This window comes from Arthrobacter sp. efr-133-R2A-63 (assembly GCF_030209795.1).
GTDB lineage: Bacteria > Actinomycetota > Actinomycetes > Actinomycetales > Micrococcaceae > Arthrobacter > Arthrobacter bambusae_A.
The window spans coordinates 1-226,969 of record NZ_JARVRG010000021.1; the positions used below are offsets into that span (position 1 = coordinate 1).

General features: G+C 64.0%; 222 protein-coding genes, 6 tRNA genes, 1 pseudogene and 1 riboswitch (1 of these 230 cut by a window edge). Of the genes and pseudogenes, 105 read left to right on the forward strand and 124 right to left on the reverse strand.

Features of this window, described 5'->3' with window-relative positions; translation table 11 throughout:
* Window positions 1-354: 354 nt before the first annotated feature.
* The 3 genes from QRN45_RS10735 to QRN45_RS10745 are packed head-to-tail and all read right to left on the reverse strand — an operon-like array spanning window position 355 to window position 7,923.
* Window positions 355-4,041, reverse strand: coding sequence for a 1,4-alpha-glucan branching enzyme (locus QRN45_RS10735; protein WP_372489721.1), 3,687 nt, complete (start codon window positions 4,039-4,041; stop codon window positions 355-357).
* Window position 4,042: 1 nt separating this feature from the next.
* Window positions 4,043-5,839 carry a maltose alpha-D-glucosyltransferase gene (gene treS / locus QRN45_RS10740; RefSeq protein WP_078106529.1) on the reverse strand — a complete coding sequence of 599 codons (1,797 nt, stop codon included), beginning with the start codon at window positions 5,837-5,839 and terminating at the stop codon, window positions 4,043-4,045.
* A 5-nt stretch (window positions 5,840-5,844) separates the two neighbouring features.
* Complete coding sequence (locus QRN45_RS10745; protein ID WP_284763318.1) at window positions 5,845-7,923, reverse strand: alpha-1,4-glucan--maltose-1-phosphate maltosyltransferase; 2,079 nt, start codon at window positions 7,921-7,923, stop codon at window positions 5,845-5,847.
* A gap of 131 nt (window positions 7,924-8,054) precedes the next feature.
* On the opposite strand from QRN45_RS10745, the gene glgP reads away from it, so the two are divergent.
* Window positions 8,055-10,673, forward strand: a complete 2,619-nt coding sequence (glgP, locus tag QRN45_RS10750) for an alpha-glucan family phosphorylase (protein ID WP_284763319.1) — start codon at window positions 8,055-8,057, stop codon at window positions 10,671-10,673.
* 44 nt (window positions 10,674-10,717) lie between these two features.
* Here glgP and QRN45_RS10755 read toward each other — a convergent pair whose 3' ends face one another.
* Entirely contained in the window at window positions 10,718-11,077 is a 360-nt protein-coding gene (locus QRN45_RS10755) for a barstar family protein (RefSeq protein WP_284763320.1), read from the reverse strand.
* Between the two features lie 5 nt (window positions 11,078-11,082).
* On the reverse strand, window positions 11,083-13,191 hold the full coding sequence (gene glgX, locus QRN45_RS10760; protein ID WP_284763323.1) for a glycogen debranching protein GlgX: 2,109 nt from the start codon (window positions 13,189-13,191) through the stop codon (window positions 11,083-11,085).
* 282 nt (window positions 13,192-13,473) lie between these two features.
* On the opposite strand from glgX, the gene QRN45_RS10765 reads away from it, so the two are divergent.
* Window positions 13,474-14,286: a carbon-nitrogen hydrolase family protein gene (locus tag QRN45_RS10765; protein WP_284763325.1), complete on the forward strand. Its 813-nt coding sequence runs from the start codon at window positions 13,474-13,476 to the stop codon at window positions 14,284-14,286.
* Between the two features lie 76 nt (window positions 14,287-14,362).
* Here QRN45_RS10765 and rlmB read toward each other — a convergent pair whose 3' ends face one another.
* From rlmB to QRN45_RS10790, 5 genes are all read right to left on the reverse strand, one after another.
* Window positions 14,363-15,358 (reverse strand): 23S rRNA (guanosine(2251)-2'-O)-methyltransferase RlmB, encoded by a 996-nt coding sequence (gene rlmB, locus QRN45_RS10770; RefSeq protein ID WP_284763327.1) that lies wholly within the window; start codon window positions 15,356-15,358, stop codon window positions 14,363-14,365.
* 79 nt (window positions 15,359-15,437) lie between these two features.
* Window positions 15,438-16,901 carry a cysteine--tRNA ligase gene (gene cysS, locus QRN45_RS10775; RefSeq protein WP_284763330.1) on the reverse strand — a complete coding sequence of 488 codons (1,464 nt, stop codon included), beginning with the start codon at window positions 16,899-16,901 and terminating at the stop codon, window positions 15,438-15,440.
* A gap of 57 nt (window positions 16,902-16,958) precedes the next feature.
* Window positions 16,959-17,468 (reverse strand): 2-C-methyl-D-erythritol 2,4-cyclodiphosphate synthase, encoded by a 510-nt coding sequence (gene ispF / locus QRN45_RS10780; protein ID WP_241710613.1) that lies wholly within the window; start codon window positions 17,466-17,468, stop codon window positions 16,959-16,961.
* A 23-nt stretch (window positions 17,469-17,491) separates the two neighbouring features.
* Window positions 17,492-18,274 (reverse strand): 2-C-methyl-D-erythritol 4-phosphate cytidylyltransferase, encoded by a 783-nt coding sequence (gene ispD, locus QRN45_RS10785; RefSeq protein ID WP_241710602.1) that lies wholly within the window; start codon window positions 18,272-18,274, stop codon window positions 17,492-17,494.
* Window positions 18,275-18,431: 157 nt separating this feature from the next.
* Window positions 18,432-18,914 carry a CarD family transcriptional regulator gene (locus QRN45_RS10790; RefSeq protein WP_011690592.1) on the reverse strand — a complete coding sequence of 161 codons (483 nt, stop codon included), beginning with the start codon at window positions 18,912-18,914 and terminating at the stop codon, window positions 18,432-18,434.
* Between the two features lie 295 nt (window positions 18,915-19,209).
* On the opposite strand from QRN45_RS10790, the gene QRN45_RS10795 reads away from it, so the two are divergent.
* Complete coding sequence (locus QRN45_RS10795; RefSeq protein ID WP_284763493.1) at window positions 19,210-19,788, forward strand: hypothetical protein; 579 nt, start codon at window positions 19,210-19,212, stop codon at window positions 19,786-19,788.
* 130 nt (window positions 19,789-19,918) lie between these two features.
* Here the strand turns inward: QRN45_RS10795 and QRN45_RS10800 are convergent, their stop codons facing one another.
* Together QRN45_RS10800 and QRN45_RS10805 are read right to left on the reverse strand one after the other, a co-directional pair.
* Window positions 19,919-20,599, reverse strand: a complete 681-nt coding sequence (locus QRN45_RS10800; RefSeq protein ID WP_059388662.1) for a winged helix-turn-helix domain-containing protein — start codon at window positions 20,597-20,599, stop codon at window positions 19,919-19,921.
* Window positions 20,596-21,798 carry a sensor histidine kinase gene (locus tag QRN45_RS10805; RefSeq protein ID WP_264637925.1) on the reverse strand — a complete coding sequence of 401 codons (1,203 nt, stop codon included), beginning with the start codon at window positions 21,796-21,798 and terminating at the stop codon, window positions 20,596-20,598. The genes QRN45_RS10800 and QRN45_RS10805 overlap by 4 nt, the downstream gene beginning before the upstream one ends.
* Before the next feature lie 206 nt (window positions 21,799-22,004).
* On the opposite strand from QRN45_RS10805, the gene phoU reads away from it, so the two are divergent.
* Entirely contained in the window at window positions 22,005-22,658 is a 654-nt protein-coding gene (gene phoU / locus QRN45_RS10810; RefSeq protein WP_078106623.1) for a phosphate signaling complex protein PhoU, read from the forward strand.
* A 74-nt stretch (window positions 22,659-22,732) separates the two neighbouring features.
* Here the strand turns inward: phoU and QRN45_RS10815 are convergent, their stop codons facing one another.
* Entirely contained in the window at window positions 22,733-23,479 is a 747-nt protein-coding gene (locus QRN45_RS10815; RefSeq protein ID WP_241710601.1) for a phosphoglyceromutase, read from the reverse strand.
* Between the two features lie 127 nt (window positions 23,480-23,606).
* Here QRN45_RS10815 and QRN45_RS10820 point away from each other — a divergent pair, with 127 nt between their 5' ends.
* Window positions 23,607-24,419 (forward strand): class I SAM-dependent methyltransferase, encoded by an 813-nt coding sequence (locus QRN45_RS10820; protein ID WP_502870713.1) that lies wholly within the window; start codon window positions 23,607-23,609, stop codon window positions 24,417-24,419.
* An 8-nt stretch (window positions 24,420-24,427) separates the two neighbouring features.
* Here the strand turns inward: QRN45_RS10820 and QRN45_RS10825 are convergent, their stop codons facing one another.
* Both QRN45_RS10825 and QRN45_RS10830 read right to left on the reverse strand, forming a co-directional pair.
* The gene (locus tag QRN45_RS10825; RefSeq protein ID WP_241710600.1) at window positions 24,428-24,766 is read right to left on the reverse strand and encodes a DUF2516 family protein; all 339 of its coding nucleotides are present in this window, start codon (window positions 24,764-24,766) and stop codon (window positions 24,428-24,430) included.
* Between the two features lie 10 nt (window positions 24,767-24,776).
* A complete protein-coding gene (locus QRN45_RS10830; protein ID WP_284763332.1) occupies window positions 24,777-25,961 on the reverse strand; it encodes a trans-sulfuration enzyme family protein in 1,185 nt (394 codons plus the stop codon).
* A gap of 177 nt (window positions 25,962-26,138) precedes the next feature.
* On the opposite strand from QRN45_RS10830, the gene tmk reads away from it, so the two are divergent.
* Genes tmk through QRN45_RS10845 form a run of 3 tightly spaced genes read left to right on the forward strand, consistent with a single transcriptional unit; the run spans window position 26,139 to window position 29,573 of the window.
* Window positions 26,139-26,783, forward strand: a complete 645-nt coding sequence (gene tmk / locus QRN45_RS10835) for a dTMP kinase (protein ID WP_284763495.1) — start codon at window positions 26,139-26,141, stop codon at window positions 26,781-26,783.
* Window positions 26,780-27,928, forward strand: coding sequence for a DNA polymerase III subunit delta' (locus QRN45_RS10840; RefSeq protein WP_284763333.1), 1,149 nt, complete (start codon window positions 26,780-26,782; stop codon window positions 27,926-27,928). The genes tmk and QRN45_RS10840 overlap by 4 nt, the downstream gene beginning before the upstream one ends.
* Before the next feature lie 49 nt (window positions 27,929-27,977).
* Window positions 27,978-29,573: an alpha/beta hydrolase gene (locus QRN45_RS10845; RefSeq protein ID WP_264637421.1), complete on the forward strand. Its 1,596-nt coding sequence runs from the start codon at window positions 27,978-27,980 to the stop codon at window positions 29,571-29,573.
* A 307-nt stretch (window positions 29,574-29,880) separates the two neighbouring features.
* Here QRN45_RS10845 and QRN45_RS10850 read toward each other — a convergent pair whose 3' ends face one another.
* The gene (locus QRN45_RS10850) at window positions 29,881-30,618 is read right to left on the reverse strand and encodes a phosphonatase-like hydrolase (protein ID WP_502870715.1); all 738 of its coding nucleotides are present in this window, start codon (window positions 30,616-30,618) and stop codon (window positions 29,881-29,883) included.
* Window positions 30,619-30,846: 228 nt separating this feature from the next.
* Here QRN45_RS10850 and QRN45_RS10855 point away from each other — a divergent pair.
* A tRNA-Thr gene (locus tag QRN45_RS10855) sits at window positions 30,847-30,919 on the forward strand.
* Window positions 30,920-31,163: 244 nt separating this feature from the next.
* Here QRN45_RS10855 and QRN45_RS10860 read toward each other — a convergent pair.
* Window positions 31,164-31,370 (reverse strand): hypothetical protein, encoded by a 207-nt coding sequence (locus QRN45_RS10860; protein WP_241710595.1) that lies wholly within the window; start codon window positions 31,368-31,370, stop codon window positions 31,164-31,166.
* Window positions 31,371-31,829: 459 nt separating this feature from the next.
* Between QRN45_RS10860 and QRN45_RS10865 the strand changes: the two genes are divergently transcribed.
* Together QRN45_RS10865 and srmL are read left to right on the forward strand one after the other, a co-directional pair.
* Window positions 31,830-32,498 carry a hypothetical protein gene (locus tag QRN45_RS10865; protein WP_284763335.1) on the forward strand — a complete coding sequence of 223 codons (669 nt, stop codon included), beginning with the start codon at window positions 31,830-31,832 and terminating at the stop codon, window positions 32,496-32,498.
* A 194-nt stretch (window positions 32,499-32,692) separates the two neighbouring features.
* A complete protein-coding gene (srmL, locus tag QRN45_RS10870) occupies window positions 32,693-33,811 on the forward strand; it encodes a PheS-related mystery ligase SrmL (RefSeq protein ID WP_284763336.1) in 1,119 nt (372 codons plus the stop codon).
* A gap of 388 nt (window positions 33,812-34,199) precedes the next feature.
* On the opposite strand, the gene QRN45_RS10875 is transcribed toward srmL, so the two are convergent.
* Window positions 34,200-34,403 carry a tautomerase family protein gene (locus tag QRN45_RS10875; RefSeq protein WP_078106550.1) on the reverse strand — a complete coding sequence of 68 codons (204 nt, stop codon included), beginning with the start codon at window positions 34,401-34,403 and terminating at the stop codon, window positions 34,200-34,202.
* Window positions 34,404-34,601: 198 nt separating this feature from the next.
* Between QRN45_RS10875 and QRN45_RS10880 the strand changes: the two genes are divergently transcribed.
* Together QRN45_RS10880 and QRN45_RS10885 are read left to right on the forward strand one after the other, a co-directional pair.
* Window positions 34,602-34,778: a CsbD family protein gene (locus tag QRN45_RS10880; protein ID WP_078106551.1), complete on the forward strand. Its 177-nt coding sequence runs from the start codon at window positions 34,602-34,604 to the stop codon at window positions 34,776-34,778.
* 224 nt (window positions 34,779-35,002) lie between these two features.
* Window positions 35,003-35,497 carry a DUF7793 family protein gene (locus tag QRN45_RS10885; RefSeq protein WP_241710591.1) on the forward strand — a complete coding sequence of 165 codons (495 nt, stop codon included), beginning with the start codon at window positions 35,003-35,005 and terminating at the stop codon, window positions 35,495-35,497.
* Here the strand turns inward: QRN45_RS10885 and QRN45_RS10890 are convergent.
* From QRN45_RS10890 to QRN45_RS10910, 5 genes are all read right to left on the reverse strand, one after another.
* Entirely contained in the window at window positions 35,494-36,672 is a 1,179-nt protein-coding gene (locus QRN45_RS10890; protein ID WP_284763337.1) for a Gfo/Idh/MocA family protein, read from the reverse strand. The genes QRN45_RS10885 and QRN45_RS10890 overlap by 4 nt on opposite strands.
* The gene (locus QRN45_RS10895; protein ID WP_284763339.1) at window positions 36,669-37,514 is read right to left on the reverse strand and encodes a sugar phosphate isomerase/epimerase family protein; all 846 of its coding nucleotides are present in this window, start codon (window positions 37,512-37,514) and stop codon (window positions 36,669-36,671) included. The genes QRN45_RS10890 and QRN45_RS10895 overlap by 4 nt, the downstream gene beginning before the upstream one ends.
* A 49-nt stretch (window positions 37,515-37,563) precedes the next feature.
* Window positions 37,564-38,352: a carbohydrate ABC transporter permease gene (locus tag QRN45_RS10900; protein WP_284763496.1), complete on the reverse strand. Its 789-nt coding sequence runs from the start codon at window positions 38,350-38,352 to the stop codon at window positions 37,564-37,566.
* A 158-nt stretch (window positions 38,353-38,510) separates the two neighbouring features.
* Window positions 38,511-39,482, reverse strand: coding sequence for a carbohydrate ABC transporter permease (locus QRN45_RS10905; RefSeq protein WP_370873877.1), 972 nt, complete (start codon window positions 39,480-39,482; stop codon window positions 38,511-38,513).
* Window positions 39,479-40,846, reverse strand: coding sequence for an ABC transporter substrate-binding protein (locus QRN45_RS10910; protein ID WP_284763340.1), 1,368 nt, complete (start codon window positions 40,844-40,846; stop codon window positions 39,479-39,481). Before QRN45_RS10910 ends, QRN45_RS10905 begins: the two co-directional genes overlap by 4 nt.
* A gap of 228 nt (window positions 40,847-41,074) precedes the next feature.
* Between QRN45_RS10910 and QRN45_RS10915 the strand changes: the two genes are divergently transcribed.
* The gene (locus QRN45_RS10915) at window positions 41,075-42,112 is read left to right on the forward strand and encodes a LacI family DNA-binding transcriptional regulator (RefSeq protein WP_078106555.1); all 1,038 of its coding nucleotides are present in this window, start codon (window positions 41,075-41,077) and stop codon (window positions 42,110-42,112) included.
* Between the two features lie 310 nt (window positions 42,113-42,422).
* On the opposite strand, the gene QRN45_RS10920 is transcribed toward QRN45_RS10915, so the two are convergent.
* The 6 genes from QRN45_RS10920 to QRN45_RS10945 form a co-directional block, all read right to left on the reverse strand.
* The gene (locus QRN45_RS10920; protein ID WP_241710653.1) at window positions 42,423-43,262 is read right to left on the reverse strand and encodes an aldo/keto reductase; all 840 of its coding nucleotides are present in this window, start codon (window positions 43,260-43,262) and stop codon (window positions 42,423-42,425) included.
* A 117-nt stretch (window positions 43,263-43,379) separates the two neighbouring features.
* Window positions 43,380-43,832 (reverse strand): hypothetical protein, encoded by a 453-nt coding sequence (locus QRN45_RS10925; protein WP_284763341.1) that lies wholly within the window; start codon window positions 43,830-43,832, stop codon window positions 43,380-43,382.
* An 8-nt stretch (window positions 43,833-43,840) separates the two neighbouring features.
* On the reverse strand, window positions 43,841-44,494 hold the full coding sequence (locus QRN45_RS10930) for a bacterial proteasome activator family protein (RefSeq protein ID WP_264637409.1): 654 nt from the start codon (window positions 44,492-44,494) through the stop codon (window positions 43,841-43,843).
* Between the two features lie 26 nt (window positions 44,495-44,520).
* A complete protein-coding gene (locus QRN45_RS10935; RefSeq protein WP_284763342.1) occupies window positions 44,521-44,979 on the reverse strand; it encodes a GNAT family N-acetyltransferase in 459 nt (152 codons plus the stop codon).
* Between the two features lie 34 nt (window positions 44,980-45,013).
* Window positions 45,014-45,595: a PadR family transcriptional regulator gene (locus QRN45_RS10940; protein ID WP_284763343.1), complete on the reverse strand. Its 582-nt coding sequence runs from the start codon at window positions 45,593-45,595 to the stop codon at window positions 45,014-45,016.
* A 35-nt stretch (window positions 45,596-45,630) separates the two neighbouring features.
* A complete protein-coding gene (locus QRN45_RS10945) occupies window positions 45,631-46,614 on the reverse strand; it encodes an NAD(P)H-quinone oxidoreductase (protein ID WP_284763344.1) in 984 nt (327 codons plus the stop codon).
* 114 nt (window positions 46,615-46,728) lie between these two features.
* On the opposite strand from QRN45_RS10945, the gene QRN45_RS10950 reads away from it, so the two are divergent.
* From QRN45_RS10950 to QRN45_RS10965, 4 genes are all read left to right on the forward strand, one after another.
* Window positions 46,729-46,816 (forward strand) — tRNA-Ser (locus QRN45_RS10950).
* A 148-nt stretch (window positions 46,817-46,964) separates the two neighbouring features.
* Window positions 46,965-47,849 (forward strand): undecaprenyl-diphosphate phosphatase, encoded by an 885-nt coding sequence (locus tag QRN45_RS10955; protein WP_241710647.1) that lies wholly within the window; start codon window positions 46,965-46,967, stop codon window positions 47,847-47,849.
* Window positions 47,850-47,972: 123 nt separating this feature from the next.
* Window positions 47,973-48,752 carry a VOC family protein gene (locus QRN45_RS10960; RefSeq protein ID WP_078106563.1) on the forward strand — a complete coding sequence of 260 codons (780 nt, stop codon included), beginning with the start codon at window positions 47,973-47,975 and terminating at the stop codon, window positions 48,750-48,752.
* A gap of 279 nt (window positions 48,753-49,031) precedes the next feature.
* On the forward strand, window positions 49,032-53,531 hold the full coding sequence (locus QRN45_RS10965) for an ExeM/NucH family extracellular endonuclease (RefSeq protein ID WP_284763345.1): 4,500 nt from the start codon (window positions 49,032-49,034) through the stop codon (window positions 53,529-53,531).
* 120 nt (window positions 53,532-53,651) lie between these two features.
* On the opposite strand, the gene QRN45_RS10970 is transcribed toward QRN45_RS10965, so the two are convergent.
* Complete coding sequence (locus QRN45_RS10970) at window positions 53,652-55,655, reverse strand: FAD/NAD(P)-binding protein (protein WP_284763346.1); 2,004 nt, start codon at window positions 55,653-55,655, stop codon at window positions 53,652-53,654.
* Window positions 55,656-55,714: 59 nt separating this feature from the next.
* Here QRN45_RS10970 and QRN45_RS10975 point away from each other — a divergent pair, with 59 nt between their 5' ends.
* The 12 genes from QRN45_RS10975 to QRN45_RS11030 all read left to right on the forward strand — a co-directional run bounded on the left by QRN45_RS10975 (window position 55,715) and on the right by QRN45_RS11030 (window position 65,815).
* Entirely contained in the window at window positions 55,715-57,976 is a 2,262-nt protein-coding gene (locus QRN45_RS10975) for a prolyl oligopeptidase family serine peptidase (protein WP_284763347.1), read from the forward strand.
* A gap of 140 nt (window positions 57,977-58,116) precedes the next feature.
* Window positions 58,117-58,204 (forward strand) — tRNA-Ser (locus tag QRN45_RS10980).
* An 89-nt stretch (window positions 58,205-58,293) separates the two neighbouring features.
* On the forward strand, window positions 58,294-59,436 hold the full coding sequence (locus tag QRN45_RS10985; protein WP_284763348.1) for a tyrosine-type recombinase/integrase: 1,143 nt from the start codon (window positions 58,294-58,296) through the stop codon (window positions 59,434-59,436).
* Between the two features lie 573 nt (window positions 59,437-60,009).
* On the forward strand, window positions 60,010-60,183 hold the full coding sequence (locus QRN45_RS10990) for a hypothetical protein (protein ID WP_284763349.1): 174 nt from the start codon (window positions 60,010-60,012) through the stop codon (window positions 60,181-60,183).
* Between the two features lie 18 nt (window positions 60,184-60,201).
* Window positions 60,202-60,912, forward strand: a complete 711-nt coding sequence (locus QRN45_RS10995; RefSeq protein WP_284763350.1) for an SOS response-associated peptidase — start codon at window positions 60,202-60,204, stop codon at window positions 60,910-60,912.
* A gap of 47 nt (window positions 60,913-60,959) precedes the next feature.
* Entirely contained in the window at window positions 60,960-61,259 is a 300-nt protein-coding gene (locus QRN45_RS11000) for a hypothetical protein (protein ID WP_284763351.1), read from the forward strand.
* Between the two features lie 99 nt (window positions 61,260-61,358).
* Window positions 61,359-61,949, forward strand: coding sequence for a hypothetical protein (locus QRN45_RS11005; protein WP_284763353.1), 591 nt, complete (start codon window positions 61,359-61,361; stop codon window positions 61,947-61,949).
* 221 nt (window positions 61,950-62,170) lie between these two features.
* Entirely contained in the window at window positions 62,171-62,623 is a 453-nt protein-coding gene (locus QRN45_RS11010) for a hypothetical protein (protein ID WP_284763355.1), read from the forward strand.
* Window positions 62,624-62,832: 209 nt separating this feature from the next.
* Window positions 62,833-63,894 carry an acyltransferase family protein gene (locus tag QRN45_RS11015; RefSeq protein WP_284763357.1) on the forward strand — a complete coding sequence of 354 codons (1,062 nt, stop codon included), beginning with the start codon at window positions 62,833-62,835 and terminating at the stop codon, window positions 63,892-63,894.
* Between the two features lie 184 nt (window positions 63,895-64,078).
* The gene (locus QRN45_RS11020) at window positions 64,079-65,425 is read left to right on the forward strand and encodes an O-antigen ligase family protein (protein ID WP_284763359.1); all 1,347 of its coding nucleotides are present in this window, start codon (window positions 64,079-64,081) and stop codon (window positions 65,423-65,425) included.
* A gap of 25 nt (window positions 65,426-65,450) precedes the next feature.
* On the forward strand, window positions 65,451-65,615 hold the full coding sequence (locus tag QRN45_RS11025; RefSeq protein WP_284763361.1) for a hypothetical protein: 165 nt from the start codon (window positions 65,451-65,453) through the stop codon (window positions 65,613-65,615).
* Entirely contained in the window at window positions 65,612-65,815 is a 204-nt protein-coding gene (locus tag QRN45_RS11030; RefSeq protein ID WP_284763363.1) for a hypothetical protein, read from the forward strand. Before QRN45_RS11025 ends, QRN45_RS11030 begins: the two co-directional genes overlap by 4 nt.
* Here the strand turns inward: QRN45_RS11030 and QRN45_RS11035 are convergent.
* The 54 genes from QRN45_RS11035 to QRN45_RS11295 all read right to left on the reverse strand — a co-directional run bounded on the left by QRN45_RS11035 (window position 65,812) and on the right by QRN45_RS11295 (window position 104,676).
* The gene (locus QRN45_RS11035) at window positions 65,812-66,378 is read right to left on the reverse strand and encodes a hypothetical protein (protein ID WP_284763364.1); all 567 of its coding nucleotides are present in this window, start codon (window positions 66,376-66,378) and stop codon (window positions 65,812-65,814) included. The two genes, QRN45_RS11030 and QRN45_RS11035, sit on opposite strands and share 4 nt — an antisense overlap.
* A gap of 176 nt (window positions 66,379-66,554) precedes the next feature.
* Window positions 66,555-68,498 carry a sialate O-acetylesterase gene (locus QRN45_RS11040; protein WP_284763366.1) on the reverse strand — a complete coding sequence of 648 codons (1,944 nt, stop codon included), beginning with the start codon at window positions 68,496-68,498 and terminating at the stop codon, window positions 66,555-66,557.
* Window positions 68,495-68,821 carry a hypothetical protein gene (locus QRN45_RS11045; RefSeq protein ID WP_284763368.1) on the reverse strand — a complete coding sequence of 109 codons (327 nt, stop codon included), beginning with the start codon at window positions 68,819-68,821 and terminating at the stop codon, window positions 68,495-68,497. Before QRN45_RS11045 ends, QRN45_RS11040 begins: the two co-directional genes overlap by 4 nt.
* Entirely contained in the window at window positions 68,821-68,946 is a 126-nt protein-coding gene (locus QRN45_RS11050) for a hypothetical protein (protein WP_284763369.1), read from the reverse strand. Before QRN45_RS11050 ends, QRN45_RS11045 begins: the two co-directional genes overlap by 1 nt.
* A gap of 5 nt (window positions 68,947-68,951) precedes the next feature.
* Window positions 68,952-69,920, reverse strand: a complete 969-nt coding sequence (locus QRN45_RS11055) for a LysM peptidoglycan-binding domain-containing protein (RefSeq protein WP_284763371.1) — start codon at window positions 69,918-69,920, stop codon at window positions 68,952-68,954.
* A gap of 61 nt (window positions 69,921-69,981) precedes the next feature.
* Window positions 69,982-70,311, reverse strand: a complete 330-nt coding sequence (locus QRN45_RS11060) for a hypothetical protein (protein WP_284763373.1) — start codon at window positions 70,309-70,311, stop codon at window positions 69,982-69,984.
* Between the two features lie 11 nt (window positions 70,312-70,322).
* The gene (locus tag QRN45_RS11065) at window positions 70,323-70,745 is read right to left on the reverse strand and encodes a hypothetical protein (RefSeq protein WP_284763374.1); all 423 of its coding nucleotides are present in this window, start codon (window positions 70,743-70,745) and stop codon (window positions 70,323-70,325) included.
* Between the two features lie 14 nt (window positions 70,746-70,759).
* The gene (locus QRN45_RS11070) at window positions 70,760-71,701 is read right to left on the reverse strand and encodes a hypothetical protein (protein WP_284763376.1); all 942 of its coding nucleotides are present in this window, start codon (window positions 71,699-71,701) and stop codon (window positions 70,760-70,762) included.
* A 32-nt stretch (window positions 71,702-71,733) separates the two neighbouring features.
* Window positions 71,734-72,840, reverse strand: coding sequence for a Gp37-like protein (locus tag QRN45_RS11075; RefSeq protein ID WP_284763377.1), 1,107 nt, complete (start codon window positions 72,838-72,840; stop codon window positions 71,734-71,736).
* A complete protein-coding gene (locus QRN45_RS11080; RefSeq protein ID WP_284763379.1) occupies window positions 72,840-73,817 on the reverse strand; it encodes a phage tail family protein in 978 nt (325 codons plus the stop codon). Before QRN45_RS11080 ends, QRN45_RS11075 begins: the two co-directional genes overlap by 1 nt.
* An 11-nt stretch (window positions 73,818-73,828) precedes the next feature.
* Window positions 73,829-77,488, reverse strand: coding sequence for a peptidoglycan DD-metalloendopeptidase family protein (locus QRN45_RS11085; RefSeq protein ID WP_284763380.1), 3,660 nt, complete (start codon window positions 77,486-77,488; stop codon window positions 73,829-73,831).
* Between the two features lie 19 nt (window positions 77,489-77,507).
* Entirely contained in the window at window positions 77,508-77,903 is a 396-nt protein-coding gene (locus QRN45_RS11090; RefSeq protein ID WP_284763382.1) for a hypothetical protein, read from the reverse strand.
* 47 nt (window positions 77,904-77,950) lie between these two features.
* Window positions 77,951-78,298, reverse strand: a complete 348-nt coding sequence (locus QRN45_RS11095) for a hypothetical protein (protein ID WP_284763383.1) — start codon at window positions 78,296-78,298, stop codon at window positions 77,951-77,953.
* 29 nt (window positions 78,299-78,327) lie between these two features.
* The gene (locus QRN45_RS11100; RefSeq protein ID WP_284763384.1) at window positions 78,328-78,468 is read right to left on the reverse strand and encodes a hypothetical protein; all 141 of its coding nucleotides are present in this window, start codon (window positions 78,466-78,468) and stop codon (window positions 78,328-78,330) included.
* An 88-nt stretch (window positions 78,469-78,556) separates the two neighbouring features.
* Window positions 78,557-79,222, reverse strand: a complete 666-nt coding sequence (locus QRN45_RS11105) for a hypothetical protein (protein WP_284763386.1) — start codon at window positions 79,220-79,222, stop codon at window positions 78,557-78,559.
* Window positions 79,223-79,273: 51 nt separating this feature from the next.
* Window positions 79,274-79,678, reverse strand: a complete 405-nt coding sequence (locus tag QRN45_RS11110) for a hypothetical protein (protein WP_284763387.1) — start codon at window positions 79,676-79,678, stop codon at window positions 79,274-79,276.
* Window positions 79,675-79,974 carry a hypothetical protein gene (locus QRN45_RS11115; RefSeq protein WP_284763388.1) on the reverse strand — a complete coding sequence of 100 codons (300 nt, stop codon included), beginning with the start codon at window positions 79,972-79,974 and terminating at the stop codon, window positions 79,675-79,677. Before QRN45_RS11115 ends, QRN45_RS11110 begins: the two co-directional genes overlap by 4 nt.
* Window positions 79,974-80,303 (reverse strand): hypothetical protein, encoded by a 330-nt coding sequence (locus QRN45_RS11120; RefSeq protein ID WP_284763389.1) that lies wholly within the window; start codon window positions 80,301-80,303, stop codon window positions 79,974-79,976. Before QRN45_RS11120 ends, QRN45_RS11115 begins: the two co-directional genes overlap by 1 nt.
* Before the next feature lies 1 nt (window position 80,304).
* A complete protein-coding gene (locus QRN45_RS11125) occupies window positions 80,305-80,700 on the reverse strand; it encodes a hypothetical protein (protein ID WP_284763391.1) in 396 nt (131 codons plus the stop codon).
* 2 nt (window positions 80,701-80,702) lie between these two features.
* The gene (locus tag QRN45_RS11130) at window positions 80,703-81,056 is read right to left on the reverse strand and encodes a hypothetical protein (protein WP_284763393.1); all 354 of its coding nucleotides are present in this window, start codon (window positions 81,054-81,056) and stop codon (window positions 80,703-80,705) included.
* A 67-nt stretch (window positions 81,057-81,123) separates the two neighbouring features.
* Entirely contained in the window at window positions 81,124-82,140 is a 1,017-nt protein-coding gene (locus QRN45_RS11135) for a major capsid protein (protein ID WP_284763394.1), read from the reverse strand.
* A gap of 17 nt (window positions 82,141-82,157) precedes the next feature.
* The gene (locus QRN45_RS11140) at window positions 82,158-82,544 is read right to left on the reverse strand and encodes a hypothetical protein (protein WP_284763396.1); all 387 of its coding nucleotides are present in this window, start codon (window positions 82,542-82,544) and stop codon (window positions 82,158-82,160) included.
* Between the two features lie 12 nt (window positions 82,545-82,556).
* Window positions 82,557-83,195 carry an FtsB/FtsL family cell division protein gene (locus QRN45_RS11145; RefSeq protein ID WP_284763397.1) on the reverse strand — a complete coding sequence of 213 codons (639 nt, stop codon included), beginning with the start codon at window positions 83,193-83,195 and terminating at the stop codon, window positions 82,557-82,559.
* An 89-nt stretch (window positions 83,196-83,284) separates the two neighbouring features.
* Entirely contained in the window at window positions 83,285-84,022 is a 738-nt protein-coding gene (locus QRN45_RS11150) for a VG15 protein (RefSeq protein WP_284763398.1), read from the reverse strand.
* A gap of 2 nt (window positions 84,023-84,024) precedes the next feature.
* Window positions 84,025-85,623, reverse strand: a complete 1,599-nt coding sequence (locus QRN45_RS11155; protein WP_284763399.1) for a hypothetical protein — start codon at window positions 85,621-85,623, stop codon at window positions 84,025-84,027.
* Window positions 85,624-85,634: 11 nt separating this feature from the next.
* A complete protein-coding gene (locus tag QRN45_RS11160; RefSeq protein WP_284763400.1) occupies window positions 85,635-87,140 on the reverse strand; it encodes a terminase large subunit domain-containing protein in 1,506 nt (501 codons plus the stop codon).
* Window positions 87,141-87,150: 10 nt separating this feature from the next.
* Window positions 87,151-87,549, reverse strand: a complete 399-nt coding sequence (locus QRN45_RS11165) for a hypothetical protein (protein ID WP_284763401.1) — start codon at window positions 87,547-87,549, stop codon at window positions 87,151-87,153.
* 253 nt (window positions 87,550-87,802) lie between these two features.
* The gene (locus QRN45_RS20915; protein WP_350309769.1) at window positions 87,803-88,108 is read right to left on the reverse strand and encodes an HNH endonuclease; all 306 of its coding nucleotides are present in this window, start codon (window positions 88,106-88,108) and stop codon (window positions 87,803-87,805) included.
* Window positions 88,109-88,417: 309 nt separating this feature from the next.
* A tRNA-Leu gene (locus QRN45_RS11170) sits at window positions 88,418-88,490 on the reverse strand.
* Between the two features lie 363 nt (window positions 88,491-88,853).
* Entirely contained in the window at window positions 88,854-89,459 is a 606-nt protein-coding gene (locus QRN45_RS11175; RefSeq protein ID WP_284763402.1) for a hypothetical protein, read from the reverse strand.
* Window positions 89,456-89,635, reverse strand: a complete 180-nt coding sequence (locus QRN45_RS11180; protein WP_284763403.1) for a hypothetical protein — start codon at window positions 89,633-89,635, stop codon at window positions 89,456-89,458. Before QRN45_RS11180 ends, QRN45_RS11175 begins: the two co-directional genes overlap by 4 nt.
* A complete protein-coding gene (locus QRN45_RS11185) occupies window positions 89,632-90,042 on the reverse strand; it encodes a RusA family crossover junction endodeoxyribonuclease (protein WP_284763404.1) in 411 nt (136 codons plus the stop codon). Before QRN45_RS11185 ends, QRN45_RS11180 begins: the two co-directional genes overlap by 4 nt.
* Window positions 90,039-90,335, reverse strand: coding sequence for a hypothetical protein (locus tag QRN45_RS11190; RefSeq protein WP_284763405.1), 297 nt, complete (start codon window positions 90,333-90,335; stop codon window positions 90,039-90,041). The genes QRN45_RS11185 and QRN45_RS11190 overlap by 4 nt, the downstream gene beginning before the upstream one ends.
* Window positions 90,332-90,523: a hypothetical protein gene (locus QRN45_RS11195; protein WP_284763406.1), complete on the reverse strand. Its 192-nt coding sequence runs from the start codon at window positions 90,521-90,523 to the stop codon at window positions 90,332-90,334. The genes QRN45_RS11190 and QRN45_RS11195 overlap by 4 nt, the downstream gene beginning before the upstream one ends.
* Before the next feature lie 70 nt (window positions 90,524-90,593).
* Window positions 90,594-91,460: a hypothetical protein gene (locus QRN45_RS11200; protein WP_284763407.1), complete on the reverse strand. Its 867-nt coding sequence runs from the start codon at window positions 91,458-91,460 to the stop codon at window positions 90,594-90,596.
* The gene (locus QRN45_RS11205) at window positions 91,457-91,855 is read right to left on the reverse strand and encodes a hypothetical protein (RefSeq protein WP_284763408.1); all 399 of its coding nucleotides are present in this window, start codon (window positions 91,853-91,855) and stop codon (window positions 91,457-91,459) included. The genes QRN45_RS11200 and QRN45_RS11205 overlap by 4 nt, the downstream gene beginning before the upstream one ends.
* 237 nt (window positions 91,856-92,092) lie before the next feature.
* Complete coding sequence (locus QRN45_RS11210) at window positions 92,093-92,581, reverse strand: hypothetical protein (RefSeq protein ID WP_284763409.1); 489 nt, start codon at window positions 92,579-92,581, stop codon at window positions 92,093-92,095.
* A gap of 31 nt (window positions 92,582-92,612) precedes the next feature.
* Complete coding sequence (locus QRN45_RS11215) at window positions 92,613-94,118, reverse strand: DNA cytosine methyltransferase (RefSeq protein WP_284763410.1); 1,506 nt, start codon at window positions 94,116-94,118, stop codon at window positions 92,613-92,615.
* On the reverse strand, window positions 94,115-94,525 hold the full coding sequence (locus QRN45_RS11220; RefSeq protein WP_284763411.1) for a hypothetical protein: 411 nt from the start codon (window positions 94,523-94,525) through the stop codon (window positions 94,115-94,117). The genes QRN45_RS11215 and QRN45_RS11220 overlap by 4 nt, the downstream gene beginning before the upstream one ends.
* Window positions 94,522-94,776, reverse strand: a complete 255-nt coding sequence (locus QRN45_RS11225; protein ID WP_284763412.1) for a hypothetical protein — start codon at window positions 94,774-94,776, stop codon at window positions 94,522-94,524. The genes QRN45_RS11220 and QRN45_RS11225 overlap by 4 nt, the downstream gene beginning before the upstream one ends.
* Window positions 94,776-95,852: a DNA polymerase III subunit beta gene (gene dnaN, locus QRN45_RS11230; protein WP_284763413.1), complete on the reverse strand. Its 1,077-nt coding sequence runs from the start codon at window positions 95,850-95,852 to the stop codon at window positions 94,776-94,778. The genes QRN45_RS11225 and dnaN overlap by 1 nt, the downstream gene beginning before the upstream one ends.
* Before the next feature lie 229 nt (window positions 95,853-96,081).
* Window positions 96,082-98,616: a DNA methyltransferase gene (locus QRN45_RS11235; RefSeq protein ID WP_284763414.1), complete on the reverse strand. Its 2,535-nt coding sequence runs from the start codon at window positions 98,614-98,616 to the stop codon at window positions 96,082-96,084.
* Between the two features lie 216 nt (window positions 98,617-98,832).
* Window positions 98,833-99,303: a single-stranded DNA-binding protein gene (locus QRN45_RS11240; RefSeq protein ID WP_284763415.1), complete on the reverse strand. Its 471-nt coding sequence runs from the start codon at window positions 99,301-99,303 to the stop codon at window positions 98,833-98,835.
* Window positions 99,304-100,515 (reverse strand): AAA family ATPase, encoded by a 1,212-nt coding sequence (locus QRN45_RS11245; RefSeq protein WP_284763416.1) that lies wholly within the window; start codon window positions 100,513-100,515, stop codon window positions 99,304-99,306.
* On the reverse strand, window positions 100,512-101,108 hold the full coding sequence (locus tag QRN45_RS11250; protein ID WP_284763417.1) for a hypothetical protein: 597 nt from the start codon (window positions 101,106-101,108) through the stop codon (window positions 100,512-100,514). The genes QRN45_RS11245 and QRN45_RS11250 overlap by 4 nt, the downstream gene beginning before the upstream one ends.
* Window positions 101,108-101,929 (reverse strand): YqaJ viral recombinase family protein, encoded by an 822-nt coding sequence (locus QRN45_RS11255; RefSeq protein ID WP_284763418.1) that lies wholly within the window; start codon window positions 101,927-101,929, stop codon window positions 101,108-101,110. Before QRN45_RS11255 ends, QRN45_RS11250 begins: the two co-directional genes overlap by 1 nt.
* 157 nt (window positions 101,930-102,086) lie before the next feature.
* Window positions 102,087-102,374: a hypothetical protein gene (locus tag QRN45_RS11260; RefSeq protein WP_284763419.1), complete on the reverse strand. Its 288-nt coding sequence runs from the start codon at window positions 102,372-102,374 to the stop codon at window positions 102,087-102,089.
* 106 nt (window positions 102,375-102,480) lie between these two features.
* Window positions 102,481-102,669 carry a hypothetical protein gene (locus QRN45_RS11265; RefSeq protein WP_284763420.1) on the reverse strand — a complete coding sequence of 63 codons (189 nt, stop codon included), beginning with the start codon at window positions 102,667-102,669 and terminating at the stop codon, window positions 102,481-102,483.
* Window positions 102,666-102,941 carry a hypothetical protein gene (locus QRN45_RS11270; protein ID WP_284763421.1) on the reverse strand — a complete coding sequence of 92 codons (276 nt, stop codon included), beginning with the start codon at window positions 102,939-102,941 and terminating at the stop codon, window positions 102,666-102,668. Before QRN45_RS11270 ends, QRN45_RS11265 begins: the two co-directional genes overlap by 4 nt.
* Window positions 102,938-103,228, reverse strand: coding sequence for a hypothetical protein (locus QRN45_RS11275; RefSeq protein ID WP_284763422.1), 291 nt, complete (start codon window positions 103,226-103,228; stop codon window positions 102,938-102,940). The genes QRN45_RS11270 and QRN45_RS11275 overlap by 4 nt, the downstream gene beginning before the upstream one ends.
* Window positions 103,229-103,289: 61 nt before the next feature.
* Window positions 103,290-103,619 carry a hypothetical protein gene (locus QRN45_RS11280; RefSeq protein ID WP_284763423.1) on the reverse strand — a complete coding sequence of 110 codons (330 nt, stop codon included), beginning with the start codon at window positions 103,617-103,619 and terminating at the stop codon, window positions 103,290-103,292.
* Entirely contained in the window at window positions 103,616-103,810 is a 195-nt protein-coding gene (locus QRN45_RS11285; RefSeq protein ID WP_284763424.1) for a hypothetical protein, read from the reverse strand. Before QRN45_RS11285 ends, QRN45_RS11280 begins: the two co-directional genes overlap by 4 nt.
* Entirely contained in the window at window positions 103,807-104,058 is a 252-nt protein-coding gene (locus tag QRN45_RS11290) for a hypothetical protein (protein WP_284763425.1), read from the reverse strand. The genes QRN45_RS11285 and QRN45_RS11290 overlap by 4 nt, the downstream gene beginning before the upstream one ends.
* 363 nt (window positions 104,059-104,421) lie before the next feature.
* Window positions 104,422-104,676 carry a hypothetical protein gene (locus tag QRN45_RS11295; protein ID WP_284763426.1) on the reverse strand — a complete coding sequence of 85 codons (255 nt, stop codon included), beginning with the start codon at window positions 104,674-104,676 and terminating at the stop codon, window positions 104,422-104,424.
* A gap of 140 nt (window positions 104,677-104,816) precedes the next feature.
* Here QRN45_RS11295 and QRN45_RS11300 point away from each other — a divergent pair, with 140 nt between their 5' ends.
* Entirely contained in the window at window positions 104,817-105,056 is a 240-nt protein-coding gene (locus QRN45_RS11300; RefSeq protein WP_284763427.1) for a helix-turn-helix domain-containing protein, read from the forward strand.
* A gap of 388 nt (window positions 105,057-105,444) precedes the next feature.
* Window positions 105,445-105,729 (forward strand): helix-turn-helix domain-containing protein, encoded by a 285-nt coding sequence (locus QRN45_RS11305; RefSeq protein ID WP_284763428.1) that lies wholly within the window; start codon window positions 105,445-105,447, stop codon window positions 105,727-105,729.
* A gap of 322 nt (window positions 105,730-106,051) precedes the next feature.
* On the opposite strand, the gene QRN45_RS11310 is transcribed toward QRN45_RS11305, so the two are convergent.
* On the reverse strand, window positions 106,052-107,569 hold the full coding sequence (locus tag QRN45_RS11310) for an MFS transporter (RefSeq protein ID WP_502870714.1): 1,518 nt from the start codon (window positions 107,567-107,569) through the stop codon (window positions 106,052-106,054).
* Window positions 107,485-109,656, reverse strand: a complete 2,172-nt coding sequence (locus QRN45_RS11315; protein ID WP_284763430.1) for a RecQ family ATP-dependent DNA helicase — start codon at window positions 109,654-109,656, stop codon at window positions 107,485-107,487. The genes QRN45_RS11310 and QRN45_RS11315 overlap by 85 nt, the downstream gene beginning before the upstream one ends.
* 124 nt (window positions 109,657-109,780) lie before the next feature.
* Between QRN45_RS11315 and QRN45_RS11320 the strand changes: the two genes are divergently transcribed.
* The 4 genes from QRN45_RS11320 to QRN45_RS11335 all read left to right on the forward strand — a co-directional run bounded on the left by QRN45_RS11320 (window position 109,781) and on the right by QRN45_RS11335 (window position 113,466).
* A complete protein-coding gene (locus QRN45_RS11320) occupies window positions 109,781-111,199 on the forward strand; it encodes a phosphomannomutase/phosphoglucomutase (RefSeq protein ID WP_284763431.1) in 1,419 nt (472 codons plus the stop codon).
* A gap of 27 nt (window positions 111,200-111,226) precedes the next feature.
* The gene (locus QRN45_RS11325) at window positions 111,227-111,679 is read left to right on the forward strand and encodes a hypothetical protein (protein ID WP_284763432.1); all 453 of its coding nucleotides are present in this window, start codon (window positions 111,227-111,229) and stop codon (window positions 111,677-111,679) included.
* Between the two features lie 24 nt (window positions 111,680-111,703).
* On the forward strand, window positions 111,704-112,153 hold the full coding sequence (locus tag QRN45_RS11330; RefSeq protein ID WP_241710640.1) for an RrF2 family transcriptional regulator: 450 nt from the start codon (window positions 111,704-111,706) through the stop codon (window positions 112,151-112,153).
* Window positions 112,154-112,305: 152 nt separating this feature from the next.
* Complete coding sequence (locus QRN45_RS11335; RefSeq protein WP_284763433.1) at window positions 112,306-113,466, forward strand: globin domain-containing protein; 1,161 nt, start codon at window positions 112,306-112,308, stop codon at window positions 113,464-113,466.
* Window positions 113,467-113,514: 48 nt separating this feature from the next.
* Here the strand turns inward: QRN45_RS11335 and QRN45_RS11340 are convergent, their stop codons facing one another.
* The 3 genes from QRN45_RS11340 to QRN45_RS11350 form a co-directional block, all read right to left on the reverse strand.
* Window positions 113,515-114,120 carry a TetR/AcrR family transcriptional regulator gene (locus QRN45_RS11340; protein ID WP_241709702.1) on the reverse strand — a complete coding sequence of 202 codons (606 nt, stop codon included), beginning with the start codon at window positions 114,118-114,120 and terminating at the stop codon, window positions 113,515-113,517.
* A 1-nt stretch (window position 114,121) separates the two neighbouring features.
* Window positions 114,122-116,704 carry a PEP/pyruvate-binding domain-containing protein gene (locus QRN45_RS11345; protein ID WP_264637398.1) on the reverse strand — a complete coding sequence of 861 codons (2,583 nt, stop codon included), beginning with the start codon at window positions 116,702-116,704 and terminating at the stop codon, window positions 114,122-114,124.
* Between the two features lie 168 nt (window positions 116,705-116,872).
* The gene (locus QRN45_RS11350; RefSeq protein ID WP_284763434.1) at window positions 116,873-118,699 is read right to left on the reverse strand and encodes a phosphoenolpyruvate carboxykinase (GTP); all 1,827 of its coding nucleotides are present in this window, start codon (window positions 118,697-118,699) and stop codon (window positions 116,873-116,875) included.
* A 283-nt stretch (window positions 118,700-118,982) separates the two neighbouring features.
* Between QRN45_RS11350 and QRN45_RS11355 the strand changes: the two genes are divergently transcribed.
* Window positions 118,983-119,056: transfer RNA gene (locus tag QRN45_RS11355), tRNA-Arg, on the forward strand.
* A gap of 163 nt (window positions 119,057-119,219) precedes the next feature.
* On the opposite strand, the gene QRN45_RS11360 is transcribed toward QRN45_RS11355, so the two are convergent.
* Window positions 119,220-119,948 carry a FadR/GntR family transcriptional regulator gene (locus QRN45_RS11360; RefSeq protein WP_078106576.1) on the reverse strand — a complete coding sequence of 243 codons (729 nt, stop codon included), beginning with the start codon at window positions 119,946-119,948 and terminating at the stop codon, window positions 119,220-119,222.
* A gap of 361 nt (window positions 119,949-120,309) precedes the next feature.
* Between QRN45_RS11360 and QRN45_RS11365 the strand changes: the two genes are divergently transcribed.
* The 12 genes from QRN45_RS11365 (at window position 120,310) to QRN45_RS11420 (ending at window position 134,915) form a co-directional block, all read left to right on the forward strand.
* Window positions 120,310-121,950, forward strand: coding sequence for an ABC transporter substrate-binding protein (locus QRN45_RS11365; RefSeq protein WP_284763435.1), 1,641 nt, complete (start codon window positions 120,310-120,312; stop codon window positions 121,948-121,950).
* A gap of 110 nt (window positions 121,951-122,060) precedes the next feature.
* Window positions 122,061-123,017, forward strand: coding sequence for an ABC transporter permease (locus QRN45_RS11370; protein ID WP_274619728.1), 957 nt, complete (start codon window positions 122,061-122,063; stop codon window positions 123,015-123,017).
* Window positions 123,018-123,019: 2 nt separating this feature from the next.
* Window positions 123,020-125,158, forward strand: a complete 2,139-nt coding sequence (locus QRN45_RS11375; protein ID WP_284763437.1) for a dipeptide/oligopeptide/nickel ABC transporter permease/ATP-binding protein — start codon at window positions 123,020-123,022, stop codon at window positions 125,156-125,158.
* Entirely contained in the window at window positions 125,155-125,961 is an 807-nt protein-coding gene (locus QRN45_RS11380; protein WP_078106580.1) for an ATP-binding cassette domain-containing protein, read from the forward strand. The genes QRN45_RS11375 and QRN45_RS11380 overlap by 4 nt, the downstream gene beginning before the upstream one ends.
* Window positions 125,962-125,997: 36 nt before the next feature.
* Window positions 125,998-126,915, forward strand: coding sequence for a dihydrodipicolinate synthase family protein (locus tag QRN45_RS11385; RefSeq protein ID WP_284763438.1), 918 nt, complete (start codon window positions 125,998-126,000; stop codon window positions 126,913-126,915).
* Between the two features lie 664 nt (window positions 126,916-127,579).
* On the forward strand, window positions 127,580-128,539 hold the full coding sequence (locus QRN45_RS11390; protein WP_284763439.1) for an ROK family protein: 960 nt from the start codon (window positions 127,580-127,582) through the stop codon (window positions 128,537-128,539).
* Between the two features lie 45 nt (window positions 128,540-128,584).
* Window positions 128,585-129,271, forward strand: coding sequence for an N-acetylmannosamine-6-phosphate 2-epimerase (locus tag QRN45_RS11395; RefSeq protein WP_284763440.1), 687 nt, complete (start codon window positions 128,585-128,587; stop codon window positions 129,269-129,271).
* Window positions 129,272-129,332: 61 nt separating this feature from the next.
* Window positions 129,333-130,793 (forward strand): dihydrolipoyl dehydrogenase family protein, encoded by a 1,461-nt coding sequence (locus QRN45_RS11400; RefSeq protein WP_284763441.1) that lies wholly within the window; start codon window positions 129,333-129,335, stop codon window positions 130,791-130,793.
* A gap of 74 nt (window positions 130,794-130,867) precedes the next feature.
* On the forward strand, window positions 130,868-131,584 hold the full coding sequence (locus QRN45_RS11405; RefSeq protein WP_264637388.1) for an ABC transporter ATP-binding protein: 717 nt from the start codon (window positions 130,868-130,870) through the stop codon (window positions 131,582-131,584).
* Complete coding sequence (locus QRN45_RS11410) at window positions 131,581-133,617, forward strand: YhgE/Pip domain-containing protein (RefSeq protein ID WP_284763442.1); 2,037 nt, start codon at window positions 131,581-131,583, stop codon at window positions 133,615-133,617. The genes QRN45_RS11405 and QRN45_RS11410 overlap by 4 nt, the downstream gene beginning before the upstream one ends.
* Window positions 133,614-134,246, forward strand: a complete 633-nt coding sequence (locus QRN45_RS11415) for a TetR/AcrR family transcriptional regulator (RefSeq protein WP_284763443.1) — start codon at window positions 133,614-133,616, stop codon at window positions 134,244-134,246. Before QRN45_RS11410 ends, QRN45_RS11415 begins: the two co-directional genes overlap by 4 nt.
* A 72-nt stretch (window positions 134,247-134,318) precedes the next feature.
* Window positions 134,319-134,915 (forward strand): hypothetical protein, encoded by a 597-nt coding sequence (locus QRN45_RS11420; RefSeq protein WP_284763444.1) that lies wholly within the window; start codon window positions 134,319-134,321, stop codon window positions 134,913-134,915.
* On the opposite strand, the gene QRN45_RS11425 is transcribed toward QRN45_RS11420, so the two are convergent.
* A complete protein-coding gene (locus QRN45_RS11425) occupies window positions 134,888-135,844 on the reverse strand; it encodes an EamA family transporter (protein WP_241709689.1) in 957 nt (318 codons plus the stop codon). The two genes, QRN45_RS11420 and QRN45_RS11425, sit on opposite strands and share 28 nt — an antisense overlap.
* A gap of 72 nt (window positions 135,845-135,916) precedes the next feature.
* On the opposite strand from QRN45_RS11425, the gene QRN45_RS11430 reads away from it, so the two are divergent.
* A complete protein-coding gene (locus QRN45_RS11430; protein WP_241709688.1) occupies window positions 135,917-136,867 on the forward strand; it encodes a LysR family transcriptional regulator in 951 nt (316 codons plus the stop codon).
* Between the two features lie 7 nt (window positions 136,868-136,874).
* Here the strand turns inward: QRN45_RS11430 and QRN45_RS11435 are convergent, their stop codons facing one another.
* The 5 genes from QRN45_RS11435 to QRN45_RS11455 all read right to left on the reverse strand — a co-directional run bounded on the left by QRN45_RS11435 (window position 136,875) and on the right by QRN45_RS11455 (window position 141,685).
* Entirely contained in the window at window positions 136,875-137,405 is a 531-nt protein-coding gene (locus QRN45_RS11435) for a SixA phosphatase family protein (RefSeq protein ID WP_241709687.1), read from the reverse strand.
* An 87-nt stretch (window positions 137,406-137,492) separates the two neighbouring features.
* Window positions 137,493-138,362 carry a winged helix-turn-helix domain-containing protein gene (locus QRN45_RS11440; RefSeq protein ID WP_078106591.1) on the reverse strand — a complete coding sequence of 290 codons (870 nt, stop codon included), beginning with the start codon at window positions 138,360-138,362 and terminating at the stop codon, window positions 137,493-137,495.
* Window positions 138,363-138,912: 550 nt separating this feature from the next.
* Window positions 138,913-139,902, reverse strand: a complete 990-nt coding sequence (locus tag QRN45_RS11445; protein ID WP_241709686.1) for a diguanylate cyclase domain-containing protein — start codon at window positions 139,900-139,902, stop codon at window positions 138,913-138,915.
* Entirely contained in the window at window positions 139,899-140,717 is an 819-nt protein-coding gene (locus QRN45_RS11450; protein ID WP_241709685.1) for an alpha/beta fold hydrolase, read from the reverse strand. Before QRN45_RS11450 ends, QRN45_RS11445 begins: the two co-directional genes overlap by 4 nt.
* Window positions 140,718-140,872: 155 nt before the next feature.
* Entirely contained in the window at window positions 140,873-141,685 is an 813-nt protein-coding gene (locus QRN45_RS11455) for a hypothetical protein (protein ID WP_284763445.1), read from the reverse strand.
* Window positions 141,686-141,927: 242 nt separating this feature from the next.
* Here QRN45_RS11455 and QRN45_RS11460 point away from each other — a divergent pair, with 242 nt between their 5' ends.
* The 13 genes from QRN45_RS11460 to QRN45_RS11520 all read left to right on the forward strand — a co-directional run bounded on the left by QRN45_RS11460 (window position 141,928) and on the right by QRN45_RS11520 (window position 158,770).
* Window positions 141,928-142,668 carry a response regulator transcription factor gene (locus QRN45_RS11460; protein WP_078106594.1) on the forward strand — a complete coding sequence of 247 codons (741 nt, stop codon included), beginning with the start codon at window positions 141,928-141,930 and terminating at the stop codon, window positions 142,666-142,668.
* 12 nt (window positions 142,669-142,680) lie between these two features.
* Window positions 142,681-144,159 (forward strand): sensor histidine kinase, encoded by a 1,479-nt coding sequence (locus QRN45_RS11465; RefSeq protein ID WP_241709684.1) that lies wholly within the window; start codon window positions 142,681-142,683, stop codon window positions 144,157-144,159.
* 163 nt (window positions 144,160-144,322) lie between these two features.
* Window positions 144,323-144,495, forward strand: a riboswitch (cyclic di-AMP (ydaO/yuaA leader).
* Between the two features lie 2 nt (window positions 144,496-144,497).
* Window positions 144,498-145,229 carry an aggregation-promoting factor C-terminal-like domain-containing protein gene (locus QRN45_RS11470; protein ID WP_284763446.1) on the forward strand — a complete coding sequence of 244 codons (732 nt, stop codon included), beginning with the start codon at window positions 144,498-144,500 and terminating at the stop codon, window positions 145,227-145,229.
* A gap of 161 nt (window positions 145,230-145,390) precedes the next feature.
* On the forward strand, window positions 145,391-146,779 hold the full coding sequence (locus QRN45_RS11475) for a glycosyltransferase (protein ID WP_284763447.1): 1,389 nt from the start codon (window positions 145,391-145,393) through the stop codon (window positions 146,777-146,779).
* Window positions 146,776-148,812 carry an ArnT family glycosyltransferase gene (locus tag QRN45_RS11480; RefSeq protein WP_284763448.1) on the forward strand — a complete coding sequence of 679 codons (2,037 nt, stop codon included), beginning with the start codon at window positions 146,776-146,778 and terminating at the stop codon, window positions 148,810-148,812. Before QRN45_RS11475 ends, QRN45_RS11480 begins: the two co-directional genes overlap by 4 nt.
* 6 nt (window positions 148,813-148,818) lie before the next feature.
* Entirely contained in the window at window positions 148,819-150,846 is a 2,028-nt protein-coding gene (locus QRN45_RS11485; protein WP_284763449.1) for an ArnT family glycosyltransferase, read from the forward strand.
* Window positions 150,847-150,970: 124 nt separating this feature from the next.
* On the forward strand, window positions 150,971-152,503 hold the full coding sequence (locus QRN45_RS11490; RefSeq protein ID WP_284763450.1) for a sodium:solute symporter family protein: 1,533 nt from the start codon (window positions 150,971-150,973) through the stop codon (window positions 152,501-152,503).
* Window positions 152,500-153,765 (forward strand): AGE family epimerase/isomerase, encoded by a 1,266-nt coding sequence (locus QRN45_RS11495; protein ID WP_284763451.1) that lies wholly within the window; start codon window positions 152,500-152,502, stop codon window positions 153,763-153,765. The genes QRN45_RS11490 and QRN45_RS11495 overlap by 4 nt, the downstream gene beginning before the upstream one ends.
* A complete protein-coding gene (locus tag QRN45_RS11500) occupies window positions 153,762-154,511 on the forward strand; it encodes a 6-phosphogluconolactonase (protein ID WP_284763452.1) in 750 nt (249 codons plus the stop codon). The genes QRN45_RS11495 and QRN45_RS11500 overlap by 4 nt, the downstream gene beginning before the upstream one ends.
* Entirely contained in the window at window positions 154,508-155,272 is a 765-nt protein-coding gene (locus tag QRN45_RS11505; protein ID WP_241709676.1) for a sugar isomerase domain-containing protein, read from the forward strand. Before QRN45_RS11500 ends, QRN45_RS11505 begins: the two co-directional genes overlap by 4 nt.
* Complete coding sequence (locus QRN45_RS11510) at window positions 155,269-156,432, forward strand: N-acetylglucosamine-6-phosphate deacetylase (protein ID WP_284763454.1); 1,164 nt, start codon at window positions 155,269-155,271, stop codon at window positions 156,430-156,432. Before QRN45_RS11505 ends, QRN45_RS11510 begins: the two co-directional genes overlap by 4 nt.
* Window positions 156,429-157,706, forward strand: coding sequence for a neutral/alkaline non-lysosomal ceramidase N-terminal domain-containing protein (locus QRN45_RS11515; protein WP_284763456.1), 1,278 nt, complete (start codon window positions 156,429-156,431; stop codon window positions 157,704-157,706). Before QRN45_RS11510 ends, QRN45_RS11515 begins: the two co-directional genes overlap by 4 nt.
* Window positions 157,703-158,770, forward strand: a complete 1,068-nt coding sequence (locus QRN45_RS11520) for a LacI family DNA-binding transcriptional regulator (protein ID WP_241709673.1) — start codon at window positions 157,703-157,705, stop codon at window positions 158,768-158,770. The genes QRN45_RS11515 and QRN45_RS11520 overlap by 4 nt, the downstream gene beginning before the upstream one ends.
* On the opposite strand, the gene QRN45_RS11525 is transcribed toward QRN45_RS11520, so the two are convergent.
* The 3 genes from QRN45_RS11525 to upp form a co-directional block, all read right to left on the reverse strand.
* Complete coding sequence (locus tag QRN45_RS11525) at window positions 158,705-159,382, reverse strand: HAD-IA family hydrolase (RefSeq protein ID WP_241709672.1); 678 nt, start codon at window positions 159,380-159,382, stop codon at window positions 158,705-158,707. The genes QRN45_RS11520 and QRN45_RS11525 overlap by 66 nt on opposite strands.
* A 55-nt stretch (window positions 159,383-159,437) precedes the next feature.
* Window positions 159,438-159,815, reverse strand: coding sequence for a VOC family protein (locus QRN45_RS11530; RefSeq protein ID WP_078106607.1), 378 nt, complete (start codon window positions 159,813-159,815; stop codon window positions 159,438-159,440).
* Window positions 159,816-159,985: 170 nt separating this feature from the next.
* Window positions 159,986-160,621: a uracil phosphoribosyltransferase gene (gene upp, locus QRN45_RS11535; RefSeq protein ID WP_241709671.1), complete on the reverse strand. Its 636-nt coding sequence runs from the start codon at window positions 160,619-160,621 to the stop codon at window positions 159,986-159,988.
* A gap of 23 nt (window positions 160,622-160,644) precedes the next feature.
* Here upp and tadA point away from each other — a divergent pair, with 23 nt between their 5' ends.
* The 3 genes from tadA to QRN45_RS11550 all read left to right on the forward strand — a co-directional run bounded on the left by tadA (window position 160,645) and on the right by QRN45_RS11550 (window position 161,895).
* Entirely contained in the window at window positions 160,645-161,154 is a 510-nt protein-coding gene (gene tadA, locus QRN45_RS11540) for a tRNA adenosine(34) deaminase TadA (RefSeq protein WP_241709670.1), read from the forward strand.
* Between the two features lie 82 nt (window positions 161,155-161,236).
* On the forward strand, window positions 161,237-161,623 hold the full coding sequence (locus tag QRN45_RS11545; RefSeq protein ID WP_078106631.1) for a VOC family protein: 387 nt from the start codon (window positions 161,237-161,239) through the stop codon (window positions 161,621-161,623).
* Window positions 161,620-161,895 (forward strand): acylphosphatase, encoded by a 276-nt coding sequence (locus tag QRN45_RS11550; RefSeq protein ID WP_078106609.1) that lies wholly within the window; start codon window positions 161,620-161,622, stop codon window positions 161,893-161,895. Before QRN45_RS11545 ends, QRN45_RS11550 begins: the two co-directional genes overlap by 4 nt.
* A 23-nt stretch (window positions 161,896-161,918) precedes the next feature.
* On the opposite strand, the gene QRN45_RS11555 is transcribed toward QRN45_RS11550, so the two are convergent.
* From QRN45_RS11555 to QRN45_RS11565, 3 genes are read right to left on the reverse strand one after another with little or no spacing between them, the layout of a single operon-like run.
* Window positions 161,919-163,166 (reverse strand): DNA glycosylase AlkZ-like family protein, encoded by a 1,248-nt coding sequence (locus QRN45_RS11555; protein ID WP_284763458.1) that lies wholly within the window; start codon window positions 163,164-163,166, stop codon window positions 161,919-161,921.
* A gap of 49 nt (window positions 163,167-163,215) precedes the next feature.
* Window positions 163,216-163,611: a 6-pyruvoyl trahydropterin synthase family protein gene (locus tag QRN45_RS11560; RefSeq protein WP_284763459.1), complete on the reverse strand. Its 396-nt coding sequence runs from the start codon at window positions 163,609-163,611 to the stop codon at window positions 163,216-163,218.
* A 2-nt stretch (window positions 163,612-163,613) separates the two neighbouring features.
* Complete coding sequence (locus tag QRN45_RS11565) at window positions 163,614-164,648, reverse strand: zinc-dependent alcohol dehydrogenase (RefSeq protein ID WP_284763460.1); 1,035 nt, start codon at window positions 164,646-164,648, stop codon at window positions 163,614-163,616.
* Between the two features lie 116 nt (window positions 164,649-164,764).
* Between QRN45_RS11565 and QRN45_RS11570 the strand changes: the two genes are divergently transcribed.
* The 3 genes from QRN45_RS11570 to QRN45_RS11580 all read left to right on the forward strand — a co-directional run bounded on the left by QRN45_RS11570 (window position 164,765) and on the right by QRN45_RS11580 (window position 166,546).
* Window positions 164,765-164,854 (forward strand) — tRNA-Ser (locus QRN45_RS11570).
* Window positions 164,855-165,041: 187 nt separating this feature from the next.
* Window positions 165,042-165,599 (forward strand): dihydrofolate reductase family protein, encoded by a 558-nt coding sequence (locus tag QRN45_RS11575; RefSeq protein ID WP_284763461.1) that lies wholly within the window; start codon window positions 165,042-165,044, stop codon window positions 165,597-165,599.
* Window positions 165,600-166,003: 404 nt separating this feature from the next.
* Window positions 166,004-166,546 (forward strand): DUF2087 domain-containing protein, encoded by a 543-nt coding sequence (locus tag QRN45_RS11580; protein ID WP_284763462.1) that lies wholly within the window; start codon window positions 166,004-166,006, stop codon window positions 166,544-166,546.
* On the opposite strand, the gene QRN45_RS11585 is transcribed toward QRN45_RS11580, so the two are convergent.
* The gene (locus tag QRN45_RS11585) at window positions 166,543-167,337 is read right to left on the reverse strand and encodes a carbon-nitrogen hydrolase family protein (protein WP_264637335.1); all 795 of its coding nucleotides are present in this window, start codon (window positions 167,335-167,337) and stop codon (window positions 166,543-166,545) included. The genes QRN45_RS11580 and QRN45_RS11585 overlap by 4 nt on opposite strands.
* 32 nt (window positions 167,338-167,369) lie before the next feature.
* Between QRN45_RS11585 and QRN45_RS11590 the strand changes: the two genes are divergently transcribed.
* Entirely contained in the window at window positions 167,370-168,026 is a 657-nt protein-coding gene (locus QRN45_RS11590) for a GntR family transcriptional regulator (protein WP_264637334.1), read from the forward strand.
* 57 nt (window positions 168,027-168,083) lie between these two features.
* Here the strand turns inward: QRN45_RS11590 and QRN45_RS11595 are convergent, their stop codons facing one another.
* Window positions 168,084-169,475, reverse strand: coding sequence for an MFS transporter (locus QRN45_RS11595; protein ID WP_241709662.1), 1,392 nt, complete (start codon window positions 169,473-169,475; stop codon window positions 168,084-168,086).
* A gap of 147 nt (window positions 169,476-169,622) precedes the next feature.
* On the opposite strand from QRN45_RS11595, the gene QRN45_RS11600 reads away from it, so the two are divergent.
* The 10 genes from QRN45_RS11600 (at window position 169,623) to QRN45_RS11645 (ending at window position 179,819) form a co-directional block, all read left to right on the forward strand.
* Complete coding sequence (locus tag QRN45_RS11600) at window positions 169,623-170,309, forward strand: DUF2848 domain-containing protein (protein ID WP_078106644.1); 687 nt, start codon at window positions 169,623-169,625, stop codon at window positions 170,307-170,309.
* A 112-nt stretch (window positions 170,310-170,421) separates the two neighbouring features.
* Window positions 170,422-171,462: a GTP 3',8-cyclase MoaA gene (gene moaA, locus QRN45_RS11605; protein ID WP_241709660.1), complete on the forward strand. Its 1,041-nt coding sequence runs from the start codon at window positions 170,422-170,424 to the stop codon at window positions 171,460-171,462.
* 42 nt (window positions 171,463-171,504) lie between these two features.
* Complete coding sequence (locus QRN45_RS11610) at window positions 171,505-172,401, forward strand: AAA family ATPase (RefSeq protein ID WP_078106646.1); 897 nt, start codon at window positions 171,505-171,507, stop codon at window positions 172,399-172,401.
* Between the two features lie 4 nt (window positions 172,402-172,405).
* Window positions 172,406-173,563, forward strand: a complete 1,158-nt coding sequence (locus QRN45_RS11615) for a vWA domain-containing protein (RefSeq protein WP_264637333.1) — start codon at window positions 172,406-172,408, stop codon at window positions 173,561-173,563.
* A complete protein-coding gene (locus QRN45_RS11620; protein ID WP_078106648.1) occupies window positions 173,556-174,722 on the forward strand; it encodes an XdhC family protein in 1,167 nt (388 codons plus the stop codon). Before QRN45_RS11615 ends, QRN45_RS11620 begins: the two co-directional genes overlap by 8 nt.
* Window positions 174,723-174,813: 91 nt before the next feature.
* Window positions 174,814-175,344 (forward strand): (2Fe-2S)-binding protein, encoded by a 531-nt coding sequence (locus tag QRN45_RS11625; protein WP_264637331.1) that lies wholly within the window; start codon window positions 174,814-174,816, stop codon window positions 175,342-175,344.
* On the forward strand, window positions 175,341-177,710 hold the full coding sequence (locus QRN45_RS11630; protein WP_284763464.1) for a xanthine dehydrogenase family protein molybdopterin-binding subunit: 2,370 nt from the start codon (window positions 175,341-175,343) through the stop codon (window positions 177,708-177,710). The genes QRN45_RS11625 and QRN45_RS11630 overlap by 4 nt, the downstream gene beginning before the upstream one ends.
* The gene (locus tag QRN45_RS11635) at window positions 177,707-178,561 is read left to right on the forward strand and encodes an FAD binding domain-containing protein (protein WP_241709654.1); all 855 of its coding nucleotides are present in this window, start codon (window positions 177,707-177,709) and stop codon (window positions 178,559-178,561) included. Before QRN45_RS11630 ends, QRN45_RS11635 begins: the two co-directional genes overlap by 4 nt.
* 23 nt (window positions 178,562-178,584) lie before the next feature.
* Complete coding sequence (locus QRN45_RS11640) at window positions 178,585-179,385, forward strand: SRPBCC family protein (protein WP_284763466.1); 801 nt, start codon at window positions 178,585-178,587, stop codon at window positions 179,383-179,385.
* Window positions 179,386-179,582: 197 nt separating this feature from the next.
* The gene (locus QRN45_RS11645) at window positions 179,583-179,819 is read left to right on the forward strand and encodes a hypothetical protein (RefSeq protein WP_078106653.1); all 237 of its coding nucleotides are present in this window, start codon (window positions 179,583-179,585) and stop codon (window positions 179,817-179,819) included.
* On the opposite strand, the gene QRN45_RS11650 is transcribed toward QRN45_RS11645, so the two are convergent.
* Genes QRN45_RS11650 through QRN45_RS11660 form a run of 3 tightly spaced genes read right to left on the reverse strand, consistent with a single transcriptional unit; the run spans window position 179,816 to window position 181,412 of the window.
* Window positions 179,816-180,289, reverse strand: a complete 474-nt coding sequence (locus QRN45_RS11650; RefSeq protein ID WP_241709652.1) for a MarR family winged helix-turn-helix transcriptional regulator — start codon at window positions 180,287-180,289, stop codon at window positions 179,816-179,818. The two genes, QRN45_RS11645 and QRN45_RS11650, sit on opposite strands and share 4 nt — an antisense overlap.
* 59 nt (window positions 180,290-180,348) lie before the next feature.
* A complete protein-coding gene (locus tag QRN45_RS11655) occupies window positions 180,349-181,077 on the reverse strand; it encodes a hypothetical protein (RefSeq protein WP_241709651.1) in 729 nt (242 codons plus the stop codon).
* Window positions 181,077-181,412 carry a metalloregulator ArsR/SmtB family transcription factor gene (locus QRN45_RS11660; protein WP_241709650.1) on the reverse strand — a complete coding sequence of 112 codons (336 nt, stop codon included), beginning with the start codon at window positions 181,410-181,412 and terminating at the stop codon, window positions 181,077-181,079. Before QRN45_RS11660 ends, QRN45_RS11655 begins: the two co-directional genes overlap by 1 nt.
* Window positions 181,413-181,478: 66 nt before the next feature.
* Between QRN45_RS11660 and QRN45_RS11665 the strand changes: the two are divergent.
* Window positions 181,479-181,838, forward strand: a pseudogene (locus QRN45_RS11665) (NAD-dependent epimerase/dehydratase family protein); the annotation flags it as partial.
* A gap of 134 nt (window positions 181,839-181,972) precedes the next feature.
* Window positions 181,973-182,392 (forward strand): hypothetical protein, encoded by a 420-nt coding sequence (locus tag QRN45_RS11670; protein WP_284763500.1) that lies wholly within the window; start codon window positions 181,973-181,975, stop codon window positions 182,390-182,392.
* A gap of 29 nt (window positions 182,393-182,421) precedes the next feature.
* Here the strand turns inward: QRN45_RS11670 and QRN45_RS11675 are convergent, their stop codons facing one another.
* Window positions 182,422-183,066: a DM13 domain-containing protein gene (locus QRN45_RS11675; protein WP_242598842.1), complete on the reverse strand. Its 645-nt coding sequence runs from the start codon at window positions 183,064-183,066 to the stop codon at window positions 182,422-182,424.
* Between QRN45_RS11675 and QRN45_RS11680 the strand changes: the two genes are divergently transcribed.
* The gene (locus tag QRN45_RS11680) at window positions 183,065-183,706 is read left to right on the forward strand and encodes a dihydrofolate reductase family protein (RefSeq protein WP_241709647.1); all 642 of its coding nucleotides are present in this window, start codon (window positions 183,065-183,067) and stop codon (window positions 183,704-183,706) included. The two genes, QRN45_RS11675 and QRN45_RS11680, sit on opposite strands and share 2 nt — an antisense overlap.
* A gap of 96 nt (window positions 183,707-183,802) precedes the next feature.
* Here QRN45_RS11680 and QRN45_RS11685 read toward each other — a convergent pair whose 3' ends face one another.
* The 4 genes from QRN45_RS11685 to QRN45_RS11705 form a co-directional block, all read right to left on the reverse strand.
* Entirely contained in the window at window positions 183,803-184,462 is a 660-nt protein-coding gene (locus QRN45_RS11685) for a DUF1254 domain-containing protein (RefSeq protein WP_241709646.1), read from the reverse strand.
* A gap of 1 nt (window position 184,463) precedes the next feature.
* A complete protein-coding gene (locus QRN45_RS11690; RefSeq protein WP_241709645.1) occupies window positions 184,464-185,066 on the reverse strand; it encodes a DUF1214 domain-containing protein in 603 nt (200 codons plus the stop codon).
* A gap of 1,082 nt (window positions 185,067-186,148) precedes the next feature.
* Window positions 186,149-186,499 carry a hypothetical protein gene (locus tag QRN45_RS11700; protein ID WP_241709644.1) on the reverse strand — a complete coding sequence of 117 codons (351 nt, stop codon included), beginning with the start codon at window positions 186,497-186,499 and terminating at the stop codon, window positions 186,149-186,151.
* 56 nt (window positions 186,500-186,555) lie between these two features.
* Entirely contained in the window at window positions 186,556-188,130 is a 1,575-nt protein-coding gene (locus tag QRN45_RS11705; RefSeq protein WP_241709643.1) for an RHS repeat-associated core domain-containing protein, read from the reverse strand.
* A 621-nt stretch (window positions 188,131-188,751) separates the two neighbouring features.
* Between QRN45_RS11705 and QRN45_RS11710 the strand changes: the two genes are divergently transcribed.
* The 10 genes from QRN45_RS11710 to QRN45_RS11755 all read left to right on the forward strand — a co-directional run bounded on the left by QRN45_RS11710 (window position 188,752) and on the right by QRN45_RS11755 (window position 201,695).
* Window positions 188,752-189,903, forward strand: coding sequence for a sulfite oxidase (locus QRN45_RS11710; RefSeq protein WP_241709642.1), 1,152 nt, complete (start codon window positions 188,752-188,754; stop codon window positions 189,901-189,903).
* Window positions 189,904-189,915: 12 nt separating this feature from the next.
* Complete coding sequence (locus QRN45_RS11715) at window positions 189,916-190,488, forward strand: SRPBCC family protein (RefSeq protein ID WP_078106665.1); 573 nt, start codon at window positions 189,916-189,918, stop codon at window positions 190,486-190,488.
* On the forward strand, window positions 190,481-190,876 hold the full coding sequence (locus QRN45_RS11720; protein ID WP_078106666.1) for a hypothetical protein: 396 nt from the start codon (window positions 190,481-190,483) through the stop codon (window positions 190,874-190,876). The genes QRN45_RS11715 and QRN45_RS11720 overlap by 8 nt, the downstream gene beginning before the upstream one ends.
* Window positions 190,877-190,917: 41 nt before the next feature.
* A complete protein-coding gene (locus QRN45_RS11725) occupies window positions 190,918-192,147 on the forward strand; it encodes a cation:proton antiporter (RefSeq protein WP_241709641.1) in 1,230 nt (409 codons plus the stop codon).
* A 66-nt stretch (window positions 192,148-192,213) separates the two neighbouring features.
* Window positions 192,214-193,431, forward strand: coding sequence for a hypothetical protein (locus QRN45_RS11730; RefSeq protein ID WP_241709640.1), 1,218 nt, complete (start codon window positions 192,214-192,216; stop codon window positions 193,429-193,431).
* Window positions 193,432-193,553: 122 nt separating this feature from the next.
* On the forward strand, window positions 193,554-194,177 hold the full coding sequence (locus QRN45_RS11735; protein ID WP_241709639.1) for a hypothetical protein: 624 nt from the start codon (window positions 193,554-193,556) through the stop codon (window positions 194,175-194,177).
* Window positions 194,178-194,262: 85 nt separating this feature from the next.
* Window positions 194,263-194,991, forward strand: a complete 729-nt coding sequence (locus QRN45_RS11740) for a YcnI family copper-binding membrane protein (protein ID WP_241709638.1) — start codon at window positions 194,263-194,265, stop codon at window positions 194,989-194,991.
* Between the two features lie 105 nt (window positions 194,992-195,096).
* The gene (locus tag QRN45_RS11745) at window positions 195,097-195,732 is read left to right on the forward strand and encodes a DUF4232 domain-containing protein (protein ID WP_078106671.1); all 636 of its coding nucleotides are present in this window, start codon (window positions 195,097-195,099) and stop codon (window positions 195,730-195,732) included.
* Between the two features lie 79 nt (window positions 195,733-195,811).
* Entirely contained in the window at window positions 195,812-200,830 is a 5,019-nt protein-coding gene (locus QRN45_RS11750) for a DNA glycosylase AlkZ-like family protein (protein WP_284763472.1), read from the forward strand.
* Entirely contained in the window at window positions 200,823-201,695 is an 873-nt protein-coding gene (locus tag QRN45_RS11755) for an Fpg/Nei family DNA glycosylase (RefSeq protein WP_241709636.1), read from the forward strand. The genes QRN45_RS11750 and QRN45_RS11755 overlap by 8 nt, the downstream gene beginning before the upstream one ends.
* A gap of 94 nt (window positions 201,696-201,789) precedes the next feature.
* Here QRN45_RS11755 and yczE read toward each other — a convergent pair whose 3' ends face one another.
* Window positions 201,790-202,410 carry a membrane protein YczE gene (gene yczE, locus QRN45_RS11760; protein WP_284763473.1) on the reverse strand — a complete coding sequence of 207 codons (621 nt, stop codon included), beginning with the start codon at window positions 202,408-202,410 and terminating at the stop codon, window positions 201,790-201,792.
* 59 nt (window positions 202,411-202,469) lie between these two features.
* On the opposite strand from yczE, the gene yczR reads away from it, so the two are divergent.
* Window positions 202,470-203,954 (forward strand): MocR-like transcription factor YczR, encoded by a 1,485-nt coding sequence (gene yczR / locus QRN45_RS11765; RefSeq protein ID WP_284763474.1) that lies wholly within the window; start codon window positions 202,470-202,472, stop codon window positions 203,952-203,954.
* Window positions 203,955-204,024: 70 nt separating this feature from the next.
* On the opposite strand, the gene QRN45_RS11770 is transcribed toward yczR, so the two are convergent.
* Window positions 204,025-204,513, reverse strand: coding sequence for a DUF4188 domain-containing protein (locus QRN45_RS11770; protein ID WP_284763476.1), 489 nt, complete (start codon window positions 204,511-204,513; stop codon window positions 204,025-204,027).
* Between the two features lie 92 nt (window positions 204,514-204,605).
* Here QRN45_RS11770 and QRN45_RS11775 point away from each other — a divergent pair, with 92 nt between their 5' ends.
* Window positions 204,606-205,178, forward strand: coding sequence for a TetR-like C-terminal domain-containing protein (locus QRN45_RS11775; RefSeq protein WP_284763478.1), 573 nt, complete (start codon window positions 204,606-204,608; stop codon window positions 205,176-205,178).
* A 99-nt stretch (window positions 205,179-205,277) separates the two neighbouring features.
* Here the strand turns inward: QRN45_RS11775 and QRN45_RS11780 are convergent, their stop codons facing one another.
* Together QRN45_RS11780 and QRN45_RS11785 are read right to left on the reverse strand one after the other, a co-directional pair.
* A complete protein-coding gene (locus tag QRN45_RS11780; RefSeq protein ID WP_284763481.1) occupies window positions 205,278-205,970 on the reverse strand; it encodes an SRPBCC family protein in 693 nt (230 codons plus the stop codon).
* Complete coding sequence (locus tag QRN45_RS11785; RefSeq protein WP_078106679.1) at window positions 205,963-206,595, reverse strand: winged helix-turn-helix domain-containing protein; 633 nt, start codon at window positions 206,593-206,595, stop codon at window positions 205,963-205,965. Before QRN45_RS11785 ends, QRN45_RS11780 begins: the two co-directional genes overlap by 8 nt.
* Before the next feature lie 151 nt (window positions 206,596-206,746).
* Between QRN45_RS11785 and QRN45_RS11790 the strand changes: the two genes are divergently transcribed.
* The 3 genes from QRN45_RS11790 (at window position 206,747) to QRN45_RS11800 (ending at window position 210,259) form a co-directional block, all read left to right on the forward strand.
* On the forward strand, window positions 206,747-208,489 hold the full coding sequence (locus QRN45_RS11790; RefSeq protein WP_284763483.1) for an alkaline phosphatase family protein: 1,743 nt from the start codon (window positions 206,747-206,749) through the stop codon (window positions 208,487-208,489).
* 70 nt (window positions 208,490-208,559) lie between these two features.
* Window positions 208,560-209,507: an RluA family pseudouridine synthase gene (locus tag QRN45_RS11795; RefSeq protein ID WP_284763498.1), complete on the forward strand. Its 948-nt coding sequence runs from the start codon at window positions 208,560-208,562 to the stop codon at window positions 209,505-209,507.
* A 311-nt stretch (window positions 209,508-209,818) separates the two neighbouring features.
* Complete coding sequence (locus tag QRN45_RS11800; protein ID WP_241709628.1) at window positions 209,819-210,259, forward strand: SRPBCC family protein; 441 nt, start codon at window positions 209,819-209,821, stop codon at window positions 210,257-210,259.
* 57 nt (window positions 210,260-210,316) lie between these two features.
* On the opposite strand, the gene QRN45_RS11805 is transcribed toward QRN45_RS11800, so the two are convergent.
* Window positions 210,317-210,844, reverse strand: coding sequence for an O-acetyl-ADP-ribose deacetylase (locus QRN45_RS11805; RefSeq protein WP_284763485.1), 528 nt, complete (start codon window positions 210,842-210,844; stop codon window positions 210,317-210,319).
* 57 nt (window positions 210,845-210,901) lie between these two features.
* Between QRN45_RS11805 and QRN45_RS11810 the strand changes: the two genes are divergently transcribed.
* Window positions 210,902-211,525 (forward strand): DedA family protein, encoded by a 624-nt coding sequence (locus QRN45_RS11810; RefSeq protein ID WP_241709626.1) that lies wholly within the window; start codon window positions 210,902-210,904, stop codon window positions 211,523-211,525.
* Between the two features lie 19 nt (window positions 211,526-211,544).
* Here QRN45_RS11810 and QRN45_RS11815 read toward each other — a convergent pair whose 3' ends face one another.
* Together QRN45_RS11815 and ppc are read right to left on the reverse strand one after the other, a co-directional pair.
* Window positions 211,545-211,850, reverse strand: a complete 306-nt coding sequence (locus QRN45_RS11815) for a hypothetical protein (RefSeq protein WP_241709625.1) — start codon at window positions 211,848-211,850, stop codon at window positions 211,545-211,547.
* 123 nt (window positions 211,851-211,973) lie between these two features.
* Complete coding sequence (gene ppc, locus QRN45_RS11820; RefSeq protein ID WP_284763486.1) at window positions 211,974-214,772, reverse strand: phosphoenolpyruvate carboxylase; 2,799 nt, start codon at window positions 214,770-214,772, stop codon at window positions 211,974-211,976.
* A gap of 289 nt (window positions 214,773-215,061) precedes the next feature.
* Between ppc and QRN45_RS11825 the strand changes: the two genes are divergently transcribed.
* Window positions 215,062-215,898 carry a DUF1684 domain-containing protein gene (locus QRN45_RS11825; protein ID WP_284763487.1) on the forward strand — a complete coding sequence of 279 codons (837 nt, stop codon included), beginning with the start codon at window positions 215,062-215,064 and terminating at the stop codon, window positions 215,896-215,898.
* A 121-nt stretch (window positions 215,899-216,019) separates the two neighbouring features.
* A complete protein-coding gene (locus tag QRN45_RS11830; protein ID WP_284763488.1) occupies window positions 216,020-218,083 on the forward strand; it encodes a DUF6807 family protein in 2,064 nt (687 codons plus the stop codon).
* A gap of 53 nt (window positions 218,084-218,136) precedes the next feature.
* Here QRN45_RS11830 and QRN45_RS11835 read toward each other — a convergent pair whose 3' ends face one another.
* The 3 genes from QRN45_RS11835 to QRN45_RS11845 are packed head-to-tail and all read right to left on the reverse strand — an operon-like array spanning window position 218,137 to window position 221,368.
* Window positions 218,137-218,976, reverse strand: a complete 840-nt coding sequence (locus QRN45_RS11835) for a sugar phosphate isomerase/epimerase family protein (protein WP_284763489.1) — start codon at window positions 218,974-218,976, stop codon at window positions 218,137-218,139.
* Window positions 218,973-220,187: a dihydrodipicolinate synthase family protein gene (locus QRN45_RS11840; protein ID WP_284763490.1), complete on the reverse strand. Its 1,215-nt coding sequence runs from the start codon at window positions 220,185-220,187 to the stop codon at window positions 218,973-218,975. Before QRN45_RS11840 ends, QRN45_RS11835 begins: the two co-directional genes overlap by 4 nt.
* Window positions 220,187-221,368, reverse strand: coding sequence for a Gfo/Idh/MocA family protein (locus QRN45_RS11845; protein ID WP_284763491.1), 1,182 nt, complete (start codon window positions 221,366-221,368; stop codon window positions 220,187-220,189). The genes QRN45_RS11840 and QRN45_RS11845 overlap by 1 nt, the downstream gene beginning before the upstream one ends.
* 170 nt (window positions 221,369-221,538) lie before the next feature.
* On the opposite strand from QRN45_RS11845, the gene QRN45_RS11850 reads away from it, so the two are divergent.
* The 3 genes from QRN45_RS11850 to QRN45_RS11860 all read left to right on the forward strand — a co-directional run bounded on the left by QRN45_RS11850 (window position 221,539) and on the right by QRN45_RS11860 (window position 224,648).
* The gene (locus QRN45_RS11850; RefSeq protein WP_241710688.1) at window positions 221,539-222,594 is read left to right on the forward strand and encodes a LacI family DNA-binding transcriptional regulator; all 1,056 of its coding nucleotides are present in this window, start codon (window positions 221,539-221,541) and stop codon (window positions 222,592-222,594) included.
* A 260-nt stretch (window positions 222,595-222,854) separates the two neighbouring features.
* Window positions 222,855-224,249 (forward strand): MFS transporter, encoded by a 1,395-nt coding sequence (locus QRN45_RS11855; protein WP_284763492.1) that lies wholly within the window; start codon window positions 222,855-222,857, stop codon window positions 224,247-224,249.
* A gap of 66 nt (window positions 224,250-224,315) precedes the next feature.
* Complete coding sequence (locus QRN45_RS11860; RefSeq protein ID WP_284763499.1) at window positions 224,316-224,648, forward strand: L-rhamnose mutarotase; 333 nt, start codon at window positions 224,316-224,318, stop codon at window positions 224,646-224,648.
* An 11-nt stretch (window positions 224,649-224,659) separates the two neighbouring features.
* Here QRN45_RS11860 and QRN45_RS11865 read toward each other — a convergent pair whose 3' ends face one another.
* Together QRN45_RS11865 and QRN45_RS11870 are read right to left on the reverse strand one after the other, a co-directional pair.
* Window positions 224,660-225,922 carry an acyl-CoA dehydrogenase family protein gene (locus QRN45_RS11865; protein ID WP_241710700.1) on the reverse strand — a complete coding sequence of 421 codons (1,263 nt, stop codon included), beginning with the start codon at window positions 225,920-225,922 and terminating at the stop codon, window positions 224,660-224,662.
* Between the two features lie 14 nt (window positions 225,923-225,936).
* A complete protein-coding gene (locus QRN45_RS11870; RefSeq protein ID WP_241710690.1) occupies window positions 225,937-226,728 on the reverse strand; it encodes a 3-hydroxyacyl-CoA dehydrogenase in 792 nt (263 codons plus the stop codon).
* A 110-nt stretch (window positions 226,729-226,838) separates the two neighbouring features.
* Between QRN45_RS11870 and QRN45_RS11875 the strand changes: the two genes are divergently transcribed.
* Window positions 226,839-226,969: the 5' portion of a glycoside hydrolase family 76 protein gene (locus QRN45_RS11875; protein WP_264637311.1), read on the forward strand. It continues 1,054 nt past the right edge of the window; only the first 131 of its 1,185 coding nucleotides appear in the window; it begins with the start codon at window positions 226,839-226,841; its stop codon lies off the right edge, out of view.

The following is a 226,969-nucleotide window of genomic DNA, read 5'->3' on the forward strand; positions in this document are numbered from 1 at the left end:
ACAAATCGGTATCAACAAACTTGGCACACTATTGAGTTCTCAAACAACAGACACACCCGGCACCACCCACACCCACAAGGGTCCAAGATCGCTCCGGAGCAACTTTTAAAACTTACCGGCTGCTTGCCTCCTAGTCAAATCGGCGTTCTTGACTTGATCTTCACGAGGAACTCAGTCAACTTCACCGATCTCCACTGGGGAGCAGCGCGGGTACTAACTATACCACCAGTTCTCCGGGGAGGCAAAAGCCCCGCCAGGCGGCTTCCTGCCCTTCAGCGACAACCCTCAAGATCCACGCGAAGGGCCCGGAAACTCATGGCTTCCGGACCCTTCACTCGCAGAAATCCAGAACAACTACCCTGCAGGAGTGAACCAGGAAGCCCCAAGCGGCGGCAAGGTGACGGTCAGTGCGGCAGGCAGTCCTTCCGCTCCGGGTGCGGTGGCAAGCAGTTCACCGGCGTTGATCACACCCGAACCTCCGAATGCCTCGGCGTCAGTGTTGAGCACTTCCTTCCATGCGCCGGCGGACGGGACTCCAAGAACATAGTTCTGGTGCGGAGCCCCCGAGAAATTCACGGCGCACACCAAGGGATTGCCGTCGTGGTCCCACCGGATGAAGGTCAGTACGTTGCGGTCAGCGTCCGCCCCGTTGATCCACTGGAAACCGCCTGGCTCGTTGTCCCGGACGTACAAGGCCGGCGTCGAGCTGTACAGCGTGTTCAACTCGCGGGTAAGCAACTGCAGTCCGCGGTGCGCCGGGATGTCGGCAAGGAACCAGTCAAGCCCGTGCTGTTCGGACCATTCGGCTTCCTGGCCGAATTCCGTGCCCATGAAGATGAGCTGCTTGCCCGGGTGCGCCCATTGGTAAGCCATAAACACCCGCAGGTTGGCAAGCTGCTGCCAGCGGTCGCCGGGCATCTTGCGCAGCATCGATCCCTTGCCGTGAACTACCTCGTCGTGGCTGATGGGCAACAGGAAGTTCTCCGTGAAGGCATAGACCATGGAGAACGTCACCGTGCCGTGGTGCCAGCGGCGGTTCACCGGGTTTTCGGCGATGTACTTGAGGGAATCGTGCATCCAGCCCATGTTCCATTTGATGCCGAATCCCAGGCCGCCGTGGCTCGTGGGCGCGGTGACGCCGGGGAACGCCGTGGATTCCTCCGCGATGGTGACTGCTCCCGGGTGGGTCTTGTAGATCGTGGCATTGACCTCTTGGAGGAAGGAAATGGCTTCCAGGTTCTCGCGTCCGCCATGGACGTTGGGGAACCACTCCCCCTCCTCGCGCGAATAGTCCCGGTAGAGCATGGAGGCCACTGCGTCCACCCGGAGTCCATCGATATGGAATTCCTCAAGCCAGTACAAGGCGTTCGCGACCAGGAAGTTGCGAACCTCTCTGCGGCCGAAGTCGAAGATGAGCGTTCCCCAGTCAGGGTGCTCGCCAAGCCGGGGATCCGAGTGTTCGTACAGTGGTTCCCCGTCGAAACGGGCGAGGGCCCACGCGTCCTTCGGGAAGTGTGCCGGGACCCAGTCCAGGATGACGCCGATACCCGCCTGATGCAGTGAATCGACCAGGAACCGGAACTCGTCCGGATGCCCGAAGCGGGAGGTCGGAGCAAAGTAGGACGTGACCTGGTAGCCCCATGAGCCGCCAAAGGGGTGCTCGGCAACGGGCATGAACTCGACGTGGGTGAAACCAAGCCACTTCACGTATTCCACGAGGTCCTTGGCCAGTTCTTTATACCCGAGCCCAAGACGCCAGGAACCTAGGTGGACCTCGTAGACACTCATGGGCGAGTTGTGCGGATCCTTGTTGGCGCGCGCCGTCATCCAGGCGTCGTCCTTGAAGCGGTACCCGGACTCCACGACGCGTGACGCGGTCAAGGGCGGAACTTCGGTGCCGAAGGCGAGCGGGTCTGCTTTCTCCACCCAATGGCCTGCCTTGGTGAGCAGCTCGAATTTGTAGCACGCCCCTGCTACAACCCCGGGAATGAAGACTTCCCAGACCCCCGAGGACCCGAGGGAACGCAAGGCGTGTTCACGCCCGTCCCAGGAGTTGAAGTCGCCCTTGACGCGGACTGCCTGCGCGTTGGGCGCCCAGACAGCAAAGGACACACCGTCCACATCGCCGAGCGGGGAGCGGTAGTGCTGGACGTGCGAGCCCAGCGTGTCCCAAAGCCGTTCGTGCCGACCTTCTCCGATGAGGTGCAGGTCCACTTCGCCGACGGTTGGAAGGTAGTGGTAGGGATCGTTGATCGTCACCGGCGCGGAGTCGCCGTAGACAACCTCCAGGCGGTAGTCCGGGACATGGCCCTGCTGCAACGGCTCGAGGACCGCCACCCAGACGCCGTCGGTCTCGTGGGTCATCGGGGTGGAACCGGCTTCGGTGACTACAGCAACTTCCGCCGCGAGGTGCTTGACCGTGCGGATGGTGACGTGACCGTGGTCGTCAAGGTGGGCGCCCAGCACCGAGTGCGGTGCGTGGTGTGCGCCCGCGGCCACCCGGCCCAGGGTAGCGGCGTCCACATACAGCGGGACTCGGGGCCGTTCGGTACGTGCTGAGCCTGTCATTTCCTTACCTTCCGATGTCGCCGCGGCATCCGTGCCGGGGCTCGTGTTTCCGAGGAGCTGCCGCGAAGCATTGACCGGAATGGGCAACCAGTCCGGCCTGTTCCGTAGCTCGTAGATCACCTCGTACAAGGCCTTGTCCAGCCACAATGCCACAAACAGCGGCGAGCGGCGGTCAATGGTTCCAGGGGTGATGTCGCTGTAGCCCGCCAGGAACGCCTCGGCGCAGTCGTCAACCCACGTTGCGGGAACCCGGGCGCCCGGGTTCTCGCGGACGGCCGCACCGGCCGCGTAGTCAAAGGAGCGCAGCATCCCTACGACGTCCCGCAGGGGAACGTCGGGAATATTACGGTGCTCGATCGGCCTCAGGGGCTCGCCCTCAAAGTCCAGGATCGCCCACCGGGCAGGTTCTCCCGCGGCGCCGGGCACCAAGAGGATCTGGCCCAGGTGAAGGTCGCCGTGGATGCGCTGCAGCGTCCCGGCTTCCTTGCCTGACAATTGCGTCAGAAGTGCCTCAAGCTGCTGTTCATGTGGCCCGACGGCGGTACCGGCCTCAGCCCACGACTGGCGGACACGCCGGACTACTTCGGGGGCGATGTCCTGGCCCGGAACGCGTTCCCGGGCGGTTCCGAGGGTTTCCGCGAGCCGCAGGTGCACAGTGGCAGTCGCCTGGCCCAGCTGCCGGGCTTCGGCGGCAAAGTCAGTGCCCGACGCCGCGGCGTCGACGGCGAGACGCCAAGCGTCCTGCCCGCCCGCAAGGAATTCGTGGGCCACGGCGAAATCGGCCGAAGCTGTGCCGTGCCGTCCCAGGGGTGTCCGTACCTCCCATGTTCCCGTGATCCATCCAAGGGTCGAGGGCACTTCCTTGGTTCCCGCCGAGGTCAAGGCCGCGCCGACCTCCACCTCTGGGTTCTTGCCGACTGAAAGCACCCGGAAGATCTTCACGATCGCCGCGGACATGCCGTCGTCGACGATCACTGACGTGTTGGACTGCTCGCCGGAAGAGACACGCACGGAGCCTGAGGCGGTGGGCAGCTGCAGGCTGCCGGGAACCGTATGTCCGCTCGCCGTGCATTCCCCCTCCCCGGGTTCGGCCGAAGCCTGCCCGCGGATGAGATCCAGCATTGCCGTCACAAAGTCAGGATCGTGGGGGGCGTCGTATACCCACACGGGCGGGTTCTGCTCGCTTGTTCCACCGACCTGACCCACCAAGGCAGGTGCAAAAGCGGCCGAGGGCGCGGAACGAAAGCTAAGCGGTACTTGGATGATGTCGGCCTGCCGACCGCCATCAGCCGTGGCATACGCGACGGAGATCAGCTGGACTTCCAACCCGGTCCCGGAGGAGGGCGCAGAAAGGGAGAACGAACCGACGAAATCCAGTTCGAATAACCCCGCCTTGACCGGAAACCAGCGCTGCCGGGGCAGCCATTCCTTGAGCAGGGAGGCCAGGACCGTGGTGGGCGCCATGAGACTCATCTCAGCCTTCGATGGAGAGCACTGGGATGGCCTGGGTGTACGGCGACGAGGCGGTGGAACCCGCCGAACGTATCCGAAGCCAGAAGAAGTCGTGGCTGCCGAGCGTGAGGGTCAGGGAGCCATCGGCGCCGATTCCTGGGAACGGTTGGCCTCCGAACACATCCCTCAAGCCTCTTCCGGCATATTCAGGGATATCCAAAGTGGTAGCAACCGGATGCTGAGACAGGTTGAAGACGCACAGGATTGATTCGGCGTCCTCGCCTTCCGGATTGTCCTCCCGGAGTTCGCGCAGATAGGCAAGGACCACTTCATGGTCTGCCGGAACGTTACGGTAGCCGCCTAGCCCGAAGGCCGCGTGGTTCCTCCGCACACTCAGGATCTGCCGTGTCCAGCGCAGGAGTGATCCGGAATGGGCCGCTTCGGCCTCGACGTTCGCCATGCTGTAGTTGTAGACCAGCGACTGGATGACAGGCAGGTACAGCTTTCCGGGGTCGGCGTTGGAGAACCCTGCGTTGCGGTCCGGATTCCATTGCATCGGCGTGCGGACGGCGTCGCGATCGTCAAGCCAGATATTGTCTCCCATCCCAATTTCATCCCCGTAGTACAAGAACGGGCTGCCCGGAAGGGAAAGCAGCAACGCGTTGATCAGTTCGATCTCGGAGCGGGAGTTGTCCAGCAGCGACGCAAGCCTGCGCCGGATCCCGATGTTGGCGCGCATTCGCGGGTCCGGGGCGTACCAGCCCAGCATGGCGGCACGTTCGTCGGAGGTGACCATCTCGAGCGTGAGTTCGTCGTGGTTGCGCAGGAAGGTGCCCCATTGGGCGCCGGCCGGGATTCCCGGCGTGTCCCGCAGCGTCTCGATGATGGGGGCGGCCTTCTGGTCGCGGAGCGCATAGTACAGGCGCGGCATGATGGGAAAGTGGAAGGCCATGTGGCATTCCGGTTCTTCCTCCGTGCCGAAATATTCGACGACGTCGTGCGGCGGTTGGTTGGCTTCGGCGATGATCACACGGCCCGGGTAGTTCTCGTCCACCATCTTCCGAAGATCGCGCAGGAAACCGTGGGTGGCCGGCAGGTTTTCGCAATTGGTGCCCTCTTCTTCGAAGAGGTACGGGATGGCATCTGCCCGGAATCCGTCAATGCCTTGGTCCAGCCAGAACCTGACGACGTCGTGCAGGGCCTCGACGACCTTGGGGTTTTCGAAGTTCAGGTCGGGCTGGTGGCTGAAGAAGCGGTGCCAGAAGAACTGCCGGCGGATCGGATCGAACGTCCAGTTCGACTCTTCCGTATCCACGAAGATGATGCGCGCGTCCTGGTACTTCTCGTCGGTGTCACTCCACACGTAGAAGTCACCGAACGGACCATCCGGATTCTTACGTGACTCCTGGAACCAGGGGTGTTGGTCCGAGGTGTGGTTCAGCGGGAGGTCGATGATGACCCGCACGCCCCTCGCATGGGCTTCGGCCACGAGCCGCTTGAAGTCGCTGATGGTGCCGAACTCGTCCAACACGGACGTGTAGTCGGAAATGTCGTAACCACCATCGCGCAAAGGCGAATCGAAGAACGGCGGCAGCCACAAGCAGTCCACTCCGAGCCACTGCAGGTAATCCAGCTTTTCGATCAGACCGTGGAAGTCACCGGAACCATCGCCGTTCGCATCCGCGAAGGCCCTCACCAGAACCTCGTAGAAAACTGCCTTTCGATACCAATGGGGGTCATGTTGAAGACCCGGGGCATTCAGCTCGAAAGTGTTCTTCGGCGTGAAGTACTGACTCTGACCCTGCGGATTAAAGCTCACTAAGGCTACCTCCGGATATTGAGAATGTGTGCCGGTTCTTGATGCGCGTCCAGTCGGACGTAGTTGTACTCGCCCCACTCCCAGCTTTCGCCGCTGACCAAATCATCCACCCAGAAGCGTCCATTGGCGGTGAAGTCGGCCGGATCCAGCGAAAGTGCGGAGAGGTCCAGGGTCACGGTGCTTTCCCTGATGCCGTGGGGATCGACGTTGACCACAATGATCAAGGTGTCCTTGCTGCCGTCAGGCAAGGTCTTGTGCTTGGAGAACACCACTGTGGCGTCATCCGTGCTGTGATGCAGAGTCAGGTTCTGCAGGTCACCCAAGGCCGGGTGGGCCTTCCGGATGGCGTTAAGCCTCGTGATGTAAGGGGTCAGGCTGTGCCCCGAGGCCGCCGCGGCATCCCAATCGCGGTGCTTGAACTCATACTTCTCGTTGTCGATGTACTCCTCGGCACCCGGACGCGCCACGTGCTCGTACAGCTCGAATCCGGCGTATACGCCCCACAGCGGGCTGGCCGTGGCTGCCAATGTTGCGCGGATCCGGAACGCGGCCGGCCCCCCGTATTGGAGGTATTCGGTGAGGATATCCGGGGTGTTGACGAAGAAATTGGGCCTGAAGTACGCCGGGGATTCGTGGCTGATCTCCTGGAAATACGATTCCAGCTCGGTCTTGGTGTTCCGCCACGTGAAATACGTGTACGACTGCTGGAATCCTGCCCGGCCGAGGGCGTGCATCATCGCGGGGCGGGTGAACGCTTCGGCGAGGAAAACGACGTCGGGGTGCTTTTTGTTGACCTTGCCGATCAGCCATTCCCAGAACCACACGGGTTTGGTGTGGGGGTTGTCCACGCGGAAAATCTTCACGCCGTGGCTTACCCAGAGGAACACGATCCGCAGGATTTCCTTGGACAAACCGGCGGGATCGTTGTCGAAGTTCAGCGGGTAGATGTCCTGGTACTTCTTAGGCGGGTTTTCGGCATAGGCAATGCTGCCGTCCACGCGGGTCGTGAACCATTCCGGGTTGGTCTTCACCCAGGGGTGGTCCGGGGCTGCCTGAAGCGCCAAGTCCAGCGCCACCTCGAGGCCCAGCTCATTGGCGCGGGCCACGAAAGCGTCGAAATCCTCGAAGGATCCCAATTCCGGATGGATGGCGTCGTGGCCGCCGGCTTCGGAGCCGATGGCCCACGGTGAGCCGGGATCCTGCGGACCCGGGGTCAGGGTGTTGTTGCGTCCCTTGCGGTGCTGGAAGCCAATCGGGTGGATGGGCGGCAGGTAGATCACGTCGAAGCCCATGTCCGCAACGGCGTCGAGCCTCTTGGCAGCTGTCGTGAAGTTGCCCGAAGTCCACGCTCCCGTGGAGGGATCGAAAACGGCACCTTCGGAACGGGGGAAGAATTCGTACCAGGCGCCCCGTCCGGCGAGGTCGCGCTCCACGAGGAGCGGGTATTGTTCCGAGACGGTCACCAATTCACGGATCGGCTGGCGCTCGACGGCGGCCGCGACCTCCGTGCTGAAGCCGGCGGCAAGGCGCTCCTCGGCAGTCTTGGAAGTATCGGCGAGGCCTTCGGAGGCAGCCCGCAGGGTGCGCTTGTCCGCCGCGCTCCGCGAGCTCTCTCCCGCCGCTTCCGCGAGGAGGGCGACGCCTTCAGCGAGCATCAGCTCCACGTCGATGCCGGCTTCGACCTTCACTTCGGCGTTGTGGTGCCATGTGCCATAGCGGTCGTGCCAGGCTTCGATCGCGAAAGTCCAGGCTCCAGGTGCCGTCGGGGTCAGCAGGCCCTCCCAACGGTCTGTTCCCTTACCGCGCTCACCCGGTGCAGGCGCAAGCCGCACACGCTGGCGTTCTTTGCCCTTCGGGTCCAGCAGGACGGCGCTCACCCCCAGCTGGTCGTGGCCCTCACGGAAGACCGTGGCGCCGACCACCAAATCTTCACCAGGCAAGGCCTTGGCCGGAAACCGGCCTTCCTCGATCACGGGTTGGACAGCCGTGATCGGGAATCTGCCGAACCTGAGACCTTCAGTGATAACGGCCTTCTGCTTGGACTTGGATGCTGAGCTGGATCGGGGTGCTGCAGTAGTGGTCACAACCTCGACGTTAGCGAGAAAAATCACATTTTGCGAAGAGGTAGCCCAGACTCTTCCCCGCAATGTGTCATTTACCTAAAAGAAACCGAAAGCTGTTCCTGCCGTCCACCGAGTGGATTAGTGTGGCGCTCGTGAAGGCAATTCGAAGGTTTACCGTCCGTACCCTGCTCCCCGAGCCGATCCAGCCGCTCGCGCGTCTCGCGACGAATCTGCGCTGGTCGTGGCACCGACCTACCCGCGAGCTTTTTGCGAGCCTTGACCAGGAATTGTGGGAGGAAAGTCGTCACGATCCAATCAGCCTCCTCGGGTCAATCAGCCGCGATCAGCTCGACCAACTTGCCTCCAACAATGAACTTGTAGAGCGTGTGCAGCATGCGGCCGCGGATCTGGACCGGTATCTGAGCGAGCCGCGCTGGTACCAGGGCCTGGGTGCGGATGCCCCGGCGTGCATCGCGTATTTCTCGCCCGAATTCGGCATCACCGAGGTGCTTCCGCAGTATTCCGGTGGCCTGGGGATCCTGGCCGGGGACCATTTGAAGGCTGCCTCGGACCTCGGCGTGCCGTTGATCGGCGTCGGGCTGCTGTACCAGGCGGGCTATTTCAAGCAGTCCCTGTCCCGCGACGCGTGGCAGCAGGAAACCTACCCGGTCCTCGACCCGGACGGCCTGCCCCTGACACTGTTGCGCGAACCGTCCGAGGACGGCACCGGCAAGCCGGCGACAATCTCGCTGCCGCTGCCCAACGGACGCAAGCTCAACGCGCACATCTGGCGGGCCGACGTCGGGCGGGTGCCGCTGTTGCTGCTCGATTCGAACGTTCCGGCCAACGACGACGCCGCGCGCGGGATCACGGACCGCCTCTACGGCGGCGGAGGGGACCACCGCCTGCAGCAGGAGCTGCTGCTGGGCATGGGCGGGGTGAAGGCGCTGCGCGTCTACCAGCGCCTTACCGGCACCCCGGCCCCGGAAGTGTTCCACACCAACGAAGGCCACGCCGGGTTCCTGGGCATCGAACGGATCCAGGAGCTCATGTCTTCCGAGGCTCCGCTGAGCTGGTCCGAGGCCCTCGCCGCCGGGCGGGCGTCCACGGTGTTCACCACGCACACCCCGGTGCCGGCGGGCATCGACCGTTTCGAGGCCGTGCAGATCCGCCACTTCTTCGACGCGGGCCTGGCCCCGGACGTGCCGGTGGAGAAGGTCCTGGACCTGGGCCGGGAGAACTACGACGGCGGCAACCCCGCGGTCTTCAACATGGCCGTGATGGGCCTGCGCCTGGCGCAGCGGGCCAACGGCGTGGCCAAACTCCACGGAGTGGTCTCCCGTGAGATGTTCTCCGGGCTCTGGCCGGGCTTCGACCACTCCGAAATCCCCATCACCTCCGTCACCAACGGCGTCCACGTACCCACCTGGGTGGATCCCCGCATCTCTGCCTTGGCCCGCCAGCAGTTTGGGACCGAGGCCGAGGCCTTGGGCCGCTGGGATCTCGCCTACAACGTCAGCGACGAGGACGTGTGGGCGCTGCGGCGGCAACTCCGCGTATCCCTCGTGGAGGATGTCCGGCGTCGACTCCGGGCGGCGTGGAAGAAGCGTGGCGCGGCTGATGCCGAGTTGGGCTGGACGGACACCGTGCTGGACCCGGACGTGCTCACGATCGGTTTCGCCCGGCGCGTGCCCACCTACAAGCGCCTGACCCTCATGCTCCGGGACCCGGCCCGGCTCAAAGCGCTCCTGCTGCACCCGAAGCACCCGATCCAGCTGGTCATCGCCGGCAAGTCCCACCCGGCCGATGACGCCGGCAAGAAGATGATCCAGGACCTGGTGAAGTTCACCGACGACCCCGCCGTGCGGCACCGGATCGTGTTCCTGCCCAACTACGACATCGCCATGGCGCGCACCCTGTTCCCGGGCTGCGATGTGTGGCTGAACAACCCGCTCAGGCCCCTGGAAGCCTGCGGGACCTCCGGGATGAAGGCAGCCATCAACGGCTCCCTGAACCTCTCGGTGCTGGATGGCTGGTGGGATGAGATGTACGACGGCGAGAACGGCTGGGCGATCCCGACCGCGAACAACGACGCGTCCCCGACCGAACGCGATGACATCGAAGCCGCCGCGCTCTACGAGCTCCTGGAAACCCAGGTGGCCCCGCGCTTCTACGGCTCCACCGTCTCCGAACACGCCGGAGCGGCCGGGCCTTCGCAGACCGGCCCGGAAGCCGTGCCGACGCACTGGGTGTCCATGATCAAGCACACCCTGGCCCACCTCGGCCCGGCCGTCTCGGCCGACCGCATGCTCCAGGACTACGTCAACACCCTCTACCGTCCGGCGGCGGAGTCGGGAAGGCGTGCCGTAGCTGGCTCGTTCAAGGAAGCAAAGGAACTCGCGGCCTGGACCAGCAAGGTCCGCGACGCCTGGCCGCAGCTCATCGTGGAACACGTGGACTCCGTGGGCGTCTCCGAAGAACCCCAGGTCGGGGACACCCTCCAGGTCAACGCCTACATTGCCCTCCACACCCTGACACCGGACGACGTGTGCGTCGAGGTCGCCTATGGGCGTGCCGAAGAAAGCGACGAGCTGGAAGACATCACCGTCGCCGAACTCAGCTCGTTCGAGGATCTCGGCAACGGGCGCCACCTGTTCACCGGGTCCATTCTGATCAACCGCTCCGGATCCTTCGGCTACACCGTCCGGGTCTTCCCGAAGCACCCCTCCCTCGCCTCGAAGGCCGAACTGGGGCTGATCGTCAACGCGTAGCGATGTGGCTGGCCGGTCGGGCTTTGCCCACCCGGCCAGCCGCGCTACTGCTGGAAGACCGCTATCACGGCGAGGTCCCGCCCGGAGTAGAACTCGGCGTCCTGGAGGATCTCGCAAACCAAGGCGAAGGACCGATCAGTCCGGTAGGCCGCCGGGACCTGCCAAATCAGGGTGACGGGTGGTTGGTCGTCGTCGGACACACTGTCTGCGAAATCGTGGAGTGAATCGTTGAGCGCATCCATGTCCACACCGTCGTACTCGGGGAAATCGAGCACCTGGCCGAACACTTCGAGGACGGCTGCCTTGTTTGCCGCCGGCGGCACCATCACGGTGCGGCGGCCGGCGTCGGACACTTGTTCCTGCAGTTCTTCGAGCGTCCACGTGTCTGCGGAATAGATCTTCATGGTTCCTAGGTGCGGTAGATGTTGATGGTGTTGCCTTGGACCACTTCCCGCTCGCCGGCGGCGACCAGGGCTCCCTGCCTGCGGTCATTGAGTTCGGACGTCGTCAAGCGTAGTTCGAACATACGGCTTCCCGTGCCGGACTCGGCGACCAGTTTGGGGAGGACGACCTTGTGGTCATCCTTGTTTCCGTTGATAACGATCAAGCCGCGGTAAGCGCCGCCCTCCGAACTCACCAAGAGCTGCACAATCCGCAGGGATGGATCGTGCCAACGGGCCGCCGTCATGGGCTGGCCCTTTTCATCAAACCAATCCAGGCCCGTCCCGCTGTCCGGGAAGCCTGCGTCCTGGGCTTGCAGGAATTCTTTCCGAAGCCTTATCACCCGTTTGGTGCTCCGCAGCATGTCATGCGATTCGGGTGTCTGGGTCCAGTCAATCCATGTCAGGGGGTTGTCCTGGCAATAGGCGTTGTTGTTTCCCTGCTGCGTGCGTCCGAGCTCGTCGCCGGCGGTGATCATGGGTACGCCAATGGAGATCATCAACGTGGTCATGAGGTTCCGCTTGGACAGGGCACGGGCGGCGAGAATTGTCTCATTTTCCGTGCGGCCTTCGAATCCGTGGTTGTAGCTGAGGCTGTTGGTCTGCCCGTCGCGGTTTTGCTCGCCGTTGGCCTCGTTGTGCTTACGGTCGTAGGACACCAGATCAGTCAGGGTGAAGCCATCGTGTGCGGTGATGAAATTGAGCGAAGCGAGCCTGGAACGTCCGGCGGATTCAAAGACCCGGGCCGAGCCGGTCAAAGCGTCGGCCAGATCTCCCATGGTGCTGCCGGACATCCCGCCTTCCACGGCACCCCGCTCTGAGAGCCAGAAACGGCGCACGCCATCACGGAAGTGGTCGTTCCAGTCCACCCACCCCTTGGGGAACCGCCCAGTCTGCCAGCCACCGTAGCCCACATCCCACGGTTCGGAAATGAGCTTGGTCTTGGAGATCACCGGATCTTCCGCGATGCGCTTCAGGAAAGGGTGCTCAGGATCGAACTCGTTGCCCGCATTGCGGCACAGAGTCACGGCGAGGTCGAAACGGAAGCCGTCGATGTGGAATTCTTCGGCCCAATAGCGCAGCGAATCGATGGCAAGATCCACCACCCTCGGTTCGGCAAAATTGAGCGTGTTGCCGCAACCGGTCGTGTCGAGGTAGCGGCCGTGGGCGTCGTGGCGGTAGTACCGCTGCTCGCCCAAGCCCCTGAAACTGAAGGTGTCGCCGTCGGGGCCGCCTTCGGCAGTGTGGTTGTAGACCACGTCGAGGATCACTTCGATCCCCGCGGCGTGAAGGAGCTTCACCATGCCCTTGAATTCGTCTTGGACGGCGTGGGGGCCGGCCAGTTGGGCGGCCTGCGTGGCGTAGTCCGCGTGCGGCGCAAAGAACGCTGCGGTGTTGTAGCCCCAGTAGTTGGTCAGGCCCAAGTACTGCAGGTGCTGCTCGTCCATGTGGAAGTGGATGGGCAGCAATTGGACTGCCGTCACTCCCAGTGAGTGGAAGTGCTCGATCATGGCCGGGTGTGCCATGCCCGCATAGGTCCCGCGGAGGTGCTCCGGGATATCCGGGTGCAGCATGCTCTGGCCGCGGACGTGCGCCTCATAGACAATGGTGTCCCGCCACGGCGTGCGCAGCGCACGGTCGTCGCCCCAATCAAACGCCGATTCCATCCGCACGGAGGTCAGCAGCTCGCCGCGCTGGTGCACCGCCCGACCGTAGGGATCCAGCAGGAGTTGCTCGGCGTCGTCGGCGTCAAAGTCCGGAGCCTGAACGGACAGCGGAAGCGCATCCTCGTGGACCGCGGCGCGGAAGCCGTACCGGGTGCCGGGCGGCAGCCCGTCCACGATCCCGTGATGGACGCCGTCCTCCAGTTTGGGCAGCGTGTGGACCTTCCAGGAGTCCCCGGGGGCCATGTACGCGATTTCGACCCGAGTGAGTCCTGGGGCCCAGACGGCGACGTTGACGCGGTCCCGCGAGGGGGTGTGGCCGTCGGACTTTCCAAGCCGCGGAACACTCAGCCCGAGCGGCGACGGCCGCGAGGCGTCCACTGTAGATGCTGTGTCAAAAATCGGCATAACCATTACTTGAGAGTTTAGTCTCCGACGCCAATTCTCCCTTGCCCGCAGCCCATATGACAGCACGGACGCCCGGCGGTCAGAGCCCGGCCGGCGCCCCCTACGAACGCAAACAAGCCGCTCACCTGCTAAAACGTCGCATCGTTCGGCCAGTTACGCTTTTCGCAAAACCGGTCGCTCGCGCGGATTATGTCGACTGGGCCCAATTCACGCGGCCGCACGCCGAGCGGTTCGTATCCTCGGCGATGTCGTTGCATACTTTGGCTATACACCAATGCGGAGGTAATTGTGCGAATCGCTCTTGCTCAACTCATCAGTGGCCGCGAGCTGGCAGACAACCTGACCCTGTTGGAAGACTATGCCCGCCAGGCCAAGGAGGGCGGTGCCGAGCTCGTGGTGTTTCCCGAAGCGAGCATGCGCGCCTTCGGGAATTCCCTGCTGGACATCGCCGAGCCCTTGGACGGGCCATGGGCCAGCCGGGTGCGGGAGATCGCCCGGGAACTTGGGATCGTGATCGTGGCCGGAATGTTCACCCCTGGCCTCGCCTCGGACGGCAGCAGCAACGGCAAGGTCCGGAACACCCTGATCGCCACCGGGCCCGGGGTGGACACCAGCTACGACAAGATCCACCTCTTCGACGCCTTCGGCTTTGCGGAATCGGACACCGTCGACGCCGGCACCGGTCCAGTGACGTTCGACGCCGGGGGCCTCACCTTTGGCTTGGCCACGTGCTACGACATCCGCTTCCCGGCGCTCTTCACCGCCAACGCCGACCGCGGGGCCGACGTGAACATCGTGTCCGCTTCCTGGGGAGCCGGGCCGGGCAAGGTGGAACAGTGGAAGCTGCTCGCGCGTGCCCGGGCGATCGACACCACAACCTTCGTGCTGGCATGCGGCCAGGGCGACCCCGCGAGCCAGGGCCGCGAACCCAAAGGGGCGGCGCCCACCGGAGTGGGGCACTCCGTCGTCGTGTCCCCCTTGGGCAACGTTCTTGAAGAGCTCGACGCCGAACCCGGCCTGTTGTTCGCGGAGCTGGATGCCGCCGTCGTCGAGGACGCTAGGGCCAAGCTCCCGGTCCTCGCCAACCGCCGCGACTTCTGAAGGGGACAGCAACGCTCGCTCACTAAGAAGTGAGCGAGCGTTGCTGTATTTGGCGCCATAAGTGAGCGGGCGTGCGCTATTTGGCCGCGCGCTGCCTTGAGACTTCGTACAGGGAGATGCCCACGGCCATGGAGGCGTTCAGCGATTCCATGGCGGAGTCGATCGGGATGGAGATGATCTGGTCGCAGTTTTCGCGGACCAGGCGGCTGAGGCCCTTGCCCTCGGAACCCACCACGATGCACACGGGATCGGTGGCCAACGAGAGATCCGGCAGCGAGACGTCGCCGTCGCCGTCCAGCCCCAGCACGAAGATGCCCATCTGCTTGAACTGCTTGAGTGCGTTGTTCAGGTTGGCAGCCCGGGCCACGGGGACGCGGACCGCTGCGCCTGCGCTGGTCTTCCAGGCCGACGCAGTGACGCCGACGGAGCGGCGCTCCGGGACAATCACGCCGTGGCCGCTGAAGGCGGAAACGGAGCGGATGATGGCGCCGAGGTTGCGGGGGTCGGTGATCCCGTCGAGCGCAACGAAGAGGGGCGCGTTGGGGATGTACCCCTTCTTCCACTTAGTGACCGTCTCTTCGGCGAGGTCGTAGGCGTCCTGGTATTCGTACGGCGGGATCTGCAGTACGAGGCCCTGGTGGACAGCGTCTTCGGTCATGCGGTCCAGCTCGGGCTTGCCGGTTTCCAGCAGCGGGATGCCACGTTCGGCAGCGAGTTTGAGGGACTCCTTGACGCGGTCGTCCATCTCGATCCGGATGGCGACGTGCAGTGCCTTCGCGGGGATTCCGGCGCGAAGCGCCTCCACCACGGAGTTGCGCCCGGTGACGACTTCCTCGGTAGCGCGGCCCTTGGGGCCCGAGCGGGCGCCCGGGTTCGAGCGGCTGCTGCCCCCGGCCGCGCGCTTTGCCGCCGAGCGTTCAGCGAGCTGCTTGCTCTTGTACGCCTTGTGGTACTCGCGGTCCTCAGCCTTGGGGGTCGGACCCCGGCCTTCGAGGGCCTTTCGACCGTGGCCACCGGTTCCGGTGGTGGGGCCCTTCTTGCTCTTGACAGCCCGGCGACCGTTGTTGGCCATGAATTCCACCCTTGATTGTGTTGAGTACGTCTGCAATCAAGTCTACTGAATCAACTTAAATCGGGACGACGGCGGAATGTCAGTCCCGTTTGAGGCTCCAGCTGGCGCCGTCGGCGCCATCCTCGACGGCGATACCGGCTGCCGCAAGAGTGTCGCGGATCGCGTCGGAAGCTGCCCAGTCCTTGTTGGCCCGCGCCTCGGCCCGCGCCTGCAACTGGGCTTCCACGAGGACCCCGAGGGCCGTGACGGTCTCGGAGTTCTCCTGGGCCTCGCCGCGGACGTCGTTCAGTCCAAGAACGGTGGTCATGGCCATCACGGTCTGGAGCGCCTGCTGGGCCCCGGCGTCGTCCCCGTTCGCCAGGGCCGTATTTCCGGCACGGACAGTCTCGTGCAGGGCGCCCAGGGCCTGCGGGACGTTGAGGTCGTCATCCATCGCGGCAGCGAACGCATCGGGCACTGGGCTCGACACAGGGTGGGCGGCGAAATCGCCACCGAACTTCTTGGAGGCCTTCGCGACAAAACCATAGATGCGCTCCACGGCAGCAGCAGCTTCCTGGAGCGAGGTGGGCCGGTAGTCAAGGATGGAGCGGTACTGCGCCTGCCCAAGGTAGTACCGGACAACGCGCGGGCTAGCGAGCTCGAGCATTTCCGACGGGCTCACCGTGTTGCCTACCGACTTGGACATCTTTTCGCCCTCGTAGGTGACCATCCCGTTGTGCAGCCAGAAGTTGGCGAATCCGTCACCCGCAGCCTGAGACTGCGCCATCTCGTTCTCGTGGTGCGGGAAGCGGAGATCCAATCCGCCGCCGTGGATGTCGAATTGCTGGCCCAAGTACTTCGTGGCCATGGCGGAGCATTCAAGATGCCAGCCCGGCCGCCCGGTTCCCCACGGCGAAACCCAGCTCGCCGTCGTCGGCTCCCCGTCCTTGTAGCCTTTCCACAGCGCAAAGTCGCGCGGGTCGCGCTTCCTGTTGCTGAATTGAGGCTCGACGTCGGCGGCTCCCTGCATGTCGTCGATGTTCTGTCGGGTCAGCGAGCCGTACTTGCTCCAAGACCGGACGTCGAAGTAGACGTCGCCGGAGTCGTCCAGGGCCGGGTAGGCGTGGCCGCGGTCGATGAGCCTTTGAATGAGGGCGTGCATCTCCGGGATGTGGCCGGTGGCGCGAGGCTCATAGGTGGGGCGGGAAACGCCGAGGACGTCGTAGGCCTGTTCGAATTCCTGCTCGTAGCGGTAGGCCAAGGCCCACCATTCTTCCTCGGCCTTGGCTGTGGGTTCCTCGGCCCAGTCCGGCCCGAAGGACTGTGCCGACTTGGCGAGGATCTTGTCGTCGATGTCCGTGACGTTGCGGACAACAGTGACACGCAGGCCGCGGTATTCAAGCCAACGGGTCAACTGGTCGAAGGCGATCGCCGAACGGACATGTCCAACGTGCGGCATACCCTGCACCGTGGCACCGCAGTAGTAGACGCTGGCCTTGCCGGCTTCAAGGGGAACGAAGTCGCGGACTTCGGCGGATGCAGTGTCGTAAAAGCGCAGGGTCACCGCTCCAGATTAGCGGATGCGCACCGACTGGCTTCGTCGCACACCCTGTATCCCTGTTTAGCTGCCATCACCCTGGGGTGCTGCGGGCACGGGGTAGACGAGTGCCGTGGCCACGGCGGAAATGCCCTCGCCCCGGCCGGTGAAACCCAGGCCGTCACTGGTGGTCGCCGTGACGCTTACGGCGGCTCCTGCGGCGGCGCTGAGGACACGTTGCGACTCTTCACGGCGCGGGCCGAACTTTGGCCTGTTGGCAACGAACTGCACCGCCACGTTCCCGATTTCGAAACCGGCGGCACGGACGATCCTGGCGGCCTCCCCCAGCAGCTTCACCCCGGACGCACCCGCGAATTCGGGACGGTCCGTTCCGAAATGCGTGCCCAGATCACCGATGCCGCAAGCGGAGAAGAGCGCATCAGCGGCTGCATGGGCGACGCAATCGCCGTCGGAATGCCCTGCAAGTCCGCGTTCCCCCGCCCAGAACAGCCCGCCGAGCCACAACGGCTGCGGATCGTTCTCAGGTGCGTAGGCGTGCACGTCAACCCCGATGCCCGTGCGCGGCAGAATCATCGCGGTGTTCTCCGGTGCGGCCATCAGCCTTCCACCCAGCGGACTCCGAGCGGCCCTTCCAGGAGGCCTTCGGCGATGATGAGATCCAGCGGCGTGGTGATCTTCAGCGACTGGCTGGCACCCCGGACTGCGTGGACGGGGACGCCCAGGAGCTCGACAAGCATGGCGTCGTCCGTGACGGCCGCCGACTGCTCGTCGTCGAACGTCGCCGCGGCCGAGTGTGCGCGCAACAAAGTCTCATAGTCGAATCCCTGCGGAGTCTGCACGGCACGAAGTTGTTCGCGCGGGGCGGTGCCGGTGACGATCTCCGGCGCGATTCCGGCGTCGTCCCCGTCCGTTTCCGCGACCATCTTGACGGTATCCACCACCGGCATGGCGGGGATGACCGCTTTGGCGCCCGACGAAAGCGCCACGGCGACACGGTGGAAGACCCGTTCGGGTGTCAGCGCCCGCGCGGCGTCGTGAACCAGCACCGCACGCGTTCCCTCAAGAACTGCCCCCAGTGCGGCGCGGACCGAAGCGGCACGGGTCGATCCGCCGTCGACCACTGTGATCAGCGGACCGTCGGTGCCGAGCTCCCGGCGGAATGCCTCGCACAGCTCGCGCAGCTCCAGATCGCCTGCGGGGACGGCCACGCAAATCTGGCGTGCAACGTCCGCGGTCGCGACGCCGCGAAGGGCATGGGTCAGAATCGTTTCGCCGCCCAGCGGCACTTTTGCTTTGGGCATGCCATAGCCAAGGCGCTCCCCCGAGCCTGCTGCGACGACGACGACGGCGGTGGCCTCGCGCTGGGATGGTGTAGTCATGCGCCCAAGCCTACGTGGTGCCCACCGGCCCAACCCAGCTCGCAGTAGTTGTCGTTTTGGGCGCCCAGAACGACACCTACTGCGAGTTAGTTGGGCCTCGGGCAAAAGGAAACCCCGGCAGCAGGTTGCTACCGGGGTTCAAATCTTTGAATCTCTGTTAGGAAGCCAGAACTTCGTCGAGAACGCTTGCGGCCTTCTCTTCGTCGGTCTTCTCAGCCAATGCCAGTTCTGAAATCAGAATCTGACGGGCTTTGGCCAGCATTCGCTTTTCACCTGCGGAAAGGCCGCGATCGTGATCACGGCGCCAAAGGTCGCGGACGACCTCTGCAACCTTGATGACGTCGCCGGAAGCAAGCTTCTCCAGGTTTGCCTTGTAGCGCCGGGACCAGTTGGTGGGCTCTTCAGTGAACTCGGCACGGAGAACGTCAAATACGTGCTCCAAGCCTTCCTTGCCCACTACGTCGCGAACCCCAACAAGGTCTACGTTTTCTGCTGGAACTTCAATGGTCAGATCACCCTGAGCCACCTTGAGCTTGAGATACATTTTCTCTTCGCCCTTGATGGTGCGCATCTTGATTTCTTCAATTTTTGCTGCACCGTGGTGAGGGTAAACTACTGTCTCGCCGACCTCAAAAACCATGTGGACTTTCCCCTTTCCCGCAGACCAGTTTATCACGCTTAAGGCATACGATTGGCACGGAAAGGGCTCCTGAGCCCTGTAAATACGCGGAAAATGGCCTTTTCAGCCCTCCGGCCCCCTCTTGACGGGAGGGCATAAAAGTGCATAGGACAGAGCGTTCCGGATGACCCTACTCCTTCTGGAGGGCCGCCACAATGGTGATCGGAATCCTTGTTCTTGCCGGTTTGCCGATAGGCTATGGCTGAAAAGTGTTCCAATGACTCTTAGAGGAGTACGTGTCGTGCGCATTACTGCGATGAACCGTGTCCAGCGCGGCAAACTGGCGATGGCGGCGGTCGCCATCAGCATCGGTCTCTTGTCCGTGACCGGCTGTGGCTATATCAACCCCCAGCAGACGAATCAGCAGTATTCACCGTCTGACGGCGTCAGGGCGGACCTCGGTTCACTGCAGCTTCGAAACATGCTCATCGTCTCCACGGACGCCAACAAGCCGGGCCGCGTCATTGGTGCCGTGTTCAACACTTCCTCGAGCGATGCCACCCTCACCATCAGTGGCGCCGGCGGGTCACAGGCGACCATTCCGGTGAAGGCAAACTCCGAGACCTACCTCAACGACACCACGAGCGCCGTTATCCTGAGCACCACCGGCGGAGTCCCGGGTTCGGTGGTTCCCGTGACCATCAAGAGCGGATCGGATTCCAGCACCGTACAGTTCCCGGTCCTGGATGCTTCCTTGAAGGAATACGCGAAGTACATTCCCACTCCTTCCGCTTCACCGAGCCCCTCCGCCAGCAGCTCGGCCACCCCGAGCAGCAGCTCCACTTCGAGCAGCAGCGCCAGCCCCACGCCTAGCGCGAGCAGCACAGGCCACTAGGGGCCACCGCCGCCCGCTCGGCAACGAGCCGGCTTGGCAAGACAAAAGGGCTTCACCAAGACAAAAGGAAGGACTCCCCCACGGGAGCCCTTCCTTTTGCTGTTGCTTTGTTGTTCCTGCCCGCGCCGACCTACGGCTCGAACTTGTAGCCCAAGCCCCGTACTGTCACGAGATAGCGGGGAACGGAGGGATCAGGCTCGATCTTGCTCCGCAAGCGCTTCACATGGACGTCCAAGGTCTTGGTGTCGCCCACGTAGTCGGAGCCCCAGACACGGTCGATCAGCTGCCCGCGGGTGAGCACCCGGCCGGAATTGCGCAGCAGCATCTCGAGAAGCTCGAATTCCTTCAACGGAAGCGATACTTGTTCTCCGTTGACGCTCACTACATGCCGCTCGATGTCCATCCGCACCGGGCCGGCCTGCACGGTGGACGTGATGAGTTCCTCCGGCTCGCCTTGGCGGCGCAGCACGGCACGCACCCGGGCCACGAGTTCCCTCGAGGAGTAGGGCTTGGTGACGTAGTCGTCCGCGCCGAGCTCCAGGCCAACCACCTTGTCGATTTCCGAGTCCTTGGCGGTCAGCATGATGACCGGGACGCTGGAACGCTGGCGCAGTTGCCGGCAAACCTCGGTGCCAGGGGTCCCCGGAAGCTGCAAGTCCAGCAGCACCAGGTCGGCCCCGTTGCGGTCGAACTCCACCAAGGCGTCACTGCCGTTGTCCACAACCTGGACATCGAAGCCTTCCTTGCCCAATAGGTAGGACAGGGGGTCGCTGAAGGACTCTTCGTCCTCCACGATCAGAATCCTGCTCAAGCGCCAGCTCCTTGCTCTAGGGCGCGCACAGCGCCCGTCGTTTGAATCACGTTTCGGGGCTTCGCCCCGGCGTCGTCCTCCTGGCCTTCCATTTCCGGAAGGCGGATGGTGAAAGTAGAACCTTGGCCGGGCTGGGACCAGACCGTGACCTCGCCGCCGTGGTTGGACACCACGTGCTTGACGATACTGAGGCCCAAGCCGGTTCCACCGGTTTGCCGGGACCTCGCCGCATCCACGCGGTAGAAGCGCTCGAAAATGCGCTCCTGGTCCTCGGGGCTGAGACCCTCACCCTGGTCCGTGACGGAAATGGCCACCACGCCTTCTTTGGCGCGGACCCCCACTCCCACACGGGTGTTCTCGGGCGAATAACGGATCGCGTTGTCGATCAGGTTCCGCAAGGCGGTCACCAACAGGTCCTGGTCGCCGAACACCATTGTTTCCGTGCGGCCGCCGACGACGATCTTGATGTTCTTGAGTTCGGCTGGGAGCTGCGAACGATCCACGGCTTCGGCGATCACCGTATTGATATCCACGGCGTGCCCTTGCTGTGCCACATTGGCCCCTTGGAGCCGGGACAGCTCGATGATGTCCTGCACCAGCGCGGCGAGCCGTGTCGACTCCTTGTGCATGCGCTTCGCGAAGCGGCGCACGGCTTCTTCGTCGTCGGGACTCGCCTCGAGCGCTTCGGCCAGCAGCGAGATGGCGCCGACCGGCGTCTTGAGTTCGTGCGAAACGTTCGCGACGAAGTCGTTGCGGATCTCTTCGGTGCGGGTGATTTCGGTGCGGTCATCGGCCAGGAGGACGATATATTCCCATCCGAGCATGGCTGCCCGCACCTGCACCACAATGGTTCCTTTGCCCAACGGACCACGGGGCAACTCGAAAGTCTCTTCCAGGATGACGCCGTCGCGCCTCACCTTTGCGGTCATGTCCAGCAACTGCTTGTGGACCACCGTGTGGCCCCTCACGAGCCCGTAGGCATAGGCTGCGGGACTGGCCCGGACGACGCCGTCGATCGCGTCCACGACGACGAAAGCGCGCCCGACGACGGACAGCACCTCAGCGGCTCCCTCCGGAAGCAGGGGTTCCGTGACGTCCAGGTCCACGATCTTCCGCTGCCGTTCACTCAGCCTGAACGCGAGCACGCCAAAGACGCCGCACGACAGGCCGACTAGACCTGCGATGACACCGATGAGCACTGGATCCACGGATCTAGCTTATGCGCTCGAAACACTGCAAAATATGGAACGGTCACCAAACCGCCCCGATTCAGCTAACGTTCACCTAAAGGTGCGCAATCGTTCATTGACCACTGCCATCCTTACTAGTTGGACCATAGTTAGCTGTGATGATTTTCGCGCCGTCAGAGGGGTGCGGAGGAGAATTCCAAGGAGAGGACGCCACCGTGCGCAAGGTTTTTCAGGAGGAGCTCATCCAGGTCGGTGAGGACCTCATCGAGATCTCAAAACTGGTCACTGAGGCGATCCAGAACGCGACTACTGCGTTCGAAGGTGCGGACGTCGATCTCGCCCAGGACGTCATTGCCGCCGATGCCCGGATCGATTTCCTGCAGAACGGCCTCGACGAGCGCGCCATCGACATCCTGGCACTCCAGGGTCCCGTGGCGAGCGATCTCCGGATGATTGTCGGCTCCCTGCGGATGAGCGCATCCCTGGAGCGCATGGGTGACCTCGCCCGGCACGTGGCCCAGCTGGCACGCTTGCGCTACCCGGCCACCGTCATCCCCGAGCAGCTGACGGCCACGTTCAAGGACATGGCCCGCCTCGACCTCGAAATCGTCCAGAAGGTCACCCTGCTCCTGGAGTCCCGCGACTTGGAAGTTGCCCGCGACATCCTCAAGCTCAACATCCGGGTGGACGATCTGCACTTGAGCGTCTTCAGGGCCATCGCGGATCCTGCCTGGGCAGAGACGGCCGCCACCACAGTCGACGTGGCCCTCGCGAGCCGCTACTTCGAACGCTTCGCCGACCACGGCGTCTCGGTTGCCCGCAAGGTGACCTACCTGGTCACCGGTGAATGGCAGCCTGAAGGCTTCTAGCCGGGCTCCACAGACAACGACGGCGGCCGGCCCACCTTGCGAGGTGGGCCGGCCGCCGTCGTTGTCTCACAAACCTATTTCTTGCCCTGGGCGGCTACAGCCTTGATCGACTCGGCCGCGGCCTCGGGGTCGAGGTAGGTTCCGCCGGGGTTGATCGGCTGGAAGTTCTCGTCCAGGTCGTAGACCAACGGGATGCCCGTGGGGATGTTGAGGCCCGCAATGTCCTCGTCGCTGATGCCATCGAGGTGCTTGACGAGGGCGCGGAGCGAGTTGCCGTGGGCGGTCACGAGTACGGTCTTGCCGGCCTTGAGGTCTTCCTTGATGTCGGATTCCCAGTACGGGAGGAGGCGCACGAGGACGTCCTTGAGGCACTCGGTGCGCGGGAGGGCGTCGCCGAGGTCCGCATATCGGGGATCGTGTGCCTGGGAGAACTCGCTGTCGTCGGAGAGCGGGGGCGGCGGGGTGTCGTAGCTGCGGCGCCACTCCATGAACTGCTCTTCACCGAACTCGGCGAGGGTCTGGGCCTTGTCCTTGCCCTGGAGCGCACCGTAGTGGCGCTCGTTGAGGCGCCAGTCACGCTTGACCGGGATCCAGCCGCGGTTGGCCTTGTCCAGGGAGATGTTCGCGGTGTTGATGGCCCGCTTGAGCAGGGACGTGTACAGGATGTCCGGGAGAACGTTGTTCTCGACCAGGAGCTCTCCACCGCGCGCTGCTTCCTCGCGGCCTTGGTCGTTCAGGTCGACGTCCACCCAGCCGGTGAACAGGTTCTTGGCGTTCCAGTCGCTGTGGCCGTGGCGCAGCAGAATCAGCTTGTAAGTCATGGTTTTCATCCTAAGCGATGAGGACCCGCCGTTGCCGGGCGTTACGGCAACGCAGGGTCACTTCGCGCCGGTGTTTGCTCCTCGGATGGGCCGTAAGTGACCCCGCGTTGGAGGATAAAGTGGGACGGTGGTGCAAAAAGCGGAGCGGGTGCAGGGAAGACGCGGCAAACCCGTCGGCAACATCACCCGAGGCACCACGAATCCCAACCGCATGCGCCGCCTCGACCGCTGGTTGGCTGGCCCGCAGGGATGGCGGCTGCGCTCCGCCGTCGACCCCTTGGTAGTGGACCTCGGCTACGGCGCTTCGCCGGCCACCGCCGTCGAACTCTTCGAAAGGCTCCGGGCCGTCCGCCCGGACGTCCGCGTGTGCGGGATCGAGATCGACCCCGAGCGCGTCCGGATCGCGAAATCCCTGGAAAGGCCCGGGCTCAGCTTCCACGTGGGCGGTTTCGAGGTTCCTGTTCCGGGCAATCCCGTGTTGGTGCGGGCCTTCAACGTGCTCCGCCAATACGAGGAATCGGATGTGCCCGGGATCTGGGCGCTCGTTCAGTCTCGGTTGGCTCCGCAGGGATTGTTCATCGACGGCACGTGTGACGAAATCGGCCGCAGGGTGACGTGGGTTGCCTTGGACCCGAACGGACCGTTGAGCCTGAGCCTGTCCATGCGGTTCGGCGGTTTCGAGCTGCCCTCCGACGTGGCCGAACGCCTCCCGAAGGCACTCATCCACCGCAATATCCCAGGGGAACGGATCCATGCTTTCCTGCTTGCCTTGGACCAGGCCTGGCTGGAGGCCGCACCTCTTGCGTCTTTTGGCAGCAGGCAGCGGTGGACCGCCATGTGCCAGTCAATGCGCGACGCCGGGTGGCCGCTTCAGGACGGAACGTCACGCTGGCGCTTGGGGGAACTTACCGTCGACTGGTCGGCGGTGGCTCCGGCCTGAGCTCACTGCTACCAGGGACCGTACGGCCCCTGGTTGCGGCCGCTGTTTCCGATTTCCTTCACGGCCGGACGCACGTCCGCCAGGTAGACACACGCCGAGGTCACGGCGGCGATTCCAAAGAGGCCCAGTCCACCGCCGCCGCTGAGGACGGAAATGCCACCGATCGCGGCTGCAATACCGGTGAGGGCGAGCCAGAAGGTCTTGGTCCGCTTGGATGCGGCTTCGAATGACGAGGGTTTGTGGCGCAGGCAATCCACCAGCGCCCACAGCTCCAAAGCGAAGGCAACCAGTCCCAGAATGACCCAAATCCCATTCTGGATGTATGAAATCAAAATTTTTCCGTCCACGCCCTCAAGCCTAGCCGTCAAGCGCCTTGAGTGCTTGCTCCAAGTCCGCCCAGAGGTCTTCTACGTTCTCGATCCCGACGCTCATCCTGACCAGGTTGTCCGGCACGCTGAGCGGCTCGGCAGTGTGCCGACGCCGGCGTTCGATCAGGGATTCGACCCCGCCCAGCGACGTCGCGGGGATCCACAACTGCAATGCGCGCACCAGCTGATCCGCTGCGTCGGCACCGCTGCGGGTTCCGTCTCCGGCCAGTTGGATACACAGGATGGAACCAAAGCCCTTCATTTGGGACTTGGCGCGCTCATGGCCGGGATCGTTGGGCAGGCCCGGGAAGCGCACGGACTCGACGCGCGGGTGGGTGCTCAGCCTCTCGGCCAGCGTTGCGGCAGAAGCCTGCGAGCGGTCGATCCGGAGTGCCAGCGTGCGCAGGCCGCGGAGCGCAAGCCAGGCCTCGAAGGGACCCGCGATGCCGCCGTGGATGATGCGGTGGTGCAGGAGTTCCGCGCGCAGCCCGGCATTCGAGGTCACCAAGGCGCCGAGTACGACGTCGGAGTGGCCGGCCAGGTATTTGGTCACCGAGTGCAGCACGACGTCGGAGCCCAGGCTGAGGGGCTGCTGAACCAGGGGCGTGGAGAAAGTGTTGTCCGTGACCACGATCGCGCCGGCCTCATGGGCTGCGGTGGCCAGTGCCCGGACATCGGCGATGCCGAGCATCGGGTTGGTGGGGCTTTCGATCCACAGCATGCTGGCGGGCTTTCCATCCGCGGGGGCGAGCTGAGCCTTGACGGCATCGGTGTCCGCGATGTCAACGGTCCGCAACTCAAGGATGCCCTTGGCCGCGAGTTCGGTGGCCATGACGAGCGACCCCGCGTAGCTGTGCGTGGGCATGACGAGCACGCCACCGGCGGGCACGAGCGACAACGCGGAGCCCACGGCAGCCAGGCCCGAGGCGTAGAGCAGACCGGGCAGATCGGCGCCTTCGAGCTGGGCCAGCGCTTCCTCGAACGGATCCCAGGTGGGGTTGGCGTAGCGTCCGTAGCCGCGGTCGCCGTCGCTCAGTGCTCCCGTGCCGAAATAGGTGGAGGACAGAACGATGGGCGGGTTGACGGGCTGGTCATGGCTTCGTTCGGGACGGCCTGCCGCCACCACCACAGTGTCAGGGGACAGATCTGCGGCATGTTCTCGGGAAAGACTCATTCCACCAGCCTACGGCGAGGGGTGCGGGCGCTGGAAAGGTGTTACGGGCGAACCGCTGCCGAGCGCCGGGGCGAGCGTCCCGCGCAGGTGGGCGTGCGCCGTCGTCGGGCACTGTCAGTGATCATCTGTACGCTTAGATCCGTGACTACGCAGCCCCTCAAGCAGGACCAGAGCCCCATGCCGGACCAGCGCCCGGGACTCTTCATCGCCTTCGAGGGCGGCGACGGGGCCGGCAAGTCCACGCAGGCCGCCCGCCTGGCCGAGTCGCTCGAGTCCCTCGGTTTGTCAGTACTGCGAACCCGCGAGCCCGGGGGCACGCCGATCGGCGAGAAACTGCGGTCCCTCGTCCTGGACCACGGCCACGGCGCGATCGATCCCCGCACCGAAGCCCTCATGTTCGCAGCCTCCCGGGCCGCCCATGCAAGCCAGGTCATCCGCCCGGCCTTGGCGCAGGGTTCAGTGGTCATCACGGACCGCTACATTGATTCCTCCGTGGCCTACCAGGGGGCCGGCAGGGACCTCGGAACCGTGGATGTCAGGCGGCTCAACGAATGGGCCACCGAAGGCCTTGAACCGGACCTGACGGTACTCCTCGACGTCCACCCGGGCGATGGCCGGGACCGCAGGACTGCCGGAGACGTTGCCGAGGACCGGCTCGAGTCGGAACCGGACGATTTCCACGCCCGCATCCGTGCGGCATTCCTCGAACTGGCAGGGGCCCGCCCCGACACGTACCTCGTGTTGCCCGCCAACGACGCCATCGAGGATCTCGCCGCGCAGATCCTCCGGCGCGTGCAGGACTTGCTCGGGAGCCGCACGTGACCGTGTGGGATGAGCTCCAGGGCCAGGCACCCGTCGTCGCGCAATTGCGGGCCGCCGCCCAAGGCGAAGGCCTCACGCACGCCTGGCTGTTCACCGGACCGCCGGGTTCAGGCCGCTCCAACGCGGCCAAGGCATTCGCGGCTGCCTTGAACTGCGAACAGGACGACGTGGCACTCCGAGGCTGCGGCGAATGCGCATCGTGCCGGACCATCCTCGGCGAGACCCACTCCGACGTGACCTTTGTCCGCACGGAGAAGGTCACCATCACCATCGAGGAAGCCCGACAGTTGGTGTCCAAAGCGGGCGACCGGCCGGCGTCGGGCCGTTGGCGCATCATTGTGGTGGAGGACGCGGACCGCATGGCCGAGCGCACCACCAACGTCCTTCTCAAGGCCATCGAGGAGCCCACGCCCCGGACCATCTGGATGCTGTGCGCGCCGTCGCCCGCCGATGTGCTGGTCACCATCCGCTCGCGTTGCCGCCCGGTGAGCCTCCGGATTCCGCCGGCTGCCGACGTCGCCGCCCTGCTGGTGAGCCGCGACGGCGTCGATCCCGCCCTTGCGGACCGGGCCGCCCGGGCTGCCCAAAGCCACATCGGCATTGCGCGTCGGCTGGCCCGCGACCCGGAGGCGAGGGAGCGCCGGATGGAGACGGTCCGCTTCCCGCTGGGCCTGCGGGGCGTCACTGCCGCCGTGATGATGGCCGAAAAGCTGGTCAAGATCGCGAGCGATGAGGCCAACAGCTCCAACGACGAACGCGACGCCGCCGAGAAGGTGGCCCTGCTCGCGAGCCTGGGCGCTCCGGAGTCGGGCACCCTGCCTCCGTCGATGCGCAGCCAGGTGAAGCAGCTTGAAGACGACCAGAAACGGCGCGCCAAGCGATCCATCACGGATTCCCTCGACCGCACGCTGACCGATCTGCTGTCCTTCTACAGGGACGTCCTGGTCATCCAGATGGGAAACGCCGTGGAGTTGGTCAACGTTGAACTCAGGAGCGAGCTGGAAGCCTATGCGGCAAACTCCACGCCCGAAATCACTTTGGCGCGCATGGATGCCATCAACAAGGCGCGTGTGCGGATCACCACCACCAACGTGGCACCCCTGTTGGCCGTCGAGTCCATGGCGAGCAGCCTGATTCAGCAATAGCCGGATAGTTTAGAAGTACAACACGCTTCCCCAGCCTGAGGAGAAACGCATGACCCCCGCACGACGCCGGACCGCCGGGTCCAGTTCCAGGACCCGGTTCCCATCACTGCGGCGGGCGGCAGCGGCAGTCGCTGCCACGGTCTCCGCCAGCCTGCTGCTGAGTGGCTGCGTGTTCTCCGTGCCGGTGCCCAACGACGGCGCGAGCAACGGGTCGGGCAGCACCGCCGACTCGTCCATCGCAGCCGCGGCGCCGGCAGGACTGGAGAGTTTCTACTCCCAGAAAGTGGACTGGACGTCCTGCGAGCAGGGATTCCAGTGCGCCAACATCAAAGTGCCGGTGGACTATGCCAAACCCGACGGTGACAGCATCTCCATCGCGGCGATTCGGCTCCCGGCCCAGGGCACGAAGAAGGGTTCGCTGCTGGTCAATCCCGGCGGCCCCGGCGCGTCTGGCTATGACTTCGTCAGGGACGCGGGGAAGACGCACTTCACCAGCAAGCTCCGGTCCAGCTTCGACCTGGTGGGCTTCGATCCCCGCGGCGTCAAGCGCTCGGCGCCGGTGACGTGCCTCAGCGATGCCGAGCGTGACGCTTCCCGCGAGAAGGTCTACAACTATGACACCGACCAAGGCCTCGCGGCGGCACTTGCCGACACCAAGGCCATCAATGCCAAGTGCGTGGAAAAATCCGGCCCCGCCCTGGCACATATCGACACCGCCAGCTCTGCCAAGGACATGGACATCCTCCGCGCAGTGCTGAACGACGCAAAATTGAACTACCTTGGCTTCTCCTACGGAACTTCGCTTGGCGCCACCTATGCGTCCTTGTTCCCGAACAACGTCGGCAAGCTTGCTTTGGATGGCGCAGTGGATCCTGCCCTCAACAACGAGGACCTCACTGCGGGGCAGGCAGAGTCATTCGAAAAGGAGCTCCACACTTATGTGGCGGATTGCCAAGCAAAGCCCGGCTGCCCCATGACAGGCAGCGTCGACGATGGTGTGCAGCAAATCCGGGACCTCATTGCCGACGTCGAGCAGAATCCCAAGCGAGCCAAGGACGGCCGGCTGGTGACGGGAGCCGCGTTTGTCAGCGGCATTTTCACCCCGCTTTATGACAACGAATCGTGGCCTGTCCTGACCCAGGCGCTCGTGGCCGCGTTCAAGGGCGATGTGTCGCTCATGCTCCGGATTGCCGACTTTGGCGCGGACCGGGACCCGAACGGCACCTACACCTCGAACACCCAGTTCGCGTTCAACGCGATCAACTGCCTTGACTACCCCATGGTCACGGATACGCCCGGGATGCGTTCCGAGGAAGCCCGGCTGAAGCAGCTCTCCCCCACCTTCGGGTACTACTTCGCCTATGGCGGCATCAACTGCAAGGACTGGCCCTATAAGCCCGTGCACACGCCGGCTCCCGTCAAGTACACCGGCTCCGCTCCGGTCGTGGTTATCGGCACCACCGGGGATCCGGCAACACCGGTGGCCTGGGCTGGTTCACTGCGGAAGCAGCTCGGCAACGCTTCCCTGGTGACGTGGAAGGGCGAAGGCCACACCGCCTACGGCCGCTCCAACCAGTGCGTGTCCGACGCCGTGGACAACTACTTCGTGGACGGAAAGGTGCCTTCGGACGGGACCATGTGCTGAGCCCGGCCGTTTTGGCCGGCCGCCAGTTCTGACCATTTTTGGAGCCGGGTTGAGCTGACCCGGGCAGTTGAACGTGTCACGCCGCGTGGGAACTCCACGGTTATGTCGCCACGTGCAACCGCGCATTCAACCATGACCAACGCTTCGACTGCCGGCCGGCATCGCAACGCATGCACGCGGACATCGGCAAGAGCTGCCACGCTCCACCTCCAGCGCAATTGCGCGGGCCTAGCAGCGTGGTGGCGGATTGACGGCATCCACGCCGCTGAGACCGGGCCAAAACCGGTGGATTGTTGAGGGGCAGGCGTTAGAGCCGTGCCCCGCGGGGCTCAAGCAGCGCTGGAAGGTCCTTGACCGACGGCACGACGGCGGTGGCGCCGGCCGCGCGCAAGGCCGCCTCTGAGTGGAAGCCGGTGAGCACGCCCACCACGGCGGACGCACCGGAACGAACACCGGAGAGCATGTCCGAGCTCGTGTCGCCCACGACGACGACCTCGCGGACATCATCGAGGTCAAGGGCAAGCACGGCGGTAAGGATCATGTCCGGGTAAGGGCGACCGCGTCCGGCGTCGGCGGGGCACAGGCTGAGATCTGCCTTCCCCATCCAGCCCAGGGACTCAAGCACCATGTTCTGGGTGTGCCGCCCGAATCCCGTAGCCAGGCACACTTTCACGCCGGAGTCCCGTAACCAGTCGATGGTTTCCTCGGCGCCCGGAATAGCCCGGACACCGCCGTCGGCAATCAGATCGTCGTAGGCGCGTTCGAACGCTTTGTTGGCGCTCTCGGCCCGTTGGGCTTCGTCAAAAAGGTGGCTGAAAACGGTCAACTTCGAAAAGCCCATGGTGTCCCGGGCGTAGCCGAGCATGCTTTCGAAGCGGGTCGAACCGGGCTCGACGCCGGTCTCCTGCAGTGCGCGGGACATCGCACGTTCCGTAAGACCATCGTCCGTGATCGTGGTGCCCACCATGTCCAAGACAGCAAGCCGGAGCCGCTGCGCACGATGTGCCCCGGCGTCGTCCGTGTTGATCCTCTTGCCGCTGTCCATGCTCATGGCGCCCCTTCGCTGGTTGATGGCCGAAATCGTGCGGCCACGTTAGTCCGCCCAGCTTGCCCCCGGTCCGCGACGGCGGCCTGAACCCGGCGCGACGAGCGGGTGAATTCCGCAACAACGGCGCCACGGGAGCCCTGCCCGGTGCTGTTTTGACCCGGACGAGGTGACTCTATTACAGTTGTATCTTGCGTGATTCAGCCGGTACCCGGACGATAACGCGGTGCTTCCTTAGCTCAGTCGGTAGAGCGTTTCACTCGTAATGAAAAGGTCATCAGTTCGATTCTGATAGGAAGCTCGAAAAGCCCCGCCATTCCACTGGATTGGCGGGGCTTCCTTTTTCGTTCCAAAATTCACGGCGCTCCTGCCGGAAGTCCATCCGGCCAGAAAATACCAAGGCGTCCCGCTGACCGGGATGATCCTGATGGCGTCGTGATTGGTGAACCAAGTGCTGACGCGCTCGATCCTGTTGACTTCGGCCCGTTGCAGGGTCCATGGCCCGATGAACCTTGCCAAGCCGTATGCGACGCTGAAGGTGGGAGCTACCGGGTGGGGCTGAGCACCAGCATTCTGTACCCACTGCTGACGGAAAGGCCGCCCCAAATGGTGCCTTTGGAGCGCACGGTCCCTCCGCCGTCGAAATGTTCCTCCTCAAGAAACACCTCGGGCGCGGGCCGTTCCTTCCTGAGGGTACTGACGGCCATGGCAACGCCGACCAGCGCAAGAAGGGCGAAGCCGTCGTTCTGCATAGTCGCTTAGAAGCCCGTCCGGTTTGGCCTCATGTTTCATGTCTCCCATCAAGGCTCCGACACACCGGGACCCTGGAGGCAAGCTTGCGCGCCATATCGTGGGCTCGGCTAACGTCATCCAGGTGAAAGGACAAACCTCTTGAGCAGTGTTCCTCCGCCTCCCGAAAAGCGCTGGCCGTCCGGCGGGCCAGAGACCGCGGGTTGCGTGGACGCGGGCTCGCCATCGCGGGGATGATCATCGGTATCGCCGATTTTGCGTTCTACCTCGTCGCCCGGTACCTCCTTAACCCCTAATGCACAGCGGTCGAGGTGAGACCCGAGGCGAGTAGGCTGCGCGGCGCGTCGGGCGCTGCGAAGTTCAGGCAACAGGATAGAAAAGATGGGCGGGAACTACCATCTTCCGCCCGTCTGTACCCGTTTCCAGGGACAGTCTTCCGAGCCGCCGAACACATGAGGGTCATGAACTTCCGCAAACACTTCGCCCTGCCCGCCGCGTTCCTCTTTGCCGCATTTGCCCTCACCGGATGCCAGCAGGGATCCGGTCCCGCCACAGAAGCGATGTCGCCAGCAACTCCCCAGGCAATCGCGGCCGCTCCCGGGGGAGCATCCTCAGGTGCGTCGGCCGCAGCCGTGAAGTCCATCCACTCCCCCCGCATCGTCGCCACCGACGAACAGCTTAGTGCCGGACAGTGCTCCGCCAAGGTCGTCGATGCCGCCACCGGCGAGTACCTGCCGGACCCGGCCTGCACTCCTGGCGCCGCAGATCCAGCGGTCACTCAGGACAACATCGACTCGACCATCTGCACGAGCGGCTACACGGCCACGGTTCGCCCGCCCGCTTCGAACACGGACAAGGTGAAGGCCGAGAGCCTGAGCGAATACGGCCAGACCGCCGTCAAGACCACGGAATACGACCATCTCATCAGTCTTGAGCTTGGCGGCACCAACTCCGTATCGAATCTGTGGCCTGAGCCGAACAAGGCGAGCGCAACGGGCACCACGAACCCGAAAGACGCGGTGGAGAACGCCCTGCACAAGGCCGTATGCACTCACAAGGTCACCCTGTCGGCTGCCCAGAAGGCGATCGCCCACAACTGGGTCACCGCGGTCAAAGACCTCGGTTTGTAGCAGCGCGAAGCGCTGGCTCCGACGAGTAGGGTCGTCAGCCGGGGTATAGTCGCCCCATGCTCTCCACGCGTCGATTTACTTGCCCCCGACCGGTTTCCGGTCGCGAGGGCTCTCAGGCGCGCGCCTAGGTCCTGGCGCCGGATGTGAGTCGGGGGGTGGAACCCGCCACTCACATCCGAACATAAGGACCAGTAATGCCCGCTTATCTCGGCCCCTCCGAACTCAACGATGCTTTGACTATCCGGGACCTCTCAAATCCGGACGCCGGGCCCCATGCAATGCAGACACTCTTGCAAGGTGTCATCGACGCGCTCGGCAGCAAGTGGGGCGTGCCCGAACAGATCATTCGGCACAGCCCGCTGGTGAGCGTGACCGACAACTATGACCGCCTGGGGTTCAGCGAATCGGATGTCACGCGGGATCAAAGATACTCCCGCTACGTCAGCCCTACGGTGATGCTCCGCAGCCATACCTCCGCTTCCATCCCGTCCCTGCTGCGGGCACTGGATTCAGACCAATCCATCGACGAGCTCTGGGCCATCCCCGGTCTTGTCTACCGGCGCGATTCCATCGACCGCACCCACGTCGGTACCCCGCACCAGGTCGACTTGTGGCGCATCAGCTCCCGGCAAGCCCTCGACGCCGGTGATCTCCAGGAAATGCTTTCTTCCCTCGCGCAGGCGGTCCTTCCGGGAGCACAATGGCGCGCAGTTCCGGCAGTTCACCCCTACACCACGGCGGGCTTGCAGCTCGATGTTCTCATGGAAGGAGAATGGCTCGAACTCGCGGAATGCGGACTCATGGCCCCGCATCTGTTCGCCGAGGCCGGCCTGAATCCCGCAAAGTGGTCGGGACTGGCTCTAGGGATGGGCTTGGACCGTGCACTGATGCTCCGCAAAGGCATCCCCGACATCAGGTTGCTCAGATCCACGGACAAAAGAATCGAACAGCAGATGCTGGACCTGTCCCAATGGAAACCGGTCTCCCAGATGCCTTCCATCCGCAGGGACATTTCCATCGTCGTCCCCGCGGGTTTGGACGCCGAAGTTCTCGGAGACCGGGTACGGACATCCTTGGGCGAGCAAGCCGAAGATCTGGAAAGCGTCGAACTCCTGGCGCTGAGTTCATGGGGAGAGCTCCCGGCGGCAGCGCGGGAACGGCTCCGCATCTGCGACGGACAAGCCAACGCGCTCATACGTTTGGTGCTGCGCCCCCTCGCCCGGACCATGACGGATTCACAGGCCAACCAGATCCGGAACGCGGTTTACCTAGCCCTCCACGAAGGGCCGGTCAAGGTGCTCATCGCGGGATAGGACATGCGCGGCTTTCCCCAGATGATGGAGGGCGCCGCGGGACATGCCGGCAAAGGGCCCGATCGGGACCTCCATCCCGCGACGCTCCACCAAGGGGTTCCCGCTGGATCGATCAGCCCGGCGGGCCACGATGCGGTGTTCTTGGCGGCGGAGCAAATCATGATCGGAGTATCTACGGATTCGACGACTGTGGTCCTGTCCCGTCTTGATAGGCACCGTTCTTGACCACGCATCCGGCGGCAGCCGCAGGACTCATAGAACGGCGCCAACCACTAGGACCCCGACCGGGCCCACGTCGAACACGACCCGAAGGTCCTCCACGGTTCGCCGAGGAAGATGAGTGTGTGCCTGACAACCCGGATCGCCGCCTGCATTTCCCTGGCGGAGCTTAAACCGCTTCGTTCTGACCTGAATCAGCGAGGGTCACTCCGGCCACCGACCAGTTCTCTCGCGGGACTTCGTGGAGGACGACGCGGATGGTGTCCGGCCGGATCCCCATGACGTCGGCGTAGGTCGCAGTCAGCGCTGCCAGCAGCTCTCGCTTCTTCTCGGTAGATGCCGGCGAAGCGTTCAAAACCTGGATCAGGGGCATCAGACGATTCTGCCACGGCCCATGAGGTTGTGCGTTTGGCTTCCACGGTTCCTCCCTTTGTTGACGGGCGACCGCCGGATGAACACGCCACAGTTTCATGCCCGGCAACTCATTCGGACTTGAAATCCAAACCCGAAGCATGCTTAGTATGTAACAACGGCCGTATCGATCGGCTGCCGAACCAGAGGAGGAGACACCATGGGACTAGGCGACAAGATTGAGAACGCTGCCGAGAAGGCTGGCGGCAAGGGCAAGGAAGCTGCCGGCAACGCCACGGGCAATGAAAACCTGAAGGCGGAAGGCCAGGCCGACCAGGCCAAGGGCGATTTGAAGCAGGCCGGCGAAAAGGTCAAGGACGCCTTCAAGAAGGACTGATCCGACCGTCTGGCGAAGGGCGCATTCCATCGGGGTGCGCCCTTCGCCGTGCCGGTACCTGATTCCAGACGTGTTCCCGCGGGAACACACCGCAGACATAGTAATCATGGACGCCGGGCAACCTCACCGGTAGTGTGATCACACCCGAATGGTGCTCATCCGGGATGGTGCTCATCCGGGACTGCGTCAATGGAGTCGCAGCGAAATCACATCTGGGGGATTTGATGACAACGCTGGTTCAGTCGGAGGGCGAATTACGCCCCGACGCAGAGGCCAACACCGTTTCCGATGCGAAGGGCGGGGCCTGGCTCAGCTCGGAACATGAAAATGTCAGGATTGAGGACTCGGGTGAGGGGATCCTCCGGATCATCTTGCGCCCCGGAGGCCGGATCACGGCAGAGGACGGAGCCCTTGTCAAGGAGCGATACCTGGCTCTGACGGGCGGAATGGGCGCCGCTGTACTGCTTCAGGTCATCGGCGTCGAGTACGTCAGCCGCGACGCCGTCAGATTTTTCAGCGAAGCAGCCACCATCACGGCCTTCGCGATTCTGGGCAGCACGCCCGTGGACCGTGTCATCGCCCACGGTAGGCACGGGCTCCCCGCACCGCAGTGCCCCACCCAGTATTTCTCCGATGAACAAGAAGCCTTGGGGTGGTTGCGCGAACTGCGTGCTGGCGCCGCAGAGAGCGGCACCAGCACGGCAGCCAAGCAGACTTAGGCGCGGCCCGTGTGGACGACGAGGTCGTCATACTTGCCGGCCAGGACGTCTTCGAAGTACACCGCCGAGCCGAGAGTTGCCGACACATAAAGGGCCCGCACGGTAGCGAGTGCCGCGGTTGCTTCCTCGACGCCAACCCGCGGATTCTTTCCGGAACGGATGGCTTCCACGACGTCGGCATACTGCTTTTGGTGCGCGGTCTGCAGATCGTCTGATCCGTCCGTATTGGCTGCCGCATCATGCGCCCCGACCTCAAGTTCGGCCTGGTTCCCGGCCCCGGCCATGCCGTAGGAAGATTCTCCTTCCGCGGGAGCATTGTCAGCGGCATGGAAGTACTGCAGCCGATCATTGTCGACGACCGCCGAGCCCCTCTCGCCGTGGACCTGGATCCGGGCGGTGAGACCGGGATAGGCCGCGGTGGTGCAGTGGATCACTGCCAAAGCGCCGGAGGCGAATCGGACCGTCGCAACGGCAGTGTCCTCCACTTCGATGCGCTCATGGGCGAGCAGCGCAGTGTGGGCCTGAATCTGGACGGGGGTTCCCAGGAACCAAAGAAGCAGATCCACGCTGTGGACGCCTTGATTCATGACCGCGCCGCCGCCGTCGAGCTCCCAAGTGCCCCGCCACTGGCCGGAGTCATAGTAGTTCTGGCCCCGCCACCAAGCCAGCGAAGCCACTCCCGAGGTGATCCTGCCGAAGCGTCCGGACCGGACCGCCCGGGCCACCGCGACGCTCGCCGGATCGAAGCGGTGCTGGCTGATCACCGAGACGACCTGCCCTGTCGCGGCGGCCGCCGCATCTGCAACGCGCCGGGCGCTCGGCAAATCCACGTCGATGGGCTTTTCGATGATGACATGCTTGCCGGTATTCAGGGCTTCGACGGCCAGGTCCGCGTGCAGGCCGCTTGGCGTGCAGACAGCGACAAGATCGATGTCCGCGCCCTTCAGTGCGGCCGCCAGCGACGAGTACGTTGCGGGACGAGGGTTGTGCAGCTCACTCTCGACCGTGTCTGCCAGCGCGGTCGCGGCCGGCTCAAGCGGGTCAACGAGGGCGACGAGTTCCAGGTCATCATTCGCGGTGATGAGCTTGGCATGCTGACGGCCGATGACTCCGCAGCCGACGACGGCGGTGCGCAGCCGCCGCTTGGGCGTGGTTGCTGTGTTCGCGAGGGTCATTTGGTGGTAACTCCGGCTTCTTCGAGGAGGCGGTTGAAAGAGCGGCCGGCAACTCCGAACGCTGCCGGTCCCGAGAATCCTCCGAGGTGGTGGGTGTTGGCCAGGTGGGGCTCCAGGGAAGCGAAGCCTTCGAAACCGTCTTCCTTCAAAGCGTTGATGGTTTCGCGAAGTTGGCCGTCGCCATCCCCCGCCGGCATCACCAGGCTGTCATCGGCACGGGCATCCTTGACCTGGAGATATTCCAGGTAGGGGCGGAGCATGTCGTAGGCCTCGCTGAAGGGCTTGACGCCCACCTGGACGAAGTTCGCGGCGTCCCAGGCAATCCGCAGCACCGGGGAATTAACAGTCGTGATGATGTCCAGGACGCGTTCAGGCGTGTCGCCGTAGATGTCCTTTTCATTTTCATGCAGGAGTACCACGTCGTGCGCCTGGGCCTCTGCGGCCAAGGCTCGCATGCGGATCATGACGGCGTCGCGGATGTCTTCGGCGCTGAGGCCTTCGGCCCGATAGAACGAGAAGATCCGGATGTAACGGGTGCCCAGGACCTTCGCGGCCCGAATGGCCGCGTGGAGGCGATCCACTTCGAATGCGACAGGTGTGGTGATGTCCACTTTGCCGATGGGAGAGGCGATGGCCGACACACCCATGTTCTGCTCGCGCAGTATCTGGTCCAGCCGGGCGAGGTCCTTTTCGGACAGCTCCACGATATTGGTGCCCCACGCGCTGCGGACCTCGATGTGGTTGGCGCCCAAGGCCTGCAGAACTGCAATCTGGATCAGCGGGTCAGGACTTATTTCGTCGCCGAATCCAGACAGTGTCCACTGGGTTTGCTTGACGGTCACGTCGTTTTCTCCTTGAAGTAATACATGGTTGGCAGCCGGCGTGGCTGGCCTATTTGACACCGCCGGCAGTCAGGCCGCCGACGAGGAATCGTTGGAAAATGAGATAGAGGATGACCACAGGTGCGGCACAGACCAAGGATGCGGCCATCATCTGGCCGTACAGGGGCAGCGCCCCACCTTCCGAGGAGGACCCGAAGATCTGCAGCACTACCGCTACGGTCTGGGTATTCGGACGGGTCAGGACCGAAGCGAACATGACGTCATTCCAGCCAAGCAGAAAGGAAAAGACGCCGGCGACCACGAGCCCGGGCCAGCTCAGGGGGAAGATGATCCGGAAGAGAACCCCCATCGAGGAAGATCCGTCGATACGGGCTGCCTCCTCCAGTTCCTTGGGCAAGCCCCGCAGATACGTGACCATGACCCAGATGGAAAACGGCAGGGCAAACGTCAAGTACGCCAGGAACAGGCCCCAGTAGGTACCGATGACGGTGATTCCCAGATAGTTGCCCGCCGAGGCGAAGAGAACAAACACCGGAAGCAGCAAAAGACCGCCCGGAACGCTTTGCAGGCCGATGAGCCCCCGGAGAATGCTTAGGCGGCCCCTGAATTCGAACCGGACCAGCACGTAAGCGGTGATGATGCCCAGTAATGAGGAAACCACCGCAACCTCACCGGCGATCATGACGCTGTTGATCAGGCCAGTGCCCAAGGGCAGGGTGCTCCAGATCTTCGTGTAGTTGGCGAGGGTGAATTCGGTGGGGAAGAATGCCCCCCGTGCCACTTCCACATCGGAGTTCATCGAGGAAAACACGATGTAGAGCAACGGAATCGCGACCATGGCGCACAGCACGATGGTGCCTCCGACCAGCAGCGGGGTCGGGAGCAGACGGTATACCGCGGCAGTCTGCCGTCCGGTCTTGCGGGGCGCGCTTCCAGTGCGAAGCGGGCTGGAGGCCTCCAGCGGGACCTCCATGACGACGTCGGGCGTTTTGTTGCTCATTTCTTGCCTCCCGCGTCCGCGCCGGTGTCGAGCCGAACGGCTTTCAAGTAGAAGTAGAGCGGTATGGCGATCAGCAGTAGCGAGATCAGTGCCATCGCTGCTCCCATGCCGAACCGCAGGCTGGTGAAACTCATGCTGTAGACAAGGGTCGGCAGTATTTGCACGTCGAAGGGAGCCGGGACGCCGAACAACAAGAAGGCCAGCGAAAAGTTGTTCATGTGGTGGAGTGTCGCGATAAGGCACGCCAAGGCGACCGGCCCGCGCAAATACGGGAAGATCACGTAGCGCAGCTTCGTCCACCACAAGGCGCCATCGATGGCCGCTGCCTCGTGGACTTCCTGGTCCACGGATTGCAAGCCTGAAAGTGCCATCAGATAGATGAACGGCCACGCCGCCCATACCTCGACCAGGATCAGGACCCAGAAGCTGGCCGGACCGGTGAGCCATTGACCGGCAGGCAGGCCGAACGCGGTCAGCACCTTGTTGACGATGCCGTCGTGTTGGAGCATGGTGCGCCAAAAGCTTCCCACGACGAACGATGGAAGGACGTAGGGAATAAGGAACATCGAGCGCACCAAGGACCTGCCGCGATAGGCATTCTGGGTCGCCAGTGCAGCGTAGATGCCGATCGGTACCGTGATGACGGTGGCGATCAAGGAGAAACCGATGCTGTTGCCGAAGGCATGGACCAAGTCAGTGGACGTGAACGCTTCGACGAAGTTTTTCAATCCTACGAAGGGGGCACTGATCCATTTCCGGATCGTGTACTGATCCAGTTGCAGCATCGCGATGTAGATGCCCAGGATCAGGGGGACGACGATTATCAGGCCGATCAGGAGGGCACCAGGGGTGAGCATCCATAGTGGCCGGTTTCGTTCGCTCACAGTCCGCCGGCGCTTGGCGGGCGGTTGCCCGCCAAGCTCCGGGGCGCGCCGCAAGGCGGCGGCTTTTTTCACCGTGGTGCTCACTGGTTTGCCGACGCCCTGTCGAGGGAGGCCTGGGAGTCCTTCTGGGCCTTGGCCAGCGCAGCCTTGAGGTTGGCCTCATTGAAGCTGCCATTGCCAAGATCGGGGCGGGACTGAACCACGACGTTGGTCATCGCCAGTTGGATGTCGCCCCACGCGCCGGTGAACGGTGTGGTCTTGGACTTGGACGCTGAATCAATGATCGGCGCCAGCGAAGGATCCGCATCCTGGACCTTCTTTGCGGCCGCAGCGTTGGTGGGAAGATCTCCGAACAGTTTGTTGTAGTTGACCTGCTCGTCTTCACTGGTGAGCAGCTTGATGTAAGCAGCCGCGAGGTCCTGGTTCTGCGAGTATTTGGCAATCACCAGGTTGTCGCCGGAAATGATGGAGCTGACCGGCTGGCCACCGGACGGCGCGGAAGTCTGTCCCGGCGGCACGGTCGGCATCACGGCGTAGGCGTATTTACCCTTCACGGCGGAGGCATCGAAAGTGACCTTTGTTGATGCGGTGGTCATCAACATCATGGCGGACTTGCCCGCGGCGAAGTCAGCGGCAGCCTGGGTATCGTTCCAACCGACGGCGGCCGGGTTGACCACCTTGTCCTTGGTGAGCCAACCGAAGTACGTTTCGTAAGCCTGGAGCACGGTGGGGTCATCGATGCGGGCAGTCTTTCCGTCCACCAAGGGGTTGCCCGACTGGTTGGCCATGGCCCAGGCAAACTTCCACGGCGTGTAGTTGTCCGCGTATCCGGTCGCGAACCCGTAGGTGGATCCGGTGGTCAGCTTCTTGGCCTGGTCCAGCAGACCGTCCCAGGTGTTAGCAGGCTTGTCCAGCCCGGCCTTCTTGAACATTTCGGTGTTGTAGGCCAGAACGTAGGGCCTGGAGGTAAACGGGACGCCCACTTCATTCTGGGTGTCCGGCCCTGAAATTCCCAACGTCGCGGGAACGAAGCGGTCGCGGCCGCCTACCTTGTTCCACATATTCGAGTCGAACTTGACGAAGGCGTCTGTTGAGTACGCGGTCGGGGTGAAGGTGGTACCCACTGCGTAGACGTCCGGGCCCTGGCCTGCGACCACAGAGGTCTGGATCTTCGAGAGCTCATCGTTGGCGCTGGCGAACGTCTCGAATTTCAGGTCGGCGCCGGTCTGCTTCTTGAATGCATCGGCTATGTGGGCCTGCCAGGCCTTGAACTGATCGGACTTGTTGGTGTTGGCACCGACCAGGACATCCAGGGTCTTGCCTTGGCCGTTGGGGGCGCCCCCGCTCGCGCTCGACGAGCCGTTGTCGGCACCGCAACCGGTTACCCCTAGTGCTCCCAGCGAAACGAGAACGACCGCGCCAATAAGTCGCGTCCTTGAGTTGTTCATGTCTTTCTTATGCTCCTCGTTGAGTCGCCCCGAAATCCTCGGGGGAACCGGCCACACAGACCGGATGTTAGCTGGAACACTATGACAGTTGCTGCAACAAGTGCAACGGTTGCCAAAAATTGCCGTCGTTGCTTTTGGGGATTGGCCTGTCACAGATGGGAAGGGACATCCCTGATGAGGGAAGATGGACTCTCAGAACGCATTGCGGGGCCGCGAGGGGGCAGCACTATGAGCATTAGCGAGGCCAGCATTGGAACCGGCGCGCTGGGGCGGGGTCCGACTATCAGGGACGTCGCCGCTCTCAGCGGTGTAGCGGCGTCCACAGTCTCGCGGGCTTTATCTCAGCCGCACCGCGTCAACCAAGCCACCAGGGAACGCATCGAAGCGGCTGCCCGCGAACTGGGATACGTGCCGTCCGCATATCCCCGCAGCACCGCCCCGGGAAGGTCCGGAGCCGTCGCCGTCCTGGTTCCGGACATCACAAACCCGTTCTTTTTTGACTTCATCCGCAGCACACAGCATCAGCTCAAGACTGCCGGCTATACCCAGCTGCTTGTCGACACCGAAGAGGATGTCGAACTGGAAGCAAACTACCTGGACGAGTTCCGGAGCTCCGCGGTCGGCTTCCTTCTTCCCGCGACCCGCCTCAGCGACGATCAGCTCATCAGCGCGGCCGCCAAATCCCCTTTGGTGACGTTGAACCGCAGCACACCGGGCGTACCGAGCGTGATCATTGATACCCCTTCAGGGGTCCAGCAGGCCATGGAGCATCTGTTTTCACTCGGCCACAGGGATATTGCCTATCTCGCAGGGCCGCCGAACTCCTGGTCGGACGGCCGGCGGTGGGAGGCCCTGCAGGAGCGATCCGAGTTGTTGGGTATCACCATCCGGCGCCTTGGCCCGTATCACCCGAGTACCCGGTCCGGGGCTGCCGCCGCTGACACCCTGCTCAACAGCGGGGCGACTGCCTGCATCGCGTTCAACGACTTGGTTGCCATCGGCGTCCTCGTCCGGCTGAGGGAACGCGGCATCGACGTACCCGATGAAATGAGCGTGGTCGGGTGCGATGACATCTTCGGAGCTGATTTCTGCCAACCGCCCCTGACAACCCTCACGGCCCCGATCGAACAAGCCGGACGGGTCGCAACGGACATGCTCGTCAGCAGGCTTCGACCGGGCCGGTCCCAGATGCGCGTGAAAGTCGAACTCCCCACCCATCTGACGATCCGGGCATCCACGGGCCCACCCCTCCGCCCCGCGAGGTGAACCAGCAACGCGGAGTCACTTACGGCCCATCTGGTGCCACTGAATGGGCCGCAAGTCCCCGCGTCGCCAGCCGTGCTTATGCTCCGCGATACCCGAGGCCCGCCTGGCGGCATGCTCCCAACGATCGTTTGACCCTGCCATGAGATCGTCAATCCCGCTCATCGCGTGCTTCCCCTGGGTTCAGCACTTTCCTGAGGAATGGCCTTGAAGCTCGCCAATCACCCCGAACACCCTACGATCAACAGCCCACGTAGCAGTTATGACAAGAAAACCCCGCACCTGTCAGGTGCGGGGTTTTCCCGTGGAGAAACTACGCGAAGTCCGAGACTGCGGGATCCGGTCCGATGCGGCCTTCGGCACCGCGGTCCAGGCCGTTGATGGCCTCGATGTCGGCCTCATCCAAAGTCACGCCAAGTGCTGCGAAGTTTTCCTGGATCCGGGACTCGGTCACGGACTTGGGGATCACGACGTTGCCGATCGCCAGGTGCCAAGCGATGACCACCTGTGCCGGGGTGGCCCCGTGCCTGGCAGCGATCTGGGCGATGGTGGCGTTCTCAAGGAGCTCGCCGCCTTGGCCCAAAGGCGACCACGCCTGGGTCAAAATGCCCCGGGCAGCAGCGAACTCGCGGAGTTCCGACTGGTTGAAGAACGGGTGCAGCTCGATCTGGTGGATGGCCGGAACAACGCCGGTTTCCTCGATCAGGCGCTGCAGGCCCTCCTTGCTGAAGTTCGAGACACCGATCGACTTGATGCGTCCGCGCTTCTGGAGCTCGATGAGGGCCTTCCAGGTGTCCACGAACTTGTCCTGCTTGGGCTGCATCCAGTGGATCAGGTACAGGTCAAGGGTTTCCAAGCCGAGGCGGTTCATGGACTCTTCGAAAGCCGCAAGAGTGGACTCGTAGCCCTGGTCCGCGTTCCACAGCTTGGTGGTGATGAAGATTTCCTCGGGCTTGAGGCCGGAGGATGCGATGGCACGTCCCACGCCTGCCTCGTTGCCGTAGATCTTGGCGGTATCGATGTGGCGGTAGCCGGCGTCGAATGCCTGTCGCACCACCTTTTCGGCTACATCGTCCTCAACCTGCCACACCCCGTAGCCGAGCTGGGGAATGGAGTTGCCGTCGTTAAAAGTAAGGTTCGGTGACGAAGTCATGGCTTCCATCCTGCCAGCGCGCACCTGCAGTGGCTACGGATTCCGCGCCTCTAAGCTAGGCGCTTAATAGTTGCCATGTGGGAATAGACGCGCCTGCAGCTACTTTGCCGGCAGGGGTTACGAGCCGGCTTCGGCCCTCAGCAGTCGTTCGGCTTCCTCGACGTGCTCGTAAACGGCTTCGGCGCGTCGTCGCACCGACGCCGCTCCTACCGGGACGGGTCCGACGGCGAGACGCAGCATCGCGGCGGCCTCCGCCGTCGTGGCAAGTGAGTTCCCGGCCTTGGACAAGGCCCGATGGACGCCGGCGAGCGATCCCGGAATATCCAGCCCGTCGCTGGGCGAACGGAGCTGGGCCTCCACGCAGACCGCACGTACCCGGGACGACAAGTCCGCGAGTTCGTTGGCAATGACTACGAGTTCGCCGTAGACCTTTTCGTCTTCGACACCCTCCAGCACTTGGTGATACCGATCCAGGCCTCGATGAAAACGGTCGTGGGCACGCCGCCACAATCCTTTGCCGAGTTCAGCGTCATCCTTCCGCCCCTGCCGGACGGCCCCAAAGAAGCCCAACCCAGCGCTCAGAGGTACTGGCCCGGACCGTGGTCCGGATCTTCCACGCGAGCCGGATTGCCGGGTTCCGCTTCTTTGCCGGGAAGATGGGCACGCTGGGGCTCACCGTTCTCGCCAATAACGACGCCTGGGGCAATCATGGTCCCGGGTGGCAACTGGCGAAGCTGCAACTGGGCAACAGCGTGTTCCCGGGCCGCCTGCTGGGCGGCTATGGCTGTCTGGATTCCATGGAACAATCCCTCGAGCCAACCAACCAGCTGCGCCTGGGCGATCCGGAGTTCAGCGTCGGAGGGCGTGGCGTTTTCAGGGAACGGGAGGCTGATGCGTTCCAGCTCTTCCACAAGTTCCGGAGCGAGGCCCTCTTCCAGCTCTTTGATGGAGCGTTCGTGGATTTCGGCAAGGCGTCCGCGTGCCGCCTCGTCCAAAGGGGCGCTCTTCACTTCTTCGAGGAGCTGGCGGATCATGGTGCCGATCCGCATGACCTTGGCGGGTTCGTCGACGAGGTCCTGCAGGGTGGTGCCCTTCTTGGCGCCAGCCTTCCCGTCGGCCTTGGGACCTGCTTCCGATGTGCTTTGTGTCGCGCCAGCGTCCAAGGTTGTGCCCTCCACCGGGATGTCGTCAAAACTCTCGCCACTGGGTTGAGTGTCGTCCTGATCGCTCATGCGTTCATACTCTCATGGGCCGCAACTCAGCCCAGAGCCTTGACGAGTATTTCGCCTTCGTCCTGAGCGAAACCGCATTTTTCATAGAATCCGGTGGCATACAGGTTGGCGGGGACCCAGACCTCCTCCATCCCGTGTTCCCGCATCCACTCCTCCATGACAGCCAAAAGGGACCGGCCGATACCGCGGCGGCGCCACTCCAGATGGGTCCCCATTTCCATGAGGAGCAGTTCGGCCCAGGGGCCGGCGTTTCGGCGGCGCTGAATGCAGCAGTGGAGGAATCCCACCGTCTCGTCATCGAGCTCGGCCAGCCAAAACAGAACGGCGGGGTCGCCCAAAAAGGAGCGGGCGGCGTCGTACGTCAATGCGCCTGACGGCGCGACGGACGGATCCTCGTCGAACAAGTTATCCGTCTCCGCCAGGCGGATCAGCGCATCGGCGTCGTCGGGGCCGAGCAGCCGGATGCGGACGTCGGCATTCGTCAATGTTTCGATGTCAGCACCTCCCCTGCGGAGCAGTCTATGCGGTGGCTGTCCCGTTTCCGCGGACGGTTCCCATCATGCCGTTGCTGGCGCCATTGGCCTGCTGGACCAGCCTCGCGTCGCACAGATCCAACCAGCGGGCCTCCGCCTCGGCATGGAAGATCAGGGAGTCCAGAACGAGCAGCCGGGCGGTATCCGTGACCCTTTGGTTGGCTGCGACATCCTTGCGGTCCTGGGTATACGCCTGCAGTTGGCGCAGGGAAATCTCACGTTGGGCCTGGATGAGCGCGGGAACATCGGTGCCCGCCGTCGTGACGGCCAGCGCAAGCTTGATGGCCAGTTCGTTCCTTGGTGGAGCTCCACGGTCCACCGCTGTTGTGAACCATCGGCGGATTTCCGCGGTCCCGGCGTCGGTGATGCTGAAAAGCACGTGGCCGCGGCCGTCGTCGCCCTCCTTGCGGACCAAAGCGTCGCGCTCCAGACGGGTCAGGGTGGTGTACACCTGCCCGATGTTCAACGGCCAGACGGCTCCCGTGCGTTCCTCGAACGCTGCCCGCAATTGGTAGCCATAGCGAGGTTGCTCCTGAAGCAACGCCAGGATGCTGTACCGGATGGACATACGCCTCCTTCGTGCTGCCGGTTTGGCGGGCGCGGCTAGAGCAGCAGCAGGACTTTGCCCATGTGCTCGCCGGAATCGAAGTATTCGTGGGCTTCGCGGACCTGCTCCAAGGGGAACGACTTGGCCACGAACGGCTTGATCCGGCCGTCGGCCAGCATCGGCCAGACCGATTCGCGGACGGCGTTCATGATGACACCCTTTTCCGCAACCGGCCGCGGGCGCAGCGCTGTGCCGATGATCGCGGCCCGTTTGCTGAGCAACTGGCCGAGGTTGAGTTCTCCCTTGGCGCCACCCTGCAAGCCGATCACCACCAGCCGGCCGTAGTCCGCGAGTGCTTCCACGTTCTGCTGCAGGTACTTGGCACCGACGACGTCGAGAATCACGTCCGCGCCCTTGCCGCCGTTTTGTGCCTTGAGGCTTTCGGCGAAGTCTTCTTCCGCGTAGTTGATGGCGATGTCGGCGCCAAGGAAGGCTTTCGCGGTGCCGACCTTTTCAGCCGTACCGGCCGTCGTCGCGACCGTAGCGCCGTACGCTCTGGCGAGCTGGATGGCCATGGTGCCGATGCCCCCAGTGGCGCCATGGATCAGCACCGTCTCACCGGCCTGCAGCTGCGCAGTCATGATGAGGTTCGAGTAAACCGTTGCGGCTACCTCAGGCAAGGATGCGGCGGTGACCAGATCCACGCCGTCGGGCAATCGCAAAACCTGCTCCGCCGGGACAGCAACCTGCTGCGCATAGCCGCCACCCGAAAGCAGGGCCACCACCTTGTCCCCCACGGAAAACGGCTTGCTGACCTCGGGCCCGAACGCGGCAATCCTGCCCGAGACCTCAAGGCCCGGAATGTCGGATGCTCCCGGTGGGGGCGGGTAGAAGCCGCGGCGCTGCTGGACGTCCGCCCTGTTCAGGCCGGCGGCGACGACGTCGATAAGAACCTCGCCGGGGCCGGGAACCGGAGCAGGGACGTCGCGGATTTCCAGAACCTCGGGCCCGCCCGGTTCGGAGATGAAGACGGTTTTCATGGAGTGCTCCCGATCCCTCGCTCAGTGCAGTTGGCTTTTCAGACACCTTAACCGCGTTAATCGCGGAGGCAGGTTTTTGGCGCAGCCAACTCCCTATGAAACACTACTAGGCAGGGAAGGTTGTCCGAGCGGCCTAAGGAGCTGGTCTTGAAAACCAGTGTGCGGTAACCCCGCACCAAGGGTTCAAATCCCTTACCTTCCGCGTGGCGCGACACAGCGCAGCCGAGAGGCCGGTTCATGCGAATCTTCGGATTCCATGGCCGGCCTCTTGTGCATTCACCGGCTGACACCCGGCCAGCTCCCAGCAAACGTTCATCTCTCAGTAACCGGTACTGGCTAGGATCGAACCCATGATTAATATGATCCAGGCCATCATTATGGGCCTGCTGCAGGGAATCACCGAGCTCTTCCCGATTTCCAGCCTCGGCCACAGCGTCATTCTGCCCAAGCTCTTCGGTTGGGGCCTGGACCAAAAGGCGCCGGAATTCCTGAACTTCCTCATAGCCACCCACCTGGCAACGGCAATCGTGCTGTTCTTCTTCTTCCTCCGGGACTGGATCGAAATCGCCAAGGGTCTTGGCCGGTCCATCCGGGACAGGAAGATCGCTCCGTCGGACACGTATGCCAAGCTCGGCTGGTTGCTGGTGGTCGGATCCGTGCCTGCCGGAATCATCGGCTTGGTCCTGGAAAAGCCCATCCGGAACCTCTTCGGTTCCCCGCTGATCGCCGCCGTCTTCCTTGTGGTCAACGGCCTGGTCCTGTTTGGTGCCGAGCGACTGCGGACACGCGAAAGGCAGCTCACGTCCGCGCGCCATGTGAACACAACGGCAACGGCTTCCGACGCCGAGATCGCCACGTTGTCGTGGAAACGCGCCCTCGGAATCGGAACCGCGCAGGCCGCGGCCCTCATTCCCGGCATTTCCCGCTCGGGCTCGTCGATGGCCGGCGGCCTGCTGTCCGGGCTGAACAACGAGAACGCCGCGCGGTTCAGCTTCCTTCTCGCCACGCCGATCATCGGCGCTGCCGCAGTGCTCAAACTGCCCGACCTCTTCACGCCGGCCATGGCCGACGAGCGCGGCGTATTTCTGGTCGGCGCACTGTGCGCGGCCGTCGCCGCATGGTTCGCCACCAAGTTCCTGCTTCGTTTCTTTGAGACCAGGACCCTGACGCCTTTTGCCATCTACTCGGTCGTCGGCGGAGTGATCTACTTCGTCTTGATGCTCGTCATGGGCTAGGTTCGCTGCCGGCATTGTGCGAAGCCATTGAAACTGTCAGGGGCCCCGCATAGGGTTTTGTCTGTCTCCACCACCCACTCATGAAACCGTGGAAACAACCGCGGTAACTACACAGGAGCGAACATGCCCACGCCTGACATCACCCCCGGCTCACCTTGCTGGATCGACCTGATGACCTCGGACACGGAGAAGGCAAAGTCCTTCTACAACACCCTCTTCGGCTGGACCTACGAGACCGGGGACCAGGAAAAGTACGGCGGCTACATCACGGCCTCGAAGGACGGCAAGATGGTGGCCGGGATCATGCAGAAGCAGCCGGACATGGGCCAGATGCCCGATGTCTGGTCCACTTACCTGCGCACTGACGACATCAAGGCCACCACCGAAGCGGCCGTCGCCAACGGCGGCCAGGTCTACATGGAACCCATGGAAGTGCCGGACCAGGGAACCATGGCCATGTACGCGGACTCCTCCGGAGCAGCAATCGGCGCCTGGCAGTTCGGCGAGATGAAGGGCTATCAGCTGGCTGCCGAAACAGGCGCACCCGCCTGGCACGAGCTCTTCGCCAAAGAATACGACTCGGCAGTTTCCTTCTACCAGAATGTCTTCGGCTGGGAGACCACCGTCGTGGGCGATACCCCGGAGTTCCGCTACACGACGCTCGGGGAGGGCGACAACTCCAAGGCAGGCATCATGGATGCCTCCGGTTTCCTCCCCGCCGAGGTGCCGTCCTATTGGGGCGTCTACTTCGCGGTGGATACCGTCGATGCGACGATCGAGCAGGCCACCGCCCTGGGCGCCACCGTCATCCAGGCGGCTGAGGACACTCCCTACGGCCGGATGGCCACCCTGACCGATCCGACGGGTGCGATCTTCAAGCTCATCCAAAACCAGGCTGCATAAGCCCAACCGCCAGGCGCAGCCCGCCACCCACCAGAGAGCATGCTCTCCCCACGACGCGGGGAGTGGACATATTGCGATTATGTCCACTCCCCGCCTCAAAGGGAGGGCATGCTCTCTCTTGTTTGTGCCGTCACCATTTGGCAACCCGGTATTCATCCACGCCTGATGTGATGCCGAGCGTGATATCCCCGCCGGAGTAAAGCCCGGTTCACCGCCCGCCGACGCACACGGCGGGTGTCTTCCACTGCGCCCTACAGGGCCAATTGAAAGTTAGAGCTAATGCATTTTAAAAATGGGAAACTTCTCGTCGGTTTGGTGGTGTCGGCGGGATTGCTTGCAGCCCCGCTCGCCACCATTCCGGCCGTGGCAGCCGATACGCCCACCGCTACAGGCCCGTCGGTGGTGATCAATGAGGCCTACCTCAGCGGAGGAAGCGCCGGCGCTGCGTTCCGGAACAAGTTCGTGGAGCTGTACAACAACTCCGACTCCGCCGTCAGCCTGGGTGGTTGGTCGCTCCAATACCGCGCGGCGGGCAACGTCAATCCGCCCACCTTCATCACTCCCCTCAGCGGCACCATCCCGGCCAAGGGATTCTTCCTCGTCAAGGGCGCCAGCAACAGCGCAAGCTCGACGGCGGCAGAATTGCCGGCTGCCGACGTCGACGGTTCCGGAACGCTCAACCCGAGCGGAAGTGCCGGAACCATCGTCCTTGCGAAGCAGGGCACTGCCGTGAACCCCCTCCCCACGGGTTCCGTCGTGAGCAACCCGGCCGTAGCCGATCTCCTCGGTTACGGCAGCACGAATACCTTCGAGACCGCGGCTGCCCTGGCACCGGCAAGCAACACCGATGTCAGGAGCCTGAACCGGACCAACGGAGCGGACACCAACAACAACGCCGCCGACTTAAGCCTCAGCGCCGCCATCACCCCGACGGCGGCCGGGGCCACTGCCCCTCCGCCCACCGTCGCCGGCACCAAGACCATTGCGGAAATCCAAGGCACGGGGGCGGCCAGCCCGTTCACCGGTGCCACGGTGACCACCCGGGGCAAAGTCACGGCCGTCTACGCCACGGGCGGTTTCAACGGCTACTACCTGCAGACCCCGGGAACCGGCGGCGACACCGCTCCGGCGGCCAGGACGGCGTCGGACGCTATTTTCGTCTACTCGCCGTCCACCGTGGAAAGCACCCGGATCGGCGACTACCTCGAACTCACCGGCACGGTAAGCGAGTTCTCCAACCAGACGCAGCTCACCGCGGACGCAAGCGGAGTGAAGAAGCTCAGCGAAGCCGCACCTGAAGTCAAGCCGAGCAACTTCGCGCTTCCGGCCGACGAAACCACCCGAGAGCGCTACGAAGGCATGCTCGTGGCACCCCAGGGCGCCTTCACCGTGGCGGACAACTATTCACTGAACCAGTACGGCGAAATCGGCTTGGCTGCAGGGACCTCTCCCTTGGTCCAGCCCACCGCCGTCGCAAACTACGGCTCAGCCGAATACAACGCGGTGGTTGCGGACAACGCACTTCGCGGCATCAAGCTCGACGACGGCGCGTCCACCAACTTCCTCAAGGACGCCTCCACGAAGGCACAGGCGCTTCCCTACCTGGCAACGAGCGATCCCGTGCGGGTCGGATCGGCTGCGACCTTCCGCACCAACGTGATCCTCGGCTACGGGAACAACTCCTGGAAATTCCAGCCGCTCTCCCAACTGACCCCGGCCACCGCGGATTCGGTGCAGCCTGTGAGCTTCACCGGAAGCCGCCCCCAGGCCCCGGCTAACGTGGGCGGCAACCTGAAGATCGCCTCCTTCAACGTGTTGAACTTCTTCCCCACCACCGGTGACCAGCTCAGCGGCTGCACCTACTACACGGACCGGGACGGTAACCCGATCACGGTCAAGGACGGCTGCAACGCCCGCGGTGCGGCGAATGCCGAGAACCTCCAGCGCCAGCAAGCAAAGATCATCGCTGCGATCACCAAGTCCGGCGCCGACGTCGTCTCCTTGGAGGAGATCGAGAACTCGGCACAATTCGGCAAGAACCGCGACGATGCCCTCGCGAAGCTGGTGGATTCCCTCAACATCGAGACCCCGGGAATCTGGGACTACGTCCGCACGCCTGCCAACGCTCCCCCGCTGAGCGACGAGGACATGATCCGTACGGCGTTCATTTTCAAGAAGGCCAGCGCCGAACCATTGGGTGAGTCGATCATCCACAACGACACCATCGCTTTCGCCAGCGCACGCAAACCCCTCGCCCAGGTATTCAAGCCCGTGGGGGCAAGCGATGACAAGAAGTTCATCGCGATCGTGAACCATTTCAAGTCCAAGGGCTCAGCAGTAACACCGGACGACACCGACAAGGGCCAAGGCGCTTCCAACCTCGCCCGCACCAAGCAGTCACAATCGCTCCTGGCCTTCGCCGATCTGTTGAAGTCCTCCAAGGGCACCGACAAAGTGTTCCTCATCGGCGATTTCAACGCCTATTCCAGAGAAGACCCGATCAACGTCCTGACCGGGGCAGGCTACACAGATCTGGAAACAAGCACCGGGAAGCACTCGTACTTGTTCGGCGGAATGGTCGGCTCCCTCGACCACATCTTTGCCTCCCCCGCTGCCCGTGAGGTGGTCACGGGAACCGACATCTGGAACATCAACTCGGTGGAGTCGGTCGCCTTTGAGTACAGCAGGTACAACAACAATGTCGGCAACTACTACGCCCCGGACCAATTCCGGGCCAGCGACCACGATCCCGTGGTGGTCGGCCTGAACCTGCCGACCACACCGGCCAGCGTGGACCTGCAGTTCCTGGGCATCAATGATTTCCACGGACGCATCGACAGCAACACCGTCCTGTTCGCCAGCACCATCGAACAGCTCCGGGCCGGCGCCGCGGCCGGTTCAACTGCCTTCATCTCCGCCGGAGACAACATCGGCGCGTCGCTCTTCGCCTCTGCGGTGGCCAAGGACCAGCCGGCCATCGACGTGCTCAACGCGCTTGAGCTCAAGGCGTCCGCAGTGGGCAACCACGAGTTCGACGGCGGATGGTCGGACTTGCGGGACCGCGTCATCGCCGGGGGCAACAACGCGAAGTTCCCGATCCTGGGTGCCAACGTCTACCAGAAGGGCACCACCACCCCGGTACTGCCGGAATACACCGTCCTGGACATGAACGGCATCAAGGTGGCCGTCATCGGCACCGTGACGCAGGAAACCCCGTCCCTGGTCAGCCCGGCCGGCATCGCCGACCTTGAATTCGGTGACCCTGTGGACGCCGTCAACCGTGTTGCCGCCAAGATCAAGGCCGGAAAGCTGGCCGATGTGATCGTCGCGGAAGTCCACGACGGCGCCGGAGCCGGTACCCCGGACGGTGCGACCATCGAACAGGAAGTGGCCGCGGGCGGGCCGTTCGCCAAGCTCGTGAACGAAACCACACCTGATGTTGCGGCCATCTTCACCGGCCACACCCACAAGGAATATGCCTGGGACGCACCGATCCTCGACGCCAACGGCCAGCCGACGGGCAAGACCCGCCCGATCGTGCAGACCGGAAACTACGGCGAAAACATCGGCCGTATCACGCTGACAGTGGACACCAAGAGCATGGCCGTGACCGCCTACACCGCGGGCAACGTCAAGCGGTCAACAACGGACATGTCCGGAACCTACCCGCGTGCCGCACAGGTCAAGGCCATCGTCGACAAGGCGCTGGCCGACGCCGCCGTCGTCGGCAATCAGCCGGTGGGCGCTGTCACCGCGGATATCACCACGGCGTTCACGCCGGACCCCGCTGGAGGGACTCCCAAGCGTGATGACCGCGCGAGCGAATCCACCCTCGGCAACCTGGTGGCGGATTCCCTCGTGGACACGCTCAAGGCTCCGGAACTGGGCGGTGCCGAGATCGGCGTCGTGAACCCCGGCGGACTGCGCAACGAGCTCTACTACGCACCCGACGGCACCATCACCTACGCGGAGGCCAACGCTGTACTGCCCTTCGTGAACAACCTCTGGACTACCTCCCTGACGGGCGCCAAGTTCAAGTCACTTCTTGAGCAGCAGTGGCAGACCAACGCCGATGGTTCCGTGCCGAGCCGTCCGTACCTGCAGCTGGGCGTGTCCAAGAACGTGAACTACACGTTCGACGCCGCCCGCCCCGCAGGCGACCGGATCACCTCCATTTGGGTGAACGGAGCGCTCATCGACCCCGCGAAGTCGTACCGCATCGGAACCTTCAGCTTCCTGGCCGCCGGGGGTGACAACTTCCGGGTCTTCAAGGAAGGCAGCAACACCAAGGACTCAGGACTGGTGGATCGCGACGCGTGGATCAAGTACTTGAGCGCGCACCATCCGGTGTCACCGGACTTCGCCCGCCGTTCGGTTGCCGTAGTGAACACCACGGCGGCGGAGGTGAAGAGGGGCGACGCCATGACCCTGACCGTCTCCAAGCTGAACCTGACCTCGCTCGGCAGCCCGCAAAACGCCTCGCTCAAGGCAGTCTTCACGGACGCAAAGGGGCTCGCGACACAACTGGGAACGGTCGGCGTAGCTTCCGGTGCTGCCTCGGTGAACCTCAAGGTACCCGCGGGAGCGGCGGCCGGAACAGGAACCCTGGTGCTGACCGCCGTCGAGTCCGGGACCGTGGTGAAGGCCGCCGTCAAGGTTGCCGCCCCACTGCCTCCGAAGTGCACCGCGCCGGTAGCGCCGAGCAAGTGGTACGACGTGATCGGCTGGATCAAGTACGCCTTCGCGTGGCTCGAGTACCAGAAGTGCCTTAAGGGCTAGCCGCAGCGCCAACCCCGGATGAGCATGCTCTCCCCCGGCCCTGACGAGTGGACATACCACGTTTATGTCCACTCGTCGGAACGGGCGGGGGGCATGCTCATTTTTGTTGGTGGGACATGCTCATTTTTGGAGCGGAAGGCCGAGCATGTCCCTGGCGATTTCGTCCGCGTCGCGGAGGGTCCGTTGGCCGCTTCGGTAGCTGGTGCCCTCCGAAGGCCGGGCCTCTGCGGCAATGGCCGTTCCCCATTGCGTGGAGGAAAGCTGCAGGCCAAGGGCGTACATCCCTGGAGTCACCGAACCATTGGCCCCCACCAAACGGTAGGGATGCGGCTGGACGTCCAAGCCGGAGGTCTGCACGGGCGTTCCTTCGGCTGTCATCATGACCTTCGGCCGCACCAACCCGTCGGCGAGCAACTGGCGGAGGAACGGAGAAACACTCATGCCCACCCGGTTCGCGGGAGACATGGCTTCAATCAGCGTCCTGGCTTCCACGGCGTCGTCGTGCACCCAAGCAGACACCGCGCGGAAGACACGGTTGGAGCGGTCGACGCTGAATCGCGGATCGGGCCCCACGAAACTCACGACGCCGGCGCGCGCCAAAGCGGCCAACTGTTCGGCGCGCAGAGCAGGAGGACCGCTCGCGAGCCCCTCAACGAAGGATTCGAACCAGCCGCGCAGCTCACCGACCCACGATTCGTCCGTGATCCCGCCGTCGGCCACAGCACTCTTCAGGATTGCCCGTCCGGCGTGCAAGGCCCCGATGGCCATCTTCACAGGATCAGACTCGCCGAGCGCGGAACGGCGGGCGTCGTCGTCCAGGTAGTCCACGACGGCCGCGTCGAGTTCCTTCCTGGACGCGAAGGAATGCCCGGCCAAGGGCGCCGCGAGACCCAGCAGGTCAAGGCGGCGCGACGCGGCAACATGGGTGGTGACCAACTCCCCGACCTGGTTCTCCCATCGCCCTGTGGCGTGTGCATGCGGCTGCAACAAATCTTCGAGGGCAGCCAGGAACTCCGTCGCGTCAGTCACGGCCACGGGTTCGGCCTCGACCAGCGTTGAGTAATAGGCCCACAGGGCGTCCCGATGCAGAAGGGGCCATAGGTCGTGGTCGAAGCCAGGTTGGATCCCGGCCGCGTCGAAGCGTTCCACCGCGCTCTCGGTCAGGTACCGCAAGCGCACGGACTTGGGATAGTAACCGTCCAGCCCGGCCTTGGCCCGGTACGGGGTGCCTCGCCTCGAGGCCGCGATGATCTTCGGTTCGCGGCCCGAAGGCAGGTACTTGAGCTCCCCTTGGAGACCATCTTCTGCGGGCACGAATTGTCCCCCGCGGCCTTCGGTCAGCTGGCCCATGACGTCGAAGAAATTCAGGCCCATGCCCCGCACCAGGACCGTCTCCCCGTCCGGAACCAGAGCCCAGTCGACGTCGGCGGGTGCGGCCGGCGGCACGTACAGCAGCCCGAGTTCCGCCGCGACTTCCCTGAACGAACGCTGCTCCGGGTTGAGCCTGGACTCCAGGTGCCCCAGCGCGAGGACGAGGGAATCCACGGTGAGCTTGCCGCCGTCGTCGAGTTCGACGTCGAACCCTCCGCCCGCGGGATTGCCCGGCGAACCGTCACGCGCGCCGTCCGCCGGGGCGCCCGGCAGGGGATGCGCCGCCACGGCGTTGCTCCGGTGGAAGGCGATCTCCACGCCGGCCGGGATACGGTCCAGCAGTTGCTCGAGCGTAGAGCGCAAGTACCGTCCGTAAAGGGCGCGGCTGGGAAAGTCGTGGGAGGCAAGTCCGGCAAGTTCGGCCCGTTCCTCGGGGCTCAGGCCGGGGCCGCCGTCGGACCGCTGTTTCGCCCGCCACTGCTCAAACGAGCCCCCGGCCAGGGGCGGCGCGAGTCGCTCGTCTTCGGGGATCAGCGTGGGATAAAACGACTGCGTGTTCATGAGGTAGAGCCGGGACTGCTGGGGCTGCCAGACGTGCCCCGGACCGGCGGGATACGGGTCCACGACGTCGATGTGAAGGGAGCGCGTTTGCGTTTCCATCGCAGCCCAATTGGCGAGCAAACGCTCCAGCACACTGGTGCCGCGGGGACCTGCCCCGATCAGCCCGACCCGAATGTTCTGCGATTTACCCACGCCCAAGCCTAACTTCTTGTGACTTGCTTCCTCCTCAGATAGTCACTCTAGGATGAGGCATGACCACCACAGCAGCTGATCAAGCGCCCGCGCCCGACAACGCAACTGCCCAGGGAACCGCAATCGCCCCCGAACCTGTCGACGAGAATATCTGGCTCGAAGACATTCACGGCGAGGAACAGCTGGCCTGGGTGCGGGAGCAAAATGCCCGCACCGAAGACTTGCTGGATGACGCCGAATACGCCGCTTTGGAAGCCGGAATCCTGGAGGTCCTGGACTCCACGGACAGGATCGCCATGGTCAACAAGCGCGGCGAGCACTACTACAACTTCTGGAAGGACCAGCAGAACCCCAAGGGCCTCTGGCGCCGGACCACGTGGGAAAGCTACCTCAGCGACGCCCCGGAATGGGACGTGCTGCTCGACATCGACGCGCTGGCGGCCGCTGAAGGCGAAGAATGGGTCTTCCACGGCGCCAACTTCCTGCGCCCGGCCGAAGGCGGACCGCACCGCCTCGCCATCATCGCCCTCTCCCCCGACGGCGGCGACGCCAACCGCCACCGCGAGTTCGACGTCGAGACCCGCACCTTCGTGGACCCTGCAACAGGCGGCTTCGACCTTCCGACCGCGAAGGGCAACGTGAGCTGGCTCGACGGCGATACCCTGCTGGTTGCCACGACCGCCGACGGCCTGCCGAAAACCAGTTCGTCCTACTCGCGCACGGGTGTGAAGCTCCGCCGCGGCCAGTCACTGGCCGAAGCCGAGCGGATTTTCGAGATCCCCGAAGACCACATGATGGCGCTCGTCGCCCACGACTCCACCCCGGGCTTCGAACGCACTTTCGCCGTGGACTGGATCGACTTCTTCAACCGGACCACGTCGGTGCTGCGCGACGACGCGTGGCTTGCGATCGATGTCCCCACCGACGTCAACCTCAGTTCCCACCGTGAATGGCTCATGTTCCGTCCGCGGCAGGACTGGAACGTGGACGGGACCACGTACCCCGCCGGGTCCCTGCTGGCTGCCGACTTCGAGGGCTATCTGTCCGGGGAACGCGACTTCACGGTGCTTTTCACCCCGGATGAGCACACGTCCCTCCAGTCGTGGAGTTGGACGCGGAACTACCTGCTCCTGAACCTGCTGCATGACGTCTCTTCCGAAATCAGGGTGCTGGACCCGGCCAGCAAGGACCCGGCCGGAGGGTGGGCCTCGACGTTGTTGGACGCGTGCCCGCCGCTGCACGACGTGAATGCCTACGCCGTCGACGACGAGGACGAAGCGGAAGGTGACGACGCCGGCAACGACTACTGGCTCGTGGCCACCGGATTCACCACTCCCACCACGCTCATGCGTGGCACCCTTTCCCCGGGCGTTGCAAGTTACAGCCTCGACGCAGGGCACGACGGCGGTGTGTCCAGTACGCATGCAGCGGTGAAGTCCTCGCCGTCGTTCTTCAACGAGGCGGAGTATGAGGTACAGCAGCACTTCGCCACGTCCGCGGACGGCACACGCGTGCCCTATTTCCAGGTCGCTTCCAAAGACCTGGACCTCGACGGCGAGAACCCCACACAGCTCTCGGGCTACGGCGGGTTCGAGGTCTCAAGAACGCCGGCCTACAGCGGAGCCATCGGGCGCGCCTGGCTGGAGCGCCGGACCGAAAGCACCACCTCCGAAGACGGCTCCGCGGTGCATTCACGCGGCGGCGTCTACGTCGTAGCCAACATCCGCGGCGGGGGCGAGTACGGTCCCGCCTGGCACAGCGCAGCTTTGCAGGCGAATCGACACCGCGCCTTCGAGGACTTCGCTGCTGTGGCGCGGCACCTCATTTCGCGGGGCGTCACCAGTCCGCGGCGGCTCGGCTGCGTGGGCGGCTCCAACGGCGGACTGCTCGTGGGCAACATGCTCACCCAGTACCCGGAACTGTTCGGAGCGATCTCCTGCGGCGTCCCGTTGCTGGACATGCGCCGTTACACCAAGCTCTCGGCCGGCTACTCATGGATTGCCGAGTACGGCGATCCAGACGTCCCGGAGCAGTGGGAGTTCATCCGTACCTTCTCGCCGTACCACCTGCTGCGCGACGGCGTGGAGTACCCGGAGACCTTCATCTGGACAGCTACGTCCGATGACCGTGTGGGCCCGGTCCAGGCCCGAAAGATGGCAGCCCGGATGCAGGCAATGGGCATCCCGAACGTGTGGTTCCACGAAGCGCTCGAAGGCGGTCACGCGGGAGCCTCGGACAACCGCCAGGCGGCCTCACTTCAAGCCCGCAGCCAGCACTTCCTGTGGCGGGCCCTTGCCGGCAAGGACGGCTCGGGGCACTAACGCACTCAACGATGGAACGCCCGACGGCGGCCCGCGCCACCTCCGACAGGCGGCAGCGCGGCGCCCGACGGCGGCCCGCACCCCCGTTTTGCACTGGATGCCCAGTTCTGCGTATCCTTGGTTGGCTAGCAATAGCAACTGGAGACGTGCCAGAGCGGCCGAATGGGCTTCACTGCTAATGAAGTGTGGGGCACAACTCCACCGGGGGTTCAAATCCCCCCGTCTCCGCCCTCGGATGCCCGGTAACTCAACGAAGTTACCGGGCATCCCCCCTTGATCGGCGAAAATCCCCCCAAGGGCATAAGGAGCCGAATCAAGTGGCAACGATAGAAACCAGAAAAAACAAGGCTGGGAAGATCACCAGCTACCGCGTCGAGTGGTACGACAAGGGCGAAAGACACAGGCAAACACTGCCAACCGAGTCGGCTGCCGCCCAGTGGAAGAACCTGCTCGAAGCCGTCAAGCACGACACCCAAGCAGCCCAAACGGCGCTACTCCGCCAGATCTCCCGGTCCCCCTCATTTGAAGAGGTAGCCAATGGGCACATCGAACGGCTGATCAACGTCCGCGAATACACGATCAAGCGATACCGCGGGTACATCAACAATCACTTCAGTGGCCTCGGAAACCTTCCGGTGGATCAGATCACCGAAGATGACCTAATTCAATGGATCAAGCGCATGGTCAAAAAGGGGTGCTCCCCCAAGACGGTCGCCAACGTTCACGGGTTCGTCCACGCGGCCATGAACTCGGCCGTTCGCCGTCGCCTCCGGCCAGACAACCCCTGCAACGGGCGGCTACTGCCCAAGGATGATGCCACCGAAGACAAAGCGATGTTCCTGACCATGGACCAAATGAATCTCATCATCGAGCAAGCCGACGAATGGCAGCGCCCCATGTGGACCTTGCTCATCGGGGCTGGGCTGCGCCTGGGCGAAGCAACAGCGCTCACGCGTGCTGACTTCCAGCTAGACGCGGTGACGCCCTCAGTGCGCATCACGAAGGCCTACCAAGAGATGGAAGACGGCTGGGCCGTCGGAGCCCCGAAGACCAAGAAAGCGCGCCGCACAGTTGCGCTGGCGCCTTCCACGGTGGAAGCCATCCGCGCCCGCGTCGAGTCAGCAGTGCCCGGTCGGCCTGTCTTCTCGATCTCGCCTGACACGCTGGTCTATCCGCAGCATAGGCAGTGGCTTGATGGCTGGTATGACGCGGTGAAAGCCGCCGAAGCGAACAAGGATGCGCCACTTGTGGTCAGCAAGCGCCCACGGATCCACGACATCAGGCACTCCCACGCCTCAATGATGATCGCCGGCGGCATGAACCTATACGAGCTGGCGAATAGGCTCGGGCATGAGTCGATCATCACCACTACGAAGACCTACGGTCACCTGGTTCCGGATGCTCACTTCCGGGCCGCCGCAATGGTTGAAACTGCACTGACCGGCGTGCTCACCGCCTAGCAGGACCGCACGACTCATAATCGTGAGGTCGGGAGATCGAGCCTCCCCACCGCTACCAAATAAAACCCCGGAATCCTAGAGATTCCGGGGTTTTCTCGTTTCTAGAGATCGTCGATCGACGCCGAGGTGTAGCTACTCCTGTAGCTACGCGCCACACGTAGCCACCGGACGACAGGCAGGGACGCAGGGCGCCGGGCACCCGGGGAGGCCTGTGTTTCCGGGGAGGACTCGGCGTAAAGATTTCGTTAAGATAATGGCGAAACTGAGAGCGGGCTCTGAACTGTCGATAATTTGGAGGGTCGCCGCCACCTGAGGGCCTACCTAATCGCGTCAGGTGGCGGCGCACCTCCGGCCCGGCCCAGCCATACACTATTGCGGTGGAAGTTACCTGCACTATCGAAGCGCCGGACGGCTCATTCAGCCATGTCACGGAGACAGCCGCGACTTACGAGGAAGCACTAACCGCCGCCAAGACTCAGGTTCCCGAAGGTGGCCGCATGATTGCGATCCGCAAAGTCGATCGATTGGTTCGATACCGCGCAGCAAACCCACTATCGCTGTAGGCTCGACCACATGAGCCTTGGGGAAAAGCTACTGGACCTGACCTTCGAGTATTACGCCGCCGTTGAAGCGGATCGAGAAGCCGGCGGATTGGACTACATGCGCCGTCCAAACATCCGGGAATCAAAGCAAATTGCGGCAGAATATGAGGAAGCGCTCCGCGAGTTGCTCCAACCAAACGCATAGTCACACGATCGAGAAGTCATGTGCGGACGTTACGTTGTTTCGAAATCGACTGCCGACCTGATGGCTGCCTTTGACGTGCATGAGTCCTATGTCGATGAGCTGAAGCCTTCCTACAATGTGGCGCCGACTGACGCGGTTCCGTTGATCCTGGACCGTAGCTCAGGTGAAGGCGAGCCGGTTACGAGGAAGCTGGTCACGGCTCGCTGGGGCTTGGTGCCGTCGTGGGCGAAGGATCCCAAGGGCGGTGCACGACTCATCAACGCCCGGATGGAAACCGTCACCGAGAAGCCGTCCTTCCGGAAAGCAGCCTCGGCCCGGCGCGGGTTGCTCGTTGGCGATGGCTATTACGAGTGGGAGAAGAAGCCCGGCGGCGGGAAGATCCCGACGTATCTGCACGCCCCCGACGATCAGATCTTAGCGTTCGCGGCGTTGTTCGAGAACTGGCCGGATCCGGCGTTACCGGACGGTCACCCTGAGAAGTGGTTGCGAACGGCAACGATCATCACGACGGCGGCCTCGGACGCGTTAGGACACATCCATGACCGCACACCGCTGATCGTGCCGCCTGAGATGTTCTCAGATTGGCTTGACCCCGAAACGACGTCCGAGGCTGACGTCCGGGCTCTGCTGGACTCGATGCCCGAACCTCACCTTTTGCCCCGCGTGGTGAGTGACAAGGTCAACTATGTGCGGAACAACGGGCCCGAACTCATCGAGCCGGCGGCCTAAGCCAGCTACCTCTGCTCATTGTCTGCCCGCGGTGGGAGACTCTGGCTGTGGAGGAAAAGAAGTTCTGGGGACCGCCGCGTTCGCGCAAGGTCACGCCCATGGTGCCGCCTGTGGACCCCGCGGCCTTGGAGGGTGCGACGATGCCCAAGGAACCGCTGCCGGTCTTCGTGAAGCTTGACTACGACAACGGGCAGAGTCACGAGGTGCCTGCCTTCGCCTATGGGTGGACGAAGGTGCATGTGCTGGTGCAGGTGCCCTGGCCCGAGGAATACTACGAGGGCCGCAAAGACGTCTGGGTGGAAGCGTCCAGGGTGCGACGAAGGAAGATCGACCTGAGAGAGCGTTGAACGCGAGCGACTCAATCAAACATCTGATTGACTAGAGCGCACCACCCCTAGCCATCGTCACCAGTAGGGGCCCGGAACCGATGCTGAGTGGAGAGCTATGTGATCACTTCATCCCGAGTGGATATCGAAGCCATGCGAGAGACCGAAAAGCGAATTCTTGAACACATAGGGCGACTGACCGTGTTGTCGGCTCAGATTGACCAGCATCTGTCCTCCCTGCTGGCGTGGATGACCACGAGCGCAGACCACGACGTAACGCGCAGGATCTTCGAGGGCGAGCAAGTCAGCGTAAAACTTAGGCTTCTGGAAAGAGCGCTTCCCGACGAGTGGGCGGACAGGAAGCGGCTCAGAAAAGCTATCGACAAGATTCAGATTTACCGCAACAAACTAGCCCACTCGGTGGTGGGAGCGAAGATTTCCATCGCAAGCGGCGCGGTCGACTTCTATATGGAACGCGAGAAGGAGCCTGGCCTGCAGGAGACGGTCGATTTCGATGAGCTTCAGCTTTGGGAGACCCGTGCCGAGATGCTTGGTGTCGGGCTGCTCGTTCTTACGAGATTCTTCCTTGGCCGCCGGGACATTCTCGAGGCCGATCTACGTGACCTGATTCTTGACTTCTTCACGGAACCAACCGTCGAACAGCAAAACGCGATTGATCACATTCTCCCGCCTTTGGGTTCGGTCCACTAACGACAAAACAGCCCCTCACCGTGGGGGACGGTGAGGGGCTGTTTTGTGTAGTCGTGGGCGGGGGTGCACGGGCCCGCTAGGTGGCCGCTGAGCCCCATCCCTTAGGGCCGGGCGTCGGCGCGGAGACGGCGCGGTCCGGATGGCCCACGATGGCTACTCGCAGACAACGTCGGCAGAATGCCGGACGGTTCGCAATTTCGGTCATCCGATATGGTGTGGCTATGGGGTTTCTCAAGTTCATCGTCGCGGCGTACCGCGAAAGCTACGCCAAGGGCATGGTCCGCTTGGTGCTCTGGGTGGCCAACTTTGCAGGGGTTTTGTCTCTTGTGGGCATTACCGTCGTCATCTTCAAGGTCAGTGATCTACCGACGTGGCTTCCATATTGCGGCCTAGCTGTAGTGATTGTCGCGAGCCTATTACTAACCCTCCAAGGCGCCTACGTTCTGTGGGACAAGGCGTCGCACCTGGAGCCAGTAGCTGACGCCGTGTCGGGTGAAGTTCCGGACCCGCATACGGTCCAAGGTGTGGGGCGGCCGGGCGCCCGCACGACTATGCGGAACATAACCGTTCGCGACAACGGCGGGGATGGGATGCGAATCCAGGGCGATGCCAGCCTTGACATCGACGGCCTTCGCGCTGATGGGAACGCTGGGCACGGCGTCGTCGTGAAATAGCTCCTCGCAGCAGAGATCTGCGCGCACTTAGCCGGCCGTTGGGGACAGTGTTTCGATCATGAGGAGTCTCCGTGGGACGAGTTCCGGCGCGGATCCGGCGTCGCCCGGAATGTGTCGATTGCTACGCCGTCGCCAACCTCAAGGCCCAGCTGGGTTCTTGGCTACATGTAGAATCGGCTCGTCTTGCACGGGAACAATTGGGGGGAACTGTGGATCAGCAGCGCAAGGAATCTAGCCTTGGATACGTTCCGGCCCTTGACGGGCTGCGGGGAATCGCCATTTTGCTGGTTCTCGCGCACCACGCTTATGGGGCTTGGGATGCTGGTTCCGTAGGCGTTGACGTCTTCTTTGTCTTAAGCGGCTACCTGATAACTACGATCCTCCTGAAAGAGTTGGATCGCAGTGGCCGCATATCTTTGTGGCATTTCTATTTGCGTCGACTGTTTAGGCTTTACCCTGCGCTCCTGGTTGTGATCCTTGCGGTCGCTGCGCTTACGCCGATCGTCGGCTCGAACTGGATTGCACTTTTTGCGGCTGGAACCTACACGACAAACATTGGGACTGTTTTCCTTCACCTCGACCTAGGACCGCTGAAGCACACTTGGTCACTGGCCCAAGAGGAACAGTTCTATTTGATCTGGCCACTGTTCCTCATCATCGCGTCCCGTTTCCAGATGCCACGTAAAGCTCAATTTCTCGTGACCGTCCTTGCCTCAAGCGGATGTATCGCCTTGTTCGTTGTTGCTACGGGCAGCGGAACCGCAACCCTGAACCCAATTGCGAGAATGGGAGGGATTGCCGCAGGCTGCGTTGTAGCGCTCGCGTTGAACACCGGGATCATCCGCACGGTCCGCGCATGGCTCATGTGGGCTGGGGCCGGGGTGGGCATCTGTGCAATCATCATGAACAGCACCGGACTTGTTGATGCAGCGATCTTGGCCCCAGTCGTTATCCTCGGATGCTTGCCGCTCCTGGCTGGCCTCATGGCTGGCCCCGGCGGTGCAATTGCCTCGATACTTTCTTGCCCGCCGCTCGTTTATATCGGCGTCATCAGCTACTCGTTGTATCTCTGGCACTACCCGTTGTTCTACTTCGCCCAGAGTCTCCACCTGGGCACGTGGCTGACAGCAGCGATCGCTCTGCCGGTTTCCTTCGGTCTCGCGGCTCTCAGCCGCAGATTCATAGAGGTCCCGGGTATGGCACTCGGAGTATCGCGGGTCAAGCTCCGGACTTCGCCTCGAAACACGGAAAAGGCTGGCGCGCCCGTCTGACCTTCGTGTCTTGAGTCGCATGTAATACGGCGGTCCTCCGTGGAGTACCGAGCGTCGCTTTGCGGCCGGACGAAGTAAGCTTTCCGGTAAGGTTGTTTGTCTAATTATTGGGGAACCCGTGCGATCGCTTGCTAGAAGGTACTCATACGTTCTTTGGATTCTCGGGGCAGGTGCCGTAGCGGGCTTGGCCACCTACGGGATGATCAAAGGCGGGAGCAAAGCCCCCTACATAGTTTTCGGTGGGCTAATTGCGATATTTGCAATCGCTGCGATGATGAAACGACCTTATCTCGCACCATTCCTTGTGATAGTCGCCGCCGTCTATGACCGTCATATTTACTACGGCCTTGACAGCCTCGAACTCACAACACTGCTCATCGTCCTTGCCCTTACGGCCCCCGTGTTCGCGGCGGCCGCAATCCGCCGCGGAGGCCTGTCAGCATATGTTGTGGTCGGCTCACTTCTACTGGCGATCGGCCTAGTCGCCGCAGCATTGGGTGCCCAGGACGGGACCGAAGCAACTCTCGGGACCGTTCGCTGGCTCCTGGTCCTCAATATGATAGTTGGGACAGCCGCCATGTGTGGGGCACGCCCGAACCTGACCCGACAGCTCACCTGGTGGATGGTTACTGGAGGGGCAGTAGCCGCCATATTTGGCATCCTGCAACGCTCCGGAAAGTATTTCCTAGTTGGGCCGCCCTATGCTGACGGTGTCTACAACTCGACATTCGGGTACTACACCAACTTTGCTAACTTCATGGCGCTGGCATCCGTTCTTGGCCTTGGCCTCCTGCTTGAACTGCGCCGCACGCACAGACGTGGCGGCTTCTGGGCTCTGGCCATGACCGTGCTTTGCGCGATCAGTGTGGTGCAGTCCTTGTCGAGGGGCGCGTTGATCTGCATGCTCATCGGTATTGCGGTCATCATGTTCCGCCAGGTCACGAGGCCCGGACGGTTTCTTGGGATCCTCGCAACACTGGGTGGGCTAGGCGGAATCATCTGGCTAGTCATTCCCGAGGCCGATCAGACAGCCCTCATCAACCGATTTATCGTCCAGCCCGGCGGGGACGTCGTTCGGGAGCAGATGCAGGCTGGCGGCATGCAGCTTGCCACTGAGCACCCTCTCGGCATTGGATTCAACAACTTTCAGGCCTACGTTTCCACCGGCATAGTCGATGCCTCCAAGGCTCTTGCCCACTCGCACAACACGTTCCTCCAGATGGCTCTCGACGCCGGATGGATCGGCTTCGCAGGATTCGTTATCCTCACCGTCGGCGCATGCTTCGCGGCAATCCGCGCCAAGCACAATGCCCTCCGCCTCGGGGCTGGCGCCGCACTCATCGGCTTCCTCGGTCAGGTAACGCAGGACTTCTTCTTTTTCGAGGCCGCCTCTCTAACTCTCTTCGGGCTTGTCCTGGCCATGTCGGCGGCAAAAACCCACGTGACAGTTCAGGCCCCAGAGGAACCACCCGCACCAACCGCCAATGGCGCCAATGGCGCCAAGCTTGATGATCGGGCGCTAGTTCAGTAGAGCGTCAGTTGGTATCGTGTACAGCATGACCATTGGGGAACGCCTTCTTGAACTGTCCGCCGAATATGCTCGCGCCAAGGAAGTGCGCTCCGACTGGGGCGACCTCGCGACCTTCCCGGCCGGAGGCCGAGACCTGTCAGTAATCGCTTCGGAATACGAAGCTGCACTCAAAGAACTTCTCTCCAAGTGACGGAACGAATCTTCCTGACCGCCGCCGCGGTAATCGTTGGTGTGACTACCGCGGCGACTCTCCTCTGGATCTACATCACGTTCCCCTTCATGCAGGACATGGCCCCGGCATGGGGGATACCCGGCATGCTGCTCGCCATGCTTGCCATGTCAGCGATCACTCAAAGCTCGGGTGCTGGCCGGAGATCCCGCGTTCGCTAAGCGACGATGCCCGGGTATGCAAGCCTCATCGCGTCCCGAACAGCAAAGTGCTGCGCCTGAGTGAGCGCCGTGTTCCATGTGATCACTTCAAGGACGTCGATGGCCCCGTAGGTTGACCCTGCGTAGGCGCCGACCTCGATCTGGCCGTTGCCCTGGAATGGGGCCGTTCCGGCATCGAGCACCGAGGCGGTCGCGGTGTCGACGTTCATGGCATATTTCCCGCCCACCCTGTCGCCAACAACACTCAGGGTGTGGAAGTTAGCCCCGTCCAGGCTGGCATTCAACTGCAGCCGCTTGTTGGTGCCAGTACCAGTCCAAAAGACGTAGACGTTCTTCGGGATCGCGTCAGCGTTGTACTTCGCGGTCGCGCCGCCGAGACCAATGATGCCCGTTTGGGTTGTCGGGTTTGTGTAGGCTCTGGCGATCATTGCGACGGTGAGTACGTTCGCTTCGACGGGTGCCGTCGCCATTTTCAGGATGTCGTCAACACCATCGAATCGGAGCATCTTCACACCGGACTCGATGTGAAGCTTTGGCTGCTTAGCCGCAGTTGCCTGCGTCATGGCGACCGCCCCGGACTGGGCCGCCCACGAGGCCACAGAGTCGCCCTCAACGCCCGCGATCTGTGAAGCCAGCCAACGGTGCGCGACCCCCGGGACCCCGGCCCCTGGGACAAACAGGGGCAGGAGCCCAACATTGGGGCCGCTCGCTGCTGTGGTTGTGCGTCGAACGATCGTCATTATGCCTGAACCTCTCGTGAGTAATTGGACGTGCCAACGGAGTTGGTGGTGCTGATGCGAAGCCCAATCGTTGATGTGGGCGCGAGGGAGATCGCCAGAGTCGCGCTGCGTGACGTTGCGTCCGTGAGCGCGACAGTGTTCCATGCGCCGCCGTCCACCCGATACTGCAGCGTGAACGACGAGATCCGGCACGGCGGATGCTCCCAGGATGCAAGGACCGTCCCGCCCGTACGACGAGCGTTCAAGCCCTGCGGCGGGACTGGCTCCGTCGTCGCGACATTCCACCTCGCCCGCTCGTAAGCAGCGAGGAAGATTGGGCCGCGGGCAATCTGGCCTTGAGCAGACCAGTGCACATTTCCCGAGTAGTCGGGCAGGTCAGCCGGGCCCCATGCGTAAGCCGAACGCTCGACACGCCGAGGCGTGTCCTCGTGCGCCCTCGCGATGGCCTGGCGAGTCGCTGTCTCGTCAGTCCACGCAGGAACCATGGAGCCAATGAGAACAGGCAGTGTTGGGGCTGCCATGTCTGCCCGGAATTGGGCGATCATGTCATCCAACAGGGTGGCGAACTGCGCCTGCGTCTTGTTGCCGGGGTCGCTATCGGTCTCCCCGAGGGAGATGAGCAAAGCGGCCAAACTCGACCCGGCAGGAGCAAGGCCCTTCGCGGCGTTCGTCCAGTTTACGAGCCGGGCATAGAGGTTGTTCGGGTCCGTGGTTAGCGTCCGGTCCCACGTTCCGCCGCCGGCCACATACCCGGCTGGCGTGGGGACAATGCTCGAGGTGCTGAACCCCGTCGATCCGAGCCCGCCATTTACGATCAGGACATTCCGACCGGGCGCGAGCTTCGTGCGCGCGTACTCTTTTGCGAACGACAAGATGGCACGCGGCGTCAGTATCCGGCGATTGACCGAATCTGAGAACCGGACCAGACCTTCAGTGTCGGACCACAAGAAGATGCGCGGGTCAACTGGCTCAAGGTCGATGGCCGCGATGATCGGATCAGGTGTAGAACCGATGTTGGACTGGCCGGCTCCGACGATGATGTCCATCGGGAAGGACTTGTCCGAAAGCGGTGCGGATCGCATTTTGTGGGCGGCCAGAATCCAGTCAGGAGTCCGGCCGTCCTCGCCTAGCGCGTCCTCCAACACCCGCCCGGCGGCATCAACAGTCGCGGCCATGTACCCGGCGCCGTCCGCCTCGACAGTGCTGAAGTACGGCGGCCTGCTTGCTTCAAATACCGTCGGGCCGAGGGTTAGACGCTCAGTCTGCAGTACCGGGATGTGCTTCGTTCCGTCAGCTTTGATGCCCTCGATCATCCGGTTCGCCGGATCGAGGGTTGCCTCGACGTAGACGACGCCTGATGCTTCAGCAATGTCTTGCACCCCTGGCGCGCCCGGGTCTGTTGCCTGCACGAGCCGACGGTTAGCGATTTCCGTGGTGATCGCGGCAGCCGCTGCATTTGCTGGTGTGTGGTCAGCAGCAATCGCCTGAGCGACAAGCGGTGGGACGGCGTCCTGAGCGTGGACGTCAACCCGAGCTCCAAGGGCTGTCGACGTCTGCGACGGACCCTTCAGAAGGGCCGCCACGGCTACGTCCGCAGGTGCGCCGACCAGATCGGCCGACGCCGCAGCGGATGCCTGAGCACTTTCGGCTGCGACCCGGGCCGCCTTTGCTTCGTCCAACACTGCCTGGGGCGACGACAGGAAGCCTGTCAATCCACCGCCTGACCACTTCACCCGTAAGCTCGGGGCGCGGAAGTTGGGGCCGAACGCATCCGGCGAAGACGTAATCGGGTTGGCCAGAGGCAAGCCGTTCGGGTCCGTCAGGACGAGAGGCGTTGTGCCTGCAGTGTCCGCCTCGTCGTAGATCGTGATCTGCGCGTTCGGGGCCCGGGTGAACGTCACAGCGTCAACGAACAGGGGCGCCTCGAAAGGGTACGTGGTCATGAGGTCTCCTTGTGGTCTGCGCGGTGGGATGGCCCGTCGTTGGGCTTCTGGCCTGCTTGTTCGAGGATGGAAGCCCACCAGCGCAGGATCGTGGTGTATGCGAGCTGCTGGGCGCCGTAGACGGCAAGCATGGTCTTTGCCCAACCTTCCGGGCTGTAGAGCTGGCCACTGGCCCACAGGTAGCCGGTAGCGATCACCAGAGAGACGATGATCGGAACGGCCACCTTGATGACCTTCGACCACGATTCCGACTTGGCCCAGGCAATCCCGAGCGGCGAGACAACGGTGAGGACCGCGGCCATGATGGTTGCGAGAGTCTCCACTACAGAGCCCCTTTCACTAGTTCGAGGACAGCAACGAAGGCGTCCACAACGGTTAGTGCGTAGATGGCCAGGCAGGTGGCGGCCGCCGCGAAAGCGATGGCCGCCACCCAAAGAAATGACCGCATGGGGCCTAGGCCTTGATGGTGAGGACGTTGTCGATGTATATCTCGGCATCCGGCCCGGGAAGGCCGTTGAGCGCCGCGAGGTATCCGGCGTCAAGGCCGTAATAGTCGGCGATCGAACGGATCGTGTCCGGAGCCTCGATGATCCACACCAACGGCCCCGGAATCCACACCTTCTGGCCGGGGGTGATGCTGTTCTTGTCGATGCGGTTGTAAGCCGCGATCTGATCGACGCTCGGGCCGTTGTAGTAGGCCTGAATTTTCGAGAGCGTGTCACCGCGCTCAACCACCCAGTGGATTTCGTTGTCACTACGGATGATCTGCCCGGGGGCAGGAGCCGGGGCCGGCGCGGGCGCGGGCGCCGGGGCGGGTGTGGAAGCCGGCACAAGAGTTGCAGGAGCGCCGCCGCCGAGAACGGCGTTGATCGATGCCCGCAAGCCGTCCATGCCGCCCGGCCAGCCAGCCGGGTCGATCTTGCCCTCGGAGGAGTATTCGAGGTGGCCCAGCTGCAGGCGCAGTTCCTCCGGCTGATTCAGGAGGTATGCCCGCTCCAGTGCCGCGCCCAGGTGCGGCGCAACCCTGATCTGATCCTCTGTCCAGTCGAACGGCGCTACCCCGGAGGACTCCATTTCGATGCCAATGAGGTAGTAGTTCCCGGCGTCCGTTGGAATCCCGGCGGCCGAACCGCGGCCCGCATGGTTCGCCAGCCCCGCGGCGACAAGGTAGACGGTGCCGTTGCGCCCGAAGACGATGTTGCATAGGGGCCCGGCGAGGTCGGGGCGCCCACCGATGCACATGTTCAGGGTCGGAGCGTCGGAGCCGGCGAACGCGCCACGGTTCGTGGCGGTGTGGTGCCAGAGGACGCCGCGAACCTCGGCCAGGTCGTGCCCGGCGTAGCCACGAGAGGCCCAGCCCGAGGTCTCAACAACGGTAAGACCTGCAGCGCGAAGGACATTTGCAAGATTCGAGAGCTTCATGATGGCCCCTTTCCGGGCATGAAAAAGGCCCCGGCGACTGCCAGGGCCTTTCGAGGGTTGGTTAGGTGGTGCTGTCAGGCGGCGGCTTTTTCAGGACGGGCCACGGGCGAAGCTCCTGATCCGTCATGCCATGCTCAGTGCAGTCTCGGCGCAGCTGGGAGGCGTACTCTTCCGTGATGCGCCGGTTATGCGCCTCGCGGTCGGCCCGGTCGCGCTCCCGCTCGGCATCCGCCCAAGCCTCGTTGCGCTGTTCCTTCATCGTGACGTTTCGGGCGCGCTCGCGACCTGCGGCGCCGGTGAAGAACTTGACGAGGCCTTTGATGAGTTCCAAGGCGACCATGCCGCCGCCGATGCTGACCATGGCCAGCACGAATTGTTGTGTTCCGTCCATTCGCTGGACCTCTACTTTTCGGGGTCGTAGGCGAAGTGTTTGATCTTCACTAGGCGGACTGCGAACGTGAGAAGGGCGAACGCGATGAAGCACATTGAGACGATCCGGGCGCTCGGCTGTGTTAGTGGCAGGGCGAGCACCGCAGCGCCGTAGATCGTGATCGCGAACATACATGCGATCGTGGCGGGCCGTTCGAGCCACCAAATCCCCGGCAAGGTCGTCAACGAGCCGAGCACACCGCCGAAGAGCAGTAGCCAGGCCCAGACGTGGACAAGGATCTCACCGAGGCCGTGTTCCATCGTCCGGGGCGGGTCCAACAGGACAGCGGTACCGGCGATCGCCATCACCAGGTACGCGCCGCAATAGCAGATAGAGAAGAAGCGTGGCTCTTGGATCATGAGCCACATGGTCAGAATGGTCGTCTTGATCTTCATTGGCTTCCACCCACTCACAGCGCCGCAGGGACAACCATGGCCCGGAAGGCCCGGTTGAAAGCCGTGAGCCCGAACGACTCAGTGCCATAAAGCCGAACCAGATTCAGATCTACGGAACTCGGCCCGCTGACGGGGTTCGTTGTGAACCCGCTAATGTCATACCAAGGAGCCACAGTGTTGCCCAAGGCGGCGACTGCGAGCCACGGCTGCCCAGCCATGGAAATGTTCGCGTCCCATCGAGTGGCCGACTTGCCACCTTCGAAACGGGCCTGAACCTGAACGTGGTAGGGGAAGCCAGGGTCAGGGATGCTGATCGTTGCAAGCTTGATGTTGTTCCCGTCAGGCGACGTCGAGATCGGGATGGCACCGGCCATCCATGACGACGCGACGTAAACCTTGGCGCCCGGGGTTTTCTTCACCCAGACCGCGAGGTTATTGTCTCCGAGCTGCAAAGACCAGACCGTGCCGTTGATGTTGACCTCCGTACCGATGCCCGTCAGATAGGTGCGCACGAGGTCATCCTTGGCGTACAGGCCGCCATTGCCCGCCCACACCCGAAGGTCGATGATTCGGTTCGGGGCGCTCAACCCGCCATTCCACTCCACCAGAGCGAGCGGCTGGTCATCCTCCACTCCGGGGCCGATCTTCCGGGCCGCGGGGATTTCCGGTGTCGCCCCGCCCGGGATCGCCACGAGCGTTGACGGTCCACCAGCCGCCGGCTGCCAGTTGCGACGATCCACAATCAAGTCGTAGCGAGTCCCAGAGCTGATAGCGTCGCACTGCACAACCTGATCCGTCGCCGCCTCATCCGTGACCCCCCATCCGTGGGCTTTGCCCTTGGTCACGATCACCGCGTACGGGATCGACGGGTGAGGTTTCACCTTGAAATCCTCGGCACCGTACACGCCATAATCGGGAACGCCTGCCCGGTTCTTTGCCCGGTCGGTTTCAGTCACTACACCGTCATAAAAGACGCTGGTCAAAGCCATTAGCGGGCCTTCCTGTCTGCGTTGTCGCGCTGCAAAGCGCGGATTCTCTTGGCCAAGGCGGTATCCGGATCGTCGGCGCGCTCACCCACAATGGGAGTGGCCGTGTCTCCGTCCTTGTCCCAGGACAACCGGGCTTCGCGGAGAACATCGGTGAACGCTTGCCCGCGGATCATGGCCGTCACCCGATCACCCACCCGCAGCCCGTCCCCGCCGTAGCGGAAGTGCTTTGTCTCGGACAGCTCGAGGGACAGCCCGGCCAGTGGTGCACCTTCGGCAAGGACTTCCTTGGCGCGGTCGGCGTAGACGTCGCCGGAGGATGAGTCGCGGGCATCTTGCAAGACCTCGATGATGTCGTTCCATTCGGTCTCGCGCGCCGGCTCGGAGAAGCCTTTGAACTCCCGCTCGACGCCCTCACCTTGGCCGCCGACAACCACGCGGGTCACAGCCGGGGCCGCCAGCGAGTAGGTCCCGCCAACGACAGTGCCGTTCTCCGGGGAAAGATGGTGCGCGTAGTTCCGGGGCTCATAGCAGTCCAGCAGAAGGCCGTTGCCTTGCTGTCTGACGGTCACACCGATCCCTGCTTGGTCCACGGCCGGGAAGAGTCGGTCATAGGCAGGGTGGAAGCGGAACGTGTACTTACCGGACGCCCCACGCCCAAGCGACGGCGCCACGGCCAGCGGGTAACCGAGCCGGGTTGCGGCCTCGGTCATGACCGTCTTGACGACTGTCTCAGCCGGGCCGGTGATCGACCGGTACGCGACGTCTTGGCCAGTCAGGGGTGCCGTTGGCTTCGGCCAGGCTAGCCAGTTGTTCAGGATCCGGAAATCATCCTCGACCGTGAAGGTTAGCGTGGCCGCTGTCGTGAACTGTCCGCCGGCCACCCGGACGGGCCCGGACATTTGAAACTCGCCGTGCCGGTAAATCATCACCCGGGCGGCTGGCTCCATGAGGTCCGCAGCCCGCCGGTGGTTCGCGTCGATCGTGAACGTCGCGGTGGACTTTACGTTGTGGCGGATGGTCGGCTTCAGATCGAGCGGCCGTCCAACCCAGCCCTTGAACTCCCAGCCTTTGTACACAACGATCTCGTAGGGAATCTCGGAAGCCACTACCAAGCCCTCCGATACCGGTTCTGCACCTCGGCAATGACGCTGCCAGTGCCAGTCATTTGGATGGTCAGCGGGCGGTCCTGCCCTCGGGGAATCGCAACGAACGCTGACGTCGGGTCAAGCTCCGAAGTGCGGTCCAGTGGTGACAGGATCGACTTCGTTGCCTCGTCCCATTGCCCGTACCAGAGCACCTGGCCGTTGACCGGGTCGGTGTCCATCTGCACGGCATAGCCCGCGGGGATCTCAAACGGGACGATGATGTCATTGCCGCCGACCCCGAATGAGACGGCCGTGGTGTGACCGACGACCGTCCACACCGGATACGCCGCCACGTCGCCGTCGTTCGTGAACGTCGCCGAGCCGAGCGCGCCACCCGCTGAGAGGTAGTGGATGGCATCAGCCGGGTAACCGTAAGCAATCCGGTCCGCCTCGGTGATGTAGTAGTTGCGCATGTCGCCCTGCGCCCATGACTTCGTGACCTTCTCGCCCAGCCAGTACGGCTTATCAGCCAAGAGGTTGATGCCGTACTTCGCCCAGCCGCGCTGGATCGTGTCATGGGTCAGTTCGTCGTCAGCGCTGATCAGCCGCAGCCCGAGCGTCCGACGATCACCGTTCGGCAGTTTCGCCGTCCAGGTGCCCTCGAAGTCAGGGTCGAGACTGCGCCAGAAAGCACGGTCCCGCTCCATGAACTCGGCAGAACTCGTATCCGAGTACAGGTAGAGCGGCCAGAACGCATCCCGGTCCTTGGTTGACGTGCCAAGATGCCGTGAGCCGGCAACGGCGGGCGACGAGCTGGAATGCCGCTCAAACGACGGCAGTTGCAGCCCGCGCACCCCCGGCCGCAGGAACAAACCTGCGGCCGGGTTGGTGAGCTCCCACTCGCTGCCATCCCAGCCCGTCCATGACAGGCCAATGCCCCGCCACGGATTCGCCGGAGGTGCCGGCGGCCTGTACGGGGCGGCGTAAACGATACCCACTATGTGACCTCCTAGATTCCGAAGGCAGCGAAAGTATCCCGCCGCTTCGTTTCGATACGGTTGGCGACCTCATCCGGATCCCAACCGACGTTGCCCTTGAAGATCACGTCCCCGCGGCCGCCGGAGCTTTCGCTCCGGAGGGTCGCGAGCCGGTGAATATCCGCCCACTGCTGCGGGTTCAGGATCGCCTCAGGCTGGCCTGTCCGGTTGACGACCTGCGAGACGCCCGGAGGCAGGATGCCGCCAAGGTCATACAGCGCGGGATCGCCGATTGCCGAGCCCTTGCCGCCGCCGGTGATGACGTCTGCGACAGTGCTAAACAGCTTCTTGCCGATGCCGATGGCAATGTCAGCCATGATGCCCGCCGCTGGGAACGCCGACTTGAACTGCGAAAGCAGCCCGTCGATGATCCCGCCGAACGGGTTGAATCCGCCGCCCGATGGAATCCCCGCCCCGCCAAGGTAGCCGTGCGGGTCGATGTCGTTGGGCCAGCCGCCGGCGAATGTCCCGAAGTGCAGGTGAGGCCCGGACGTGATGCCCGTGTTGCCCGACAGCGCAATCTGCTGCCCGGCCCGGACCATCTCGCCAACCCTCACGGCCATCGAGGACAGGTGAGCGAACCACGTCTGGATGCCGGAGCCGCCGTCGACGTGGATCTCGTTACCGCCCCACACGCCAGGTGCCGCAACACCAGGGCCGGACCAGCTAACCCGGCCGTTCTCCGTCGCGAACACCGGAGTGCCCACCGAAGCCGCATAGTCGACACCCTTGTGGACCCGGTTATAACCCTGAGTCTCCACCATCTGCTTCAGCGGATTCACGAACCCGCCGTTCATGTAACCGGCCAGCGAATCAGCCAAGGCATACAGGTTCCGCACACCAGCGCGGCGGGTCTGCTCCTTGGTGAACACGAACTCGCCGCCGTGAACAATGCCCGCAGGCTCGTCCTTGGCGCCGTTGCCCGTATAACCGCCGTTCATGAAGCCCTTGGGGAGCGCCACACGCGGCAGCTTATCCACGCCTGGCAGGACTCCGGCGATGGTGTTGAACGCGCCAATCAGGCCATCGTTGATCACCGTGTCCACGACGAACCGAACCGGCGCCTTCGCGATATCGAGGATCGTGTCCCAGACCTTCTTGACCGCATCGACGCCCGTTTGGAAAGCATCCGGAATGGTTTTTGTGATCGCCGTGCTCAGGAAATCGAACACAGGCTTGATGACGTTGTCCCAAGCCCACTTGATGGCGTTGCCGATCCCATCGAACGCCGGCTTGATGATCGTCTCGTAGAGCCACCTCACGGCCGGCGCGAGGATGTTCTGGAAGACGTACACCCACGTGTCGATCGTTGGCTTGATGACGTTCAGCCACACCCAGTTGATGGCTTTGCCGATAGCGTCAAAGACGGGCTTGATCACGTTGTTATAGAGCCAGTTGACGGCCGCCGGGAGGGTTACTTGGAGTATGTACGCCCAGGCGTCAATTGTCGGTTTGATGACGTTCAACCAGACCCAGTTGATCGCCGCGCCGATCCCGTCGAAAACGGGCTTGATCACAGACTCGTAGAACCACGTGAACACGGCGGCAAGGACGTCCCGGACGAAACCAATGGCCCCGTTGAAAATCGCGACCGCTGAGTTCCACCAGTCAGCGATGGTCGAACCGATCCCTTGGAAAACCGGGACCATGACGTTGTTCCACCACCACATGAACAGGGGCGCGAGGATGTTCTGAATGATCGAAACGATCACCTGAAAAATGCCCCGTAACAGCAGATAAAAGCCACCCAGGACAACCGCGGCGCTATCAAAAACCGGCTTCAGGATGGTCGTGTAGAGCCAGTTGAAGACATCGCCCACGAAGCGGACAGCGGCCATGATCCCGTCGAAAACGGGCTTGATGATCGACTCGTAAACCCACGAGATGATCGCGGCGATTCCGTCGAACGCTGGCTTGATCCAGTCCGTCCACAGGTAGGTGAAAAAGTCACCCACGGCTTGGATAGCGGACTGCCATGCCGGTACGGCCGTGCCGGTAAACCAGTCGACCACCGCGGCAATGGCACCTTGCATCCACTGGAAGGCAGTCGAAACGGCATCCGAGATCCACTTCATGGCGGCATCGACGCCGGCACGGAACCAGTCGACGTTGTTGTAGGCCCAGATGAAGCCAGCAACCAATGCCGCGACGACAGCGATGATCAGGCCGATCCAGCCCGTGGCAATGAGCCAGGCTGCAGCGATCTTCAGTGCTTGGATGGTCGCCTGTGTGCCCATCAGGATCCACCCGCCGACCATGGTTGCGACAGCCCAGGAGTGGACGAACGCGGCTTTGATGGCCGATCCGCGGGCGATGCCCCATGCGATCTTCTGCATTGCGGCGCTCTTCAGCGCTTCGACGCCGAGCGCAATCCAGTGCGGAATGAGGGCGGTGATAATCAGGCCTGCGATGATGCCGATCGGCACGCGCATTTCCCACAGGAATTTCGCGACGTCGACAACGGCGGGGCCGACCTTCAGAAAGGCGTCCTTCAGCTGTTCGAATACCCATCGGGCGTTGCTTCCGGCATCAATGATCTGGTTGATAGTGGTCCCGGAAAACCGGTCGAGTGCCGTTGAGCCTTCGCCCGTGAAGGCGCCCAGGAAGCCGAGCACGGCGCCTCGTGCGTCGAGCAGGAAGCTCACGAGTGGGGAGTCTTCCTCGACATGGAAAATCTCGCGAAACTTCGCCGTGAAATTGCCTCCCACGACGAGATCCCAAATCGCCTGCGCCCCGGAAAGGGCTTTATCAAGGAAGGTCCCGATTGCCGCGCCGGCAATCTTCGCGCCTTCCTCAAGAGGCTTGAGCCAGTTGATTGCCCCAGCGAAGAACTGCTGAATTTTCGGGTACACGCCGGACAGCAGTGAGGCGCCGATGCGGCCGACTGAGGCGATCGTGTTCTTGAACGCGCCCCGAAGGGTTTCACCTGACTTAAGCGCAGCCCCACCGAGACCCTTCTCCATGGCGTTCTGGAAGGTCTCAAAATTGATCTTGCCTTCGGAGGCAAGCTTCACAGTCTCCTCGGCGGACTTACCGAGCTCCTTACCGAGCAGCTGAATAATCGGGATACCAGCGTCATTCAGCTGGGCAATCACGTCGCCCTGGATCTTGTTGGACGCGCTCACCTTGTTGAAGATGGCTCCCATTTCGCCCATTCCGACACCAGCGATGGTCGCCGCGTCGCCAGTGAGCTTGAGGGTTCTCTCGAGATCCTTGCCGGGCTTCACGCCAGCCGCGACGGCACCAGCTGCGACCGTAGCGGCATCACCAAGCCCAAAAGCGGTGCCCTTCACGGCAGCCATGGCGTCGTTCATGATGCCCTGCACGGTCTCAGCCGAGTGGCCCAGGCCGCTCAGCTTGGCCTTGGCCTCCTCGATTGCCTGGAGCCGTCCAAAGCCCTTCGCCAGTGCCGTACCGAAGGCCGCGCCGACGGTCAGCCCGCCAGCGATGCCAGCAGCCTTCATGGTCCCGGACATGAACCCGCCGACAGCGCCAGTCAGCTTGCTGCCGAGGCTCTTACCAGCGCTGTCACCGGCACTACTGGCGGCCGCGTCGAGCTCCTTGCCAACCTTCTTCTGGAGGTCCTTGAATACCGGAACAACAAGGATGTCGGCGACACCGATCGTGGGCATGTGGCCTCCTATGAAGTTGTCAGATGTCCTCCGGAGAGAATCCGAACTGCTGGACGAACATCTCGGCCCAGTTGCGTTCCGCAGCCTCGACGGCGCGGTCAATCTCCGTGTACGGGGCGGGGAATGGCGTCTCTTCGCCAGGCTTCCCGCCGGCCGCTGCGATGCTGACCTGGCGCAGGCCTTTGACGGCGTGCAGGATCTCGCGCAGCACAGTGATGTTCAGGTCGTACTCTGAAAGTCGCGGCGCCCATGGATCAGGATCGTCCTGGCGTTCAAGCCGCTTTTCCGCCATGATGGCGGCCATTTCGGGATCGTTGGCGATCGCCTCGTTGAGCCTGCAGGCGGTGGGGAGCATGTCGATCAGCTCGAGCAACGCAACCCACCGTTTAGCCACGAACCATTCCGCGAGATCCACGCCGAACTCCCGCAAGAGGTCGGCGCGGATCTGCGGACGGTAGCGGGTTAGGAGCTCGCGGAGGCGGTATCTTCCCCCGGCTTGCCCACAGTCTGCTGGTAGTAGTTCATGACGCGCTCAATCAGGGCGCCATGGACGCGCAGCGGGATCTTCGCCGCCTTGTATGCCTCGAAGTCGGCCTTGGACAGCCACTTCTCGAGGAACGTGAAGTCGTTCTGTCCGGACCCCTCGAAGTCCTTGAAGAACGCCTCCGCTTCGTCTGCTGGCAGGTCGTACAGGTCGGGAAACGTGATCCGCTTCCCGCCCTTGAGGGCAACGATGAAGGGCTCCGGCTTCGCGACCTCCGCTTCGAGTGCGGCGAGGGAAAGGTTGATGTTCGGCTTGTCGTTAGCCATGGTGTTACCTCCGGGTGTGAGGGGTGGATTTACTTGGTGGGCTTGGCGGCGTCGGCCTTGGGGGCCTCGGCCTTCTCTTCGATGTAGCCGTCGCGGCGAAGCTCAGCAGCCTCAGTGGCGACGTCGGTGTCGACGGCGTGCTTGCCGTCCTTGGAAATGAAGCGGGCCATGTGATCGACTCCTAAGAACTTCGGGTGTGAGGTGGAAACGGTGCGCGTCGCCACACCCGGAGAGCGACGCGCACCGTGCTTGAGGGGGTTAGGTCCCGGCAGTGAATCCGAGGGCCGTCTTGGCCTTCAGAGCTCCGGTGCCGCCGATGTAGTGCTTCACCGGGACGCCGATCTCGGCATCGGTGAACACGTCGAAGGTGTAGGCCTGCTGCACCGGGTCACCAGAGCCCCACTTCTGGGAATCCGTCGAAGCGAGCTTCACGGAACCGTAGCCGCGGCCAAGGATCCAGTTGTCAGCGGCCGGACCGTCGTTGCCCAGGATCAGCAGGCGGTACTCCTGGCCGACCGGCAAGTCCGGCTCGTCAAAGACGATCTCACCGGTTGTCGCCGACTGGGTCACCGCCGAAAGGTCGGTTCCGTAGGTCAGCTCGAGCATGTGCTTCCGGCCGGTTTCCAGTGCGGTCATCTTCACCGAACGGGCGACGGTGTCAATGTCAGAGCGGGCCGGGCCGGCATAGCCAAGCGCGGACACATCAGACTTGCTGATGTCGCGGCCGAACTCGAAACCATCCGGGGTGACCATGCCAACCGGCAGGTAGCCCAGTGCCTTGAGGTCAATCAAGGCCCCGCCGACGCCAAACAGGCTCGCAGGCAGTTCAACGGACTTGGATGCCAGGAACGCTACGGCCTTCTGGATCTTGCGGATCAGATTCCGGTCGTCAGCTTCCTGCTGAATCGTGGCAAAAGTTGGCATGGCAAAAGACCCCTTTCAAGGGCTTGGAATTTGTTGGTTCCCCTGGCGGGGTCAGATGGGCCGGGAAGTGACCAAGAAGGTCGCGATGGCTTTGTTGAGGGTGTCCGACTGGAAAGGAACATCGGCAGGCGTCACGTCGGCCTCGATGCTGTCGATGTATCCCGACGGTGTTTCGATGTCCGTGCCGATGAGCGATGCAGCGATGGATTCGAGCGTGTTGACTGCGGCTTGGCCCGGCGCGTAAACCTCGATCGTCGCCCGGTCCACACGGTCAACGAATCCCCGCGTGCCGCCCGTGACATAGATCAGCGCCATAGGGAACGGGCCCTTGATCTCGCCGTAGTCGCCTGCAGGGATTTGGTAAACAGCCTTGACCGGCACGCCAAGATGCGTGGCGCCGTCGATCAGATCGAATAATGCATCGCGGGTGTCCGGGAAGACGAGAGCGTCGATCATCTGCCCCTCGCATTCATGGCCTCGGCCACGCGCTGCAGGATCGCGTCCCTTGTGTCGCGCCAGTCCGGTCGGGACTCGCGCACCACGGCCCCGGCGCGCCGATTGTTCGCCCAGCCAGCCGTGACCGTCGCTGGGGCTGCCTCATAAGTGCCCCGGCCCACAGCCTGAGCGTTACCTGCCAGCCGCTGCGCCGCGGACAAGGTTGCCGCCGCGACCGCCGACGACGTCCCAAGATCCTTGAGCCCGGCATCCTCGGCCAAGTACGACTTCGAACCGGGCACCTTGTGAAGACCCATCAGCCCATCACCAACCCAACCTCGGAACCGAACGGCCACTCACCCGGGCGACCCTCAACAGACCATGTGCCGGCCATCCGCGCCCCCTCAGGCACGCGGACGCGGTCGGCGGGCAGGAACGTGAAGCCAGGATCCCGGTAAAGGACAGCTTTCGAGTCAACGACGTCGGACCGGTCCAGCGGCTCGGCCGTCGCCCGCGACCCGACAATGCAGTCCGTCACCGGGATCTCTTGGGCCGGAAGGGGGTTGCCTTTGGCGTCCCGGCCGCCGCCGCGCAACACCACAACGTCAGTGCGCCACGGCTTCGGGAACATGCTCACAATGCCCATGTCAGCCTCCCGGGTGGATAGTCCACGCTTGGCGCTGCGGACGGGACTTGGCGAGCAGCCTCTTGTCAGCAGCTGTCATGTAGACGCTGCCGTCAGGATTCGCCATCTTGCCGCCCATGGTGAACGGCCCGGCACCGAACTGGAATGACTCCATGCCCGACGGTGGCGCGTTCTCGTCCTTTGGCTCAAGCGCGCGCTTGACCATGCGGCACACGACAAGGCGCGGCACGTCAGCATCGATGTTCCCGGCAGCAATGCGGGCGTCGAGATCCGGGTACAGTGCCCGGACTTCGACCGACGCTTCATGAAGCTTCTGTTGAGCCTCGGATTCTTTCGCCGCGGGAAGAGCCGACCAGTGATCCTGGAGGTCTTCCAGCGTCGCGTAGTCGGCCGCCATGGTTAGGCCTTCCGGGGACGGCCGCGGCGCGGTGCCGGTGCGGTGAAGTCGGGGGCGTCTGTCTTCGCAGCGGGGTCGAAGTCGTCGCCTTCGTCAGTTTTGCCTTCGCCCTCTTTGTCGCCGTCGTCGTTGCCCTTGTCAGCGTCGTCAGCCGGATCGCTGTCGGTGCCTTCCGGGTTGCTCTCGCCGTCTTCAGCACCACCGGCCGTGAAATCAGGGGCGTCGGTCTCGACCTCGGGCACAAGGCAGTGCTTGCCGACGAGACTTTCCGCCCACTCGGGCAGCTCGTCACCGGGAGCAAAGTGCACGGGCCCGGACTCACCATGAACAAAAACATGTGCGGCAAAAGTTGCCATATTGACTCCTAAAGATTGGGGCCGAACGGCGCCCGAGCTCGAGGCCCAGGCGCCGCCCAGCGGTCAACTAGAGAACCTTGGCCACGAAGGACAGGTTCGCGTTCGCCAGAACGGGAAGCGCGATGGCATCCGAGACGACCTCGGCGATCATCGGGGGCTTCTCGTTCTTGTAGACGCCAACGACGACGCCGGGCTGTTCGGACGGCTCGATGGCGTAGTTGGAATCCATCGAGGTCAGCGTCTGGCCCCAGAAGGTTGCGCCCATCTCGGACTGGCCGGACTGCGGATCAACCGGGGCAGGCAGGAACAGGAGCTTGTCATCTGCGATCACGCGGCCACCAGAGGTGGAGCGGTCGTAGATGAACAGTTCCGGCAGGCCCGCGGCGGTAAGGAGGCCGCGCACGTCGGCTTCCAAGCCGGGGCGGGTAGCGCCGTTCGCCAGGAGAGTGGCGAACTCCTTGCCGGCGGCAAGTGCGCGGAACACGCGGCGGGACATCAGCATGCAGCCGGGGACTGTGCCGTTGTTCGTCGCGGAGTACACGTCCGACCATGCGTTCAGGTCGCTCAGGCGCGAAACCGTCGGATCGGACCAGAGCGAAGCTGCCGTGACGTTATGGGTGCCGGAGCGTCCAAAGTCGTCATCGGAGATGAAGTTCGTCTGGTTGATAGTCGCCTTGCCCGTGGCCAACACGGTGCCACGAAGCCGCTCGATGCGGTCGGCGACGGCGCGGGCCGCGTTAGAGATCTCCTTGAAGATCGAGTCGCGGATCACCTCATCCGGCGAGTTGCGCAGCAGGAGCTGGTCGTATTCCGAGACCGGGCGGTTCTGGCCGAGGGCGGGCAGGTCGATGGTGACGCGCTGACCCGAGGTGGAACCGGCCAGTTCCGGCTCGGCGTCAAAGGCGCGGAACGCGGCTTCCTGTACGAAGCCGGCCTGTCCCTTGCGGAACCGGACCGAGAGGTCAGAGACCTCGGTATTCGGAATCCAGCGGGCCAGGGAGGCCTTGTTGACTTCGAGGTCGGACAGGGCGGCGCGAGCGTACCCGGTGGCCTCGGCGGGGGTGACGAGATCAGTCCAAAGCATAATCAGTCACTCCTTTCTTAGACGTAGACGATGGTCGTGGCGGACAGCTTGGCGGCCGCGGCGGGCTTGACGAAGACACCCGGGACCTTGGAGGCCACAACGCGGCCGTGGTCCAGCAGCGGGGCGGCAACGTTGGTCTGGCCTTCGACCTGCAGGTCGAACAGGATGTGGCCGGCGAGGATGCCCGCGCCCGTCACGGTAGCCTCCGTGGCGTCGTAGGGGACGAGAACGCCGCCTACCTTGGCCACGGGCTGGCCGGAGCGGAGGTAGCCGTCCGGGAAGTGGGTTGCTTTGGTGAAGGCGGCGACGTTGACCGTCTCGGTGCGGGCATTGCCGAGGGCATGTCCGGAACCGAGCCAGGCAAGGTTTCCGCTGCCGTAAGTTTCAGTGCGAAGACGAGGCATGGTGGATCCTTTCTAGGACTTCTTGTTGTGTTTGGCCGCGTACGCGTCGCGGCCGGCGGCAAGAGAGCCGCCAGTAGGGTTTTGATCGCCGGAGCGGTTGCCGGAGTCGTGCACCGGGCCGCCCTTGGGGGCCTTGCCCTCGGCGCGGGCATAGAGTTCGGAGAGCTTCTTTGCAGAAGCGAGGTAGCTGGCCTCGTCGGTCCCGGTCACAAGGTCTTGGTATTCCTTGGGAACGGGATGTTCTGCCAGTGCGGCGAGACGTGCGTTGGTTGCCTTGAGCTTCGCGTTCTCGGCTGCCTGGTCGTCTCGTTCCTTCTTTGCGCGGTCGATCTCGGACAGTTTTGCGTCCTCCGCGGCCTGAATTTTCGCCTCAGCATCGGTGGCCCGCTTTTCGGCAGCAGCTCGAGCGTCGCGTTCAGCCTGCAGTGCCTTGATTCCGCCCTCGCCGAGCTTCTCGCCGGCGGCTTTAGCGGCTGCTGCGTCAGCGGCGTCAGCGGCAGCCTTTGCAGCAGCATCAGCAGTTGCCTGCGCGGCAGCTTCCGGGGTGATCTCCATGACGGCATTGCCGAAACGGGCCCGGTTGAACGCGAACAGCTTCTCAATGCCGCCAGGTGCAGTGATGTCGATACCGTGGGGAAAATTCTTGCTCAATTCGAACTCCTTCAGTGGATGCCGCATCGCACGGCGAATAACCCCGCCCGCATCGCGCGGAAGGGAAAAACACCTGTCAGGTGGCTGGATTAGTGGACGTGTACGCCGTCGTTGACATGGTCCGGGAACTCCCGGCGCAACGCCGCCGTGATGTCCTTCATCTGCCCGGAACCAGCTGCATCACGGGCTATTTGGTACATGTCATAGAAGTTGTCCGGAAGATACCCCGGCGGGTAGTCATCCCCGGGCCTCAGCGGCACCGGCTGACAGTCGCATAGGCCGTGATACTTGGAACCATCGGCTTTCGTTGACGCCGATTTCTTCGAAAAATAGACGGCGTCACGGGAAGCAAGGATGAGGCACCAGCTGCACGTCTTCAGCCCGGAAGGGACACGCGCCCATAGGGCACCTTCGGCCTTCGCGTTGTAGGCGATCGCGTCACGGCCAGGTTGCTTCACGTATTTGTCCGCCGCCGTCAGTAGCCCACCCAGCATCGAGGCAGGATCCGGGGTCCAAAGCTGCCCCGCAAGGTAGCGGATTTTCGCCTCTACCGCGGACGCGGGAATGCCAGCGGCACCAGGCACCGCACGGAACACGCCCACAGCGCCAGAAGCTGCCCGCAACTCGTCGTAGTAGTCCAGGGCCAGAGTCTCGGCAACCGAACCATATTCAGCCACCAAAAGCGGCACGAACTCCAATAGGGCGTTCCGTACCGCTTCCGGCTTAGCCAAATTGAGGGTGGCGAAGAACCCTGCCAACTCATTACGGACAAGCTTCGAAAGCCCCGCGTTAGCCGCCCGGAACTGCTCAATGATCGGATCAGTCACGGCTACGGATTCTCACGAATGGTGATCGGCGAGCCCGGCATGAACTTGACTCCTGTAAGGCCCGAACGTGCGGCAGCGTCGCCAGCATCAACACCAGCACGGCGGAGTACGCCCAGCGCGTCAGCCTGCGCCTTGAGAACCTGCGCTTGCTTGAGCTGATCATCAACCGCCCCAGCAGGCGCCGTAGTGCCATCACTGAACACTGGAGTCGCGGACGACTTGGACGCCGCCACCAAAGCATCGAGACGCTGCCCGGACTCTGCGCGTTTCGCGTATGCAAGGTTTCGCTCGATCTGCGTCTTGGACAGTCCGTATTCCTCCATGGCAACCTCAGGGTCGCCATTCGGGAACGCCGTGGTGTACTTCAGAGCAGCATCAGACCGGGCCGCACGAGTAGGTGTGCCAGCATCCGCAAAGTTGGCCTGCAATCCGCGCAAATCGGCCGCCATGCCGTCGGTGATGCCGCCATACTTTACGGCAAGGATCGTCCGGGCCAGCGACTCGTGAGCAATCTTGTAGCTGATATCGCGCTCGTTCTCAACCATGGCAACCATGTCCGACTCGGAAGCGAGAATCGCATCAGCAGAGGACGGATTATCGTGGATAATGCCCAGATAGCCGACCGGGATCGAAAGCTCACTCGAAACCATCAATCCGATGGTGCGCATCATCTCCGAATGCGGCTGCATTGAAGCTTGCTGAAGCTGCTTGATGTCCGGGCGAACAAGCTTCTGCTCGTCCTCATCGAACACATCAGGCAACGCCCACATGCCGCCAATCAGCGCTTCGAGAGGCGAGATCCGCTTACCGTCCGGGCCAGTAAAGTGCGCCTCGTCAGCGCCCAGCAGGGCCCTCTGCGGTGCAGAGAAAAACTCGGCAGTAACTTCCTGCCGGAGCATCGTCCGCACGCCCTTGTCGATGTAACCCATCAACGGGCGCGTCACCCTAGACCGGCCAAACTGGCGGGACAGCGACCAACCCCAGATATACGGGATGCAAGGCACAAGGCCCGGCACGCCATCAATCTCCTTGGTGACAATCCAACCGTTCACCGTCGACTCAACACGCAACGTCTTACCCGGGGTGTACAACAGCGCCACGGTCGCGGACACCATCTCGAGTGCCAGCAGCACCCGGTTAGTCCGGGCGTCGACCTCAGCCGTAGCCTCAAGCGCAGTGCGGGCAGCAACAATCACATCGGGCTCACCGAGTGTGGAGTCGCCCGGGGTAACGAAAAGGAACGCCACCGAATGCTGAAGCGACGACTCAATCGCCATCCGTTCCACAGCGCCCAAGTAGTTATCCTCGAAAGTCGCGTTGACCTCGTCCAACAGCGTGGACGGGCGCGGCAGTGTGAAACCATCGGGCCGAATCCGCGACGCCGGAACCTTGATCCCCTTAGACGCCCAACCAATCGGCGTCTGGAAATCAATCATGTGAGGCGGAACCGAAAAGCCGATCTTGTCCAGGCGCTTCTTATCCTCGACATACGACTCCCGCAGCTTGTTGCGCGAGGCCTTACGCCGGATCGTAGACAGCATCCGGTAAAACGCCGTCGACTCCTCAAAAGAGAGCTTCCGAACCACTTCAAGAACAGCCACCAGCGTCACCCCTAACCAACAATTGCGTGCCTTTTCCTCACGGTCCCGGAACGGGGCCGCCTGGCAAACTTCACGGCGCCGAAATGGGCGCAAGTCACGGCCACGATCGGGGCCAAATCAACGTCGAGACTCGTACGATTCCACTTGAACGAGCCCGGCCGATTTTTTATCGGATCCTTCGTGGTGTGCTTCGCCGACTCATTCAAGTGCGCCTGCCCGAAATGAGTTACCGCAGGGTGCTTCTCAACAGCCTCATGCAGCATCGCGCACGCCTGGGTGTACTCACTCGCCTGCAAAATAAACACCTTCATCTGCTTTTTCTTCAGATGCGCCTCAAGCAGGTCGCGCGCCGGCGAGAAAGCATCAATTACCACAGGAATCCGGCGTTTACACCGTTCCCAAAGCCACTCCACGAGCGCCGACGTGCCAGCCTCATCAAACGGAGCATCAGCGGCCAACTCGAGGTGAATCTCCCCGCCATCCGCAAACGTCGAAACCCCGATCGAAACCTTCGTGCGCTCCGGATTCATGTCCACGCCAAATGCGGCAACAGGCCACTCAGGATCCGGATGATCAATCTTCCGGTCATCCCACTTCGTGAAAGCGACCTGGCCGGCTTCGGAAGGCGTCGGCCACATGTTCAGCCGCTCGCGCGCGAACGACCTCGCCGACTGCCGGAAGTGCTCGCCCTCCACGGTGCGCAGCTTGATGCGACCACCGAGAGCAGGATTCGACTGAGCCCAATTGGCCCGGTCCGCGACAAAGACGCGCAATTCTGCCTCGTCCATTTTGTCGACGTCGCCAACAGCAGAGTGCTCAACCCAAGCTGATCGCTTATCAGCACCCGTCACGGCGGCGTTACGCACGCGGACGAAAGGCTCGCCGCGCTCGCTCAAATCCCGCGGCGGGGTGCCCATGTAGATGATGATCGGATCGCCAGACGGAGAAGCGGAAACGGTCGGCTCAAGAGCCTCCTGCTCGTCCTCTTCGTACTCCTGAGCCTCGTCAACAACAAGGACGTCGAAGGAGCTACCTCGGCCGGCGCCGCCCGTGCGGGCGCCCAGCTCGATCAATCCGCCGTTGTGAAGCTCAATGGCCTCCTGGCCGTTCGTCTTGCGGATCTCCTTGACCAGAGCATTCAGCTCCGGGAATCTCGCACCCGGGTCATTGACCTTCGTGCCAAAGAAAAACATGAGGCGCTTGAACGCCTTACGGGCCGAGCCGAGTAGGTGCGAGGTGTGAAGGATCTTCAGGCCGAGAGCCACCATCAGGTAGAGCTCGACGATCTCCAGAGCGCCGTTCTTGCCGTTCTGGCGAGGAACACTCAGGCCCCACGTTGAGGCAAGCCAGCCAGCATCATCAGTGCGCAGCCACGCCCTGACAACCTCAGACTGCCAAGGATCGGCAACGAACTGATATCCCTCGGCGAACTCCAGCGCTCTCTCAGCATGCTCAACGCTGTAACCACGAGGCGACGGCGCCGTGTTGAAGCGCGCGACCTGCGAACCGATCAGCACGCCGCACCACCTACGCCTTTTGCTTTTGCATCAACCTCTGCAACGGAGAGACATTGGCCGGAAGAGTCGCCGGCGCGGGAGCCGGAGAGGCTGCAGCCTTCGAATCGGCGGGGGAAAGCTTGGCTAGGATATTCGCGAGAGCAATTGCTTGCTGCCGGGCTTCAGCCAACGGCGCCGCGAACTTCACCTCAACGTTGACGTTGCGTTCCTCGCCGTCGTCCTCCCAGAGATGAACCCGGAACTGCATGAGGTTCAGGACGCCCTTGCCCTGGATGATGTTGTCCAACTCGTCCAAGCGGTCGGCCAGTCGGGCAGCCTCAAGCACAAGCGCATTCCGCGGGACATCTTCAGTCGCCATCGCCTCCCAGATCGACAAGCCGCGCTCACCAAGGCCAGGAGGAACATCCACGTCGACCTCCTAGAAGTTTGGGGCCGCGCCATCCACGAGAGCATTTTGAATGGGGTCAAAATGCCCTGCGAGCAAATGGCGCGGCGGCTACAAGAGCGGCCGAGGGAGGCTCGCCGGCCCCACGAGCCAGCTCGGGGGGATATTTTCGCTAATGCCTGGGGTGCGAACGGGAGGCCCCTGGGGAGGGGTCCTCCCCCATATCGGGGTATGGGGTTCTGGGATACGAGTTTTCGTATCTGGGGTTATCCACAGGTCACCATTTCCGGCTGGTTTTGAGTGGTTTGGCTGCCATGACGGTTGTTGCTTTGGGTGCAGCGCGGTTGCCTTTGGATTGGTTGCATCTGCGGCATATGACGATGACGTTTGATAGTTCGTCTCGTCCGCCTTTGGCGTGCGGGATGATGTGGTCTGCTTCGGCACTGCATGGCGTGAGCCCGACGTCGTAGTCGAGCGTGACACCGCAGTGAGGGCATCGCGTCTGGCCATTGGCTTTGGCCAGCTTCTTGGCTTGGCGTGAGACGCGCTTCCATGTGGCTGTGCCCGTGCGTGAGGTAGCGATGACTACCTCCTAATGCTTGTCTCTGGTTGTGCTTCCGGTTTGCCTGAGACGGTGGCCGGTATGAGGTGCCTTGGCTTGCGGGTCGCGGGACGAATGATGGTTTGCTTGCCGACGTTCCAAGGTCTTAGCCCCGTACCAATTCCGCGTTGCCATCTCCTGGGCTCGGCATCACATGTTCTTGGGGATGGTGTTTCCGGTGCAGCGGCAGGTGGGGCCTTGGCGGGTGGAGAGAGCAGGCACCCGGCTCCTACCTTGGTTCGCTTGCCGTTCGTGAGGCGGGGCGTGACTTTGACCGCCGCTACCGGAAAGTGGGTCTCCCCGGATTCGAACCGGGACTGTGCAGGTTTTGAAGCTGCTGTCTCTGCCGTTGGACTAGAGACCCTTGTGGCCCGCGCTCATGGGGGTTTGCGCGGGCTGGACGCTGCCTCTCGGCTGTGCCTCGATTCGGGGAACCATTGTGGTTCCCGTGGGCTGGGGCGGCTTTGCACCGCCGACGATTTCAGGTCGCCCTCATTTGTCCAGCCCTCCCGCAGCTCATGTTCTGCGGGCTATTCAGTTGTTGGTTCTTGTGCCAGGCCCGGGCTTGGCGCGCCTCGCCCGGGTCCAGCGTTGCAACGGTCACCAGCCGTTGCTCTTGCTTCCCGGTTCCCCGGGGAAGTGATTTGGGCAGTAAAAAAGCCGCTCCATCTGGAACGGCTTGCTTTTGTGAGACTACTAGCCCCAACGGCACTTAGCTTACTGGGAATTAACTCACACGTGCAACATCAGCCACCGGCGTGTTGGAGGCGGCGCGGAGCCATTTCAGATCGTCACCATTCCATTCGGCTCCGCATCCGTCGCAGTTCGCAGTCCAGTTGGCTGGAGGCGCGATCGCTTCGGTGTCGTCGTCCCAGTAATGGACTGCGAGACACGGTTCGCGCTCAGGACCGTAGAATCGCTGCCCGCAGGATGGGCAAGGGATCGATGGGCGCCACGGTGGTCGTTTGGATACGAGCAGGGCGCGGATTCCTTCGATCCATCCGAAGGTGATGGGCTCCAGGTATGCCTGCCATTCGCTTGATGCGGCTACGGCCCACGCTTGGAGAAGCGTTGTTGGGTTGCCTTGGTACTCGTTCCCGGTCATTTCGAAGTGCTCAGCGAGTGCTTGCTCTTTGATCTCGCGCTCTAGTTTGTCGGCCGCGGAGTTGATCATCATCCCGGCGCCGCCTGATCCGCCGCGGCCGACAGCGAAGTCAGAGGTGACGGCGGCCCGCAGTTCGGCGAGCAGTGGTGGGGCTTTGATGAAGGAGCCGTCGTCGGCCATTGTCATGTGCTCGTTGATGAGTTGGTGGATGTTATCCCTGAGAGTCATCGGCTGCCTCCGGCTTCGAGTTTCTGGATTTGCGTGCGGAATCCGGTGGTGACTTTGACGGGTGTGCGCGGGTCGATGTTGTGGTTGAGGGCGTTTTGGGCGAATGCGAAGACGTCGCCGACGGTCATGCCGGTTTTCTTGTCGTCAGCGGCGTGTTCGATCTTGATGTTGCTCATGGCTGCTCCTGGGTGATGGTGATGTCGAGTCCGCTTAGGTTTTCGGCCCAGACTTTGCGGATGTTCCAGTGGACGATTCGGGCGTCGTCTTTGATGACTTTGGATTTGGTGAGGGCGTCACCGACGGCGCGTTGGAGCTTGTCGAGATCCGGGGTACCGGCGGGCGCGTCGGCGTACTTGGTTGTCTTGGGTTTGGGTAGCCGGATCTCGCCCGCAATGGATACTGGCCCATCGATGGTCGTCCAGTTGAGTCCGGCAGCGGCTCGGGCTGCTCCTTCGACTGCAGCGCGCCAAGCGGGCAGCTTCTCGTCCATCTCGACCAAGACGATCTTCCGTCCACGCTTGAACGCTTTCTTGCTGCCTTGGCTGGCGGGGAGACCGTAGGCGACGACGCGCAGCGAGGTCATCGCCCGCCCCACTTTCGCCGGTCCCGCAGGAGGGTTGGATCGTGCGGGCGGTTCGGTGGTGGCGCTAATGCGGATGCGATTGATTCAACGACGTCGAGCACAGGTTTCACAGCCTCGGAGAACGCATCGATGATCGCTTGGTAGGCGATGCTCATGATGCGTTGGGCGTGCCCGAATCCGCGCTCGTGCCGATGGCAGGCTTCGATAGCCCGGAACTGGTCGGGCTTCGTGACGCGCACACTGCATGGTTCGCAGGTGTACGTCCAGCGAGCCTTGCCCTCTTTGCGGATCATGCGGCCACCGCCATCTGGAAGAGCCATATCGCCAGCACAATGGCGGTCGGTGCGATGACGAGATGACCGATGTGCGCGAGGTTGCTAGCCCATACGATCCGCCCGATAGCAACCCTGACGATGTTGGCCGAATACAGCAGTGCGACGAAGGCGCTGGCGATCGCAAGTGCGAGCAGCAGGTAGTTCATGAGTTCTCCTGAATGAGTGAAGCCGCCCCGGTTGGGACGGCTTCTTGGATGCTGGTTGAGTTGGCGACGCTCACAATGCTTGCCGTTCGTCGATGCTTTCGGCCTTTGCTTTGACGGCTTCGAGGTTCTTGGTGACGTACTTGAACGGGTCGAGTGCCCGCTGCGCCTCACTGATCGTTTCGTCGATGTTCCGGCGCACCTCGGCGGCGATTGAGCGACTGCGAGCCAGGTCGAGTATTCCGTCGGCGATGTCCTGATCGGTGACGTCTTTGCTGGCCAGGTAGGGCAGGCCTGTCCTGTATTCGTGCTTGCCCTTCTCGACGAGGTTCACGATCGCGTTGATTCGTTGCGTGTGCGGGCTTGCGAAGCCTCCGGCGCCGGTGAGCCTTAGTTCTTGCTCTCGTTGCTCGGCGCGTTCGGCGCGTTGCTTGTACGCGTCGCGGTCATATTCGGCGCGTTTCACGACGCCTTCAAGCCTGCCGACCATGTAAGCGGCGAGACGGGACAGTGCCGGTGCCATGTCGCCATCAGGGGTGAGCTTCGGAGCTTCCCTCAGGATCGTCATTGAGCGGGTGCGCCTGCCTGACGGAGGTGCCATGACGCCCCACAGGTCGGGGATGGTCAGGCCCTCGATCAAGGCCGGGTCGGCGACGACGAGATACCAGCGGGTACAGTACCGAAGCCATGGGTCTGCCTTCGTGGGATCGGCGAGCTCGGCCATGACGTCCGATCGGGTCACCTTGATCTCATGCCCGATCAGGGTGTTTGCCTTTGCCCCTGCGATGGATATGGGGGCAACAAGCAGGTCGGCCCGCCGGCGCCCGCCAGGGGCTCCGATCTCGGGCATGAAGAGATGCCCCATTGCGCGGCCGTCTGGGTTGTAGTGCTGGCGTAGGAGCTCGGTCATGCTGTGGGCGGTGTGCGTCACTTCCGTCACGGTTCTTCCTCGCTTTCAATGACTGAAGCCGCCTCTTCCGAGACGGCTTCGTGGTGTTTTCCGATGTGGGTTTGTGGGCGGATCCCGGCTTTGACGTCCGCCCAGCATGATCTGCAGGTGTGGGCGTCTTGCCCTATGTGGTCGGCACATGGTGGTGGCTTCGGTAGCTGGCGACGGGCGGCTTCCGGCCAGTGGGGCCCCGGATGGAAGATCGGCGCCGGCGTCTGGCATGTGGTTTCCATTGCCTTGGTGGTTGCGGCGATGGTCAGGGCGCCCAGGCTTGGGACGTCGCGGTGCTTGTCGATGAGTGACACCAGCGAGGCGACGGGCCAGTCTGGTCGGATCTCGTGGAGCAGGTAGGCGACGGCCCGCTTTTGCTGGTCTGTGATGATCAAATTGGGATTCCTTTCAAGCCAAAACGTCGCCTGACTTTCGCCGCTGGTTGTTGCCGATTTTCTGGGCTCTGGTGAGTTAAGAAACAGACTTGGTTGGCACTTTTAGGTGTAGGTGTGAAGGTGTAGGTGTTAGGTGCAGGTGTTACCGATGTCTTTCATGAAGGCATCCACAAACCCTTTCCCGATCCCGTTAGGAACCCTTTCCGGAAGGGTTTCCCGAACCCTTTACCGACTGGTTTATGCAGCCTCGTCGGATACCATTTCGCGGGGGTTTATTGACCGTCCCGCCATGGCATCCTTCAAGGCTCCCCAGCTGGTCCATTCCGGGTTCTCGGCCTTCAACCGGTGGAGCTCGTGGACGACGACGCCGCGGATCGTCCTGGACGCCACTGAGGCGTAAGCCTTGGCCACTGCGGCGCCCATGTTCCGTTGCTTGAGTAGTCCGTCGCTGCGCATGAATGAGCGGACCAGCACTTCTTCGGTGTCGTCGTCGGTCACGATGTAGACCTGTTCAATGAGCTCCTGTGCGGCGGATTCCAGTACGTCCAAGGTGAGGCCTTTCGCCTTCGGGACGATGCGCTTCAGCCGCCAATCCAAGACTCCGCAATGGGTCAGGTCGGCGTGTGTACTCAAATGGATGAACAACCATTGAGCCATTGGGGACAGGTCAAGGAAGTCATCATCAACCCAGATGCTCACTTTGATCTGCCCGTATTGCCTGGCCATTGAATATTCCTTTCTCAGTCGCTCGTGATTGTCATGCGGCTACTCCGAGCGATTCGGCGGCGATCATGCCGAGGTCGCGGGCGTTGGGCGGGCAGACGGCGTTGCCAGCTTGCTTGACCATTTCCCGCTTGGTTCCAGTCATCGTGTAGTCCTTGGGGAATGCCATGCCCCAGGTGACTTCGTGTGGTTCGAGCATGCGGAAGGTGCAGTCTTCGACGGCGGGCGGGTTGACTCCCATGAGTCCGTGGTGGTTTCCGTTGGCCGCGAACGTGTCCAGTGGGTCGTAGACGTCCTTGGGTGCGTTCTGACCACGCAACGTGATCATGGCGTAGCGGTCCACCGTCGTCAGCGTCCCGATCGGATCAGTGACTGTCTGCGGCTTGCTGGAACCGTAATACGGCATGAGCATCGCGTTGCCATGGTGTTCGCTCTTGCCTCCGGGGGCCAGCAGCAGCCCAGTCTCATTGCGGGTGGTCTGGGTCCGCATGGCTTCCCTGATGTCGCGGGCTTCCTTGCCTTCCCGGCCCTCGACCGGAACCAGAAGACCGCGGGTGTAGCTCGTGGTCTGGGTCTGGAACGGCTCGCTGTTCACCGCGGAAAGGATCTGTTCACCCCGGACGGCGTCGATCGCTACCGGCTGCGCGCCGTACTTGTCGAGCCCAGCATGGATTCGGGCCATAGTCTTAGGCGCCAAGGGCCCCGAGCCGATGAAGTCGCCAGACTTGTTGAAGTAATCCTTGACTGGGCGATCGCCAATTCGCTGGCCTTGAATGCCCCAGTCGATGGCATCTGCAGCTGGCCGCCAGGCGGGCTCCACAATTCGGTTGCGGCAGGACACCTTGGGGCAGCGGTAAAGGTACTGGGCGCGGTACCGGCCCCAGCGTTCGTTGGGCTTCTTGAACACTTGCAGCGCGCGCACGGTCTCGTCGCAGGACGGGCAGTATGCGAGCGGCCGGAGCTTGTCGAAGTCGGGCTTGGCGTTGCCTTCCTTCCAGAACATCACGTACATGCGGTCCCGGGACTGCGGCGCCGGGAGGCCGCCGAGCTGCGCGTGCATTGAGTTCATGTAGACGATGTGGTGCTCGTAACCGAGTGACTTCATGGCGAGCAACCAGGCGTCGAACATCAGCCACTTGGCGGCGTCCACGACGTTCTCGGTGATGATGATCTTGTAGTCGTGGATCTCGGCGAACCGGGGCACGTCCCACATGGTGGCCCGGGACTTGATGGCGGCCTCGTCGGGCAGCTTCTCGCCGAAGAGTGCTGTTTGCCGGGTGACCCGTTTCTTGCCTTTGGCCACACTGTGGTTGGTGCACTCCGGCGATGCCCACAGCATGTCCGTGGTCGAGATGAACTCCGGGTCAACTTGCTGGATGTCCGCGCAGACGTGATCAACCTCGGGATGGTTGGTGTTGTGCGTCTCGATCGCACGGGCCCAGTGGTTCATGGCCGTCTTGACCGTGATGCCCGGGACAGCAGAAAGGCCGGTGGATGATCCGCCGGCCCCGCAAAACATGTCTGTTACTGTGATCGTCATTTCGTGTCCCTCTCAGCGAAATCAGCCTTCGCCTTCTCAATGATTTGGTCCGGGTCTAGCCCGCGCTCGTTGGCCCATTGCCAGAGCATTTCGGGGTAGTGCTCGCCCCATTCGAGCCTGCTGTCGATCGCGGCTGCCATGGTGTCCGCCCAAAGCCGGTTGTAGCCCTGCACTTCGATGAGGACGTCGACAATGACGGCGTCCAGGAGGAAGGAGAAGCAGTGCATGTTGGCTTGGACAAGCCTGAGCTTGCGGGCTTCGTCGGTTTCGTCTGGCTTTCGATCGGAAAGACTCTGGTGGAAGTAGGTCTCCTGAATCAGGGCTTCCTTGATGTTCCGCTCGATGATCATGTCAGCGGTGACAACTGGCTCCGGCCATTCGCCTGGCAGCATGGGTTCTTCGCTCATGGCGTGCTCCTGAATTCGTCGCTGAGTAGTCCACACGGCTCGTAGGGGCAGTTGGCCCACAGCGTCAACCCGTGGGATTGGTCATGCCAGTCCGAGAACGTCTGCAGGTCGCCTGCGAAGTCTCGTTCCTCGTCGGCTGGGCAGTCGTCTTCGTGGTGGTAGCCGTTGTCCTCAAGAACAGAAGCATCAATGTCGATGTCCACGTTCACTGAGGTGTAGAAGGGCTTACGCTTTTTTGCCGCGCCGCTCATCAGAGCTTCACCGGCATGATGAGGTGGGCGAGTCCGTCGTGGCCGGTGATGAGTGCGGGTTTTGCCCGGTTCTTCTGGAATCCGATAGTCACTTGTTCGGATGGGGTGACGGCGAGTGACCAGGCGAAGTATCCGGGGTTGAAGGCAACCTCGACGTCGGTTCCGTCGAGCTCGCACGGTATGGTTTCCGTGCCAGTTGCGCCGACCCCGGTTCCAGCTTCGATGACCAATTCGGCGCCGCTGGCGGTAATGCGGACGGGCGTGTTTTGTTCTGCGACGAGCGATACTCGGCCCAGGACATCGGCTAGCTCGGAGCGGTCCACGGTGATTGTCGTTTCCGTGGACTCAGGGAAGAGAGTCTGGATCTTCGGGTATTCAAGGTCGAGGATCGTTGCCGTTGCGGCGCGGTTGCCGCTGCGGATCCCGAAGAGGTTTTCGCTAGCGAGAATCTGCGCTTCGCCAGCGAGGTTCTTGGCAGCTTCGGCGAGCCATGAGCCGCGTACGAGGACGCTGATGTCATCCCCGGCGGGCGCCCACGGAATGGTGGCTTGCGCGAGGCGGTAACGGTCGGTAGTCAGGAACGATAGCTGCGGCCCCTCGCTGACGATTTTTACGCCGGTGAGGACGGGCAGGGTGTTGTCTGTGGCTGCGGCGCCGATGACTTGGGCGACGGCGGCTGCGAAGACGTCACCGTCAACTTTCCCGGCTGCCGCGGGAAGTCCGGGCATGGGCGGGAAGTCTGCAACGGGCATGGTGCCGATCTTGAAGACCGCAGACCCGGATGTGAGGGTGGCGGCACTGCCGTTCACCTCGACGGTGACGGTCTTCTTGCCGAATTTGCGGATGATCTCGGTGAACATCTTCCCGGGAAGCAGCACGTTTCCGTCTGCGTGGACGTCGGCGGCCACACTGGTGCGGGCTGACTTGTCATAGTCGAAGCCGCTGATGCGCAGGGTGCCGGCCACGGCTTCGATGAGAAGGCCGGACAGGATCGGCATTGGCGGGCGCGGGTTGATACCTTTCGAGGCGTAAGCGGCTGCGTCGGCGAGGGCGTTGGCGGGGATGGTGAATTTCACGGTTGGTCTGCTTTCTTTGGGTGTACAGGGTGGAGCCGCTCCCAGTCGTCTACCTCGGCGGCGGCTAGTTGAAGGCCGAGCTTCCCGCCCCAGACTGGCGCGGGTAATGGGAGCGGATTCTTCTTTGGCGGGATGGGCTTGGCTGGCCGCGGTGGCGGTGGTTCTGGTGCCGGTTCAATCTCTGGTTCGTGCACCGGGTGCCATCTCTCGGGGTCCCGGTACACGTATGTCATGACGCTTCGGGCAACTCTTCGAGGTCGAACAGGGTTGGCATTCCGCGCTCGCGTTCTTCGGCTTCGAGGTACTTCACGGAGTCGAGGAAATATCCGGGGTTGAGCTCGCTGGAGCGGCCGCGGCGGCCAAGCTTCAAGGCCCGGAGCGGGACTGTGCCTAGACCGCCGAAGGGATCGAATACGAGGTCGCCCGGGTTGGTGTACCTGTTGATTAGCCGGTCAACAATGTCGAATTGGAGCGGGCAAACATGCATTTGGACGTTGCGCCGTTTCTGTTCGCCGTTGAGGGTGAGCATCCGGTTGACGTCGTGCCAAACATCCGGCGCCCAGGATCCGGGCATCAGGGACATGAACGTTGCTGGCAGCGCGCCCTTTCCTTGCAGCGCCTCGCCGATCTCGACATGCGATTCGTAGTCGTAGACCTCACGGAGCGTCTGATCCGTGAACAGGCGTGACCGCTGCTCGACGGGCAGCGCAGCGAGCTCGTCCGGGGTGAGGTGACGGTCGCCGCTTGAGCGCCAGTTGGCGTGAGCGTCGACCTGCCATCGGGCGAGTGAGTAGTCGTCCTTTTCCTTGGTCACCCGATCGTCGGCGTAACCCTTGGACCGGTCAGTCTGCGGCTTGTGGAAGAGCAGGATGTACTCGGGTGAGCCGACGCCCATCTTCGTTCCGTCCTTGCGCATCTCCGTGTACCCGAGCCGATAGGTCTGGTTGTTCTCGCGGACAACGTCGGTGACGACGGTGACCATCCCCATGTAGTCAAAGCCGTGCTTGATGCCGTGGAACAAGGCCTCCGCATGGAACGGGCTCACGGTTGGGATGCCGGCGCCGGTGACGTTGCCGAAGTTGATGCGGTCCTTCACATGGCAGGCGTAGATCCGGCCTGGCTTCATCACGCGCAGTAGCTGCGGGGTGAGGAAGTCCATTTGCGCCCAGAAGTGGTCGTTGTCGTCGGTGTGCCCGAAGTCGTTGTACGACGGCGTGTACTCGTAGTGGTTGCTGAAGGGGATGGACGTGACAACCATGTCGACACTGTTCTCGGCCATGTAGTTGGTGGCTTCGTCAACGCAATCGTTATTGGCCAGGGTCCAACCCTCGCCGGATGCTTCGATGCGCTCGACGCCCATTGAGCGGGTTAGGGCTTCGGTGATGGAGTTCCGGGCGAGCCCGTACTTTTTGATGATGTCGGTCATGGTGGATGTCAGCTCTCGGTGTTGCGCCCACTTGTCTTTGAGGGCGGTAACGACTTCCGTTTCGGACTCGGCATAGATCAGGTGCACGAAGCACGGCCGCGTCTGGCCGAAGCGGTGCGTCCTGTGGACGGCCTGAATGGTGTCGTTGAACTTGTAGGTGACGCCGGCGAAGATCGCTTTGTTCGCTTGCTGCAGGTTGAGGCCTTGGCCGAGCATGACGGGCTTGCCGATGAGCGCATACGTTTCGCGGTCCCGCCACTCATCGAGGCGTCGTTCTGCCCCGTCAGTGTCGAGCGAGCCGTGCACGCTGGAATAGCTCATCCCAGCGGCCTTGAGCGCCGCTTCGATGGCAGCCTGTTCGTCGTTCAGGTCGCACCACAGGATGATTTGGCCGTCGTCCTTGGCGTGGTGCTCTTCGACCATGGCCATGAGCTTCCCGATGCGGGCCGGGAGACTGTCGCGCTTCTCTTTGGCGACGCCCTGGAGATCCTTGGCGCCGCCACGGAACATTCGTGCCTGGCCGTCGCGGTCAACTCCGGCGGTGGAGTGGTCGACGGGAACCTCGCACCAGTCGATGCTCAGCGGCGGCAGGTCGTAGCCTTCATCTGAATACCCGAGGTCGGATGGCTTCTGGAGGAAGATCGACCACGAGTTCAGCCACATGAAGAACTCTTCGCGCTTGTGCTCGTAGAGCGTAAGGTTGTTCGCTTTGGTCGAGTCACGCTGGAACCAGCGGGTGAGCGCCTGGCCGGTGTCCATGACGCCCAAGAATCCGGCGTAGTGGATGAGCTCCTTGTATCGGTTGGGCGATGGCGTCGCGGTGGCAACGAACCGGTATTTCACCTTGTCGAACAGGCTGAGGAACGTCTGGTAGGTCTTGGAGCCGAAGCTTCGGAGCACTCCGGCTTCGTCCAGACTGACGGCCGTGAACTCGTTGACGTCGAGCTTTCCGTCACGCACGGTCTCGTAGTTGGTGATGTAGATGCCACCGCCGTGAAAGGCCATGTCCTTCACGCTGCGAATGAAGGTCACATCGATGTCGAGCTTGCGGCCGTCGCGAATGAACTCGCCGCGGACTCCGAGCGGCGCGACGATCAGGGCCCGGCCGCCAGCGTGCGCCAGTGTGAGGCGCAGCGTTTCGAGTTGCATGATGCTCTTGCCGAGTCCGAAGGCTGCGAAGATCGCCCGCCGTCCGCCTTCGACTGCCCAGCGCACAATGTCGCGCTGGTGCTCTTTGAGGATTGGGTTAACGGCCGTCGCCGGAACGGGATGCCCGTAGTTCCGCTCGAAGTCAGCTTTGGCGCGGAGGAAGTCTTTGTATTCCAAGGTGGTGCTCATCGGTCCTCCTTTGGGTATGAAAAGGGCCGCTTTGCAGCGGCCCTGAATTGGTTTCGGTTCTGGCGCATCACGTTGGCGATGGCCTGGACTTCTTGTGCGTGGTTTGGCATGTGCTTCTTTCGTTTGGTGCGCGGCGCCCGGCAGGGGGTCCGGGCGCCGCGGGCATGAAAAAAGGCCCGCAGTGGGGCCTTGCGTTTTGGTAGTACAGGTGTGCGGTTATCCCCAGCCGGGTTGGCTGGTCTGCGGCTGGTTTCCCCAACTGCCGGAGGTGTCTGGGGCAGCGCCCCATCCTTGGTCGGCCGGGGCTGCGGCCGGGACGTCATTGGCGGGTGCTTGGTGCCATCGGAGGTCTTTGCCGATGGTTTCGATACGCAGCTGGTCGGCGCGGCGTTTCTGGCCGCCTTCAATCTCCCATTCACGGGTTTCGAGCTCGCCGTAGAGGATGACGTTGTCACCCTTCTTCAAGGTGTTCGAGACGTTGTCGGCGAGCAGCATCTTGCCTTGGTTCCATGCTCGGCAGTCCCAGAACTTGCCTGGCTTGTTTTCCCATTCGTTCTTCTGCCGGTTGAACTTCCGGGGATTACCGATGACGGTGACTTTGGTAACCGCAGATCCGTCATCCATGTACTTCGGGTCGGTTACCTCATGGACTTTCCCGATGACCGTAATAAAGGTCTCGCCAGCCATCTAGGCAACCATCCCGTCTTCGATCACAATCCCGCGGCCGTCGCCGTCGCCAACCATTTCGATCCAGACTTGGAAGTCGTGCTCGCGGGCGATGGATTCGACCAGCGCCAGGTTGTCGGAGTCGAGCAGTGAACCGTCGGCGATGCGGATGACGCGCAGCTTCGGATTCAGGGCGATCGCCATGGCCAGCGAGACGCGCAATTGCTCGGCGCCGGAGGCTTGCTTGAACGGCACACCCCGGTAGGTCACGCCCGTGTCATCGAAGCCAAGATCATCGATCGGGAAAACTGCGGAAGCCAGGCCATCAGCCTTCTGCTTGTCGATAGCTTCGAGTTTCGCGCTCAGCTCTATGGCTTCAGCCTCGAGCTCATTGAGTTCATCGCTGGCGCGGATCCAAGACTCGAACAGCCGGACGTCGGCGTTGGTCTGCTCTGCGTTATCCAGCTGCGTCTGGATTGCTTCCAGATCAACCTTCGCCGGCGCCGTGGCCAGACGTTCTTCAGCGAGCTTGAGTTGGCACTCTGCATCAGCCAGTTCGCGCTTGACTCGCTCGACTTTGTCGGCCCATCCGTCACGGGCGGTAAGAGCAACGTCGATCTGATGGTTGAGGGTCTGGCCGTCTCGGAATTCCTTCAGCAGGTCAGTCACGCTGACGGGCTCAAGGTCGGCCATTTCCTTCGTGACCGTGATAGCGGCCGCTGCAGCCTTCGCGTTCTTCAGCTCGCGGTTGACCTCAGTGCGTTCATCGAAGAGCTCTTTGCGCTCGGCAGCCAGCTTGTCCGGGTCGAACGGCAGCTTCACGAGATCCAGCAGAGTGGCCAGTTGGTCCCGATCAGATAGCTGCGTGAATGCCAGCGGGTCGAGGGACAGCCTGCCGAGCATGTCATCAAGCTTCGCCTGGCCCTTCGGGTACACCGCGCCATCGTGCGACTTGACGAGGAGGGTCGGTCCGGAAGCGGTGAATTTGCGAGTGACGATGAGGTCTTCCGTTTCGAGGACGATCTCGGCGCGGTCCTCGCCGTCACGGATCGGCTTAGGCGTGGTCTTCCCGCTCACCCCACCCAGTGCCGCGGTGATGCTGTCGAGGATGGACGTCTTGCCCTGCCCATTCTTCCCGGCGACGATGACGAGGTTGCCGTCCGGATCCGGGACGATCTCAACTGCCTTCAGCCTTTTATAGTTGGTCGACTCGAGGCGGATAATCTTGCTCATGCGGTCTGCTCCTGGTGGTTGTCTTCTCGTACTGCTGCAAGGATTTTCTGCGCATCCTCGGCGCTGATCTTGTTCGGGTGATCCCATGCCGCGCCTATGACCTGCCCTGCGGTGGCGAGCATCTTGGGGCCGTCGCCTTCATACCCGGCTGCGGTCAGCGCGTTGGTGATCGCCTGCCATTGCGCCCGCCACGGCTCGGTAGAGGGTTCAGACAGGACGGCCACGGTGTGTTGCTTTACCTTCTTCTGGCTGATGCGCACAGGGATGGTGAACGGCTCATCAATGTGCGACATTGCGACCACTTCAACCCCGCCGACTTTTTCGCCCGCGTAGATCACTTCGGGGTTGTTGGCGAGCTTTACCAGCCGCCCAATCCACATATCGGATTCAGTGCCCCATGCGTGCGCGATTACCCGCAGCATCCCCTTAGATGGCTTCCAAGGGCGGCCGTCCATGCCCTCAAGGTCAACAATTACCGGCTTGGCTGTGTCACCTTTACGGACGTCCTTGATCGTTGCAACGATCGGCGATCCGGTGAGGTCTGAGGCGTTGAGTTGGTCCGATTTGGCTACTAGCGCCTTTGATATGTCCATTAGAAGGTGATCCCCAATTCTGCGAAGTGGTCGATGCGTTCGGTCATCGGCAGGCCTTCGACGGCGGCCAGGTAGCGGGAAATGATGTCTTCCGCGTTGTCTTCAAGGGTCTTAACCGTTTCGACAACGGCTTGCTGCCAGCGGTCGTCTGGTTCGACGCGCTTGGTATAGAGGGGCATCCCACCGCAGTAGGACACGTAGTCGATCCATTCCCGGCCGGATACAAGCAGGCCAGTCTGAAGCTGGGCCATGTTCTCTGCTGGCACCTCGTCTTCGATGATGGTTTTGAGCTGGATTTTCTGTTTCCGGGACTTGATCTCAATCAGGCCGTTCTCGCCAACGAGACCGTCTGGTGAGTAGCCGATGCGGAATCCCCAGTCGTCGCGGACCATGAAGCCAATCTCCGTGACGGGTGCGTGGTATTCGCTGTAAATGTTGCGGGCGTAGGGCTCGTCCAGGGCGCCGCGTTCCATGTCTCTTGAAACCTGCATTGGCTCGACATGCCCTGTGATGCGTTCGGCTACGAGCGTGGCAGTGAGGCCACGTGACGTGTCGCTGTTACTGTCTGCGGCGATCACCCGTTCCATCCCGCGTGCCGCTGCTGCGCGCGCTGGGTGGAGAGTTTTCAGTGGGCCGGGTGAGCGCTTCCCGGTGCAAGGGTCAGCGACAAATGCGCCACATTCCGGGCAGTCAGTTTCTATCGCTGACGGCTGGCGTGAAGTCACAAGCTGGCCGACGACGGACGCTGTCACAATCCCGCACCGTGCGGCTAACCACTCGTCAGACCCTTGCTCAAGGTTTCTGAACACTCGTAGGCTCATGTGTTTGCTCTTCTCTGTTTTGGGTATGAAAAAGGCCCCTCGTGGGGGCCGTGGTTATCGGATGCAGCCGCAGCGGCTGGCTGCGTCGGTTTCTTCGTCGTGGTTGACGGCGTTGCACCGGTCAGTGTGGTGGTGGCCGCATTTGGGGCAGTAAGGGTTACCCACCGGTCGCCGTTTCGGAGTTGAAGATGTCTTCGAGCTGGGCCCGGGGCATGGCGCGGAACTTCGCGATCAGCCGGTAGTTGCGTTCCGGATCGAGACCGTAGTTCGGCAAGTCGATCGGCCGGGTTGCGGTCGGGATCGTGACGACGGCCTCTACCTTGTTGGCCGCGATGATGACGCGGCGGGCCTCCATAACCGTGATGTTGTGCTCGCGTGCCTTCTTGAACACTTCGGCCGGCGTCGGGTTCGTCACCGGGTTCCGGGCCATGAGTTCGGCACTCATCGCGCTTCCCAAATGATGTGGTGGCGGCCCGGGAGAACGTGCGGGATGAGGTCAGCGAGTCGGCGGCCAAGCGTCCAACGGTTGGCGCGGCGGGGTGTGGTTGTCATTAGAATCCGTATTCCTTTCGGGCAGCGTCCGCATCATCAGCGGCGCGGGTGTCACGCTCGGCGTCGAGCAGGTCGTAGTCGATGTCCTCGGGTTCCTCAAGCAGCCGGTCATGGCGCATGGCGGCAGGGATCATGGTTGCGGCGCCAACGATGGTGGCGGCGAACACAAGAAACTGAAGACCGTTCATTGGGTTCCTTCTCTCTTGGTTTTGCGGGCCCAGGTTCGGGTCACGCCGTGCTTGCGGGACTTGCTGGTCGAGGTCTGGTAGCCGACGGCTTGGATAAGACCTTCTCTGCGGGCGGTCGCGAGAGCCTTGCCCGGCCAGTTCTTGTGCGCCGGTGGCCGCATTTCACGGCGCAGGTCGTCGGCTGAGAACACTTCATGCGCGAGGGAGATCGCGTCGATCGTCGCCACGGCGTCCTCAATCCAGTTGTTGTCCTCAAGGACCGCGGCCTTCACGAGTCGACCTCGTCGTAATGCGGGAGCGTCGCGAATCGCGTCCAGATCTCGGCTTCACGCTCGAAGATCAACTCAATGAAGGACTGCCCGCGAATGGCGCGCTCCCATAGCGCGTGAGCCGACCAGTACTCGGCTGCGAGCTCGGCGTCCGTGAGCCGCTTCTTGGCGCCAAGCTCGCGCTCAATGGATCGGTTGTCAGCCCAGTCCTCGTACGCGTATCCAAAATCGGAACGTGGCGGGCATTCTGGAATCGGCGGAAATATTGTCAGTTCGAGTGGCTTGCTCATGCACAGCTCACCGCCGTCTCGCGCAAAATGGTGTGGACATCGGTGTACTCGTCGTCGGCCTTCATGACCCCGCCTCAACGATCTCGGCAACGCGGTAGTCGAAGTCGATGCCCATGTCCGCGCAATCGCGCGTGGACTCATCCGCGAAAGCTAGGGCCGCGTCCCGCTCGTCGGCGCCAAAGGACCGAACGAACTGCCCGGACTTGCCGCCGACGACGGCGTAACCGATGACGATGGGCTTGCGGTGGCCGTCAGCCATGAGAGCGTCCGCGGCGTAACCAGCCCAAGCCAACTGACTGCCCTTGAGCCGGCGGTTGCCCTTGAGGTCAATCTGAGTGTTGGCCCGGTTCGATTGGTAGATGACCTTCCGGATCTTGTCGCGGGCGTTCACGCTGCCAACCTCCGAGCCTTGTAGGCTTCGATGTCTTCTTTGATGCGTTTCTGCCGGGCAATCTCCAGAGCGAGGGTGATCTCTTCCGGCCGCAACTTCGGTTCGTACTGCTTCTGCTTCGGTTTCCCGGACTCAACCGGGACCGTCTGGACGCCATGACGTGCGGCGCGGGTAACAGTCCGGTCGTTCATGCTGCCAACCGCCTGGCTGCGTTGGCTTCGTTCTGGGCGGCGCGTTCGGCGAGGACATTCTCGACGGCGGTTTCGCCGGTGGGATCTTGATGATCAAGGAAGAAAGCGTCGAGGTCGACCGGGCCGCGCTCGTCATGCAGCTTTTGCATCCGGCGAGCGGTCTTCTTCATCTCGGAAAATGTGGCGGTGATGCCGTGCTTGGCGTTGTAGGTGGAGAGTTTGGACAGGTAATCAGGTTTCGATGGCATGACAAATAGACCCTTCTTCTCGCAAAGAACACGAGAGTGATGGTTAGTTCATGGTGTTTGCCCAGACGTGGGCGAAGGGTGCCAGAGAGTGGCGAGGCCGGCTAAGCGGCGGGGTGGTGCTTAGGCGGAGAGTTTGCGGAGTGCGGCGGCGATGCGGTCTTTGTCGTATCCGCCGCGTCGCGTTCCGGCGATGATCTGTGCTATTTCGTCTTGCTGGTCTGGAGAGAATCGGTAGAGGCGGCCTATGCGATCACATGGCCACTCCCCTGTCTGCGCCTTTGTCCGAACCGTGTCGTCACTTATCCGGTACTTGGCCGCCATGTCCTGCGTCGTTGCATAGGACTCTGAATGCCTGGTCATTGCCTAGGCCGCGTTTCCAGTGAGGGTGGCCGGCAGGAGTGTTGATGGGGGGACGTCTATGGCCCCGGCGATCTTTCCGAACTCTAGGAAGGTGAGGCTGCGGCCGCCGGTGAGGCTGCGGCGTAGTGTCGGGTATGAGATCCCGGTTGCGTCGGATAGGGCTCGGACGTTGGTTCCCTTGACGATCAAGGCGTTGGTGATACGGTGTGCGATTTCGCAGTCTGTGGCGTGGTTTGATCCACCTTGGGGAGTAGTCATAAAACTACTGTAAGTACTCGTTCGAGTAATCGCAAGTATCCGAACGAGTAATCTCAAGGATGTAATTCAAGTAGTCATCTCACTACATGAGTAGTCGGATGTGTTGCAAATCGACCCGAACGGATACTAAAGTTTCTCATATGGCTACTTATGGAGAGCGTTTAGAAGCGGCGCTCGCAAAACAGATCACTGTTGAGCTGGCAGAACGCGGCATGACACAGAAGGACCTGGCCGAGGCGGTAGGCATCGGGCGGCCCGCGATGAACCACTACATCAAGGGCCACAAGTCGATGCCGATGCCTACCTTCTTCAAGGTTGCCGAAGCCCTGGGGCTTACTGCTCAGGTTCTGATGGAGCGTGCTGAGACTCGACTCTCCTAACGAGCGCTGACGCGAGTATGCCAGCCATGGCCGCGTAGTCGCCTAGATCCTTTACCGTCCGGATCGCCACCGTTACGCCATGAAGTGATACGCCCGCCATCATTGATGCTCCCCATTTTTTCGAAGATATGTTCTAGTCAAGACCATAGTCGATGCATCCGACAAAGCGCATACACGACGATTCTGAAAGTACCCTGAGGCCTCTTTCGCTGGGCCAAATCTACCCCATATGGGGTAGGACTTTTTAATCTCGCCTTTGCCGTCCGAGTTTGCCCGAAGGGAGCTATATCGTTACGCGCATCTACCCCATATGGACTTATCTAAGCCATATGGGGTAGAATCGCGCCCCTCAAGGATTCAGGCCCGAGGGGGCTTTACGATCATGTCTATGCCCACAGGTAAACAGCCGGAAGCCGGCCCGTTCGCGCGCGCCATTTCGGCTGAGATCCGCGAATCTATGGCACGCCAGCGCGTAAGCGGTCCTATGCTGGCCGGGCGGACGGGCATCTCGCAGAGCTACTTGTCGCGACGCCTACTGGACAAGGTCGCTTTCACGGCCAACGACATCGAGGCGATCTGCAAGGCCCTCGGCGAAGACATCCTGGCCCTCATCGCGGCGGCCGTCGATGCCGCTGGGCTCTCCACTGAGACTCCCCCGGAACGTCCTTCCTAGCGTCGCCCAGCATGCGGCAGGCGAGCCCAATTCCGGCCCCCCATTGGGGGGAAGCCGCTCCGAAGTCCCCCCAATTCGCCGGTTTTTCCGGTTTCAATATTCCGGGCCAAATGAGCCTACTCCCCTTTGTTTGTAAGGTAGGATCGGTGTTCAAGCCGGTCTTGGAAATGGGGTTCAAATCCCCCCGTCTCCGCGTTTTGGCCCCGGTCTTCGGACCGGGGCCTTTTTGCGTCCCGGGCCTTTTGCCGGACCGCGAGCCCATGGGACCGAGGGACCGCGAGCGCGAGAGGCCGCTGACAAGGTCCTTGAATTTTTCGCAGCCCTAGCGCCGCTTCTGGGCCTTGCTCGCAACACCACGACTGACTTCGGCTCCGGCGTGTCGGTGCAGGGTGAGGCTGTCCACCGTGCTCAGGAGCATCACGGCAGCCATCGCGAGGAAAGCGCTACGGTACGCGGAGGATGGGCCGCCGCCGAAAAGCGACACATGGTCGAAGAGACGCAGGAAGAGCGCACCCACTGCGATACCGGCACCCGCGGCCAGTTGAACCAATGTTGCCGACACCGCGTTGGCAGAGGGAAGCTCCCCCGGAACAATGTCCGCGTACTGCACGGAGGCGTACGCCGAGAATCCGATCGAACGGAATGCCCCGCTGGCCAGGAGCAAAGCGATAATCAGCGGCTCCGGAGTCCCCGCATTGAGCGCTGCACAAGCGGCAAAGGTGACGGCCGAGGCAAATGAGGCGAAGACCAACACGGGTTTGAATCCGAACCGCCGAATGATGGGCGTCGTTGCGGGCTTGATGCCGATGTTGCCGACGAATACCGCGGCCACCATGGCTCCGGACCTCAGCGGATCCCAGCCAAAGCCGTCCTGGAACAACAATGGCAGCAGGAAAGGCACCGAGCTGATGGTCAGGCGATAGATGAACCCTCCGGTGGAGGTGGCCCGGAACGTGCGCGTGGCGAAAACCCGGAGATCGAAGAGCGGAGCCTTGGCCTTGAGCATCCACCAGGCCGCTCCGGCCAATGCCAATGCACCGGCCAACAGCACGACTGCCGGCACCACACCGCCACCATGACCGCCAATCCCTTCAAGACCCACAACAAGCGATCCGACACCGAAGGTGGTGAGCGTGAGCCCGCGCCAATCGAGCCGTCGGCCAGCATCGCCTCCCGTACGCGGAACCAGCCTCAGGGCTGCGATGAAGGCTGCGAGGCCCAGCGGCACGTTGATCAGGAAGATCCAGTGCCAGGACAGATAGGTAGTGAAAGCTCCGCCCACAAGGGGCGCTAAAACGGGCGCCAGCAACCCAGGCCAGACAAGGAATGCCGTGGCTCGGAGGAGCTCCGATTTGGGCGTGCCACGCAACACTACGAGAGTCCCTACCGGAACCATCATGGCCCCGCCAGCGCCCTGTGCCACGCGGCTCAAGGTCAGCAGGGTGAGGTTCTGGCTCGCAGCGCAAAGCAGCGAAGCCAAGGTGAACACGGCGATCGCCAGGCAGAAAATCCGACGCGCACCAAAGCGTTCCGCGAGCCAACTGCTGAGCGGAATCCCCATCGCCACGGTTACCAAGTAGGCAGTCATGGTGATGTTGACGTCGGCCGAGACCACTTTGAAGTCGGCCGCGATGCTCGGCATGGCAGTAGTCAGGACTGTTCCGTCCAGGAACTCCATGAAAAAGGTGGCGGCCACGAGCAAAGCGAGCCGCGGCTGCCACTTGGATTCGGACTGGACGTCCGGGACGGAGCCGGTCACGCTGCTTGACCGAGGACGAGAGGCAGCACTGATCCGGCTCCCGCCTGCCTGAGGGCCCGGCCGGCAACGGTCATCGTCCATCGGCTGTCCGCCAGGTCATCGACCAAGAGGATGCCTTGACCGCCGAGCGAGGCAAGGCTCTCTCCAAGTTCGGGACCCACCACAAGGCGCTCCCAGACGCCGGCCAGCCGATAGGCGCTGTTGCCGCCCCGCCCGCCCGTTGGTCCCCCGTGTTGGAGTTGGAGGGAACCCAAATACGGCATCTGGCCGATTCCGGCTATGCCGCGGGCCAGGGATTCGACCAGCACCGGTTTGTTCCTGGACGGAACGCTCACGACGGCAGCCGGGCGCCCTTGACCGCTCCACCCGGTGGATCGGCCGTCTCCGGCAGACCATTCGCGCAAGACCTGTACGCAGGCCTGCAACATGGCAGGTTCAACCTCGCGGTCAGCCGCCCCGGCGGCAAAGAGTTCACGGAGGGCACCACCCCAGCCGAGGTCGGTCAGGCGTGCCAGGATGCGCCCTTCGGACAGCAACTCCTCCGGCTTGATCTTGCCTTTCACGCTCACGCCCAGCCGGTCCATGCCGCTGGGCCATTGAAGCCTGGGTTCGAGCGCAAGACCCGCTCGCCGCAGGGTTTGACCGGCGGCGTCGGCGGCTGCTGCTGCCACGTCCGCCGGAAACCACTTGCCGGCACAATTGTCGCAGCGGCCGCATTCACGCGCGGACTCGTCGTCCAGGACCGCGGTGATGTATTCCATGCGGCACCCGGCGGTGTCCTGGTAGATCACCATGGAATCCTGCTCGTCCACCCGTGCCTCGGCGATACGGGCGTAGCGCTCGGCGTCGTAAATCCAGGGACGTCCCGTGGATTTCCAGCCACCGCCTACGCGCTCCACCGCTCCATCCACGGCCAGGACCTTCAGCAGGAGTTCCAAGGGAGTCCGGCGCAGGTCCACCCGCGCTTCGAGTGCCACGGTGGACAAGGCAGAGCCGGATTCGGCCAAGACGTTGAGCACGGCGGCGGCCTTTTCCTCCGACGGCATTGACGCAGTCGCAAAGTATTGCCAGATCTCGCGGTCCTCGGATCCGGGCAGAAGAAGCACGTCGGCATTTGCTGCGCCACGGCCGGCACGGCCGACTTGCTGGTAGTAGGCCACCGGGGATGACGGCGCGCCAAGGTGGATGACGAACCCGAGATCCGGTTTGTCGAAGCCCATGCCGAGCGCCGACGTGGCAACCAGCGCCTTCACCTCGTTGTCCTTAAGGAGTTGCTCGGCCCGCTCGCGATCCGCGGGGTCCGTCCGTCCGGTGTAGGACAAGACGTTGTGGCCTGCCTCGGAGAGGAGCCTGGCGGTGTCTTCAGCGGCCGAAACGGTCAGCGCATAGATGATTCCGCTGCCTGGCATGTCTGCAAGGTGGGTCAGCAACCACCCAAGGCGATCCCGCGAATCGGCGAGCTTCAAGACCCCCAGCCGCAAGGACTCACGGCCGAGCTCCCCGCGGATGGTCAATACTCCGGCACCGAGCTGCTCTTCGATGTCGTGGACCACCCGGGAGTTGGCCGTGGCTGTGGTGGCGAGCACTGGAGCACTGTCCGGCAGTTGCTCGATGAGGTCGGAGATGCGCCGGTAGTCGGGGCGGAAATCGTGTCCCCAGTCCGAAATACAGTGTGCCTCGTCAATCACCAGGAGACCGGTGCGCCGAATGAGCTCGGGAAGCTGGTTCTCCCGAAACGAAGGATTGGTAAGCCGCTCCGGCGAAACCAGGAGTACATCAACCTCGTCCGCGGCCAGCTGCTCCCGGACGTTGTCCCACTCAAGTTGATTGGCGGAGTTGATCGCAACGGCCCTCACGCCAGCACGTGCGGCTGCCGCCACTTGGTCCCGCATGAGTGCGAGCAGCGGCGAAACGATGAGGGTGGGACCTGCGCCCCGGCGCCTCAACAACAACGACGAGACGAAGTACACAGCCGACTTGCCCCAGCCCGTCCGCTGCACCACCAAGGCGCGCCTTCCGGCGTCGACGAGGGCCTCAATCGCCTCGTACTGGCCGTCGTGGAATCGGGCGTCCGCGTTTCCGACCAGCTCTTTCAGTACTTCAAGGGCCTGCAGCCGGGTGGTGGACTGTTCTGCTGCGAGTAGGGCAGCATCCGGGTTGTTGGGCATGGCTTCAGTATTCCAGCCCCCACAGACAGCCAGAACCCGTGACTTCATCTATGTGGACAAACGTTTTCAACATAGATGAAGTCCCGGCGTAGCGACGACCTCGCTCCACAGTAAGATTGAGCGCGTGACTAGCGAGCAGAACAAGACATTTGACCTCTCGGCTTCCTTCAAGGCCTATGACGTCCGGGGAATCGTCGGCGAATCCATCACATCCCACATCGTGGAATCCGTCGGCGCGGCCTTCGTCGACACCCTCGGCCTCGCTGGCGAGACTGTGCTGGTTGGCGGCGATATGCGCCCGTCATCCCCTGAATTCATCAAGGCATTCGCCGACGGCGCCGCCCGTCGCGGCGCCAATGTCCAGCTCCTGGACCTCATCTCCACCGACGAGCTCTACTACGCGTGCGGCGCCCTCAATGCAGCCGGCGCCACGTTCACCGCAAGCCACAACCCCGCCGAGTACAACGGCATCAAGATGTCCAAGGCCGGCGCCCAGCCGATTTCGTCCGAAACAGGCCTCAAGGAAATCCAGGCAATGGCTGAGGAGTACCTCAACACGGGAAGCATTCCGGCCGCAGAGGTGCAGGGCAAGATCAGCACCCGCGATGTCCTGAAGGACTACTCGGAGTACTTGCGCAGCCTGGTTGACCTGAACGGCTCGCGTCCGCTGAAGATCGTCGTCGACGCCGGAAACGGCATGGCCGGGCTGACCACCCCAGCAGTGCTTGGCGACCAGCTGCTTCCCGCCCTGCCGTTCGAGATCGTCCCCCTGTACTTTGAGTTGGATGGCTCCTTCCCGAATCATCCGGCCAATCCCCTTGAGCCCGAAAACCTGCGCGATCTGCAGGCCGCAGTCATCGAGCACGGCGCGGATATCGGCCTGGCGTTCGACGGTGACGCCGACCGCTGCTTCGTGATCGACGAGAAGGGCGAACCGGTATCTCCGTCTGCCATCACCGGGATGGTTGCGCGCCGGGAAATCGCCCGCGCACAGGCCGCCGGTGAAGAGACCCCCGTGATCATCCACAACCTGCTGACCTCGCGGGCAGTCCCGGAACTCGTGGCGATGGATGGTGGCAGGGCTGTGCGCACGCGCGTGGGGCACTCGTTCATCAAGGCCGTCATGGCAGAAGAAGGAGCCGTCTTCGGCGGCGAACACTCGGCACACTTCTATTTCCGCGATTTCTGGAACGCCGACACCGGCATGCTCGCAGCCATGCACGTCTTGGCGGCATTGGGCGAGCAGGACGGTCCGCTGTCCGAGCTTGGCCGCCAGTACGAGCCTTACGTCTCTTCCGGTGAAATCAATTCCGAAATCGAAGACAAGGCAGGGGCCATTGAGCGGGTCCGCGTCGATTTCGACGGCGAAGACGTCGACGTGGACACCATGGATGGCAGCACCTTCACCGCGAAAGACGGCAGCTGGTGGTTCAATCTTCGTCCGTCCAACACGGAGCCCTTCTTGCGCCTGAACGCCGAGGCGAAGGACGTTGCCACCATGGAAAAGGTCCGGGACCGCGTCCTCGCGCTGGTCCGGTCCTAGCAGGCAGCCCCGGAAGGGAGCAGCAGCATGAGCACCACAACCAAAGGCCTCGAAAGCACTGAGGAACACGAACTCCGTGAAGTGCGTGAAACCCTGGGTGCCGCCTTGGCAACGGCACAGGAACACTTGGAACAAAACGGAGGATTCCTGCCCTTCGCTGTCACTCTCGATGAGGATGACGAACTTCGGATCGTCTTCGTAACCCCTGGAGAGCCGGACGATGAGGGAAGCGTCGACACAGACTTGATGCTGGCGGACATCCTCGAATTGCTGCGCCAAGGCCGTGACGAATACCGTGCGGTGGCGATTGCGAGCGACGTGGTCCTTCCGGAACACGGCTCTGACGGGATCCACGCCGCAGCTGAGCATCGCGGCGGCCGGCTGATGGCAGCCGTTGTCCCCTATGTCCGGACTGCCGAAGGCTTCACTTTCGACAACGCCGAAGCCGACACCAATGAACCCCTCGTATGGGTGGACTAGGCCTTACTCCGTAAGCTTGAGGGCATGAAGATCAATGCCTTCGCGGATGTGAGCCTGCGTGCGCTCCTGGTTCTCTCGTCCGTGCCCGCAGGTGAACTCTTGACGACCCAAAACATCGCCGACGCCGTGGGAACTCCGTACCACCATGTCAGCAAGGCCATTGTTCGGCTGCGGGAGCTGGGCCTCATCGACGTCGAGCGCGGCCGCAACGGTGGATCCAGGCTCAGTGCCGCCGGACAGAAAGCCACCATTGGCCAGATTCTGCGGGAACTGAACACCAGATCCGACCCCGCCGAGTGCCAATCCGCCCATGGCGACTGCCCTCTGATCACCGAATGCGGCCTGCGCCACGCCCTGGCCCGCGCGAGGGAGGCCTTTTACCGGGAGCTGGACGACGTCGTCGTCTCCTCCCTGCCGCGTTTGCGACAAATGGCGCCTGTATTCCAGGCGATCGGGTTGCGATCCGGACTGTAAGGCCGTGTTGGAGCGCCCGCCGACAGTCGGTGGGCTGCCGATTAGCCAAATCCTTCTACAGCGTGTAGAAATTTAGCTATAGATACTTGCATTTCAAATACAAGTATTGGCCGGTCCGCATGCAACCGCGGGCCATTAAGACAGGAGTACCTATGCTCTCGGACAAGTCCTTCCCCGTCATCGAGGCCACTTTGCCGCTCGTCGGCTCCCGGATTGGTGACATCACCCCCAAGTTCTACTCCCGCCTCTTCGCAGCGCACCCCGAGCTGCTCGACGGGCTGTTCAGCCGTTCGAACCAGCGCTCCGGCAGCCAGCAGCAGGCATTGGCCGGAAGCATCGCTGCTTTCGCAAGCCATCTGGTGAGCAACCCCGGCACACTGCCGGAGACAGTCCTGTCACGCATTGCACACCGCCACGCATCCTTGGGGATCACCGAGCCGCAGTACCAAGTGGTCTATGAGCACCTCTTCGCCGCGATCGCGGAGGACCTGGCCGATGTCATCACCCCTGAAATCGCCGAAGCCTGGACAGAGGTCTATTGGCTCATGGCGGACGCGTTGATCAAGCTCGAAAAGGGACTGTACGCGGCGCAGGCCAATGGCGAAATGTGGAGCCCATGGAAGGTGGCGTCCAAGGCTCCCGCCGGCACCGGGTCCATGACCTTCATCCTGCAGCCGGCCGACGACACCCCCATCACCGAAGCACTGCCGGGCCAATACATCAGCGTCAAGGTCACGCTCCCGGACGGCTTGCGCCAGGTCCGTCAGTACTCGCTTTCCGGCGACGCCGGCACCAACCGCAGCTTCACGACCAAGATCGACGACGGCGGTGAGGTTTCGCCCGTGCTGCACAACGACGTCGAGGTCGGCGATGTCCTGGAGATCTCCAATCCCTACGGCGAAATCACGCTCAAAGATGGCAACGGTCCCGTGGTCCTCGCCTCGGCCGGCATCGGCTGCACGCCGACGGCTTCCATCCTGCGTTCGCTCGCCGATTCCGGCTCCGGCCGCCGGGTACTGGTGCTCCACGCCGAAAGCAATCTGGACAGTTGGGCGCTTTGCGGCCAGATGACGGACGACGTCGAGCGCTTGGACGCAGCCGAGCTGCAGCTCTGGCTAGAAGAACCGCAGGCCGGGGCCAAAGCGGGCTTCATGTCACTGCGCGAGGTGGACCTTCCGGCCGACGCCTCACTGTACCTGTGCGGGCCGCTGCCGTTCATGAAGCACATCCGCAACGAAGCGATCAACGCCGGAATCCCCGCCACAAAGATTCACTACGAAGTCTTCGGCCCGGACATCTGGCTCGCCAACTAGCAAGCAGTAGGTGTCGTTTAGAGGCCCCAAAACGACACCTACTGCGAGTCAGTTGGGCGGCCCGGCCATTAGCAGCGGCAGCATCACCTCGTCCACCACGTGCACCAGGAATTCGTCGTCGATCGGCGCGCCCGAGAAGATGAACCGCTGCCGCAACAAGGCGGGGCCGGCCTCGATCCTGGTCTCCGTCGCTACGCTCGGATCGCATTCGCCGCGGGACGCGGCCTGCTCAATGATGGCGCGCATGATCTTTGCCACGTTGCCGCGGGCGTACTCCCGGATCTCAGCCGCCACCGCCGGATTCTGCAGCGCCTCACCCAAGAGCCCGCGCATGGCTTGCCCTACTGCTCCTTCCAGTTGCTGGGCCACGAGCCGCAGGATCGCGAGGGCATCTCCGCGCAGGCTACCGGTATCGGGCGCGGACGCCGGACCAGGCATGGCATCGTAGGCTGCTTCGAGGACCAGGGCCGCGCGCCCGGGCCACCGCCGGTAGAGCGACGCCTTGCTCGCCCTGGCGCGCTCGGCAACGCTGTCCATGGTCAACCCTGCGTAGCCGGATTCGGCGATCTCTTCCCGGACCGCCTTGAAGATTGCGCTATTCAGGGCCGCCCCGCGGCGGCGCGGCAGCTTCCGGTGATCCCGCTGCTGCGGCATCTCAAGGCCTCTCCGCCGAAGCGGCCGGCAGGACCACTCCCCGGGTTCCGTCCACGAATACCCGTTGGCCGTCGGCCAGGATACTCGTGCCAGAGCCGGTTCCCATGACGGCCGGAATGCCGTATTCCCTCGCGACAATCGCCGCATGTGAGCCGAGCCCACCGGCGTCCACCACAACCGCGGCGGCCCTCTGGAACAGCGGCGTCCAGGCCGGGTTGGTATACGGGCAGACGAGGACCTCTCCACTGCGCAACCGTCCGAACTCCGCCGGTCCACGGATCACACGGACCGGACCGGTCGCTTGGCCCCGGCTGGCCGGAGTGCCGGAGACCAGGGCCCCTTCGACCTTGCGGTTCCCGGCGAAGAGCAAAGCCGGATCGAGCAACGGGATGCCTTCGAGCCCGCGCCGCTTCGCCGCGCGCGCCAGCACCAGCGGCCGGAATCGGTCACGGAGCGAAGCCGGCAGCGCGCCGTCGTCGTTGTCCTTGATGGACTCAAGTTCCTCAAACCGCAGGTGATAGATTTCGTCGGGCTCATCGAGCACGCCGGCCAACACCAACCGGCGGCCTAGCTCCCGGTAGGCCCGGCGGATCGGCGGGATGGCTTTGGTCGCGTAGAAGTGGCTGTCCTCGCGGAACGCCATGCCGGCTTGTGCGGACTCGACGGCGGCGAGCACCCGCCGACGCAGCGGTTCGAAGCGGAGGGCCGGATGGCGTTTCAGTGCCGCGAGCGCATCCCCGGACTGGTCAACTGTTTGAGGCCGTTCTCCAGACATGGCCTTAACCAACCCCAGAACCACCTCGGGGGCATCGGACCACGTAGGCGAACTACTGAGGACAACGCTCGTGGTTTCGCGGTGGCCGTACTCGAGCTGGAACGCCTCGAAAGCCTCTCGGAATGCGCGATGACCGGGTTCCTTTTCCACCACGTCCAGGAGCTCACGGGGTGCTGAACCAAGTAACGCGCGGGACAACCCCGGATCGTCCCCCGCCATGGAAGCGAGCCGTTCGAGGGCCCTGTTCGCTTGGCTCGTCCGCGTTTCCGCCCCCGCGATCAATGCAGGCGCAAGCTTCGTCTTGCCCAGGAGCAAGAGCATCAACCGCATTTTCAGCACCGGCACCAGGATGCCCGGCAGATACGAAACCCTCAAATCTGTGATGCTCTGCATCGCCGCGAAGCATTCCCCGGCAAATGCAACAACCACGCGCCACCGCAAGGGGCCAAGGTCCGTGCCGTTCAGTCGTTCGATGTTGCCGAGGAACAGGGAGAAACGCGGATCCCGGGTCCAGGCGGCAGCCTTGAATCGCCTCGCCCGGCGCAACAAGGACAGCGGCGCGGCAATCGTACGGACAGTCGGGCGCGGAACCGGCGGGATGAGCTGGACCACCACCCCGTCTTCCTCCGGCAGCAACTCCTCCACCGCCGGGAAGACCACCCCCACGCTCCCGGCCATCCCGTGCAGCATGGCGAGGATCCCCCTACTCATCCAGCCGGATACGTCCAAGGGATAGGGCCGCTCCTGGAACATCTCGATGAAGAACGGCCCGACGCGCCGTTGGACCGCGTTGAGGACGGGCGGTTGGGGCGGGAGGGCGGTCAAGGGCCTCGACTGCAGGATGTACAGCGTTCCGTCGACCGCCGCCCACTCGATGTCCTGTGGCCGGCCGAAATGTTGCTGGGCTTTCCTTCCCAGCCTGGCAAGTTCCGCCAATTCCTCCGCGGCGAGCCCTGGTTTCGTGCTTTGCGTACCGGAGTTTTCCTGCGTACCGCCACCCTCGGCCACGCTGATCACCACCTCGCGGCCACCGGGCGTGAAACTCAGCGTTTTCCCCGAGCGGTCCAACACGTAGTGCTCCGGCGTCACCCTCCCGGAGACCACGGCCTCCCCCAGCCCGGGGTTCGCGTCCACCACCATCTCGCCGCGCTCGCCCGTGACCGGGTTCGCAGTGAACAGCACGCCCGCCATCGCGGCGGGCACCATTTTTTGCACGACGACGGCGATCGCCACCTCGTGCGGATCGATCCCCTGCCGTCGGCGATAGGCCATGGCCCGGTCCGTCCACAACGATGCCCAGCAATTGGCCACCGCCTGTACTACACCGTCTCCGCCGAGCACGTTGAGATAGGTGTCCTGTTGACCGGCGAACGCGGCTCCCGGAAGATCCTCCGCCGTGGCGCTGGAGCGGACCGCAACTGCCCCGCCGCCCAGCCCCGCATAGGCATCGAGGATCTCCTGCCGCAGCCAGCCGGGCATTTCCGCCCCGGCGAAGAGGGCCCGGAGTGCCGCACTACCGGCACCATCGCCGCCGTCGGGAGCTTCATCCGGCCCGACGGACAGGAAACCGCCCAGCGCGGCACCCACGTTCGTTTCCGCCAGGAAGGACGAGTACGCGTCCGTGGTGAGGATAAATCCCGGCGGCACGGGAAACCCCTGACGCACCAACTCCCCCAGGGCGGCACCTTTTCCGCCGGCAACAGCGATGTCCCCCACGCCAAATTGGGCCAAGGACGCGATGGTCTGCTTCGGCGATTCAGGCGGCCCCGACCCCGTGGAGTCTTTGGTGTGCTGCTGGGCATCGTCCATAACGCGGACCCCCGGAATTAGAGAACTGTTGGTTCTCTAAAAGCTACTCTCGGCCCGATCACGGCACAATGCTCCGCGACGACTGCTCCACCGTGCGGAAACGACGACGGCGATCCCGCACCGAGGTGCGGGATCGCCGTCGTCGTAAGCCAGGTTCCGGCAGGTGGGCTAGGCCAGGCGGGCCTTCAGTCCGTCGAGCTCGGAGATGAGCGCGGCTGGCAGGGAACCGCCGAACTTTGCGTACCATTCCTCGATCGATGCCAGTTCGGTCTCCCACTCGGCCGGGTCGACGCGTACGGCGGCTTCCACCTCGGCGGGGGTCATGTCCAGGCCTTCGAGATCGATGGCCTCGCCGGTCGGCACGAAGCCGATGGGGGTCTCGACGGCGTCGGCCTTGCCTTCAAGCCGCTCGATGGCCCACTTGAGGACGCGGGCGTTGTCACCGAAGCCGGGCCAGGCGAATCCACCTTCGGCAGTGCGGCGGAACCAGTTGACCAGGAAGATCTTGGGCAGCCGCTCAGGGTTGGCCTTGGCGGACAGGTTGACCCAGTGGTTCAGGTAGTTGCCTGCGTCGTAGCCAATGAACGGCAGCATGGCCATGGGGTCGCGGCGCACGACGCCGACGGCACCGGCCGCAGCAGCGGTGGTCTCGGAGGACAGCGTGGAACCCATGAAGATGCCGTTGGACCAGTCACGGGCCTCGGTGACCAGCGGGATGGTGGTCTTCCGGCGGCCGCCGAAGAGGATCGCGGAGAGCTCTACGCCGTCGGGGCTGAAGTACTCCTCGGCGAGCATGTCGATCTGGTCGATCGGGGTGCAGAAGCGGGAGTTCGGGTGCGCAGCAGGCTTGTCGGACTCGGGAGTCCAGGAGTTGCCCTGCCAGTCAGTCAGGTGCGCCGGAGTTTCCTGCGTCATGCCCTCCCACCAGACGCCGCCGTCGTCGGTCAGCGCGACGTTGGTGAAGATGCTGTTGCCCTTGGCAATAGCGCGCATCGCGTTGGGGTTGGTGCCCCAACCGGTGCCGGGAGCGACGCCGAACAGGCCGGCCTCGGGGTTGACGGCGCGGAGTTCGCCGTCCTTGCCGAACCGCATCCAGGTGATGTCGTCGCCGAGGGTCTCGACCTTCCAGCCCTTGATGGTGGGGTCGAGCAGCGCGAGGTTGGTCTTGCCGCAAGCGGAGGGGAATGCCGCGGAGATGTAGTAGGTCTTCTGCTCGGGCGAAGTCAGCTTCAGGATGAGCATGTGCTCGGCCAGCCAGCCTTCGTCGCGGGCCATGACGGATGCGATGCGGAGGGCGTAGCACTTCTTGCCGAGGAGTGCGTTGCCGCCATAGCCGGAGCCGAAGGACCAAATGGAGCGCTCTTCCGGGAAGTGCACGATCCACTTGTCGGGGTTGCAAGGCCATGCGACGTCGGCCTGGCCGGCTTCCAACGGAGCGCCGAGGGAGTGCAACGCGGGGACGAAGAAAGCGTCGGTCTGCGTAATGCGCTCAAGGACGTCTGTGCCGATGCGGGCCATGATGCGCATCGAGGCAACTACGTAGGCGGAGTCGGTGATCTCGACGCCGAACTTCGGATCTTCGGCATCCAGGTGGCCCATGACGAACGGAATGACGTACATGGTGCGGCCGCGCATGGAGCCGGCGAACAGCCCGCGCAGCTTCTGCTTCATCTCGGCCGGAGCCATCCAGTTGTTGGTGAAGCCTGCGTCATGCTCCTTCTCGGAGCAGATGTAGGTCTGTTCTTCCACGCGGGCTACGTCCGCGGGATCAGAGAATGCAGCGAAAGAGTTGGGGAAGAGCTCTTGGTTCAGCCTCTTCAGGGTGCCGGCCGCAACGAGTTCGTCGGTCAGCTTCTTGTTTTCAGCTTCACTGCCGTCGACCCAGTGGATGCGGTCCGGCTGTGTCAGCTCGGCTACTTCCTCCACCCAGGCCAACAGGCGTGCATGCGTAGTAGGTGCCTTCTCAAGCAACGGCAGTCGCGCCAGATCGCCCATCGTGGTTCCCTTCCTCGGGTTCAGTGGTGTGTCCTAAATGCTAGGGGTCGCGGAGTAGACCAATCTGGGTCCAGACATGGGATCTCTTGACCATTTCGACGCAAAACCCCTAAAAATCAAGGATCTGCGTCAAAGATTTGCCAAATTTAGTGACCAAGGTCACATAGACCGGTCTAGTTAGGCAGATTACACCGCATCGATTTGGCACCAACAGCGATCTCGCGTAAAGTTTATTGAGGTTCGAGGGGGGAACGAGTTTGAAACTCCCCAGAATCACCAAGATGCGCCCATAGCTCAGCTGGATAGAGCGTCTGTCTACGGAACAGAAGGCCGGGGGTTCGAATCCCTCTGGGCGCACAAATCAAGACCCGCACCGGCTCCGGTGCGGGTCTTTTTTCGTTAAATTCCAGGCCGAGTTTGGTTGGCGCGCCCTCCAGGTGCCGCGCGCACAAAAGGCAAGGGCCGCCGTCGTACTTCATGACAAAGTACGACGGCGGCCCGTGAGCTTGGGTGCCAGGCTTTAGACCGCGACGGCGTCGCTGATGCGGCGGCGGATCCCATCGAAGTGGCGGTTGAGCAGTTCGGCTGCCGCGGCCTTGTCCCCGGTGGCGACGGCGGTGTAGATGCTTCGGTGCATGGCCGCCGTGGCTACAAGATCTTCGTTGTCGGAGCCGATTTCCACGTGTATTTTCCGGTAGACCTTCCAGAAGACGCCCATCAGGTTGATGAGGAGCTCGTTGTTCAGTGGCTCGAACAGCCGGCGGTGGAACTCGGCGTCGGCGGCGACGAAGTTCTCGCCGGAGTTCGCGAGCTCCTCCATCTGCTTGACGGCTTCTTCGATCAAAGCGAGCTGCTCGGTGGTCATCACATCCATCGAGGATCCGATCAGCCCCGACTCGAGGGCCTGGCGCACGTCTACGAGTTGCAGCGCCTCGAGCCCCTGGTGGCGCAGCGACAAACGGCCCCGGAACGTCAGGCCGTCGGCGAGCGCCTCGAAGTTGCTCGGGGCGACGAACATGCCAAAACCATGGCGGATCTCGATGACACCGAGGGCCTGCAGAACTTTCAGGGACTCGCGCAGCGTGTTGCGCCCTACGCCCAAAGCCACGGAGAGTTCGTTTTCCGTGGGCAATGGATCGCCCGCCTCGAGCTCGCGCTCGAGGATCAATTCCATAATGTCCGACTGGAGGGCCCTGAGCCGGGCCTGTGCGCTGAACCGCGCCTGCGGAACGACACCGGAAGTGGTCATGGCTCTCCTTGCAAAAGTACTCATCCTTGGCCTGGATCCTGTGAGGACCGGGGACAAGGAATCAGTGCGGTGTTAATGTTGAGGTGAGCCTAGCGCCCACCGTGGATATAGTGCTTCGCAACATACAATATCGGATGTCCCATCTCCTTGATAGATGTTCGCCCTTATTTTTGACCGAGCCCCAGGCCGACCCCGCCGGTGAACCGCGGCGCAAGGCCCCGACGGCAGCCCCCGCTGGCAGCGCCGGAGCCGCCCGTCGGGTCGCCAGTGATCCAGATCTCGCTTGACGACTTCGTGTGACCGCCCTTACAGTTTCTTTACGAGCATCGGATGTCCTACATCCGATAACCAGAAAACTTGAATGGTGAGGCATCTTATGAGCAACACGATTAACAAACTGCCGCTGGTCAGCGACGCGAGCCGGCGCAACTTCCTCCAGCTGACCGGGGCGATCGGAGCCGCGGCAGCGTTCACGGCCACCCTGTCCGCGTGTGGCGGTCCTGCCTCCACCACGACGGGCGGAGCGAACAACACTGCGACCGTCAACAAGGACCTCACCATCGAGGCAGGCATCTCCTATGCCCTGTCCACGGGTTTCGACCCGCTGACGTCTTCCGGCGCCACTCCGCAGGCCGCCAACCTGCACATCTTCGAAGGCCTCGTGGAACTCCACCCCGCTACCCGCGAGCCCTATAACGCGCTGGCCGCGAGCGACCCCAAAAAGGTCAACGACACCACGTACCAGGTGACCATCCGCGACGGCGCCAAGTTCCACAACGGCGCCCCCGTCACCACGGACGATGTTGTCTACTCCTTCACCCGCGTGATGGACCCGGCCAACAAGTCCTTGTTCTCCCAGTTCATTCCCTTCATCAAAGACGTCAAGGCCCTCGACGCGAAGACGGTGGAATTCTCGCTGAAATACCCCTTCCCCGGTTTCGGACCGCGAATCTCCGTGGTGAAGGTGGTTCCGAAGGCGTTGGCCTCGACCGATCAGAAGGGATTCGATGCCAAGCCCGTCGGTTCCGGCCCCTACAAACTGATCTCGGCCGTCAAGGACGACAAGATCGTCTTCGAAGCATTCGCCGATTACAACGGCCCCAAGCCGGCACTCGCCAAGGGGATGACCTGGTTGTTGCTCTCGGACGCGGCAGCCCGTGTCACGGCAGCCCAGTCGGGACGCGTCCAGGCGATCGAAGACGTCCCCTACCTGGACATGGACGGGCTCAAGTCCAAGACACGGGTTGAATCCGTGCAGTCCTTCGGCATGCTGTTCCTGATGTTCAACTGTGCCAAGGCCCCGTTCGACAACAAGCTGGTCCGCCAGGCACTCCACTATGGACTGGACAAAGACGCCATCATCAAGAAGGCCTTGTTCGGCAATGCGAAGGCCGCGTCGTCGTACTTCCAGGAGGGCCACCCGGACTACGTCAAGGCAAAGAACGTCTACGGCTACGATCCCCAGAAGGCCGCGGACCTCCTCCAGCAGGCCGGCGTGAGCAACCTCGAATTCGAACTGCTCACCACGGATACCGCCTGGGTCAAGGACGTTGCCCCGCTGATGCTGGAATCCTGGAACAAAATCCCCGGCGTCAAGGTCACCGCGAAGAACCTGCAGTCCGGAGCCTTGTACTCAGACAGGGTCGGCAAAGCCGACTTCTCGGTAGTCGCGGCCCCTGGCGACCCCTCCGTCTTCGGCAACGACGCGGACCTGCTTTTGAGCTGGTTCTACTCCGGCGCCACCTGGATGGCCAAGCGCGCCTACTGGACTACCCCGGAAAGCGCCACCCTCCAGGGCCTGATGGATAAGGGATCACAGGCCGCGGCCGCTGACGCGAAGAAGATCACCGGCCAAATCGTGGACCTCGTCTCCGAGGAACTTCCCTTGTACCCGCTGTTCCACCGCCAGCTCCCCAGTGCATGGGACGAAAAGAAGCTGTCGGGCTTCAAGCCGCTGCCCACCACGGGACTGTCCTTCATCGGCGTCGGCCGCACTTCGTAGCACGCCGCACCCCACCCCAACTGACTCGCATTTGTTGTCGTTTAGACGGCTCAAAACGACACTTACTGCGAGTTAGTTGGGTACCCGCACCAAAGTAACCGGAGAACAAATTGGTCATGATATTGCGTCTGCTTGGACGCAGGCTCGCAGCATTGCCCTTGATGATCCTGGGCATCACACTGCTGGTCTTCCTCGTCCTTCAAGCAGCACCAGGCGACCAGGCCAGCACGGCCCTCGGCGAAGGCGCCAGCGAGGCAGCCAAACAGCAGTACCGCCAGGACAACGGCCTGAACGATCCCCTGTTCGTCCAATACTTCCGTTTCCTCGGCAGGCTCCTGCATCTCGATCTTGGCGTCACCACCCCGCCGTCCAAGTCGGTGGCGAGCATGATCGCCTCGGCTTTCCCGCTGACCCTCCAGCTGACCTTCCTCGGCGTGATCATCGCCATCGTCCTGTCCTTGGTCTTCGGCATCATCGGCGCCCTCTACCGCGACAAGTGGCAGGACCAGCTGGTGCGGATCTTCTCCATCGCGGCGATCGCCACCCCGTCCTTCTGGCTAGGCATCCTGCTCATCCAGTGGTTCGCGCTCGGCGACAACCCGCTGTTTCCCTCGGGTGGAATCGCGACGCCGGAGTCCGGCTTCGGCGGTTGGCTCAACTCGATGGCGCTCCCGGCCCTCGCCCTCGGCATTCCGGTCTCGGCTTCGCTTATCCGCGTGGTCCGCACGTCCATGGTGGAGGAACTCGACCGCGACTACGTCCGCACGGCCATCGGCAACGGGGTCCCCTACCGCGAAGTGGTTTCCCGGAACGTCCTGCGCAACGCGCTCGTGACTCCGGTGACCGTGCTGGGGCTCAGGATCGGCTACCTCCTGGGCGGCGCCGTCGTGATTGAAATGATCTTCGCCCTTCCCGGCATGGGCCAGCTGATCCTCAACGGGATCACCAACCTGGACGTCAACCTGGTCCAGGGCGTGGTCCTCACCATCTCGGTCACCTTCGTTCTGGTGAACATCGTGGTTGACCTCCTGTACCTGCTCATCAACCCCCGAATCAGGACGGTATAGCCATGCGCAGCAAACTTGCTGAACGGCTCAGCGCCCCGGGCGTCCGTTTCAAGTCCCTCCCGTGGGGATCGCGTTTTGCCTTGTTGTTCCTCGTGGTCATCGCCCTGGCGGCGATCTTCGCACCTGTCATCGCGCCGCACGATCCCCTGGAAACGTTCATTCCGGCGCAAGCGCCGGACGGCGACCACTTCTTCGGTACCGACCGCCTGGGCCGGGACGTCTTCTCCCGGCTCCTTTACGGTTCGCAGTCTTCACTCATGATCGGCCTCGGCGCAGTGGCCCTCGCGATCGTCGTCGGCGCAGTGCTTGGCTCCCTGGCCGCGACGTCCAGCAAAGCTGTCAACGAGATCATCATGCGCCTCATGGACATCCTCATGGCGTTCCCGGGCATCGCCCTCGCAGCCGTACTCCTGGCCGCATTCGGCAACTCGGTGCCCACGATCATCGTCGCGATCGCCATCATCTACACGCCGCAGCTCGCCCGCGTAGTCCGCGCCAATGTGCTCTCCCAATACGGTGAAGACTACGTCCGCGCCGAACGCGTGATGGGTGCAAGCCGCCCCTACATCCTCCTCAAGCACATTGTCCGCAACACCGCGGCCCCGGTGCTGGTTTTCGCGACGGTCATGGTGGCCGACGCCATCATCCTCGAAGCATCCCTGTCCTTCCTCGGCGCCGGTGTCCAGGATCCCGCGCCGTCCTGGGGCAACGTCATCTCCTACGGCCGCAACCTTGTCCTGTCCGGCGGCTGGTGGGCTACCACCTTCGCCGGCCTCACCATCCTGCTCACCGTGCTTGCGCTGAACATCCTCGCCGAAGGCCTCACCGATGCCATGGTGAACCCGAAGCTGCGCAAGGCTCCCGTTGTGAAGGACGACGACGGTGCTGCCGCTGCCTTTGCGGGCGCGGCAGTGGCCGGTGCCGCCGTCGATACCGAGATCGCGACGTCGGTAGCCCAGTCTTCCGTGGTCGAGCAGCACGAGCTCGACGGCGTCCGCGCCGCCAACGGCGATCCGCTCTCGGAAGAGGACTACGCGGCGTCTGTCCTGAATGATCCGCGACTCGCGGTGGAGAATCCCCACGCCCTGCTGGATAAGGAGCTCGAGCTCCTCGCGTCCATCGAGGCCAAGCGCACGGACCGGCTCGCCCAGGTCCCCGCCGACGCCCGCAACGTGCTGGAGGTCAAGAACCTATCCATCCGCTTCCCCGGCCGTTTCGGCGAAACCGCGATCGTGGACAACGTCTCCTTCACCGTCCGCGAAGGAGAGACCATGGGCCTGGTTGGCGAATCCGGTTGCGGCAAGTCCATCACCTCCCTCGCGATCATGGGCCTCCTGCCAAAGACCGCCGAGATCACCGGGTCCATCACCTTCGACGGCAAGGAACTCCTGGATTCCGGCTCGAAGCACAGCAACGCCAAGGCCTACCAGGGCCTGCGCGGCGAACAGATCGCCATGGTCTACCAGGATGCGTTGAGCTCGCTCAACCCTTCCATGAAGATCAAGGAGCAGATGACCCAGCTGACCAGGCGCGGCGGCCGCAAGACCCCCGCCGAGTTGCTGGAAATGGTGAAGCTCGATCCCGTCCGGACGCTCGCCAGCTACCCGCACGAGCTCTCCGGCGGCCAGCGCCAACGCGTCCTGATCGCCATGGCGCTCTCCCGCTCGCCGAAGATCGTGGTGGCTGACGAACCCACCACCGCCCTCGACGTCACCGTCCAGAAGCAGGTAGTGGAACTGCTCAACGAACTGCGCGAGCAGCTCGGCTTCGCCATGGTCTTCGTCAGCCACGACCTCGCCCTGGTCGCCTCCCTGGCGCACCGGATCACGGTCATGTACGCCGGCCAGGTGGTGGAATCCGCTCAGGCTTCGGAGCTCCTGCAAAACCCACGGCACGAATACACGCGCGGCCTGTTGGGCGCCGTCCTTTCCATCGAGGCCGACGCCGTCCGCCTCCACCAGATCCCCGGCACCGTCCCGTCGCCGCGCGATTTCGCTCCCGGCGACCGCTTTGCGGCCCGCTCGCTGAGGCCCGACGCCGACCCGAACCAGCAATTGGTCCTCGCCATTGTCGATCCTGCCGGCGACGGAGCAGACCGCGACCACTACTGGGCAAGCCACCTGAAGGAGGACGCAAAGTGAGCGTTTCAACCGGCAAGCCGGTCATCGAGCTCAAAGACGTCAAGGTCCACCACCGTGCCCGCACGGGCGGTCTCTTCCGGCCGAACATCGTCAAGGCGGTCAACGGCGTGGACTTCAGCATCAGCCGCGGCGAAACGGTCGGCATCGTCGGCGAGTCCGGCTGCGGCAAGTCCACGCTCGCTTCAGTGCTCGTGGGACTCCAGGCCCCGACGTCGGGCCAGGTTCTCTTCCACGGCAAGCCGGCCATCAAACGCAACGCCCGGATGCGCAAGGAATTCGGACGCGCCGTCTCCGTGGTCTTCCAGGACCCGGCCACGGCACTCAATCCGCGCATGACCATCCAGGATATCCTCACCGATCCCCTGCAGGTGCACGGCATCGGCAACGCCGCGTCGCGCTCCGACAAGGTCAAGGAACTGCTGGCCCTCGTCGGCCTGCCGCAATCGGCCGGCGAGGTCACGCCGTCGCAGGTTTCCGGCGGCCAGCGCCAGCGCGTGGCGATTGCCCGCGCCCTTGCCCTGGACCCTGACATTATCGTGGCGGACGAGCCGACGTCGGCCCTCGACGTTTCCGTCCGCGCCCAAGTCCTCAACCTGCTGTCCGACCTGAAAACCCAGCTGAACCTCGGCATGGTTTTCATCTCGCACGACATCCAGACCGTCCGCTACGTCTCCGACCGCATCTGCGTCATGTACTTCGGACAGATCGTCGAGGAAGGCCCGGCCGCCCAGGTCTTCGACAACCCGAGCAACGACTACACCAAGAAGCTGCTCGGCGCCGCGCCCAGCCTGCTTCACACCTAAGTTTTTCCCATCCAGATCCAAGCAACGGAGATTTCTGTGTCTACTCAGTTCCAGGGCGTCATTCCCCCGGTCATCACCCCCCGCCACGCTGACGGCCGCGTTGACACCGCGTCCCTGAAGAACGTCACCAAGCACCTGCTCGACGGCGGCGTGTCCGGCCTCTTCGTGTTGGGCTCCTCGGGCGAAGTCCCCTACATGACCAACGAAGAGCGCGACCTCGTCGTCTCCACGATCGCCGACGCGAACGCCGGCGCCGTGCCCCTGATCGTGGGTGCCAACGAGCAAACCACCAACCGCGTCATCGAAGAAGCACGCAAAGTCGTGGATCTCGGCGCCGACGCCATCGTGGTCACCTCCATGTACTACGCCATCGGCAACGCCGAGGAGACCGAAACCCACTTCCGCAGCATCCACGCTGCCGTGGACAAGCCGATCTTCGCCTACGACGTCCCTGTCCGCACCCACTTCAAACTGCCCACCGATCTCCTGGTCCGCCTCGGCCGCGACGGCGTCATCGCAGGCGTCAAGGACTCCTCCGGCGACGACGTCTCCTTCCGCCAACTCGTCCTCGCAGCCAAGGACATCCCCAACTTCGACATCTTCACGGGCCACGAAATCGTCGTCGACGGCGCCCTCCTCGCCGGCGCCCAAGGCGTAGTCCCCGGCCTCGGCAACGTCGACCCCGCCGGTTACCGCCGCCTGTTCGACGCCACCCAAGGCGGAGACTGGACCGCCGCGGCCGCCGAACAAGACCGCCTCGCCGACCTCTTCGACATCGTCTACACCCCCAACGGCCGGGTCTCCGGCGGCGCAGCAGGACTAGGCGCCTTCAAGACGGCCCTCCAAATCATGGGCATCATCGAATCCAACACCATGAGCGCCCCCATGCTCTCCCTGAACGCCGAAGAAACCTCCGCAATCCGGACGATCCTCGAACGCAACGGCCTCGTCTAGGGAGGCGGCGCCGGCTCGGCCCGCCTGAGTTTCGGATCTACCCTCACCTGAGCGGGTTGCCGTCACCTGGGGGTTGGCGAGCGTCACCTTTGGTGGGTTGCAGTGGTCGGGTCGTGCCGGCGGACCAGTTTTGCCGTCCCTTAGCGTTCAGCCCCTCCCCAAGCCTCGCAAGCTCGGCTCGGGCCCCTGGGGCTTCTCTTCCTCCCGACGCCGCATTACCGTCGCTGAGCGCCTTCCGCAATGCTCTGGTCGGCGATGCGGGACTACACAAAACCGTCCCTCCGCCACTCGGGCGATCGGGTCACCGCCCGCTTCGGGAGCGTCGGTATCAGTCGGTGCGGCCGGCGATCGGCGAGGCGACAGCGCAAAGCGCGGGCGCATTGTTTCGTGTAGGCGCGCATCGCCGACCAGAGTTCTGCGGAGGTCGCTTAGCGACCGTAGCGGAACGTCGGGAGGAAGAGAAGCCCCAGGGGCCCGAGCCGAGCTTGCGAGGCTTGGGGAGGGGCTGAACGCTAAGCGCCGGCGAAATGATGGGTCCGCGCTGTCCCAGCCAGAGCTAACCTGATCATCAACGAACCGCAGCCTGGGCGCCGCCGCGACGACGGCTAACCTGACCACACAGCAACGGCAGCAACAGCAATCGAACGATCCGGAGGACAAAAACATGATGTACGTGGTCGGGGTTGATCTTGGGGGGACGAAGACGGCCGCTGGGGTTGTGGGGGCCGATGGGGAGGTGTTGTTTTCGGAGCAGATTCCTACGCTGAATCGGGGTGGGGGCAACGTGATTTTGCGGGAGACGGCGGCACTCGTGGAGCGGCTCATGCGGCGGGCGGCGGGTGCGGGAATCGACGTCGGGCGTGTTGGCGTGGGTTCTGCCGGGGTCATCGATGCAGTGAATGGTGAGGTGGTTTCTGCGACTGATGCGATTCTGGGGTGGGCCGGGACAAGGTTGACGGCCGGGCTGGCGCAACTCCTTGGCTTGCCGCGGGGCTCGGTCAGTGCAGTCAATGATGTGCATGCGCATGCTTTGGGTGAGGCATGGCGCGGGGCGGCTTCGGGGTCTTCGAGTTCGTTGATGGTGGCTTTCGGGACAGGTGTGGGCGGCAGCTTTGTGCTGGACGGCTCTCCTGTTTTGGGGCACCACTATGTAGGTGGGCACGTTGGGCATTTTGCGTCGCCGTACGCCTATCACGAGGGCAAAGCCCTCCCGTGCGTGTGCGGCGGCTCGGGCCACGTCGAAGCGATCGCCTCGGGGCCGGCCATCCATGAGTCGTTCATCCGTTTCGGCGGTTCCTCCGAGATCGCGGACACGCGTGCCGTGTTTGCCGTGGCCCGCGACGGCGATAGTGCCGCCGCGGCTGACAGTGCTGCCGCCGTCAAAGCCATCGGGGCGGGCGCGGGTGCTGCCGGGCAGGCGATCGGCGGGCTCGTCAACATCCTCGACCCGGAGACGGTAGTGGTTTCCGGCGGTCTGGCGGATGCGGGAGATTTCTGGTGGAAGCCCATGGAACGCGCCCTGCGCAAAGAGCTTATGGGCCCACTTGCTGACATTCCCGTGCTTCGCGCGGCGCTCGGCAATACCGCGGCCATCGTGGGCGCGGCCAAACTCGTCCTGAGCTGACCCGCGAACGCCCGAAACCCCGAACAACCTCGCAAGGAGACCCCCATGATCTTGACCCCCGACGGCCTCGAAGCCCTCCGCTCGCAATTGATCGTGTCGTGCCAGGCCTACCCGGGCGAACCCATGCGGGATCCCCGGACCACCGGCCAGGTGGCGGCGTCCGCGGTTATCGGTGGTGCCGCGGCAGTCCGGGTCCAGGGCCTCGCGGATGTCCAGTTCACCCGCGCCGCGGTGGAGGTTCCGGTGATCGGGCTCTGGAAGGACGGGCACGACGGCGTGTTCATCACCCCGACGCTCCGGCACGCCCTCGCCGTGGCGAATGCCGGCGCTCACGTCGTGGCTATCGACGGCACGCGGCGCATGCGTCCCGATGGCTTGAGCCTCAAGCAAACCGTTGACGGAATCCACGCCGCATCGCACGCCCTTGTCATGGCCGACTGCGGTTCCTTCGGTGATGCTGTGGCCGCCGTCGAAGCCGGTGCTGACCTGATCGGCACCACGCTGGCCGGGTACACCGGGGAACGTGCCAAGACAGACGGCCCCGACCTTGAGCTTCTCGCGGAAATCGCCGGCGCCGGACTAGGCAAGCCGCTCATCGCCGAGGGCCGCATCCACACCCCCGCACAAGCCCGCCAGGCGCTCGACGCCGGGGCGTTCGCCGTCGTCGTCGGTACCGCCATCACGCATCCGGCGAGCATCACCAGCTGGTTCAGAGGCGCAATGGACGCCTGACCCTGCAGAATCCGTGGCCGGGTCCCTCATCCCGGCCTGTGTCCGGGCGTAGGCTTCTCCCATGGCTGAGGAGAATATCCGGGAATTCGATGTCATCGTGATCGGCGCCGGGGCTGTGGGTGAGAACGTTGCAGATCGTGTGGTCCGGGGAGGCCTCACTTGCGCAATTGTGGAGGCCGAGCTCGTCGGAGGGGAATGCTCCTACTGGGCGTGCATACCCTCCAAAGCGCTCCTTCGGCCGGGAACCGCACTGCACACGGCACAATCAGTGCCCGGGGCGTCGGACTCCGTCACCAAGGTCCTGGACCCCGCACCGGTCCTGAAGTACCGCGACTACTTCACCAACAAATGGCAGGACGACGGAGCGGTCCAATGGCTCGTAGACACGGGGATCGAGCTCATCCGGGGCCGGGCGCGCATCACGGGCCCGCGCGAAGTCCAAGTAGACGGCAAGGACGGCGCCAGCTACTCGCTCAAAGCCCATCACGCCGTGGTGGTGGCCACCGGATCCACACCGCTCATCCCGAAAATCGACGGCTTGCGCAACGTCCCCTACTGGACCACCCGCGGCGCCACCTCGGTGCGGCACATCCCTCAACGATTCATCGTGTTGGGCGGCGGGGTGGCCAGCGTCGAGCTTGCCCAGGCTTTCGCCCGCCTAGGCTCGTCGGTTTCGATCGTTGCCCGAGGCCGACTGTTGAGCGCATTTCCCGAGGAAGCCGCCAACTTGGTCGCGGCGGGGCTGCGGGCCGACGGCGTCGATCTGCACCTTGGGGCAGACACGGCGCGGGTCGAACACAACCCGGACACTGCCTTCAGCGTCACGCTGGGCGACGGGACGGTCTTGAAGAGTGACGAGTTGCTGGTGGCCACAGGTCGTCGGCCTTCCCTTGACAATCTGGGACTCGAAAACGTGGGTCTCGACGCCGAAGAGGGCAAGCCTTTGCGCCTCACCACGGACTCGAGCGGCTTGGTTGAGGGCGCAGCGAGCGACGGGACCAGCGGGCTGTGGCTTTACGCAGCCGGCGATGCCGCGGGATCTGTCTTCCTCACCCATCAGGGCAAGTACGAGGCCAGGGCAACGGGCGACGCTATTGTGGCCCGCGCCCAAGGAACCCTCCACGGCACCCCGAAACCGTGGAGTTCCCTGGCGAAGACGGCCGACGAATACGCGATCCCGAGCGTGGTGTTCACGGATCCGGAAGTGGCATCCGTGGGCCCGAGCCTCAAGCAGGCGCTGCAGAAGGGCATCAACGCAAGCTCGGTGAAACTCCCCATCAACGTGTCCGGCTCCCAGCTGCATTCGGAAAATTACGAAGGCTGGGCGCAACTGGTGGTGGACGAGGACCGGAAGGTGGTGGTGGGCGCGACGTTCGCCGGGCCTGGAGTAGCCGAGCTTTTGCACGGCGCAACCATCGCGATTGTGGGCGAAGTCCCACTGGACCGCCTATGGCACGCGGTGCCGTCGTTCCCGACCATCAGCGAGGTGTGGCTGCGCCTGTTGGAGAAGTACGGCCTGTGATGGAGTCTATTTGAACTGACTGGTCAGTTCAGTTACGATTGGAGCAGATAACAGGTTCTGCGAAAGGTCCAATTGTGCTGTCTGCACAGCAACTCCAGATCGACGGCCGCCGGGACGATCTCCTGCCTCCCACGTCCCTCGAAGCCAGGCGGGGGGAACTTCTCCTGGTCAGCGGGGACGGTCAGGACCAGCGCACGGCATTGGCGCTTGCGCTGAGCGGCCGGATGAAACCCAACAAAGGCCTCCTGAGCTGGGACAACTCCACGAAGACCAAAAAGGTCCGGGCCGCGAGCGCCATCATTGACGCTCCCGGCGTCAACGAGCCCGAGCAGCATTTGAGCGTCCGCGACCTCGTCACCGAAGACCTCTCCCTCATCCCCCGCCGCTACCGCGGCGCGCTCCTCAGCAAGCCGTGGCTCAAGGTCAACCGTTTCGAGGACATCGCCGGACTGTGGATTGAGCAGCTCCCCGCGGACCGACGCCTTGAGCTGCTGACCGCCCTTGCCCTCGCGGACCCGGCCCTTGACCTCCTGGTGCTCGACTCCCCGGACCGCCACAGCGCTAACACCGCGGATTGGCTCCCCCGCCTTGAGCAGTTGGCGTACGACGCCGGGCGGCCGCTCGCCGTCGTCGCGGTTGTTTCTGCCCTCCCGGACACCTGGGACGGCCCGGCCGCGGTGATCGGCAACTCGGTCACGCACACGGCACCGGCCGAAACCGCGGAACCCGCAGACGCCGCGCAAGAAGATCCCGAAGAAGTACCCGAAACCCTGCAAAGGACCGCAAAGTGACTGTTCTGCGGCTGGCCCGCTCCGAACTCAAACGCATGACCGGCGGGCTCCTGCCTAAGCTGACCATCCTCGCCCTGACCATGGTGCCCCTGCTTTACGGAGCCGTGTACCTCTACGCGAACTGGGACCCGTACGGCAACCTCAACCAGATCGACGCCGCGCTGGTCGTCGAGGACGCGGGAGCCCAGCCGGCCAGCGGCCCCGAGCTGCAGGCAGGCCAGAAGGTTGCCGACAGCCTCGTGCAGAGCCACGTTTTCAACTGGCAACGGGTGACCACGGCGGCCGAAGCCGACGCCGGCGTTGAATCCGGCAAGTACGCCTTCGCCCTGAAGATTCCCAAGGACTTCTCGGCCAACCTGGTCTCGCCCGGCAGTTTCAATGCGGCCAACCAGGCGATGCTCAACGTCACCACCAACGACGCGAACAACTACCTCCTCAGCACCATCGTGGACAAGCTCACCACCGCGGTGCACTCGACGGTGGCCAAGGAAGTGGGCGAGGAGACCGCAAACCAGCTCCTCACGGGCTTCGGGACCATTCACGCCTCCATCGTCAAAGCCTCCGACGGAGCCTCCCAGCTCGCCGACGGCGTCGGCAAGCTGAGCGACGGCGCGGCCACCCTCCACGATGGAACCGGCAAGCTCAGCAGCGGCGCGTCCGAACTCCTGGCAGGCCAAACCAAGTTGCGCGACGGCGCCAACCAGCTGAACGACGGCGCCGGGCAGCTCAGCGCGGGGCTCACGGAACTGAAGAACAAGACCGCGTCCCTTCCGGCCGACTCGCAGAAGCTCGCCGACGGCGCCTCCCAAGTAGCCGCCGGAAACGCGCAGCTGAACGCGAAGGTCCAGGATGTCGTCGGGCAGCTTTCAGCGTTCGACGCCGGCGCGCGGGACCGCGTGGTGGCGTCCAACGCGCGGCTCGTGTCCGCCGGGGTCATCACGCAGGACCAGGCGAATAGGTTCCTGGCCGACTTCGACACCGCGGCAGCGTCCGGCCCGGTCACCGATGCCAAAGCCAAGATCTCGGCGGACGCCGCGCAGATCCAGCAGCTTTCCAACGGATCTGCCGCGGTCAGTGCGGGCGCTGCCAAGCTTGCGGGCGCCACGCCGGCGCTGACGGGCGCCATCGGCCAGGCCTCGGCAGGCGCGGACCAGCTCAGCTCCGGCGCCGGGACGCTCGCGGCGGGCGAACAGTCCGCCGTCAACGGCACGGCAGCCCTGGCGGACGGTGCGGCAAAGCTCGACGACGGCGCGGCGCAGCTTGCGAGCGGTGCCGCGACGGCTGCGGACGGATCCCGCACCTTGGCGAGCGAGTTGGCGAAGGGCGCAGGCAAGGTCCCGAACCCGAACGACGCCCAAAAGAGCGAGGTGTCCAAGGTGATCGCCGATCCGGTTGCGGTCAACAACGTTTCGCAGGCCAAGGCAGGGTCCTACGGTGCGGGCCTGGCCCCGTTCTTCCTGACGCTGTCCCTTTGGATCGGTGTGTTCATGCTGGTCCAGGCGATGCGTCCCATCACGCAGCGGGCCCTGGCGTCGAACGCTCCGTCATGGAAAATCGCCGTCGGCGGCTGGCTGCCGTTCTTCGTGGTGTCCGTGCTGCAGGCCAGTATCCTCACCCTCGTGGTGGACCTGGGGCTGGGCCTCAACGCGGCGCACCCCGTGTGGATGTGGTTATTCATGCTGGCTGCGGTCATGGCGTTCACTGCCCTCATCCAGGGCATCGTGGCGCTCCTGGGAACTCCGGGCAAGTTCGTGGTGCTGATCCTGCTGGTCCTCCAGTTGGTGTCGTCCGGCGGAACGTTCCCCTGGCAAACAACCCCCATGCCGCTGCACGTGGTGCACGAGATCATGCCGATGGGTTACGTGGTGACCGGCATGCGGCACTTGATCTACGGCGGCGATTTGTCCATGATCTGGCCGATTGTCCTGGGCCTGCTTGGCTACACTGTGCTGGGAGCCGCGCTTTCCACGCTGGCCGTCCGTAAGCACAAGTTCTGGACCCTCAAGACCCTGAAACCGGAGATCGCGGTATGAGCATGCACGAGCCGGACGTCACCGGGCTCCCGGAGAAGAAGCTCCGCCCGGCGCGCACGAACGCGACCAAGCAGCGCCTTTTCGATGCTTCCATGGAGCTGATCGGCGAGCGCGGCGCGGCGGGCGTCACGGTGGACGAGATCGCGGCCGCAGCCGGGGTGTCGAAGGGAACGGTCTATTACAACTTCGGCAGCAAGTCCGACCTGATCGCCCAGTTGCTGCGCCACGGCGTCGACATCATGCTCGGGCGGCTCCAGACCATCGACGGCTTGCACTCCGATCCGCTCGAGGCCATGGAAGCCATGCTCGGCCAGGCCATGGACTTCATGGACGACTATCCGTCCTTCGCGCGGCTCTGGATCAGCGAGAACTGGCGGACTCCCAGCGAGTGGGGCAAGCTCTTCGTCGAACTCCGCAGCGAGTTGTTGTCCGTGATCGGCGCGGCGATCGAAAAAGTCGCCACCACGTACCCCGTGGATACGGGAATTGCCCGGGGCAGCCTCGAGGCCGCCATGTTCGGGGCGATCTTCGTGGTGGGCCTTGACCGGCAGACGTACAACCCCGAGCGCACCCGGGAGCAGAGCATAGCGGCCGTCATGACCATCATGCGCGGCTACGTGCTGCGGTAACGGTATGGCAACTGCCGCGCCCAGAGGCGTGGCGCCGCCAGCCGGTCAGGGATGATTGATCCCATGCGTCACATGGGGAACAGCGGAAAGCTTGCGATCGTCTCTGCCGTGGTGTCCGCTGGTTTGCTGGTGCTCCTTGCCATCACCCTCGACGAAAACGTGATGTACACCTTCCTCGGGGTCCTGGCGCTCGGCTACCTTGCGTGCGTCGCGGAGGTCATCGTCCGTCGAAGGCACTTCATGCTGGTTCTCGGAGCCATCTCGTGCATCCTGTTCATCGCGTTCGGAATCGCTTTCCTGCGCATGTGGGGGCTCGCTTTCAACCAGGATGACAACGCCTTGGGCAGCGCGGTGAGCACCAAGGACTCGGACATCTATTTCTACCTCGCCGCCCTTGCCGGCTGCAGTTCCTTGCTGGTCTTGTTCTTGGGGGCGGTCTGGCCGTCCCGCCGTGCGAAAGCGGCGGCCCGTCCGGCAGCCCGGCGTCCAGCGCCCCGGCCTGCTTCGCGCCCTTCCCCGGCACCCGCCAGGCCCGCCCAGCGGCCGGCGGCCCGTCCGGCGTCGGGGGCCGTGAAGCGACCTGTCCCGCGGAAACCGGCCCCGGCCACCTCCGCCAAACGCCCGACGTCGGGAGCGCCGGCTCAGCGCAAGCCGGCACCCAGGCGCTGACTCATTTCGGGCGCGGCCACATCCCCAGGCTTCGCTCGCCGCTGCAGCACGGCAGTGGCCACGCCGCCCAGCAGGAGGAGGCCGCCGGCCAGTTCCGCCGTCGTCGGGACCTCCGAGATGAGCAGCCACGCCGCGGTCATTCCCACCACCGGGACCAACAACGTAAACGGCACCACGGCCGAACTCGGGTACAGGCTGAGTAGCCGGTTCCAGATGCCGTAACCCACCAGCGAGGCGAAGATGGCGGTGTACAGGGCGCTCAGGATGGTCGCCGGCTGAAGGTTGGAAAGGGTCCCGACGACGGCGGCAGGGCCGTCCACGAGGAGCGACAAGGCAGCAAGCGGCAACGGGACCACCGCTCCGGACCAGACCACGAGCCCCAGTCCCGAGGCAGCCTTGGCCTTGCGTGCGATGATGTTTCCCGCAGCCCAGGACAACGCGGCGGCAAGCACAATCATGAGCGGCACCACCGGAGCCACCAGGCTTCGACCGACCGCCACCAGCGCTAGTCCGGCCACACCCAGCACCACGCCCGTCAGCTGGCGCTTGCTGGGCCGCTCGCCCAGGAACCTGGCCGCCAAGAGCACCGTCAGGAGCACTTGCGCCTGTAGCACCAGTGACGCGAGCCCGGCTGGCATGCCGAGGGCCATGCCCAGGTAGAGGAGGCCAAATTGCCCGGCGCTCATGAACAGCCCGACGCCGATGATCGCCTTCCAGCTCACGTTCGGCTTGCGGACGAAGAAGATGCAGGGGAACACCACCAGCACGAAGCGCATGGCGACGAACAGCAGCGGCGGCACGTCGGCCGCTCCACCGCTCCCGTCACTGCCATTCCCGCTTGCGGGGTGTAGGCCAAAGTCGATAGCGACGAAATTCAGGCCCCAAAGGACGGCGACGAGGACGGCGAGTGCTGAGTGTCGGATATTCACGATTCAACTCTGGCAGTCAAAAGGATGAAGCACCAGCGTTGAATTCTGCATCGGATCGTGTACGTTTGCTTCATGATTGAGATTGCGGCGTTGCGTGCCCTCGTAGCCGTGGAACAGCAAGGCTCCGTGGTGGCCGCCTCGGAGGCGATGGGATTCAGCCCCTCGGCGGTCTCCCAACAGATCAAGAAGCTCGAGAAGCAAAGCGGCGTGACGGTCCTGGAACGTCACGGCCGCGGCGTACTGCTGACGGACCGCGGCATGGCGCTGGCCGAGTACGGACGGCGCATCCTGGGCGAATTGGAAGAGCTGCAGGCCACCTTGCTCGCCGACCCTGCGAAGCCAAGCGGCGTGTTGCGGCTCGTGGCATTCTCCACCGCCTGCCGCGGACTGGTGGGGCCGATGCTGGGGAAACTGGGCGCGGCTCAGGCTGGCACGGGCTCGCGGGCGAGTTCCGGGCCTGGCGGCTCCGGGCTTGAAATCCGGGTGGTGGCCGAGGACCCGCGCGAGGCCGTCCAGAGGGTCGCCACCGGTGAAGCCGATCTCGGCGTCGTGCACAACTGGCACTCAGTGCCCCTGGTCATTCCGGAGAACATGGTCCACGAGGACCTCTGCCTGGACACCGCCGACGTCCTGCTCAACTCGGCGCACCCGCTGGCCGGACGGACCGCCGTCGAGCCTACCGACCTCGTGGACGAAAGCTGGATCAGCACGCCGGCCGGGGCCATTTGCAATGAAGCATTGCTGGCAATCCTCGCGGGCCTGGGCCGCGTGCCGGACATCCGCATCTACGACCCCGACTTTTCCACGCATATCGCCATGGTTCAGCAGGGCGTGGCGGTGGCCCTCGTGCCGCGGCTCGGAAGGCCTGAGCTTCCCGCCGGAGTGGTGGCGGTGCCCGTGGTTAACCCGATGCAGCAACGCCAAGTGGGAATCGTGTACCGCAAGACGATGACGGCAAGTCCCAGCATCCGCCATGTGGTGCGCTTGCTGCAGGATGTGGCGGCCGGCCTCGAGGTGGATTAGCCGGGGACTACTTCTTGGGGCGGGGAACGGTGAAGTGGGTCAGCCGGGCATCCTGGCCATCGAGTTCAGCCCACGGCTTCTCGAGTTCCATCACGGTCACGGCGCTCGTGGGGTAGCGCGTGGCGGCGTCCATGTAGGCGTCATGGTCAGAGTCGCGGGAAGCCAGGTGCATCGCGAGCTCCTGCACGCCGGGCATGTGCGAAAAGATCATGAGCGTGGTGACGGTTTCGGGCACGTGGTTGATGACGGTCAACATCCGCTGCGCGGAGGCGGCGTAGAGGCCGTCCTCGAGTTTCGGCGTCGGGGCCTTGTCCCCCAGTTCGCTGCACACCCAGGTGCAGGTCTGGCGGGTCCGGAGCGCGGACGAACACAAGATGAAGTCCGGAATCACGTGGTGCTTGAGGAGCCATTTGCCCGCGAGCGGGGCTTCCCGGTGGCCACGCTCGGCAAGGGGTCGCTCATGGTCCGGCACCCCGAGGGGCCAGTCCGACTTCGCGTGCCGCATGATCACCAGCCGCTTGATGTGATGCTCGCTCATCCCCCCACCCTACTATCCCAACTGACTCGCATTTGTTGCCGTTATGAGGGCTCAAAACGACAACAAATGCGAGTCAGTTGGGTGGGGCTAGATCGAGTATTCCGGAGCGGCCCAGACGATGACCTCGGGGTGCTCGTAGAAGCGGTAGCCCTGGCCGCGGACGGTCCGGACGGTGTTCGCGAGGCGGCCGAGCTTGGAGCGGAGGCGCCGGATGTGGACGTCGATGGTGCGCTCGTTCGGGACTTCTTCGGCGTTGCGCCACAGGCCTTCGAGGAGTTCATCGCGGCCCACGGTGCGGGTGCCGTTCTCGACGAGGTAGTTGAGGAGTTCGAATTCCTTGAACGTGAGGTTCAGGGATTCGCCGTCGAGGTGCACCTCACGGCGGGCGAGGTCGATCAAGACGCCGGACGGCCGGGCTTCCTGGGCAGGCTGCGGGCGGAGCGCTTCGGAGCGCTGGCGGTTGCCAACAGTCGGGTCACCGAAAGTCGAGCGGACGACGTCGAGCGCCGAACCGGGCGCACTGGCCGGGGCTACCGCGACGGCGGCATAGCTCTCGGCACCGGCAACGAGGGACTGTGCGTAAGCCCGGATTTCCTGGGCAAGCTTGGCGATGGACGTTCCTGCGGCAGCGGCGGTGTCTTCGTCAATGCCCATGTAGAGCACGAACCCGCGGGCCACATTGTCGCTGGCAACGGGGCGGATGGAGCGGTCTGCGGGAGCCAGGACGGGCGTGGGCGCAGTCATTGGCGCGGCCTCGTTGGCGGGAACGGCGCGGAGCTGTCCGTAGGAGTTGGGGTTGTAGCCCTGGGGGACGTAACCGGGCGCCTGGCTGCCACCCTGCGGTGCGGGCTGGGCGTAGGCCGGGCGGTTTCCGAAGCCGGGACGCAGGCCGGCGTTCGACGCGGCCTTATTGGCGTTACGGACGGAGATATGGACGTATCCGGATGCAACTGACATGGAGTGCTTACCTCAAAGTGAATAGCCGTCATCGCGGCTTCGAATGCTGGTCTGGTCCCCGCAATGAGATGGGGAGGGGCGCCCGACGCTGGGCAGGGGGCGAATGCCTGAAACTTCCTGGGGTCTGAAGTTAGGCATGCATTCGACAACAGCTCATCGAAAAACCAGCGGGTGCGCTGGGCTCGATCGCTGCGGCTGCAGATGCTGTTGAGTTCTTGTTCACATTTGAAGTGTGCAACGTAACAAAGGGAACTTGCAAGTAACAAAGGGCGGAAACGTCCACATTTTGAGACGAATCGGACTATTGTGCCGCACATCACAATTCAGACATGTCCAAATGTGACCCATTCTCGTTCGCCACACTGGCCGTTGCGCGCGCAATACTCGAATAAAATTTGATTGAATTGCCACTTCCTGAATCTCAAGTCACGTCACGCGCTTGCCCTTGAATCTCGAGATATGAAACAACCCTTGTCCAATCCTGGATCTGCTTCCATCGAAAATTCTTTTGGCAAATCGCCTGTCAGGGCCTTTGCAAGGCTTCTCAACCTCACATCGCGTGGCTGGTTTCCAGCTTCGACGCAGCCCTTGGTTTGGATCGGTACATGTCGGCGTCGGCCTCCATGAGAAGCTGCCGCGCCAATTCTTCCCGCGCTTCGGGGAGCATTGGCCTCATCGCGGCCGTCACGGCTTGGCCGACGGCGAGCTCGACCCGCAGCTGCGACTCGCCCACGATGCACTCCGGATCGAAGCTGTTCAGGATGCGGGAGGCGATCACGGCAATTTCCTCGGGTGATTCCAGGGCCGGGAGGAGAATGACGAATTCGTCACCGCTGTAGCGCGCGACGGTGTCGACGCCGCGGACCGCATCGGCGAGGCGCCCGGCGACATGGCCGAGGACCTCGTCGCCCACTGCGTGGCCGTAGGTGTCATTGATGTCCTTGAAGCGGTTGATATCGCAAAACAACAGGCCGACGTGCAGGCCGTGGTTGCCCGCACGCTCCAAAGCCTCATCGAGGCGCGACGTCAACAAGGTCCGGTTCGGCAAATGGGTCAAGGCATCGTGGGTGGCTTGGTGCCTGGCCTCTTCAAGGAGTTTGGCCCGTTCCAACTCCGATTCTTCGAGCCTGCGCAACGTGGCGGCCAGTTCCCGCTCATAAAGGCGCCTCTCGTGGACGCCAAAAACGACGACGACGTTCAGTTCGGGGGCAGCCGTGTCGAAGGCATCGGGTTTCCGCGTCCGGGACACCGCGAGCAATACCGGCAGCCTTTCGCCGTTGGCGGCGAGGATCTCCACCGCAAGCTCTTTCACCGAGCCGTTGGATTCGATGGCCGGGATGGCGTGGGTCAGGAACATGATCCGGTCCCCGGCCGGCAAGAGGGAGAGCAGGTTCAGCCCCAGCAGCGCTTCCTGTCCGCGTCCCGTCCACTCGTACATCGTCCGGTTCGCGTCGACGATGGTACCGTCGGGCCGGGTGAGCAGGTAACCGGCCGGGGCTGCGTCGAAGATCTGCCGATAGTCAACTGTCCCGTCGGTCATACCGGGGTGCCGAGGTAGTCAAGAAGAGCGTTGACTGTTTCCTCCGGGGCGCTTGTCTGCGGGAAATGGCCGGTCGCGGCAAGCCTGACGAGGACGCTTGTCGGCAGGCGTTCCTGGAGGTAGGTTCCGATGTGTTCAGGAGTGACGACGTCGTCCGTGCTTTGGAGGATGAGCACAGGCAATTCGACGCGGGACAACAAATGACGCACGTCGGAGAGGAAAGCGACGCGGGCAAAATCGCGGGCAACCCTGGGGTTGATCCGACGGAAGCTGCCCTGCAATTCCCGCCCGAACTCGGGTGAGGAGGGGACGTTCATGAACACAGGGGCCATCGCCTCGGCCCAGACAAGGTAGTTGGCGTCCAAGGATTCAAAGAGCTCGTCCAGCTCATCACTGGAATAGCCGCCGAAGTAGCCGTCGTCGGGGTGGTTCATATAGCTGGGCGAAGCTGTCACGAGCACGAGCCGGGCGATGCGCGACTGCTGGTCGGCCGTGGCCGCGGCAATGGCCATCATGGCTCCGACGCTGTGGCCGATCAGCGTCACGCCCCCCAGGTCCAGCTCGGCGCAGATCTCCAGGAGGTCGGCAACGTAGGCGTCAAGGCTCGAGTAGCGGGACGAATCATAAAATGCCTGGTCGGATCCCCCCGAGCCCATGTGGTCGAAGAGAACTACGCGGTATTGCTCCGTCAGGAACGGGAGAATCCGGTCCCACATCTTCTGGTCCGTGCCAAAACCGTGCGCGAACATCAGGACCTGGCCGTCCGTTGCCCCCAAGACCGTGACATTGTGCCGCTCAACCATCGACGCGGTCATGGGTACCCTCAACTCTCCTCGGCTATCGGCCTGACCCCTTCCGCATTTCCGCGCCGGGCTCGTCCGTGAACCCCCGTCCGCCGGCCCTTGTCATCGTACCCAACTGACTCGCATTAGATGTCGTTTTGGGGGCCGATAACGACATCAACTGCGGGTTAGTTGGTGGTCCCGGTTCCTTGGGTGGTTGACGCGGTGGCAGTCACGATCTGGATGGACTGGGCCGTGTACTTGTCGGAATCCTTGAGCGCAGTGACCCGCACGCTGGATCCGGACTTCACATCGGCGAGGGTCAGGGTGGTGCCGGTGGTCCCGCTTCCGCGTTGCCGCATACCTTGAGCTACCACGATGTCCGATCCCAGCACATAGGTTTTCGTGAACCCGTCTTCGCTCTTGACCGTCATGGAGCTCGCCGAGATGTCGGTGACTGTTCCCAGCTGGCCCGCCATGGTGACGTAGCTGCCGTTCTGGAGGACAACGTATTCCGAGTGGACCGCTGCGTTCAGGCCGCCCATGCCCACCCCGAGCCCACCCGGGCCTGCGTTCGTGCCGCCGGGGCCGCCGAATCCGCCCTGCCCGTTCTGCCCGGCACCCGGACCCTGCGCGTTGGTAGTGTCAGCCACCGCGGTCCCGTTACCGGCGGCATATGCGCCGGCTCCTGCCGCCGCAGCGACCACCACCGCGACGCCGCCGACAATGAGGCCCTTCTTCAGGCTCCAATTCTTGAAAAACGAAGGTCGGGGCTGTCCGGCGTTGGATTGCTGCGGAGCACCCCAACCGGCGGCAGGCTGCTGGTTCACCGGCTGCTGCGGAGCACCCCAACCAGCGGCAGGCTGCTGGTTCACCGGCTGCTGGGGAGCACCCCAACCAGCGGCAGGCTGCCCGGACTCATCAACGGGGCGGATCACTGGCTGCGGGTGCCCGTTCTCCGGCTCGGAACCAGGTACGGAGGGGTTGTTTTGCTGATCCATGATGTTCTCCATCGAAGTCGAGACTCTTTGGTCGCGGTTGTTCTTGTCCCAATCAGCGTCAGTCGCGTTGCTGTGCGTTGGCTGTGTCGAACTGAAGGCTTCCCTGTGACCTGCAGCGGTGTTGTGTCGGATTCTGCTGGGGGAACCCGCGCAACCTTTGGACAGGTGGCTAGGCTGGGACTCACAGGGTGCTCACAGCAACGGCTAAGCACCGGCAAACCGGCAGATTGGAGAGTTGTCCCATGGCATCCTCGCACTCCATGACCAACAACCTTCCGCAGCTCAGCCACCCGGACGGTTCTCCCATCCGCGCCCTCGTGGTGGACGACGAACCCAGCCTCGCCGAGCTCATGAGCATGGGCCTGCGCATGGCGGGCTGGTCGGTCGCAGTGGCCGGCGACGGTCCGGCCGCAGTGAAGCTCGCCAAGGACTTCCGTCCGGACGTCCTGGTGCTGGATGTGATGCTTCCAGGGTTCGACGGCGTTGAGCTGCTGGGCAGGATCCGCGCCTTTGCGCCCGAGGTTCCTGCGCTTTTCCTCACCGCCAAGGATGACGTGCAGGACCGGATCGTGGGGTTGGCCGCGGGCGGCGACGATTATGTCACCAAGCCCTTCAGCATGGAGGAAGTCCTCCTGCGCCTGCACCGCCTGGTCCAGCGCTCGGGGGTGGCTGCGATGGACACGGCCGAGCTGGTGGTAGGCGACCTGACCTTGAACGTTGACACCCGTGAAGTCACCCGCGGCGGCGAAGACATCCCGCTCACCGCGACCCAGTTCGAACTCCTGCGCTACCTCATGGAAAATCCCAAGCGCGTGGTCAGCAAGGCCCAGATCCTGGACCGCGTGTGGGATTACGATTTCGGCGGCCAGGCCAACATCGTGGAGCTTTACATCTCATACCTTCGCAAGAAGATCGAGGCCAACCATCCGCCCATGATCCACACGGTGCGCGGAGCCGGCTACGTCATCAAGCCTGCCGAATAGCCGAGGCGTCGAATGTCCGCACTCTCGGGTATCCCCCGCCAAACCGACCACAGCTGGTTCAATCCCTCAACCTGGCACTTGCGCACCCGCTTGATCCTCCTCTCCATGGCGCTCCTCGTGGCCATCTGCGGCGCAGTCGGGGTGGTCAGCTATGCCTCCATGGACGTGTTCCTCACGAAGCAACTGGACCAGCAATTGATGCAGGCCTCGCACGGGCGCCCGCCGCAAGGCAACCCCGGCGGCCGTCCGGACCCCCTGGATCCCCGGGGCCAGAGCATCGGCACCCTGAACGCGCGAATCCTTGGCGGCCAGGTGAGCAGCGATGCCGGGTTCCTCTCCTCGGATGCCACCCGTACTCCGTTGTCGCCCAGCGATGCCGGAATACTGTTGGCGCTCCCCTCCGATGGCCGTCCGGTTGATCGCACCCTCTCCAATGGCGGCTACCGGCTGGTAGCCGCCGAAACCCCCTATGGCGATGTGGTCATCACGGGGCTGCCGCTTGCCTCGAAAGAAGACACCGAGGCCTCGCTCGTGTGGACCATGGTGCTGGTGTCCTTGGGCGGGCTGATCCTGATCGGGCTGGCCGGAACCGTCCTGATCCGCCGTACCATGCGTCCCTTGGAGCAACTTTCCGACGTCGCCACGAAGGTATCGAAGCTTCCGCTCGACGCCGGTGAGGTGGCACTCGCGGTGCGCGTTCCGGCGTCGGCGGCCCACCCGGGCACAGAGGTGGGAAGCGTGGGCCATGCATTGAACCTCATGCTGGACAACGTCTCGAGCGCCCTCGAGGCGCGCCAGCAAAGCGAAACGAAAGTGCGCCAGTTCGTGGCCGACGCGTCACACGAACTACGCACTCCGCTGACGGCCATCCGCGGCTACACAGAGCTCTTGCGCATGACCGAGACGTTCACCGAGGACGGCCGCAAATCACTGGGCCGGGTGCAAAGCCAGTCCGAACGCATGACCACCCTCGTGGAGGACCTCCTTCTGCTGGCCCGGCTTGACGAAGGCAAGGCCCCGGAGTTCACCGATGTGGACCTCACGCAGTTGGTGGTCGAAACCGTCAGCGACGAGAAAGTCATGGCCCCCGAACACATCTGGCAGCTCAAGCTCCCGGATGAGCCCATCACGGTCCGCGGCGACACCACTCAGCTCCACCAGGTCTTGGCAAATCTGCTCTCCAACGCCCGCAAGCACACGGAGGCGGGTACCACCGTGGTCACCGGCGTCATGCGTTCCGCCGATGGCAGCGCCGTGGTGACCGTGACGGATAACGGGCCGGGCATCCCGCCGGATTTCCAGGGCAGGATTTTCTCGCGCTTTGCCCGTGCCGACGCCGCCCGCTCCGGTTCCGAGGGCACGTCCGGGCTCGGCTTGTCGATCGTGGAATCCATCGTTCAGGCGCATGGCGGTACTGTCGAAGTGGCATCGCGGCCGGGCCGGACGGAGTTTGCGGTGCGGCTTCCGGCGCTGAGGACCGCCACGGCCTGAAGGCCGTCCACAAAATGACGACGCCGGTGCGCGGCGAGCGCAAGTCGACGCACCGGCGTCGTGATCTCCGTTACCCAAATGTGACTTAAGCCGAATCCTCCTGTACCGTCGAATAGGTGCGCCGGATTATTCCGGCCGCCGCCGGGTAGGCGCCGAGCTCTGCCCCTCCCCGGTGCCAACAGTCCAGGCAGAGACGGGGGACCCAGGTCTCCGGGCAAGCGCTCATGTTGAGCCAGCCCTAGGGGTGAAGCCGCACCGCCACGATTCCCAGTGGCCACGGCCGGATGACCTCATCCGAATCCGACAGCTAACTCCGCAGGCGTCGAGAGGCAATCACCATGTCTGATTCCAGGAATCAGTCGCGCTCTGTTGCGCGCCACCGCGGCGAACCTGCCCGGAGAAACAAGTCACGTTCCACGTTGAGGCGAGTCGCCTCGAACCTCGGCACCGGCCAGCGCATGGCAGTTGTTGCCGGCGTCGTCGCCGTGTTCCTCGGTGCCGGTGCTGCAAGCCAGGCCGCCGGACAAGCCATCAATGCCCAGGACATGAGCCGTTCGTCGGATTCCCGCGCGGCTAGTCACTCAGCCACTCCATTCGCCACCGCCACGCCGTCGGCGAGCGCGAGCGCCAAGCCGAGCGCCACGCCGGTTCCGAGCCGGGCAGCCGCCCCGGCTCCGGCCGCCGTCGCGCCCCAGGCTGCAGCCCCCGCCGCGCCGGCACCCCCGGCCGCACCTGTTGCCCCGGCCGCACCTGTTGCCCTCGACGATCCCGCCGGCGCCCAGGCCTATGCCGCTAGCCTCCTGCCGTCCTACGGTTGGGGTCAGGGCGAGATGTCCGCACTGATCACCTTGTGGAACAAGGAATCGGATTGGCGCACGACTGCCACCAACGCCTCCAGCGGCGCTTACGGAATCGGGCAGTCGCTGCCGGGCGCGAAAATGGCATCCGAGGGCGCCGATTGGCAGACCAACTACCAGACGCAGATCCGCTGGGGCCTGAACTACATCAAGGAACGCTACGGATCGCCGTCCGCGGCGTGGTCCTTCCACCTCGCGAACAACTGGTACTAAGCCAGGAGCTACGCACAAAGAACGCAGAGGTCCGTCCCTTCCGGGGGCGGACCTCTGCGTCTAGTGGCCACACATGCGAGTCGCCATGCCGGTCGGAGATCCACAGCCATATCACAGGTTCCGCCTAAAGCCCTCATAATCGGCAGCCGCACTCTGGATACATGACGCTCATCGAATCCACCTCCGGTACCCTGAAGGACCCCGCGGTGGTGCCGCCGGGCCTTTCCCTCCAGCCCAACGCTCCCCTCCAGCCCAACGCTCCCCTCCAGCGCAGCACGGTGCGACGCGCGCCCGTGGACACCCACACCGCCATCCCCGTGCTCGATGTCACGATCCCGGTCTTCAACGAGGAACGCGACCTTGAGGAGTGCCTGCGCCGGCTTCACGGCCACTTGCGCGAGACGTTCCCGCACGGCTTCCGCATCACCGTGGCGGACAACGCGAGCACGGACGGCACCTTGAAAATCGCTGAACGCGTGGCGAGGGAGCTGCCCGAACTCGCTGTTGTCCATCTTGAGGAGAAGGGACGCGGCAACGCCCTTCGCAAGGTGTGGCTTGCATCGCCGTCCCCGGTTCTCGCTTACATGGACGTGGATCTGTCCACGGACCTCGCCGCTCTGGCGCCCCTTCTGGCACCGCTGATCTCCGGCCACTCGGACCTCGCCATCGGCACGCGCCTGACGCGGAACTCAAGGGTTGTCCGCGGCCCCAAGCGCGAGTTCATTTCGCGCAGCTACAACCTGATGCTGCACTCGTTCATGGGCGCCCGTTTCAGCGATGCGCAGTGCGGCTTCAAGGCGATCCGGGCAGATGTCGCCCAGCAGCTCCTCCCCCACACCATGGACAACTCGTGGTTCTTCGACACTGAACTCCTGGTGGTCGCCGAACGCTGCGGACTCCGCGTGCACGAGGTTCCCGTTGACTGGATCGACGATCCCAATTCCAGCGTCGACGTGGTGCGCACTGCCCTGGCAGACATCCGCGGCATGGTCCGGCTGACCCGGGATCTCGTCTCGGGCCGCATCCCCGTTCCGGAACTGCGCGCAGCGCTGGCACGCGGGCCGCTTCCGGCGTCGTCGCGCATTGCCGAGCAGAGCCCGCGCAGCAGCCTTTTCGGGCAACTGGTCCGGTTCGCCGCGATCGGCGCTGCCTCCACCCTGGCCTACGTGCTCATCTTCCTGTTCTGCCGCGGCTTCATGGACCCGCAGCTGGCCAACTTCCTGGCGCTGCTCGCCACGGCCATCGCCAACACCGGCGCCAACCGGCGCTTCACCTTCGGCATCCAGGGCGGCAATCCGGTCCGGCACCACTTCGAGGGTTTGATCGTTTTCGGCATCGGCCTCGCCCTCACTTCCGGGGCACTCGCTGTGGTGCACGGTACGACGTCGCCCGGCCGCTGGGGCGAGCTCCTCACCGTGGTCGCGGCGAACCTCGCAGCCACTGCAGTCCGCTTCCTCTTGTTCCGACTTTGGGTCTTCCGGCAGCCAGCCGCGCAGGCGCCTGCACCCACCACACAAGCCACAACGCGCACAGAAACGGCAGCATCATGACCTCCACGATTACTCCCGCAAGCACGGGACCCGCAGGTTCAGTGGTTCCTGCCGCCGCCGGGACTGCCGACGCACCGCCTCACCCGGCCGGCCCGTCGATCCCCGATGCCGCGCCCCGTTGGACCCGATACGCCTTTGGACGGCAGCCCCGCTGGGTGCGGCCGTCCGCCGCCGGGCTCCTCGTCGCCACCGCGTTCCTGTATCTCTGGAACCTCGCGGCCACCGGCTACGGAAACTCCTTCTACGCCGCGGCCATCCAGGCCGGCACCAAGGACTGGACGGCCTTCCTCTTCGGTTCCCTCGACGCCGGCAACGCCATCACGGTGGACAAGCCCCCGGCCTCTTTGTGGATCCCCGCTTTGGCGGGCCGGATCTTCGGCTTCTCGCCCTTGAGCATGCTGGTTCCCGAGGCACTGATGGGCGTTGCCGCCGTCGGCTTCCTCTATTTGACCGTCAAGCGGGTCTCCGGACCGGGCGCGGGCTTGTTGGCGGGCGGCGCCTTGGCCCTGACGCCGGTGGCGGCGCTCATGTTCCGCTTCAACAATCCCGACGCCATGCTGACCCTCTGCCTGGTCCTGGCCGCGTACTTCACGACCCGTGCCATCGAACGCGCGGGCTGGAAGTGGCTCGCCGCAGCCGGCGCCGTCGTGGGACTCGCGTTCCTGGGAAAGATGCTGCAGGGATTCCTGATTGTTCCGGGCCTCGGACTCGCATATCTCTGGGCCGCCCCTACCCCGTTGCAGCGGCGCTTGCTGCACCTGCTCGGCGCAGTGGGCGGTATCGCCGTAGTGGCTGGCAGTTATATCGCCCTCTTCCAACTGACTCCGGTTTCGGCACGGCCTTACATGGCAGGTTCGCAAACCAACAGCTTCCTTGAGCTGACTTTTGGTTACAACGGGCTGTCCCGCATCACCGGCTCGGGCGAGGGCACGCCCGGTGGAGGCGGCGGCCCCGCCGGGGGCGGCCTCGGCGCATTCGGCGGCGGCGGCAACACCGGCTTCGGCGGGGCGGCCGGGATCACCCGCATGTTCGGCACGAGCTTCGGTGCGGAGGTCTCCTGGCTTCTGCCTGCTGCGCTGGTTCTTCTGGCAGCCGGCCTGTGGTTCACCCGCCGGGAAGCGCGGGCCTCCCGTACCCGCGCCGCTCTCATCCTGTGGGGCGGCTGGCTTCTGGTCACGGCGGGCGTGTTCAGCTTCATGAGCGGCATCGTCCACCCCTACTACGCGGTAGCCCTCGCACCGGCAATCGCCGCCCTGGTGGGCATTGGCAGCGTTGAGCTGTGGCGCGGCCGCGGATATTGGCCGGCCCCGATCGTTCTGGCGGTGGTGGTCCTCGGCAGTTCAGCGTGGTCCGCGGTTCTCCTCGGCCGCGACGCCTCCTGGCTTCCGTGGCTGCGCATCGTGATCGTCGTCCTGGGCGTGGTGGCGGCCGCGGCAATCCTGCTCCGCCTCGACTCACTGCGGCCCGCGGGCCGGTTCCGGAGCGCAGCGGCCGCGGCCGTCGTCGTCGTTTCCCTTCTGGCCGGCGGCCTCGGAACCGCAGCGTGGACGCTCGCGACGGCGGCTACCGCGCATTCCGGGTCCATCCCGACGTCGGGTCCCGCCGGCTCCGCCACGGGAGGCTTCGGAAACCGGGCTGGAGGGTTCGGCGCAGCCGGTGGCGCAGGTCAGGCAGGAGGCCCCGGTTCCGAGGGAACGGCCGACGCCGGACTGACCGCGCTGCTGTCGTCCACCACCACGAAGTGGTCGGCGAGCGTCTCCGGCGCCACACAGGCCGCAAGCCTTGAGCTCGCCACGAACACCAACGTGATCGCACTCGGTGGCTGGAACGGCGGCGATCCCTACCCCACGCTGGCACAGTTCCAGGACATGGTGGCCAAGGGACAGATCGGCTACTACATCGAGGGTGGCGGCATGGGTGGCGGCGGCGGATTCGGAGGCCAAAGCGGCAATTCCGAGGTAGCCTCCTGGGTACAGGCCAACTTCCAAGCCCAGACGGTGGGCAACTCCACCGTCTACAAGCTGACAAAGTAGATTCCGATGACCACGTCCTATTCCACAGATACAGGTTCCACGCCGGGCCAGCTGGTTCCGCCGTCGAGTTCCGTAGAGCCGACACCGCTGGAACCGCCCGTTCCCCACGCCCTGCGGCACCGAGTGGAGCTCGGCATCGTGCTCCTCGCAACGGCGGTCCTGTATCTCTGGAACCTCGGCGCTTCCGGCTGGGCCAACCCGTTCTACTCCGCAGCGGCCCAAGCCGGTTCGCAGAACTGGACCGCGTGGTTCTTCGGATCGTCCGACGCCGCCAACTCCATCACCGTGGACAAGCCGCCGGCGTCACTGTGGATCATGGACCTCTCGGTGCGGATCTTCGGACTGAGCTCCTGGAGCATCCTGGTTCCCGAGGCGCTCATGGGCGTTGCCACGGCATGGCTGCTGTATCTCGCAGTCCGGCGGGCTGCGGCCCCCGCCACCGGCGATCCACGGATCGCCCACCGGGCCGGGCTGCTGGCCGCCGTCGTCATGGCCATCACCCCGGTTGCCACCCTCATGTTCCGGTTCAACAACCCGGACGCCCTGCTGGTGCTGCTCATGACGGCCGCCGGCTACGCCACGCTGCGGTCCATCCAGGACAACAAACTGCGTTGGCTCCTGCTGGCCGGGGTGCTCCTGGGCTTCGGTTTCCTGACAAAGCAGCTCCAGGTCCTGTTGGTGGTTCCCGGGTTTGCCGTGGCGTACGTGGTTGCCGCGCCGGGTGGAGTGGGCCGCCGCCTGCTTCGGCTCCTTGGCGCGGGAGCGGCCATGGTGGTCTCGGCCGGCTGGTGGCTCGCAGTCGTCGAACTCGTTCCGGCGAACATGCGGCCGTTCATCGGCGGGTCCCAGAACAACTCCATCCTGGAACTGACCCTCGGATACAACGGCTTCGGCAGGCTGAGCGGCCAGGAGACAGGCAGCGTCGGGGGCGGCAACGGCTGGGGCGTTCCCGGGCTGTTCCGGATGTTCAACAGCGAGTTCGGCGGCCAGATCGCGTGGTTGCTGCCCTCGGTGCTGGTCCTCGGGGCCGGCCTGCTGTGGCTGGGCCGCCGTGCCCCGCGCACGGATGCCGTGCGCGCCTCAGTGATCGTGTGGGGTTCGTGGGTGCTGGTCACCGGGCTGGTATTCAGCTTCATGGCGGGCATCATCCACCCCTACTACGCGGTAGCGCTGGCCCCTGGAATCGCCGGGCTCGCAGGCCTGGGCGGCGCGCTTTTGTGGCAGCACCGTGCGCAACTTGTCGCCTCGGTCATGCTCGCAGTCGCAGTGGCCGCCGCGGGATTCACGGCCTTCGAGCTCCTGGGCAGCACCACGGCCTATGGTCCGTTGCTGCGCTGGGCAGTGCTGTTCGGCGCCCTCGCAGCCGCAGCCGGGCTGGTCCTTTCGGGACGCTTCACCTCCCGCATCCTTCAGCGCACGACGGCGGCGCTCGCCCTCGCGGCCTCCCTCGCCGGGCCTTTGGCGTACTCCATCTCCACCGCCTCTGTGACGCACAGCGGCGCCATCCCCAGCGCCGGGCCCGCGACTACGTTCGGTGGCTTCGGCGGCTTTGGAGGCCGGGGCGGCTTCGGGCAAAACGGTTTCAGGCAATCAGGCCAGAACACTCCCCCGCAAGCCCTCCAGCCGTCTGGCATCCAGGGCGGCGGCTTCGGAGGGAACCGGCAGGGCGGCGGCATGGGCGGCCTGCTCGGCGCCACCACGCCGTCGTCGGAAATGGTTGCCACGCTGAAGTCCGGCGCCTCGAACTACACGTGGGCGGCCGCCGTGGTTGGCTCCAACAATGCCGCCGGCTACCAGCTGGCCACCGAACTGCCCGTCATGGCGGTGGGCGGCTTCAACGGCACGGACCCGTCCCCCACGCTCCAGCAGTTCCAGCAGCTCGTGGCACAGGGCAAGATCCACTACTTCATCGCCGGCGGCACCATGCAGGGCAGCAGCGGATCCGAAGCGCCTGCCCAGATCGCGCAATGGGTGGCGGCGAACTTCCAGGCACAGTCCATCGGCGGAACCACGGTGTACCCGCTGGCGGGCTGAATCCTGAGCTGAAGCACCCGCAGGAAAACTTTCAAAAAGGCCCTTGTTTTGCAAACGTTTGCAGAGAAAAGTGGACGCCACTGCAGATCCCGTTTCCAAGCTTTCGTTGCATCAAGGAGGATGTATGTATTTCGCCGACTGGCTCGTTTTAGGGGCCTACTTCGTCGTCATGATAGGGATCGGCTGGTGGGCCAAGAGCCGGGTGAAAAACGCCGCGGACTTCTTCACAGCCGGTGGGAAGATGCCGTGGTGGCTGGCAGGGATTTCCCACCACATGTCCGGCTATTCGGCAGCCGTCTTCGTTGCCTACGCCGCCATCGCCTACACCACCGGCTTCGCACTGTATGTCTGGTGGGCGCTCACCATCACCATCGCCTGCATCATCGGCTCCGTCTTTTTCGCCCCGCGCTGGCCGCGCCTAAGGCAGCGCCTGGGCATCATCTCCCCGCTCGAATACCTGGCCACGCGCTACAACCTGCCCGCGCAGCAAGTACTGGCCTGGTCCGGTGCCGCCCTGAAAGTGTTCGATGTTGCGGCCAAGTGGGCGGCCAGCGCAATCCTCCTGAACGTGTTCGCCGGGGTTCCGATTGCCGTTGGCATCCTGATTGTCGGCGGGGTCACGCTCATCTACTCGACCGTTGGTGGCTTGTGGGCTGACGCCTTGACGGATATGGGCCAATTCATCATCCAGTCCGTGGCGGGCGTCGCGATGCTCATCTTCGCCATGGCCAAGCTCGGGGGCGTTTCCTCGATCGCCGGGATCTGGTCCCGTCTGCCGGCCTCCCATTCGCAGCCATTCGCCGGCGACTACACCATCGGATTCTTCCTTGCTTACTGCCTGATCAGCACTATTTCCTACAACGGAGGTACCTGGAATCTGGCCCAGCGCTTCATTGCCGCCCCTTCCGGCTCAGCGGCCCGCAAATCAGTCCTGCTTTCCGGCGCACTCTATCTAGTGTGGCCATTGGTGCTCTTCTTCCCCATGTGGGCCGCGCCTCTGATCCTGCCCAACCTGGCGCACCCCGATCAGGCCTATGCGCTCCTCACCCAGCAACTGCTGCCTGCCGGCCTGGTAGGCCTGGTTGTTGCCGGAATGTTCTCCCATACCATGGCCATGACCTCTTCGGACGCCAACGCGATTTCCGCCGTCGTCATCCGCGACATCATCCCCGCGCTGCGCGGTTCACGGCAGCCCCTGACGTCGCGTGCGGAACTGCTGGGAGGCCGGATTTCCACGTTCCTGTTCATCGGATTGTCGATGGTCATTGCCCTGAGCGCGGATTCATTCGGGGGTGTTTTGGGCCTGATCATCCTCTGGTTCGGTGCCTTGGTTGGTCCAATCGCCGTTCCCATGTTGCTGGGGATGTTGCGGCCGTTCCGTCGTTGCGGCCCCTCGGCGGCCTTGTTCTCGTGGGCCACCGGTCTGATCGTTTTCGCGCTCGCGAAGTATGCCCTGGCTGCTCCCATCGCGAGCCTGGGCACGGCAAGTGCGCAGACCATCAACGTGGCCGCCCCCGTTGTAGCCTCTGCTATCGTCTATTGCGTCTTCGGCTGGTTGCGCCCCTGGCACAATGAGGCATCCGACGCCCTTGTCGAGTCCCTGGACCGGGACCTCGAGCCGGCCACCTCGCTTCCCGTTGAAAGCACCGTGGCATGAGCACAACGGCGTCCGAAATACGGGATCAGCTGCTCAAGGGCGTCCTCCCTTGGTGGCTCGAGAATGGAATCGACAGGAAAGACGGCGGAGTTTTCACGTGCTTTTCCAACTCGGGGCGATTGCTCTCGAACGAAAAATATACGTGGTCCCAAGGCCGCTGGGCTTGGCTCTGTTCAAGGATTGCGTTGGACAGCGAGGCCGGAATCATCGGGGAAGACCCCCGGTTATGGGCCACCTTGTCGATTGAAACGGCCAGGTTCATCCAGGCACACGCCATCCTGGACGGCGGTGTGACCGCATACCGCACATCGGCTGCGGGGCAGCCGTTGCCGTCCGGGCCGCACGGGGAGATCGCCGTCAGCGTCCTGGCAGACCTCTTTGCGGCCTTGGGCCTGGCGGGTGCCGCCAGGCTCCCCCAAGCGGCGGCCCGCGAACGTGAAGAGTGGCTGCACTCAGCCCATGCACTTCTCGCCCACGCCGAAGAAAGGATCGAGGCCCGCAGCGCTCCGTCCGAGCCTTACCCCGTCCGGGCCGGATTCAAGGACGCGGCCGGGCTGATGCTGCTGCTGAATGTGGGCGCCCAGCTGCATTTGGCCAGCGGCTCGGCCGAAAGCGCTCAAACAGCCGGCGCCGCGCTTTCCCGGCTCCTCGGCGACGCAAACGCCGAAGGCATGTGGAAGGCCGGCTCCTGGTGGGAATACCGGCCGGACAGCGCCGATGACCTCGACACGCTTCTGGCCCGCCACCGAACCCCCGGCCACCTGCTGGAGATGCTCTGGATGGTCATGGAAGCCGTCGAGATCATGCCTGACCTCGCACCTCGTATTCCGGGCTGGCTACCGGACCTCGCTGTCCGGGCGCTGGAAGCCGGCTGGGATGACCAGCACGGCGGCATCTTCCGGTACGTCGACAGCACAGGAACAGAACCGCGGGGCAGGCTCCTTGGCAACGACCCTTACGAGACCTTGGTGACCCAGACCTGGGACACCAAGCTGTGGTGGGTCCAGGTTGAGGCCCTCTACGCGAGCAGGCTGCTCGCAGAACGTTTCGTGCGTCCCGAGCTCCTGGACTGGCATGAGCGGATCTGGTCCTACACCCTCGACACATTTCCCGACCCTTCCGGCCAGGAGTGGCTGCAAATACGCGACCGCGAAGGGAAACCCCTCGACAAAGTCGTGGCACTGCCCGTCAAGGACCCCTTCCATATAGCCCGATCACTCCTCCTGACCACCGAACTAGAAACCCGAAGGACTCACACGTGACAGCACTTACCACATACAGCCCGGCCGTTTCCGCACACCCCGACCGGGCCGCCTTGGGGAAACACGCCGGCGCGCACGCAGCGGAAACCCTGCGCAGGGCGCTACGGAACCAGCATGAGGTCCGGCTGATGCTGGCGGCAGCTCCCAGCCAGGAGGCAACGCTTCTGGCGCTTGCCCAGGAGCCCGGCATCGATTGGAGCCGGCTGACGTGTTTCCATATGGACGACTACCTGGCCCTGCCGGCCGACGCACCCCAAGGTTTCGGAAACTGGCTGGAGCGCACGTTCTTCAGCCGGCTGCCGCCTACTACCTTTCACCGCATCAACCCTGGGAATCCCGCCGAAGAAGAGGCAGGACGCTACGGCACGCTGATGGGCCAAGACCCCTTTGACCTGGTCCTGCTGGGACTGGGAGTCAATGGTCATCTTGCCTTCAACGATCCCCCGGCCGACCTTGCCGACCCGCTGCCCGCACGCGTCATTACCCTCGATCAGGTAAGCCGCCAGCAACAGGTTGACGAAGGGCATTTCCCTGGTTTCGACGACGTTCCGCAGCGCGCCATCACCGTCTCCATCCCGCGCTTGCTGCACGCCTCAGAAATCATCGCCTCCGTTCCCGGCAGTGCCAAAAAGATGGCCGTCCAGAACACCCTGAACCAGCCGATCAGCGGAAACCATCCCGGTACCGCGCTGCGCACGCACCCCAACGTCACCATCTACCTCGACGCCGAATCGGATCCCCGATGAACGCAAATGAACAGCTCTCGGAGGACTACCTCGGGAAAATCACCGAGCTCCTCGCGCGAATCCGCTGGGAAGAAGCCGAAAACATCAACATCGCCGCCGCCATTCTCGCGGCCCGGGTCGCCGAGGACGAACTGGTACACATCTACGGACCGGGCGGTCATTCAAACCTGGCAAGCCAGGAAGTGTTCTTCCGGGCAGGCGGATTGATGCACGTCTCCGCCATTTTGGACGAAGGGACCTTGCTCTCCAACGGCGCCCTCCGCTCAATGGCCATGGAACGGACTCCGGGTTACGGCCGGATCGTCATCCAGGACGCGGGCCTTGGACCAGGAGACGTCCTCATCCTGGTCAACGCGTACGGGATCAACAGCGCACTCATCGATGCGGCCCTGACGGCACGCGAACTATCGGTCAAGACTATTGGCGTTTCCTCGCGCGAGCATGCAGGGGAAACAGCCGGTGACCACCCTGCAAGGCATCCGCAAAAACTGAACCTGCACGACGTCGTCGACCATCACATCGACACGAAGGTTCCCATCGGAGACGCCGTCATGAAGGTCCCCGGGACAAAGGAGAAAACGGCCGCCGTGTCGACATTCGCCAACGCCTTCACCCTGAACTGGCTCATGATGTCCACCATCAGCAAGCTGAACGAAATGGGGATTGAGCCGCCATTGTGGAGATCGGGAAATGCGCCGGGCGGGGACGCAGCCAATCAGCAGTTCATTTCACGTTTCAAAGGACGGGTACACAAGCTGTGACACACCCCAAAACGATTGTGGGCAAAGACCCCCACAGGGGGATCAACATCGAAATCGCCTACGACACGACCATCCTGTCGGTGCGGGAGATCGACCCCGACCAAGGGCTGCCCGTCATCGCACCTGGATTTATCGATGGCCAGGTCAACGGATACGGCGGACTGGATGTCAACGCCGCTGATGTCACGCCGCAAACCATCATCGACATGAGCACAGAGCTGGCGAAGCTGGGCGTCACCACGTGGGTGCCCACCATTGTGACTGCCACGGAAGAGGCAATCACCGGCGCGCTCGAACAGATCAAGCGGGCATGCGACATTGACCCAGCCACCCGCGCAGCCATCCCCTGCATCCATGTCGAGGGCCCGTTCATCTCCGACCAGGACGGTCCCAGGGGGGTCCACGACGCCGATTTCGTCCGCCCCTTGGACGTCCAGGAGGTCCGGCGCTGGCTTCGCGCAAGCGGCATGGTCGGCATCGTCACCGTCTCGCCGCATACCCCTGACGCCCCGGCCCAGATCGCCCAAATCCGCGAACTCGGCGTCGAAGTGGCCATCGGACACACGCACGCAAGCCCCGAACAAATCACGGCTGCCATCAACGCGGGAGCCGGGCTGGCCACCCATCTGGGCAATGGCATCGCCACCACCCTGCCCAGGCACCCCAATGCCTTGTGGACTCAACTGGCGGACGACCGCCTCACGGCAGGACTCATAGCGGACGGGCATCACTTGCCCAGTGACACGTTGAAAGTCATGATCCGGGCAAAGACCCCCGAACGCGCCTATCTGGTCTCGGACAGCACCGCGCTGGCCAGCAGCCAGCCTGGCCGGCACCGTACTTCCGTGGGTGGCCTGGTGGATCTTGCCCCGGGCGGGAGGCTCTCCCACGTGGGCACGGATCTGCTCGCGGGGGCCGCCGCCACCCTGCCGGACGGTTTCCGCAACGTGATCCGCAACGTCGGCCTGGAGCTTCCGGAAGCCCTCAAAATGGTGACTTCCACTCCCGCCCGGGTGATCCCGGGGACCCGTCCGGGGCTCGGCCACCTTCGAGTCGGTTCCCCGGCGGATTTCGTCCTGATCACCGGAGAAGGACCCGAAGCGGGAACCATCACCGCCGTATTCCAGTCCGGCCGGAAAGTATCTGGCGGACCGGAATGAGTGCCACCCAAGCCGGGCAGGCCACCATGCGGGTGGGCGCCGCCGTCGTCGGGATCTCGCCACCCGCGGGTACGCCAATGGCCGGCTTCGCGGCGAGGACGGAACCGAGCACCGGCGTCCACGACCCCCTGACCGTCCGGGCGTTGGCCGTGGAAGACACCTGCTTGATCACCGTGGATGTGTGCGGCCTCCATGAGGACACATGCACCCGCATCGCACACGGTTTGCCCTTTGTGCCGGATCGCGTCGCGATCACCGCGACGCATACCCACGCAGGTCCGTGCGTCATTCCGGGCCGGCTCGGGGGCCATGACCCGGGCCTCCTGGAGGAAATCGTCTTGGCTTGCCGCGAGGCCGCGGAGGCCGCCGTGGACTCCCAGCAGCCGGCGACCCTGTACTACGGCGAATCGCGCGGAGTGGATGTTGCGAGGAACCGACGCCATCCCGAACGCGCCGTGGATCCACCCGTCCAAGTTGCCACGTTCAACGACGAAGCCGGACAAGTGCTTGCCTGGATCGTGCTCTATCCCTGCCACCCCGTGGTCCTGGGCCCGGAAAACCGCCTCATCAGCGGCGATTATCCCGCGTTCACCAGGGACGTCCTAGAGGAACGTTCCCCCGGCTCAGTTGCCCTTTTCCTGCCCGGGACCGCCGGGGACCTCAATTCAGGCCATCGCGCCGACGCGTCGTACTCGCTTTCCGGCTCCGCCGGCAGGACGATGGAGCAGGCGCGCAAGATCGGAGAACATGTGGCGGCATCCGTAGTGGAGACCCCGCTATTGCCGGTCTTCGATTCAAGGAAGACCTCCGTGGCCCGGAGGGCCATCAGCCTCACAATGACTTCGCGCGACGCCGGTTCCCCCGCGGAGTTGAGCCGGCAGTGGGAGGCCGAAGCGGTCTCGGCGGATCCCGGCAGGCGATCCCTTCTCGAGGCCTGGAGGCAGTGGGCCATGGACCGGAGGCCCGAAGAGGACATGTCCTGGCGTGCAGCAGTGAGCGTCTTCAACTGGCAAGGCCTGGCCCTCGTAGGATTACCGGGAGAACCATTCCTGGCCACAACGGACGCCATCGCCTCCGAGGTGGACGGTCCCGTCATGGTCACTGGCTACACCAACGGCTGCCCGGGGTACTTTCCGACCGCCGACGAGTATGACTTCGGAGGATACGAAGTGGAGGACGCACACCGCTATTACGGCATGCCCGCCCCCTTTGCCCCTGGCAGTGCCGAAGCCTTGGTCCAGGCCGCTTTGGAACTCACGGGTGAGCTCCAATGACGGGCCGTCCAACCATCACGCAATTGGCGGCCGAACTCGGAATCGCCCCCTCAACCGTGTCGAGGGCCTTTACCCGGCCAAACCTGCTCAAACCGGAGACCGTGGCCCTGGTACAAAAAGCTGCGGAAGCCGCAGGCTATGTACCGAACCATCACGCGCGCGCCCTTTCGACGGGACGTGCCGGGGCGATCGGACTCATCGTGCCGGACATCGCCAACCCGTTCTTCCCTCCGCTGGTCCGGGCGGCCCAAAACTACGCAAGCGATCTCGGACTCTCCGTGTTCTTGGCGGACACTGATGAAGATCCCCTTCGGGAAGACCGTCTCATCTCACGGATGGCTCCCCAGGTTGAAGGGCTGATCGTCGTTTCATCCCGGCTCGCCTCGGCCCGCATCCGGCAAATTGCCGATTCCCAGCGGGTGGCCTTCATCAACCGCGATGTTCCGGAGACCTACCGGGTACTGCTGGACACCGCGGCAGCCATCCGCTCCGCGCTGACCCACCTGTCGGAGCTCGGCCACCGCCGCGTGGCCTACGTCGGCGGTCCTCCGCAATCATGGGCAAACAAGCAGCGCCGCTCGGCTGTGGACAACTTCTCGAAGGTCCACGCCCTCGAGGTCACGCATTTCAGTGCGGATCCGGGCACCTACGAAGCCGCGAAGGCGCTCAGCGATTCGGTGGCAGCATCCGGAGTCACGGCAGTCATCGCTTTCGACGACGTCATCGCGCACGGCCTGATGGGCGGATTCGCGGCCGCGGGCGTGGACGTCCCGAAGGACTTGAGCGTCATCGGATGCGACGACACCCTCGCGACCACGACCTTTCCTGCCCTTTCCACGATCGCGGTCAATGTCGGCGCCGCGGCCCGGCGCGCCGTCGCTGCCCTCTCCGAGAATCCAGGCTCAACCAGCCTGACCGGAGCGAGGATCATCTTCGAAGGAACCCTTGTCCTCCGGGGAACAACGGGAGCGGTCCGGCCTACATCCAGCCCGCTGACGCTAGAACCGGAGCTCGATCGCCCATCGCCCCGAATCGTCCAGGCTGGCCACGGCAGTGACAGCTGAGTAATCCGCGATCTGCCACAGTCCATCCGCCGCCTCGCCACCGGCGTCGCCCACCACCACGGTCCGCATGCCGGCCGCACGGGCTGCGGCGATGCCCGCCGGCGCATCTTCGAACACGACGACGTCGGCCGGCTCGGCACCCAGCAACGCGGCTGCCGTGAGGTAGCCTTCCGGATCGGGCTTGCCGCGGGTCACGGCCTCGGAGGTGACAGCGGTCGCAGGCATCTCGAGTCCGGCCGCTTTCATGCGCACCCCGGCGAGGATCCGATCGGCCGAGGTGACCATGGCGACGGCGTCGGCAGGCAAGGACCGCAGCAGTTCCGCGGCACCGGGCAACGCCACGATCCCGTCGGTCCGGGTCCGTTCCATCTGGCCGAGTTCCTCCGCGAGAGCGTCGATGTCTGCTCCGGCCGGGGCGAAGCGGCGCACCGTGTCCTTGGCCTGGACCCCGTGCGACGTCCGCAGGATCTCGTCGATGTCCAGTCCGTACCGCCCCGCGAATTCGCTCCACACCTGCTCCACGATCGCGGTGGAGTCCACCAAGGTGCCGTCCATGTCGAAGAGGACGGCCCGGACGGTCAGGGTTTTCACGGCTTCAGCAGGCAGGTTCATACCTCCATCCTGCCTGCTGAAACCCGTCCGCGGCCCGACTCTTACGGCGTGAGTCCTAGCCGTTGGGCCTGTGCGGGATGTATTGGACGGCCCATTTATTGCCGTCCGGATCGGCGAAGTACACAAAGTGACCCCAATCCTGGACGTCGATGTCGCTGACTTCCACGCCGTTGGCCTTGAGTTGGCTGTGGGCCTCCTGGATGTCTCCCACCACCATTTGCAGGCTGGGGGCGGTGCCGGGAGGCGCGTCGTTGAGGCCCTCGCCGATGCAGATGGAGCAGGCCGAGCCGGGCGGAGTCAGTTGGACGAAGCGGATGCCGTCCATGGGCCGCTCGTCGTAGTCGGCGTTGAAACCCACTTTGTTGACGTAGAAATCCTTGGCGCGGTCCACATCGGACACGGGGACAAACACGAGTTCAAGTTTCCAGTCCATGCGCCAAAGGCTATCGGCGGAGCCCGAAAACCGGTAGGGGCGGAGCACAACGCGGAGTCACTTACGGCCCATGTTGCTGCTCGAATTGGGCCGTAAGTGACCCCGCGTTGATGAGGCTACGCCGGGCGGGTTAGCTGCTAGCGGCCGAAACCCACGAATTCGCGGACCTGCTAGCCGGCAACGCCGTACAGTCGGTCTCCTGCGTCGCCCAGGCCTGGAACGATGTAGGCCTTATCGTTGAGCCTCTCGTCAATCGAGGCGAGGACGATCTTGACGTTGGCCCCTGAAAGCTCTTCTTCGAGCTTGGCCAGGCCTTCCGGCGCGGCCAGCAGGCAGATGCACGTGACGTCCGAAGCGCCGCGCTTGAAGAGGAACTTGATGGCTTCGCGCAGTGTGCCGCCGGTGGCGAGCATCGGGTCAAGGACGAAGATCTGGCGGCCGGTGAGGTCTTCGGGGAGTCGCTCGGCGTAGGTGATGATGTCGAGGGTCTCTTCGTCGCGGGCCATGCCCAGGAAGCCGACTTCAGCGGTGGGGACCAGCTTGGTCATGCCCTCGAGCATGCCGAGGCCTGCGCGCAGGATGGGGACCACCAGCGGCGTCGGCTTCGTGAAGGCGGTACCGATCGCTTTGGTGACGGGGGTTTCGATCTCTACCGCTTCGGTCCTGACCTCGCGGGTGGCCTCGTAGGCCAGCAAAGTGACGAGTTCTTCGGTGAGTTGCCGGAAGACCGGGGAAGGAGTGTTCTTATCCCGCAGAACGGTGAGCTTGTGAGCGACCAGCGGGTGGTCCACGACGAGTGTGCGCATGACTCCAAAACTATCATTGAGGCATGAGCACCAACGAGCCTTATCACGCGGAGCACGCGGCCTGGATGGGTCTGGCCCTTGACGAAGCCCGGCGGGCGCTGGATACCGAGGATGTGCCGATCGGCGCCGTCGTCCTGGGGCCCGACGGCGGCGTACTGGGTGCCGGGCGGAACGAACGGGAAGCGCACGGCGACCCAACGGCCCACGCCGAGATCGTCGCGATCCGCGAAGCGGCAGCCGCCCTGCAGCGCCACGCACTTGAGCTCGGCGAAGGCGGAGACGGCTGGAGGCTCGAGGACTGCACCCTCGTGGTGACGCTGGAGCCGTGCGCCATGTGTGCCGGAGCCATTGTGCTGGCCCGGATTCCGCGGGTGGTCTTCGGTGCCTGGGATGAGAAGGCCGGTGCCGCCGGATCCGTGTTCGACATCTTGCGGGAACGCCGCCTCAACCATTGGGTGGAGGTATACGCCGGCGTGCGCGAAGAGGAATGCTCGGCCCTGTTGCGCGATTTCTTCGCAACCCACCGGAAATAGCAGCTGCCCTCCGGATCGCTCTTGAAGTCAATAGCGTGTTGGACGTCAGATGGTCTCAGGCAGCACAGCTGAGGAGGACCTCATGACCGTCTCTTTCAACCACACCATCGTCTACGCAACGGACAAACGCCGTTCGGCGGAGTTCCTGGCCAAGGTGTTTGGACTCCCGAAGCCGCAAGCCGTGTGGTCCTTCGTGACCGTGCCTTTTGACCATGGGGTCGCCCTCGATTTCGCCACGGCCAGCCGGCCCATCTCGCCCCAGCACTATGCCTTCCTGGTCAGCGAGGAGGACTTCGACGGGATTTTCGCCCGGATCCAGGCTGAGGAAATCCCCTATTGGGCGGACCCGGCACGGTCCCGCCCCCAACAGATCAACCACAACGACGGCGGACGCGGCGTCTACTTCGCCGATCCGGACGGGCATTTCCTGGAGGCGATCACGCGGCCGTATGGATCGGGTGCCGCATGAGCCACGTACGCGTCACGGCGATGGTGACCGGCCGCGTCCAGGGAGTCGGTTTCCGCTATTCAACAATGCACCAAGCCCGATCGCTCGGACTGACCGGAGAGGCGGCCAACCAATTGGACGGCTCGGTGCAGGTCATCGCTGAGGGTGATCGCGAAGCAGTCGATTCCCTGCTCGAATGGCTGCAGTCCCGGGAAGCCCCCGGCCGCGTGAAACACGTGGATGCCGCGTTCACACAAGCCACCGGCGAGTTCTCCGGATTCTGGGTGGACTGACGCAACCCAAAGCGAGACCAGCCTCAGGTGGTGGCGGCGTTCGCCTTATGAATTGGCACTGTTGAATTGGCGCTGTCCAGGGCGTCAATGCGTTTCTGGCGTGATGCCGGCGAGTCCAGGCTGAACGAGCGAAAATCCCCGAGGTCTTCGCGGATCCAGCTCTCCACCTCAGTGATCCGCTGGGTGACGGCCGCGGTGGGCTTGTCGAATGTCCAGGCCGCGATCCGTTCCTTGCCCGGATCGTATTGCCACAGCCCGATGATGCGTCCCCGGTCCAGGATCGGGTGGTCTGACAGATCCGCCTGCAGACCCAGGGTGCCGTCCAGGACCTTCCGGCCCCTATCGCCTTCAGCCAGCATGTCCGCCGAGTTCCTGCGCAACAGCACCAAAGAGTCTGTCCCGGCCAGAAGCTGGATCTGTTCCTCCTGCGGCGCCTTGAACGCGGAAAGGTGCTCGACGTCGTCGGGCAGCATCCAGAGAGGCTCGCCTACCGCCGTCGTCACTTCGACGGCGCCGACGGCGGCCAGCGCCGCCTTGCTCTGCGCGACAGTGAAGCCGGTAAGCCATTGGCTCTGCTTTAACGTCGCGCCGCCGGTCCAACGCAGGTACCGTTCGATCAGGCGCGCGCGGGCGGCGTCGTCGTCGAGGGTACTGGGCGGCAGCGCCCATGACGTGTAGGCGTAGCGCTGTTGGTCGAGGCGGCCGTTGACCGGCACGCGGCGGATACGGCCGTCGGCTTGCAGGAGGCCCAACGCTGTGGGGAGGGTGGTGGACGCGCCCTTCTTCTTGCCTTCTTCGCCGAGGCTTCGGACGGATTCGCCGAGCTCGTCCTTGAGCTGTTTGGGATCCATGGGGTCGCTGGATTCCATGAGGGTGTGCAGCACTTGCTCTTCGAGCAGGGTGATCTCTCCGCGTTCGACGCCGAGCCGGGCCAGGACCTTGAACGGCGCCACCGCGGCCTCCCGACCCACTTGGAGGCCCCACGCGAAGTCGTTCCGGCCGAGGACGTAGGTACATCCGCGCGCTGTGGGAAGCTCGTGTATTCTCAGCTCGGCGACGTCCCGATCGACCTGTTCGCGGCGGATCCCTGCCCGGGCGAAGAGCGTCAGGTAGGGGTTGGCGCCGCCCACGGAGCGGGCCCAACCGGCGCGGTCCAGGACTTCCTCGGAGGTCTTCCCGGAGAGGGAGCCGTCCAGGCCCTGCCGATGCCACGCCCAGGCGCGCAGCAGTTCAGGGGTGAGTGTTCGGGTGGAAAGCACGGCGGACGTCATGGCCCCATTCTGCACCGTTTGCCCGGCATCCGGGGCGGTCCCGCGCTAGCTATCGCTCGAAGTCCAGCGAGAAGCCAGCCCAGGCGTCGGGATGTTCCCGGAGGACGACGTCGACGCCGGCGAGCGCACCGCCGTCGTCGCTCTCGCGGACTTTCGCGGCAACCGCCTCAGCGATGAAGCGGGCCAGGACCTCCGTCGTCGTGAGCTGTCCGGCGAAGTCGGGGTGCTCGTCGAGGTTCTTGTAGTTGAGGCCGGCCAGCACCTCGTCCAGGATGGTTCCGGCCGCGCCGATATCCAGGACGATCGCGTCGTCGTTCAGTGCTGCCCGGCGGAACGTCACCTCGGCCACGAAAGTGGCTCCGTGGAGTCCCTGCGCCGGGCCGAACGACTTCCGCGGCAGGCTGTGGGCGATCATGAAGTGCCGGCGGACGGTGAGGCTGAACATGGTTAGCCTTTCTTGGTATTGGGGTAGTTGATGACCCGGCAAAGATCGTCCAGTTCGCCGTTTTCCAGGCCATTGAAGACCTCCGGTAGCTCCTCGAATTGCGACTCTCCCGTGAGGAAGGCGTCGAACACCGGGTCCCGCAGCAGTGACACGGCCAGGTCCAGCCGCTCGCTCGAGGTGCGGCGGTGCCGGCGCGAACGTGCCACCACTCCCACCTGGCTGGCCCGGATCGAGAGGCGCCGGGCATGGAAGTCCTCCCCCAGCGGGAGGGAGACTTTCCGGTCCCCGTACCAGGACATCTCAATGATCTCGCCTTCGTCCCCCGCGAGCTGCAGGCTACGGGCCAGCCCTTCGTCCGTGGCCGAGCAATGGAACACGATGTCGCAGTCCTGCTTTGCATCGTCCGGAAGCACGAACTCCACGCCCAGGGATTCGACGAACCCGCGCTTCCCCGGGTCCGTCTCCACGAGTTGCAGGCGTTCCAGCGGGAAACCGCGCAGCAGTGCTGCTGTCATGCCGCCCACGAGTCCGGCCCCGACGACGGCGATCCTGTCACCGAGCCGGGGTCCGGCCTCCCAGAGGGCGTTGAGCGCGATCTCGGCGATGCCGGTGAGGACAGCGCGCCGTGGCGGCACGCCGTCGGGAATTCGGGTGAGTGAGCTGAGGGGCACGACGTAGCGGTCCTGATGCGGATGCAGGCAGAAGACGTTCCGGCCGATCCAATCTTCGGGACCTTCTTCAACGACGCCGACCGATAGATAGCCGAACTTGACCGGCGCAGGAAAATCCCCGGTTTGGTGGGGCGCCCGCATCGCTTTCGCGATGCGTGGGGGGACATTGGCTTCGTGGACCACGAGTTCGGTTCCCCGGCTGATTCCCGAGTACAGGGTCCGAACCAGGGCCTCACCCTGCGCCGGTGCTCGAAGGTCCTCGCTCCGGAGCTCACCCTGGCAGGGGCCGACGGTCCAGTAGGCCAGGGCGGATTGGGGGTGGGTTTTCTGTGCCGGGTTCTGCGGCGCGTTTCGTGGAAGAGTCATCGTGCTTGCGAATCTAGTCCTGCGGCTGCGATTACGAAAGGGAAGGCTACTTACTAAGTAGGCGCCGCCCGGCCGTTTTGGGGAACAGGCCTCCACTCCGGTACCCTATTTCAGTTGGTGACGTGTCCGAGCGGCCGAAGGTGCAACACTCGAAATGTTGTTTGGTGTAAAAGCCAACGTGGGTTCAAATCCCACCGTCACCGCCAATGAAAACCCCCGGAATTCCGGGGGTTTTCTGCATTCTTGGGGCGTGGTGGTGCAGATTCCGCCGAGTAAGCTACCCCCGCTCGCCGAGCAGGGAGCTGATCGCTTTCGTGCATCCGACGAACGCAGCCTCCGTGGCGAGGCAGTGATTGTTGAGGCATCCGTAAGTGGGCGGCCTAGAATCGTCGTATGGGTCTCCTAACCTTCAGCCTCAACGTCACCCTGGATGGTTGCGTCGACCACCAGGAAGGCATCGCCGACGACGAGACGCACGCCTACTTCACCCGCCTCATGGACGAGGGGGGTGCAATGCTCTGGGGCCGCACCACCTACGAGATGATGGAGAGCTACTGGCCGGCGGTCGCCCGCGGCGACGAGGACGCGCCGCCTGCGATGCGCGAGTGGGCGCTCAAGCTGGAGGCCAAGCCGAAGTACGTTGTGTCGTCGACGCGAAGCGACTTCCCGTGGACCAACAGCCACCACGTGGTCGGCGAGCTGCGTACGGCGGTGCCGGATCTCAAGGATGCGACTCCCGGCGGGGTGCTCGTCGGCAGCGGCAAACTTGCGACAGCGCTGGACCAGCTGGATCTGATCGACGAGTACAAGTTCCTTGTCCATCCCAGGATTGCCGGCCACGGCCCCACCCTGTACCAGGGCGGACTGCCTAGCACCCGACGCCTCGAGCTGATCTCGGCGGAGCCGCTCAGCAACGGCGCGGTCGCCTTGCACTATCGACGGGCTGCTTGAGGGTGGCTGTCCGTCCTGACCTTTTTTGCCGCTCGAAAGCCCTGAAATGACGCGACTCGCCGCGTCGTAAGCGCATTCCGGAACGAAGGAGGGTCAGAACGGCGCCGCCCTGACCTGAGGCTATGTGTCGCTTCCTCTGGAACCGAGTCCGGAAACAGCTTCATCGTCCCGGTCGCGCCAGGCATCTTTGATGGCATTCTTTACCGCGCGGTAAATAACTCCATATAGGCAATAGAGGAATATTGCCAAAAAGATCACCGGTACAAATAGCGTTAAAGTAAGGTCCACGTTAGAGAGCTCCTTAGATCGGCTGGGAAGACCTCCGCAGGACATCGCCCTGGCAGTTATTCAGCGTAGCCTCCTGCCCCATCCGCCCGGCGTCCATTTGTGCCTATGCTGGGCCCATGGGGAGCGAATCATCGACGACGACGGATGCGCGGCGCCTCCTCGCGGCGCTGGCAAACGCCCAAGCCCGGAGAGTCTTCGCGGAGATCGGCGTCGGCGGAACCCCGGGCAGCTCGCTCTCGCCGGCAAAACTCGAACGGGCGCTCACGCTCCTGAACCAGGCGGGGCTGGTCGAGGCGGTCGAGACCGAAGGCGGTGTCCGCTACCGCATCCGCGAGCACGCCTTCCGGGACGCGCTGGCGGGCCTCTCGTCTGCACCCAGCCCGTCCGGCGTCGAGCGCTTCTTGACTGCGGATGGCCGCATCGACCGCTATCCTGCGCGGGAGGCAGACCGCCTCAGGCTCCTCGCATGGGTAGCGACGCGCATCCTGGACACCGGCGAGCGCATGGCGGAACGGGAGCTCAACGAACGCCTCGCCCGGTTCACTGGAGACGTGCCCATGCTCCGGCGTTACCTCGTGGACGCCGGCATCGTGAGCCGCATGCCCGACGGATCGGCCTACTGGCTGGCCCTCAAAGAAGTCGCCGACGGCGGCCCCTAAAGTTCCCGGGCATTCGCCAGGACCGGAAGCTTGCCCCGGACTCCCTCCACAACAATCGGATCGACGTCGACGACGGCGAGTTCCGGCATTTCGCCGAGGGTCACCATCACGGTACCCAACGGCGAGATCACAGCACTGTGCCCAATGCCTGTGGGCGCCGTGCCGGTGGCAGGCAGGCCGACACTGGCGGGATTGCCTTGGCCGCACGCCACCACGAAGGTGGTGCTGTCCACTGCGCGGGCCCGCACCAGCAGCTCCCACTGCTCGGCCTTGCCCTCGCCGGCGCCCCACGAGGCGCAGACGATGTTGACCTGCGCTCCTGCCCGGGCGTTGGCGGTGAAGAGGGCTGGGAATCGAACGTCGTAACACGTGGCAAGGCCGAACACGGTGCCGTTGAGTTCGAAGGTTACGGGCGACGTCCCGGCGTCGACCGAATCGGACTCCGCGAAGCCGAATGCGTCAAAGAGGTGGATCTTGTCATAGGACGTGTCCACCCCTGGGCCGGTGACCAACAGGGTGTTCCGGACCCGGCCGCCCTCGCCCGGAGTGAACATTCCCACCACGACGGCGATGTCCAGCTCCCGCGCAAGGCCGCGGACCGCTGTGGCCCATGGTCCGTCCAACGGTTCGGCGATGTCCGCCAGGCTGTTGCCGAAGGCGCGCATCGCCGCTTCGGGGAAGACCACGAGTTCGGCTCCGGCGGCTTTGGCGCGGGTGGCGTATTCTCGGATCAGTTCCAGGTTGGCAGCCGGATCGGCTCCCGTGATGATTTGTGCCACGGCTAAACGCATGAATTTGCTCCAAATTGTTGTATACATGATGTATGCGAAAAAGTTCGGGGACTGCGGCGTCCGGCCGCGAGAAGGCATACGCGTACCTGCGTGAAAATATCCTGATCGACCCCGAAGTCCAGGGGAAGTTCCTGAACGAGCAGGAACTGGCCGCGGAAATCGGCGTCTCGCGTACGCCGGTGCGTGAGGCGCTCCTGCTGCTCGTCTCGGACGGCTTGGTGGAATTGATTCCCCAGCGCGGGGCCTACGTTCCCCCGGTGACCGGCCGGGAAATGTCCGAATTGATGGAATTGCGCGGGATCCTTGAAAGCCACGCTGCCCGGCTGGTCATCGAGCAAGGCCGGATCCCCGCCGGGACGATGCAGGAAACCCTTGACCAGCAGGCCAAGCTTCCCGAGGAACTGAGCCCGGAAGCGGCCCGCGAGTTTATCCGCCTGGACACGCTGTTCCACCAGCAGCTCATCGACGCGGCGGGCAACGAGCTGATCTCCCGGACGTACAGCAAGCTCCACGTCCGGCAGATCCTGGTAGGCGTCTCCGCGCTGTTCCGTACCGGAGGCCGGCGCGAGCAGGTGTGCGCCGAACACCAGGGCATTCTCGACGCCCTGATGTCCGGCGACGCGGCGAAGGCGCAGAAAGCGATTGACCATCACCTTGCGGTGACCCGGGACATCCTGCTCCGGACTTAAGGCAGTTTCTGGCTGCCCAGCGCAGCTTGCCGAGATGCTCACGACTTCTCCCGAGGGTCAGCGGGTTTCAGCGGCCGCGGACGGCTGGCTTGCCGCCGCAGATCCTTCGAGCAGCAGGCGGTAGTCCTCATCCTCCACAGTGTCGGAGTCCCGGCCGAGCGCCAATCCCACGACGGTGACGACGGCGGCCACGGCCACATAGATGGCAACCGGAATCCAGGTGCCGAACTGGGACAGCAAGAGTGTGAACATCAAGGGTGCGATGGCGCCCCCGATCACGCCGGCGAAGGTATAGGCCAGCGAACTTCCCGTGGACCGAAGCCTCGGGGAGAACTGTTCCACGATGAAGGCGGCCTGCGGTCCGTACATGAAGGAGTGCGCCATGAGGCCCAGGACAATTCCCACGATCAGCAGCGGCTCGCTGTGCCCGCCCAGGATGCCGAAGAAGACGAAAGTCCACACGGCTCCGATCACTGCCGCGATGCCGTAGACGAGGCGCCGGTTGAAGCGGTCGGAGACGGCACCCGCCAGCGGGATCATGAAGAGCTGGAATGCGGAGCCGATCAACACGGCGGTGAGGACCTGGCTGCGGTCATAGCCAAGCGTCTGGATTCCGTAGCTCAGGGTGAAGACTGTGAACAAGGCGTACAGCACGTCCGGGCCCACCCGGCACAGGGTGGCAGCGACGAGCGGCCGGAGTTCCTTGCTGAAGACTTCGCGGACCGGAGCGTTGGACTGCTCACCGTGCGCCTCGATGGCCTTGAAAATCGGGGTGTCTTCAAGCTTGAGCCGAATCCAGAGACCGAAGCCCACCAGCACGGCCGAGACCAGGAAGGCGATGCGCCAGCCGAAGCTGATGAACTGCGCTTCGCTGAGGGTAACGGTCAGGACGGCCAGGATGCCGTTGGCCAGGAGGTTGCCGGCCGGCGGTCCGACCTGGGCCGCCGAAGCCCAGAAGCCGCGCCGCTGGGGATCGCCGTATTCGCTGGAGAGCAGCACTGCGCCGCCCCATTCGCCGCCCACGCCCACGCCCTGGGCGAAGCGCAGCAACACAAGGATGATCGGGGCCGAAATCCCGATGCTTCCATAGCCCGGTAGCGCCCCGATCAGCACCGTGGCAACGCCGATGATCATCAGCGTCGTCACCAGGACTTTCTTACGGCCGATGCGGTCACCAAGCCGGCCGAAAATGATGCCACCCACCGGTCGGGACACGTAGCCCACGGCGTAGGTCGAGAACGCCAGGATGGTCCCGGTCAAGGGGTCCGATGACGGAAAAAAGACAAGGGGGAACACGACGGCGGCCGCGGCGGAGTAGACGGCAAAGTCGTACCACTCGAGCGCGGTGCCGGTGAGACTTGCGGCAAAGGCCTTGTACAGGCCTTTGGGATGCATCGGCTTTCCCGGACGCGGCGCTGCGCCGGAAGCCGGAACTGGAACGTTGGCCATGGGTTTCCTCCACGAGAAGTTTACGGTGACGCCTGCCACACTGGCGTTAAATGTATACATTACGCATACTGGTTGTACATTGGCGACTGTTTCCGGTTTCCGGTTTGAAAAATTTCTCCAGCAGGACACGCAAAGGATGGACAGAAAATGACGACTCTGAGCTTTGAACTTCCCGATGGCACCACACGGAATGTCCAGGTCAAGCACCTCCTGAACGCCGGCTACGCAGGGCGCGAACAGGAAGAAGTGCAAGCCCACATCGCCGAGCTGGCCGAACTCGGCGTTCCCGGTCCCGCAACCACGCCGGCACTGTACCCCGTGTCGCCATACCTGGCGCAGCAGGTTTCCGAAGTCCGCGTGCAGCACGGCAGGACCTCGGGCGAAGCGGAATGGGCGCTCGTGATCACGGAGGAGGACGTGCTCCTGACAGTGGCGTGCGATCATACGGACCGCGAACTCGAAGTCCATGGCGTGGCATGGAGCAAGAACGCCAGCCCGGACGTGTTGGGTCGCAAAGCCTGGCGCCTGGATGACGTCCGCGACCATTTGGACAACATCACGCTCAAGGGCTGGGTAGGCGACGGCGAAACTCCGGACACCCTGATCCAGGACAGTTCGCTCGAGGCGCTCCTCAGCCCCGACTACTGGCTGGGGGTCCTGGCGGAGCGTGGGCTGAACCAGCCGGGCACGGTCCTCATTTCAGGAACGGTTGCGATGAAACAAGGGGTCGACCAGTTTGCCCGCAGCTGGAAGGTGGAAATGACGGACCCGGTGACCGGCACCTCGGTGGACGCCCAGTATGTTGTGGAGAAGATGGCGGAGCCCATCGGCTGAGTCCGGTTCCGCCGTCGTCCTACCCGAATCTCCATTGTGGGCGCCGGGGGCCGGGCTTACGCTGGGAGAGGCACAAGCGGTTGGCACTACTACCGCGTTGAGAGGGCGCTGCATGGACGCCAATTCCATCACCGACACCTTCCACCGGCCCCTGCGGGACCTGCGGATTTCCGTCACGGACCGGTGCAATTTCCGCTGCGTCTACTGCATGCCCAAGGAGATCTTCGGGCGCGACTTCGTTTTCATGCCCCGGGACCAGCTGCTGACGTTTGAGGAAATCACCAGGCTGGCGTCGATCGCGGTAGGGCACGGGGTGCGGAAGATCCGGTTGACCGGTGGGGAACCCCTGCTGCGGAAGGACATCGAGGAACTGGTCCGGATGCTGGCCCGGCTGCGCACTCCCGACGGGCTGGCACCGGACCTGGCCATGACCACGAACGGCTCGGTCCTGGCGCAGAAGGCACAGGTCCTCAAGGATGCCGGGCTGAACCGGGTGACGGTCTCGCTGGACTCCCTCCGGGAGGAGACCTTCCAGGCCATGAACGACGTCGGCTATCCCGTGGCCAGGGTCCTGCACGCCGCGGAGGTTGCCCAGGCCGCGGGACTCGGGCCGGTGAAGATCAACATGGTGGTCAAGCGCGGGACGAATGACCAGGACATCCTTCCCATGGCTCGCCACTTCAAGGGGTCCGGGTTCATCCTGCGGTTCATCGAGTACATGGACGTGGGTGCGTCCAATGGCTGGAAAATGGATGAAGTGGTCCCCTCCGCCGAGATCCTGGCCCGCATCGGCGCGGAGTTCCCGCTGGAGTCCGTGGCGCCGAACTACCCTGGCGAGACCTCGGATCGCTGGCGCTACGCGGACGGCAGCGGCGAAATCGGTGTCATTTCCAGCGTGACCCAAGCCTTTTGCCGCGGCTGCACGCGGGCCCGGCTCTCGGCCGACGGGAAGCTGTTCACGTGCCTCTTCGCCACAGCCGGGACGGACCTGAGGGCACTCCTGAGAGACGGCGCGTCCGACGTCGAGCTTTCGACGGCGTTGTCCGCACTGTGGGGCGGCCGCACTGACCGCTACTCGGAACTGCGCAGTTCGCACACGCCTAAAGACCCCGCAGCGGCACACAAGATCGAGATGTCGTACATCGGCGGGTAGCCGAGCGGGCCGGAGCCCTGCCGGTGACCCTATGCTGGTGCCATGACGCAGACGTCGATCAGCTCCGCGACAGCGCTGGCCGAAATGCTGGCCGCCACCGGCTACCTCGCCGACGACGGCCTGGCCACCATCGGCTACCTCGCCCTGAGCATGGAACGGCCGCTGCTGCTGGAAGGCGAACCGGGCACCGGCAAGACCTCCCTAGCCGAAGCGCTGGCGGAAGGGTTCGGGCTGCCGCTGATCCGTTTGCAGTGCTATGAGGGAATCGACGCGTCGCAAGCGCTGTATGACTGGGACTTCACTGCCCAGATCCTGCATCTGCGCAGCGTGGAGGCCAGCGGCGGCTCGGGAATGGGCACGCGGCTGAGCGTGGCCGAACTGGAAAGTTCGCTGTACGACAAACGGTTCCTGCTGGCCCGCCCCATCCTGAAGGCGCTGCAGCAAAGCCCGGCCGTGCTGCTCATCGATGAAATCGACCGGGCCGACGACGAGTTCGAGGCGTTCCTGCTGGAGGTGCTCTCCACCTACCAGGTCTCCATCCCCGAGTTCGGCACCGTCAAGGCCGACACCCCGCCGATCGTGGTGCTCACCTCCAACCGGACCCGGGACCTGCACGATGCGCTCAAACGCCGCTGCCTGTACCACTGGATCGACCACCCAGGGCTGGCCCGCGAAGTGGAGATTGTGCGGACCCGGCTCCCCCAGGTGCCCGAGCTCCTTGCCGAGCAGGTGGTTCGCGCGGTCCAGCAGATCCGGGTCACCGACGACGTGCTCAAGCCTCCGGGCGTTGCCGAGACCCTGGACTGGGCCCGCGCGCTGCACCAGCTCGGCCGTGCGGAGTTGGACTTGGCCTCGGCGGCGGCCAGCATCGGCGCGCTGTGCAAGTACCGCGAGGACACCGAGCGGGTCTCGGCGGCCTTGGCCCGGATGCTCGGCTGAGCGCATGCCGCCGGCAGGACAGATCACCCCGGGAGGGCACAGCCCAGGCCACAGCCCAGACACGGGCACGGGCCACAGCGCCGAAGAGATCCTGTTGGCCTTTGCTGCCGCCGTGCGTGCGGCCGGCGTGAAAGTGACCGCGGACCGCTCGCTCAGCTTCGTCGACGCCGTCGGCAGGCTCGCCCTGGATCGCCGTTCGGACGTCTTCTGGGCGGGCCGCGCCACCTTGTGCGCCTCGCCGGAGGACCTGCCCGCCTACCAGCGGACGTTTGAGGCCTGGTTCGCCGTGGAACATTCCGCCGCCGAGCGCCGGGAAAACTCCGCGACGGCCGTCAGCGCCGCGTCTTTGGACAACGACGACGGCGGGCCGGAAGGTAGGCGCGAACAGTTGCGGGCGCTCGCCAGCCGCCGTGAGCTGCTGCGGCACCGCGATGTCGCCGTCCTGGACGACGCCGAGCGGGGCCTGCTGCGCCGGATGTTCGAGGAACTACCGGTACGCCTGCCCACCCGCCAGACCAGGCGCAAGCACCTCGACCGGCACGGCGACGTGGACCGCGTGCGGACCCTGCGCGACCAACTGCGCCGCGGCGGGGAACCCGGACCGCTGCGCCGTGCCCGGGCTCCGCGTAAACCCCGCCGGATGGTCTGGTTGATCGACGTCTCGGGATCGATGGCGCCTTACGCGGACAGCCTGTTGCGTTTGGCCCACCGGGTCGTGGAAGCCGCCCCGCGCCAAGTCGAGGTGTTTACGCTCGGTACCCGACTGACCCGCGTGACGGGCGCACTGCGGGTTCCCGACCCGGACAATGCCTTGGCCCTCGCTGGCCGCGCCGTCCCCGATTGGTCCGGGGGGACACGGCTTGGAGAGGTGCTGGGGGCGTTCAACGACCGCTGGGGGCAGCGCGTGATGGTGCGCGGCGCCGTCGTCGTGATTGCCAGCGATGGCTGGGAGCGGGGCGACCCCGCACTGCTGGGACGGCAGGTCGAACGGCTGCACCATCTGGCGCGGCGGATCATTTGGTCCAATCCGCACCGCGGCAAAGCGGGATATCAGCCGCTGCAGCGGGGAATCAGGGCGGTCCTGCCGCACGTTGACTTCTTTATAGGGGGGCACTCAATGCAGAGTTTCGAGGAGTTGTTGGACGTGGTTGCCAATGCGTGAAGTCTTGGACGATCTGGTCGCAGCCATGGCGGCCGGCCACACAGTAGGACTCGGAACGGTGGTGCGCACCTTCCGCTCCGCACCGCGGCCGGCCGGAGCCGCCATGATGGTCGACGCCGACGGCAGTGCGGTGGGCTCGGTGTCCGGTGGGTGCGTCGAAGGAGCGCTCTACGAACTGGCCACCAAGGTGGTCGAGTCCGGCAAGCCGGTGCTGCAGCGCTACGGCATCAGTGACGACGCCGCGTTCGAGGTCGGCCTCACCTGCGGCGGGATCCTGGATATTTTTGTGGAACCGCTTTCCACTGAGCTCTTCCCGGAATTGCCGCAAGTAGCGGACGACGTCGGTGCAGGCCGCCCGGTTGCCATCGTCACCGTGATCGAACACCCCGATCCGGCGTGGCTGGGCCGCCATTTGGTGGTCCGCCCGGAGGGGTTCGTCGGCTCCCTCGGCAGCGAGCGTGCCGACCACGCGGTATCCGACGATGTCCAGGGCCTGCTGGCCGCAGGCCGCAACGCCACCCTCATGTACGGACCGGACGGGCAGCGCCGCGGCGAGGGCATGCGCGTTTTCGCCCTCAGTTTCGCCCCGCAGCCGCGGATGCTGGTGTTCGGTGCGATCGACTTCGCTGCCGCCGTCGCGAAACAAGGCACTTTCCTGGGCTATCGGGTCACGGTCTGCGACGCCCGCGCGGTTTTCGCAACGGCTGCCCGGTTCCCGCAGGCCGACGAAGTAGTGGTGGAATGGCCGCACCGCTACCTGCAGGCGCAGATCGCTGCCGGCCAAGTGGATGAACGCACGGTGATCTGCGTGTTGACGCATGATCCAAAATTCGACGTTCCGCTCCTGGAGCTGGCACTGCGCCACAACGTGGCCTACGTGGGCGCGATGGGATCCCGGCGCACGCACCACGACCGGCTGGAACGGCTGCGCGAAGCCGGCTTGAGCGAGGCCGAATTGGCCAGGCTCTCCAGCCCGATCGGCCTGGACTTGGGATCCCGCACCCCCGAAGAAACGGCCGTCTCCATCGCCGCCGAAATCATTGCGTTGCACTGGGGTGGCGGCGGCGGACGATTGAGCACCATGGAGGCCCGGATCCACCACGAACCCACGGTTGAAGCGGACCACGAGGATGCGGGTTATGAACTCAAGCCGGGCTAGGGCATTCGCGTTCTCCGAGGAGTAACCTGTGTCACATCAGGACTGGATGCCGAGCAGTCGTGCCCGTCGTCCAACGCGACAGGAGATCCCCATGGCGAGTTCCAAGACGATCACCGTCGAAGTCGATGATGTGAGCTACATAGACGATGTCGAGCCACGATTGCTGCTGGTCCAGTACCTGCGCGAACGGCTTGGCAAGACCGGCACATTGATCGGCTGCGACACTACCAACTGCGGCGCCTGCACCGTCCATCTGGACGGAGTCAGCGTCAAATCCTGCACCATGTTCGCGGTTCAGGCAGACGGCCACAGCGTCACCACCATCGAAGGCCTGGCCCGGGACGGAAAACTCGCCCCTCTGCAGCAAGCCTTCCACGAATGCCATGCGCTGCAATGCGGCTTCTGCACGCCAGGCATGATCATGCAATCGGCATCCCTCCTCGCCGAAAGCCCGCACCCCACCGAACAGGAAATCCGGGACGGCCTCGAGGGGAACCTCTGCCGGTGCACCGGGTACCAGAACATTGTTGCCGCGGTGCAGGCCGCGGCTGACGGCACGGTTTCGGCAGACGGCACAGTATCCGCTGACAGCGATGAAGCGGAAACGGCAGGTGTGGCATGACCATCGCCGAAGTCGGCAGGGCCCGCCTCCGCAAGGAAGATGCCCACCTCATCACCGGACGCTCGAGGTACACCGACAACATGACGCTGCCCGGCATGCTCCATTTGGCCATGGTCCGCAGCCCGTTCGCCCACGCCAAGATCACCTCGATCGACACCTCCGCAGCGAAGTCTTCACCCGGCGTCGTCACCGTGCTTACCGGAGCGGATGTGGCCGCTGAACAGGGCAGCCTGCCCAACGTCTGGCCCGTCACCGCCGAGCAGAAGGCGCCCGCTTTCCCATCGATCGCCGTCGACGAGGTGGCCTTTGCCGGCGAGGTAGTGGCCTGCATCGTTGCCCGCAGCGCCGCCGCGGCGCGCGACGCCGTCGAACTCGTGGACGTCAGCTACGACGAACTGCCGGTGGTCCTGGATCTGGAGGAGGCGTTCACTGACAAGGTGCTGGCCCACTCCAACTTGGACTCCAATCTCTCGGCGACGTGGGTTTTTGACTCGGGCGAAGCCGGCACAGGCAAGCCGATCGCCGAAGCATTGGCGAACGCCGAAGTCCTCATCGAACGCACCTTTTATCAGCAGCGCCTCATCCCGGCCTTCATGGAACCGCGCTCGATCGTGGTTGACCCGACGAGTGAGCAAATCACCATGTGGTCGTCCACGCAGATACCCCACATCCTGCGGCTGATTCTGGCCTTGACTCTGGGCCTCCCGGAAAGCAAGCTCCGTGTGATCGCCCCGGATGTGGGCGGCGGTTTCGGCGGAAAGCTGACAGTGATCCCGGAAGAGTTCATCACGCTCATGGCAGCCCGGCGGGTCGGCAAGCCGTGCAAATACACCGAAACCCGCAGCGAGTCCCTGCAGTCCGGACACCACGGCCGGGCCCAGGTACAGAAGGTTAAGCTCGCGGCCACGAAGGACGGGATGGTCACCGGGCTGGACATCCAGTTGCTGGCGGATATGGGCGCCTACCTGGGCATTATCGGCTCGGGAGTCCCGATCCTGGGCGCGTTCATGTACAACGCCATCTACAAGTTCCCGGCCTACCGTCTGGAATGCAACAACCTCTTCACCAACAAGGCGTGGACGGGCGCCTACCGCGGCGCAGGCCGGCCGGAAGCCACTTTTGCGATCGAGCGCTTGATGGATGAACTCGCCGTCGAACTGGGCATGGATCCCCTGGAAGTGCGGAAGAAGAACTGGATCAACAACGAGGAATTCCCCTTCACCACAGTCACCGGACTCGAATACGACAGCGGCAATTACGAGGCGGCCACCGCGAAGGCCGTGGAGCTCTTTGGCTATGACGAGCTCCGTGCCGAGCAAGTACGGCGCCGCGAAGCCAACGATCCCGTGCAACTCGGCATCGGCATCTCCACGTTCACCGAAATGTGCGGTCTGGCTCCGTCCCGGGTACTTGGCGCGCTCAGTTACGCCGCCGGCGGCTGGGAGCATGCCCAGGTGCGGGTGCTCCCCACAGGCAACGTCGAGGTGGTTACCGGCACCTCCCCGCACGGCCAGGGCCACGAAACCGCGTGGAGCCAGCTCGTGGCGGACAGGCTCGGCGTGCCGTTCGAAAATATCGAGGTGCTGCATGGCGATACCCAGGTCTCGCAGCGGGGCCTGGACACTTACGGCTCCCGCTCACTGACTGTCGGTGGCATGGCTGTGCTGGCCGCGGCGGACAAGGTGATCGAGAAGGCCAAGGTCCTGGCAGCGTACCTGATGGAGGCCAGCGAAGAGGACATCGAGTTCACAGACGGCAAGTTCAGCGTCAAGGGCACCGACCAGTCCACGGCGTTCGGTGAAGTCGCCTTCGCCGCCTTCTCGGCGCACAACCTGCCAGAAGGGTTTGAGCCCAATCTGGATTCGGATGCCACTTTCGACCCGCAGAGCTTCTCCTTCCCGCACGGCACCCACCTGGCCGCGATGGAGGTGGACACCGAAACCGGGCAGGTCACCATCCGAAAGTACGTCTGCGTGGACGACGTCGGAGTGGTGGTCAACCCGCTGATCGTGGAGGGTCAGGTCCACGGTGGCTTGGCACAGGGAATCGCGCAGGCCCTCTATGAGGAGGCGGTTCATGACGACGCCGGGACCCTCGTCACGGGCTCGTTTGTGGACTACTTGGTGCCTGGTGCCCCGGATCTGCCGCATTTCACGACGGCGCGCACCGAGACGCCGTCCACCACCAACCAGTTGGGGGCCAAGGGAGTCGGCGAAGCGGGAACCATCGCCTCAACGCCCGCCATTGTCAACGGTGTGCTGGACGCGGTGCGGCACCTCGGGGTGAAGGACATCAAGATGCCGTGTACGCCGTCGCGCGTGTGGGCCGCCCTCGAAGAAGCCAAGACCACCGGAGGTGTGCAATGATTCCGAGCGCATTCGATTACGCCGCGCCCACTACGGTAGCGGAGGCGTTGGGCGTGTTGGCCGACGCCGGTGACGACGTGAAGGTGCTGGCCGGTGGCCAAAGCCTGATCCCCGTGATGAAACTGCGCCTTGCCGACCCCGCGATGGTGGTCGACTTGGGCCGGATCGGCGAGTTGTCCGGTGTCCGCGACGACGGCGATGCACTGCTGATCGGAGCCATGACGACGCACCACCAGATCGCCACCGACCCGCTCATAGTCGAGCACGTGCCGTTGCTGGCCCAGGCCGCGGCCACGGTCGCGGATCCCCAGGTCCGCCACCGCGGCACGTTCGGCGGCGCCCTCGTCCATGCCGACCCGGCGGGCGACATGCCCGCGCCGGTGCTGGCCGCGGACGCGACGTTCATCCTGGCAGGCCCCAACGGGGAACGCCGGGTGGCAGCGGCGGACTTCTTCCAGGGATACTTCACCACCGCCGTCGACGACGGCGAGATCCTCACCCATATTCGGGTGCCGAAGTACACCGGTTGGGGTTCGCACTATGAGAAGTTCACCAGGGTGGCCCAGCAATGGTCCATCGTCGCCGTGGCCGCGATGGTCCGGGTGGAAGGCGGCACCATCGCCGAGGCCAGGATCGGCCTGACCAACATGGCCAGCACGCCGTTGCGGGCGACCGCCGTCGAACAGGCCCTCGCGGGCGCCCCGCTGACAGCGGAAGCGATCGCCACCGCGAGCGCGCACGCCGCCGAAGGGAGCGATCCCGCCAGCGACCTCAATGGAGACGCGGCCTACCGCCGCCACCTGGCGGAGGTCCTCACCAAACGGGCCGTCATCGCGGCCGCCGGACTCTAACGGAACACGGGCGGGAGGGAGACATGGAACTCAAACATCACTTCGTGGTTCCCAGTTCGCTGGAGGACACCTGGCATTCCTTCAACCAACTGGAAGACATCGCACCCTGTTTCCCGGGGGCGACCCTCACGTCCGTGAGCGGCGAGCAGTTCACCGGAACGGTCAAGGTCAAGCTCGGCCCGATCGCCATGATCTACACCGGCACCGGTGAATTCCTCGAGCGCAACCAGGAGACGCATACGGTGGTCATTTCGGCCACGGGCAAGGACAAGCGCGGCAACGGCACAGCGGGCGCCACGGTGACGGCAGTGCTGACGCCCGACGGCGACGGCACCGCCGTCGACGTGACTACCGACATGAACGTCACCGGCAAACCGGCCCAATTCGGCCGGGGCGTCATCCAGGACATCTCGGACAAGTTGCTGGAGCAGTTTGTCCAGTGCGTGATCGGGAAGGCGGGCGGCGGGGCTCCTAGCGATACGCGGCCCGACGCCGGAAACGCTGCGGCATCGGCGGAGCCTGGGGCGGCTGGGGACGAGGTCGCGGAGCCCGAAGCCGGGCTGGCTGCGGCCGGGCCTGCTGCACCGGTGGGCGAGCGCGCCGCCGGGGTTCCCGCAACACCGACGGCCGGGCCTCCGGCGGCGCCTGTTTCCGCGGCCGCGGCTGCCCCCGCACCTCTGTCTGCGCCGTTCGCGCCGTCGTCGGAATTGGACCTGGGCTCGGCCGTGTGGCCGGTGCTCGTGCGCCGTTTCGGCCCTGTGCTTTGCGCCGCCGCTGTCCTGGCCCTGGTCGTCTGGCTTGTCCGGCGATACGGGATGGATTGAACGCCCATCCAAGCCGTGTGGAGGGTGGTTTTCGGGCGGCGCGGCGCTCTTGCCGCGCGCCTCACGGCGTCGATATCATCAAGGTGGGTTATGCAGCTGGCCCTCGGAATTCTTCCACGGAGTGACCCCATGACCCGCCCGCCTCACCTCTCTGCCAACTCTTTTCGCGTAGCTGCTCCGAAGCTTGGAGCCGAGCTGTGAACGCGCTGCTCAGCTCATGCTTGGAAGGCGAGCTGGACCCAGTCGAGGGGCTTGCGAAGTTGTCCGTCGCGGAGCTCAACTTCTTGGCTGACGCGCTCTTCAGGTTGCTCGACGTCGGGAAGCCTGAGTTCGGGGTCAAGTCCTGGTACGACGCGGTCCTGGATGAGCTGGCTGCGCGCGGTCTGGGACCTGGGCGCAGTGAGCGATCCGCCGTCGACGTTTCCTCGGATTAGTCTTCCCGTGCTGCGGCGGCAAGAGGGGCGCTCGCGTTGTCTCCCCCAGGTGCTTGCCGGCCGGCCAGCTCGCGCACGAGTACCTTCAATTCCTGCCTGAACATCGACGTATCGATGGACACTTGGGCGAGGACCTGTTGCTCCGACTCGACCGCCCGCTCGAGCGCTTCCTTGCCGACGTCGGTCAGCGAAACGACGTGCACCCTGCGGTCCTCGGGACTTCGACGCCTGCTGATGTGGCCGTGGGTTTCGAGCCTGCTGAGGGTCTGCCCCATGGTCTGGGCCTGCACCCGGACGATCTGCGCTAGAGCGGTCTGAGTGATGGGGCCCGTGACGGCAAGAACCTCGAGGGCGATGACACCGGCGTGGGTGAGGCCGATCTCCCTGAGATTTTCGTCCCAAGCGTGCTCCACCAGCCGGGCCGCTGTCGAAAGCAACCGTCCGGTGGGCCAACGCTCAATGTCCGGCATATGACTCATTGTAGCCGCAGGGGATGTTGTGGGGGTTGGCAGGGGTACCAGGGCCTAGTTCAGGCGGAGATGCGGCGGAGAATGGGGTCCGCGATTGCGCGAGACGGTGCGCAGAGGGTTTGTCCGAGTTGCCTGAAGGCGTCGTCCCGGTTCGAGAAGTACCCGTAGTCGGCGCGAATGAACCGTGAAAGATCATACGCGTTATCCTCTGCCCGGCCGTCCCAGTCAACAGCACACCGCCCCGCAGCCTCGAACAGCGTTTCCGAACCGCTGTTTGTGAATGATCCACCTCCGCGGCATCCGATCGCTCCGAAGAGCTCGGACGCAGGCCTCCACTCTTCAATGTTGAATTCCGGCCATACGAGCAGTACTCGGTCCGGAAGCGCAGCGCCGATGTGTGGGAAACGCGGATACCAGAAGGACCGATCGATGAGAAGGGCTCGCACTCTTGTCGCAACTCCGATGCCTCGCGCGGCGCTTTCGAGAATTGCGAGGCGCTGGCTGCATGAGCCGAAGCCGCGCGCAAGGGTTCGGGAGGCCGGCGTGCCCTCTTCCAGCGCATACACAGCGCGTACTTCATCGAGGATGATCGAGTGGACGGCTTGAAGCACGGCCACTTGTTCAGCTGACTGCGCGAGGTCCTGTGACCGGGAGACGAGCCGTGCGATCCCCGGGGTTTCATGGTCGAGAATGGGCGTTGGGGCCACGGACCCCGGCTGTTCCGGGCCATCTCCGGCACCGGTTCGGGTGCGCCTGTACCACGGAGTGACGAGCGCAGAGAGGGCCATCACCCCTGCTGCGCCTTTGCTGTGCGGCCGGTGCCGCGCTTCCGGACCTCGCGTAGGACGATCTGTTCGGGGCACACGGTCGAGAGAAAGTCGCCGACCGACAGGGCAAGCCGTTCACCCACGAGCGAGTAAAGGATGCGATTGGCATCTCGCCGCTCGGTGACCAAACCCGCTTGGCGCAGCACGCCGAGGTGCCGCGAGATCGTCGGCCCGGTGGCTTGGAACCGCGCGGCGATCTCGCCGGCGGCGAGTTCGCCGTCCTTGAGGTCCTGCAGGATCTGCCGTCTCGTCGGGTGCGCGAGAGCGGCGAAGATGTCTGACGCCGTATCTGTCATGTTTGCAATATAGCACAATAGCTATATACAGTTTAGCTTCATTGCTAATAAGCAAAGGAGAACATAATGCGTGTTGCCATAACTGGCGGTACCGGATTCGTGGGACGTCACCTCGCCAAGCGGCTGGATCCCGCGGATACCGTCATCGTGTCTCGTCGGACGGGCGTGCCGATCGATGACGTGGACGCCTTGACGGCAGCATTCGCGGGTTGCGACGTCGTCGCACATTGCGCAGGGATCAATCGTGAGATCGGAGATCAGACCTTCGCACGTGTGCATGTCGACGGCACTCGCGCCGTCGTCGAGGCTGCCCGCCGAACGGGCGTACGGCGGATCGTCATGCTTAGCTTCCTTCGCGCCCGGCCGGACTGTGGTTCGGCATACCACGAGACGAAGTGGGCCGCCGAGGAACTCGTACGGCGGTCCGGGATCGACCACACGATCCTCAAAGCCGGGATGATTTACGGATCAGGTGATCACATGGTGGACCATGCGACTCGTGCCGTGCGCACGTGGCCGGTTTCGCGACTGTGGGGTGCCGTGATCGGACGGTCCGGCCCGTGCCCGTCGAGGAAGCCGTCAATGTGTTGCTCGCAGCTCTCGAGGGACGCGTTCCCAACCCGACCGTCGCCGTCGTCGGAGCCGAGGAACTTGAGTTCGCCACAGCTGTTCGCCGGATCGCCCGCGTCGCCGGGCGACGGCCTGTCTACGTACGCGCCCCGGTCTGGGCCATCCGCGTGCTCGCGCAGCTCACGGAGTGGACGATGGTGGTGCCGCTCGTTGCGAAAGCACAAGCGCGGATGCTCGCCGAAGGAGTTAGCGAGCCCGCACCTTTCGCACCCCAACTGCCCAAAGGAATCCGCCCGACTCTCATGTTTGACGACGAGCGCATCCGGGCCGCACTGCCCGACGGGCGGTTTGGCCTCAGGGACCTCCGAATCACGAATTGTTGGGCCGGGCGGCGTCGTGACGGCTTCTAGATTTTCCGAATCTGTTTATCGGACCAACCTCACTTGAGGTTGGCCGCTCCGTAGGCTAATCGGGCCGGGTAGTCGTAGATGACAACGCAGCCGATTGCGGGCAGGTTCGCCCACTGTTGGCTGCCTATTTCATACTGCTGGTCTCCTTGGCTACTTTTTAGCCCACCCAGCTCATACCTAGCGGCCGACGTCAGGCCGAGTTCGCCATTCGCGCCGGGGCTCAGCGTCCCAGGACTGAGAAACACCCGGAGGTCTTTGCTGCTTTCGGTCGCAAAGTCCTTGAGTTCCAGAATTGCTCCGGAATCCGTCACTCGTAGCGTGGCTGTCCCCCTTGTGGTGGCAGCTTGCGACTGAAACTCGCCCTCGGCCGTCCTACGCGCGCTGTTCGGTGAGGCAGAGGGGTGGCAATGGTCGCGGCTGAGCTTGAAGTTCTCAGCCGGGGCGGCTCTCCAGCTGAATCTGTATAGGTACAGGCAGTTAAGCCAATAACGGCGAGGAGAATGAACGCGCCAGATTGCCTTTTCATGGATTCCCCCGTTTTGTTCTCCGCACACTACCGCACGATGTGCGCCCAGAAACGATGAATTCGGCCATGAACTCTTCCGTGACGGTGATCCCAGCACCAGTATGGTGATTGCATAACGCAACCACTGATCTGAGGGGACCTTCACCATGGCTGTTCGAGTTGACCTGAATATCTCGCTGGATGGTTTCGCCACGACGACGGACGCAACTCCAGAGAATCCGTTCGGTTCGGACTGGGGCCGACTCGTTGACGCATATACGTCCACCCGCACGTTCCGTGAGCGGGTCCTACATGACACGAGTGGAGAAGGAACGTCCGGCGTCGACGACAAGTACGCGGCGGCCTACTTCGAGGGAGTCGGAGCTGAAATTATGGGTGCCGGCATGTTCGGGTTCCATAACTTCCCCGATGACCCCGAGTGGAAGGGCTGGTGGGGCGACGAGCCGCCGTTCCGCGTCCCCGTGTTTGTCCTCACTCACACGCCCCGCCCTGACATCACGATGGCCGGCGGTACGACCTTCCACTTCGTAAGCAGCAGCCCCGAAGAGGTGCTTGAACGAGCGCTCAGTGCAGCGGGCGAAAAGGATGTGCGTATCGGAGGGGGTCCTACCGTGGTGCGCGACTACCTGAAGGCCGGACTTGTCGATCGGCTGCACGTCGGGATCACACCGATCCTGCTCGGTAGCGGAATACGGCTCTGGGACGATCTCCGGGGGCTGGAAAGCGACTACACCGTCACGTCAGAGACCGCCGAAAGCGGCATCATCCACGTCACCTTCCGCCGATGATCCACGCACGGAATCGTCTGAGTGCGTCTACTCGCGTTTGAGCGTGAGTAACATCGACGGCGAGACGTCCGCCGTCGTACTTCTGGGCCGGTCAGGCTATTGCTTTAGCGGCGCGAGCCGTATTTGCTTCGCGAGCGCGTAAGCGGTTGGAAGATCGCTGTCGCTTTCGACGAAGACCCGGCCAATGACGAGCGCGGAGTGGGTTGGCGAAGAAATCTGCGTCATGCCGTTCGGTACGGTTCCCTTCCATCCGGGCCCGCTAAGGAAGTAGTCGCCGGCTTCGGTTCCCGTGGTGCGTTTGCCGACGTAGGCAAAATTTGTGCTTTTCGACGGGTCGGTGAATTGCACGCTGAAGTAACGGCCGGACATGTCCGGTACGTGCAGGATTTGCGGCCCTTTGCTCAAGTCGAGCCAGCCGCCGACGTAGAGCAAGTCGTCGGCCCCGGTTGCCATAAGGCTCCCGCGCGACGTCGCCGTCGACGGTGACGAGGTGCCGGGCACGGCGTACAGCGTGTTGACAGGGATCGGGCCCTCCCCGAACCCATGTTTGAGAATCGCCCTCTTGTATCCATTGACCGTGAGCCGCGGCCAGAGGTAGATAAAAGCGGGTGCGCCCAGCGCCCATACAATGACAGCCGCTATGACGAGTGGAATGATCCCGTCCCCGTTGGCGATCCGTCGGTAGATGACCCAGGCGAAGACCGCCAGTATGACGGCGGTAAGGGGACGTCCGTATTTCAAGATGAGGCGGTTCATCTCACTGCGCCCTGTCAATGAGCGGCAATTGGTACGTGCCGTCGAGAATTGCCGCGCCAGGCAGATACACCCGGAACATCAGCTTGAAGTTCCCTGGCGGAATGGGCAGCCAGTTCTGCTCGTGCCCGCTCGGAGCGTGATGCTGGAGATAGAGATCCACTGAACCGTCAGTGTTCTGCGCGAGCGGCGAACGGTTACCAACGCTGTAGCGATTAGTGGGATTGTCCACCATATAGCCGACGGCATCGGTCGGAGTAAGCGACCAGAAGGCATTATGCGGCGGAAGTTTCCCGGCAGGAAAATGCAGGACGTATCCGTGCCTGCCGCTCAGCGCTTGTCCTGAACCATCCACAGTTGCAGTCCAGTACGCGGCCTCTTCAAACACATTGACGACGGGCAACGCTTTTGCACACGCTGCCCGCACGAGGACTCCGTTGCCGGGCTGGCCGCATTTGCGGATTGCGCTCCAACCATTGACGGTTGTTGTGACCGCCCGGCCCACGGCATTCATGATGACGATCGCCGTCAAGAAGGCCAGCACGGCACCGAGAATCAATCCTTGGACCACACCGGACTGCGAGAACCACGCGAGGGCATTTGCCATACCCGCAAACTACCACTGCGCTATGTGGCTGGGTGGTGTTCTGCATTGATCCGGCGAGCGAGGAAGCAGCGAGGCGTCTTCGAACAGGATCAAAAGGAGACCACGGCGACCCGATTCCGGGGCTGTCATCCTGGTGTTCACGCTTTGCGGCCAGTGCTTATGGGCCAAGTGGGTAGACGACACGCAGGGAATCTCCTACGGTGGAGGTCCGTTATCAAATACCGCGAGAGCACCCCATCCCCCATGCTGCCGCTGACAGGGCCAAGACGGTGAACAAGATCGAGACGTCTTCGAAGCAGAAGCCCGAGGCCCAGCAGCGCAGCTGATAACCATGCGCCTACGACCGTGGGGCATCTTCCACCGTGGCCGGACCGAACTTCATCCATCCGCGTTCGTCCGGGCGGCTGAGCCCGTGGCCGAGGAGCCCCCACCCCGGCCAAGTCCCGCGAACACAAGACCGGCGGCATCGTCTTTCGCCGGGGGTGGAACGACAAGCCCATCGCGGCCAACAACCGTTCCCCGGCGAGTGCGGCTTTCGCTTCTCCAGCGGCGGCACGTCGTACCAGGTCGGCCGCCTGCCGGGTATTCAGCGCCTTGCCCCTGCCCTTGTCGACGCCGGCCTTTTTGGCAAGGGCGGTCCCTTGACGCCCCGTCCATGAAAACGCGGTCGAGCTGCTCGACGTCGAGTTGCCGGATCGTGTTCTGGTCGAGAGAGCTGACCCTTAGCTAACCGAAAGTCTGGCCAGTCATTTTTCCCACCCATAGTGTCAGGGCAACTCTAAGAGCCCGTCGCCATGCGTCAAGAAATTTCGATTTCGACCCCAGCCTGACACGTATCCATTGGGATCGTTTCACACGGGGTGTACGTCTGTTTGGGGTGTACCCCAAACAGACAGTCAAGGCTTAGCGCCTGATTTCACGTCCCCTGTGTCAGGAATCCTTGACACGGAGTAGTTCCCGCTCGCGCCGACGGCCTTCTCTGAGCGACTTCGACGCGAGGGGTCGAAACCAGGGCAATGGACCGAAGAAGACGGTGTCAAGGGGACAGGACATCCATCTTATTGTTCCGCCTCGGGAACCGCCTACCTGCGGTGCGGCTTTAATCTCTCGGCCTCGTCCTTGGCAGTTTGGATGATGGTGCGGAACTGCGGTCGTTCGAGATTGTCCTCTCCGGGTGCACGGATGACCCTGCCTAGATATGGGTCGCGCTGCTCAAGTTTCGTATTCCCGTATTGCAGGGTGGTGTAGCCGGCTTCTTCCTCGGCTTTTGTTTTTATCGCTACGTAGATGACCAGGACTGCGACTGAAATGCCGCTCGCGACCATGGCAGCTGCAGCGGTGTACATGGGCCACAACAGAGGGGTGCCCGAAACGTTCAGGACGCCCATGATGGCGAGGAAGGCCAAAGTAATAGTCGTAGTTCTGAGACGCATACGCATCAGGGCGTAGGCTGTGGGCCCTGCAAGTAGCCGACGCTCGAGATCAGGGGTTACCAAGTCAGGGCTCCATATCCGCTCGTAAATAGGTCCGCAGGCAATGTAGCGACACTCAGGCCCAATACCATCTTGGTTGCGTATATTCCGTACCCAAAGGAAACGAAACCGACAGCTGTAGTGACTAGCCCCATGCCGCATTCCTTCGTTATCGGTCCCGATCCGACCGTACAGGCAATACTAGTTGAAGCGGTGCTGGTTATCAGGCTAGATCCGGCTAGCACCGGTGAAACTTCTTCCAGGCCAGGTATGAATGCAGTCACCACCGCTGCACCACCGGTTACTGTCGACCAGTGCCCGAATGTCGTTTCCGCTTTTTTCCACGTTCCCAAGTTGTCACTCAGGCCTTTGTTGTATGCCTCGGCCCTGAGCTTGGCGTAGTTCGGGATGCAGTTGCCGTGGTACTGGCTGCAGGCTGACTGTTGCGGGCTGGGTTGGGGAGTTGGTTGTGGCTTCGGACTGTCCGCTACTTCTTGCAGGAAGCGTTGTCCTGACGGCGAGGTACGTGGCGCTGGGGGCCTGAACCCGTTCACCAGGCGAACAACGTTCAGGTCGGCGCCGGGGGTGGCGTCGGATCCGTGCCAGGAGCCGCCGTTCGGGCCGTCGGTGAGCCTCGGCCCGAGGATCATGAGTCCTGAGGGGTCTGCGTTGTTGATCGCGTCAGCCTCGCCGTAGACGTACGGGGAGAAGTTCTTGGCCACGTCAAGTTTCAGGACCGGGTCAGGGCTCGTGAAGGCTCCGAGCACGGGGTCGAGGTCGCGGGCGCCGAGGTGGGTGATGGTACTGATGGTGTCGGCAAGCCCGCCGATGTACCCGTTGGGGGCGCCGTAGCCGTTGGGGTTGGCGGCGTTGGATCCGACACCGGTGGTGGAACCCGTGGCGGTGGCGTACGCGCCGGTTCCGGGTGCGGCCTGGGTGGGTCCGCGGGCCAGGCCGATCGGGTCGGTGTAGCGGGTTTGGGCGGTGACCGGGGTGGTTCCGCTGCTGGCCTGGACGATGGTCTGGGCGGTGTCGACCCCGTCGCTGATGATGAAGGCGAGCTTGAGCTTCCCGCCGGAGGCGGTGCGCTGGGCGACGGTTTTGCCGGCGAAGGTGTAGCTCTTGGTCGCGGTTTTGACCCCGCCGGGTGTGGAGTGGGCGGTGATGGAGCCCAGGGTGACGGTGGTGCCGGTGCCGTCGGTGATCCCGACAAGGTTCCCTCCGGCGTCGAAAAACCTCGTTCCGGTGCTTCCCGCTGTCCCTGTGACGGGGGCCGGCGGTGTGCCGGCGGTGGCGGAGGGATTCGGGTTCACGGGCAGGGTGGCCGTGCCGGTGGTGGTGGCGAGTTTCCCGTCTGGGGCGTAGGAAAGGGTTTCCCCGGCGCGGCCGGTCATCCGCCCTGCCGCGTCCCAGGTGAAGGTGTTGGTGGTGGGTGTCCCGGTGGCGGGGGTGCTGGTCATGGATTGGAGCCGGTGCGGGCCGGGTTGGCCGGTGGCCGGCGCGAGGTAGTACCCGGAGGTGTCGGCGATGAGCTGGACGGTGCCGGTGGAGTTGTTCGTGAACGAGACCGTTCCGTCCGCCCCGACGGGCACGATCGCGGAGTTTCGGGACCGTCTGGCCTTGCACGTAGTTCACGTTGGAGGTGTCCGGTTCCGGGGTGCCCCCGGCGCAAGCGTCACCGGAATGACATATCAAACCCAGCGGCAAGCCATCGACGCCGCTAAACGGTTGGATCATCGGCCATTCATCGCGCGAGTCCGGAACACGAACAAGGGGAATTCGGTCCGTCCAGTCAGCCGTGATGCGTCACTAACAAATTTCCCCGCGAAATTGGTCACTGATGAGGATGAAAGGAATTCCTAAAACCTTAACGCCCCCGCGCAGGACGACGCCGGTACCAAGCAACAAAGCCCCACAGCGCGACGATCAAACATACGGCAGCGACAATCCCCCGCCACCAAATAATAGGTTGCCAAAGTCCGAATATCAGGGCCCAAACAAGGAGAACACCACTCACGTCGAGTCGTGGGGCTCGGATCTTCACGGAGGCTCTCCTTCTTGTCATCTGTCTTCATCCAGGAGCGCAAGCGCCAAAGACCAAGAATACTTCCCAACAGCCCGACGTCGGACCCGGACCGCCGCGAGACACGTCCGCCCCGTTGCCCAGGTCAAATCCCAGTGACACCACCGCCACGGGCGCCCATACTGGGAGCATGAGCGTCAACACCCGCCGCACAGCGGAAGGCGCCGCTGCTGCCACCCCGGTCCCCACCGCCCCCGCCGCTCCGACAGAACCAACCGCACCGGCCACCCCAACCACCGGTCCCATCACCCGTGAAGAACTGCAACTCGCTTCGCGCAACCATGCCATGCCGTTGGAAATGCTCCGATGGCCCGTCACCCCGCTGGGCATGCACTACCTCCTGGTCCATTTCGACGTCCCCCGGATAGATCCCGTCTCGTGGCGGCTGAATATCGGCGGGCTCGTGGACCATCCGCACGAGTACACCCTGTCCGACCTCCAGCACCGCGAGCGCCGCACCCAAGCCGTCACCATGGAGTGCGCCGGCAACGGCCGCTCGCGGCTGGAACCGCGGCCTGTGAGCCAGCCATGGGACCAAGGTGGGGTGGGGACCGCCGAGTGGACCGGCACCCCGCTCGCTCCGTTGCTGCTCGACGCCGGCGTGTCACCGGACGCCGTCGAGCTCGTCTTTACGGGCGCGGACCGAGGGATCCAGGGCGGTAAGGAGCATCAGTACGCGCGCAGCCTGACCCTCGCGGAAGCGATGTCCGACGACGTCCTGCTCGCCTACGAGGTCAACGGCCAAGCCCTTCCGCCGCAGCACGGCTACCCTGTCCGGTTGCTCGTCCCTGGCTGGTACGGGATGACGAGCGTCAAATGGCTGCAATCCATCGAGGCAATAGACCACAGTTTCGACGGCTACCAACAGCTCGGCTCCTACCGCTACACCCAGGACGCAGACGATCCGGGCGAACCCGTTCAGCGGATCAAAGTCCGCTCCCTCATGGTTCCCCCTGGAATTCCCGACTTCCTCACGAGGCAGCGCACGCTCGACGCAGGACCGGTGCTGCTGACCGGCCGGGCCTGGTCCGGGAAGGGAACCGTGGACAGCGTCGAAATCTGCGTGGACGGGGTCTGGGAGAAAGCCCAACTTCACGCTCCGGCCGGACGTCATGCGTGGCGCGGATGGACGTTCACGTGGATCGCAACGCCCGGTTCCCACGAGTTGGCATGCCGGGCGACGGATTCCACCGGGCAGACCCAGCCCGATACCCCGGAGTGGAACTACCAAGGCATGGGAAACAACGACATCCAACGGCTGACCGTAACGGTCCGGGAGTAAACGGGCCGGGCAATGGGCGCCACGTCCAAGAACACCGCCGACTACGAATTCCTCACCGTCTGGCGGGTCGCGGGCACCCCGCGTGAGGTCATGGACATCTTGGGCGACGCCGGAACACTGCCCCGCTGGTGGCCCTCGGTGTACCTGAGGGTTGTTCCGCTCGATCCGGGAAATGCGGACGGTACAGGAAAGGCCTTCTCCCTGCACTCCAAGGGTTGGCTGCCGTACACGCTGCGCTGGAGGTTCACGGTCACCGAACCCATCACGGAGCGCGGTTTCGCGATCGCGGCGAACGGCGACCTGCATGGTACCGGGCGCTGGACTTTCGAACAGGACGGTCCGGAAACGGTGATCACCTATGACTGGCGGGTCAGCACATCAAAACCGCTGCTCCGGCGGCTAAGATGGCTGCTCAAGCCCGCTTTTGCCGCGAATCACCATTGGGCGATGGCCCGCGGCCAGGAGAGTCTCGCCCTTGAATTACGACGACGACGTCCCGGCACGGACCTCTCCAAGGTCCCCCGCCCCGCGCCGCCTACGTTTGCAAGCCGCTACCGTTGGCCAAGGAGTACAACGCATGCCTGATGACAACAAAGACGAAGTCCGCTGGTTGGCGCAGCCCGAGGACCAGGACTATCCGAGCGCGGCCGACTATTTGTCTCTGTTGGAATCCGACGACGTCGTCGCCTCCGTGATCGCGGCGCTCAAGGACGCGCCCATCCAACACCGCAAGGCCAAGGACATTCTCCGGGCCGCGCGTCTAGCGTTGTTGCCCGAGGACAACGCCCACGTGGCCTCGGACCTGAAGAAGATCAAGGAAGGCAAGAAGCTCTCGCCCATCCTCATCGTCAAAGGCGACCTGGCCCGCGGCATTCCCGCGCAGGTGGCCGATGGCTACCATCGGGTGTGCGCGAGCTACTACACGAACGAAAACACCGACATTCCTCTCAAACTGGCTAATGCGCCCCGGTAACCACCGCTAACCAACCGCAACGCCGGTAGAAGGAGGAACGCGTGTCGTTCTTTCAGCTTTCGCTGATCGCCACGGTCGCGCTCCTCGGACCGTTGCTCGCGCTGCCCCGGAAATGGCACCTTCCCGTTGTCCTGGGACAGTTGCTGGCGGGCATCGTCATCGGACGCACAGGCCTGGGCCTGGTTGATTCCTCGGATCCCACCTTCACTTTCGTGGCCGACGTCGGATTCGCCCTCATCATGTTCGTCGCCGGGACGCACGTCCCCGTGCGGGACAAAGCCATCCGTCCCGCCCTGGGCAGCGGCGCCCTGCGCGCCGGCGTCGCCGCGGCGCTGGCCGCCGTCGTCGGGATCGTCATCGCTTTTGCCTTCGGGACCGGACATGCTCCCCTCTATATCGTGCTGCTCGCTTCCTCCTCGGCCGCACTGGTGTTGCCGATCGTCGACTCCCTTCGGCTGGCAGGACCGAAGGTCCTGACGACGACGGCGCAAGTGGCGATCGCTGACATCGCCTGCATTGTGGCGCTTCCGTTGGCCGTCGACCCGCCTAACGCCGGCCGGGCAGCGGTGGGGGCAGCCGTCGTCGCGGTTTGCGCGCTGGCCTTGTTCTTCGTGCTTCGCTGGCTGGAGAACAGCGGCAACCGCGGACGGTTGCATGAAATGTCCGAAGACCGGAAGTTCGCCCTGGAACTGCGGATCCAGCTGGCCCTGCTCTTCGCGCTTTCCGGGCTCGCGGTCCTCGGCCACGTCTCCATCATGCTGGCCGGGTTCTCCTTCGGCCTGGTGGTCTCAGCGGTGGGCGAACCCCGCCGCCTGGCGCACCAGCTCTTCGCCGTGAGCGACGGTTTCCTGGGGCCGGTCTTCTTCGTCTGGCTGGGTGCGTCGCTGGACTTGCGGACCCTCGCGGGCAGCCCGCGGATGATCCTCCTCGGGATCTGCCTTGGCTTTGGAACACTGCTGGTGCACGGAAGCATCCGGGCCCTCGGCCAGCCACTGCCGCTCGCGGTGCTGGCGGCATCCCAATTGGGAGTGCCGGTTGCCGCCGCCACCATCGGCTCCCAATTGCACTTGCTGGAACCGGGAGAAGCCGCGGCGATGATCCTCGGTGCCCTCATCAGCATCGGGGCATGCACCATCGCGGGCTCGAGGGCGGCACGCAGCTTCTCGCAGGCCGCACCGGGTTCGGCAGGCGAGGGGCCAAAACGCGGTGGCCCGGCAAGCAAAGGCCCGGCAGGCAAGCCGTCGGAAGGTGGTCCGGCGATCACTGCGTGATTCCCGCGTACTGCGTCGGGTAACGTCGATGCAGTAGCTGTGCGCCAGGGAAATGAAGGAGTTGCCATGAGCCGGAAGACGAAAAAGCCAAAGACCCGTGGCGGGCATCTCAAGGCAGTGCCTTCGGCCCCCAGAATGCCCTTGCAGTTGGTCCTCAACCATCGCGTAGTCGACTCCTTCACCCCGGATTTCGTTCGCTGGTACGAAAGATTCAGTGACGCCGAAGACGCCCTGCAGTGCTTGCACATAGTCAAACTCTTCATCTCGGCAAGCCACGCGATCAGCGAAGAAAGCTCCGCAACCTGGTTCGACCCCGACAGCTTGGACGACGCAGCCCTTGCCCTTGCGAGCACGCTTGACGAGGCTGATAGCGATGAGGCGCTCGTAGCGATCTTCGATTACTTGCACCTCTACACTGAATTCCTCTTTGAAACTGGCCGCTGGTCCGGGACCGAGGAGGACTACTTCGTCCTCCACATGCTCCTCACCGAAGAAGCTTCCGGGGAATTGGGCCTTCCTGACGACATTCCGGAACTTTCCGACGAAGAGCAGGACCGGGCGTTCCAGGAACTGCCCGTTCTCCAGTTGACCGGACGTTTGCTGGAGTGGCTCGGAGCCGGAAAGGACGTCACCAGCACTGGCGTGCTCCGGCTGAAAGACATTGAAGGTGCTGCCGGAGCGGTAGGAGTGAAAGCCAGAGGGAAAAAGACCGGGAAAAGGCCTCTCCCGGAGGGCGAAGGCGCGGCCGAAGCCGATCCGGAGTCATTTGAAGTCGGCTCCATGCACGAAGTTCCCGTGCTGCGTGAAATCTGGGCCGCGCTGGTGGACATCGATGGCCTGTCGATCGGGTCAACACGTGCCGCACCCGGAGCGGCCGCCGAATCGTGGGACTCCCCAGACCTCGATTCGAGGCTTCAGATCCGGCGTGAGTTCCTCACGGTATTCCTTGCCAGTGCAGTGATGGATTCCGGCGACATGTGGGAGGAAGGTCCCCGGGATAATGCAACCCTGGCCAGGGTACTCCTGAGAGGAGCCACTGGAGAGCCCGTCAGCGTGGACGAACTCAAGAGTGCGGCAGCGAACGAATCGGTGGGCAGCGCATTGCCCACGTTCGAGGCGATCCGGGCGCTCCGCGAGCTCGCCACCCTCGCCGATCTTGGCCTCGTCGACGTGGACACCCACTACACCGTTCCGCCGCCGGTCATCCAGTGTGTGATCCCGGCGCTCGCCCTGGTTCTTGCCATGGAAGACAATTTCGAACCGGGCCCGGTCCACCCTGGCTAGCAACCCCGTCACACGACCCATCCGACGGCAGTCCAGCCACGAACCACCGATAGAATGTCGGGGTTGACCAGCCGGAACTGGGCGGTCCATCACCTGCTGGAACGCTACCGAGGGAGGAACCCGTGCGCTCATCGCCTGCCCGGACCCCCTTCCATGCGTTGCGTTCGGCCGCTCTGGCGGTGGCCATTGTTGCCCTCGCAGCAGGGGCCCACGTCCTCTCCGGCGGCGCGCTTCCCGTCACACCGGTCCTGCTGGCCGTCCTCGCATTGACCGGGCTCGTCACCACGCTTGCTACCCGGTTCAAGCTCGGCTTCCCGGTTATTGCCTTCCTTCTGGGAGCCGGCCAGCTGGTCCTGCACGAAGCATTTATGGCATTCGGTCCGTTCATGGGCCCGGCTCCGGAATCGCCGGCACATCACCTCGCGGCCGAGCACGTTTCGCCGCCGCTGGGAGCCGAAACTGTACATTTTCACGAGGCCGACACTCCCCTCAGCTGGTTGATGTTGACGGGGCATGCCCTCGCGACAGCCGCTTCGGCCTTGCTGCTGGCCAAGGGCGAGCAGGCGCTGTGGCAGCTCGAGGCTTGGCTCCGTCCCCTCCTCCGGCTCATCCGTCTGGTCTTCAGGCCCGACGCCGGCAGCGCAGCTGTTGCGTTCAGCGCACCTGCCGTATTCATCCCCCGCCCGTGGCGGAACCTCAGGCAAGACAGCAGACGCGGCCCGCCCGCCGTCGTCGTACCCTCCTGACTCCGCCCGGCACCGCCTTTAACTGGTGACGGGCATATCCCCGCACTTTGGCGCGCTTTCGCGCGCCCTTTGAAAGGCAACAACCATGAACAAGTCCCCACTCCGCCGTGCCCTTACTGCCACAGCAACCGCCGGCGGGACCGCCGCGCTGATGATGGCCGGGCTCGCGGGCGCATCTGCCCACGTTTCTGTCACCCCGGACAAGACCACGGCCAACTCGTATGCTCTGTTGACCTTCGGTGTCCCGCATGGCTGCGACACTTCGGGCACCACCAAGCTGACCATCAACCTGCCCGAGGAACTGACGGACGCCACGCCCACGGTGAACCCCAACTGGACGGTCGAGAAAGTGACGCAGACGCTGCCCGCGCCCAAGAAGCTGGCCGACGGCACATCAATCACCAAGCGCACCAGCCAGATTGTCTACACGGCCAAGGCTCCACTGGACCCGCACTTGCGCGACGCGCTGGTCCTGTCCGTGAAGCTGCCCGACGCCGCCGGTAAGACGCTCTACTTCCCCACGCTCCAGAACTGCGAGCAGGGGCAGACAAACTGGGCTGAAATCCCGAAGGACGGCCAGGACCCGCACTCGCTCAAGGCTCCAGCGCCGTCAGTGGCCGTCACAGCCGCGGATGCGGCCGCGGGCGATGGTCACGTGGCTGCGTCGATCTCCACAGAGCAAGCTGCCTCGGTGACCGACGACGGCTCACAGGCGCGCAGCTGGGCCGGGCTGATCGCCGGAGTAGCTGGGCTTGGGCTGGGTGGCGCGGCCTTCTTCCGCAGCCGTTCTGCCAAGGCTTCAGTGCCCAAGTAACGAGTCCGGTGGGTGGGCGTCCGGAACATTACGATCCGGACGCCAATCCGGCGCCGCTGCCGCGCCGCAGTTGACTCCGGCAAATGTCGACGAAATGCTGTGCGCATGACGAATATGCGAGTCAAGAACGGTCTCCTGCTCACGATGGCAGCAGCCTCGGTATTCCTGCTCTCCAGCTGTGCCCAAAGCCAAGCCCAGCCCTCGGGCACAGCCGCGCCAAGCGACACGGCTTCGGCCTCGACGTCAACCTCGGCCTCAAGTACTCCGAGCTCCAGCGTCAGCGCCAGCCCATCGAGCTCCGGGACAACGACGGCATCCGGCGTTGCTCTCTGCAAAGCGGGCTCGCTGACGGCTTCTGTCGACTCCACCGGCGGCGGAGCGGCAGGCAGCGTCTACATGAAACTCATCCTGACCAACACCGGCACGGAACCCTGCGTCCTGAATGGTTTCCCGGGTGTCTCACTCACGTCCGGAGCTACAGGCGATCCGATCGGCGCTGCCGCCGCGCGCGACGACTCCCAGCCTGTGACACAAGTGGTTCTCGCTCCAGGGAAGGCCGGTTTCGCCCAACTCCGCTACACCCAGGCGGGCAACTACCCCGAGTGCACCCAGGCCCAGGCCGCGGGGTTCCGGGTCTACCCGCCCGAGGACACCGCTTCGCTTTTCATCCCGCAGCAGCGTACGGCCTGCAGCAACACCAATATCAACCTTTTGAGCGTCCAGGCGTTCCAGGCGGGGTAGCGCTGCTCCTATTCCTGCGCTGTTCCTTGTTGTGTCAGTGCCGTGAGGTTGTGTCAGTGCCGTGAGGCATGATGGAGGAATGCAGGAGCAGGAGCTACCGGGCGGTTCTGGCGACACGGCCATGGACCGCTTCAGCCGTGCCACGCGCGAGTGGTTCCTCGGAGCTTTCTCCGCGCCCACCCCTGCCCAGGACGGTGCATGGAAGGCCATTTCTTCGGGATCGCACGCCTTGGTGGTCGCACCCACCGGTTCCGGCAAGACGCTCGCGGCCTTCCTGTGGGCGCTGGACCGGCTCCTGTCGGTTTCCCCGGCCGCGTCGGCGGACGCCCTCCCGGGGCTTGAGGAAGCTGGCAGCCGCGCCCGCGCCAAAGCCCCCAAGCGCAAGACCCGCGTCCTGTACATCTCACCGCTGAAGGCACTCGGCGTCGACGTCGAACGGAACCTCCGCTCGCCGCTGATCGGCATCACGCAGACCGCCAAACGGCTCGGACTGCCGGCCCCGCTGGTGAGCGTCGGCGTCCGTTCCGGAGATACGACGACGGCGGACCGCCGCGCGCTGCTCAGCCACCCACCGGACATCCTCATCACCACGCCCGAGTCCTTGTTCCTCATGCTGACGTCCAAGGCCCGGGAGACGCTGAGCGAAGTGGACACTGTGATCGTCGACGAGGTCCACGCAGTTGCGGGTACCAAACGCGGCGCGCACCTCGCGGTGTCCTTGGAACGGCTCGATGCTCTGCTGCCGAAGCCCGCCCAGCGGATCGGCCTCTCGGCCACCGTGGAGCCGCGGGAGCTCGTCGCGCAGTTCCTCGCCGGTTCGGCACCCGTGGAAATCGTCGCACCGCCGTCGCACAAGAACTGGAACCTCAGCGTCAGCGTCCCTGTGGAGGACATGTCCGACCTTGCGGGAGCTGCCGGCGCCTTCGACTCCGGGCCGGCCTCCGGACTGCAACCACAAGCCTCCATTTGGCCGCATGTTGAGGAAAAGATCGTTGACCTTGTGCTGTCGAAGCAGTCCACCATTGTGTTTGCCAACTCCCGGCGCCTCGCGGAGCGGCTCACGGCCCGGCTGAACGAGATCTACGCAGAACGCCAGCTCATGGCGGTGGATGTGTTTGCGGCCCCGGCGGATTCGGTGCTGGACTCGGGGCCGCCGTCCTCGACGGCGACACCCGCCCGCATGATGGCGCAGGCCGGAAGCACCAGCGGCGCCGATCCGGTCCTGGCCCGCGCGCACCACGGCTCCGTGTCCAAGGACCAACGCGCACTCATCGAGGACGACCTCAAGTCCGGCCGTCTGCGATGTGTTGTAGCGACGTCGTCGCTGGAACTCGGCATCGACATGGGCGCCGTGGACCTTGTAGTCCAGGTCGAATCGCCGCCGTCGGTGGCCAGCGGACTGCAACGGGTTGGCCGCGCGGGCCACCAGGTGGGCGAAATTTCCGAAGGGGTGCTCTTCCCCAAACACCGGGCAGACCTCGTCCACACCGCCATCACGGTGGAACGGATGCTGGGCGGGAAGATCGAACGCCTCCATGTTCCGGCCAACCCCTTGGACATCCTGGCCCAACAAACGGTCGCCGCCACCGCGCTGGGGAGCATCGACGTCGAGGAATGGTTCGCCACCGTGCGCCGCTCCGCTCCGTTCGCCACCCTGCCACGCTCAGCTTTCGAAGCCACTTTGGATCTCCTGGCTGGCAGGTATCCCTCGGACGAATTCGCCGAGCTCCGGCCGCGCATCATCTGGGACCGGAACGCCGGCACCATCGAAGGCCGGCCCGGGGCACAGCGCCTTGCCGTGACCTCGGGCGGCACCATCCCGGACCGCGGCCTTTTCGGCGTGTACATCATCGGCACGGAAAGCGAAGGGTCCGGGTCCCGTTCGGCCTCCGAGTCCGGCTCCGGCCGGGACGGTGCGGCGTCCGCGCAGGAGCCGAGTCCGGCGTCGCGCGCTGCCAAAGGCGGCCGACGCGTCGGTGAGCTCGACGAGGAAATGGTCTACGAATCCCGGGTAGGTGACGTCTTCGCCCTCGGTGCCACGAGCTGGAAAATCGAGGACATCACGCACGACCGTGTCCTTGTCTCCCCCGCCTTCGGCCAGCCTGGAAAGCTCCCCTTCTGGAAAGGCGATTCCCTGGGCCGGCCGGTGGATCTCGGCCGGGCGCTCGGAGCATTCGTGCGCGAGCTCTCCGCATCGGATCAAGGTCCCGCGCTGGAACGATGCAAGGCCAGCGGGCTGGACGACTTCGCCGCCGGCAACCTGCTCCAGTATCTAGGCGAACAGAAGCAGGCCACGGAGGTCGTCCCCAATGACCGGACGCTGGTGGTCGAACGGTTCCATGACGAACTCGGCGATTGGCGCGTGGTGCTGCACAGCCCCTTCGGCATGCCGGTCCACGCGCCGTGGGCCCTCGCCGTCGGGCAGCGGCTCCAGCAGCGCTACGGTCTGGACGGTTCAGCCATGGCCGCCGACGACGGCATCGTGCTGCGGGTGCCCATGATGGAGGACGAGCCTCCCGGGGCTGAGCTGTTCCTCTTTGACCCGGAGGAACTTGAGCAGATCGTGACGGCGGAGGTTGGCGGCAGCGCCTTGTTCGCCTCCCGCTTCCGCGAGTGCGCCGCGCGTGCGCTGTTGTTGCCGCGGCAAAATCCGGCGAAAAGGCAACCGCTTTGGCAGCAACGGCAACGCTCCGCGCAATTGCTGGATGTCGCCAAAAAATATCCGTCCTTCCCCATCGTGCTCGAAACAGTGCGCGAATGCCTGCAGGACGTCTACGACCTCCCCGCGTTGAAAGACATTGCCGCTTCGATCGAGCGCCGGGAACTGCGCTTGGTACAGACCATCACCCAGCAGCCGTCCCCGTTCGCCAAGTCGCTGCTCTTTGGCTACGTGGCCCAGTACTTGTATGAGGGCGATTCCCCGCTCGCCGAACGCAGGGCCGCGGCTTTGGCCCTCGACTCCACACTCCTGAACGAGCTCCTGGGCAGGGTGGAACTGCGCGAGCTCCTGGATGCCAAGGTCATTGAGGCCACCGAGCTCGAACTCCAGCGGCTGGCACCGGACCGGCAAGTCCGAGGCATGGAAGGCGTGGCGGACTTGCTGCGACTGCTCGGCCCCTTGAGCGTTGAAGAAGTGGCCGCCCGTTTGCAGCCCGAAGGAGTGGAGTCTTCCGCGGAACCGGCTGCGGTGAAATCGGCCGCCGAAGCTGAGCTGGCTGCGTTGCATCTGGCAGCGCTACGCAAGGCCAACCGCGCCCTGACGGTGACGCTCGGCGGCGTCGAACGATTCGCCGCCATCGAGGACGCGGCCCGGCTCCGGGACGCCATCGGCGTTCCGCTGCCCATGGGTGTGCCTTTGGCGTTCATTGAACCCGTCCATGATCCACTCGGGGATCTGGTCTCCCGTTACGCACGAACCCACGGACCGTTCACGGCTGAGGAAGCCGCCGCGAGGCTGGGACTGGGTGTCGCCGTCGTGGGCACAGCACTGAAACGCTTGGCGGCCGACGGCCGTGTGGTGGAGGGCGAGTTCCGTCCGCACCCGAGTGCGCCGGACACGGTGGCCGATGAGGGACCGGAGCTGTCTGAGGTGCCGGAACTCCCGGCCATTCCGCTCCGCGGGATCCCAATGAGTAGCGAGTGGTGCGATTCCGAGGTCCTGCGCAAGCTCCGGCGTCGTTCGCTGGCGGCGTTGCGGGCCGAAGTGGAACCGGTGGACGCGGCTGCTTACGGGCGCTTCCTTCCCGCCTGGCAAAACGTGTCCGTGCCCTCTCCCGGGCGCCCTGGTTCTCCTGGAGGCAGGGGCGCCTCGGCACTGCGCGGGCTCGACGGCATCATGACGGCCATCGATCAACTCTCCGGCGTGCCCGTTCCGGCGTCGGCCTGGGAACCGTTGGTGCTGGCCAGCCGGATCTCCGACTATCAGCCGGCCATGTTGGATGAGCTCATGGCCGCAGGCGAAGTCTTGTGGTCCGGAGCCGGCTCGCTGCCCGGGAACGATGGCTGGATCAGCCTCCACGTGGCCGAAGCCGCGGAACTGACGCTCAACCCGGATCCTGATTTCGAGCCAGGCGATGCCCAGCTCCGCCTTCTTGAATACCTGCAAGGCGGTGGCGGCGCCTATTTCTTCCGACAACTCACCGAGGTTGCCGGCGGCATGGATGCGGTCCTCAGCGACGACGCTGTGGTCGCCGCCCTGTGGGATCTCGTCTGGGCCGGCCGCATCACGGGAGACACCTTCGCCCCCGTCCGCGCGATGATTGCGGGCGGCCGCACGGCGCACAAGCAGCCGGCCCGGCCGCCGCGTGCCCGGTCGCTGCGGATGAGCAGGCTCGGCCGTTCGCATGGCACGGGGTTGATGGGGTCGCCTGGGCTCACGGGCGGACGCTACGGCTCGGTCTCCGGTACGGCTCCCACTCCTCCGCTCGCCGTCGGCCGCTGGTCGGCGTTGCCGGCACCTGAGCTCGACCCCACCATCCATGCGCGCGGCACCGCCGAACTCCTCCTCGACAGGTACGGCATCGTGACGCGCGGCTCCGTCATGGTGGAGAACATCGTTGGCGGATTCGGGTTGATGTACAAGGTCCTCGCACGCCTCGAAGAAGCCGGGCGGTGCCGCCGCGGCTACTTCATCGAGCACCTCGGAGCAGCCCAGTTTGCCGTTCCGGCAACGGTGGACCGCTTACGTTCCTTCACGGAGGATGCCCAACTCGCCAAGGCCGAGCCTGTCGCTTTGGCCCTTGCCTCCACGGATCCCGCCAACCCCTACGGCGCAGCCCTCCCCTGGCCCGCGTTAGCCGTCGACGCAGGATCGGGTCACCGTCCGGGGCGGAAAGCAGGTGCCCTGGTGGTGATGGTCGACGGCGCCTTGGTTTTGTACGTCGAACGCGGCGGGAAGACCCTGCTCACTTTCAGCCATGACGACGACGTCCTGGCGGCTGCCGCTGCCGCGCTCGTCGGAGTTGTGCGGCGAGGAGCGGTAGACAAACTGATCATGGAAAAGGTCAACGGTCATGACCTCTTGGACACCCCCGTGGCATTAGCGCTTGCGGCTGCCGGGGCGTACTCCACGCCGAAGGGATTGAGGATCCGTGCCTGAAGGCGACTCGGTCTGGCGGGCTGCCGCGGAGCTGCATAAAGCCCTCGCCGGGCAAACACTGGTCTCTTCCGATTTCCGGGTACCCAGGTTTGCCACGCTCAACCTGGCCGGATGGACCGTGTCCGAGGTGGTGCCGAGGGGAAAGCACCTGCTCATGCGCTTGGTGGAACCGGCGGACGTTGGGCCCGGACCGGTGGAGGCGGGTTCGGCGGCGGCCGGACCACCCCGCCGCACCCTGACCATCCATTCGCACTTGAAAATGGAGGGAAGCTGGCAGGTCTATGCCCCCGGCGGCCGTTGGAGGAAACCCGGCCACACGGCCAGGTGCGTCCTCCGCACGGCGACGGCCGACGTCGTCGGCTTCTCCTTGGGAGTCCTGGAAGTGATCCCGACCCCGGACGAGTCCCGCGCGGTGGGGCATCTGGGCCCGGATCTGCTCGGGCCCGACTGGGACGCGGAAGAGGCTGTTCGTCGGCTCCGGGCCGCACCGGACGCACCGATCGGCGTCGCACTGTTGGACCAGCGGAACCTCGCCGGTATCGGCAATATCTACCGTTGCGAAACGTGTTTCCTGGCCGGGGTGCATCCGGCCACGCCGGTATCGGCCGTACCCGACCTCGCAGGGATGCTCGTGGAAGCCAAGGTCCTGCTCGAGGCCAACTTAGGACCGGGGCGAAGGATCACGCGCGGCACTGCGTTCCCCGGAGTCCGAGGGATTCCCCGCTCCGGCTACTGGGTGTACGGCCGCGAGCACCAACCGTGCCTTCGTTGCCGTACGCCGATTCGCCGCGGGATGCTGGGACCGGCGTCGGGGATGGAGGACCGGACCATCTACTTCTGCCCCGAGTGCCAGCCGGCTCTTTAACTCTGCCCAATCCGCCTGGCGACGCGGGAAATCCCCAGCGACACCGGAATTCGGGCGCGTAGGGAAATTCGCGCATCGCCAGGAAGAATCCGTGTCACGGAGCGGCCGGCACCGTCTCGGGAACAGCCAAGGGAGCCTTCAGCGGAACTGTGAACAGGGGCAACAACAACTGCACCAGCGGGCCGATGGCCAAGGCGTACACAACGGTTCCGACGCCGACGGAGCCACCCAGCAGCCAACCCACGCCCAGCACAGCAACCTCGATCAAGGTCCGGGACAAACGCACCGACCATCCGGTGCGGCGGGCGAGTCCCGTCATGAGTCCGTCGCGGGCGCCCGGGCCAAGGCGTGCGCCGATGTAGCAAGCGGAGGCGATCCCATTGAGGACCACGGCGCCTGCGAGCATGCCGATCTGGCCGCCCAGGTGCGAGAACGCAGGGATCAGGGCCAGTCCGATGTCCGCGAACACGCCCACCAGTACGGCGTTGGCCAGGGTTCCGAAGCCGGGCATCTGCCGCAGCGGTATCCAGAGGAGCAGCACCAGGAAGCTGACAACCACCACGACGGTGCCGATGCTCCACCCGATCTTCCCCGCAACGCCCTGGTGGAACACGTCCCAGGGATCCAGGCCAAGGCCGGCCCGGATGAACATGGCCAGGGAGATCCCGTACATCGCGAGGCCGATCAGGAGCTGGGTGATTCTGCGTGTCATCATGGAACCATGCTCCCGAAAACTGGCATTGCTTTCCATAGCCAGTTTGCAATACTGGTCTTATGCCCGGATCCCTGAACCCCACAGCCATGCTGCGTCTCCTCGGGGCGTGGAACACCGGCGCCGCTCCCGCCTATCGCGAGCTTGCCGACGTCGTACGCCTTTTGGTGATGGACGGGCGCATCCCGCTCGATGTCGCGCTGCCCAGCGAACGGGCGCTTGCCGTCACCCTGGGCGTCAGCCGGACCACAGTCACCGCCGCCTACGCCAGCCTGCGCGAGCAAGGATTCCTCCGTGGCGGCCAGGGCAGTCGGGGCCGGACGGGCATTCCGCACCGGACGATTCCGGTCAGTGGACCGGGACTGGCCATCCCGGAGGGGATTCTTGACCTCGCCTACGCTTCACTGCCGGCCACGGGCGAGGTGGTGCACCGGGCATTCGCCGACGCGTTGATCGACCTCCCGGCACTGTTGCCCGGTTTTGGCTACGACGCAGTGGGCCTCCCGCCGCTCCGGGAGGCCATCGCGGACCGCTACACGGCAGCCGGCATCCCCACAACGGCCGCACAGATACTGGTGACCTCGGGAGCCCAGCACGCACTGAACATCATCTTGAGGACCCTCGCCGGGCGGCAGCAGAAGGTCCTCGTGGAGCATCCCAGCTACCCCAACGCGCTCGACGCGATCCGCGCTTCGGGGTCCCGCACGGTACCGGTGCCCATGCCGCCTGTCGCGGAGCCGGCATCGGGCGGTGGCGTCGAGCCGGCGTCGGGCGGCTGGGATATCGACGGGATGGTGGCGGCAATGCGCCACCAACGCCCGGCCATGGCCTACCTCGTTCCGGACTTCCACAACCCCACCGGGCGGATCATGTCCAATCTTCAGCGGCGCCGCCTGGTGCGTGAGGCGGCGGGGACGGGCACCGTCCTCGTAGTGGACGAGACGCTCCGGGAGCTAAACCTCGACGCCGTCAATACCTCGCCGCTCTCGGCATTCAGTCCCGCCGTGGTGACCATCGGTTCGCTCAGCAAATCACATTGGGCCGGGCTCCGGACGGGGTGGATCCGCGCAGATGAGGACTCGATCAGTCGCTTCGTGCAGACCCGGACCACGATGGATCTTGGTGGGCCCGTCGTCGAGCAGTTGGCTGCGGCCCGGTTGCTCAGGGCCTTCGCCGAACCATTGGACGCCCGGCTAGCGGAGCTGCGGCAGAACCGGGAAGCGCTCCTCGGACTACTGGCCGAGCACCTGCCCGATTGGCACGTGGAACGTCCGCGCGGCGGGCTGACAGCATGGTGCAGGCTGCCCACGCCGTCGAGCACGGCGCTCACCGTCGTCGCCCCGGACTTCGGCGTCCGGCTGGCAGCCGGGCCGCGCTTCGGCGTCGGAGGGGCTTTCGAACATTTCATGCGTGTCCCGTACACGCTGGCCCCGGCCCAACTCGAGACGGCGGTGCTGGCACTGCGCGATGCCCAAGCGCGGATCGACGCCTCACCGCAGCTCCGGACCACCCTGAAGGCGCCCAAGGAACCCGCCGCGGTCGCCTAAATCCCGCGGCTCCCCCAACTAGCTCGCATTAGTTGTCGTTTTGAAGGCTCAGAACGACATTTATTGCGAGTCAGTTGGGTCGCCCGGAACCCATGCGCTGCTTGGCGGTGTTGCTGCCGGGACCGACCGGGACATGCGAGGTGGCTTTGGCCAGGCCAAACTGCGGCATGCCGTTGTACACCACCTCGATTCCCGACGCCGGCACCTGATAGGTTTCGTGCCACACGCCGATGTCTCCGCTTCCCGAGACTTCCTTCATGAAGCGTCGCCACGGCCCCAAGTGCGGCGCATCCCTGTCCGCGGCGAAGCGCCTGAGATGCTCTGGGCTCTCCCAATAGCTGAGCAACATGGTGGTGCGCCCGAGCCACTGTTCGCAGCCGAGCATCCCGGACTCCGTATGCTCGGCGAGATGGCGGAGCATGGTGGGCATCGCCGAGGCCACGCGAGCCACCTTGCCGATCTTCCACCAACGGTTGGCCCGCATTCCGATAAGGAATACGGTCACCGACTCGCGCCCGGTGTCCGCCGTGAAGCGTCCGGGGAAGATTTCCTGTGCCATCTGAATCCTTCGGTCTGGGAACGGTAGCTCAAGTTCCGCTGGTCGAGTTTCATAACGTCGTTACGAAACAATGTTATGAAACACTTGGAGGCATGGCAAGACCCATCGTTCATGACCAGCTCGTCCGGCAGCGGCTCCTTCAGGTAACCGCCGAGCTCGTGGACCGGGATGGCCCCGCGCGAGTCACGCTCCGGGACGTTGCCGCGGCAGCCCAGACCTCAACGACGGCGATCTACTCGCTTTTCGGCGGCAAGGCCCAGTTGCTGACGGCCGCCGTCGACGACGGATTCCGCTCGTTCGGCGACTCGCAGCGGCTCGCCGAAAGCGGCGGCCTCCGAGGCCTGGGCCTCGCCTACCGCTCCTGGGCACTGGAACACCCGGCCTTGTATCGGCTCATGTTTGGCGGCACCCTCGCCGGCTATGTGGACTGCAGTCCGACGCCGGCAGTCGCCTCGGAAGCCATGCTTCCGCTGGTGGAAGCCGTGAATGCCGCACAGGAAGCGGGGACTATTCGCCGCGATGATGCCGCAACGATCGCCATGTCCATCTGGGGGCAGGTCCACGGACTGGTGAGCCTGGAATTGGCGAACATGAATGACTCCGGAACCGATTGGGAAGGGATCTACGCCGCGGCGTTGGATGCGGTGGCGCGCGGCTGGCAATGACGCCCGAATTGCCCTGCGACGCGCAAATGGCCTGGCGACCACGGAATTCCGGGGTCGCCAGGCCATTTGCGCGTCGGCGCGTTCTACGCGTCGGAGGACTTAGGCGTACACCGTCTCCAGGAACCCGCCCCAGGCCTTGGCGGTCAGTTCGGAATCGCCGCTGCCGCTGAAATCGTGCACCGTCATGCCCACGGGTGCTCCGAAGGAGTTGCGGCCGAAGAAGCGGTACAGCGTGTCGGCGGTCCGCAGGCCCAGGAAGTGCTGGTTGGAGAAGTCGAGCTCTCCGCTCAGCCGCCCCACGCCGTCGACGTCCACCTGAACCGTTGAAGCCTGCGCAATACCGTCCACGCCGAGCGCTTTCTTCAGCTTCACGAAACCGTCGGGCGTCTGCGAGGCCGCCGGACCCTGGATGTCGGTGAAGACCACAGGCTTGCCGTCGAAGTACTGAAGGTACTGGCCCAGGGTGTGCAGGTAGAACTCGGTGTGCTTGCTGGCGCCGTCGTACTGCCCCTCCCAGTTGTCCGCGAAGATGCCACTGTGGACATAGTGCAGCTTGGCCCGGCCGCCGTCGAGCGGTTCGAGTACGTGCTCGAGCTGGTTGAACCAGCCGTCCGACCCCTCCATCCGGGTCACGAGGTGGGTGGGGTATTCGTCGACGGTTTTCACGGCCGGCCACTGATCGGTGGGGAACATCCAGGCCGAGGTGTCCTGGGTGACAGCCTGCCAGACCCGTTCAGGAGTGCCGGGCAGTTCGGTGTCGGCCACGATTTCGAATTCACGGTTGTCAGTCATTGTCCTGTTCCTTTTCTGGAGAGTGCTGCGTGTTTGTCTTGAGCGCGGGATGAAGTACGACGACGAGCCGGTGCTTGCGCGCGCCGCTCGCCACCGCGGCAGCTCCGCCGTCGTGGTACTTATCCACGAGCCGGGTCACCGCGACGCCGAGCTCCTCGGCAAAAGCGGCGCGGTCCGACGCCGAGCGGAAGGTGATCTCGCCGTCGATCGCGAAGCTCGCAAGCGTCTTCTTGGCCGCTGCGGCGCCTGCTATCAGCTTGCCCATCTCCTGGACGGTCCGCGCCGCGAGGGCCAGGAGCCAGAAAGCGGAAAAGCGGTCCGAGAAGCGTCGGGGATCCGGCGCCACGGATGCAAGCGCCACCGGCGAGATCAGGTACGACGCCGCCGTCGCGCGCAAAACGCGTTCGGTGACGTTGCCCTTTTTCCGCTCCTCCACAAGCTCGACGAGCCCATGCCGCTCGAGGGCCTTGAGGTGGTAGTTGACCTTCTGCCGGGGGAGGCCCACTTTGACCGCCAGCTGCGTGGCGGAACCGGGCTCGACAAGCTCCTGCAGAATACGGGTGCGGATCGGGTCCAACGACGCTTCCGCCGCGGCGGGATCCTCGATCACTTCGATGTCCAACATGCTTCCATTCTGGCCACCGACAACTTTTATTGTCAAGAACTATTTTATCGTCGGAGGATGGCGCGGCTCGGTCATTGGGCGTCATGCGAGCCTGTACCGCTGCGGTCAGCGAAGGAGTACCCTGCGGGTATCACCGTTCGTGAGGTGCAAGATGAGGTTCAATAGTCCGCCCGCTGAGTCCGGAGCCGACCAGCCAGTCAGGCGTCGCAGGCGGCGGATCCGGGCCTGGGCCTCACGGCGTCCGGGCCTCGCTGCCTTGTCCATCGTCGGGGTCATCGCGATTGTTGGCGCCGCCGTCTTTTTCGGCGCATTCTGGTCCGCGTCATGGGTGGCGGTCAGCACACCCGCGGCAGCCGGAGCCGCGGCAGGCGCCTCGGCGGATACCGGCATCTCGAAGATCCAGCATGTCATCGTCATCATGCAGGAGAACCGCTCGTTCGACAGCTACTTCGGCACGTTCCCCGGAGCGGACGGGATTCCGATGCAGAACGGATCCCCGGCGGTGTGCGTCCCGGATCCGGCCCACGGCGCGTGCGTGAAACCTTACTACGACCCCTCTGACCGGAACTCCGGCGGCCCGCACAGCCAGAACAACGCGACGGCGGACATCGACGGCGGGAAAATGGACGGCTTCATCGCCCAAGCCGAGAAAGCCGCAAGCAATTGCGCACCCAATGCCCCAGGCTGCGCGGGCGGAACGCAAAGCGATGTCATGGGCTACCACGATGCCCGCGACATCCCCAACTACTGGGCGTATGCCAAAGACTTCACGTTGCAGGACCACATGTTCGAACCCAACGCATCCTGGAGCCTTCCCGCGCACCTGTACATGGTCTCGGAATGGTCGGCCAAGTGCAGCCGGGCGGGCGATCCGCAATCCTGCGTGAACGCCCTCCAGAATCCGGGCAGCCCGCCGGACTTCACCTCCGCGATCCAGTCCACCATCATCGGCAAATGCCGGGCCGGCCTGCAAAACACGGCCTGCAAGGACGCGCTCGCCGCGGCCGGGATCACCCCGGACATTGCCACCCAACTGCACACCCTCATCACGAAAAACTGCGCCGGCTCGGACTCCTATACGAGTTGCCAGGCCGCGATCGACAAAGCAACACTCCCCGACGCGCTTAAGCAAAAGCTGCTCGCCGCCGCGAAACTGCTTGCTCCACCTGACTACGCCTGGACCGACCTGACCTACCTGCTGCACAAACAGAACGTGCCCTGGGCCTACTACGTCTTCAACGGCACCGAGCCGGACTGCCAAGACGACGCAGCCATGACCTGCGCTCCCGTGGCGCAGAACGCGAAGACACCGGGCATCTGGAATCCGCTACCCTACTTCGACACCGTGAAGCAGGACGGCCAGCTCGGCAACATCCAGTCCCTCAGCAACTTCTACACCGCAGCCAAAAAAGGCACCTTGCCCGCTGTGAGCTGGATCGACCCCACCGGAGCCGTCAGCGAACACCCGCCGGCGCTTATCAGCACCGGTCAGGCCTACGTTACGGGCCTCATCAATGCAGTCATGTCGGGCCCGGATTGGAACAGCACCGCCATTTTCCTCTCGTGGGATGACTGGGGCGGCTTCTACGACCACGTCACCCCGCCCACCGTGGACCAAAACGGCTACGGCCTCCGGGTCCCGGGAATCGTCATCAGCCCCTACGCCAAACAGGGCAACATCGACCACCAAGTCCTCAGCCACGACGCCTACGCCAAGTTCATCGAAGACGATTTCCTCCACGGCCAACGCCTCGACCCGGCCACCGACGGACGCCCCGATCCGCGGCCCGGCGTCCGTGAGGACAACCCCCAGCTCGGCAATTTGGTGAACGACTTCAACTTCGACCAGCAACCCCTCAAACCCGTCACCTTGCCCGGCGGCACAACGTATTAGGTGTTTGGGCCCCGGGGCCGCCGGGGCCCCGGGGCCGCCCTTGGTGCGGCCCCGGTAGAATAGACCGGTGATGCAATCCCCCCTTCCAGTGCGCGACGGCGTCAACGCCACCCGCCTGCGCCTCCCGGACGAGGGGCCTTGGGACACCGCGATGGACTACATGATGCACCGCTGGGGACATATCGACCCCCAGGGCATCGAAGACAGGTTCGACGCCGGCGAAATCGTCGGCGAGGGCGGCGCGCCCCTTGACCGCTGCACTCCCCTCGAAGAGCACACCTTCATTTGGTACTACCGCACCCTCCCGCCGGAGACGCGGATGCCAGTGGAGATCAGCATCCTGCACCAAGACGAGCATCTCCTTGTCGTCGACAAGCCGCATTTCCTGCCCACCACCCCGGGCGGCACGTACATCCAGGAGTCCGCGCTCGTCCGGCTCCGGAACCAGCTCGACCTGCCGGACCTCATCCCGATGCACCGGCTCGACCGTATGACCGCCGGAGTGTTGCTGCTCTCCACCAACCCGGAGACCCGCGGCAAGTACCAGGTGCTCTTCGAAAAACGGCAGGTGCAAAAGGAGTACGAGTGCGTCTCCGCCGCGGCACCTGCCGCAGGTTTTCCCGCCGTCGAGCTCCCCGCCGTCGTGCGCAACCGCATGACCAAATCCCGGAGCTACCTCCTCGCCGAAGTGACCGACGGCGAACCCAACGCGGAGACCCGCATTGAGCTGCTGAAAACGTTCGACGGCGGCACGCACGACGGCGGCACCACTCGCCGGGCGCTGTACCGCCTTGAGCCCCACACCGGCAAGACCCACCAGCTTCGCGTGCACATGGCCTCGCTCGGGCTCGGGATCGTGAACGACGCGTTCTACCCCGAACTCCTGGACAAGGCCCCGGACGACTACTCCAAGCCCCTGCAGTTGTTGGCCCGCGGCATCCGCTTCGTTGATCCCATCAGCAAGCAACCTGTGGAGTACCGCAGCCGCCTTCAGTTGAGCGAAGCCCTCCCCGCCTAACGCCCGCTCACTTATGGCGCCCTTTCCCCAAACCCTCGCTCACATATGGCGCCTTTTCCCCAAACCCTCGCTCACCCAAGCTGAGGAACATGTCCACCTTGTGGTTACGTGAGCGAGGGTGCGGCCAAACAGCCACATACCTGAGCGAGGCTGCGGCCAAACATCCACATACGTGAGCGGGCGTCGGGCGCCCGGGGCCGCGGCGGCGAAACAATGGCGCGTTCAACAATGCCGACGGGACCGGGCGTATATGCTCGGTTTTGCCGGCCCAAAGACCGCGGGCGGTGTTCGGTCTCGCGAAAAGGAACCACATGGCCCACGCTGAAAACGAAGTCTCGATCAACCGCCCCGCAAACGACGTCTACGCCTTCCTGGCGGACGGGCTGAACAACAAGCTGTGGCGTCCGGGTGTGAAGACTGTCGCCCTCGCAAGCGGAGAAGCAGGCAACAAGGGTGCTGTTTACTCCCAGACGATGGCAGGCCCCGGTGGCCGCACGATCGCCGGCGACTATGAGGTCATCGCGGCCCAGCCGGGCAAACGACTCGATTTCCAGGTCATTGCCGGCCCGGCCCGCCCAACGGGGTCCTTCACCCTGAACGAGAACGACGGCGGCACGACCGTACGCTTTGCCTTGGACCTCCAGCCCAAGGGCTTCATGAAGCTCATGGGTTCGATGATCACCAAGACCATGGAGTCGGAAGTCGGCCAGCTCGCGCAGCTGAAGTCCGTGCTTGAGGCGCAGTCCGCCTGACGCCACCCGCGAAAGCCCTCCCGCGAAAGCCCGCGCGCGAAAGCCCGCGCGCTTCCCTTACTCTCCCGAAGCCCCGAACACGCTCCGGAATACCTCCGTCGTCTCTGCACCGAACAACACAAATTCGACGAGTTCCAGCTCGCTGGAGCTTACGGCGTCGAACCGGCTGACGGCGTCGAACGCTACAGTGGCGACTTCGCGCGGGTCCCAGCCGTAGACCCCTGCGCTGATTGCGGGAAACGCGACGGAACCCGCCCCGAGGGAGGCCGCCACTTTCAGGCTTTCGCGGAAACAAGAAGCGAGCAGTTCCGGATCGTTCTGGCCCGCGTGCCGGTTGGGGCCAACGGTGTGGATCACCCACCGTGCAGGCAATTTGAACCCGGGGGTGGCCACAGCCTGGCCCACTGGCAGTCCGTGCGGATACCCCTCCCGCACCTCCATGCACGCTGTCAGGAGCTGTCTGCCAGCCGCGCGATGGATGGCACCGTCCACTCCGCCGCCGCCCATCAACGACGAGTTGGCGGCGTTGACGATCGCGTCGACGTCGCGCGTGGTGATGTCACCTTGCAGGATTTCGAGCCGCATGGCGCTAGTCTTGCACGGCGCTCCGGCGGACGCACCAAAGTGGGGTAATTTGTGGCCATGGACATCACCACCGCTGAAGGATGGGGGGCAGCGATCTATGTCTGGATCATCCCCATGGTGGTGGGCAACGCGATCTTGCCGCCCATACCGTCCGGGATGCTGGTGATCACCGGTGGGGCTCTGGCCGCGGAGGGCCGCGTCAACCCGTGGCTCTTGGGTTTGTTGGCCGCCGGCGCGTCGTGGCTGGGCGACATCCTCGTTTTCCAGCTCTTCAAGCGCCGTCTGGGACATGTCCTGGACCGCTGGTCTTGGGGCCGCAAAGTCCACCGGGGCATCCATCAGGCCATCGCCAAGGCCGGCCGCTCCTCCACTTATGGCGGGATTATCGGCGGCCGGTTCATTTTGGGAGGCCGGCTTGCGGCATCGGCGGCTGCGGGAATTGCCGACGTTTCCTCGCGCGGGTTCAGTCTCTGCGCTGGCTTGGGCGGGCTGTTGTGGGCCGCGTGGCAGATAGAACTGGGCTATTTGGCCGGTTCGACGACGAAGCTTCCCTTCTGGGCGAGCTCACTGATCGGCGTCGGCGTGGGGCTGCTGATCGGCATCGTGGTTGGCGTGCTCGTCACCCGTCGCCGAGGCGACCGCTCGCCAGTGGACGAGCCGGGCGAGCCGCCGCACCTTTAGGCGCGTCCCGCCGTCGGGCTCAAACCGGCGACCATTTCCCCCGCTGGCGGCGCAGCACGTAAAGGTTCCCTGTGAGTGCTACGCGCTCGACGGCGTCACGCATCATGGCTGCCGACGCGCGGGCCTCGCTGTTCTCACCTAAGTAGTCGCGCGGCTCCACCAGGAAGCGGAGGCTGATCTGGGCGACGCCGCCAACAATGTCCAGATGCTTGGATTCCACGTGGTGCCGGGTTTCCAAGGCCTCGAGCGCAGCGGCCATGACCGATTCCGGCGGATTGCCCGGCTTGAGCCCGGTGATCTTCAACTTGGTCTGGAACGACGGCATCCCTCAACCCTAAACGCTCGCTCACAAACAAGCCCTCCCGGCCCGACGCCCGCTCACATGAGTGAGCGAGGGTTTCCAAAAGCACCCACATAAGTGAGCGAGCGTCGGAAGGGAAGGAACCCGCTATCCCGTGTTGCGGAGGCCTGCGGCCACGCCGTTGACGGTGATCAGCATGGCCCGCTGGAGGCGTTCGTCGATCTCGGCGCCGGAAATGGAGGCTTCGCGGACGCGGCGCAACAACTCCACCTGCAGGTAGCTGATGGGGTCGAGGTATTGGTCGCGGATTTCGAGGGAACGCTTGAGGGTCGGCTGGGCTTCCAGGAGCTCGGTTTCCCCGCTCAGGAGCTCCACTTCGGCAACCGTGAGATCGTACTCAGTGCGGATGGCCTTGAACAGGTGGTGCAGCTCTTCCGGAACCAGCGAAGACACATAGTGCCCGGCGATGTCCATGTCCGTTTTTGCCAGCGTCATCTCCACGTTGGAAATCACGGACTGGAAGAAGTGCCAGCGCTTCATCATCTCGGCCAACTCGGCGGTGTTGCCTGCCTCGCGGGCGGCCTTCAAGCCTGAGCCCACGCCGAACCAACCCGGGACGATCTGCCGCGACTGGGTCCAACCGAAGACCCACGGGATGGCACGCAACCCGCCGAGTCCGGCACCGGAATCGGGCCGCTTGGAGGGACGCGAGCCGATGTTCAGGGATCCGAGCTGCTCCACCGGTGTCGAGGCAAGGAAGTACGCCGGCAGGTCCGGATCGTCGATCAACGAGCGGTATTGGGCAAACGCGGCGTCGGAAATGATCTCCATGACCTGGCCATAGCGTTCGCGCTCGTCGTCGGAGGTACGCGGGTCGCGGTGCAGCGCGGAGCCCTGCATCACGGCGGCCAGGGAGAGCTCCAGGTTCTCGCGGGCAAGCTCCGGCAGGGAGTACTTGTCCGAGATGACTTCGCCTTGCTCGGTGAACTTGATGGCGCCTTCGAGCACGCCGTTCGGCTGGGCCATGATGGCGTCGTAGGTTGGCCCGCCGCCACGGCCCACGGAGCCGCCGCGGCCATGGAACAACCTGACGTTAACGCCGTGCTTGGCGGCTACGTCGCGCAGCTTGCGCTGGGTCTTGTGGATCTCCCATTGGCTGGTCATGACGCCGGATTCCTTGTTGGAGTCCGAGTAGCCCAGCATGATCTCCTGGACATCCCCGCGCAGCCTTACCAGGGAACGGTACGACTGGTCGGAGAGGAGCAGGTCCACGATTTCGGCCGAAGCACGCAGTTCCTCGACGGTCTCCAGGAGCGGAGCGAAGCCGATCTTTGCATACGGAGCCGCGCCGAACAGGTCGATCAGTCCGGCTTCCCGGGCCAGCACCGCGGCGGCCAGGACGTCGTCCGCGCCGCGGGTCATGGAGATGATGTAGGTTTCGACGACGTCGGGCCCGTACGTCTGGAGCGCGTGGCGGATGCTGCGGAAGACGTCGTAGGTGCGGTCGCCGTCGCCGTCGAGCTTGATGGGGTGGCCGGAGAGCGGGCGGCGCGAAGCCAGCTCCGCGCTCAGCCGCTCGAAGCGTTCGGCGCGGCTCAACTCGCCATAGGGGGTCCCGACGCCGATCCGGTCCATCAATTGCCCGACGGCGTCGTGGTGGTAGTCGGCATGTTCACGGATGTCGAGGGTCGCCAAGTGCAACCCGAAGGAAGCGATCGCGCGGCGGACCCGGGCCAGCGCGCCGTCGGCCACGAGAACGGCCGAGTGCTTGCGCAGCGAGGCTTCCAGCAGTTCCAGCTCGGCGAGAAGTTCCGAGGTGGAGGCGTAGTCACGGCCGGGCTCGTGATGGGTGGATGCGGACACGCGGCGGCCCGTGTTGATGAGCTTGGCCTTGATGCAGGTCAGTTTGAGGCGGTAGGGCTCCTGCGCGTTCAGCTCCAGGATGCGCTTGTCGAGGCCGGGCAGGTTCTTGAGGTCGACGGCGATCGAGACCAGGAGGTCCTCTTCCGCGTCCACCAGGGCTGTGGAGTTGGAGAGGATGGAAATCAGTTCGTCGATCATTGAGATGCTGATCCGCACGGCATGCTGGTTCTGCAGCTGCAGGACCTCCCGCGTGACGGAGGCGGTCACGTTGGGGTTGCCGTCCCGGTCTCCGCCGATCCAGGAACCGAAGCGGATGGGAGCGTTATGCGCGGGCAGCACGACGCCGTGCTCGCCCAGCAGTTCGGAAAGGTCCGTGAGCATCTCCGGCATGGCATCGGTCAGGATGCTGCTCAGGTAATAGATGGCGTTGCGGGCCTCGTCCACGGGAGTGGGGCGGACTTGGCGCAGTTCGTCGGTCTGCCACATCTGGTCGATGATCTCGGCGAGCTGACGGTCCTGTCGACGGCGGGCGGCCGTGCCCTCAAGGGTGGATTCTGCCAGGACGTCGGAGAGCTTGCGGATCTTGTCCAACACCGAACGGCGGGAGGCTTCGGTGGGGTGCGCGGTAAAAATGGGACGAACGTCCAGCTCGTTGACGACATCCTGCAGGGCTTTGGTTCCGGCTTCGTCGGCGATCTCGGCCACGGCTTTGGCCAACCAGCCGTCCTTTTCCTGGCGGGTGCGCAGTCCGCGGACGCGGTGCACTTGCTCGGCGGCGTTGGCGAGGTGGAAATAGAAGGCGAAGGCGCGGACCAGCTCAGTGGCTTCCTCAAGGGGCAACGAGGCGAGCAGCTCCCGGACCTGGGCGACGACGTCGTGCGCGCTCCACGGACCTGTAGCGTCGGCGCCGCCGCGGGCGGCTTCCTTGGATTCCTTGGTGAGCAGGCGCACCTGCTCGACGAGCTGAAGCAACTCGGGCCCGTGCTGGCGGACCAGCGACTCTCCGAGAAGCGTAGAGACGCGGCGGACATCGGCCCGCAATTCCGCGGCAAGGTCGGTGCTGAGATGTGCAGTGTCAACCATGAAAAATACCTTCTGGCGTTGGGTGTGGCCCGTACACTGCGCTGGATACTGTGAGCCGGATTACTGATATTTCCAAAGGAATCCTACCCGCAGCCCATACACGGCCGGCAATCCGTCTCAAATGTTGTCGCGGCGCCTGCTCCGGCTGCCGTGCCGCCCAACTGACTCGCAGTTGTTGTCGTTATGAGCCTTCAGAACGACATCTACTGCGAGTCAGTTGGGTTCCGGGAATGGCGGCGACGGGTGCATGGTTAAGCCAACGAACACCGCCCTAGCCGTCGGAGGAACCATGAGCGCAACAGCCCCCGCAAGCAACGCCCAGCTGGAACGTTGGCAGCGTTTCCGCAACGGCCGCAACGCCGCCCTCGCAGAGGACCACGGCTGGCTCACACTCACCTCCTTCCAGTGGCTCGAATCCGAACCTGCCGCCGTCGACCTCGTCCCGGGGCTCTGGTCGACGGACGGCACGACAGCGACACTCACCGCGAGCGCGGCGGACGGACTCACGCTCGTGGAGACGGGAACTCCTGTGGACGGCACGATTTCGGCCACCCTGCAGGACGAGGAATCGCTCATGTGGGTGCAGTTCGGCGGCGCGGATGGCACAGAGGTGGTGGTCGAGCTGGCCATGCGCGCGGACAAGTATGCCATCCGCACCCGGGACAACTCCTCGCCGGTACTGACGGAGTTCGACGCCGTGCCCACCTATGAATACGACCCGGACTGGGTGCTTGAAGGCAGCTTCGAGGCCTACCCCGAACCGGTGGATGTTCCGATCGGGACAGCCAACCCCTTGGTGGACGGGGTGCACCGATCCGTAGGCGAGGTGGTTTTCCGGGCGCCGGGCCTGCCCCACGAAATCCGCCTGCACGCCGAGGCCGAGAAACTCGGAGCACTCACTGTCACTTTCCACGACGAAACGAACGGCAACACCACGGACGAATGGCGCAAGCTGTCCGTCTCGCGCCCCCGGCCTGACAGTTCGGTAGTGCTCGACTTCAACCGCGCCATCAACTACCCCAGTGCCTTCACCCCGTATGGCACGTGCCCCATGCCCGTGGCGGGAAATTCGATCGATGCGGCGGTCGAGGCCGGGGAAAAGCTGCCGGCAGGCCGGATCGTCTAAAACCAAAAGGCGTTACATCTCCCATAAGGCACGCTACACTCTTCTTGGAAAGCGCTTACCAAGCGCTCCTGGAACGACACCGACGTCAGCAACCCCGCCACGGGGATAGATGAGGAGAGCCATGGGCACCCTGTCCACGCCCGTCCCGGCAGAACGCAAACAGCCCAGCCATGAAGCAAGCCGGGTGGCCCTGGTGGGGGTCCACGGCTTCGGCGCGCACCACTTGCAGAACCTCGAAAGGCTCCAGGCCAACGGCGTCGTACGCCTCGTTGCCGTAGCGGATCCGAATCCGCCTACCCCCGGCGCCCTCCCGCCCGGAACTGCTGTATTCAGCAACCTGGACGAACTCCTGGCTGGAACCCCCGCACTGGACCTGGTTATCGTGGCCACACCCATCCAGACGCACGCGCAGCTCGCCCTCGCAACACTCCCCCACGCAGACCTTTACCTCGAGAAGCCTCCGGTCGCTTCCCTCGCCGACTTCAATCGTTTGCAGGAAGCCGCCACTGCGGCCGGCAGGAGCGTCCAGGTCGGCTTCCAGAGCCTCGGATCCCGGGGACTCCAAGCCATTGAAGAGCTGCTCGCGGCGGGAGAAATCGGCACGCTTCTGGGTATCTCGGCCACCGGGCGTTGGGTGCGCGACCGTGCCTACTACAAACGCTCCCGCTGGGCGGGCAAACGCAGCCTGGACGGCATCGACGTCGTAGACGGCGTTGCCACCAACCCGCTGGCACACGCCATCGCCACCGCCCTGAGGATCGCGGGGGCGCGGACGGCGGACGATCTTGCCACTGTGGAAACAGACCTGTACCGCGCCAATGACATCGAATCCGACGACACCTCCGTGATCCGGATCCGCACCGCCGCGGGCCTGCCCATCACATGTGCGCTCACCCTGTGCGCCGCCGAATCCGTGGAACCGTACATCACCTTGCAGGGGAGCGAGGGCACGGCAGTGTTCCACTACACCGAAGACCGCCTCACCGTCAGCTCTGCCGCCGGGAAGAGCGAAACCGTGTACAGCCGGGTGGACCTCACGGAGGACTTGCTGGAGCATCGTCACCAGCTGCGCTCCGGGAAGGGCCCCGTGGCGCAGCTGCTCAGTCCCCTCACGGACAGCGGCGCCTTCATGGAGGTCCTGGAGGCCATCCGCACCGCGGAATCCCCCGCACTGATCCCGGAGCAGTACGTCACGTGGGAGGGCGACGGTGACGCTGCCCGCGCGGTGATCGACGGAATCGAAGACGCCCTGGAACGCGCGACGGCGGCGCACGCCACCTTCCGCGAACTCGGCTTGCCTTGGGCGCGGCCGGCCGTCGACGCCGGAAGGCCGGTTTTGAGCCTGCGCGACGGCGGCCTGCCGGGCGGCGCTGCTGTAGTGGCAACGCTGCAAAGCGGCGCAGGCCTTGCCGCGCGGCTCTCCCCGAGGCCCTATCTGCACCCGGTCCGAACACTCGCCGGAGTCAAGGTCACCGACCACCTCCCGGCCGACCACCCCTGGCACCTCGGCGCGGGATTCGCGTTGCAGGACGTGAACGGCAGCAACTTCTGGGGCGGCAAGACGTACACGCGCGCTGCGGGCCGTTACGAAGAGCGGCAAGACCACGGCCGCATCATCGAGCAGTCCGCACTGTCCGGGGCGGGCCTGCTGGAGCAGGACCTGAGCTGGCAGGCACCGGACGGTACTGAGCTGCTCCGCGAACGCCGCACCACCCACTCCCTGCTGGTTGACCGCCGCACGTGGCAACTCGAGCTACGAACGGAACTGACCGCCGTCGTCGACTCCTCGCTGGGCGGCCCCGGCTCAAACGGCGCCCTCGGAAGCGGCTACGGCGGCTTTTTTTGGCGCTTGCCTGCGTGCACCGGGGCAGAAGTCTTCACCGCCGAAGGGCGCGGGGAGCCCGCAGTCCATGGCTCGGTGTCGCCGTGGGTGGCCTGGACAGCGGACTTCCCCGAAGGCCCCGCCACCCTGGTGTTCGCCGCCCCGGCTGAGGCGCAGGATCCTTGGTTCGTCCGGATGGCGGACTACCCGGCAGTGGGTTCGGCCCTCGTCTGGGAGCGGCCGGTGGACCTTACAGCAGGCGACTCCTTGGTCCGCACCTTCGCCGTGTGGATCGTCGACGACAAGCTGTCTCCGGCCGAAGTTGCCGAACTGGTGGCCGGCCGCGTCTCCGCCACCCGATAGGCACGCGGAAAGGCGGGGCCCGCACTGAGCCCCGCCTTTCTTGAGTTGGATGTCTAGGCGTACGGCAGCACGAGTTCCGCGTAGCGCTGCTTCATGGTTTCCAGGACTGAGTCGCCGTCGGCGTCCCAGATGTCCTGGTTGAAGATTTCCACTTCGATGTCGCCCGTGTATCCGGCGTCGCGCACCCAGCTGCCGATCGTCGCGAAGTCGATCACGCCGTCGCCCATCATGCCGCGGGACAGCAGGGCGTCGGCGGCGATCGGAAGGTTGAAATCGCACACCTGGTAGGCGGCGATCCGGTTTTCCCGGCCGGCCCGCTGGATCTGCTGTTTCAGTTCCGGATCCCACCAGACGTGGAAGGTGTCGACGGCGACGCCGACCGCCTTCGGGTCGTACGGTGCGGCGAGGTCAAGTGCCTGGCCAAGCGTGGAAATCAGCGCCCGGTCCGCGGCGTACATCGGGTGCAACGGCTCAAGGACCAGACGGACGCCGTGCTCGACGGCGAAGGGCACCAGGTCCTCGAGGCGATCGGCGACGCGCCGGCGGGCTGCGACGACGTCCTTCTCGCCCGGCGCGAGCCCGCCGACCACCAGGAACAGCTCCGGTGTATCCAGGGCCACGGCTTCCAGGATGGCCGCCCGGTTGTCCGCCAGCGCGACCGCCTGGCCTTCGGCGTCGGCCGCTGTGAGGAAGCCGCCCCGGCAGAGGGACGAGACGCGAAGTCCGGCATCCTTGATCAGCTTGGCGGCCTTGTCCAGGCCGGTGTCGGCGACGATGTCCCGCCACGGTCCGATCGCCGGGATCCCGGCCCGGACGCAGCCGTCCACCGCCTCGGCAAGGGTCCATTTCTTGGTGGTGGCAGTGTTTAGTGACAACCGCGAAAAGTCGCTCATGCGCCCACTCCGTTGATGCGAAGGTAGTCGGACATCCGGAAGGCGGCCAGCGCGGGATCGCGCAGGAGCCCGGCTTGGTCGGCGAGTTCGAAGGTGCGTGCCAGATGGACCACGGAGCGGCCGGAATGCAGCCCTCCGACCATCTGGAATCCGGCCTGCTTGCCGTTGAGCCACGACATGAACGCGATCCCGGTCTTGTAGTAGAACGTCGGCGCGCTGAAGATGTGCTTGCCCAGTTCGCGGGTGGAGTCCAGGATGGCGCGCCCGTCCGCAGCGTCGCCGGCGTCGTACTTCTGCAGGGCGACCGAAGCGGCCGGGTAGATCGCGGCGAAAATTCCCAGCAGCGCGTCCGAGTGATGGCCGCCGTCGCCGTCGATCAGCTCCGGGTAGTTGAAGTCGTCACCGGTGTAGAGGCGGACGCCGTCGGGAAGAACTGCGCGCAGGGCAACTTCATGGGAAGCGTCGAGCAGCGAGACCTTCACCCCGTCCACTTTGGACGCGTGATCGCGGATGAGGCCAAGGAAGGTTTCGGTTGCTTCGGCAACGTCGTTCGAGCCCCAATAGCCGGCCAGTGCGGGGTCGAACATGGTCCCGAGCCAGTGCAGGATGACGGGCTGGTCCACTTCGCTCAGAAGCGTGGAGTAGACGTGCAGGTAGTCCTCGGGGCTTGCAGCCACTTTGGCCAGCGCCCGGGACGCCATGATGATGACCTTCGGCCCGGCTTCACTCACGACGGCGATCTGCTCGCGGTACGCGTCCAGCACGGCCTTGATGCCGGCGGGACCCTCGGGAACAGAGTCGAGGTCCAGCTGGTCGGTTCCGGCGCCGCAGGACACGAGGTCCTGGACGGTCTTGCCGGCGGTGGCGGCGTTGCCGGACGCCACCACGGAGGCCGCTTCGACGCCGGTTCGCTTGATGAGTTGTTGCGTCGCGGCCCAGTCCAGGCCCATGCCGCGCTGGGCGGTATCCATGGCATCGGCAACACCCAGGCCGTATGACCACAGCTCGTGCCGGTACGCCATCGTGGCGTCCCAGTCCAGGTGCGCCGGGGCGCCCGGGGTATTGTCGGCTGTCGCTTCCGGAATCACGTGCGCGGCGGCATAGGCGCGCCTGGACGTCAGCGGCGCCGTCGGCCTGGCCCACGACGTGGCCGGCTGCAACTTGTAGAGGCGGGTCCCGCCGTCGTGGTTTGGAAGAAGGAGGGAAGTCATCAGAGCACAATCTCCGGGATATCGATGGTGCGGCGCTCGTCGTTGGACTGCAGGCCGAGCTCGGCGAGCTGCACGCCGCGGGCAGCGGAAAGCAGGCCGAAGCGGTGCTCGCGGCCGGCGACGACGTCGCGCAGGAATTCTTCCCACTGGAGCTTGAAGCCGTTGTCCAGATCGGCGTTGGCGGGGACTTCCTGCCACTGGCTGCGGAAGGACTCCGTGACGGGCAGGTCCGGGTTCCACACGGGCTTGGGCGTGTGGGCGCGCTGCTGCGCGACGCACTTGTTCAAGCCGGCGACGGCGGAACCGTGCGTTCCGTCGATCTGGAACTCCACGAGTTCGTCGCGGTAGACTCGGACGGCCCAGGAGGAATTGATCTGGCCGATGACTTCGTCTCCGTCCGGGGTCTCGAGTTCGAAGATGCCGTAGGAGGCGTCGTCGGCCGTGGCCTTGTATTCCGTTCCTTGTTCGTCCCAGCGGGCCGGGATGTGGGTGGCGGTCTTGGCGTTGACGCTTTTGACCTTGCCGATGATGCCTTCCAGGACGTAGTTCCAGTGGCAGAACATGTCCGTTGTCATGCCGCCGCCGTCTTCCTTGCGGTAGTTCCAGGACGGGCGCTGCGCTGCCTGGACGTCGCCTTCGAACACCCAGTAGCCGAACTCGCCGCGGATGGAGAGGATGCGGCCGAAGAAGCCTTCGTCCACCAAGCGGCGCAACTTGACCAGGCCCGGCAGGTAGAGCTTGTCGTGCACAACGCCCGCCGTCACGCCGGATTCCTTGCCGATGCGGGCCAGTTCGATCGCTTCTTCCAGCGTCTCCGCCGTCGGCTTTTCAGTGAAAATGTGTTTCCCGGCGCGCATTGCCTTCTTCAGCGTCGCCGCGCGGAGGCTGGTCATCGACGCATCGAAAACGACGTCCACCGTGGGGTCGTTGATGACTGCGTCGAGGTCGGTGGACCACTCGGAGACTTTGTGGAGTTCGGCGAGTTCGCGGATTTTCGCTTCGTTGCGGCCCACGAGGATCGGTTCAACCTGGACGCGGGTGCCGTCGGCCAAGGTGAAGCCCCCTGCGTCCCGGATGGGGAGGATGGAACGCAGCAGGTGCTGGCGGTAGCCCATCCGGCCGGTGATGCCGTTCATGGCGATTCTTATGGACTTTGTTGCGGTAACAGATTCGGTGCCCATGAGTCCTTCTTCGGTGGAAAGTAAATGAAGTGGGAAAGCGCATTCCCAATGCATTCATGATGACACGCGGCTCCGGGTCTGGCAATCGCTTTCCCGGAGCTGGTCAGGACTGCAATAATCGAATGTTGCCGAAAGTGCCCGAGACCGAGGCTTTTGAAGAGGAGTTGTCCGTGACTGCAAGCACGCTGTCCGAAGTAGCCAAACTGGCCGGCGTCTCCCCCGCCACGGCCTCCCGGGTGCTCAACGGCTCTGCCAGGACGCCGGCGCCGGAGATCGCCGAGCGCGTCCGGCAGGCGGCCGACACCCTCGGCTACATCGCGAATGCCCAGGCCCAGGCCCTGGCGAAATCGAGCACGGGACTCATTGGCCTGATCGTGCACGACATCGCCGACCCCTATTTTTCCGCCATAGCGCAAGGCGTCCAGGCCGCGGCGCGGCAAGAGCGCCGGATGGTGCTCCTCGCCACAACCAACGGCACACCCGCCGAGGAGAAGGAGGCTGTCGCCGCCTTCGCTGCACGGCGGGCCGAGTCGATCGTCATCGCAGGATCTCGCTCAACACGTTCCGAGGACGCCCGCGCGAACACCGACCTAGCCGCCGAATTGGACCGCTACTGCCGCAACGGCGGGCGCGTGGGCGTCGTCGGGCAGGCGATTCTGGGCGTGGCCGAAACGGACAGCTACCGCACCATCACTGTCCCCAACGAGCAACTTGCGCGGGATCTGGCGCGGGATCTGGCGCGTACCCACAAGGGGCCGTTCGTCATTGTGGCCGGGCCGGAGGGGCTGACCACTTCTGATGAGCGCGTCATGGGATTCCAACGAGGCTTGTCCGACGCCGGCCAGCCCGCCGCGGATATTGTGCACGTTGCGTTCAACCGGAACGGCGGTTTCGACGCCGGCATTGAACTGGCCTGGCGGATCAAGGCGTCCGACCGATCGGCGCCGGATCAACGCTTGTGCATTTTCGGCACGAACGATGTCATGGCTATCGGTGTGGCCGCCGCATTGAGGGACCAGGGCCTCAGGGTCCCCCACGACGCAAGTCTCGCAGGGTTCGACGACATCGAATGGCTCCGGGACTTCCGGCCAGCGCTCTCCACCGTGAGCCTGCCACTGGAAGAAATCGGGCGGCTTGCAACTATGGCGACCCTTTCCAACGACGACGGCGGTGCGGCCGCCGTCGTCGGGAGCGTCACCCTCCGCAGGAGCACGGGTTCGCCCTAGCTCCCTGGGTTCGGGGCAGCTCCATCGACGACCCGATCACGCCGGGCCGAGAGTCCGCCCTTGTGACCGGCGCAACAAATCAGCCTTGACAGCGGGGGCGGGCGGGTGTCTCATGGAAAGCGCTTACCAGTTGGGAAAGCGCATACCAAGCGGAAACTCAGTCCGATTCTTGCGAGGCGCCGCCCTCCTACTGGAAACCAGGCCCAAAGACGGGAAGGCCCTTCCAGTGGCCCAAAACGACTTGTCCAAAGGAGGACAATATGAAGATCGACGCGAGCAGGCAGCGGAGTTCAACCGGACCGCGACCGTCCAGCCCCACAAGGAAAGCGGCAGCCAGCGGCTGGATCGGCAGCGCCCTTGAGTACTACGACTGGTTCATCTACGCGCAGGCTGCTGCGCTCGTCTTCCCTGGCGTCTTCTTCCCCTCGGGAAACCCGACCGTTGCACTGATCGCTTCGCTCGGCACATACGCCGTGGGCTATGTGGCTCGCCCGATTGGCGCCTTCGTCCTCGGACAATGGGGCGACAAGCACGGCCGGAAGAACGTCCTGGTCCTCGCCATGCTGATGATGGGCGCGTCGACCTTCGCCGTCGCTTTGTTGCCGACTTATGGCCAGGTCGGGCTTCTGGCACCTGTCCTCCTGGTTGCCGTCCGGCTCATCCAGGGCTTCGCGGTGGCCGGCGAGCTGAGCGGCGCCAGCGCCATGATCGTGGAGCACGCGCCCTTCGGCCGTCGGGGCTTCTACGCAAGCTTCGCGCTCCAAGGAACCCAGGCCGGACAGATCATTGCCGCGGCTGTCTTCCTACCGCTCTCCGCCGCGCTCTCCAATGAAGCGTTCAAATCCTGGGGCTGGCGCATTCCCTTCCTCCTCAGCGCCCTTGTGGTGTTCGCCGGGTACATGATCCGCCGCCGGGTCGAAGAAACGCCCATCTTTACTGAGGAAAAGGCGCACCAGGAGATCCCGAAGATGCCGATCGTCCGCGTTCTGCGGGAAAGCGGCCTGGACGTGGTCCGGGCAGTCTGCATGACCTTGGTCAACGTGGTCGGCGTCACCGTCGCAGTCTTCGGTGCAGCGTATGCCACGCAGCCGGGTTACGGCGTCGCAATGAGCACAACTGTATACCTCTGGATCCCGGTCCTGGCCAACGTCGTCGCACTCGCCCTGATCCCTTTGTTCGGAGATCTGTCGGATCGGTTCGGCCGCCGGCCGTTGATGATCTTCGGCTCGTTGAGCTCGGGCGTGCTGGCCTACGCCTACCTGTACGCAGTGAGCCAGAACAACGTCGTGCTCACGATCGTCCTCTCGATCATCATGTGGGGCACGCTGTACCAGGTCTGGAATGCAACCTTCGCCAGCTTCTTCCAGGAGCTCTTCCCCGCCCGCACCCGCGTCACGGGCTTCGCCATCTCGCAGAACATCGGCCTCGTCATCACAGCGTTCCTGCCGAGCATCTTCGCGGCAATCGCCCCGCCCGGTTCCTCGAATGTTCCCCTCGTTATCGGGTCCATCTGCTTCGGAATCTGTATCATCGGCGCCGTAGCCGCCTGGTCGGCCCGTGAAACCTACCGCATCCCGCTCAATCAGCTGGGCACGGCGAACGCGACGCCGGTTGCACGCGAGGAGTACCGCCAGCTCCGGAGTGGCGCCCGGTAACCCAAGCGATTTGCGGCGAATCGCCGCCCTTGAATGAAACGATTCACAGAAGAGGAGAGAATCCACATGCGCGCCTGCTTCCGTTCCTCGGTCAAACCCAGCCAGATTCCCGAATATCGACGCCGGCACGCGGCCGTGTGGCCGGAGATGCTCCGTGAACTCAAGGCGGCCGGCTGGAACAATTATTCGTTGTTCCTGGCCGACGACGGGCTGCTGGTGGGATACGTGGAGTGCGACAATTTCGACGCTGCACGTGCCCGAATGGCCTTAACCGAGGTGAATGCCCGTTGGCAGGCGGAAATGGCGCTCTTCTTCGAAGACGACGCACGGTCGCCGGACCAAGGCTTCGTCCAACTCATGGAAATATTCAATCTGGAGGACCAATTGTCCGGGGGGTAAGGCGAAAGCCGTCAAACGATCGCGGAAACCCCCGTCACGGCCCGGCCCACGATGAGCGAGTTGATCTCGAACGATCCTTCATAGGTGTAGATCGCCTCGGCATCGGCAAAGATCTTGGCCATCCGGTAATCGGTCACGATGCCGTTCCCGCCCAGGATGGACCGGCCCATCGCCACGGTTTCGCGCATGCGGGCACTGCAGTACGCCTTGGCCAGGGCCACTTGGGCCATTTGGGCTCCGCCGTGCCGCACTCCCTTGCTGTCCGTGTAGATATCCTCCTGCAGCTGGGCGATCCGCACCATCATCCCCATGCTGGCCACGGCATTTCCGAGCATGTCCACCAATTGCTGCTGGATGAGCTGGAACTTCGCCAGCGGGCGGCCGAACTGCTGGCGGTCAAGCGCATACTGGCGGGCGACGTCGAATGCCGCCAACTGCTGTCCCACGGCCTGCCAGGCCACCATGAGCCGTGATCCGCGCAGCAGGTGGTTGGTGTCCGTGAAGCTGTTGATTCCGGAAAAACGGTCCGCCTCGGCAACCCGGACGTCTTTGAGGACGATGTCAGCGTTTTGCACCGTGCGCAGGGCGATCTTGTTCTCGATCTTGGTGCGGGTCACGCCGGGGAGCGTGCCGTCCACGATGAAACCGCGAATAGCGCCGTCGGCTTCGTCCCGGGCCCAGACCAGCATGTGGTCGCAGAACGTCCCGTTGCCGATCCATCGTTTGGCGCCGTTCAGCACCCAGTAGTCGCCGTCGTCGTCGGCTCCCCCGGCGACCCGGCGGGCCACTGTCTGCAGGCCGCCGGCCACGTCGGAACCGTGGTCCGGTTCCGTGAGCGCAAACGCTCCGGTGGTCCGCAGATTGGAGGCGTCGTCGAGGTAGCGGTCCTGCTGGTCCTTGGAGCCGAACTCGTACAGCGCCTCGATGAAGAGGTCATGGTGGACCATGAAGAACGTGGCAATGGACGTATCCACGCGGGTCATTTCCGCGATCACGAGACCTGCGAACAGGTTGCTGTAGCCGCGGTGCGTGGGGGTGCTCAGGCGAAGGGCCGCGAGTTTGGGGAGGATGTGGGCCGGGAACTCGGCCTTGTCCCACCAGTCCTTGGCATAGGGCGCGATTTCCGTGGCCAGGAATTCCCGGAGCTCATTGAGCTTGCGCTGTTCCTGCACGCTGAGGAGCGATTCGAAATCGAAAAAATCCGCCCCGGGCAGCTCGGGAGGGGAACCATTGGAACCCTTGGAACCGGCCGCGTGTTCGACGGCCGCCGCCAGCTTGTGCGTCTGGCTCACTTCGGTGCCATCCGGATAGCGCCGTCGAGGCGGATGGTTTCGCCGTTGAGCATGGCGTTTTCCACGATGTGCGCCACGAGGTTGGCGTACTCGGCCGGGCGGCCAAGCCGGGCGGGGTGCGGTACCTGCTGGCCTAGGGAGAGCTGTGCGTCCTGGGGCAGGCCGGCCAGCATGGGTGTTTCGAAGATGCCCGGTGCAATGGCCACGACACGTACAAGCGAGCGCGCAAATTCACGGGCCAACGGCAACGTCATCGCCGCCACGGCTCCCTTGGACGCCGCATACGCAGGCTGCCCGATCTGGCCGTCGAAGGCTGCCACGGAGGCCGTGTTGATGATGACGCCGCGTTCCTCGCCGCCGAGTTCGGTAGACGCGGGCTCGTTCCGGGCCATCGCGGCGGCAGCCAGGCGGATCACGTTGAAGGTGCCCACGAGGTTGATCTGGATGACCCTGTTGAAGTTCTCGAGCGGCAGCACGCCGTCTTTGCCGAGGACTTTGCCCGGGGTTGCGACGCCGGCGCAGTTGACGAGGATCCGGAGCGGGCCCAGCGCGACGGCAGTGTCGACGGCGGCCTGCACTTGTTCTTCATTGGTGACGTCGGCGGGGACGAACACGGCCCTGCCCTCGGCCCCCGAGGCATTGAGTTCGGCAGCGAGGGACTCGCCCGGAGAAGAATGGAGGTCAAGAAGCACCACCGATGCTCCGGCGTCGAGCAATCGCCTTGCGGTTGCGGCCCCCAAACCCGAAGCCCCGCCGGTTATCAACGCAACTGCGCCCTTGATGTCCATTCATCCTCCTCGATGCAGAACCAAAATCCGTTAATGAATGTTAACTGAATCACTTTGATTGTGCACTGGGGAGGGGCTTGCGGCCAAGCACACGGCGTTAGGCTGTCACCATGTCCGCCCCCGACGCGCAGCAGCGCACCCCCGGAACAACGGATTGGGCCGCGCGAGCCGACCACGCCGCACGCTCGGTGACCCGGTATTTCGGGCGGCGCCTCCTCTTCCTTCCCGGAACCCACCTCGC

Bases quoted from the DNA above. Each gene is read 5' to 3' on its own strand.
- QRN45_RS10735 (WP_372489721.1), bottom strand. From the start codon at position 4,041: ATGAGTCTCATGGCGCCCACCACGGTCCTGGCCTCCCTGCTCAAGGAA.
- QRN45_RS10755 (WP_284763320.1), bottom strand. From the start codon at position 11,077: ATGAAGATCTATTCCGCAGACACGTGGACGCTCGAAGAACTGCAGGAA.
- glgX (WP_284763323.1), bottom strand. From the start codon at position 13,191: ATGGTTATGCCGATTTTTGACACAGCATCTACAGTGGACGCCTCGCGG.
- rlmB (WP_284763327.1), bottom strand. From the start codon at position 15,358: ATGGCCAACAACGGTCGCCGGGCTGTCAAGAGCAAGAAGGGCCCCACC.
- ispF (WP_241710613.1), bottom strand. From the start codon at position 17,468: ATGATTCTGCCGCGCACGGGCATCGGGGTTGACGTGCACGCCTACGCA.
- ispD (WP_241710602.1), bottom strand. From the start codon at position 18,274: ATGACTACACCATCCCAGCGCGAGGCCACCGCCGTCGTCGTCGTCGCA.
- QRN45_RS10790 (WP_011690592.1), bottom strand. From the start codon at position 18,914: ATGGTTTTTGAGGTCGGCGAGACAGTAGTTTACCCTCACCACGGTGCA.
- QRN45_RS10795 (WP_284763493.1), top strand. From the start codon at position 19,210: ATGAACCGTGTCCAGCGCGGCAAACTGGCGATGGCGGCGGTCGCCATC.
- QRN45_RS10815 (WP_241710601.1), bottom strand. From the start codon at position 23,479: ATGACTTACAAGCTGATTCTGCTGCGCCACGGCCACAGCGACTGGAAC.
- QRN45_RS10830 (WP_284763332.1), bottom strand. From the start codon at position 25,961: ATGAGTCTTTCCCGAGAACATGCCGCAGATCTGTCCCCTGACACTGTG.
- tmk (WP_284763495.1), top strand. From the start codon at position 26,139: ATGCCGGACCAGCGCCCGGGACTCTTCATCGCCTTCGAGGGCGGCGAC.
- QRN45_RS10845 (WP_264637421.1), top strand. From the start codon at position 27,978: ATGACCCCCGCACGACGCCGGACCGCCGGGTCCAGTTCCAGGACCCGG.
- QRN45_RS10850 (WP_502870715.1), bottom strand. From the start codon at position 30,618: ATGGACAGCGGCAAGAGGATCAACACGGACGACGCCGGGGCACATCGT.
- QRN45_RS10860 (WP_241710595.1), bottom strand. From the start codon at position 31,370: ATGCAGAACGACGGCTTCGCCCTTCTTGCGCTGGTCGGCGTTGCCATG.
- QRN45_RS10865 (WP_284763335.1), top strand. From the start codon at position 31,830: ATGAACTTCCGCAAACACTTCGCCCTGCCCGCCGCGTTCCTCTTTGCC.
- srmL (WP_284763336.1), top strand. From the start codon at position 32,693: ATGCCCGCTTATCTCGGCCCCTCCGAACTCAACGATGCTTTGACTATC.
- QRN45_RS10875 (WP_078106550.1), bottom strand. From the start codon at position 34,403: ATGCCCCTGATCCAGGTTTTGAACGCTTCGCCGGCATCTACCGAGAAG.
- QRN45_RS10880 (WP_078106551.1), top strand. From the start codon at position 34,602: ATGGGACTAGGCGACAAGATTGAGAACGCTGCCGAGAAGGCTGGCGGC.
- QRN45_RS10885 (WP_241710591.1), top strand. From the start codon at position 35,003: ATGACAACGCTGGTTCAGTCGGAGGGCGAATTACGCCCCGACGCAGAG.
- QRN45_RS10890 (WP_284763337.1), bottom strand. From the start codon at position 36,672: ATGACCCTCGCGAACACAGCAACCACGCCCAAGCGGCGGCTGCGCACC.
- QRN45_RS10900 (WP_284763496.1), bottom strand. From the start codon at position 38,352: ATGGTCGCGATTCCGTTGCTCTACATCGTGTTTTCCTCGATGAACTCC.
- QRN45_RS10910 (WP_284763340.1), bottom strand. From the start codon at position 40,846: ATGAACAACTCAAGGACGCGACTTATTGGCGCGGTCGTTCTCGTTTCG.
- QRN45_RS10915 (WP_078106555.1), top strand. From the start codon at position 41,075: ATGAGCATTAGCGAGGCCAGCATTGGAACCGGCGCGCTGGGGCGGGGT.
- QRN45_RS10920 (WP_241710653.1), bottom strand. From the start codon at position 43,262: ATGACTTCGTCACCGAACCTTACTTTTAACGACGGCAACTCCATTCCC.
- QRN45_RS10930 (WP_264637409.1), bottom strand. From the start codon at position 44,494: ATGAGCGATCAGGACGACACTCAACCCAGTGGCGAGAGTTTTGACGAC.
- QRN45_RS10940 (WP_284763343.1), bottom strand. From the start codon at position 45,595: ATGTCCATCCGGTACAGCATCCTGGCGTTGCTTCAGGAGCAACCTCGC.
- QRN45_RS10945 (WP_284763344.1), bottom strand. From the start codon at position 46,614: ATGAAAACCGTCTTCATCTCCGAACCGGGCGGGCCCGAGGTTCTGGAA.
- QRN45_RS10955 (WP_241710647.1), top strand. From the start codon at position 46,965: ATGATTAATATGATCCAGGCCATCATTATGGGCCTGCTGCAGGGAATC.
- QRN45_RS10960 (WP_078106563.1), top strand. From the start codon at position 47,973: ATGCCCACGCCTGACATCACCCCCGGCTCACCTTGCTGGATCGACCTG.
- QRN45_RS10965 (WP_284763345.1), top strand. From the start codon at position 49,032: ATGCATTTTAAAAATGGGAAACTTCTCGTCGGTTTGGTGGTGTCGGCG.
- QRN45_RS10975 (WP_284763347.1), top strand. From the start codon at position 55,715: ATGACCACCACAGCAGCTGATCAAGCGCCCGCGCCCGACAACGCAACT.
- QRN45_RS10990 (WP_284763349.1), top strand. From the start codon at position 60,010: ATGAGCCTTGGGGAAAAGCTACTGGACCTGACCTTCGAGTATTACGCC.
- QRN45_RS10995 (WP_284763350.1), top strand. From the start codon at position 60,202: ATGTGCGGACGTTACGTTGTTTCGAAATCGACTGCCGACCTGATGGCT.
- QRN45_RS11010 (WP_284763355.1), top strand. From the start codon at position 62,171: ATGGGGTTTCTCAAGTTCATCGTCGCGGCGTACCGCGAAAGCTACGCC.
- QRN45_RS11025 (WP_284763361.1), top strand. From the start codon at position 65,451: ATGACCATTGGGGAACGCCTTCTTGAACTGTCCGCCGAATATGCTCGC.
- QRN45_RS11035 (WP_284763364.1), bottom strand. From the start codon at position 66,378: ATGACGCAGGCAACTGCGGCTAAGCAGCCAAAGCTTCACATCGAGTCC.
- QRN45_RS11040 (WP_284763366.1), bottom strand. From the start codon at position 68,498: ATGACCACGTACCCTTTCGAGGCGCCCCTGTTCGTTGACGCTGTGACG.
- QRN45_RS11050 (WP_284763369.1), bottom strand. From the start codon at position 68,946: ATGCGGTCATTTCTTTGGGTGGCGGCCATCGCTTTCGCGGCGGCCGCC.
- QRN45_RS11055 (WP_284763371.1), bottom strand. From the start codon at position 69,920: ATGAAGCTCTCGAATCTTGCAAATGTCCTTCGCGCTGCAGGTCTTACC.
- QRN45_RS11060 (WP_284763373.1), bottom strand. From the start codon at position 70,311: ATGGACGGAACACAACAATTCGTGCTGGCCATGGTCAGCATCGGCGGC.
- QRN45_RS11065 (WP_284763374.1), bottom strand. From the start codon at position 70,745: ATGAAGATCAAGACGACCATTCTGACCATGTGGCTCATGATCCAAGAG.
- QRN45_RS11085 (WP_284763380.1), bottom strand. From the start codon at position 77,488: ATGCCCACGATCGGTGTCGCCGACATCCTTGTTGTTCCGGTATTCAAG.
- QRN45_RS11095 (WP_284763383.1), bottom strand. From the start codon at position 78,298: ATGGCTAACGACAAGCCGAACATCAACCTTTCCCTCGCCGCACTCGAA.
- QRN45_RS11100 (WP_284763384.1), bottom strand. From the start codon at position 78,468: ATGGCCCGCTTCATTTCCAAGGACGGCAAGCACGCCGTCGACACCGAC.
- QRN45_RS11105 (WP_284763386.1), bottom strand. From the start codon at position 79,222: ATGCCAACTTTTGCCACGATTCAGCAGGAAGCTGACGACCGGAATCTG.
- QRN45_RS11110 (WP_284763387.1), bottom strand. From the start codon at position 79,678: ATGATCGACGCTCTCGTCTTCCCGGACACCCGCGATGCATTATTCGAT.
- QRN45_RS11115 (WP_284763388.1), bottom strand. From the start codon at position 79,974: ATGGGTCTTCACAAGGTGCCCGGTTCGAAGTCGTACTTGGCCGAGGAT.
- QRN45_RS11120 (WP_284763389.1), bottom strand. From the start codon at position 80,303: ATGGGCATTGTGAGCATGTTCCCGAAGCCGTGGCGCACTGACGTTGTG.
- QRN45_RS11125 (WP_284763391.1), bottom strand. From the start codon at position 80,700: ATGGCGGCCGACTACGCGACGCTGGAAGACCTCCAGGATCACTGGTCG.
- QRN45_RS11130 (WP_284763393.1), bottom strand. From the start codon at position 81,056: ATGGCAACTTTTGCCGCACATGTTTTTGTTCATGGTGAGTCCGGGCCC.
- QRN45_RS11135 (WP_284763394.1), bottom strand. From the start codon at position 82,140: ATGCTTTGGACTGATCTCGTCACCCCCGCCGAGGCCACCGGGTACGCT.
- QRN45_RS11140 (WP_284763396.1), bottom strand. From the start codon at position 82,544: ATGCCTCGTCTTCGCACTGAAACTTACGGCAGCGGAAACCTTGCCTGG.
- QRN45_RS11175 (WP_284763402.1), bottom strand. From the start codon at position 89,459: ATGACTCTCAGGGATAACATCCACCAACTCATCAACGAGCACATGACA.
- QRN45_RS11180 (WP_284763403.1), bottom strand. From the start codon at position 89,635: ATGAGCAACATCAAGATCGAACACGCCGCTGACGACAAGAAAACCGGC.
- QRN45_RS11185 (WP_284763404.1), bottom strand. From the start codon at position 90,042: ATGACCTCGCTGCGCGTCGTCGCCTACGGTCTCCCCGCCAGCCAAGGC.
- QRN45_RS11190 (WP_284763405.1), bottom strand. From the start codon at position 90,335: ATGATCCGCAAAGAGGGCAAGGCTCGCTGGACGTACACCTGCGAACCA.
- QRN45_RS11195 (WP_284763406.1), bottom strand. From the start codon at position 90,523: ATGAACTACCTGCTGCTCGCACTTGCGATCGCCAGCGCCTTCGTCGCA.
- QRN45_RS11210 (WP_284763409.1), bottom strand. From the start codon at position 92,581: ATGGCCAGGCAATACGGGCAGATCAAAGTGAGCATCTGGGTTGATGAT.
- QRN45_RS11215 (WP_284763410.1), bottom strand. From the start codon at position 94,118: ATGACGATCACAGTAACAGACATGTTTTGCGGGGCCGGCGGATCATCC.
- QRN45_RS11220 (WP_284763411.1), bottom strand. From the start codon at position 94,525: ATGAGCGAAGAACCCATGCTGCCAGGCGAATGGCCGGAGCCAGTTGTC.
- QRN45_RS11225 (WP_284763412.1), bottom strand. From the start codon at position 94,776: ATGAGCGGCGCGGCAAAAAAGCGTAAGCCCTTCTACACCTCAGTGAAC.
- QRN45_RS11235 (WP_284763414.1), bottom strand. From the start codon at position 98,616: ATGAGCACCACCTTGGAATACAAAGACTTCCTCCGCGCCAAAGCTGAC.
- QRN45_RS11240 (WP_284763415.1), bottom strand. From the start codon at position 99,303: ATGGCTGGCGAGACCTTTATTACGGTCATCGGGAAAGTCCATGAGGTA.
- QRN45_RS11245 (WP_284763416.1), bottom strand. From the start codon at position 100,515: ATGAGCAAGATTATCCGCCTCGAGTCGACCAACTATAAAAGGCTGAAG.
- QRN45_RS11250 (WP_284763417.1), bottom strand. From the start codon at position 101,108: ATGGACATATCAAAGGCGCTAGTAGCCAAATCGGACCAACTCAACGCC.
- QRN45_RS11255 (WP_284763418.1), bottom strand. From the start codon at position 101,929: ATGAGCCTACGAGTGTTCAGAAACCTTGAGCAAGGGTCTGACGAGTGG.
- QRN45_RS11260 (WP_284763419.1), bottom strand. From the start codon at position 102,374: ATGAGTGCCGAACTCATGGCCCGGAACCCGGTGACGAACCCGACGCCG.
- QRN45_RS11265 (WP_284763420.1), bottom strand. From the start codon at position 102,669: ATGAACGGTCTTCAGTTTCTTGTGTTCGCCGCCACCATCGTTGGCGCC.
- QRN45_RS11275 (WP_284763422.1), bottom strand. From the start codon at position 103,228: ATGAGCAAGCCACTCGAACTGACAATATTTCCGCCGATTCCAGAATGC.
- QRN45_RS11285 (WP_284763424.1), bottom strand. From the start codon at position 103,810: ATGAACGACCGGACTGTTACCCGCGCCGCACGTCATGGCGTCCAGACG.
- QRN45_RS11290 (WP_284763425.1), bottom strand. From the start codon at position 104,058: ATGCCATCGAAACCTGATTACCTGTCCAAACTCTCCACCTACAACGCC.
- QRN45_RS11295 (WP_284763426.1), bottom strand. From the start codon at position 104,676: ATGACTACTCCCCAAGGTGGATCAAACCACGCCACAGACTGCGAAATC.
- QRN45_RS11300 (WP_284763427.1), top strand. From the start codon at position 104,817: ATGGCTACTTATGGAGAGCGTTTAGAAGCGGCGCTCGCAAAACAGATC.
- QRN45_RS11305 (WP_284763428.1), top strand. From the start codon at position 105,445: ATGCCCACAGGTAAACAGCCGGAAGCCGGCCCGTTCGCGCGCGCCATT.
- QRN45_RS11310 (WP_502870714.1), bottom strand. From the start codon at position 107,569: ATGGACGATGACCGTTGCCGGCCGGGCCCTCAGGCAGGCGGGAGCCGG.
- QRN45_RS11315 (WP_284763430.1), bottom strand. From the start codon at position 109,656: ATGCCCAACAACCCGGATGCTGCCCTACTCGCAGCAGAACAGTCCACC.
- QRN45_RS11325 (WP_284763432.1), top strand. From the start codon at position 111,227: ATGAGCACCACAACCAAAGGCCTCGAAAGCACTGAGGAACACGAACTC.
- QRN45_RS11330 (WP_241710640.1), top strand. From the start codon at position 111,704: ATGAAGATCAATGCCTTCGCGGATGTGAGCCTGCGTGCGCTCCTGGTT.
- QRN45_RS11335 (WP_284763433.1), top strand. From the start codon at position 112,306: ATGCTCTCGGACAAGTCCTTCCCCGTCATCGAGGCCACTTTGCCGCTC.
- QRN45_RS11340 (WP_241709702.1), bottom strand. From the start codon at position 114,120: ATGCCGCAGCAGCGGGATCACCGGAAGCTGCCGCGCCGCCGCGGGGCG.
- QRN45_RS11345 (WP_264637398.1), bottom strand. From the start codon at position 116,704: ATGGACGATGCCCAGCAGCACACCAAAGACTCCACGGGGTCGGGGCCG.
- QRN45_RS11350 (WP_284763434.1), bottom strand. From the start codon at position 118,699: ATGGGCGATCTGGCGCGACTGCCGTTGCTTGAGAAGGCACCTACTACG.
- QRN45_RS11360 (WP_078106576.1), bottom strand. From the start codon at position 119,948: ATGACCACTTCCGGTGTCGTTCCGCAGGCGCGGTTCAGCGCACAGGCC.
- QRN45_RS11365 (WP_284763435.1), top strand. From the start codon at position 120,310: ATGGTGAGGCATCTTATGAGCAACACGATTAACAAACTGCCGCTGGTC.
- QRN45_RS11375 (WP_284763437.1), top strand. From the start codon at position 123,020: ATGCGCAGCAAACTTGCTGAACGGCTCAGCGCCCCGGGCGTCCGTTTC.
- QRN45_RS11390 (WP_284763439.1), top strand. From the start codon at position 127,580: ATGATGTACGTGGTCGGGGTTGATCTTGGGGGGACGAAGACGGCCGCT.
- QRN45_RS11395 (WP_284763440.1), top strand. From the start codon at position 128,585: ATGATCTTGACCCCCGACGGCCTCGAAGCCCTCCGCTCGCAATTGATC.
- QRN45_RS11400 (WP_284763441.1), top strand. From the start codon at position 129,333: ATGGCTGAGGAGAATATCCGGGAATTCGATGTCATCGTGATCGGCGCC.
- QRN45_RS11415 (WP_284763443.1), top strand. From the start codon at position 133,614: ATGAGCATGCACGAGCCGGACGTCACCGGGCTCCCGGAGAAGAAGCTC.
- QRN45_RS11420 (WP_284763444.1), top strand. From the start codon at position 134,319: ATGGGGAACAGCGGAAAGCTTGCGATCGTCTCTGCCGTGGTGTCCGCT.
- QRN45_RS11430 (WP_241709688.1), top strand. From the start codon at position 135,917: ATGATTGAGATTGCGGCGTTGCGTGCCCTCGTAGCCGTGGAACAGCAA.
- QRN45_RS11435 (WP_241709687.1), bottom strand. From the start codon at position 137,405: ATGAGCGAGCATCACATCAAGCGGCTGGTGATCATGCGGCACGCGAAG.
- QRN45_RS11440 (WP_078106591.1), bottom strand. From the start codon at position 138,362: ATGTCAGTTGCATCCGGATACGTCCATATCTCCGTCCGTAACGCCAAT.
- QRN45_RS11445 (WP_241709686.1), bottom strand. From the start codon at position 139,902: ATGACCGACGGGACAGTTGACTATCGGCAGATCTTCGACGCAGCCCCG.
- QRN45_RS11450 (WP_241709685.1), bottom strand. From the start codon at position 140,717: ATGACCGCGTCGATGGTTGAGCGGCACAATGTCACGGTCTTGGGGGCA.
- QRN45_RS11455 (WP_284763445.1), bottom strand. From the start codon at position 141,685: ATGGATCAGCAAAACAACCCCTCCGTACCTGGTTCCGAGCCGGAGAAC.
- QRN45_RS11460 (WP_078106594.1), top strand. From the start codon at position 141,928: ATGGCATCCTCGCACTCCATGACCAACAACCTTCCGCAGCTCAGCCAC.
- QRN45_RS11465 (WP_241709684.1), top strand. From the start codon at position 142,681: ATGTCCGCACTCTCGGGTATCCCCCGCCAAACCGACCACAGCTGGTTC.
- QRN45_RS11470 (WP_284763446.1), top strand. From the start codon at position 144,498: ATGTCTGATTCCAGGAATCAGTCGCGCTCTGTTGCGCGCCACCGCGGC.
- QRN45_RS11475 (WP_284763447.1), top strand. From the start codon at position 145,391: ATGACGCTCATCGAATCCACCTCCGGTACCCTGAAGGACCCCGCGGTG.
- QRN45_RS11480 (WP_284763448.1), top strand. From the start codon at position 146,776: ATGACCTCCACGATTACTCCCGCAAGCACGGGACCCGCAGGTTCAGTG.
- QRN45_RS11485 (WP_284763449.1), top strand. From the start codon at position 148,819: ATGACCACGTCCTATTCCACAGATACAGGTTCCACGCCGGGCCAGCTG.
- QRN45_RS11490 (WP_284763450.1), top strand. From the start codon at position 150,971: ATGTATTTCGCCGACTGGCTCGTTTTAGGGGCCTACTTCGTCGTCATG.
- QRN45_RS11495 (WP_284763451.1), top strand. From the start codon at position 152,500: ATGAGCACAACGGCGTCCGAAATACGGGATCAGCTGCTCAAGGGCGTC.
- QRN45_RS11505 (WP_241709676.1), top strand. From the start codon at position 154,508: ATGAACGCAAATGAACAGCTCTCGGAGGACTACCTCGGGAAAATCACC.
- QRN45_RS11515 (WP_284763456.1), top strand. From the start codon at position 156,429: ATGAGTGCCACCCAAGCCGGGCAGGCCACCATGCGGGTGGGCGCCGCC.
- QRN45_RS11520 (WP_241709673.1), top strand. From the start codon at position 157,703: ATGACGGGCCGTCCAACCATCACGCAATTGGCGGCCGAACTCGGAATC.
- QRN45_RS11525 (WP_241709672.1), bottom strand. From the start codon at position 159,382: ATGAACCTGCCTGCTGAAGCCGTGAAAACCCTGACCGTCCGGGCCGTC.
- QRN45_RS11530 (WP_078106607.1), bottom strand. From the start codon at position 159,815: ATGGACTGGAAACTTGAACTCGTGTTTGTCCCCGTGTCCGATGTGGAC.
- upp (WP_241709671.1), bottom strand. From the start codon at position 160,621: ATGCGCACACTCGTCGTGGACCACCCGCTGGTCGCTCACAAGCTCACC.
- tadA (WP_241709670.1), top strand. From the start codon at position 160,645: ATGAGCACCAACGAGCCTTATCACGCGGAGCACGCGGCCTGGATGGGT.
- QRN45_RS11545 (WP_078106631.1), top strand. From the start codon at position 161,237: ATGACCGTCTCTTTCAACCACACCATCGTCTACGCAACGGACAAACGC.
- QRN45_RS11550 (WP_078106609.1), top strand. From the start codon at position 161,620: ATGAGCCACGTACGCGTCACGGCGATGGTGACCGGCCGCGTCCAGGGA.
- QRN45_RS11555 (WP_284763458.1), bottom strand. From the start codon at position 163,166: ATGACGTCCGCCGTGCTTTCCACCCGAACACTCACCCCTGAACTGCTG.
- QRN45_RS11560 (WP_284763459.1), bottom strand. From the start codon at position 163,611: ATGTTCAGCCTCACCGTCCGCCGGCACTTCATGATCGCCCACAGCCTG.
- QRN45_RS11565 (WP_284763460.1), bottom strand. From the start codon at position 164,648: ATGACTCTTCCACGAAACGCGCCGCAGAACCCGGCACAGAAAACCCAC.
- QRN45_RS11575 (WP_284763461.1), top strand. From the start codon at position 165,042: ATGGGTCTCCTAACCTTCAGCCTCAACGTCACCCTGGATGGTTGCGTC.
- QRN45_RS11580 (WP_284763462.1), top strand. From the start codon at position 166,004: ATGGGGAGCGAATCATCGACGACGACGGATGCGCGGCGCCTCCTCGCG.
- QRN45_RS11585 (WP_264637335.1), bottom strand. From the start codon at position 167,337: ATGCGTTTAGCCGTGGCACAAATCATCACGGGAGCCGATCCGGCTGCC.
- QRN45_RS11590 (WP_264637334.1), top strand. From the start codon at position 167,370: ATGCGAAAAAGTTCGGGGACTGCGGCGTCCGGCCGCGAGAAGGCATAC.
- QRN45_RS11595 (WP_241709662.1), bottom strand. From the start codon at position 169,475: ATGGCCAACGTTCCAGTTCCGGCTTCCGGCGCAGCGCCGCGTCCGGGA.
- QRN45_RS11600 (WP_078106644.1), top strand. From the start codon at position 169,623: ATGACGACTCTGAGCTTTGAACTTCCCGATGGCACCACACGGAATGTC.
- moaA (WP_241709660.1), top strand. From the start codon at position 170,422: ATGGACGCCAATTCCATCACCGACACCTTCCACCGGCCCCTGCGGGAC.
- QRN45_RS11610 (WP_078106646.1), top strand. From the start codon at position 171,505: ATGACGCAGACGTCGATCAGCTCCGCGACAGCGCTGGCCGAAATGCTG.
- QRN45_RS11615 (WP_264637333.1), top strand. From the start codon at position 172,406: ATGCCGCCGGCAGGACAGATCACCCCGGGAGGGCACAGCCCAGGCCAC.
- QRN45_RS11620 (WP_078106648.1), top strand. From the start codon at position 173,556: ATGCGTGAAGTCTTGGACGATCTGGTCGCAGCCATGGCGGCCGGCCAC.
- QRN45_RS11625 (WP_264637331.1), top strand. From the start codon at position 174,814: ATGGCGAGTTCCAAGACGATCACCGTCGAAGTCGATGATGTGAGCTAC.
- QRN45_RS11630 (WP_284763464.1), top strand. From the start codon at position 175,341: ATGACCATCGCCGAAGTCGGCAGGGCCCGCCTCCGCAAGGAAGATGCC.
- QRN45_RS11635 (WP_241709654.1), top strand. From the start codon at position 177,707: ATGATTCCGAGCGCATTCGATTACGCCGCGCCCACTACGGTAGCGGAG.
- QRN45_RS11640 (WP_284763466.1), top strand. From the start codon at position 178,585: ATGGAACTCAAACATCACTTCGTGGTTCCCAGTTCGCTGGAGGACACC.
- QRN45_RS11650 (WP_241709652.1), bottom strand. From the start codon at position 180,289: ATGCCGGACATTGAGCGTTGGCCCACCGGACGGTTGCTTTCGACAGCG.
- QRN45_RS11655 (WP_241709651.1), bottom strand. From the start codon at position 181,077: ATGGCCCTCTCTGCGCTCGTCACTCCGTGGTACAGGCGCACCCGAACC.
- QRN45_RS11660 (WP_241709650.1), bottom strand. From the start codon at position 181,412: ATGACAGATACGGCGTCAGACATCTTCGCCGCTCTCGCGCACCCGACG.
- QRN45_RS11680 (WP_241709647.1), top strand. From the start codon at position 183,065: ATGGCTGTTCGAGTTGACCTGAATATCTCGCTGGATGGTTTCGCCACG.
- QRN45_RS11675 (WP_242598842.1), bottom strand. From the start codon at position 183,066: ATGGTGAAGGTCCCCTCAGATCAGTGGTTGCGTTATGCAATCACCATA.
- QRN45_RS11685 (WP_241709646.1), bottom strand. From the start codon at position 184,462: ATGAACCGCCTCATCTTGAAATACGGACGTCCCCTTACCGCCGTCATA.
- QRN45_RS11690 (WP_241709645.1), bottom strand. From the start codon at position 185,066: ATGGCAAATGCCCTCGCGTGGTTCTCGCAGTCCGGTGTGGTCCAAGGA.
- QRN45_RS11700 (WP_241709644.1), bottom strand. From the start codon at position 186,499: ATGCGTCTCAGAACTACGACTATTACTTTGGCCTTCCTCGCCATCATG.
- QRN45_RS11710 (WP_241709642.1), top strand. From the start codon at position 188,752: ATGAGCGTCAACACCCGCCGCACAGCGGAAGGCGCCGCTGCTGCCACC.
- QRN45_RS11715 (WP_078106665.1), top strand. From the start codon at position 189,916: ATGGGCGCCACGTCCAAGAACACCGCCGACTACGAATTCCTCACCGTC.
- QRN45_RS11720 (WP_078106666.1), top strand. From the start codon at position 190,481: ATGCCTGATGACAACAAAGACGAAGTCCGCTGGTTGGCGCAGCCCGAG.
- QRN45_RS11730 (WP_241709640.1), top strand. From the start codon at position 192,214: ATGAGCCGGAAGACGAAAAAGCCAAAGACCCGTGGCGGGCATCTCAAG.
- QRN45_RS11740 (WP_241709638.1), top strand. From the start codon at position 194,263: ATGAACAAGTCCCCACTCCGCCGTGCCCTTACTGCCACAGCAACCGCC.
- QRN45_RS11745 (WP_078106671.1), top strand. From the start codon at position 195,097: ATGACGAATATGCGAGTCAAGAACGGTCTCCTGCTCACGATGGCAGCA.
- QRN45_RS11750 (WP_284763472.1), top strand. From the start codon at position 195,812: ATGCAGGAGCAGGAGCTACCGGGCGGTTCTGGCGACACGGCCATGGAC.
- yczE (WP_284763473.1), bottom strand. From the start codon at position 202,410: ATGATGACACGCAGAATCACCCAGCTCCTGATCGGCCTCGCGATGTAC.
- yczR (WP_284763474.1), top strand. From the start codon at position 202,470: ATGCCCGGATCCCTGAACCCCACAGCCATGCTGCGTCTCCTCGGGGCG.
- QRN45_RS11770 (WP_284763476.1), bottom strand. From the start codon at position 204,513: ATGGCACAGGAAATCTTCCCCGGACGCTTCACGGCGGACACCGGGCGC.
- QRN45_RS11775 (WP_284763478.1), top strand. From the start codon at position 204,606: ATGGCAAGACCCATCGTTCATGACCAGCTCGTCCGGCAGCGGCTCCTT.
- QRN45_RS11780 (WP_284763481.1), bottom strand. From the start codon at position 205,970: ATGACTGACAACCGTGAATTCGAAATCGTGGCCGACACCGAACTGCCC.
- QRN45_RS11785 (WP_078106679.1), bottom strand. From the start codon at position 206,595: ATGTTGGACATCGAAGTGATCGAGGATCCCGCCGCGGCGGAAGCGTCG.
- QRN45_RS11790 (WP_284763483.1), top strand. From the start codon at position 206,747: ATGAGGTTCAATAGTCCGCCCGCTGAGTCCGGAGCCGACCAGCCAGTC.
- QRN45_RS11795 (WP_284763498.1), top strand. From the start codon at position 208,560: ATGCAATCCCCCCTTCCAGTGCGCGACGGCGTCAACGCCACCCGCCTG.
- QRN45_RS11800 (WP_241709628.1), top strand. From the start codon at position 209,819: ATGGCCCACGCTGAAAACGAAGTCTCGATCAACCGCCCCGCAAACGAC.
- QRN45_RS11805 (WP_284763485.1), bottom strand. From the start codon at position 210,844: ATGCGGCTCGAAATCCTGCAAGGTGACATCACCACGCGCGACGTCGAC.
- QRN45_RS11810 (WP_241709626.1), top strand. From the start codon at position 210,902: ATGGACATCACCACCGCTGAAGGATGGGGGGCAGCGATCTATGTCTGG.
- QRN45_RS11815 (WP_241709625.1), bottom strand. From the start codon at position 211,850: ATGCCGTCGTTCCAGACCAAGTTGAAGATCACCGGGCTCAAGCCGGGC.
- ppc (WP_284763486.1), bottom strand. From the start codon at position 214,772: ATGGTTGACACTGCACATCTCAGCACCGACCTTGCCGCGGAATTGCGG.
- QRN45_RS11825 (WP_284763487.1), top strand. From the start codon at position 215,062: ATGAGCGCAACAGCCCCCGCAAGCAACGCCCAGCTGGAACGTTGGCAG.
- QRN45_RS11830 (WP_284763488.1), top strand. From the start codon at position 216,020: ATGGGCACCCTGTCCACGCCCGTCCCGGCAGAACGCAAACAGCCCAGC.
- QRN45_RS11835 (WP_284763489.1), bottom strand. From the start codon at position 218,976: ATGAGCGACTTTTCGCGGTTGTCACTAAACACTGCCACCACCAAGAAA.
- QRN45_RS11840 (WP_284763490.1), bottom strand. From the start codon at position 220,187: ATGACTTCCCTCCTTCTTCCAAACCACGACGGCGGGACCCGCCTCTAC.
- QRN45_RS11845 (WP_284763491.1), bottom strand. From the start codon at position 221,368: ATGGGCACCGAATCTGTTACCGCAACAAAGTCCATAAGAATCGCCATG.
- QRN45_RS11855 (WP_284763492.1), top strand. From the start codon at position 222,855: ATGAAGATCGACGCGAGCAGGCAGCGGAGTTCAACCGGACCGCGACCG.
- QRN45_RS11860 (WP_284763499.1), top strand. From the start codon at position 224,316: ATGCGCGCCTGCTTCCGTTCCTCGGTCAAACCCAGCCAGATTCCCGAA.
- QRN45_RS11870 (WP_241710690.1), bottom strand. From the start codon at position 226,728: ATGGACATCAAGGGCGCAGTTGCGTTGATAACCGGCGGGGCTTCGGGT.